The organism is Niallia sp. FSL K6-0212 (assembly GCF_038007605.1).
GTDB classification, from domain to species: domain Bacteria; phylum Bacillota; class Bacilli; order Bacillales; family Cytobacillaceae; genus Niallia; species Niallia circulans.
The window spans coordinates 1,656,201-1,886,886 of record NZ_JBBOXL010000001.1; the positions used below are offsets into that span (position 1 = coordinate 1,656,201).

The following is a 230,686-nucleotide window of genomic DNA, read 5'->3' on the forward strand; positions in this document are numbered from 1 at the left end:
AAACTTAAATTTGCCAAGTATTCTTTCGAGTCCGGGTCCGAATAAGAAAATGCTGAAACTGTTAAATAGAAGATGGGCAAAACCTCCATGGATGAAAATAGGAGTGATTAATCGCCACCATTCTCCTTCTACTATATAAAGGTTAACACCCATCATAGTTTCTAATAAATATTTATTTGGAAAAATAGGAAGATTGGTTAATAAATAGAGAATTAGATGAATAAGTAAGATCATGGAAACGACAGGATAATACGTAATATACTCTTTAAAGCTTTCTCTTCTGGTAAACAACAGTATTTAATACCTCCTAAATAAAGCTTCTTTCTACCATAATAGCCAAAGAATAGGGAAAGATACAATATATTATGCTCACTATGAATAGAATAGAAGGAGTTGTCTTATGATTAAAGGCACGGGAATTGATATAACAGAAATAGACAGAATCGAATCTTTACTCCAAAGTAAGCCGAAGTTTGTGAAGCGCATTCTGACAGATACGGAAATGGAAAAATTTCAGCAGCTATCTGGGCATCGTAAATGTGAGTTTTTAGCAGGACGATTTGCAGCAAAAGAAGCATTTTCAAAAGCGCTAGGCACAGGGATTGGAGCGAACTTAAGCTTTTTGGATATTGAAATAGGATATGAGGAAAAAGGGAAGCCGTGTATTGTAAAGCCATTTTCAAAAGGAGTCCATTTATCTATAACTCATAGCAAACACTATGCCTTTGCCCAAGTTATTATTGAGGAATAAGGAGAGCGAGAGGGTTTTCATCGTTTTTCTTATTCTTTTGTTTGGGAGGGGGAATGGCAGGCTTTTTGAAGCGGGTCTGTTTTTGGTTTAGGCAAGGAGAAATAAACAGAAGAAATATCAACAAAAAGACTTATGATTTCAAGTAGCATATTCCCGAAGGTTGTCTCATATATTCATAGAGAAATAGGAGAGACAAGTATGGTTTCGCGGTTTCTAATAGGCAATTCCAAGAGAGAAGGAAGAGGAGTTTCTATTAGAAATGCTGTTTGCTTATTTTTCTCTCTTTCGACGTGAAATGAGAATAGGGGAGTTGAAAAAATGAACAAGAAGATTTGGTTGCTATTTGTAGGGCTAACGGTCATGCTTTTGTTAACTGCCTGCGGAACAAAATCGAAAGAAGATGTTCTGACTGATTTAAAAGAAAAGGTCGAGACAAAGGGGTATAAAGCAGACGCCGAAATGACTCTCAAGATGGGAACAGAACCACAGACTTATGAAGTGGAAGTGTGGCATAAGGACCCAAGTTTTTATCGAGTGAATTTAAAGAATTCAGCAAAAAATCAGAGCCAGATGATTTTGAAAAATGAAGAAGGCGTCTATGTATTAACGCCAGCTTTAAACAAATCCTTTAAGTTTCAAAGTGAGTGGCCGGAAAATAGTAGTCAAGCTTATCTCTATGAGTCTTTAGTGAAGGATATTGAAGAAGATAAAGAGGTGAAATTTTCTGCTACAGATAAGCATTATGTTTTTGAAACAAAAACACGCTATCAGAATAATAAAATGCTTCCAACTCAAGAGATTGCCTTCAGTAAGAAGGATCTTTCTCCTGTCAGTGTAAAAGTAAAGGATGTAGAGGGAGTAGCATTGGTTACGGTGAAGTTTTCTAATGTGAAGTTTGATGTTTCCTTTGATAAAAAGGACTTTGATTTACAAAAGAGCATGACTGCGGCTAAGATGGTAATCCCGGTTATGGGAGAAATTGAAGACAAAGACTTTACTGTGAAATATCCTGAAGAACCATTAGAAGGAGTTAGCTTGGTAGAAGAGAAAAAAATGGCTTCTGAAAACGGGAATCGTGTAATCCTCACATATGATGGAGAAAAATCTTATACGATTATTCAAGAAAAAGCAGTAGTAGCACCAGCTACAGCAGGACCAATTGTTAGTAAGGGCGATCCAGTGGATTTAGGATTTACCATTGGAGAAGTTACAGATTCTAAAGTATCATGGACGTTTGAAGGCGTCGATTATACGATTGCATCAAGTGACTTAACTCGTGATGAATTAGTTACTGTTGCGCGCTCCGTACAAGGAGAGGCAATAAAATAAGTACTACTCAGGCAGCCTTCTACAGGGGGCTGTTTTTTTATGTGGAATAATTACTTCTTCTGCTAAACTTATAAGGATAGAATTGACAAGTGGATCAATCAGTAGAATAATTTAAGGAACAAGTTTGTTAATTAAAAAGGACGTGTGTGGATTTTGAATCAAGAAGATACCTTTTATCGAGATACATGGGTGGAAATTGATCTTGATGCTATTGCATATAATGTTGGTGAATTAAGAAAAAAATTACATCCAGAAAATAAGTTAATAGCAGTAGTAAAGGCAAATGGATATGGGCATGGAGCTCTGCAAATTGCCAGAACTGCTTTACGGTCTGGTGCGAATTACTTGGCTGTAGCATTTTTAGACGAAGCAATCAGTTTAAGAAAGCAAGGAATAACAGCACCGATTCTTGTACTTGGTGCAAGTAGACCGAGAGATGTCATGACAGCGATAAAATATAAAATAACTTTAACTGTTTATTATAAAGAATGGTTAGAAGAAGCTGTCCAATTTTTAAATAAGGATGCTTCATTAACGATTCATTTAAAGTTAGATACAGGTATGGGGAGAATTGGGTTTAGAAACGAGTTGGAAATTCAATCCGTAGAAGAATTGCTGGTAAAACACCCAAATATTGTAGTCGAGGGCATTTTTACTCATTTTGCGACAGCGGATGAAAAAAACTCTTCCTACTTTGAGAGCCAAATTCAACGCTTTAAGGAATTGCTCTCTTCTTTTACAAAACTGCCTGCAATTATACATTGTAGTAATAGTGCTGCGAGTCTTTTGCATCCTGATTTACAATATAATGCTGTGCGTTTCGGTATTTCGATGTATGGATTAACACCTTCTCTTGAAATTGAACAAGATTTACCTTATCCATTACAAGAAGCCTTTTCCTTGCGGACAAAATTAGTCCAAGTGAAAAAATTAAACAAGGGCGATAAAGTAAGCTATGGAGCGACTTATGAGGCAAAAGAAGAGGAATGGATAGGGACTTTACCAATCGGTTATGCAGACGGATGGTTACGTAAACTGCAAGGTCAAGAGGTTCTCGCTGAAGGAATAAGAGCGCCGATTGTAGGGAGAATTTGCATGGATCAATGTATGATAAGGCTGCCGTTTTATTTAGAGCCAGGAACAGAAATAACGTTAATTGGGAAGCAAAGGGATGCTGAAATCTCTGTGAATGAAATTGCTGCTAAACTAGAGACGATTAATTATGAAGTCACATGTATGATTTCTACAAGAGTCCCGCGGATTTTTAAACAAAATGGAAATGTCACAGAAACAGTAAATTTCTTAATCTAGAGGAAGACAAAGCAATGGTGGTTTCGGAATCTTGCTGCCAAATGAATATTTTAAACTCAAGATCAAATAAAAGTAATGGATAAGGAAATGACTGAATACATTAATTATGGTCATAGATACCATTTGAAGATCTATTTATATGAAAAATATGGAAGAACAGCTATTATTTTTGTGAATAATTTTCGTTTTTTCTATTCTTTCATGCATAAAAGGGATAATTTTTGGCGGATAATACAGTAGAATTGCTGAATGGACTTTGCAGAAACACTTATTAGTGGTATGATTAAAAAAAGCAGAGCTAAAAATGGTGTGTAGTGATGGTGGAGGTGTATGTTTGTGTCTGAATCTAGCACAACGACAGAGATCATGATAAAATTACCAAAGCATTTGTTAACTGAATTGGACGGCTTCGTTAAGCAGGAAAATGTTAATCGTAGTGAATTTATTTATCAAGCAACGAAAATGTATCTTCGCGAACGGAAAAAGAGACATATCCGCGAATCGATGAGACGAGGATATATGGAAATGGCTAAATTAAATTTATCCATTGCATCAGAAAGCTTTCTCGCAGAATACGAGGCAGAGCATACAGTAGAACGTCTTGTAAGCGGAGGGTAATCCTTTGATTGTCAAACGTGGTGACGTTTATTTTGCAGACCTATCCCCAGTTGTTGGTTCAGAGCAAGGCGGCGTCCGTCCTGTACTTGTCATTCAAAACGACATCGGGAATCGGTTCAGTCCCACAGTCATTATTGCAGCAATTACAGCTCAGATTCAAAAGGCTAAATTGCCGACTCATGTGGAAATTGATGCGAAGCGATATGGTTTTGAAAGAGATTCGGTAATTCTTTTAGAACAAATTCGTACGATAGATAAACAGAGGCTAACGGACAAAATTACTCATCTTGATGAGGAAATGATGGAAAAAGTCGATGAAGCTCTACAAATTAGTTTAGGTCTCATTGAATTTTAAGTATAATGCGCTCATTGAAGCGCTTTTTTTTATAACCCTAACTGCAACCTTTTTGTATGTAAAAAAGCTCGTATGTCAAACTAGAAAGAACCTCCTTATTTAGTAAGGAGGTTCTTTCTAGTTTGACAGGAAATAGTGAAGCATTATTTTTACTAAATAACAAAAAAATTTCTATAATAGGTTTGAAGGATAAGGAAAATGGGAATATAGAAAAGTCATCACCTATCTTTAGTAGAAAGATGAATAAATTTTCAAGTGGAGAATATGCCCAAAAGTACCACTTGTTTTTCAATATACCCATTTTTGAAAATAAAAAGTCTCTGTTAATATGATAAAATGAAGGAAGTAACTCAGGAAAATATGGAGCAATCAAATTGGTGATTATGGATGGATTTTTTTATAATCTTTAGGTTTACCAAGTGAAGCTTCTTGCATTTATTTTAGATTTTCTTCCATCTAAATAGAGGATCCCTAACGCGGGATGGATAAGTGTGTAAAAAATATTAAAAGAAAGTTGGTTGGTTTTGGGTGAATAGAGTAAGAATACCAATATTAAAACTTTATGACTACTTACTAGTATCCATTCAATGGGAATTAGATGACCAAACAGCCCTTCAGTTTCAAGAGGATTTATTAAATAAAATCCATGAAACCAGTGCGAACGGGGTAGTTATTGATTTAACTTCTATTGATTTTATAGACTCATTTATTGCAAAAGTATTAGGTGATGTTATCGGTATGTCGAAGCTAATGGGGGCTAAGGTGGTACTGACAGGGATTCAGCCTGCTGTTGCCATCACCTTAGTAGAGCTAGGTATCAGTTTAAACGATGTTTTAACTGCCTTAGATCTAGAAAAAGGTTTGGAGAAATTACAACAGGAATTGGAGGACTGACCTATGGGAGACCAATCCTGTGTAAAAATCATAAATGAATGGGATATCGTTGCCGCTCGGCAATTAGGCAGAAACCTCGCCAAAGAGCTCGGCTTCGGTACCGTTGATCAAGCCCGTATAACTACAGCAATTAGTGAATTAGCAAGAAATATATATTTATATGCTGGTCAAGGACAGATTTGTATAGAAAAGCTTTTTGATAATGGGAAAGCTGGTTTAAAACTAATTGCGATGGATAGTGGTCCTGGAATTAAGGATATTAGACAAGTGATGCAAGATGGTTTTTCTACTTCTGGCGGGTTAGGAGCCGGATTGCCAGGTGTGAAACGTTTGATGGATGAGTTTGATATTAAAACCTCTATTGGCGATGGAACAGAAATCCAGGCGGTGAAGTGGCTAAGATAGGGGGGGAGATAATGGATTTCCGAGAAATGATGGAATCTAAATATCGAGATCTTCTTGTGAACTATATAAAAGATGAATCTGAACAAGCTCTTTATCAAGGGCAAAAGTTTAGTAGGAAATCAATTGAACAAAAAATATCACCAGAAGACATAATCAGTTTACATAAATCTATTCTGATGGATTTATATCCAGATATACCTGGATATGTAACAAAATCCTTCGATATACTTCTAGAGGTTATGATAGGCTATGGATTTGCTTATAGAGAACATCAAAGCTTGCGTCATGTTCAGCAAGAGTTAAGAAGCGAAATGGAAATAGCAGCAAATGTACAGCAAACATTATTAAGCACAGATATTCCAAAAGTCGATGGATTAGATATTGGGGCAATAAGTGTACCGGCTAAAATGATGAATGGCGATTATTATCACTTTGTTCATGATGATGATCAGATTATTAACATTGCCATTGCAGATGTGATAGGGAAGGGTATTCCTGCTGCTATGTGCATGTCGATGATTAAGTATGCGATGGACAGTCTTCCGGAAAATAGGAATAAACCAAGCAATGTTCTAGAAAATTTAAATAGGGTTGTAGAACAAAATGTAGATCCTAGTATGTTTATTACCATGTTTTACGGAGCATATGATGTGCTATCACATGTATTTCATTATGCCTCAGCTGGTCATGAGCCTGGCTTATATTATCAAGCGGAAACGAAACAGTTTAGTGAGCTGAAGACTAAGGGATTGTTGCTGGGTGTTGATAAAAGAACGAAATATCAGCAGTTTGAAAAGCAAATTTATCCAGGAGATATGATTGTTTTAATGTCAGATGGAGTAACCGAGTGTAGAACAAAGGAAGGCTTTATTGAAAAAGAAACGCTTCTTGGATACATAAGGAAACATATGCATTTAGATGCACAGAATATTGTAGAAAATGTCTTTAAGGAATTAGAAAAAATTCAAGATTTTCAATTACGTGATGATTTTACTTTAATTATTTTTAAAAGAGAAGTTTAATGGTACCTCCAATAGGGTATAAGACAATATCGTAATAATGTGAAGGTGGGTCGGGATGAATATCATAATAGATGTAAAAGAAAAAGAATTGGATGTAGAAGTTAAGGTTTCTGGTGAAATTGATGCGTATACTGCTCCGAAATTAAGGGAGCGGATTTATTCCTTCTCTGAGAAAAAAGGAATAAAAATGATAATAGATTTATCCGATGTAAATTATATGGATAGTACTGGTTTAGGTGTATTTGTAGGCATATTTAAGAATGTTCGAGCGAATAATGGTGAATTTAAGTTAGTAGGTCTATCAAGCCGCTTAATCAGATTGTTTGAAATAACCGGATTAGCAGACATTATAGACATAAATAGCAAGATAGAAGGTGGAATACAATGAGTCATTTTGAGTACATCGAAATGAAAATTCCTTCTAAACCAGAGTATGTTGGGATAATTCGCTTAACGTTGTCTGGGATTGCAAGCAGAATGGGCTTTAGCTACGATGAAATTGAAGACTTAAAGATAGCAACAAGTGAAGCCTGTACAAATGCTGTGCAACATGCGTATAAAAATAAAGACGCAGGAGAAGTTTTAGTTGGATTTCGATTATATAATGATCGATTAGAAGTCATTGTAGCCGATAATGGGAAAAGCTTTGACTTTCATTCCACTACAAAGGATCTGGGTCCGTATGAGCAGGATGAGTCGGTGGAATTTCTTCGTGAAGGAGGACTTGGCCTATACTTGATCGAAACATTAATGGATGAAGTCAAGATTCACCATAATAACGGGGTAACTGTTTTCATGACAAAATACCTCGAAGGAGAGCAGGTGGAGAGGGATGCAGAAACAATCTCAACCTAATCGCCATTTATCAAAAGAAGAAGTAAATGCTTTAATTAAAGACTTTCAAAGTACACAAAATGAGAAGGCGCAAGAAGCGCTTGTTATAAACTATCGCGATTTAGTAGAAATGCTGGCACGAAAGTATTCTAAAGGTAAAATGTTTCATGAGGATATCACACAGGTTGGAATCATTGGATTAATAGGGGCTATTCATCGCTATGATGAAAGCTTCGGAAAAAGTTTTGAAGCCTTTGCGGTTCCAACCATAATTGGAGAAATTAAACGGTTTTTAAGAGATAAAACTTGGAGTGTTCATGTACCCAGAAGAATAAAAGAGCTTGGTCCTAAAATAAAGAAGACGGTTGAGCAGCTTACTACCGATTTACAGCGTTCTCCAAAGGTGGATGAAATCGCCGATTATTTAGATGTATCTGAAGAAGAAGTGCTAGAAGCAATGGAAATGGGAAGAAGTTATCAAGCATTGTCTGTTGATCATTCGATTGAAGCAGATTCGGAAGGTGGAACTGTTACACTTCTAGATATTGTCGGAGATGTAGATCAAGGCTTTGAAAAAGTAAATCAAAAGTTAGTGCTGGAAAAAGTACTCCATGTACTAACAGAGAGAGAGAAGAGTATTATTCAATATACATACTTGGATAATCTTAGTCAGAAGGAAGCTGGAGAGAAGCTGGGGATTTCTCAGATGCATGTTTCTAGACTTCAGAGAAGAGCAATCAAAAAGCTGCAAGAAGCAATTCAGGCGGAGACCAGTAATTCGGAGTTTATCTTATGAATGAGTTGAAAGACAATAATGTTCATGTGCTTTCCTATCAGACTAGCAAGAAAGGGAAAACCCTTTGTGGAGATAGTTTCTTTTATACATCAACGGATGAATACTTTGTTTGTGTATTAGCAGATGGACTTGGCAGCGGCGAATATGCAAACGAGGCATCCGTTGCAGTTACGGAGATAATTAAAGAAAACCATGGGAAGTCTGTAGATGAATTAATGGAACTATCGAATAATGTTCTAGTCAAGAAAAGAGGAGCTGCTGTTTGTGTTTTTAAAATAAACTATGCTTCTAAGACAATTGTTTACAGTTGTGTAGGCAACATACGATTCTTTCTTTATTCTCCTTCAGGTAAACTGACATATCCACTCCCAGTAACGGGGTATTTATCAGGAAGGCCTCAACATTATCATACACAACGTTTTACTTTTGAAAATCATGCTAAATTTCTTGTTTTTTCCGATGGATTTAATATTCAAGGAATTAAAAATTTGCTAAGAGGATATTTGCCTATTAGGTCCATAGCAGATGATATTATTGGGAAATATAATAATTCTAACGATGATTCTACTTTTATACTAGGAAGCTTACTTTGAAAAGTAAGCTTTTTTTTGTTCAAAATGAAAGTTCATTCATTTAGCCGTATCCTTTGCTTCGATAGTGAAACCTATAAGCTAGTAAAATAGAAAGAGAAAGGAAGGGATGGAATTTCCTTTATGTTGATAATATGTTTTCCAAGAACCTTTTGATAAAATAGAGATAGATCAAAATAAAAGGTATTACTTCCAAGTATAAAAATAATGGAATAATAATTTACGTGATGTTCGACGGATCTAGAAAGGATAGTGAGTGTTATGGAGAAGGCTTTGGAACAGGAAAAAGGACAGAACTATTTAGCGATTATAGCAAAAGAACAGAGTGTATCAATTAAACAAGTGAAAAGCGTTATTACATTAATAGAAGATGGAAATACGGTTCCTTTTATTGCTAGATATAGAAAGGAACAAACAGGGGCACTAGATGAGGTGCAAATAAAAGATATCATTGATCGGTATACATATATTCAAAACTTAGCACAACGAAAAGAAGAAGTTATTCGTTTAATTGAGGAACAGGGGAAGCTCACAGAAGAGCTGCATAACAACATTATAAAGGCAATTAAGCTACAAGAAGTAGAAGATTTATATCGTCCGTATAAACAAAAGCGTCGAACAAAAGCAACCATTGCAAAAGAAAAAGGGCTGGAGCCTTTTGCAGAATGGTTAATTAGTAAAGAAAAGAAAAACTCTTTAGAAGAAGAAGCAAATAAATACATCTCGGAGGAAAAAGAAGTCTTATCCATTGAGGATGCAATTAATGGAGCGAAAGATATATTGGCAGAACAGATATCAGATGATGCAGAGAGCAGAAAATGGATAAGAAATAAGACAATGCTTACTGGGAAAATTCAGTCTAGCGCTAAAAAGGTAGAGAAGGACGAAAAAAATATTTATGAAATGTATTATGAATATGAAGAACCAGTAAATAAAATTGTCCCTCATCGAACTTTAGCTTTAAATAGAGGTGAAAAAGAAGATATTTTAAAAGTAGCCATCGTTGCTCCGATAGAAGTAATTACTGAATACTTGGAGAAAAAGTGGTTAACAAATGCCCAATCCCCTGAAGGATTAATCATAAAAGAAGCTATTGATGATGGCTATAAACGTCTTATTCAGCCATCCATCGAAAGGGAAATAAGAAATGAGTTAACTGAGAAAGCGGAAGAACAGGCAATACACATTTTCTCAGAGAATCTTCGCAATCTATTATTACAGCCACCCCTAAAGGGGAAAATGGTTCTTGGAGTGGATCCAGCATATCGGACAGGCTGTAAGTTAGCGGTAGTAGATGAAACAGGAAAAGTATTAGAAATAGGGGTTATCTATCCTCATCCGCCTGTATCTAAAGCAGCAGAAGCAAAAGCAAAGTTCCAAGAAATCCTAGATCGATATGATATTGAAATGGTTGCAGTAGGTAATGGTACTGCTTCAAGAGAAACGGAACAATTTGTAGCAGATATGCTAAAAAACCAAAATAAAGAAATCTATTATTTAATAGTGAATGAAGCGGGAGCGAGTGTATATTCTGCTTCAGAAATTGCTAGAGAAGAGTTCCCGGATTTCCAAGTAGAAGAAAGAAGTGCTGTATCGATAGCGAGAAGACTGCAAGATCCGCTTGCTGAATTGGTTAAAATTGATCCAAAATCCGTTGGAGTTGGTCAATATCAACATGATGTATCTCAAAAAAAATTAGCAGAATCATTGCACTTTGTAGTAGAAACAGCAGTTAACCAAGTTGGGGTTAATGTAAATACAGCATCTCCTTCTTTGTTACAATATGTTGCGGGTCTTTCCAAAGCGGTTGCTAATAATATCGTAAAGAAACGAGAAGAAGAAGGGAAATTCATAAGTCGAAAACAATTAAAGAAGATACCGCGCTTAGGTGCAAAAACATATGAGCAGGCAATTGGGTTCCTACGTGTATTGGATGGAGAGGAGCCTTTAGATAGAACGGGCATACATCCAGAGCATTACGATGAAGTAAAAAAACTCTTATCTACATTAGGATTTAAAACAAAAGATATCGGTACTACAGCTTTAAGGGAAGCATTAACAAAGGTTAATCTGAAGGAAAGTGCACAGGAACTTAATATAGGGGAATTAACGCTAAAGGATATTATTGAGGCATTAGTTCGTCCATCCCGAGATCCACGTGACGATTTAGCTGCACCATTATTAAGAAAAGATGTATTGAAACTAGAGGATCTGCAAACGGGCATGGAACTACAAGGAACGGTGCGAAATGTAGTTGATTTTGGGGCGTTTATAGATATTGGTGTAAAGCAAGATGGCTTGGTCCATATTTCGAAGCTAAGCAATAAGTTTGTTAAGCATCCCCTTGATATAGTAGGTGTGGGAGATGTTGTTACTGTTTGGGTAGACAGCGTCGACCATAACAAAGGAAGAGTTGCACTAACGATGCTAAATCCAAAAGAAGAAAAATAGCAATAAAAAGAAGCCTGCGTTGATGGAAGAGATAACGCAGGTATTCTTAGTTTATAAAGAGAAAGTGAGTTCATTTTATAATGAAAAGTTAATTAGCAGTATTTTTGCGGCAATAGTAATACCAGCATTGATTCAACAGCTTGACTTGATAGCTATTTTTTTCATAGAAAGCTTTTTTGATTTGGTTTTGTAACCAATTAGGCATTATATTCACTCCTTGTTTTTTGATTTTGGCTAGCTAAAAAAAGATAAATTTGCTTTAGCCTTTCATGCCGATAACTAAAAAAGGTAGAAAATTGCCTAGTTTAAGGTGAGATTATAGAATTATCAATTTAACATAATTACATGATTGTGTACGTTTTAGTAAGTTATAAAACTATTGTATGCTATAATGGTTTGTCTTGTTGAGGAGGAATGAGCGGTACGATGACAAATGAGGAATTACAAAAGTTAGTGGAGAATATATCGTGGGATTACTTTAAAAGAAGTTTTGAGCACAAGGCAATTTTTAATCCGCGATTAAGAACCATTGGTGGAAGATATTTGTTAAGCACTCATAATATTGAAATCAATAAAACATATTATGATCTGATGGGTTTGGATGAATTAGTAGGGATTATAAAACATGAATTATGTCATTATCATCTTCATTTATTAAACAAAGGATATCAGCACAAGGATGCCGATTTTAAATCTCTTCTAAAAATGGTAGGTGGTCCAAGATATTGTTCACCGTTACCAGTTGAAAGTAAGAGAGGGAAATCGAAGAAAATACTTATTTACTCTTGTGTTTCCTGTAAACAGCAATATACGAGAAGAAAAAGAATGGATATAAAAAAGTATGTTTGTGGGAAATGTAAGGGAAGATTAAAATTAGAAGAAGTGATTCAGATGGATAAGTAATGAAAGATGGATGGATTGTGTTTTAAAAAAAGTTTTGAAAGGTGCTTGACTTATTATTTATATGTCCTTATAATGTAAAGAGTCGACAAGAGAGCAGTTGTTATAACGCTGCTAGTGATTGTTTCTTTTGATAACAAATATGTCGATGACAATTATTCCGCAGTAGCTCAGTGGTAGAGCATTCGGCTGTTAACCGAACGGTCGTAGGTTCGAGTCCTACCTGCGGAGCCATTTTTTTGGGGAAGTACTCAAGAGGCTGAAGAGGCGCCCCTGCTAAGGGTGTAGGTCGCGTAAGCGACGCGAGGGTTCAAATCCCTCCTTCTCCGCCAGAAAGCAATTTGGTGGTATTATGGCCCGTTGGTCAAGCGGTTAAGACACCGCCCTTTCACGGCGGTAACACGGGTTCGAATCCCGTACGGGTCATTTATTATTTTATAAAAAAGTTTGGTCCGGTAGTTCAGTTGGTTAGAATGCCTGCCTGTCACGCAGGAGGTCGCGGGTTCGAGTCCCGTCCGGACCGCCATTTATATTTAATATTGGGCTATAGCCAAGCGGTAAGGCAACGGACTTTGACTCCGTCATTCGTTGGTTCGAATCCAGCTAGCCCAGCCAAGAGCCATTAGCTCAGTCGGTAGAGCATCTGACTTTTAATCAGAGGGTCGGAGGTTCGAATCCTCCATGGCTCACCATTATATATTAGAATAAGCGGGTGTGGCGGAATTGGCAGACGCACTAGACTTAGGATCTAGCGCCGCAAGGCGTGGGGGTTCGACTCCCTTCACCCGCACCATCTAATTTTGATGAACGAAACAGATTTATGAATGTACAATGGATCATCTCTTATAGTGCGGTCGTGGCGGAATGGCAGACGCGCTAGGTTGAGGGCCTAGTGGGGGTTAACCCCGTGGAGGTTCAAGTCCTCTCGGCCGCATCAAAAAAAGTGTTGACAGCCGATAAAAAATATTGTATGATTATAAAGTCGCTTTCGGAAATATGCGCCCGTAGCTCAATTGGATAGAGCGTCTGACTACGGATCAGAAGGTTATGGGTTCGACTCCTTTCGGGCGCGCCATATTCGGGAAGTAGCTCAGCTTGGTAGAGCACTTGGTTTGGGACCAAGGGGTCGCAGGTTCGAATCCTGTCTTCCCGACCATGAATGTTCGTCAAGCAAAAAAAGTATATCACTCTTATTATGCGGGTGTAGTTTAATGGTAAAACCTCAGCCTTCCAAGCTGATGTCGTGGGTTCGATTCCCATCACCCGCTCCATTTTATTTTATTGCTCTTTGAAAACTGAACAAACAAACGTCAACAATAATCGTTTTATAACGAATGTTGTAAAACAAAAAAAGTAATAAAAAGCTAGAGTTTAGCAATGAGCTAATCAACTCTTTATTGGAGAGTTTGATCCTGGCTCAGGACGAACGCTGGCGGCGTGCCTAATACATGCAAGTCGAGCGGACTTTAAAAGCTTGCTTTTAAAGTTAGCGGCGGACGGGTGAGTAACACGTGGGCAACCTGCCTGTAAGACTGGGATAACTTCGGGAAACCGGAGCTAATACCGGATAATCCTTTTCCTCTCATGAGGAAAAGCTGAAAGACGGTTTACGCTGTCACTTACAGATGGGCCCGCGGCGCATTAGCTAGTTGGTGAGGTAACGGCTCACCAAGGCGACGATGCGTAGCCGACCTGAGAGGGTGATCGGCCACACTGGGACTGAGACACGGCCCAGACTCCTACGGGAGGCAGCAGTAGGGAATCTTCCGCAATGGACGAAAGTCTGACGGAGCAACGCCGCGTGAGTGATGAAGGTTTTCGGATCGTAAAACTCTGTTGTTAGGGAAGAACAAGTACAAGAGTAACTGCTTGTACCTTGACGGTACCTAACCAGAAAGCCACGGCTAACTACGTGCCAGCAGCCGCGGTAATACGTAGGTGGCAAGCGTTGTCCGGAATTATTGGGCGTAAAGCGCGCGCAGGCGGTCCTTTAAGTCTGATGTGAAAGCCCACGGCTCAACCGTGGAGGGTCATTGGAAACTGGGGGACTTGAGTGCAGAAGAGAAGAGTGGAATTCCACGTGTAGCGGTGAAATGCGTAGAGATGTGGAGGAACACCAGTGGCGAAGGCGACTCTTTGGTCTGTAACTGACGCTGAGGCGCGAAAGCGTGGGGAGCAAACAGGATTAGATACCCTGGTAGTCCACGCCGTAAACGATGAGTGCTAAGTGTTAGAGGGTTTCCGCCCTTTAGTGCTGCAGCAAACGCATTAAGCACTCCGCCTGGGGAGTACGGCCGCAAGGCTGAAACTCAAAGGAATTGACGGGGGCCCGCACAAGCGGTGGAGCATGTGGTTTAATTCGAAGCAACGCGAAGAACCTTACCAGGTCTTGACATCCTCTGACACTCCTAGAGATAGGACGTTCCCCTTCGGGGGACAGAGTGACAGGTGGTGCATGGTTGTCGTCAGCTCGTGTCGTGAGATGTTGGGTTAAGTCCCGCAACGAGCGCAACCCTTGATCTTAGTTGCCAGCATTCAGTTGGGCACTCTAAGGTGACTGCCGGTGACAAACCGGAGGAAGGTGGGGATGACGTCAAATCATCATGCCCCTTATGACCTGGGCTACACACGTGCTACAATGGATGGTACAAAGGGCAGCAAAACCGCGAGGTCGAGCAAATCCCATAAAACCATTCTCAGTTCGGATTGTAGGCTGCAACTCGCCTACATGAAGCTGGAATCGCTAGTAATCGCGGATCAGCATGCCGCGGTGAATACGTTCCCGGGCCTTGTACACACCGCCCGTCACACCACGAGAGTTTGTAACACCCGAAGTCGGTGGGGTAACCTTTTGGAGCCAGCCGCCTAAGGTGGGATAGATGATTGGGGTGAAGTCGTAACAAGGTAGCCGTATCGGAAGGTGCGGCTGGATCACCTCCTTTCTAAGGAAAATGGAATTTACATTCCATCAAAGATTGTTGACGATTGGTTGTTCAGTTTTGAGGGAGCAATTCCTCAAAAACAGTAATAAGTTTGAGGGTAAAGAGAAACGGGTAGATCAAGGAAGCGAATGCGCGAGCACCGGAGCGTACAACAGTACGTGAGGAGCAGAGCGAAGAAGCTGACGAAGAGATGCGAAGTATATCTTTAGCCGAAATTGTTCCTTGAAAACTAGATTATGAAAAGTAAGAACCAAGAAAGAAACCGAGTAATCGCCATCTTAGATTCTCTATTTTAGAGAATTACTTCTTTGGAAAGTAATCGTATTAAACGAATACTCCTTCAAAGATTGGAGAGCAAAGAGAAGCAAGTAGGTCAAGGAAGCGATCGAACGAGCACCGGAGCGTACGACAGTACGTGAGGAGCAGAGTGAAGAAGCTGACGAAGAGATACGCCGCTTATCTTTGGTCGAAACTAAGTTAAGTTAGAAAGGGCGCACGGTGGATGCCTTGGCACTAGGAGCCGATGAAGGACGGGATTAACACCGATATGCTTTGGGGAGCTGTAAGTAAGCTTTGATCCAGAGATTTCCGAATGGGGAAACCCTCTATCCGTAATGGGATAGAATCTTTACCTGAATACATAGGGTACTGAAGGCAGACCCGGGGAACTGAAACATCTAAGTACCCGGAGGAAGAGAAAGCAAACGCGATTCCCTGAGTAGCGGCGAGCGAAACGGGATTAGCCCAAACCAAGAGGCTTGCCTCTTGGGGTTGTAGGACACTCTATATGGAGTTACAAAGGAACGGGGTAGACGAATCGATCTGGAAAGGTCAGTCGTAGAAGGTAAAAACCCTGTAGTCGAAACTTCGTTCCCTCTTGAGTGTATCCTGAGTACGGCGGGACACGAGAAATCCCGTCGGAAGCAGGGAGGACCATCTCCCAAGGCTAAATACTCCCTAGTGACCGATAGTGAACCAGTACCGTGAGGGAAAGGTGAAAAGCACCCCGGAAGGGGAGTGAAATAGATCCTGAAACCGTGTGCCTACAAGTAGTTAGAGCCCTTTTATGGGTGATAGCGTGCCTTTTGTAGAATGAACCGGCGAGTTACGATTACATGCGAGGTTAAGTTGAAGAGACGGAGCCGCAGCGAAAGCGAGTCTGAATAGGGCGAAATAGTATGTGGTTGTAGACCCGAAACCAGGTGATCTACCCATGTCCAGGGTGAAGTCCAGGTAACACTGGATGGAGGCCCGAACCCACGCACGTTGAAAAGTGCGGGGATGAGGTGTGGGTAGCGGAGAAATTCCAATCGAACTTGGAGATAGCTGGTTCTCTCCGAAATAGCTTTAGGGCTAGCCTCAAGATTTAGAGTATTGGAGGTAGAGCACTGTTTGGACTAGGGGCCCCCATCGGGTTACCGAATTCAGACAAACTCCGAATGCCAAATACTTATTCTTGGGAGTCAGACTACGAGTGATAAGATCCGTGGTCAAGAGGGAAACAGCCCAGACCACCAGCTAAGGTCCCAAAGTATACGTTAAGTGGAAAAGGATGTGGAGTTGCTTAGACAACCAGGATGTTGGCTTAGAAGCAGCCACCATTTAAAGAGTGCGTAATAGCTCACTGGTCGAGTGACTCTGCGCCGAAAATGTACCGGGGCTAAACGTATCACCGAAGCTGTGGATTGACATCTATGATGTCAGTGGTAGGAGAGCGTTCTAAGGGCGTTGAAGCTAGACCGTAAGGACTGGTGGAGCGCTTAGAAGTGAGAATGCCGGTATGAGTAGCGAAAGATGAGTGAGAATCTCATCCACCGAATGCCTAAGGTTTCCTGAGGAAGGCTCGTCCGCTCAGGGTTAGTCGGGACCTAAGCCGAGGCTGAAAAGCGTAGGCGATGGACAACAGGTTGATATTCCTGTACCACCTTTAAATCGTTTGAGCAATGGGGGGACGCAGGAGGATAGGGTAAGCGTGCTGTTGGATTAGCACGTCCAAGCAGTTAGGCTGGTAATGAGGCAAATCCCATTACCACATAAGCGGAGCTGTGACGGCGAGGGAAATATAGTACCGAAGTTCCTGATTCCACACTGCCAAGAAAAGCCTCTAGCGAGATTTAGGGTGCCCGTACCGCAAACCGACACAGGTAGGCGAGGAGAGAATCCTAAGGTGAGCGAGAGAACTCTCGTTAAGGAACTCGGCAAAATGACCCCGTAACTTCGGGAGAAGGGGTGCTCTTGCGGGTGCAAGCCTGCGAGAGCCGCAGTGAATAGGCCCAGGCGACTGTTTAGCAAAAACACAGGTCTCTGCGAAGCCGCAAGGCGAAGTATAGGGGCTGACACCTGCCCGGTGCTGGAAGGTTAAGAGGAGGGGTTAGCACGTTAGTGCGAAGCTCTGAATTGAAGCCCCAGTAAACGGCGGCCGTAACTATAACGGTCCTAAGGTAGCGAAATTCCTTGTCGGGTAAGTTCCGACCCGCACGAAAGGTGTAACGATCTGGGCACTGTCTCAACGAGAGACTCGGTGAAATTATAGTACCTGTGAAGATGCAGGTTACCCGCGACAGGACGGAAAGACCCCGTGGAGCTTTACTGCAGCCTGATATTGAATTTTGGTACAGCTTGTACAGGATAGGTAGGAGCCTTGGAAGCCGGAGCGCCAGCTTCGGTGGAGGCATTGGTGGGATACTACCCTGGCTGTATTGACATTCTAACCCGCACCCCTGATCGGGGTGGGAGACAGTGTCAGGTGGGCAGTTTGACTGGGGCGGTCGCCTCCTAAAAAGTAACGGAGGCGCCCAAAGGTTCCCTCAGAATGGTTGGAAATCATTCGTAGAGTGTAAAGGCACAAGGGAGCTTGACTGCGAGACCTACAAGTCGAGCAGGGACGAAAGTCGGGCTTAGTGATCCGGTGGTTCCGCATGGAAGGGCCATCGCTCAACGGATAAAAGCTACCCCGGGGATAACAGGCTTATCTCCCCCAAGAGTCCACATCGACGGGGAGGTTTGGCACCTCGATGTCGGCTCATCGCATCCTGGGGCTGTAGTCGGTCCCAAGGGTTGGGCTGTTCGCCCATTAAAGCGGTACGCGAGCTGGGTTCAGAACGTCGTGAGACAGTTCGGTCCCTATCCGTCGTGGGCGTAGGAAATTTGAGAGGAGCTGTCCTTAGTACGAGAGGACCGGGATGGACGCACCGCTGGTGTACCAGTTGTCTTGCCAAAGGCATCGCTGGGTAGCTATGTGCGGAAGGGATAAGTGCTGAAAGCATCTAAGCATGAAGCCCCCCTCAAGATGAGATTTCCCATAGCGCAAGCTAGTAAGATCCCTGAAAGATGATCAGGTTGATAGGTCAGAGGTGGAAGCGTGGCGACATGTGGAGCTGACTGATACTAATAGATCGAGGACTTAACTAAAATGAAAAGCGGAAACGCCTGTTTATCGGCGTTGGAGCTGGACAATACTGATTACTCATTCTTTCTTTTACTTCATAATCTAGTTTTGAGGGAATAACCTCAAAAATAAATAGTCTGGTGGCGATAGCGAGAAGGTCACACCCGTTCCCATACCGAACACGGAAGTTAAGCTTCTCAGCGCCGATGGTAGTTGGGGGTTCTCCCCCTGTGAGAGTAGGACGTCGCCAGGCTTTTATTATTTTATATCGTCGCGGGGTGGAGCAGTCTGGTAGCTCGTCGGGCTCATAACCCGAAGGTCGCAGGTTCAAATCCTGTCCCCGCAATCAAACAATGAAAAATCCTTAGGAATGAAACCTAAGGATTTTTTTGTTCGTCTAGGAATTCTTTAAATGGAGAGACTGTGGATAACTAAAAAAAAATAAAATCGCAAGATCAGAAGGTTTTCCACAAAAAACAAAAGACTACCTTTAGACTCAGTGGGTAATTGAGTATAATAAAAGATAATACCATTATTAAATTTGTATTAGGAGTAATTTATGAATAACTTTGAATGGAAGGCAGATACTGCGGAAGGAACGATTGATTTTGCTGAGCGGATTGCATGGCTTTTACAAGCAGGAGATGTAATCACTTTAGAAGGTGATTTAGGTGCTGGCAAAACAACTTTTACAAAAGGAATAGCGAAAGGGTTAGGGATAACTAAAACAGTTAATAGTCCTACCTTTACAATAATTAAAGAGTATCAAGGGAAATTGCCATTGTATCATATGGATGTTTATCGTTTAAAGGATAGCGATGAGGATTTAGGATTTGATGAGTATTTCGAGGGTGAAGGCGTTACAGTAGTGGAGTGGGCTCATTTGATTGAGGAGCAGTTACCAGTGGATTATCTGCAGATTAACTTATACTATGATAATACATCGGGAAGAAAAATTGTCTTATCACCTAAGGGCTCCCGTTATATGCAATTATGTAAGGAGTTATTTTCATGAAGATATTAGCAATAGATACATCAAATTTTGTATTAGGGGTTGCCTTATATGAGAATGGGAAGGTAATCGGGGAGTATATTACAAACCTAAAAAAGAATCATTCGATTAGAGCAATGCCAGCAATTGAACAGTTAATGAAGGACTGTGATATAAAACCAAAGGATCTTTCTAAAATTGTGGTAGCAAAAGGTCCAGGATCTTATACAGGTGTGCGTATTGGTGTTACCATTGCGAAAACGCTGGCTTGGACGTTGAACATCCCACTCGTAGGTGTTTCTAGTTTAGAAGTGCTTGCTGCATCTGTGGGAAGATACTTTGATGGATATGTTTCTCCCTTATTTGATGCGAGAAGAGGACAGATTTACACAGGACTTTATCAATTTAGCAGAAATGATATCGAGATCGTAAAAAATGATCAGTTAATCCTTTCAACTGATTGGATAGAGGAACTTGTCCCATTAAAACAGCGAATATTGTTTGTAGGAAATGACTTACCTATACACCAAGATATCTTAACAGAAGGATTAGGAGAGTTTGCTCAGTTAACAGATGCTGTGGACTTTAATCCTAGACCGTCGATTCTTGCAATGTTAGGGGAAGCTAGAGAGGGAGAAGCGATACATACGTTTACCCCTAATTATATTCGCTTAGCAGAAGCAGAGGCAAATTGGCTGAAGGCAAATAAAATAGAGAAAAAGGAAGACAGGGGATAATGTCAACATTTGAATTTCGCAATATGACAGTCGCGGATATCGATGATGTTTTTAAAATTGAAACGATTTCTTTTAGTACTCCATGGAGCAAAGAGGCTTTTTATAATGAGCTGACCCAAAATCGGTTTGCAAAATATATTGTCATCCAATATGAAGACGAGCTTGTTGGATATTGTGGTGTATGGATTGTTGTAGATGAAGCACATATTACAAATATCGCTATTCTGCCTGATTTTAGAGGGAAAAAACTTGGTGAAATGCTGCTCACAAAGATTATGGATGAAGCAAGGAAGCTTGGTGCAACTACTATGACACTAGAAGTTCGTGTAACAAATAAAGTAGCACAAAATTTATATAGAAAACTTGGATTTCAAAATGGAGCAATTAGAAAGAAGTATTATACAGATAATCTAGAAGATGCTTTAGTAATGTGGGTGAAATTATGAAGAATAATAATGTAATAATAATGGGCATGGAAACAAGCTGTGATGAGACGGCTGTTTCTATTGTAAAAAACGGAACAGAAATCCTTTCTAATATTGTTTCTTCTCAAATAGAAAGTCATAAACGATTTGGCGGAGTAGTTCCAGAAATTGCTTCAAGACATCATGTGGAGCAGATTACGCTTGTGATTGAAGAGGCCCTCTCGAAAGCACAGATAAGCTATGAGGAGATAGATGCTATTGCTGTAACGGAAGGTCCTGGTTTAGTCGGTGCTCTTTTAATAGGTGTAAATGCAGCTAAAGCAATAAGTTTTGCACATGATATCCCCTTAGTTGGTGTACATCATATTGCTGGGCATATTTATGCTAATCGACTTGTGGATAACTTAGAATTCCCTTTATTAGCGCTTGTGGTTTCTGGTGGTCATACCGAATTAGTATTAATGAAAGAGCATGGTCACTTTGAGGTTATTGGAGAAACAAGGGATGATGCGGCTGGCGAAGCATATGATAAAGTCGCAAGAACGCTCCAGCTTCCTTATCCAGGTGGTCCTCATATCGATCGATTAGCAAGCGAGGGAGACCCAAAAGCCGTAAAGCTGCCACGGGCATGGATAGAAGGCACGTATGATTTTAGTTTCAGTGGATTAAAATCTGCAGTTATCAACACTGTGCATAACGCTGAACAACGTGGAGAAGTTATTAGACCAGAGGACTTGGCTGCTAGTTTTCAGGAAAGTGTAGTGGATGTATTAGTTTCAAAGACTATGGAAGCAGCAAAGGAATACAAGGTAAAACAAGTTGTATTAGCGGGCGGTGTTGCTGCTAACAAGGGTTTAAGAACAGTACTTGCAGAGAAATTTGAACAGTTAGAATCTGTAAAGTTAACCATTCCTCCATTATCTTTATGCACAGATAATGCAGCAATGATTGCAGCAGCAGGTACCATTTTCTTCGAAAAAGGACAGCGGGCACAATTGGATTTAAACGGAAATCCAGGATTAGATATAACTATCCACAATGAAAAGGAATAAGCCTTTTTACTTAGATGCATAGAAAAGAGTAATTGTGAATAAATATGATGTTATATACATAAAATGTGGATAATGTGTATAACTTATTATTGTTTTGTGGATAATGTGGGTAAATATGTGGAAAGCTTATATAATAACTCTTTAATATGTGGATAATAATGTGGAAAAAAAGTACTGGGTATTGGCATACCCAGTACTTTTTACTTATCTGACAATTCGGTCCATTCATCCATCAAACGATCAATTTGACCTTTTAACTGTTCAAGGCTGTTATTTAGTTCTAAAACCTTGGCATGGTCCTGAAAAATTTCAGGTTCACATAGGAGATTTTCCTGTTCCGATACTTTTAGTTCTAGTTCTTCGATCGTTGTTTCAATTTCTTCAATTCTTCTTATTCTTTGTCTTTCTAGCTTTTTGGCTTCCTTATCCATCTGGTAAGATGTTTTGTCTTCTGTACCATTGTCACGTTCAACCTGAATAGAAGCCGTTGCTTCCAATGCTTTAATCTCTGCTTGTTCTAACTTCTTTTCCACATAATAATCGTAGTCACCTAAGAATTCTGTAGATCCCTCTGCACTTAATTCAATCACTTTTGTTGCGATTCTATTTATAAAATAACGATCATGTGAAACAAATAAAATGGTGCCCGGATAATCAATTAGAGCATTTTCAAGTACTTCTTTACTATCTAAATCTAAATGGTTAGTTGGCTCGTCCAATATTAATACATTGGGTTTTTCCATCATTAATTTGGACAATGCTAAACGCGCTTTTTCCCCGCCGCTTAATGAGTTAACTGTTTTTAAAACATCATCACCTGAGAATAAGAAGTTACCAAGTACTGTTCGGATATCTTTTTCAGGAGTTAGTGGAAAATCATCCCATAATTCATTTAATACGCGTTTGTTTGATGTCAATTCCGCTTGTTCTTGATCATAGTAGCCGATCATTACATTTGATCCAAGTGAAATGGAGCCAGCATGCTTTGGCAGCTTTTCAATAATTGTCTTTAATAAAGTAGATTTACCAACACCGTTTGGTCCGACTAATGCCACACTATCTCCTCGTTTTATTTGGAAGGATATGTGTTTGGATACAGTATTATCTTTATAACCAATAGAAAGATCATCCATTTTTAAAACATCATTTCCTGTTTGTTTTGTAATTTCAAACCCAAAAGAAGCTGATTTTTCATTTCCGTCTGGACGATCCATCCGTTCCATTTTATCCAATGTCTTTCTACGGCTTTGTGCTCTTTTGGTAGTAGATGCACGTGCTAAGTTTTTTTGAATAAATGTTTCTAGTTTGGCAATTTCATCTTGCTGCTTTTCATAAAGTTTCATTTCACGCTCATAATTTTCTGCTTTTTGCTCAAGATAACCGCTATAGTTACCGAGAAACTTTTGAATATGATGTCTAGATATTTCATAGACTTGTGTTACTACTTTGTCAAGGAAGTAACGGTCATGGGAAACGATTAATACGGCTCCTTTATAGCCTTGCAAGTATTGCTCTAACCAGGAAAGTGTTTCAATATCTAAATGGTTAGTCGGCTCATCTAGAATTAAAATATCTGGTGTCGTAAGAAGCAGTTTAGCTAATGCCAGTCTTGTTTTCTGGCCACCACTTAAAGAGGAAATTTTAGTACTGTAATCGAATGTATTAAAGTTAAGTCCGTGTAAAACGGAACGTATATCTGCTTCGTATTGATAGCCGCCACTTTCCTTAAAATCGTATTGCAGATTGTCATATTCTTTTAAAATTTTCTCAAAAGCATCTGGGTTCTCGATAGTGCCAGGATCCGACATCTGTCGTTCCAGTTTTCTTAAATGCTTCTCTTTTATTTGAAGTTCATGGAATACAGTTAACATCTCATCCCAAATGGAAAGACTTGATTCCAGCCCTGTATTTTGGGCGAGATAGCCTATTTCGACATTTTTCGGTTTTATGATTTCACCAGAGTCATGAGACAGTTGTCCAGCAATTATTTTTAATAAGGTAGACTTCCCAGCACCATTTCTTCCCACGAGAGCGATTCTATCTCTTGCTTGTACTTCTAATTTTATATTTGATAAGATAAGTTCAGCTCCAAAGTGCTTGGTTAGCTGATTTACTTGTAATAGTATCATTTCTTCACCTCAGGGGATTATGTACCATAAGTGTAACCTAAAAATACGTTATACTGCAATAAAGGTGAAATGGGAAAAAAGTGATAATAAATACACATTCTCTTTAAAATAGTGTATCATTTTGCTTAGAGGTGTTATTATGGGGGAGTTTACACATTTTAATCATGAGGGCCGTGCAAAAATGGTTGATATCTCAGAAAAAAGTGAAACCGTTCGCATAGCTGTTGCTCAATCTAGCATTAAAGTAAGGGAAGAAATCTATCAGAAAATCACAAATCTAGAAATCAAAAAAGGGGATGTCTTAGCTGTTGGGCAAGTGGCAGGAATTATGGCTGCTAAGAAAACGGCTGATATTATCCCTATGTGTCACCCAATTATGTTGAAGGGTGTCGATATATCGTTTCGATGGGAAGAAGAGGCAGGATTTTTCCACCTAATTATTTCAGCAACGGTAAAGACAGTTGGGAGTACGGGTGTGGAAATGGAAGCCTTAACTGCTGCTTCTGTCACAGCGTTAACTATTTATGATATGTGTAAAAGCATGGATAAAGGGATGGTAATTGGGCACACCTATTTAGTCGAGAAATCGGGTGGAAAAAGCGGCAATTACAAAAGAGAGCAGTAGAAATAACTGCTAATTTTTAAATATAGGTAGGGGATAAGTATGCATAATGAAGTAATGAAAATACCGCAGGCAACAGCGAAGCGGTTACCATTATATTATCGTTTTTTAAAAAACTTGCATTCATCGGGAAAGCAGAGAGTTTCTTCCGCTGAATTAAGTGAAGCAGTCAAGGTTGATTCTGCTACGATAAGACGGGATTTTTCATATTTTGGTGCTCTTGGAAAAAAAGGATATGGTTATAATGTAAACTATTTATTGTCATTTTTCCGTAAAACATTAGATCAAGATGAACTAACAAAGGTTGCTTTAATTGGTGTTGGTAATCTGGGGGTTGCCTTTTTAAAATATAACTTCTTAAAAAATAATAACACAAAAATAGAAGTGGGATTCGATGTGATAGAAGAAAAGATTGGCACTTTAGTGAACGATGTGCCGATTCATCATATGGATGATCTAGAGAAAGTTCTGCAAGAAAATGGAGTAGAAGTGGCGATATTAACGGTTCCTGCAAGTGCTGCTCAGATAATTACTGATCGTTTAGTGGAAAGTAATATTAAAGGGATATTGAACTTTACTCCTGCTCGTCTAAATGTGCCATCAAATGTACGAGTTCATCATATTGACTTAGCAGTAGAGCTGCAATCTCTTGTTTATTTCTTAAAACATTATCCTACTCCGGATGCGGAAGTAGAAGTAGAGGCTGAGGAAACGGAAGAATAAAAAGGAAATGCGTGTATAAGAGTGTAGAGGGAACTACATTCTTATACACGCATTTTTTTGAGAAATTTTTGCTCGTTGATTTCCAACAGAAGCCAACGGACTTGATTATTGTTTTGGTTTTTTAGTGTCGCGTTGGTTTTTTTTCAGGAAAAAGTGAAAATTGATTAGCTTAATTCCTGAACCGATATCAAAGGTCGCGAGGATGACTAGTAAATATGTATAAAATCCCCATTCTTGGTTTCGTTGTAAATCATGTACTGCAAAGTATATAAAGAAAGCTCCGAATATAATATATAGAACTCCTGAAAATAGCGGTGATCTTCTCATTTTATAAAAATCCTCCAATAAAGTGTGTGACGCCTGAGTACTTTTCCTGCCATTCGATAATTCTATCATAGTTTAATTGCATGATAACTACGAATGAATTCATTGCGACATGGGCGAAGATTGGCACAAGAATCCTTTTGGTCCTCACATATAGGAAAGCAAATGTAAATCCCATGCTTGCATATAGTAGAATATGGGAGAAATCTCTATGAGCAACCGCAAAGATAAGGGAGCTAATTAGTGCAGAGATAAAAAATCCGAACCGCTTATATAGGGAACCGAAAATAATTTTACGAAACACAATTTCCTCGAGAATGGGTCCAATCATACTTACTACGATAATGACAAGAGGTGCAGCATTAATAAGCTGCATGATTTGCTCTGTGTTTTCCGATCCAGCTTCTATGCCTAATAGTCGTTCGATTATGCCTGCGAAGGTTTGTGCAAATAAAGATAGAAAAATGCCCCCGATTGCCCAGCCGATAGAAGAAGGAATATTCATCATATCGGAACGCATTGGATTTCTCATTTCTTTTCTTAACAGAAAAAGACAGATTATAAGGGTAACGACAAAACTAAATATCAACCAAATAACGTTAGATTGGAATTGAATCGCTTTAGATGCTGGGTTATACCCAAGCAAACCAGCGATAAAAAGAATAACAGGAACTCCAACAAAAGTAGAGAGCTGCATGGCAATGTAAGCTATTATGATAATCCAATATTCTTTTTTCAAAATAAAAGCTCCTTTAAATAAATATGGTTTAAAAGTTTGTGACATAGGAATTATATCTAAGCTGATCTGTTCATATTATATTGAAGATAACAGACAATCATACTTTCTATTCTACTAATAAGGAGTGTCTTGTTTCAAATAGTAGCAACTAAAATAATAGAAAGAATGAATATTTAAGGCGTAAAGGTATATACTTTGTAAGGGCAAAAGAAACTAGAAAAAAATTTACGAAAAAATAAGTCTTGTCTCTTGCATTCTGAGAAAAGATTAATTAATATAATAATTGTGTTAGCACTCATTGTGATTGAGTGCTAATAATAAAAAATTTGTATATAATTTGAGGAGGTTGTTTCACTTGTTAAAGCCATTAGGAGATCGCATTATTATTGAGCTTGTTGAAACAGAAGAAAAAACTGCAAGTGGTATCGTATTACCAGACTCTGCTAAAGAAAAGCCTCAAGAAGGTAAAGTAGTAGCTGTAGGAACTGGTCGTGTACTAGACAACGGAGAACGTGCTGCGCTTGAAGTATCTGTTGATGACCGCATTATCTTCTCAAAATACTCTGGTACTGAAGTGAAGTACGAAGGGAAAGAATATTTAATCCTTCGCGAAAGCGACATTTTAGCTATTATTGGCTAACTTTATTTTAACATAAGAGATTACTGAATTATAAAAATACATGAGATAACAATACTTGAGGAGGTTTTTCAAAATGGCTAAAGATATTAAATTTAGTGAAGAAGCTCGCCGTGCAATGCTGCGTGGGGTAGACGCTCTAGCAGACGCTGTTAAAGTAACGCTTGGACCAAAAGGACGTAACGTGGTTCTTGAAAAAAAATATGGTTCACCACTTATTACAAATGATGGTGTAACAATTGCAAAAGAAATCGAATTAGAAGATGCATTCGAAAACATGGGTGCAAAACTAGTTGCAGAAGTAGCAAGCAAAACAAATGATGTTGCTGGAGACGGTACAACAACAGCAACAGTTCTAGCACAAGCAATGATCCGCGAAGGACTTAAAAACGTTACTGCTGGAGCTAACCCAATGGGTATCCGTAAAGGGATGGACAGAGCAATCTCAACTGCGATTGAGGAATTAAAAGCTATCTCTAAACCAATCGAAGGCAAAGCTTCTATTGCACAAGTTGCTGCTATTTCTTCTGCAGATGAAGAAGTAGGACAATTAATTGCTGAAGCAATGGAACGCGTTGGTAACGACGGTGTTATCACAATCGAAGAATCAAAAGGTTTCACTACTGAGCTAGACGTAGTAGAAGGTATGCAGTTCGACCGTGGATATGTATCACCTTACATGGTAACTGACTCAGATAAAATGGAAGCTGTTCTTGAAAATCCATATATCTTAATTACAGATAAAAAGATTACAAACATTCAAGAAATTTTACCAGTGTTAGAGCAAGTTGTTCAACAAGGTAAACCATTATTAATCGTTGCAGAAGACGTTGAAGGCGAAGCGAATGCTACATTAGTATTAAACAAACTTCGCGGTACTTTCACTGCAGTAGCTGTTAAAGCTCCTGGATTCGGTGATCGTCGTAAAGCAATGCTAGAAGATATCGCTGTTTTAACAGGTGGTCAAGTAATCACAGAAGATCTTGGCTTAGAGCTTAAGACAACATCTATTGAATCTTTAGGACGCGCTGCAAAAGTAGTAATCACAAAAGAGACTACTACAATTGTAGAAGGTGCTGGTTCAACAGAAGATATCCAAGCACGTGTAAACCAAATCCGTGTTCAATTAGAAGAAACTACTTCTGAATTTGACCGTGAAAAATTACAAGAACGTCTTGCAAAACTTTCTGGCGGTGTAGCAGTAGTGAAAGTTGGAGCTGCAACAGAAACAGAATTAAAAGAACGCAAACTACGTATCGAAGATGCTCTAAACTCTACTCGCGCTGCTGTGGAAGAAGGTATCGTAGCAGGTGGTGGTACAGCACTTCTAAACGTATACAATAAAGTAGCTGCTATCCAAGCAGAAGGCGACGAAGCAACTGGTATCAACATCGTTCTACGCGCGATCGAAGAACCAGTTCGTCAAATCGCATTCAACGCAGGTCTAGAAGGATCCGTAATCGTTGAGAAATTGAAAAACGAACCAGTGGGAACAGGATTCAACGCTGCTAACGGCGAATGGGTAAACATGATCGAAGCTGGTATCGTTGATCCAACTAAAGTTACTCGTTCTGCCTTACAAAACGCAGGTTCAGTTGCTGCTATGTTCTTAACTACAGAAGCTGTAGTTGCTGACAAGCCAGAACCAGCTGGTCAAGGTGCTGCAATGCCTGACATGGGTGGCATGGGCGGAATGGGCGGCATGATGTAATCTGCCCCTTGAACCCTTGATAGATAAGGATTTGTTGGTAAGATGAGAGTGATTTGCTAACATAGAGGTTTATAACGGAGGCTTCTCATGAGTTCTGTGAACTTTTGGGAAGCTTCTTTTTTCTGTCTTTAGTAATGTGAAGATAAACTTGTGTAGTTGTTTCATCTTCTTTATGTCCCAATCGATCCATGATATGAAGTAATTCAACTCCTGTCTGCTAAAAGAGAAGTGTGTGTCTGCTTTAATGAATGAGGGCTTAATGGTTTTTTTGTGGATATCTGGCGTTTTCTTTAGTAAGCTCTCCATTCGGTTTTCAATTGTCTTAATAAAATGTGGATAACCAAAATAAGGCGCATTTAGTCTTCCAAAAACGAAATCTTTATCATAATAGTCTTTCCCTAATTGTAGTTTTATTTCCTTTTGGGGAAGTTGATGTTTTTTTAGTGTATTATTAACTTCTTCTACTTCTATTTTTCGAATTGATCCTTTTTTTGGAGGAATTAGTTGAAAGTTCTTTGTATTATAATACGTTTTATTAACGTTAATGGTATGTTCTTCAAAGTCAATATCTTTCCATTTAAGGGCCATATCCCCAGCTCGCAATCCAGTCCAAGCAAGAGTTAAGAAAATTACATAGTCATCTGGATGTTCCGAATTTTTAGCTGCATCAAGGAATATTTTTAACTCATCATTTTCAAGGTGAAGGTCATCTTTCTCTTTCCAAAAGAAAGATTGTGAAGAATTGACTTAGTCACTAACCGGGGAGCTTTACTTGTTGCCGCTTGCAAGTTTTCCCGGGGATTAGGCATCAGATTATATTTTAGATAGTATTTTCCTGATTTATTTATATAACTATGTCACCACATTTTTCTTATGGTTTGTTTCTTTTAATTTATTATCTTGAAAAAAATATTGACAAATTCACGTATTGTCCGTATAGTATTGGATATTATAAAAAATATTCAGATATAATTTTCACAACGCAAAGATCAGGAGTAGTAAAAGCTCATTATTCGGTTAAGAGAGCTGCGGGTTGGTGCAACGCAGTCCAATGATACTTTGAACTTGCCTGGGAGTGGTAAAGCGAAAGATTAGAGTTCATCTATTCCTGGTTTTAACGATTGACCTTCGTTACAAGGTTTTTAAAGTAGGGTTCGAAAAGGGCCAATAAGAGTGGTACCGCGGTAAGCTTAAGGCATATCGTCTCTTTCTTCATAATCAAATGAAGAAGGGACGATATGCCTTTTATGATTTTTTTGGAGGTTAGGATATGGAAACGGATAAACGGAATTTACAAAGGACAATGACTTCAAGGCATATTACGATGATGGCATTAGGTGGAGCCATTGGGGCAGGTTTATTTAAAGGAAGCAGTTCAGCAATTGATATGGCAGGTCCATCCACAATAATTGCCTACTTGATAGGGGGCATCATTCTATTATTCATCATGCAAGGTTTAGCTGAAATGGCGGTCCGTAATAGCGGTGCAAGAACATTCAGGGATCTTGTCCAATCTATTTTAGGAAAGTATCCTGCCTATTTCCTTGATTGGATCTATTGGAAAATGTGGGTATTGAACATCACGGCCGAATCAATCGTTGCGGCTATTTTCATTCAATATTGGCTGCCTGAATATCCAATCTGGATACTGGCATTAGCTGTTTCGGTGTTAGTTACAGCAATCAACTTGCTATCAGTAAAGGTTTTTGCTGAAACGGAGTACTGGCTTGCTTTAATTAAAATAACCGTCATCATTGTGTTCATCATGGCTGGATTATTGTTGCTGCTCGTTACTTTTGGTGATCATACAGCAGTTGGTTTCTCTAACTTGACTGATCATGGCGGTTTCTTTCCGAATGGATCAACTGGTTTAATCACGGCGATGCTGGTGGTAATTTATTCATATGGCGGGACAGAAATTATCGGGGTCACATTGGCAGAAACGAAAAATCCCGAAAAAGTAGTTCCAAAAGCCGTTCGGAGTACATTGGTCAGGATCATTTCTTTCTATATCATTCCATTTTTTATCATTGTTAGTTTAATTCCTTGGAACGAAGTAAACGGGGTGCCTGAAAGTCCGTTTGTGATGGTCTTTCAAATGATAGGGATTCCAGGTGCTGACCATATTATGAACGCCGTTGTTCTAATAGCGATTATTTCATCGATGAATTCTGGATTGTATGGTTCATCCCGCGTTCTATATACGCAAGCCGTGGACGGCCGCATTCCGAAAATCTTTTCAAGTTTATCCAAGAAGAAAGTTCCTGTTTTTGCAATATTAATTTGTACTTCTACTTTATTTGGCGGTGTACTGATTTCCTTATTTGCTGGAAGCAAGACCTTCGATTTTCTGATGGGATCACTGGGATATACCGTATTATTCATCTGGTTGATCATTGCCTTCGCCCATTTGAAATCACGTAAACAACAGCCTGGAAAAACAAGCGCCTATTCAGTTAAATGGTTCCCATATACGACTTGGGCTGCGATTATCGCTTTAATTATGATCCTGATTGGAATCATTCTCACGACATCCATCATCGTAACGATCATAACACTTTTCATCTACATCTTTATTACCTTAACGTATGTATGGAAAAGACGCCTTAACAAAATCTAGCAGAAGTGATAATTAAATAGTTCAATAGGGAGCGAAAATTTCTTATAAAAAAGTCAAAGAGTTATTAATAGATAATCCATTTTGAATAATCTTTCTTCAAAATGGATTTTTTGTATTCTTTGATAAAATAAAAAGCAAATATATTTTAATCAATCTTTATTTCGAAGCTACAGAAAGGAATATCTATCTATAATAAAGAAAACTCCTATTAGTAAGTAGTAAGGGAGGGAGGAAAGAAAGTATGAACGGACAATTTTTAAAAAAAGAGGGAGAAAAAATATGAATATTTGGAAGGGTGGGGCTAATGATTATACGTTAGATGACTTAGTTCAAGATGATATTATACTTGCAGAAAAACATTTTAATGTAAAATTACCTAAATCATATATTGATTTATTAAAAATTAAAAATGGTGGAACATTACAATATAATGCGCTACCATTCAAACAGAATCATGAGGAAGATGACAATTATATTATAATAGAGTATTTATTTGGAATTAAGCAGGGTGAGGGAATATTTCAAACGAAATACTTTGTGGAAGAATGGCAAATTGAACGAGAAAATATAATAATACTTAGTGGAGAGGGTCATGAGTGGCTAGCATTAGATTATAATGAGTCTTCTTCTAATCCAAGTGTAATTTACATATTTTCAGAGGAAAATGAATTTATCCGCTTATTCGATTCATTTGATGAAATGTTAGATAATTTGTACATATACGAGGAAGAGGAGGAAGAAGTAGATGGTGCTATTGTTTTCACCTTAGAAGAAGCCAGAGAACTAATAAAAAGTAGTGATACTACGGATGTTTTAAATGGTATCAGTGCTTATGAAAAATTATATGGTGAAGATGGAAAAGTTCTTAATGAACAACTTCAGAATTTATTAGTTTTAATAAAAAGTGAAAATGAAATTATTTCAAATGCAGCAGGGAGATCTGCATGGTATTTAATAACCTATGAGTTAACAAACGATAAACAATTCATAAATAAAATAGTAAGAATATATGAGGAAAGTACAAATCCAGTATTTAAACTATTTAGAGAACAGATATTAGAATATATAGAAGGTAATAAGTAATTGGATATTATATGTATAGCAAAACAGTCATCGTAAAAGATGACTGTTTATTGTTTGTAGGAGAAATTTGGAAAAATGGAGGATCTTGGTTGGATCAGCAACACTAGCAGAGGGTTTTTAGTCTTCCAAAATATACAAGTTATTTACAATATGATTAAGTATTTTAGTGATCTTATAAGCCTTTTATATTCAAGGGTAATCCCTATTATTTTCAAAATCGTTCAATTGCTGATGAGAACTTTTTACCTGTTGAGCAACATATTTCTGCATTAATCCTTTAGCCTTTCTTATTACACCTATCTGAGATTTCATATTTTAAACTTCCTTATGGCTAACTTCCTATTTATATTCATTATTCCAACATTATTCCTTCTGTCTTATAAAAGTATGTAGATAACGTAATTTATTATAAAAAAGCCAGCATGTATTTGTAATATGAAGCTTCCAGTTAAAAAACAATGGATAATTCATTCCTAACTAAAAGGCATGTAAGAATGGATGGTCGGAGATGAGAAGAGTTGCAGAGAGCATTTTAAAAAGGAATATTAGCTTTGCCCAATTTTAACCAACAAAAAACAAATAAAATATTTTTCTAAGGATATTCTCAAAGAACGTTGTTTTTAAATAATTGTAGCTCTAAAATTATCTGATAAAATAATCGATATAGATTTAGAAAAGGAGGGCATCCATTGTCAAAAGGTCTTATTCACCATATTGAAATATATGTTTCAAATTTGAAAAGTTCAATCGCTTTTTGGGGGTGGTTTTTAGAGGAATTAGGATATGAGTCTTTTCAGTCGTGGGAAAGTGGACATAGCTGGAAAATTGGAGAGACATATATTGTTTTCGTACAAGCAGAAGAACGGTTTATGGACATACCTTACCATAGATGTCGGGTAGGACTAAACCATTTGGCATTCCACGCAAGTTCTCGTCAACAAATAGACGATATGACAAGAAAGTTAGAACGAAAGGGTGTTAAGATCCTTTATACCGACAAACATCCCTATGCAGGAGGGGAAAAACATTACGCGGTTTATTTTGAAGATCCGGATAGAATTAAGGTTGAATTGGTAGCACCTTGACCACTATATTTATAGAGCTTTTAACATCTCAACAGTTGTGTAACTGGATTTTTGACATGCTAAAATAGTATTTCATTAAAGAATAGAACATTTATAAGGAATAAAAAGTGATGGAAAAACTCCATCACTTTATAGGCTTCTCATCAGTTCACCAAGCTTTTGAGAGGCTTCTTTTTTTCTGTCATTAGTAATGTGTATGTTCCTACCGGTCCATGATTTGAAGTAATTCATTTCCTGCTTCTGCTAAAAGAAAAGTGTGTATGTCTTAATGAATGAGGGGTTAATCGTTTGTGGATAGCTGGCGTTAATGGTATGTTCTCCAAAGTCAATACCTTTCCACTTAAAGGCTTATAATCCTTCAGCCCGCAATCTAGGTATAGGCAAGAATTAAGAAAATTACATAGTCATTTGGATATTCGAGCTTTTGGCTGTATCAAGGAATATCATCATTTTTAATCCTTCGGGAGGGAGAGAAGGAAAGGCATAATTGTTTCATAAAAGTAAATCAATAAAGGTTCCAATGTATTACTGTACAAAATTTAATAAGCCCAGCACGGAACTGGATGTTCTGAACCACCACAGTCAGAAATCATTGGTTTCACATCTGAACCAAATACTGGTGATGACACAGAGAAAATTAATCCAAAAACCATTGTAATTTTCAAGAGATTTTTTTTCATGAATTCACCGCCTTTCAAACGTAATAAGTATATTTATGGTATATCAAATACTGGAATTATTAAGGAATAGAATTCCACAAAAAACTAAAAGATTCGACATGAAGTGAAAACAGATAACTAAAGTGAAGCAAGGAGGAGTATAGTTGGCTAAGGTTTTAGACGATGTCGTGGGAGTATGGTGTTTTTGTTTGATATAGAAAATGAAGACATCGTTTTCATGAAATTAACAAGAATTAGATACGGAAATATGTGATGGACGAAAGCTAATAGTTAAACGTAAAGAAAGTAGATAATAGCTGTGCGATCGGAAAAGAAAAGCTCTAATTTAATCAAAAAGCGTGAGAGAATTCACGCTTCTATTATTACTGACGCTTTTTTAATTGGAGATTCCCTTTAAAGATAATAACAGCATTGAAAGCTTCATATAAAGCATAAACGGGATAGCAAAATGCTAGGAAAATTATTGCTGTGGGGATTTTTTCCACAACAGGAAAGAAGTTAGTTAAAAAGTTTTTGACAGTGACACCAAGTAAAATAAAGAGAGGAATTATGATTATTGCTACTAAAATTAATATTGGTGTCATCTTCGTTTCTTTTAACTTGGCCTTACAATGCGGGCATTTCATATTAAATGGTGATGGAAAATCTTCAAAATGTTCGATTGTAAGAGATTTATTACAGTTAGGGCATGGGGTAGATGTTTTCATAATTCATTTCTTTCTCCTTAGTATAGTTTTAAATACATTATAAGTTGTAATTATTTTAATAGAAAGTAAATTTTATACAAAAATCAACTTAAATGAACAGTACAAAACTTATCCGCAGAAAGGAGAGTAAGAGATGATCAATAAAGAAGTATGTTGACGAGAACTTCTAGACTATAGTTGGTTTATTTAGCTCAGGGTTTGGCTTACGTTTTATTTTACTTGCCTATGTAATGGAAATCCAATGGGAACAGCGTATGTAATATGGACTGGAATAGGTGCATCTGGAGGACCAATTTTAGGAATGGTATTATATAATGAAAGGAACAGAATTTGCTATTAATCAAAGTTGTGCGGACATGGAAGAAGATGAAAACCCTATATCAACCAAATAGAAAAAATTCGCAGGATTTACAATCATAATTTAAAAGAATTAGTATAAATAAAATCTTGCCAAATGGCAGGGTTTATTTTATTTTTGTATTTTTGGTGATCTTAAGAAATATAAGCTACTAAAAAGGAATCTTCCTGTAGAAAGGATATGACGGTATCAATGTTTAAAAAAAAGACGCCTAATAAGTTCGCTGAACTTATTAGGCGTCTCTGTTTCTTTTTATAACATGAATAAACACACTACAGGTGTAGATGGGCTTTGTCCACCATAAACCATTTATGCATAATGCTTTGTCAGTCTGACGATGGAAAGAAATCACCTAAAGATTCTATGAAAAAATGACCGTTGCAACGGTCATTTTCCAGCGAAGCGTATGTTATTGTATAGGTTAATATAATAGCAAGGAGGCAAGGAGATGAGTTCTAAAAGTAATTATGAACAAGATCTGTTACTGTTTCTTTCAAAGACTCAAGGATATGTTACTTCGAAGGAACTCCTTGAAGTACTAAATGTTTCTCAAAAAACAGTCTATCGTTTAGTAAATAAAATTAATGACGAGTACGAGGATGGCCCTTTAATCATATCTGAAAGAGGGAGAGGATATAAACTAGATTACGAAAAATTTATTCATGCACAAAAAAGCAATTATAAAGACAAGAAAATGCAGTTTTCTCCTCAAGAGAGACGTAAACGAATAATGGAACAACTATTATTGTCTTCGCCGAAACCTATAAATGTTTATCATTTATTTAGTGACTATTATGTAGGAGACTCTGTTGCTTTTAATGATGAACAAATAATGAGTGAAGAGCTAAAAAAATACAATTTAGTTTTAGAGCGAAAAAATAGAACTTTAGCCATTCTTGGGGATGAAGTGAATATTAGGAAGGCAATTAAAGATATTATTGAGATCTTTCATATTATTGATATTGATGATTTAAAGCGGAATCCGAAATTGAATTTTAATCAATACGATGTCTTATTTATATTGGAGCAATTGAGAAAGATGGAAGAGGATTTAAACATAACGATTCCTTATCCATATAATGTGAATATTTTTTCTCATTTATATATACTTTTGAGCCGATCAAGGAAAGTTCCTATCAGGTTATTTACTGATGAGATTTCTTCTAAAGAAATGGAAAACATGCAGCGAGATATTTTGTATCCGCTTGCTAAGATGATTGTGCAGAATATCGAGAAATATTTGAACAGTCCTTTGCCAGATATGGAAGTGTATTTTCTTTATCAATATCTAGTGTCATCAAGAATGCAGGGATCGCATGCTATTACTGCTACTTTTTCATCAGAAGTGATTAGAGTAACGAAGGCCTATATTGAAGGAATGAGCACCAGCTTAGGAATGGATATAGACAGCCAGTGTCAGTCTATATTTGTCGATTTAGCCAATCATATTAAACCAATGCTGAATCGATTGGAGCACAAGATTCGGGTTAAAAATAATTTGTTAAGTCAGATTAAGTTGACGTATGAAGAAGTATTTATGGGGGTAAGGAAGGTTTCTGGATCGATTAGTGAAAAATTCAACTTACCAGCGATAAATGATGATGAAAATGGTTTTATCACCCTCTATTTTGCAAAGGCGCTGGAAACGAGACAATATCAGCATCCAATCAAAACATTAATCATGTGTACAACGGGGATTGGAACTTCAGAACTTCTAAGAGCAAAGGTTTCCAAGAAATTCCCCGAGTTAGAAATAGTGGATGTAGTGGCATCACGAAATACACAGATATTAAAAGAGAAGTACTCAGATGCTGAATTGATTTTAAGTACAGTTCATATGAAGGAAGAAGTAGCTATTCCTTATTTATTAGTTAGTGCAATGTTTACAATGGATGATCAGAAGAGACTTCAGGGGAAAATAGAGGAAATTTACCATGGATATTAATTCAATCTATCAAGTTTATTTTAATTGTGAGTTAAAAACAAAAGAAGAAGTCTACTCTTTTATTTCTAAGATTGTTTCACAAGATAATCCTATATCAAAAGAGGAAGTGATCCATCAATTAAATGAGAGAGATAAAATAGGCAGTACGTTAATCGCAGAGCATGTAATGCTGCCACATATTGAAAGTGATCAACTCAAGAAAAGTCAAATTCTATTTATCCGTTTAGTAAATCCAATCATAACATGGGATCAGTCAAAAGACATCTGTCTAGTGATTATTATTTTATTAAAGAAAAATGAAAGCGTTAATATAAAGAAACGCATCTCTTCATTTATCCGATCTTTTGCAGATGAAGAGTATCTAAACCGCTTATTGAAAAGTCATGAAGAAGAAGAATTCAGCGAAGAAATTATAGGATATTAGGAGGAATAATCATGAAAATAGTTGGAGTTGCAGCTTGCACAGTTGGGATTGCCCATACGTATATCGCACAGGAAAAATTAGAGAATGCTGGAAAGAAGGCAGGTCATGAAATTCATATTGAAACACAAGGAACGATTGGAATAGAGAATGAATTATCGCAACAGCAAATAGCTGAAGCAGACATCGTAATTTTGGCTACAGATGTCAAAATCGCAGGAAGAGAACGGTTTGACGGAAAGCGAATTATCCAAGTCACCACAGAGATAGCTGTTAAATCACCAAATAAACTAATTGAAAAAGCAGCAGAGGTTGTAAGTCAAAAGAAATAATCGTAAAAGGAGAGAGAATGATGGAAGTAAACAACATTGTAGATATAAATACAATCAAAACCAACATGAGCGCTAAAAGTAAAGAAGAAGCTATTCAGGAATTAGCTGAGGTGTTACTTGAAAACAAGTACATTAAAGATATCGAAGAGTTCACAAAGGATATTTATGCGAGAGAAGCAATCGGACAGACTGGGATAGGCAATTATATTGCTATTCCTCATGGTAAAAGCGATTCTGTTGAAAAAATAGGGGTAGCCATTGGTATAACGCAAGAGGAAATTGCTTGGGAGAGCCTCGATGGAAAGGGTGTAAAAGGAATCATTCTGTTTGCTGTTGGAAACGATGACGGAGCACAAAGTCATCTGAAATTATTATCATTATTTGCTAGAAAACTAGGAAATGATGAAGTCATTAAGAAGATGCTGCAATCCAAAAATGCGGAAGATGTGAAAGAAGCTTTATGTAGCTAAGAAATTTATGGAGAGAGGTCTTTAATTAAAAGGAGGGTTAATAATGAGTGGAGTAAAAAAATTAAATTTAAAAGGCCATTTATTAACAGCAATTTCATTTTTGATTCCAATTGTTTGTGGAGCAGGTTTCTTAATCGCAATTGGTATGGCTTTTGGCGGGACTAGTCAAGGTACCTTAGTACAAGGGGAATTTAACATATGGGATGCATTAGCAACAATGGGTGGAGCAGGTTTAGGGTTATTACCTGCCGTTATTGCAACAGGGATTTCTTATTCCATTGCTGGTAAACCAGGAATAGCTCCAGGATTCATTATTGGTTTAACTGCTAACGCGATTGGTGCTGGATTTATTGGTGGTATTTTGGGAGGATTTTTATCAGGTTATCTTGCTATAGCAATTATAAAACATTTTAAAGTTCCTAGCTGGGCTAAAGGGTTAATGCCAACCCTAATTGTTCCATTCTTCACATCCATTATTGGTGGATTAATCATGGTATACATTATCGGTATCCCGATTGCTGCCTTTACATCCTTATTAACAGATGCATTAAACAGTTTAGGAACCTCCTCTTTATTAGTATTCGGCGGAATTGTTGGTCTATTGAGCGGAATTGACTTTGGCGGTCCAATTAACAAGACTGTGTTTGCCTTCGTATTAACCATGCAGGCAGAAGGAATTAATGGGCCGATCACAGCTTTACAATTAGTAAATACAGCAACTCCAATTGGATTTGGATTAGCTTACTTTATTGCAAAAGTCTTTAAGAAAAATATTTATACTCGATCAGAAGTAGAGACATTAAAGTCAGCGGTGCCAATGGGTGTTGTTAATATCGTTGAAGGGGTAATCCCAATTGTTATGAATGATATCGTTCGTACTGTAACAGCTGTAGCCATTGGAGGAGCAGCTGGCGGAGCAGTAACAATGGTGTTAGGAGCAGATGCAACAGTACCATTTGGCGGCGTATTTATGTTACCAACTATGTCCAATCCTTGGGCGGGTGTTGCAGCTATTCTAGTGAATGTAGTCGTTACAGGATTAGCGCTTGCCTTAATTAAGAAAAACGTAAAAGAAGACGAACAAGTAGAAGTGGAAGAGGAAGATATTGATTTAGATGATATACAAATTCTTTAACTAAATGCACGGACCATTAACTGATATACCAGTAAAGCTAAGTTTTATTAGTTAATAAGTTTGGTTTAAAAAAAGAGCATTAATTTAAAGAAAATAGCAGGTTTGTGGAGGTTGAGCAAATGATGAAAAAAGTAGGATTTTCACCATCCTTAATGACTATGGATTTAGATAAATTTAAAGAACAAATCACATTTTTAAATCAGCATGTAGATTCTTATCATATTGATATTATGGATGGGCATTATGTGCCGAATATTACTTTATCCCCTTGGTTTATCGAGGAAGTACGGAAGATAAGTGATTTACCTATGTCTGCCCATCTTATGGTTACAAATCCAAGTTTCTGGGTTCAACAATTGGTTGATTTAAAGTGTGAATGGATTTGCATGCATGCGGAAGTACTTGATGGTTTAGCTTTTCGTTTATTTGATCAAATACATGATGCTGGGTTAAAAGCTGGAGTAGTACTGAATCCAGAAACGCCTATTGAAACAATTTTTCCATATATTGAATTAGTAGATAAAATAACCATTATGACAGTGGATCCAGGGTTTGCCGGGCAGCGTTTTATCGAAAGCACATTAGATAAAATTGTAGCATTAAGAGAATTACGAGACAAAAAGGGATATCAATATGTTATTGAAATGGATGGTTCCTCTAGTCGAAAAACATTTAAGAGAATTGATGAAGCTGGTCCTGACATTTATATCGTCGGCCGCAGTGGCTTATTTGGAGTAAATGAAGATATTGAAAAGTCATGGGAAATTATGTGTCAAGATTACAAGGACATGACTGGGAAAGAAGTAGAATCCTAATTTTTTAAAGGGGTGGGGGAAGGAAACCCGCCTCTTTATTCATTGTAAAATCCTTTTAAATAATAGATATTCAGAAAAACAAACAATTTAAAAAATAAAGGAGCTTTATTAAATTGACTACAAACCAATTGATTGACCAATTAGCTATTAACACTATTAGATTATTATCCATTGACGCAATTGAACAAGCGAACTCTGGTCACCCAGGAATTGCAATGGGGGCTGCTCCAATGGCTTATACGTTATGGGCAAAAGAAATGAATATAAATCCTGCTAATCCTAAATGGCTGAATCGTGATCGTTTTATCCTGTCGGCTGGTCACGGTTCAGCCCTGCTATACAGTATGCTTCATCTATTCGGATATGGGCTGACGATTGAGGATTTAAAGAATTTCCGTCAATGGGGAAGCAAAACACCTGGACATCCTGAATATGGACATACAGAAGGAGTAGAAGCGACAACAGGCCCGCTTGGTCAAGGTATCGTGATGGCGGTTGGTATGGCAATGGCAGAAAGTCATCTAGCTGAAAGGTATAATAAGGAGAATTTCCATATAATAAATCATTTTACTTATAGTCTTTGTGGCGATGGGGATTTAATGGAAGGGGTATCTGCGGAAGCAGCTTCCCTAGCAGGGCACTTAAAGCTAGGTCGTTTAGTTGTGCTATATGATTCTAACGATATTTCACTAGACGGGAATCTCAATCTATCTTTTTCTGAAAGTGTAGCAGATCGATTTAAAGCATATGGATGGCAAGTCCTGCGCGTAGAAGATGGTAATGATATTGAAGCTATCCAAAAGGCAGTGAAAGAAGCAAAGACAGATTTAGAACGACCTACTTTAATTGAGGTTAAAACAACAATTGGTTTTGGTTCACCTAATAAGTCTGGTTCCTCGGCGAGTCATGGTGCACCTCTTGGGAAAGAAGAAATTGAATTAACGAGAGCGGCTTATCAGTGGGAAGCAAAAGAACCATTTTTTGTACCAGAAGAAGTAGAAAAGCATTTTGCGAGTATCAGAGAAAAAGGAAAAGCCATAGAGCAAGAGTGGAATGAACAATTTGAGGAGTACAAAGCAACCTATCCTGAACTTGCAGCGCAATTTGAGAGTGCTGTAAAAGGCGAACTTCCTATAAACTGGCGAAAGGATCTGCCTATATTTGAATCAGGATTAAAAATAGCAACGAGGGAATCTTCAGGAAGAGTATTAAATGCAGCAGCAAATGCCATTCCACAAATGATCGGTGGTTCAGCTGATCTTGCAGGATCTAATAAAACTTTGATTTCATCGGAAAAGAACTTTGCGTTAGATGGTTATGAAGCACGCAATATTTGGTTTGGTGTTCGTGAATTTGCAATGGGTGCCGCATTAAACGGGATGGCTCTTCACGGTGGAGTGAAAGTATTTGGAGCAACCTTTTTTGTTTTCTCTGATTACTTACGCCCAGCGATTCGCTTAGCCGCACTGATGAAGTTACCAGTTACTTATGTATTTACACATGACAGTATTGCAGTCGGGGAAGATGGGCCGACACACCAGCCAATCGAGCATCTTGCGGCATTAAGGGCAATGCCTGGTATTTCAGTCATTAGGCCAGCAGAGGCGAAGGAGACGGCGGCAGCATGGCGCTTAGCACTTGAAAGTCAAGACCATCCGACTGCTTTAGTGTTAACTCGCCAAGATCTTCCAACTCTTAAGGCTGATCAAGAACAAGTGTATGAAGGGGTAAAAAGAGGCGCTTATGTTGTATCACAAGCAAAAGGAAAAGTAGTTGGTCTGTTACTTGCTACGGGTTCAGAAGTAACCCTTGCTCTTGATGCACAAGAAGTGTTAGAAAAGGAAGGCATATATGTTTCTGTTATAAGTATGCCAAGCTGGGATCTTTTTGAACAACAACCAGCAGATTATAAGGAAAGGGTGATTCCTAGTCATATAACTGCACGTGTGGCAATCGAATTAGGCTCTAGTTTAGGTTGGAGAGAATATATTGGACATAATGGAAGAATGATTACCATTGATCATTTTGGTGCATCCGCTCCAGCAAATAGATTAATGGAGGAATATGGATTTACAGTAGAGCATATTGTAGAGACATTTAGGAGCACCATCTAATGGATCATCACCGATTGAGGAAGGCTGAAAAATAAACAAGATAGCGATTTGGTTATGATTTGTATTTTATGCATATCGTAGCTGATATTAATTCCTCATTTCCTGATCAAAAGAAAAAAGCGAAACCAATTTTAGTCCTATTATGGTCAAATAGACAGCCCTAAAAATACTCTCCATGCGTGTCGATGTTGTAAAATCGGCACGCATGATTTCAAACTTTTTTTAAATACGTTCGGAAATAATAATTATCCGTGAACATATAGATTGGAGCATTCCACTTCCAATATTTGATCAACATCATCAAAACTATTTGCTAGTAATTCTAAAGATACCGCTGAATACAATAGCTTCTTAATTGCATAATCTAAATTCTTAAGTTAATGTGAACTCTCCCAGAGTATTTGCTTAAAGCAAAAAAACACGTATAATTATTAGTATTAAAAGATAGAAATGGAGTAAACAAATGGTCCAATCAATTAATACAAAAGTCGATTTAGTTATGAATGCAACTTCACACACAGGAATCTCAGAATATGGGAAGATTATGATTGGGGACAAGGGCTTTGAATTCTTTAATAGCCGTGATGCTCGCAAGTTTATCCAGATTCCTTGGGAAGAGGTAGATTATGTAATTGCTTCCATCATGTTCAAGGGGAAATGGATCCCGCGTTATTCTATCCAAACGAAACGAAATGGGACGTATACATTTTCTTCTAAAGACCCGAAAAAAGTTTTACGAGCAATTCGTGAGTATGTTGATCCGAAGCGTATGGTTCAATCGTTGAGTTTCTTTGATGTTATTAAACGCGGATTAACGGGTAAGTCGAAAAAATAACAGATCCGCAGTAGAAAGGATAGAGGAAAAAAATATATTGCAATTAGGAATCTCAGCATTGTTTTTGAGAGAGGTTTTAAGAAAATGATAGCGGAATCAAAAAAATAAATTTCCCTATTGAAAGAGAAAATCCAGTGTGCTATAATTTTTTTGCAAGCTTACTAAAGTGAAGCAGAAGGATATTAATTACTCCGTTTAAAGCGTTTACAGAATAAATTGAATAACTATCGTCATTATTTTACGTGTTACTGATTCGATCAGGCATGAGTAAAAAAGTATGATTGAATGAAGAGAATAGGGGCATTCTATACCTATAAATTCATTTAAATCGACTTTTTACTCATGCCTTTTTTATTTTTATCAAACACTGTAATCGCTTATATGTAATCGCTTTAGATGAGTTGGAAAAATGCAGCTTGATAGCTGTGAAAATAATAATGGGAGGTAAAAAGATGGTAGGAATTATCATTGCTAGTCACGGTGAATTTGCCAGTGGTATCTTGCAATCTGGAGCAATGATCTTCGGAGAGCAAGAAAATGTAAAAGCTGTTACATTGATGCCAAGCGAAGGACCTGCAGATGTAAAGGCAAAAATGCAAGAAGCAATCGCCTCTTTCGATAACCAAGACGAAGTACTATTCTTAGTTGATCTTTGGGGTGGAACTCCTTTCAACCAAGCCAATAGCTTGTTTGAAGAACATAATGAAAAATGGGCAATTGTTGCTGGTATGAACTTACCAATGTTGATTGAAGCTTATGCATCACGCTTTACAATGAACACTGCACATGAAATTGCCGCACATATTTTAGGAACAGCTAAAGAAGGAGTTAAAGTAAGACCTGAAGCTTTAGAACCAGCAGAAACAGCTGCTAATACGACTGCTCAGCCAGTAAGTGCAGGTGCTCCTGGAAAATTTGAATATGTGTTAGCACGTATTGATTCTCGTTTACTTCATGGGCAAGTAGCAACGGCTTGGACAAAAACGACACAGCCTACCCGTATTATTGTTGTCTCTGATGAAGTAGCGAAGGATGAACTTCGTAAGAAATTAATCCAACAAGCTGCTCCTCCAGGAGTAAAAGCACATGTTGTTCCAGTGAAAAAAATGATCGAACTTGCAAAAGATGATCAACACTTTGGTGGTCAACGCGCTTTACTACTATTTGAAAATCCACAGGATGCTCTTAGAGCAGTTGAGGGTGGTGTTCCATTGAAGACAATCAACGTAGGTTCTATGGCACACTCACCTGGTAAAGTTCAACCGAATAAGGTGTTAGCTTTTAACCAAGACGATATTGATGCATTTGCGAAGTTAAAAGAAGCTGGTTTAAGCTTCGATGTACGTAAAGTTCCGAATGATTCAAAAGGTAATATGGATGAAATAATCAAGAAAGCACAAGAAGAGTTAAATAGACGAAAATAATCCGAATATCAAAGAAAAAGGAGGATTAATAAACATGGATTTGAATATGATTCAAATATTATTAGTCATTATTGTAGCGTTTTTAGCTGGTGTTGAAGGAATCCTGGATGAATTCCACTTTCACCAACCAATCATTGCCTGTACGTTAATCGGCTTAGTTACAGGAGAATTAGTACCATGTCTTATCTTAGGTGGTACCCTTCAAATGATCGCTTTAGGTTGGGCGAACATTGGGGCTGCCGTAGCACCGGATGCTGCATTAGCATCAGTTGCATCTGCCATTATTTTAGTTTTAAGCGGTCAAGGGGATGCCGGTGTATCCTCTGCCATTGCGATTGCAGTTCCACTTGCAGTTGCTGGTTTATTATTAACTATCATCGTTCGTACAATTGCAACAGGATTGGTGCATTTGATGGATGCGGCGGCGAAAGAAGGAAACATTAAAAAAGTTGAACTATGGCATATTTTTGCGATCATCTTACAAGGATTACGTATTGCTATACCAGCTGCGTTAATTATCGCTATTGGGGCAGGTCCTGTGAGTGACTTACTTACAGCTATGCCAGATTGGTTGACAAACGGTTTAGCAATCGGCGGGGGAATGGTTGTTGCTGTTGGTTACGCAATGGTTATTAACATGATGGCTACAAAAGAAGTATGGCCATTCTTTGCGATTGGTTTCGTATTAGCGACTGTTTCACAAATTACACTTATTGGTCTTGGGGCTATCGGTGTGGCTCTTGCTCTTATCTATCTTGCGCTTTCTAACAAAGGCGGCTCTGGTAATGGCGGAAATGGGAACACTGGTGATCCACTAGGCGATATTATCGATAATTACTAAGAAGGAGGGGACAGAAAATGGAAAAAGCATTTAAATTATCAAAAAAAGATCGTATTTCGGTTTGGTGGCGTTCCACGTTTATTCAAGGTTCTTGGAACTATGAACGTATGCAAAACGGTGGTTGGGCATTCGCCATGATTCCTGCAATAAAAAGATTATATAAATCAAAAGAAGATCGTGCGGAAGCGCTAAAACGTCACTTAGAGTTCTTTAATACACATCCTTATGTCGCTTCACCTATTCTTGGTGTAACATTAGCGCTTGAAGAAGAGCGTGCCAATGGAGCACCAGTGGATGATAAAGCAATTCAAGGGGTTAAAGTCGGAATGATGGGACCATTAGCTGGTATTGGAGATCCAGTTTTCTGGTTTACAGTGAAGCCAATCCTTGGTGCTTTGGCTGCTTCTCTTGCTTTAACTGGTAATATTCTTGGACCAATTATTTACTTCTTTGCTTGGAACCTTATCCGCATGGGATTCACTTGGTATACACAAGAAGTTGGCTACAAAGCTGGTTCAAAAATTACGGATGACTTATCTGGTGGGTTGCTGCAAAACATTACAAAAGGGGCATCGATTCTCGGGATGTTTATCCTCGGTGCACTCGTAAACCGGTGGGTATCGGTCAAATTTACCCCTGTAGTATCGTCAGTAGAGCTTGATGAAGGTGCTTATATTGATTGGGATAAATTACCTGCTGGAGCAGAGGGGATTAAAACCGCCTTGGAACAGCAAGCTGCTGGTCTTTCATTAGATCCAATAAAAGTAACAACATTACAAAGTAACTTAGATAGCTTAATTCCTGGTTTAGCTGGATTATTGTTAACACTTCTTTGTATGTGGCTGCTTAGAAAGAAAGTTTCTCCAATCGTTATGATTCTTGGCTTATTCGTGGTAGGTATTGTATTCCACCTAATTCACTTAATGTAAGTAAGACAATATAAAAGAGAAAAGCACCTCCTAGTATGATTTTTTTAGGAGGTGCTTTTCACATGACAAATAGAAAGAAAAATGGGATAAATAGTATAATAAATAAATTTTTAGGAGGCTGCTATGCTTACTATTGGTTATATTGGAAATGGGAAAAGCACAAACAGATATCATCTGCCGTTTGTATTACAAAGAGAGAATATCAAGGTAAAAACAATTTATCAAAGAAATCCAAAGCATGAAAGCTGGGATCGAATTGCAGGAGTCAATTATACATCTGATTTAAATGAATTATTAAATGATAAAGACATTCAATTAATTGTTATTTGCACAAGACATGACAGTCATTTTGAATACACTAAATTAGCACTAGAACATAATAAACACTGTTTAGTTGAAAAACCTTTTATGGAAACTGCCCAGCAGGCCAGAGAAATATTTGCATTGGCGAAAGAAAAGAATTTAATTGTGCAGGCGTATCAAAATAGACGTTTTGACAGTGATTTTCTGACTGTGCAGAAGGTCATCGAAGAAGGCAAATTAGGGGACTTGCTGGAAGTGGAAATGCATTATGATTATTACCGTCCGGAAGTGCCAGAATCTGCAGAGACTTTTAATCCTGCGGAGTCATTTTTATATGGACATGGCTGCCATACGCTTGATCAGGTCATCAGCTATTTTGGCAAACCTGATCATATTCATTATGATGTAAGGCAATTATTAGGACAAGGAAGAATGAATGATTATTTTGATTTAGATTTATATTATGGGAAGATGAAAGTGTCTGTAAAGTCTAGTTATTTTAGATTGAAAGAAAGACCAAGCTTTGTCGTTCATGGAAAAAAGGGATGTTTTGTGAAAGAAACAAAAGATCGTCAAGAGGAACATTTAAAATTATTTTACATGCCGGATAATAAAGATTTCGGGATAGATACGATAAAACACTATGGAGTATTAACCTACATTGATGATGAAGGGACAATCCATGAAGAAACAGTGAAATCGGTAAACGGCGATTATGGAAGAGTGTATGATGATTTATACAAAGCGATTATAAATGGGGAAGATAAGACCATAACAGACGAACAAACGTTATGGCAAATGGAAGTATTAGAAACTGGCATAAAAAACTTAAAATAGTGAATTTTGGATTAAGACCCCTTATTGGGGTTTTTTCTTTTTCGGCAGGAGCCTTTTCTTTAAAGTTTCTTAAGCAATAGATGTGTTTCTCTTCTTTTTGCATGAAAGCTAAATAAAAAAGAAATAATAACAATATTTAGTGCGATAAGGAGGAGAATAATGAAAGTAGATGAGAATGCTTTGTCGTTTTTTGCATTAGGCGGAATAAATGAAATCGGAAAAAATATGTATGTCGTTCAATATCAGGATGAAATTTTTGTTATTGATTGTGGAGGGAAATTTCCTGATGAAAGCTTATTGGGTATTGATTTAATAATTCCAGATATAACCTATTTGGAGGAGAATCAAGATAAAATAAAAGCTTTAATCGTTACCCATGGTCATGAAGACCATATTGGTGGAATCCCCTATATTCTAAGGAAATTAAGCATTCCTATTTATGCTACAAGATTTACCTTAGGTTTAATAGAGCTTAAAATCAATGAGCATAAGCTAAACGGAGAGACAAAATTAATAACTATTGATTCTAGCTCCAAGCTAGAGTTTGGAGAAGTGCAAGTTTCCTTTTTTAAGGTAAGTCACAGCATCCCAGATTGTCTTGGAGTTGTTTTCCACACCCCAGAAGGAAATATTGTTCACACAGGTGACTTTAAATTTGATTTAACCCCGGCTAATAACCAATATGCTGATATACATAAAATGGCGGAAATCGGGCAGCAGGGAGTTTTAGCATTAATATCAGAGAGCACAAATGCAGAACGAAAGGGGTTAACTCCTTCTGAACAAATGGTTGGTTCTCATTTAGATGAAGCCTTTATGAAAGCAGATGGGAAAATTTTCATTTCGACATTTGCTTCGAATGTTAATAGAATACAACAAGTAGTAGAGTCTGCTATAAAAACGAATCGTAAATTAGCATTGCTTGGCCGCAGTATGGTAAATGTGGTGAACGTTGCTATAGAACGTGGCTATCTTCATATGCCGGAGGGAATGTTAATTGATGTCAGTCAAGTAGATCAACTGCCAGTAGAAAAAGTTGCCATTCTCTGTACAGGTAGTCAAGGAGAACCAATGGCTGCTTTGTCACGTTTAGCAAGTGGGAACTTTCGCGATGTTACAATATATCCGGGGGATACCGTGATTCTAGCAGCATCTCCAATCCCTGGAAATGAAAAAGACGTCTCTAAAATCATAGATAATTTATTTCAACTTGGGGCAAAAGTAATTTATGGTTCTGGCAGTACAACCGGTATGCACGTTTCCGGTCATGGTTATCAAGAAGATTTAAAGCTAATGTTAACCTTAATGAAACCAACCTACTTCATTCCCATTCATGGAGAATCTCGTATGCTCTACCATCATCGAATATTAGCAGAATCAGTGGGAGTGGAAAAAGAGAATACTTTTATTATTAAAAATGGAGAAGTTGTCGATATCAAAAATGGAGTAGCCCGTCAAACACGCTTTGTCCCAGCAGGAGACACATATGTAGATGGGATGGGTGTTGGGGATGTTGGCGATATTGTGTTAAGAGATCGAAAGCAGTTATCGGAAGATGGGATGCTTGTTGTTATTATCACCATCAGCAAGGGCGACAGGAAGATTATTTCTGGCCCAGATACGATTACGAGGGGATTTGTTTATGCCCGTAACTCTGATGAATTACTGAAGGAAGTAAACCGTTTGGTCAAAAAGACTGTCAATGACTTGCAATCAGAGAATATTCATAAATGGAATGTAATGAAACAAAATATTAAAAAATCAGTTGGCCAGTATTTATTTAATCAAACAAAGAGAAAGCCGATGATTCTTCCAATTATTATTGAGATTTAGGATGAAAAAATTTATATTTTCTAAAAAGCAATGGGGGCAATAGATTAAGCATCCATTGCTTTTTAGTTTAGAAGCAGCCTAGCGACATTTTATTGTAAACGGATTCAATTCTGTTCGTTAAAAATATACCTATTCATAAAAGTATTGCGGAACTTACCTTGTGGGTCATACTTCATAAGTAAATGCTGGAATGCGGGCATTTTTTCATATAGCGATTGTATTTTGGAAGGGGCAGTAGTAAATAGCTTCCCCCAATGTGGCTTTGCTTGAAAAGGCTCGAGCTTGGATTCGATTAGTGGGAGTACTTGCTGAACTTCTTTCCACTTATCTTGCCAAGTAAAATGAATAGCGACGGAATCCTGTTTATAGGATGGACTTAACCAAAGTTCGTCCTTCGCAATTGTCCGCACTTCAGAAATAAATAAAAGGGGTGCAATGTATTCACGAATGTCACTAAGGGCATAAAGAGCGTTATAAGCATGTTCTCGCGGGAAAATATATTCACTTTGCAGCTCTTGACCCTTACTTGGAGTGAAGTCCATTCGGAAATGTGGCATGCGGTCAAGCCAATCTCCTGGAACACCGAGCTGTGCCGTGCAATTAGTTGCAGCGACTCCTCGTACTGGATGAAGATTTTCTTTGGCTGCTTTTGCTCCGTAAAAGTCATCACCTAGTGAAAAAGTCTGGTCATTTGTCAGCTTGCTCTTTAACCACACTTGATTAAATGCTTCGTTCTGCCAATCTGTAAACAGACTGACACTATAAGCACTGGAAGAAATGATATCAAAATGATCAGCTATTTGAGCGAATGGAAGATTTTCATAAACATCTTGCCGCATTTGATGACTTGGATGAATAGCTAAGGTTAGTTTTGTAACAATACCAATTCCTCCTAATCCAACGACTGCACCATGTAATTCCTCTTCTGACTTTTCTCTCGAAAAAGTTATGATACTACCGTCCGCTGTAACGACTTCCATAGCGGAAACTGCAGCAGCTAAATTTTGATTGCGATTACCTGAACCATGTGTTGCTGTGGCACAAGCTCCAGCAATCGAAATGTGTGGTAGGGATGCAAGATTATGTAAGGCATAGCCATGCTGCTGAAGCATTTGGCATAGATCTCCATACTTCATTCCTGCTTCTACAGTTACTGTTTTTTCTTCCCTATTAATAGCAATAACTTTATTCAGTTTTTGCAAAGAGACGATATTCTCGTCTGAATCTGCGATGTTATTAAATGAGTGGCGAGTTCCAATTACACGAAGCTTTTTTAATTTTAAAACTAATTGTTGAATTTCCTCCACTGATTCTGGTTCGTGCCAGTTCGTCGTGCTATATTGATAATTACCTGCCCAATTCCTTTTTAATCCCATAACTTCACTCCTTTATTGGGTTTTTTATACATTTTAACTATATACGCAAGGAGAGAGAATTTTCAAATATTATCGTTTGGAAATCACAAGGTAATTAGACCTATTTTTTGTTTCTTTTATGTGAAGAGAAAATCCTGGTATCGACAAAAAATGACAAGTTCCTTATAATGGAATAGTAATATGTATACATGCTATTAGAACTATTGTTTTCCTGAAATTGAAAAAAGCAAACTTATCGAAAGGTAAGGACGCAAAGCTACGAGTCTAAAATCCTCTTGGATAATGATAGTCGGGTTGCCAGGTATACTTTAAGCAATTATTTGGCTATCCCTATTTATGTATTAGGATAGCTATTTATTTTTACTTTGGATTCGTGGGAGAACAATAAAAAATATAAACTAAACAAACTTATAGAAAAGGAGATTCGAGATGATTGTTGTAGACAAAAAGAAGTATAAAATGGAAATAGATGAAAACTCAAAAGAAGTACGTGTACAGGTACATGGGTTGATGAGAGAGGAAGACGCAGAGGGGTATATGGTTGATTTACAGGATACGATAAGTAAAGTATCCAAAAAAGACTATACTTTTGTCGTGGATGGTACTCATCAAACGCCCGTTCCATCAAAGGTGGTACCTCAGTTAGAACAAACAATGCAATTTTACTCTAGCTTAGGTTTTAAGGATGTTCTTGTAATTAAACCTTCGTCTAAAATTGCCCAAGTGCAAATTAGAAATGCCCTAGAAAGAATTGATTTTGCAGGTACATTTATTGATCGTGCATCTCATTCTAAGTAATGCCAGGTTGTAAATAGAAAGCTGTTTTTAATCGGATTTGAAGGGGAGTTATGAAGTGAAAAAGGTAGAAATGTCGTATAAATATGAAATTATAACAAAGGAACAAACGGATCTAATCGAAAAGGCTGCTGACTGTCTTGCAAGCTCATTTATTGGAGTAGATATAGCTGGGAAATGGGTTCAAGAGCCAATGGTTGGTCAATTAAATATAGGCTATGATGATTTCTATCAGTTCACGAAAGATTATATAGATGCTACTGTGGAGCAGGGATATTGTGCAGTCGCTATAGATAATAATCAAAAGGTTGTTGGTGTTCTTGCTGGAGATACTAATGCGCCAGAGATTATTGGGGAAGATGTATTTGAAGGCACCTTTTTAGATATGAATGTTATTCTACATGTTCTTGAAGATGTAGATAAACGCTTTATGGAAGATTATAAGCAGCGTACTGGAAAAGAACTGCAGGATGGCGAGATACTTCATTTATTTATGTTAGGAGTAACTGCTGAACACGAGCGTCACGAAATTATTAAGCAATTAGGAAATAAATTAATAACGAAAGCATCTGAACAGGGATTAAAGGCTGTTGTTGGAGAAGCAACTAATCCTAAGTCTATACGTGTAATGGAAAAATATCACAATATGAAAAAATATAAAGATGTTAAAGGAAATTATATTGTTCATAGATATCAAGAAAATAGTAGATTAAAAGATATTCCTGCAACAATCGCAGACGGCACATATATCATTATGAAAGAACTTTAAAATTTCAAATGTCTAAACAAATATATAAATAGGAGAGTTATTTATTATGGAGGCTATATTGCTAGGTATTATTGTTATCTTATTGGTTACCACCGTGTATTTTGCTTATCGATATTTTACATTGAAAAACCATCCTCATATTAATAAAGAAATAATGAACGGGATGAAAGAAATAGCGGCAGGTAATATGAGCAGCAAAGTAGAAGGAGCAAGTTCTTATCATGCTACCTTTAATCAAGTAATTGAATTTTTAGAGCATGTGAGGGGAAAGTTCTTTTCTTTTTCCAAAAACGTACATAAAAAGGGAGAAAGTTTAACGGAGATCGGTGAATACGCGATGGAAAAGGCGGACATTGTAAGAGCTGCAATTGATGAGGTTGGCAGAGGTTTGCAGAAACAATTAGTCGCTACAGAGGAAAGCGCCCTTTCAATGGAGGAAATGGCTCAGGCGATTGAAGATTTGTCCATAAGATCCAATCAAATTTCTGAACAGTCCAATACTACGTTAGAATTAACGCAAGAGGGAGACGAAAAGTTAAAGGACTCTTTAGTGAAAATGAAGCAATTTAACCAAACAATCAATACGACTTTTCATGCGATAAATAATCTTGGTGAAAAGTCTAAAGAAATTGGTACAATCGTAAAAGTAATTACAGGGATTTCTGAACAAATTAATCTATTGGCATTGAACGCAGCAATAGAAGCAGCTCGGGCTGGTGAACACGGTAAGGGATTCGCTGTTGTAGCAGACGAAGTACGAAAATTGGCTGAACAGTCCCGTCAGTCCTCTTCAGAAGTATCCAATATTGTGAAAAATATTCAAGAAGAAACGAATATAGTTGTCAAATCAATGCAGCAGGGCACAGAAGAATTCAAAGAGACAAATACGAACATTCTAGAGGTTGGAACAATGTTTGAACAGATTTTGTCTACGACAAAGGTTATTGCGGAAAATAATGAAAATTCTTCTGCAAGTACAGAAGAATTATCGTCTGCTTCTCAACAAATCATGGCAACAATTGTACAGATAGCTTCTATCTCACGGGAATCGGTTGAAATGTTTGAGGAATTAATCGAAATCAGCGATGATGAATTACAAACAATTCAAAATTTAGTACAAGAAGCCGAAAATCTTTTAGAATTGAAAAATGATGTGGATAAACTATTATCTACGTGGAATCAAGAATCAGCACAAAACCCACATGCTGAAGGTGATGTTAGTGTAGCGGTTTAAGCTAGAAAAAAAGCTTCTCATCGGTAATCAAACTTGTGAGAAGCTTTTACTTTCATTCCACTTTTAACGTCAATAACAGTATTTTGTTATATTCCTTTGAAAATAGCAAACTCATTGAAACATGAGGACGCAAAGCTGCGGGCCAATTTCCATGGCAGCCGGGTTGCCAAAAAAGGCTGGATATTTGCTAATAAGCAATATATTGCTTTTTTATGTCCTCTTTCGTGTGGACTTTTTTATTTGGACTTTTGTCTCTAGCAGAAGGGAGTATATGCTGCAAAAGTGGAAAGGGAGTAATTATGTCACAACAAGAGCAATGGAGAGCAAAAATAGGATTGGCAGGGTAAGAATATGTATTTTTTACGTCCTGTTGAAATACATTGTTCCTATTGTCATAATTATCGTTATCTTAGACGCAGCAGGCCTATCAGGTTGATTATTACTTTGTTAAATAATAAGAAGCATTCAGGAGGTCAAATAATGAAGGAAATACAAGAATTGTTTCCTAGTATGGACGGAAATGACTTTCAACGAGAGGAATTGCTGTCCTACTTTAAGACAATTTTAACAAAAATAGATGAATTAAAGGATCCTGACAAATTAACACTTGGAGAAATGCCAGAGTACACAGAGGATTATTATAATCGTGTGATTCAAAATGCGAATGTTCCTCAAGCAGGTGTGTCGATCAATGAAGTAATCAAGGAGCTTCTAAAATTGGTAGAAGGTCATCGCTATGTCAATCGTAATTATGTGGCAAATGCAGCACCTTTGCCGAATATTGCTAGTATCATAGGTAATTTAGTCATGGTGCTTGTAAATGGCAATAACCTTTGGGATGTAGAAGGTCCAGCCGCAGCTACAGCTGAGGTGGAAATCACAAGTATGCTTTCTAAATTAATCGGATATGACGAAAATTTAAGTGCGGGCTATACAACATGGGGAGGACAAGGGGCTGTTTTCAATTCTTTACGCCTCGCTATTGCTCGTTATGCTCCTTCCTCTAACCTAATGGGCATTCCGAAAAATCTTTATTGCTTCTGTTCGGAGCTATCTCACTACAGCTTATATAAATCGGTAGAAGCTGCCGGAATTGGGGTAGAAAATATGGTTCGAGTCAAGGTGAACCAAGATCATTCTATGAATCTTGAAGATTTAAAGGAGAAAATAGAACAGGTTATTGCAAAAGGTGGGGTGCCTCTTTATATTCTGGCAACAATGGGTACAACAGATACCTTTGGAATCGATGATATAAAGGGAATTAAGCAGCTTGCGGAGGAGTTAGAACGCAGACATTGTCTAAGCCCGCTCTATATTCATGCAGACTCAGCGATGGGAGGAATGTATACCTTTTTTAATAATTATGATTTTGAGAGAAATCCTCTACAATTGGAAGAAGATGTTAAGGGAGTTTTGCAATCCTATCAACAGAAGTTTACACAGATCAAACTTGCTGATAGTATGGTATTTGATTTCCATAAGCTAGGACAAACACCGTATATTACGAGTTTATTTTTGGTTAAAAACAGAGAGAGTCTTAAGTATGTTGATTTAGACGAAGAGGAAACTCCTTATGTTGGCAATCGTGGTTACGGCAGCTATCATACAGGCTATACATTAGAATGTTCGAGAATGGGAAGTGCGTTAGCAATTTATGCATCGTTATTAGCATTTGGTGTGGAGGGCTATCAAAAGCTGCTAGCTAACTATATTCGTGTGAATAGTAAATTTAGAGAGACGCTGACAAAAGAAATCCCGAATGCTGCCATTACGAATGAGGTTTCACCGATTACCACTTTCCGTTTTTATCCAGAAGAGCCAAAATGGATAGAAGAAAGGAACGGTCTTTTAACTGCTGAGGAAATGATTGAAATTAATCAATTTAATGATGCGTTTGCAGAAATAATCGGTGCTGAAAGAGATACGATCTTCTTTGGAAATACAAAAAAGCAGTGCCTAGTAAAAGCAGCAAATTCAAACAAGCAAATCCCTGTATATGCGCATAAATTTTTCACTATTTCGCCATACTCTACAGTAGAAGAGATTGACCGTTATGTGGCATTTTTAAAAGAACACTTATCATTTTTTATGAAAACAAAACCAACCTATGACAGCATTTCTTTGTTGTAAGGAAGGACTTTTTTTAATTACAAAAAGGCCCCATAGCTTATTTAAGTATATAATAAATTAAAAAAACTTTCTCTTAACAGGGGAAGGTTTTTTAGTTTTCATGGCCATATATATCAACAGATAGAAACTCTTTTATTAAATGATAGCCTTTATGATAGAGAATGGAGTCTGCTTCTATCCCTTTTTGAGCGCAGCAGTTTTTTATTTACGTATGACTAAAACAATTAACCCTATAACACTTTGGAGGAGAATATGAAAAAAGGCAAATTCAGTTTACAAGCTAGCATTATTATTTTTGTATGTATAGTTGTTGCATTGTCTCTTGGCATTACGGATTTGATTATCAGTAATAGTATTACCTCCAGTGTGGAAGAAACACAGAAAGAGAAGGCACTGAATGTTGCGAGGATGATGGCGATAACTCCGCAAGTAATAGAAGTTCTTGAAGGCAGAGAAAATACAGAAGATGTACAGGTGTTTGCCAATAAAATTAAAGCACAAACGAATGTGAACTTTGTTGTGGTGATGGATATGAACGGAAACCGTCTATCCCATCCGGAATCTAGTAAAGTTGGAAAGCATTTCAGTGGAGGGGATGAAGGACCAGTACTTAATGGAAAGGAATATGTTTCTATTTCCAAAGGAACGCTTGGAAAATCGATGCGGGCATTTACGCCAATAAAAAACGCTGAGGAAGAGCAAATTGGTGCAGTGGCAGTAGGAATTTCTTTAAAGAGTGTAACAGAAGCTGTCCACAAAGGACGGATGGGGATTGGAATAGGGACATTAATAGGAATTCTCATTGGCATAATTGGGGCTGTGGTGCTGGCGAGATATTTCAAAAAAATTCTGTTAGGGCTCGAACCCTTTGCTATTGCCAAGCTTCTGGAAGAACGAAGCTCGATGCTGCAGTCTGTGCGTGAAGGCATTATAGCCATTGATCAAGAGGGAAAAATCACGCTTGTGAACAAGGCAGCTAGTAAGCTTTTTCAAAAAGCGGGCATTGGGGAGGATGCTATTGGAAGGAATATTGAAGATTATTTACCAGAAACTCGGTTAACACGCATTATAAAATCCGGTGAAATGGATTTGGATCAAGAGCAGAACTTGCATGGGGTAACCATTTTGGTAAATAGAGTGCCTGTAGTGGTAGAAAATCAAGTAGTTGGGGCTATTGCCACATTCCGTGATAAAACAGAGGTTCAGCAATTAGCTGAGCAGCTGACAGGGGTGCGCAATTATGCGGATGCGCTCCGTGCTCAGGCGCATGAGTTTATGAATAAACTCCATGTTATCCTTGGTTTAGTTCGTACGGAACAATATGAAACCCTTGCTAATTATGTAAGTGAAACGGTTAATCACCGGGAAACAGAGGTAGGCTTTGTTACGAAGAAGGTTCAAGATCCTGTACTTGCTGGGTTTTTGATTGGTAAGCTAAGTTTTGCTAGAGAATCAGGCGTTTCCCTTTCCTTTGCTTGTGAAAATATCCTTCCAAAACCAGCAGACCCGGAGATTACAAATGAACTAATTACGATTATCGGAAATATCTTTGATAATGCAATAGAGGCAATGGTAGACAGCATAAACAAAAAGGTAGATCTTACCTTGGATTATGCAGAAGAAATTTTAACCATCGAAGTGAAAGATACTGGAATAGGAATGACGAATGCCCTTCAAAATAAAGTGCTAGATAAAGGCTTCTCTACTAAAGGAAATAATCGGGGATTTGGATTGTATTTATTGGCAATGGCGATTGAAAGGCTAGAGGGGGAACTTATTATTTCGTCCAAGCCTGGAAAGGGCACCACTTTTGCCGTATATATACCATATAAAGCAGAGGATGAATAAAATGATTAATGTAATGATTGTGGAAGATGATCCGATGGTAGCAGAAATTAATAAACGATACCTTTCTCAAATCAATGGGTTTCATTTAACTGCAACCGCCAATTCAGTAGATGATGCGATTTCTTTATTAAAAAAAGAAAAAATAGAGCTTATCCTTTTAGATATTTTTATGCCTGGTAAGATTGGACTAGAGCTATTAGCTTATCTACGAAAAAATGATCTTGCTATTGATGTTATCGTGATTTCAGCTGCTTCTGATCTTGAGCGCATTAAGAAGGCTTTAAGACATGGTGTAGTCGATTATTTAATAAAGCCATTTGAGTTTGAAAGATTTAACACAGCGCTGACAACTTATCTAGAACAAACTAGGATTACCAATAAGCAAGCTTCCATTAGTCAACAAGAGTTGGATGCGCTTCTTTTGCATCGAGAAGAAACTGTGACAGTGGAAGAATTGCCGAAGGGATTAACAAAGGATACGTTAAAACAAGTATGGGAAGCAGTTCAAAAATTAAAAGAGGAACCCTTTTCGACCGATGATGCTGCGAACTTAGTAGGTATATCAAGAGTATCTGCTAGAAAGTATTTAAATTTCTTAAAAGATTTAGGAATACTGGAAGTTAAGGTAATCTATGGCACGATTGGAAGACCTGTTTATCAACATGAATATAATCGATTAAAAGAACACAGAATAAAAAACTTTTTGTAAGCAGTATGAAGGCTGCTTACTTTTTTTATTTACAAAAAGAATTATTAAACTTTCATAAACTATGAAAGCGTTTAACAGGGGAGTAAGATGAACTTGTAAAAAACAAAAGCAGTTTGAGCATAACAATCTCAAACGTATTGATAAAGGCTCAAAGGAAGTCGATAGGGAGTAAAAACTTTGTTAGGAGGATTAAAATGCATATTCCAATTAAGAAGACACTTGATAAAATTCCAGGTGGTATGATGGTTGTACCGTTATTTTTAGGGGTATTAACTAACACATTTTTTCCGCAATTTTTAGAAATTGGCCATTTTACAACAGCTTTATTCAGCAAGGAAGCATCATCCACCATTCTTGCATTATTTATGTTTCTGATTGGTTCACAAATTAATTTCAAACTTGCCCCAAAGGCAATCAAAAAGGGTGCCATCTTACTAACAGGTAAATTTATAGTAGGGGCAGGGATAGGGATTGCAGTCGCCATGTTTTTTGGACCTGCTGGAATATTAGGGTTATCACCATTGGCAATTCTTGCAGCCCTATTAAATGCGAATGGAGGATTATATGCATCGCTTGCTTCTTCCTATGGTGATGAAACAGATGTAGGAGCATATGCTTTATTTTCTTTAAAAGACGGACCATTTTTCACGCTAGTTGCACTAGGAGCATCCGGACTTGCAGCCATTCCTTTCCAGGCACTTGTAGGTGTCTTAATCCCAATTTTGATTGGAATGATTTTGGGAAATATTGATCCGGACATGAGAAAGTTTCTTGGTAGCAGTAAATTATTATTAATTCCATTCTTTTCTTTCCCATTAGGAGCAGGAATGGATCTTAGAACCATTGTAGAAGCAGGAGGACCTGGATTATTACTAGGATTAATAGCCGCATTTACAGGAATTGGAGCTTATCTTCTTTTGAAATTATTTAAAGAAAATCCAATTGTTGGCTTAGCAACAGGCTCTACTGCTGGGAATGCTGTCGCTACACCAGCTGTGGTTGCAGCCGCAGATCCGACCTTATCTTCTATAGCCCCAGCAGCTACTGCTCAAGTTGCAGCAGCATGTGTTGTATCTGCCATTATCTGTCCGATTATTGTTAGCTATGTATTTAAAAGGTCGCAAAGAAAGAAGACTAAAAAATCGATGGCGAGTGCAGCATGACAGGTAAAAAGGAGTACTGCATTATTTAGTTACAAAATAATGAATTTAAGTTAAATAAACTAGTGAGAAAGTACAAACAGTAATAACATAGGAACAAAAGAAAGCGATCTTTTGATCATCATTTTAAATAGAAAGAAGGATCACCCACAATGACTGTGTCAGATAATGTAATTATCACAACATTAAAAGGAAAAGAAATTCTCTCTAATCCCTTTTTAAATAAAGGAGTAGCTTTTACAAAAGAGGAAAGGGAAGACCTTGGTCTAGACGGTCTGTTACCGCCCCAAGTACTTACGCTTGATGAACAAGTAAATAGAGTCTATGAGCAATATTTAATGCGGACCACCAACCTTTTCAAAAATGGCTTACTGAATGACTTATATAACCGAAATGTCGTTCTATATTACCGACTTTTAAAGGAACATCTTGCAGAAATGCTGCCGATTGTTTATACACCGACTGTCGGTGATGCTATCCAGTCTTACTCTCATAGCTACCATCGTCCAGAAGGATTATATCTTTCCATTGATCATTTGGAAGGGGTGGAAAAGGCGTTTCGTAATCTAGGAAAAGCCAAAAATGATATAGATTTAATTGTTGTCACTGATTCGGAAAGTATCCTTGGTATTGGAGATCAAGGAGTAGGTGGTATTAATATTGCAATAGGAAAACTAGCGGTATATACAGCTGCTGCTGGTATTGATCCTAGCCGAGTTCTGCCGGTTGTACTAGATGTTGGTACGAATAATCAGTCCTTAATTGATGACCCTATTTATATTGGTAATAAGTTTGCCCGTGTTCGTGGAGAACGTTATGATCAATTTATTGATTTATTCATTCATACCGCAAGAAAGTTTTTCCCAGAAGTACTACTTCATTGGGAGGATCTTGGCAATGTGAACGCCCGCAATATTTTGGATAAATATGGGGACAAAATTCTTACTTTTAATGATGACATTCAAGGAACAGGTGCTGTAACGCTTGCAGCGATTATGTCTGCATTAAAAGTAACAGGCGGTGCATTGAAAGATCAGCGCATCGTTGTCTTTGGCCCAGGGGCTGCAGGAATCGGCAATGCAGACCAAATGGTTGATACAATGGCTCTGGAAGGACTTACTAAAGAAGAAGCATATGAGCGTTTCTGGGCGATTGACTATCGAGGATTACTGACAGATGAAACACCAGATGTTTTGAAATTTCAAATGCCTTATGTAAGAAGAGCAGAAGAAGTCAAGCAATGGAATCGAAATGAGGATGGGATCATTTCTTTAATGGAAGTAGTTAAAAAGGTGAAGCCAACCATCCTAATTGGTACTTCTGGCCAAGCCGGTGCTTTTACGGAAGAAATCGTGAAAGAAATGGCAAAGCATGTAGAACGTCCTATCATTATGCCGATGTCCAATCCTACTAATCTTGCTGAGGCAATGCCGGAAAACTTAATTAAATGGACGGACGGAAAAGCACTAATTGCGACTGGAAGTCCGTTTGCTGATGTAGAATATAATGGTGTTTCCTATGAAATCGGGCAGTCGAATAATGCATTTGTCTTCCCGGGTTTAGGGCTTGGAGCTATTGTTGCAAAAGCGCAAATTATTTCCAAAGGAATGTTTGCCGCAGCCGCCAATGCGGTAGCCGAGATGTGCGAAACGAACCAACCAGGGGCATCGTTACTCCCTTCGATTGAGAAATTACATGATGTATCTATCTATGTGGCAGTTGAAGTCGCAAAAGCGGCTATAGAGGAAGGAATTGCAAGAGCCGAGATTACGGATGTAACAAAGGCTGTGGTTGATGCAGTTTGGCAGCCTGAATATAAGAAAATTAAGAGTGTTGGAATTTGGGCCAATGTTTAATGAAATTATAAATTAGAAAAAATGCCTCTACTCCTGGTAGAATCGGATTGTTCGATTAGCCAGTGGTAGCAGGCATTTTTAATTTTAAAATTCATGGTTTTCTTTCTTTTTTCTATATTTTATAACATCCGTAATTACCCATAGAGGGATAATAAGAACGACAAAAGCAATTTTTAACCAATAATCAACAACACTAAAGAGAATAAAAAGCATAAATAGAGCATAACAAACAAATTTCAAAACTAAATTGACTAATTCAGATTTAAACATCGTTATCAACACCATTCGCTATTTTTACTATCCTATACGAATAACGAAATCAATAAGTTTCGTTAACCTCGAACAAAATCCGCATTTACAAGCACAATTTCTGATTTATTTATTTTTCAATATTAAAGCAAGCAGAAAAGCGTTCTCTATGCCCCAAAGGAAGAGGAGGAAAGGAAAAAGGGAACAGAGAAAAACAAACAAGCTGAAGCAACTCCTATTCGGAGAGGCATTTTTTCTTTAGAATAATTTTGCTTTTACTTAGCTATTAGAAATCTTCCTAGGTCTTTTCAAACCTATGTTAGTTTCTCCTACATAAATTGCTGTGTATTTTAATCGAATGTAAATAATTTACGATTCTTTTACAAAAGCTCGCTTTTTTCCTGTAAAATCAATCCCTTCATCTTAAATAAACAGAATTTTATTTAATGATTTCTTTACACTACTCCCTAATGTAGCTTTATATTTGTTTTCTAAAATTTAAATTAATAGAGAAATTAATGTAATCAAAAGGAGTGAGGTACTTTTATGCATTTTGCGTCCACACTAGCTTGGGCTTATCCGGTAGATCAAGTGGTCCAGCTTGCTAAGCAGAGCGGGTTATCAGGATTAGAAATTTGGGCAGAACATGTGTGGTTTCACGGTACAGATCCAAACAAAATTCGTGAAGCGAATCGGGATCAGTCTATCAACCTAACTATGCATGCGGCGAGTTGGGACTTAAATATTAGTTCTTTAGAAAAAAAAATAAGAGAAGGCTCTGTAAAGCAGATACGGAATTCTATTAAGTTAGCAGATGAGATAGGGGCAGACTCGATAACGTTTCATCCGGGGAGGTTGACACTTCCGCAGATAAAACTGGAAATATACGAAGCTTTCATGATGGAATCCATTTTTACATTAATCGAAACAGCAAAGCGGTACAAGAAAACCTTAAGCATAGAATTGATGGAGGTAAAGACAAAGGAATTCGTGACAGCTCCGGAAATAATGAATCGATTAATCGCGAGCTTCTTACCGGAACTGAAAACAACCTTTGACGTTGCTCATATTTCAGAAGGAACTCCACAGCAAGCCTTTGCTCAGTTAATAAATGTGGACAAAGTTCATATTAGTGACAATTCACGAGCGCAGCTGCATGTTCCTCTTGGTATGGGTATTCTGGATAGAAATATGCTGAATGAATTCATATCGATAAATGATCTTCCTGTTGTAGTAGAGGGCTTTGATGCATCAGAAAGTTTAAACTGGTGGAATCATAATCTTCATTATTTAAAAAGCCTGGAAATGATGAAGGGGGTACCGCAATGAAAGTGCTCGTAACAAACGATGATGGTATTTTCGCTCCAGGTCTTCAGGCTCTAGTTGAAGTGCTTCAGCATTTTGCAGATGTTTATGTGTCCTGCCCAGATCAGGAAAGAAGTGCTGTCAGTCATTCGATAACATTAAGAGTTCCTTTAAAAGCAAAACCACTACCGCTTTTTCCTGGTGTAAAAGGGTGCTGGGCTGTTAATGGAACTCCGGCAGATTGCGTCAAGCTTGGAATAGAAGTGCTGATGAAAGAGTCGCCAGACTTTGTTGTTTCAGGAATAAATCTTGGACCAAATTTAGGGCGTGATCTTTATTATTCAGGCACCATGGCTGGAGCGGTGGAAGGGCTGCTTTATGGAATTCCAGCTGTAGCAGTATCATTAAATGCCTTTTCTGATATGGATATCAATTATGAGAAAGTAAAAAAGCTGCTTTATCCTATTGTGGAAGTACTTCTGCAAAACAAGATTCCAAAAGGAGTTTTTCTTAATGTGAACTTACCATACCTTTCAAGGGAAGTTTATAAGGGAGTACGTATTGTCCCTCTGGATATGGATGTTGCCAGATATTCATATGTTGGACTGAATGATCCACATGGACAAGTGTACTACTGGCTGAAGGATCAGCTTCACAATATGAAGGACCTTAATGCAGATAGTGATTACACCTCGTTGAGAACAGGCTTTGTGACCATATCACCGATTGAGTTTAGAACATTTCATAGAAGAAAAAAAGAACAAATTGAACGTTGGTTTGCTCATTTAAATATTGCTGGTACAGATGAGGAGGAAATAGATTATGCGTAAGTGGATGCTTGTATTAATGTTTGGAATATTGATGGTTTTTGCAGCAGGCTGTGGCAGTAAGGAAAACAGTGAGCCCGGTAATGCATCTAAAGATACAGGTTCATCAGAATCGAAGCTAGAGGGATCCCTTCATTTTTATACCTCACAGCCCGATGCAGATGCTGCTAAATTAGTAGAAGGATTTCAAACTAAATATCCTGATGTAAAGGTAGAAACATTCCGTTCCGGAACAGAGGAAGTCATTTCAAAAATTAAAGCGGAAAAAATGGCTGGCAAGATTCAAGCAGATGTTCTATTGGTAGCAGATGCAGTAACATTTGAAAGTTTAAAAGAAGAGGATATGCTCAAAGCATATGAATCAAAAGAAGCTGCTGAAATTCCTGCTGAGCTTGTGGATCCAGATCATACTTACTATGGAACGAAGGTCATGGCAACTGGATTAGTTGTAAACACGCAAAAAGTAAAAGAAATGCCAACAAGCTGGAATGTCCTTACTTCTAAAGAAGCAAAAGGAAAAATTATTATGCCAAGTCCATTATATTCCGGTGCTGCTGCCTATAATTTAGGAGTGTTCACTCGTCAAGATAACTTAGGATGGGACTTTTACAAAAATATTGCTGCAAATGATGTAACGGTTACAAAAGGGAATGGCGATGTACTTAAGGGTGTTGCTGGTGGAGAAAAAGACTATGGGATGGTTGTAGATTATCTAGTTACACGCGCGAAAGCAGAAGGATCTCCAGTGGAGCTAATTTATCCTGAAGAAGGGGTGCCAGTTATCACTGAACCAATAGGAATTATGAAAGACGCCGAGAATTTAGGGGCAGCAAAGGCCTTTGTTGATTTCGTTCTATCCGAGCAAGGACAAAAGCTTGCTGCCGAGCTTGGATATACACCAATTCGCAAAGGAATTGAAGCTCCTGAGGGACTTAAAACGATTGATGAAATGAAAGTCCTTTCTACTGATGTGCAAGAATTATATCGTGCCAGAGATGGTGATAAGAAAGAATTTGAAACAGTAATTAGTGAATAGAACACTTTTTATGAAGGAGTGGACATAATGAACTCATCTATTCAGAGCTCTGAAAGGAAGAAGGAAGCATTATTTCCGCTCTCCTTTTCTTATTTTTCCCGTAAGTGGTGGGGGATTCCTGGATTTCTGCTGCTTGTCTTTATCTTTTTACTTCCTGTTTGGCGTCTTGTCTGGCTGAGCATTTCCTCTGGAGAAGGAATTAGTCTGGAACTTTATCAGGAAGTAATGATAGAAAAGGCAACGTGGAAGACGATTCAAAACACTGTTATTATTACGGTCGCAAGCACATTGCTCTCCCTTATTTTAGGAGTAGGTCTTGCATTTATCATGGCATACTTGAATATCAGGACAAAAAAGTGGCTGCAATTATTCATCTTTTTACCTTTTTTGATACCATCGTATATCTCAACCCTTGCGTGGGTACAGTTTTTTGGAGGAAACGGCCCTATCCAATTTCTTTTCCATCAATCAGTTAATTTGTACAGTATGGGAGGAATCATTTTTGTTCTTGGGCTTTCCCATTATCCCCTTGTTTATTTGATGAGTGTGGAAGTATTTCGCAGGATACCAAGGGAACTGAAATATGCCGCCAATACTTCTGGGGCATCTGGGGGAGTTGTCTTTCGAAAGGTAATTTTTCCAATGGCGCTTCCGGGAATTGCGAGTGGTGGTATTCTTGCTTTTTTATCTAATATTGATAATTTTGGCATTCCGGCTTTTCTTGGTATACCAGCAAATATCCGCGTTTTGAGTACGTATATTTACGAACAGATTATTGGATATGGACCATCTGCCTTTGCAAGAGCTGCTGTTCTTTCCGTTATTCTTGGTGTAATTTCTTTACTTGGGACAGTCCTCCAATGGGCAATTATAAGAAAAAGCAATGTAAGTGAAACAGCAGCACGAGATATAGAGCCAAGGTATTTTCTCCCAAGGGGCTGGCGAAATGCAGTGGAAATAGTGCTCTGGATGTTCCTGTTGCTCACGACACTTTTACCATTAGTCGTTATGGCTTCTACATCCTTTATCAAGGCATATGGATTATCCCTTTCATGGGAAAATCTTACCTTAAAAAATTATTCGTATCTATTATTTGAGGATGCTAAAACGGGAGCTGCGATAGGAAATAGCGTAACGCTTGCCTTGGTAACCATGCTGATTTGTATGGTAATTGGAACCGTTATTGCCTATCTTCGTTTTAAAAAGCCATCTGTTTTGGTGAGGGTCTCAGAAATTATTGTAACTATTCCTTATGCTTTGCCAGGAACGGTATTTGCATTAGCGATTATCTTAATGTGGCTACAGCCGGTGCCAGGCTTTCAGCCAGGAGTTTATGGAACAATATGGATTTTGCTTATTGCTTATATCACTCGCTTTACGGTATTACAGATGCGGGGAAGCCTGACTGCCTTTTCGCAAATTGATTCTTCTATGGAGGAAGCAGCAAGAATTTCAGGGGCAAAAGCATTAGCAAAATGGAGAAGCATCCTTTTTCCCTTGCTAATGCCTGGTATATTAAGCGGCGCTGCTCTTGTGTTTCTGACTGCTCTCACAGAGCTGACTGTGTCCAGTTTATTATGGTCTAGCGGTTCTGAAACGGTAGGTGTTGTTATCTTTAGTTTTGAGCAAGCTGGATACACCACTTACTCAACGGCATTTTCCACTTTAATTGTGGGATCTGTATTGATCATGGGCATTCTATTTGTTTTATTAGAAAGAATCTGGAAGAAGAAGGTGATGAAGAGTGATTAGTATTGATGGGTTAAAAAAGAACTATGGAAGCTTTACAGCCTTAAATAATATTAACTTAGAATTGCTAAATGGTGAATTTATCGCTATTCTAGGTCCTTCTGGATGTGGAAAGACGACGTTATTACGGCTTTTGGCAGGGTTCATGAAACCGACAGAAGGAACGATTACGATAGATAATGAGTTAGCAGCAAGCTCTAGTAAACTCGTTCCACCTGAGAAAAGGAATATAAGTATGGTTTTTCAATCCTTTGCGTTATGGCCGCATATGACAGTAGAAGACCATATTCGCTTTCCTCTTAAGCATCATCGGTTTGGCAGAACAAATGGCAAAGAGGAGCAGGAGATTAGAGTTGGAGAAGCATTAGGAATGGTGGGCCTTACCCAATTGAAAACACGCTATCCGGCTGAACTTTCTGGAGGTCAAAAACAGCGAGTTGCTCTTGCTCGTGCTATCGTTCCAAAGCCGTCTCTTCTTTTGATGGATGAACCATTAAGTGCACTTGATGCGGAACTCCGTATGGAGATGAGAAGAGAGATTAGTAGGATTCACCGGAAGCTGGGAACGACCATTATTTATGTTACCCATGATCAAGGAGAAGCTTTGGCGATGGCTGATAGAATTGTTGTAATGAATAATGGAAGAATCGAGCAGATTGGTACTCCGGAAAGTATCTATAATAATCCCCAGTCGGTATTTGTTGCAACATTTGTTGGAAAGAGCAATCTGATCAAAGGAGAGTGGATTGGAGAGGATCGGTTTATTCCCGCAGAGTTTCCTAATGTTTCTTGGAAAGACATCGGAATTTCAAAGGAGATCAAATCCCAAAATCTTTACCCTGTTCGTCCTGAACAATGGAAGCTTGGCCAGGCAGAGCAAGACGAGATGACAGGAATCGTCCAGTTTGCCCAGTTTCAAGGGAATGAAATTCATTATAGCGTTCAAGTGGGGGAAGAGACAATTAATGTGTATGGATCTGTTTTTGAAAACCGATTTCTGCCAGGAGACGCTGTTTCCTTGAGGGTATATAGTGGAGTAGAGGAAAGAGCTGTGGTGGCAGGGAGCAGGTAGACTAGGAGGGAAAAGCATGATGGATTTGCATATACATTCCATCTATTCTGATGGTTTCTGGACACCACGAGAAATAGTAGAGGATAGTATCAAAAAAGGGTTGGAAATTATTGCGATAACGGATCATGATGTATTAACTGGGTATGAAGAAGCTTTATCTTATAGCAAGGATGCATTAAAGGTTATCCCTGGGATTGAACTTAATACAGATGGTCCTCAAGGTGAATTGCATATATTAGGCTATCAATTTGATCCGCAGCATCCTAAATTAAAAGATCATGTCTCTTGGAGAGTGGAGGATAGAGTTCAATGGGGAAAAAGAATAGTGGAGAAATTAAGAAATCTTGGCTATGACATTTCTTTTCAAAATTGCCTTGCTCGTGTTGGAAAGGGCGTACTTGTTCGAACCCATATTGCAGATGAACTAGTATCAGCAGGTTATTTTCAGAACAGTAAGGATGCATATGAACAGCTTTTAAAAAAAGGAAAGGCTGCTTTTGAAGAAAGAGGCAGTTTTTCCGCAGAGGATGCCATTAAACTAATCCACAAAGCTGGCGGTCTTGCATTTCTAGCTCATCCAGGTATCTATAAGCATGAATTTCAGCTTCAACAGTTAATTGATTATGGGTTAGATGGTATCGAAGTATATCATTCCAAACATTCCGATAAGGAACAAAACTATTGGGGGAGAATGGCAGAAGCATTTAATCTTCTTGTATCTGGAGGTAGTGACTTTCATGGTCCAGAATCGCGGAATCCTTTTCCGATTGGAAGTGTAGAGATACCGCATACTCAAAGACTACCATTGTTAGGCGGTACCAGAAGTTTAACGGAAAAATAATAATCAATGGAGAAAAAGGTCTCATACATAAAAGACCTTTTTCTTTTTTTTACGTAAAATATTCTAGTTTAGCATCAGGGAAAAATTTTTTCATATAAGAATGCAGGTGATCCTTTATGTCTTCTTCTTCTTCTTTTTGATAAATATATTTTCCTATTCCATATTTCCCCCATTTATACCTGCGTTTTTCTTCATCTAGCTCTAATTTAGTCATTGGATAATTTTTTTGGATTACCCTTTTAGCAGGCTTTGTAAAGCGGTGCTGGATAAACTCAAATGTTAAATCCTTCTTTGCTTCTGGGGGCAGCTCAGCATCTAGGCGTTCAAACATATGCAGATAGCCTTCTTCCCATCCTTCATGGAGGTAAATGGGTGCCACGATAAATCCTAGGGGATATCCGGCTCTTGCGACTTTTCCAGCAGCCTCTATTCTCTTTTCCAAAGGAGAAGTCCCGGGCTCGAAGTTTTTGATGACGTAATCTGCATTGACACTAAAGCGAAAGCGGGTTTTTCCATTGTGCTTCGCATCAAGTAGGTGATCAACATGATGAAATTTTGTGACAAATCGCAGTTTGCCGTACTCTGATTCCCCGAAGTGTTCAATGGCACGTTTAAGCGTATGGGTTAAATGATCGATTCCAACGATATCAGATGTACAGGATGCTTCGAAACGTGTAAATTCTGGAGCACGTTCTTTCATATAGTTATCGGCAGCTTCTAAAATTTCCTCGACATTTACATAGGTGCGGATGTATGGCTTGCTTCCCATTGTAGTTTGCAAATAGCAATAATGACAATGTCCCATACAGCCGGTAGCAAAAGGTATGGCATATTCGGCAGAGGGCTTAGATGTATCAAATTTGAGTGTTTTGCGAATGCCGACAACCAGCGTTGACTTTGCCACTCGGTAACGTTGAAAATCATTGTCGCCAGGAAGATTTCTAACTTGATTATGGGAAGTGGTATAGCGAATCTCTATATCCATCTTCTTGAATTTCTCCAGCAGTTCTTTCCCTAATGGATACTCTAATGCTTCCGGTTCAAAATAGACAAGCTTTGGAGTGAAGGGTTTAATCATTCCAATCTCCCTTCTGAAACATCTCCATAGTAATAATAGTAGGCTTCTTGAGCTTCTGCTTCTGTAGCATATACAGCAACTTCGTTTGAGAGAGGGTAGTAATTTTCGTATAGAAATAAAGATAGTTCATTAGAATCGTCTGGATTTTTTACAACAGCGGCTGCTTGGATATTCGCTACATCTTGGGTATGCGGGTTTCGGTAAAAAACATAGACGATGTCTCCAGCTTGATAGGCATGATTTTCATTATACAGTTCCATTCACTCACTTTCTACATTGAATATAATGCCATTTTTCCCTTCCCAATCACCAGTTATGTATCACTTTTTATGGAAGTTATGGGAAATGAATAAGGGATAATTAATTCGTTTGAAGTTTACTTATAATAAGTTTGATGTACAGCTTAATCAAAAAAGGAGTGTTTGGAAATGGAAGCTAGCAATTCAATAGAATCTACCTTGTTGTCGTTTAAAAAGGGAATAGGTGATTTTACACAAAAAATGCCTGAGTTTGCAAGTAGATATAATGCTTTTACAGAAGCCTGCTTTGTAGAAGGTGCATTAACTCAAAGGCAAAAGCAATTAATTGCTTTAGGAATTAGCCTTCATGCTCAGGATGAGTATTGTATTATCTATCATACAAAGGGCTGCTTAGATCAAGGGTGTTCCGAACAGGAAATTCTAGAAGCAGTAGGTGTAACTGCTGCATTTGGCGGGGGAGCGACCATGAGCCAAGGAGTTACCCTTGTACAAGAATGCATTCAGGAATTGAATCGTTTAGAACATTAATAGCTGAAAAATAACAGTAATTATAGGAGCAAAACAGAATATGGCAAATCAAAATTTAAAGAAACAAGTTATTAACATTATTTCAGGTCATCGAACAGGAGTATTTTCATCTGTGGAAAATAATAAACCCCATTCCCGGTATATGACATTCTACCATGAAGATTTAACTTTGTACTCGCCCGCTCAAATGGATACAGAAAAGATGGATGAGATAGAAAAAAACCCTCATGTTTCTGTATTGTTAGGCTATGAAGAAAAAGGACAAAGCGATTCTTATGTTGAAATAGCTGGAACTTGCTCTATTAATAATTCTGAAACATTAAAAAAGCAGTTTTGGAACGAGTCATTTCAACAATGGTTTGAAGGCCCAATGGATCCAAATTATGTGTTCCTTCAAGTGCAGCCTGACGTTATTCGAATTTTAAATAGGAATGGCGAACCTGCACAAGAGTTAACACTAGGCAATTAATGAATTATTTTAGGCTCTTCTTTCCTTTACTTAAGACGGAAAGAAGAGCCATCAATCATTTCTACATCGTTTCTAATGTTCACTTCTTCTATTAACTTAAAAAGAGCCTCATCCTTCTTTTTAGCTTCTATCATGCAATCGATAACAGGAATGCTTCCTTTTATGCGGTTTAGGAAATCGAAAAACATATCTATATCAATATAATCGGCATGATGACGGAAATGCTTTTCATCTTTGGGACTCGAAATATGCATTTTAATTGGTAATGGAGATGTACTCCATGTTTGAAGAATGCGACTCCAGTTATCTTCCCAATTGGGATTATGATGATGGGCGAGATGGTGATGATAATCAAACACAAGCGGAATCCCTAATTTCTCGCATAAGTAAAGAGTATCTTCCAATGTGAAAGAGGTATCATCATTTTCAAGCATGATCATGTCTTGAATAGAGTTTGGGACTAGCATCCAATTATCAATAAATTTTTCTAATGATTTTTCGGTATCTTTATAATTTCCTCCCACATGCATAACACAGCGATGAGTTGTATCAATCCCCATTCCCTTTAATAATAAATAGTGTAATCTTAAAGTTTTAATTGAGTTCTTCCATATATGTTTTTGATTGGAATTAAGGAGAACGAAGTGATCAGGATGAAAATCAATCCTAATCTGATGCTTTCTGGCAAATTCACCTATTTCCTTTAAAGGCTCTGTTAAAGGTTTCATATAATCCCAATCAAGAAGCTCTTCGTGATTGGCTAATGGAATCAGCCTGGAGGTAAGGCGGTAAAAATGGATATCGGAAGCAGCAGTATGTTTTAGGAGCCGAAGCGTATTATGGAGATTTTGCAAGGCGATTCGTTCCAGCTTACGAAGGCCTGCTTCCCGGTCATCTATTTTTTGAAACTGTTTAAATGTCATCGTCCTTGAAGGGGATGCATTTTTTACCATCATGCTCATTGCGACATATCCAAGTCGAACAATAGTCATCCATTACACCTCGTTGTTAGTATTCAAATGTAGAGAAACATTCCTACCATTCTATTGTTCCACCGGAAACTCTCTTTACTCCTCTAATAGAGGCAATGTCCTCGATAAGCTTAAACATAGCCAGATTTTTTTGTTTTGCTTCTATCATAACGTCGAAATCTTGATTAAGATTTTTAGCCATTTTAAAAAAGGGCTGTACAAAATCAAATGAGACAAAGTCAGCATGAGAACGGAAGGCCAGAGTGGATTTCGGGGAGGAAATATGGACTTTAGGAACCATTCTATGATTTTCCCACGTTCTAAAAATTCGCTCCAAATAAAGGGCTAAGTCAATATCTTCTTTATTGGCCATATGGTGATGATAATCAAGGATCATGGGAATGTTTTCCTGCTCACAGGTTATCAGTGTTTCTCTCACATTATATGTTTTATCATCATTTTCAAGGGTCATCTGGTTCTTAATTGCCATAGGAAGTTGCTGGATATTTTGCTGGAATCTCTGTAAAGAAGTCTCTTTATCACCATAGGATCCACCAATATGAATATTAATAAGGCTATTATCAAGGGCATCCATAGCTTCTAGCATTTTATAATGGAAGGTCATATCTTTTATCGCATTTATGGTTACTTCTTCCCTAGGACTAGTAAAAAGCGTAAATTGGTTGGGGTGAAAACTAACCCGCAGTTTAAATTGTTTAACTAATTGGCCAAGTTCTCTCCACTGTTCCTGAAAAGGAGTTATGAAATCCCAGTTTACATCTGGATGCGTTGCTAAGGGGACTAACGAACTGGATAAGCGATACAATGGAATTTCATTGGCAGCATTATAATAGAGAATTCTTTTCGTATTTTTTAAATTTTGAGCTGTAACAGCTAATAGCTTTTCTGTAGCTTCCTGTTTAGGGAGTGCTGAATATCGGGAGAAGGTTAAAGCCTTTGAAGGACTTGCATCCCATAATCCTAGTGCATTAGCCACATAGCCAAAGCGAATCTTCATCTGTTTAGTTCCTTTCCATAGAGTCCAGTAGTTTCTCTTTTTATATTGCCTTATCTCCTAGAACTCTATGTGCTGTTTTTGCTTAGTTAATAAAACGATGCATAAAAAAATCCTGAGAATGTCTCTTTTCTATACCACTCATTCCTTCGGCCGAACCCACACTTTTGAAAAATCTACATAGCCAAAATGGCTAATTTTAATATTGCTTATATCGGTTGAAAATGGAATATATCGCTTTTGATAATAAAGGGGAATCATAATCGATTGATTAATCAATTCTTTTTCGATTTCTAGATTTAAAGCTGTCCATTGTTCAAATGGTGTTTCCTTATATTTACCCATTAAGTTTGTAAGTGTTTCATTATTTGCTATCATTTGGGAAAGTGGGGAAAACCCATTCATTAAAAAGTGGTAAAAGGAAAAATCCTGATTGAATTCAAAAACTTCTCCATGTACGAAAAGATCTACGTTTAATGTCTCGGGATGCTTTGTTAATATATCAGCAAAGGAAAACCATTGAATATCTGTAGGGATATTTTCTTTTGCGAATATTTCTGCAAGCCATTGTGTAGTATTAGCAGTATGTCTGGCACCTCTTATCACAATTGGTTTAGAAAATATTGGCCGTTCTACTTCAGAAATAGTCAGCTGTTGATTTTGGCCGACTATTATACTCTTATCATTCGGTATTAGTCTTGGACTTAGGTTACCAATAGTATGACGGTTTTTAGCGATAATCCAATGAAGGTAATCTCTTACTTTCTTCTGTCTAATAGCAGAATCTCTACAGGAGTTCATTACGATAATACCAAACCCCGAGTCGCTTTCTACTTCGAAGGAGGAAGAGGTATTCTCCTCCATAGGAGAATGATAGATTCCTTTAAAATCCTCAGGCACTTGAATGAATTCTACTACATCAATTAATGGTCTTTCTCGAAAATGATCTTGAAAAGCAGTTAAAGTTGTCTGCTTATCACTGTTTTGTTGCAGGATAAAGTAACCAGTGCCCAATAGTTTTTCATTCGTCTCTCTATAGATGCTTGCACACATCATACTAAGCATAGGAAGGATATAGCTGCATCCATTGGGATGGAGAATATCGAGTATAAGTGGAGACTTTACTTCAATTCTTTCGACAGGTGTCCATAAATCTTTGTAATAAGCATGTGCCCGAAGCTTGTCAAGACATTCGGCCACATCATTTGCTGTCAGAACAGAACCGTCATGAAATTTAATGTCTTTTTTTAGATAGAGTCTTAATTTAGAAGGGGTGCTATCCCAACTATGGGCAATTTCAGGTAATACTTTCCCATCTTCTGTATGAGTGACAAGCCGATTAAACACATTTGCCACTAAATGCGCACTGAAGACATCTCCAGCCTCAAGCGGATGGACGGAATGGAAAGGATATCTTTTTGGTACGATTAATTTATCATTTGACTCTTGGACAAAGCCAAGTTTTGTGTGAAATTTATTCATTAATCTCATTTTACTGTTTGTGGACCAATCATACATTAAGTATTTGCTTGTTTGTTCTACTGGTTCCAGATCAAATCGCTTTAAAACTTCTTCCTCGTAAGAAGTTTCTACCTCTTTTTTCCATAACAAAGTTGAGATGTTTCCGCGTCCTCGTCCGGGTGTAAATGATAGCCAGCCTTCCTCCATCCATTTTTTTAAATAACGTGTTGTTTGTTTCGAGCTCAATTGCAAGGTTTCAGAAATTTCCTCCATTCGAATACTGCCAGAAGGATAATATCTCCAAAGTGTAAGTAATTTGTTATCCATTCTTTTTCCTCCTAAAAGGGGACATTGTTTTGTTAATTGTCTATTTTTAGAATTATTCGTCTAGTTTAATATACAGTAATAACAAGGGGGAGACAACATGAAATGGAAGGAATTACCGCGAAATATCAAAGTTAGGATGATTACCTCTTTCTTTAATCGGGCGGTATCATCAGCAGTTATGCCATTTATGGCTTTATTCTTTACGCAGGAATTAAACCAAATTTGGGCGGGCTTATTTTTGATCACTACTGTGGTTATCGGATTTTTGATCAATTTAGTTGGAGGATATATTTCTGATCGCTTTCCGAGAAAAAAGGTTTTAATGATAACATCCTGGCTGAATGCATTCTTCTTTTTAATCATGACGATCAGTCTATTTCCGACCAATAAAATAATTGTATTGTTTGCTTTGGCATACGTTGGATTTATTATCACAAGCAGTCTAGGGCGACCAGCAATGCATGCGATTATTATTGATTCCACAACACCAGAAAATCGAAAAGCTATTTATGCGCTCGATTACTGGCTGATTAATTTATCGATGGCTATTGGGGCAGCACTTGGAGGACTTTTATATTTGAATCATCAGAAAGAATTATTCATCATGCTGACTTGCACATCTACATTGATTCCAATTGCCTACGGGGTTTGGCTGCAGGACAAGTTCACAGATCAGTTACAGAAAAAGCACAAGAATGTCTTGGTTGACTTAATCAGCAATTACAAAGTGGCATTTAAAGATACAGCCTTTGTAAAAGTGGTTACAGGCTCCACCTTTATTTTTGCAGCTGAATTTTCATTAAATAGTTATATTGGGATTCGCCTTGCTGAAACTTTTGAAGCAGTTCGTATTGGGAGTTTTGAAATTGTTGGGGTACGAATGCTAAGTATATTAAATATAGAAAATATGCTGCTCGTAGTCTGCTTTACTTTTATTATTAATCGGTTCACAGATAAGATGAATAAAAAGAATGCTTTAATAACAGGTCTTATTATATATGGAATTGGATATGTGACTGTTACTTCGGCAAATACGTGGTACATGCTCGTTTTATTTAATTTGATAGCAACGATGGGCGAATTAATTTATTCACCGATTCGAAATGCAGAGCAGGCGAATATGATTCCAAGCGATAAACGTGGATCATACTCTGCTTTTTCCAACCTATCATTTAGTGGAGCAGATTTAATTGCAAGAGCTAGTATTATTATCGGGGCATTCTTAATTCCAACAATGATGTCTGTCTACATTGGCTTCATTGTAATGGTGGGGACTATTCTTATTTATACAGGATTATTCGCGAAAACCATAAAAGTAAACAAGCTAGTCAATAAAGGCGTTAGTGGCGACTAGAGCAGTAAGTTCAAAATAGATTTATTGGCTTCTTCTTTATAAAGAAGAAGCCTCTTTGAATCTTAGTCTTCTTCTGGACTTCCGCCGAAGGCTTCGGGAATCATTGTAAATCCTTCGATTACGGTGTCTTCTTCGACTTCAATCATCAAGTAGCGTTTGCCGCTAAATTCGATTTGCTTCACATATCTTAAGTCAGGAGGGCTGATGGCAATGTTAGCAATCTTGGTGCTGATCTTAATCGATTTTGACGTGAATTTTGGCAAGATATTACTTGCTTTTAATTCATATTTATCATCATCAATAATTTTTTTGAAGGCAAACTCGACTTTTTCTGGACTAATGTCCTCTACGCCGCTCATCTTTAAGACTTGTTCCACGTCTTTGGAGTCTAATTTTGGAACCTCTTCTTCTTCATTTTCGACAATCATTCGGTTAATTTCCTCATAAACATTGGAAAGAGTAGAGGTGCTCAATTGATCGCCAGTCACATCTTTAATGATTTCCTCAAACACAATTTTATCATCTTGAGCAGTCATCATTTCCTCGCCGTTGAGAACTTCTTCAATAAATTGGTAATCTGGCTCATGGATCTTGCCAGCAGCATAGAGAATATGATTAACATCTGCTGCGTTATCTGTGAAGCTTGGGAAAAGAAATCCACCCATTGGCGCATTTAGATTAATAATGGGGTCAACAACAATATTGTATTTAAATTCTTTCTCTACATAGTCAAAAAGCAATTCTTTTTTTGGCTCTTGGGTGTTGTTGATACTGCATAAAATGAAAGGATGAGAGAAAACTGTATCTCGGTCACTTTCTTCAGACTCTTCACTGCGGCGCTTCTTTGGCTTTAAATACTCACCGCGAATAAATGTGATGACAATATCTTTGTCATATTGTCTGCTATTAAGCATCTTGTCTACCAGCAGCAGCATTTGCTCTTTCCAATCCTCTGTTTCAGAGCTAAGTAATCCTTTATGTAAAATAAGCTGACTATTATTTTCTGCCTCTCTTTGAAACTTTAATTCAAACAGCTTTTCATCCAAATTACCAGCAAGTAATTTCTTGAAATTATGTAAAAATAATTCTTGTTGATCTTGATCAAGCATGCCAAAGGGCTGACTTTGATAATGAAATATATCACTTGATTCTTTCATGACATAAACATTAAACATATCTGTTATTCTAAGTAGATCATTATTCATTTTGAATTGTTTTCGGATGTTTGCTATATCTTTTTTATTCATTTTAAGTTACACTCCTATGTTACTTTGAAAGTAAATGATGGATGTTTGATAAGCCTTAGACTTTGAGCTCTGTATTTACACTCAATTTAGTCATTCATCCATTCTATCATATTTGGTTTCCCTATTATAAGAAACAACATGTTCTTTTGTATTATTTGAAAAAGAAACAATTGGATGAAATAATAGTAGAAAATGGATTAGAAAGGAGTTTGCTGTGAAAGTATTAGTGGTTGGAGCAAACGGGCAAATAGGTAAACAGCTTGTGACATTATTACATGAAAGTAATGAGTTTTCTGTTAGAGCATTGGTAAGAACAGTAGAACAGCAGAAAGCGTTTGAAAAAATCGGAGTAGAAACTGCTTTAGGTAATTTGGAAGAAACGGTGGAACAGCTAGAGTCTGCAGTGAAAGGCTGTGATGCCGTCGTATTCACAGCAGGTTCAGGTGGGCAAACGGGGTATGATAAAACATTATTGATTGATCTAGATGGTGCTGTGAAAATGATGGAGGCAACAAAGCGTGCAGGGGTAGAACGGTTTGTAATGGTTAGTGCGTTGCAGGCACATCATCGAGAAAACTGGAGTGAACAAATTAAACCATATTATGTAGCAAAACACTATGCCGATCGTATTCTTATGGAGAGTGGATTAACCTACACCATTATTCGTCCGGGTGGATTAACAAATGATGCTGGCACTGGTTTGGTTACAGCTGCTGAGAATCTAGAAAGAGGAATGATCCCAAGAGAAGACGTAGCAGCGACAATCATGGCTTCTATAAAAGAAAAAAATGTGTTTAATAAATCATTTGATTTAGTTTCTGGTGAAACGGAAATGGAGAAAGCAGTGAAGAATTTATAAAGAGTCATTAGTGGAGCAGCGTTCTATGCAGCTTGTGGGTTTGGCTGAAAAGAGTGAAGTTTTGGCTGATAAAACGGAAATTTGGCTGAAAAGAGTGAGTTTTTGGCTGATAAATCAGAAGTTTGGCTGAAAAGAGTGAAGTTTTGGCTGATAAATCGGAAGTTTGGCTGAAAAGAGTGAGTTTTTGGCTGATAAATCAGAAGTTTGGCTGAAAAGAGTGAAGTTTTGGCTGATAAATCAGAAGTTTGGCTGAAAAGAGTGAAGTTTTGGCTGATAAATCGGAAGTTTGGCTGAAAAGAGTGAAGTTTTGGCTGATAAATCAGAAGTTTCGCTGAAAAGCATTAATTTGGCATTGGAAACCTGCCAGTTTTAGCTGGAAAACCAAAAGTTAGCTCGGAGTACTCATACCCAAAAGGCCAACAAAGGCAGGTCAAATAGACGCAATAACATATAAAATAGGTTATTTCTAATTAAAGCGATAATTTCTTGTTCCTTTTTAGAATATAAATTTTTTAGTAAGAGGAAATCCAATAATAAGGAAGAGAATTCCTATAACAATGAAACCAGTATTTAATAGGATATTAAATACTGGTTTGTCTCTTAGAAAAATGACTTGGAGGCCGGAATAAAGAAAAATTATGGCTAGAATATACCAGATAAAGTTAATTCTTTGATAATGTTCCATTTGGGAATCAATATCTGAATATATAACGAACTTTCCTAAGGCAGCATCTTTTCGAAAATAGTGCCATCTGTTGGCTGATGCGATATGTTCCACATTTAATGCTAGATTATTATTTTTTGGCGTACTCTCTTTTAGAAATGCGATTCTGTAAATAAAATTACCAGGAATGTAGTCTTCCAATAAATAAAACCCTTTGGAAATTTCTTTAAGCGCATACTCTTTTTTACACATTTTATTTAACCATGCTTCTTCTTTTTCAATATTAAAAAAGAAATTTTTATAAATACTTCTGTTCACTTTTTTTCATCGTATTGTTTCCTCTCTCCGGTTCTGTTTTAGCATTTCATTCTATATCAATAATTATTTAATAATTCACATAATAGTTCATTATTTCTAATAAAAGTATAAATATATTGCAAAAGCTGTTAATGGAATTGTCACATTTTAGTACTATTTTTGAATTGTATTCCAAAAGAAATGAAGTTATAATGTACTTAACTACCATATTAGTATATTAATATGTTTTAAAGGAGGCGATTATTGAAATTATTGAAAATGAATGACATTTAACCCTCCTTTTTATATACTAAAAAAATATAAAAAGGAGAAGAGGGTCCCTCATGTCAAATAATAGTGCGAAAGTATTTGCTTATAACCAATTGAAAGATGAAATTTTAAAATTAAAGCTTATACCTGGTACAAAAATCAGTGAAAAAATTATGTCAGATGAATTGCAGGTTAGTAGAACACCTATTAGAGAAGCATTTATAAGATTAGCGCAAGAGGAGTTATTAACGATTGTTCCGCAGAGTGGTACATTTGTCTCTCTAATTAACCTTAGCCTTGCCGAAGAAGCGCGCTTTGTTCGTGAGATAATTGAGACAAATATCGTTGGTTTATGCTGTGAGAATATGACTGATGAAATTTCCCTGAAGTTAGAAATGAACTTAAAGATGCAAGAAATGCTGGCAAGTAATGAAGTAGGAAAACAGGAAAAGGAAAAATTCTTCGATTTGGATGAAAATTTTCATAAGGAACTTTTTATTTGCTGTGGCAAAGAGCGTACTTGGAAAATGATTCAGGATATGGCTGGCCATTTGAATAGATTTCGCTTATTAAGATTAAAAGACATAAAGGATTTAGACTGGGAAATATTAATTAGTCATCATAAAGAAATTTATGAAGCAATCTTAGGTGGAAATCGGACAAAAGCAGAACAATTAATGTCTGACCATATGAGATTAATGCTTTCTGAAAAAGGCGTTTTATTACAAGAGTTTCCTGAATATTTTTATCCGCAGCAATACTAATGGAAAAAGTATGATGGTGCGACAAAGGAGGAAAACAAAATATGCAAATGACGTTTCGATGGTATGGAGAAGGGAATGACACCATCACTTTAAAACAAATACGCCAAATTCCAGGGGTTAAAGGGATAGTGTGGGCTCTGCATGATGTACCTGTTGGAGAAGTCTGGCCGGTGGAGCGTATTGCGGAAGTAGTAAATCAGGCGAAGCAGTATGGATTTCATACAGATGTTGTTGAAAGCGTTAATATTCACGAGGATATAAAACTAGGATTAAATTCAAGACAGCAATATATTGATGCATATAAAGAAACATTAAAGAATCTTAGTCAATTTGGCGTAAAAGTAGTATGTTATAACTTTATGCCTGTCTTTGATTGGCTGCGTACAGATTTATTTAAAGAAACAGAAGATGGCAGTACGGCGTTGTATTTTGATGCTGCAAAAGTCATTTCTCTTACACCTGAGCAAGTAGTGAAAAATATGGAAGAAAATACAAAAGAGTTAACGCTGCCTGGATGGGAGCCAGAGAGACTAAAAGATTTACAGCACTTATTTTCTTTATATAAAGATGTATCTGAAGTGGATTTGTTCGATAATCTGGTATACTTTCTAGAAGAAATTACTCCTGTTGCAGAGCAATGTGGAATTAAAATGGCTATTCATCCGGATGATCCGCCTTTTTCTATCTTTGGGTTGCCGCGGATTGTCAAAAATAAAGAAGATATCGAACGGATTTTAACTAGCGTAGACAGTCCAGCAAACTGTTTAACTTTTTGCTCTGGCTCACTTGGAGCAAATCCAAGTAATGACTTAGTTGATATTGTGAAAACATTCACTAATAGAATTCCTTTTGCGCATATTAGAAATGTAAAGCACTTTGAAGATGGTAGTTTTATAGAAACTTCTCATCGTGCGGAGGATGGGTCTGTACCTATTACTGAAATTGTAAATGGGTTATATGAAAACGGTTTCGTTGGATATGTTCGACCTGATCATGGGAGACATATTTGGGATGAAGTTTGCAGGCCGGGGTATGGGTTATATGATCGTGCGTTAGGGGTAATGTACTTATTAGGCGCATGGGATACTAATAAAATTTTAACAAAAGAGAAAATGCAAAAAATATAAATGGTTTAAAAGATAATAGGAAAAGGAGAGGTTCCTGACACTTTCCTTTTTCCTATTATACTTTCAAATAAATGAAAACGTTTTACCTATATTCGTATTGATAATAAATAGGAGGCGTTAGAAATGGAAAAAAAGCAAAAGGATGTTACGCTTGCAAGGAGTATTGGATACGGCTTAACAGATATGATGGGCGGAGGGGCTTTTACCATTATAGGAGCATGGCTTTTGTTTTTTTATACAAGTTATGCTGGTTTGACGCCAGTTCAAGGTGCTTCTATTATTGCAATTGCTCGTATAGTAGATGCAGTCGTCAGCTTATTTATGGGAAGCTTTTCAGACAACTTTTTAAAATTTAAGTTAGGAAGAAAATTTGGACGGCGAAGATTTTTCTTATTGATTGGTTCACCACTAATGCTTGTATATGTATTACTCTGGACTTCCGGAATGAATTATTTATATTAACTTCTTACTTATTTAGCATTTGAGATTATTGCAGCGATGGTTTTAATTCCATGGGAAACACTCCCTTCTGAAATGACAACGGACTTTAATAAACGAACGAAATTATCAACTGCTAGAATGTTTATCTCAGGACTTGGAACCTTTTTAGCCACATTTATACCTGGGCAGCTCTTTAGTATTTTAGGACAAGATAATTCCCTTGCTTTCTTCATTAATGGTGCCTTTTTTGCAGTTGTTTTTGCTATATGTGTGTATATTTCTTTCCGTTCTACATGGGAACGAGAAGTTTCGCCTGAAGAATTACAACTACTGATAAGCCAGAAGAAAGAACGAAAAAATGGTTTAAAGGTAGTGATACAAATGTTTGTGGACTTTGCTTCCACTTTCAGGGTGAAAAGCTTTCGTAAGCATTTATTAATTTATATTTGTTCGATGACAGCGAAAGATGCTTTTAACGCAGTATTTGTATTCTTTTGTGTATACGCTTTAAATAGTACTTCCACTGTAGCAGCGAATCTACTTTCATTTAGTATTATTGGGCTACCTGGAGCTATTCTATATGGATTTTTAATGATTAAAATTGGACCAGCAAATTTATTTAAAATATCGTATTCTACTATGATTCTGTGTTTATTAGGATATGGGGCGGTTTATTTATATCATCCTAGTAATCTAATCCTCGTATTAGGGGTTATTTCCTTCTTGTATCAAATTGGAAGAAGTATGCTGGAATTCGTTCCTTGGAATGTCTTTCCGTTTATTCCAGATGTAGATGAAATGATTACAACGAAAAGAAGAGAAGGAATCTTTGCTTCTGTAATGACGTTCTTTAGAAAGTCTTCTGTTGCACTTGCGACCTTTTTAGTTGGAGCCATCTTAGAGAAAGGGGGATTTGTACAAGGCTCGGCAACGCAGCCACAGAGTGCTGTTGATACTATAATGTATATCATGATTATTGGGGTAGGTCTTTTGCTTTTTATTTCATTAATTGCAGCATTCACCTTTAAATTAAATAAAGAAACGCATGGAATTCTTGTAGAGGAAATTGAACGTTTAAAGAACAACGGTTTAAAAAAGGATGTAGATCCAAAAACGAAGAAAGTGGTCGAATCCTTAACAGGTTATTCCTATGAAAAGCTTTGGGGTGGAAAGACAGATGAAGATTTAACACAAGTAAAGATTAATTAAGAGGAGGATAACAAAATGAAGACTTTTATGGATAAAGATTTTTTACTGCAGACAGAAACAGCGAAAACATTATTTCATGATTATGCGGCGACCATGCCAATCTATGACTATCATTGTCATTTAGACCCAAAGGAAATTTATGAGAATCGAAGATATGAAAACATTACAGAGCTGTGGCTGGAGGGGGACCATTATAAATGGCGTGCCATGCGTGCTAATGGTATAGATGAATTCTATATAACTGGAGATGCAGACGACTACAGTAAGTTTGAAAAATGGGCTGAGACTGTAGAGAAGTTAATTGGAAATCCACTTTATCATTGGACGCATTTAGAGTTAAAACAATATTTTGGAGTGGAAGCAATTCTAAAACGAACGTCAGCAAAGGAAATATGGGAAACTTGTAATCGCAAAATACAGAGTCCAGACTTTTCAGCAAGAAGCTTAATTGAAAGGTCAAATGTAGCTCTTATTGGTACTACAGATGATCCGATTGATGATTTAGTTTTTCATAAGTTATTACAAGAAGACAAAACTTTTTCAACAACTGTTTTACCAGCATTTCGTCCAGATCATCTAATGGCTATTCAAAGCAATTATTGGGCGGAGTATGTTGAAAAACTAAGCAATCTTACAGGAGTAGAAATTACGAGTTATAGCACTTTGATGGAGGCAATAGATCATAGGATAGATTATTTTCATGAGATTGGCTGCAAATTGTCTGACCATAGTTTAGAAATGGTCGTATATGAATCAGCAACAAGGGAAGAGTTGGATATGATAGTAAAAAAGGCGTTGACTGGTGAGGCTATTACTCTAAAAGAAAATAATCAGTTTTTGACTAGTTTACTTGTCAGCCTTGGTAAAGCATATAGCCAAAGAGGATGGGTGATGCAATATCATATCGGAGCATTAAGAAGTGCCAACTCTCGTTTATTTCAAACAATTGGTGCAAATATAGGCTGTGATTCGATGCAAGATAGTCCTATTGCTATTCCATTAGCGAAATTATTAGATGAGCTGGATCGAGATGGCAGCCTGCCAAAGACAATTCTGTATGGATTAAATCCGAATACTAATGAAGTTTTAGCAACAATGGCTGGAAATTTCCAAGAAGGTGGAATTCCCTCTAAACTACAATTCGGATCTGGCTGGTGGTTTAATGATCATATTGATGGCATGGCAGCACAAATGAAAACACTTGCAAATCAAGGGCTATTATCGAGATTTATTGGAATGCTGACAGATTCGCGCAGTTTTTTATCTTATAGCCGTCATGATTATTTTAGAAGAATTCTATGTAATCTAATAGGGAATTGGGTGGAAAATGGGGAGTACCCAAATGATATGGAATGGCTCAGTCAAATTGTTCAGGATATATCTTACTATAATGCTCAGCGCTATTTTGATTTTCAGTTAAAAATGGATTATTAATTGAAAGAAAATAAATAGGAACTTAAATAAAAAAATTAATTTTTCTAAAAAGAAAGCGTTGACATGTATAACGAGACGTGATAAATTACAGATATCAAATAACAAAACTTAAAAGTTCCGTGAAGGAATGTTACCTTAAGTGGGCATAACCTGAACTGACTAGAAAAACATGCTATTGTTTTGCGTGTATTTTAGTCAGGTCAGGTTTTTTTATTTGTAAAAACCAAATTCCATAGCTGAAGGAAGGGTAAAAAAATGAAATATGAGCAATTAGCAAAAGATATCATTGCGAATGTAGGTGGAAAAGAAAACGTTTCCAGTGTTGTGCACTGTATTACACGTCTCCGCTTTAAGCTTAAAGATGAAAGTAAAGCGAATACAGAAGTCCTAAAAAATATGGATGATGTTGTAACTGTCATGAAAAGCGGCGGTCAATATCAAGTCGTTATCGGCAACCATGTTCCAGATGTATACAAAGCAGTTGTTTCAGTAGGAGGTTTCCAGAGCCAGCAGCCTGTAGAGGAAGAGGAAGGTTCTAAAGGTTCACTTTTCAATCGATTTATCGACATGATTTCAAGTATTTTCACGCCAGTTCTTGGTGTTTTAGCAGCTTCAGGGATGATTAAAGGGTTTAATGCACTATTTCTATCAACAAAATTGTTAACGGAATCATCTGGTACTTATCAAATTTTAAATGCCACAGGTGACGCACTATTTTATTTCTTACCAATCTTCTTAGGATATACTGCGATTAAGAAATTTGGAGGAACACCGTTTATTGGAATGGCGATAGGGGCTGCATTAGTTTATCCAACCTTATCCACTTTAACGACGGGTGATCCATTATATACTTTGTTTGGAGGTACATTATTTGAATCGCCGATCCATGTTACGTTTTTAGGGATACCAGTAATTTTAATGAGTTATTCTTCTTCGGTTATCCCAATTATTTTATCGACATTCTTTGCATCTAAAGTAGAGAAATGGCTAAGAAATGTCATTCCTGATGTAGTGAAAACATTTATTGTGCCATTATTTACATTAGTGATTGTAGTTCCAGTCACATTTCTTGTTATTGGGCCTATTGCAACATGGGCAAGTACATTAATCGGTCAAGGATCTTTATTCTTATATAATTTAAGTCCCGCTATTGCAGGTTTATTGATTGGTGGATTCTGGCAAGTGCTTGTTATTTTCGGTCTTCATTGGGGATTAGTGCCAATTGCTATTAACAATGTAGCGACACTTGGCTATGATACGATTTTATCTCCAGTCTTCGCAGCGTCTTTTGCACAGATCGGGGCAGTTCTTGCAATTTTGATCAAAACAAAAAATCAAAAGTTAAAAACATTGAGTTATCCAGCGTTTATTTCCGGTATCTTTGGTGTAACGGAGCCAGCTATTTACGGAATTACCTTACCTTTAAAGAAACCATTTATTATTAGCTGTATTGGTGCAGGTATTGGTGGTGCTATTGCCGGGTTAACAGATGTAAAGGGTTACATCGTTGGTGGTCTTGGAATTTTTGGTATTCCTTCTTATATTACACCTGAGGGAATCAATATGAACTTATGGGGAGCACTTATTTCCATCATTGTTGGCTTTATCGTAGCGTTCTTATTGACATTGTTCTTTGGCGGCATTAACAAAGGCCAAAATTCAACAGGAAATACTACAGCATCGAACCAAGTAGCAGCAACAAAGGTAGAAAAAGAGGAAGTGTTAAGCCCCCTAAAGGGCGAGGTAAAACCTTTATCAGAAGTTAAAGATGAAGCATTCGCATCTGGTGCACTTGGCCATGGAATTGCTATTGAACCGAGTGAAGGGAAATTATATTCTCCTGCTGATGGGACGGTTTCTGCTTTATTTCCGACGAAACATGCAATTGGGATTACAACAGATACTGGTGCAGATATTTTGATTCATATCGGAATGGATACTGTGCAATTAGAAGGCCAGCATTTTACTGTACACACCACACAAGGTGAGTTAGTGAAAAAAGGACAATTGCTTATTGAATTTGATATAGATGAAATAGCTAATTCCGGCAAGCCTTTAACGACACCAATTGTGATTACAAATTATAGAGAGTTTCATTTAGAGGTAACAGATAAAAAACAGATTCAACAAGGAGATTCTTTATTCCACCTCGAAACTAAGTAAAAATAAGTAAGAATTATGAGAAAGGATGAGACATTATGGCATTTCCAAAAGGTTTTTTATGGGGCGGTGCAATTGCCGCTAATCAAGCAGAAGGAGCCTATTTAGAGGATGGGAAGGGCTTAACTACGGTTGATTTATTGCCAACTGGTAATAAAAGATTTGAAATTATGATGGGCAAGCTTCCTTCCTATCAACCACTGGAAGGGGAATTTTATCCTTCGCATGAAGCGATTGACTTCTATCATCGTTATAAAGAAGATATTGCTCTATTTGCAGAAATGGGATTTAAAGCATTGCGCTTATCGATTTCATGGGCTAGAATTTTTCCAAATGGAGATGACGCTGCTCCAAATGAAGCGGGATTGAAATTTTATGATAATGTTTTCGATGAGCTCTTAAAATATGGAATCGAGCCAGTCGTAACCATTGCTCATTTTGATGTACCAATAAATCTAGTAAAGAATTATGGCAGCTGGAAAAATCGTAAATTAGTCGATTTCTTTGAAAAATATGCAACTACCTTATTTGAGCGATATAAGGATAAAGTGAAATATTGGATGACCTTTAATGAAATCAATATGCTTTTACATTTACCGTTTGTTGGAGCAGGTTTGGTATTTGAAGAAGGAGAAGATAAGCTTCAAGTGAAATATCAAGCAGCCCATCATCAATTGGTTGCTAGCAGCTTAGCGGTAAAAGCTGGGCATGAGATAAATCCTGAGATGAAAATTGGCTGTATGCTGGCGGCCGGTCAAACGTATCCATATTCTTGTAATCCAGATGATGTCTTGGATGCAATGGAAAAGGATAGAGATTCTTTCTTTTTCATAGACGTTCAATCTCGTGGGAAATATCCTGGCTATGCGAAAAGGTTTTTCCGAGATAAGAATTTAAAGATTGAAATGGAAGAACAGGATGAAGCGTTATTAGAGAAATATACCGTTGACTATATAGGCTTTAGTTATTATGCAAGTCGTACGACAAGTACAAATCCAGAGGTCAATAAGCAGACCTCGGGTAATGTGTTTGGTTCTATTGAAAATCCATACTTGGAAAAGTCGGAATGGGGTTGGACGATTGATCCTAAAGGTTTCCGTATCACTGCAAATCAATTGTATGATCGCTATCAAAAGCCGCTATTTGTAGTAGAAAATGGGTTAGGTGCTGTCGATATACCTTCGGAAGATGGAGAGGTAAAGGACGATTATCGGATAGATTATCTACGAAAGCATGTTATAGAAATGTCTGAGGCCATAGAGGATGGTGTAGAAATGATCGGATATACGAGCTGGGGGCCAATTGATATTGTAAGTGCTTCTACTGGTGAAATGAAAAAACGCTATGGTTATATTTATGTAGATAAAGATAACGAAGGGAACGGAACATTAGAGCGATCAAAGAAAAAGAGCTTTGATTGGTATAAAGAGGTTATTGCCTCCAATGGAGAGAATGTATAAAGGGAAATAGGAAAGTTGATTTTTCAGCTTTCCTTCTTTCCTATTTTTAAACCATACTATCACGATCACTTATCCATGATAAGGAAAAAAAGCCATATTAAACTACAGGTGGTCAAATGAAAATAGAAAAAGTATATAACAATAATGTAATTGCTGCATTTAATGAAAAAGACGAAGAATTAGTAGTAATGGGAAGAGGGATAGCTTTTCAAAAGAAGCCTGGTGATTTAGTGGAAGAAGCAAAAATTGAAAAAATATTTGCTTTGAAAAATAATGATATGTCGGAAAAGTTTAAAACACTTTTATATGAAGTACCTGTTGAATATATCGAAATCACAGAGGAAGTCATTAAGATTGCTAGCAGCAGGCTAGGCAGAAAGTTAAATGATAGTTTTTATATCTCTTTAACAGATCATTTGCATTTTGCTGTTCAGAGAATCGAAAAGGGGTTTGAAATTAAGAACGCTTTATTATGGGAAATAAAAAGATTTTATAAGGAAGAGTTTGCTATTGGTTTAGAGACCATTCAACTAATGAAGGAGAAATTAGGCATTGAGCTGCCAGAAGATGAAGCTGGTTTTATTGCGATGCATCTAGTTAATTCAGACCTGAGTCAAGAAATGCCTAATATCGCGAACATCACAAAGGTTATGCAAAATATATTAAATATTGTTAAATACCATTATAAGATGGAATTTGACGAGGACTCTTTAAATTACTTTCGATTTCTTACTCATTTGAAGTTCTTTGCGCAAAGACTCTATAGTAAGACATACATGGATGATGACGATCCATATCTATTCGAAATGGTGAAACATAAGCATAGGGAAGCTTTTATATGTACGGAAAAAATAAATGAATATATTGAAAGTCAATTCAATTATTCTTTAACAGATAATGAAAAGTTATATTTAGCTATTCATATACAAAGAGTTGTTAATCGTTAGTTTCTCCATTAAGAGAATTTAGAGGTTATAGGAGATCAACTGTCCATAAAAATTTGATGGTTCACATTAACCATCAGTGAGGAGGAAGCACCTCCCGCTGATAGAAGTTTTAATATATTGAAGATAAGTTAAATCATTTAGGCTTTGTTCAAATAAAATGTTGTTTAGAAAGCATGCCATAGAGAAACAAGGATAGAAAGCATTCATCTTTTTGCCAAAAACATTCATTGAACAAAGCCTTAAATGAAGAAGATATAGAATTTTATATGATAAATGATTACTGTGTAATCGATTGATCTGTAATATCTTTTTCCTCTGCTTGTTCCTCTGTGGTGTCTTCTTGTAATTTCTCGTATTCTTTTCTTACCTCTCCGCAAGTGATGCATATACCACTGTAATAATAATTATATTTATGATATTTTCGTATCTTACAAATAAGGGAACCAAATAACATACATAACAACTCCTTTACCTTTTCCATTCTACCGTACAAGAGAATTTTGTTCGGTTAAATAACCGTTACGAACCTACCAAATTCATGACAAACATGTCTTCTTCATCTTTTTTATGACAAACCTCCAAAAAAACATTACAAATTAGAAGAGAAAAGGTATAGAAAGAATAGAGATATTGAGGAATTGCTAAAAGAGGAAACTTTTTCATGGTTTATATCGTAAAAGGTGTAGTTGTAATACAACTGTAAATGAATATACGTACAATTACCTAGATAATGCTGTAAAATAATAGTTATCGATAGTTGGAAGAAAATGATTGTAAAAAAGGAGAGGTTCTTTGTGGGGGTCATGCTTAGCAAGGGTCAAAAGATAGATTTGACAAAATCACATCCTGGGTTAAGTAAGGTAGTAATTGGTTTAGGGTGGGATATCAATCAACATGGTGCCAACTATGATTTAGATGCGTCAGCTTTTTTGTTGGGCGATAATCATAAAGTATGGAGTGATAATGATTTTATTTTTTATAATAACCCAACTGGTCCTAACGGATCGGTAGTATATAGCGGGGATAACCGGACGGGGCATGGCGGAATGGATGACGAACAAATTCGAGTGAATTTATCCCAAGTACCTGCCGCTATTCAACGCATTGCTTTTACCATTACCATTCATGATGCGTATAATAAAGGACAAAATTTTGGTCAAATATCTAATGCCTATGTCAGAGTTTTTAATGAGGGAGATCAAGTAGAACTTCTTCGTTTTAATCTTGGAAGAGATTATACAATTGAAACTGCTATTGTTGCAGCCGAGTTATACCGTCATCACGGAGAATGGAAATTTAATGCTGTCGGAAGTGGCTTTCAAGGTGGACTAGCTGTCTTATGCCGCAATTTTGGAGTAACAGTTGATGATGAACCGCAAGCACCTGCTTATCCTAATGAATCTATCCAACAAGCTTATCAAGAACCTAATAGGCCTTATTACCAGTCATTTGAAACGCAAACTTATCCGGCTTTTAGCAGCGGGGCTTATCAGCCAAACGGGCAACCTTCTTATTCAACAAATACGCATCCACAAATGTATGGACAAGCTGCTGTCAATGACGCATATTCTAGTGATCATATGCAGTGTATGAGATGTAGAAGTACCAATGTCCGTACCGGTGAAAAAGGCTTTGGGATTGGCAAAGCGGCAATTGGTGGATTGATTTTAGGACCTGTCGGTTTATTAGGTGGATTTATTGGAAAAGGACAGCTGAAAATAACATGCAATAGTTGTGGCTATAGTTGGTCTCCATCTCAGACGGATTATGCAGAATGGGGAAGGCAGCAGAAACAAAGAGCTAGAGATATCTTTATGCGCTATAAAAATCCAGAAGTATTAGACGCTGTTGTTGCTGCATGTGCATTAGTAGGTATGGCTGACGGAAGATTGGACCATACGGAAGAACAAAAAATGATGGAGTTTATCCATCAAAGTGAGGAATTACGTGTTTTTGATACAAATAAAGTAATTCAGCAATTTAATTACTTTGTCCGAAAAATAGAATACGATCAAATTATTGGTAGAGCCGAAAGCTTTCGCGCACTAGGAAAAGTTCGCTCAAAGCCAGAGATTGCTAGACTTGTAGCTCGGTATTGTATTGCGATTGGATATGCAGATGGTCATTTTGATCAAAGGGAAAAACAAGTGGTGACGGAAATTTGTCGAGAATTAGGTTTAAACCCACAGGAATTTTTATCTTAAAAAATGGCAATGCTTGATATAGAAGCTAGATGAATAAGAATGGATTGGTTACTAGTAAGAAAAATGATTACTTAGTTGAAAGATAGTGTCGTAACAATGCAACTAAAACTAGCAATTTACTAGAATGCAACAGGAGGAGAAGAATGGCAGGAAATCATAGTTTGGTAATTAACAGAATAATCGGTAATATCGAAAAGGTGATGATTGGGAAAAGGGATGTAGCAGAACTGAGTTTAATTGCTTTGCTTGCCCAAGGACATGTTTTATTAGAAGATGTTCCAGGAGTTGGGAAAACAATGATGGTGCGAGCTTTAGCGAAATCAGTAGGTGCTAATTTTCGTAGAATTCAATTCACTCCAGACCTCTTACCTTCTGATGTAACGGGAGTGTCTATTTATAACCCGAAAGAGCTAGAATTTCAATTTGTGCCAGGACCAATTATGGGGAATATTATTCTAGCTGATGAAATAAATCGAACATCACCAAAGACTCAGTCAGCTCTTTTGGAAGCGATGGAAGAAAGTAGTGTAACGATTGATGGCGTGACACATCATTTACAAAAGCCATTCTTTGTTATGGCAACCCAGAACCCAATTGAATATGAAGGAACCTATCCTCTTCCAGAAGCACAGCTAGATCGTTTCTTATTGAAAATGAATATGGGATATCCAACCGTAGAAGAAGAAATAGAAGTGCTGACTAGAGTCCAAGTAGCAGCGCCAATTGAAAAATTAGAGTCAGTTGTAAGCTTAGATGAGTTACTTACTCTTCAAGATGAAGTAAGACAAGTGTATGTGGATGAAACGATTAAAAAATACATTGTGGAGCTCGCAACAGCAACTAGAGAAAATGCGAGTATTTATCTAGGAGTCAGTCCGAGGGGTTCCATTGCATTAATGAGAGCATCCCAAAGCTATGCCTTTATTCAAGGAAGAGATTATGTCATCCCAGATGATGTGCAATTCTTAGTAAAAGCTGTTTTTGCTCATCGAATGATTTTAAAATCAGAAACAAAGTTCGATGGGATAACAGCAGAAGAAATTATTAATCGAATTATCGGGCAAGTGCCAGTACCAGTACAAAGGTTAGTGAAGTAATGAAAAGATTTTTGCATAAATTAAATCGGGTTTGGAAATTAATTTTGCTATTTTTACTAATAGTGATGGTATTTTCCTATGCTATGTTTCAAGGTGGGTTTGTAAGCTGGTTTTTATTTTATAGTTTTTTACCATTTGCTTTATATGGTCTTTTAATTGCAGTCTATCCAATGCGGGATTGGCAAGTAAAAAGAAAAATTTTGAAATATGAATATAGGGCGAAAGAAGAAATGCATGTAGAAATTGAATTAACGAGAAACTCGTTTTTTCCTGTTTTTTATATGGTGGTGAGAGATTCATTTAATTCCACAATGGGGCAAAAAATAGAAGAAAAGAGAATGTTAATGCCTGGATTAAAGCGGAGACTCCGCTTTAATTATACGGTGAAGGAGTTGCCAAGAGGAGAGCATGTATTTGATCAAATCTTTCTCCAATTGGGTGACCCTTTAGGTCTGATTGAGAAGGAGAAGGTCTATATTCAAGTAGAACGGATTCTAGTGTATCCTCCTATTGAAGAAATGATATACAAACCGCTGGAAAATCACTATGAGCAAGGAATGACTTCATCGAAGGAGCGAGTGCAGCGAGATACGACAATGGCAGTTGGTGTGAGAGAGTATCAGCCAGGTGACCGCTTTTCATGGATTAACTGGAAAGCAAGTGCAAGGCGCAACAATATGATGACAAAGGAATTTGAACAAAAACAGTCGCATGACATTATGATTGTGATGGATTGCCAAGAAAATAAAAGATTTGAAACGACAGTGTCTTTCACTGCTTCTATCCTTCGAGCTATTTTAAAAAAAGGTGCGCAAGTAGGCTTATTATCGGTAGATACGGAGCGTAAGATTTTTCCAATAAGGGGAGGGGAAAGTCACCAACAATACCTGCTCTATCATTTAGCAAAAGTACGTGCTACAAAGGAAATCACATTAGCAGAGGTTGTAGATTATGAAAGTAGTCAATTGCCTCCACAGGCCACAATCATGTTAATTACTTCCCAAGTAACAAGAGAACTTATAGATAAAGCTGGGTGGTTGGCAAGTAAAAGATATAATATCGTGATGTTTGCCATCACTGGACAAAAGGAAGGTTTATCTAGTGAAGAAAGAACATTAAGTGCTTTTGCTGGAAAAAAAGGCATTCAAATCATTCCTGTTTCTGAGGGGAGATTTAAAGAAGCTTTTGGAGAGGGGGTGGCATAAATGGGAACGCCCTATAGCAAAAAACATATCACAATTGCTAATTTTTTATTATATATTTTAGGTTTCTTACTAATTTGTGAATGGCTCGGACCATTAGAAGAATTAACGAATACAGAGAATGTGATTGTCTTTCACTTATTTCTTGCGTTATCTTTATTGTTAGCCTTTTCCCGGACACCAAGCTGGGTAAGCGGAACATTGAAGACTGTTTATATTATATTTATTCTTCAATATTTATATTATGAGGAATCATTTTTTACTTTCCAATGGATTCAACCTTTTGCAGCCGAATTTATCGATAATTTAGCATTGGTATTTAATACAAAGTGGCCGGAAATGACGAATATGTTTAAAAGCAGTCTCTGTTTCATTTTATTATGGCTGATGGCGTATTTAATTGATTATTGGCTAATTAAGCGAAGAAAGATTTTTACATTCTTTTTGCTGACAATTATTTATATTACCGTATTAGATACTTTTACGATTTATAGTGCTGATTTGGCAATTATTCGTACGGTAATCATAGGTTTTACAGCAATGGGCATGTTAACATTTTTTCGATTAAGTGATAAAGAAGGATCTGGAAATACTAACAGTTCGATCGTAAAATGGATGATTCCTTTACTTCTATTCGTAATAGGAAGTGCTGGAATTGGCTATTTATCACCAAAGGCAGATCCTATTTGGCCAGACCCTGTTCCTTTTATCCAGACAATGGGGGATAAAGGAGGAGTAGAGGATGGAGATATTCCAGGAAGCGGTATTCATAGAGTTGGTTATAGTGTTGATGATTCAAGATTAGGGGGAGACTTTATTGGTGATTCTTCCTTGGTCTTTGTTGCGGAGGTAGAAAAGCCTCATTATTGGAAGGTAGAAACGAAAGATACTTATACAGGAAAAGGCTGGGTCCAATCAGAGGAATCCTTAAAATTAAATCGGGACAACTTTGAAGTATTAGATCAAGGTGGCGCAATTCCTTTTGTCTCTTTTGTAGAAGGGGAAAATGTGAAGCGGACAGAGTCTGAAAGCACTGTGCAATTTACGAATGGCTTTTCTTATTTACTATATCCATTAGGAGTAAAAGAAGTGTCTGCTGCTAATTCGTTCATGGAAATTGAAAGTGGGAATGAACGTGGCGTTTTTAATGGATATGTAGAAAGTTACTCGGTAAAATATGATGTGCCGGAATACAGTCTAAATGCGTTAACAACAGCTGATATGGAAGACTTTATAAGAAATAATCCAGATATGGTGAATCGCTACCTTCAGCTTCCCGATTCATTACCGCAAAGAGTGAAAGACCTTGCTGCTGATATAACGAAAAATGATGAAAATGTATTTGCAAAGGTACGTGCGATAGAAACCTATTTCTCATCTAATGGTTTTACTTATAGTCAAAATAATGTGGCAGTCCCGAATGAGAAAGAGGATTATGTGGATCAATTCTTATTTGAAACAAAGCTGGGTTATTGTGATAACTATTCGACTTCTATGGTTACCTTGCTGCGTTCTATTGGGATTCCCTCAAGATGGGTTAAAGGTTTTACAGAGGGAGAATTTGTAGAAGCGGACGGGGATATTCGCCGCTATGAGGTTACAAATAATAATGCACATTCTTGGGTAGAGGTTTATTTTCCAGATGTAGGCTGGGTTGCTTTTGAGCCAACGCAAGGATTCTCTAATGCGAATACGTATATAAATGATGTGGAGAGCAATCAAAATACTGGGAATACTGAAACGCAAACGCCGGAGCAACAGGAACGAAAGCCAGAAACCCCAGAAAATAAACCAGAAAATCCAGAGCAAACAATGGAGAAAACATCACCATCTACAGATGGGCAGAAGAATTACACAACTATTGTTAAAGACAATTGGCAGTGGGCCACTACGGTTCTAGTAATCATTATTACAGCAGGATTAGCAGCTTATAAATTTCGCTATAAATGGCTTCCTTATTATTATATTTGGAAATTCCGAAACACAACGGAGGAAACTAACTTTCCGAAGGCTTATATGGTGCTGCTGCATCTACTAGAGATAGCTGGACTCCGCAAGAAGGAAGAAATTACCTTAAGAGAGTATGCGAAGCAAATAGATCACATTTATTCAAGCAAAGAAATGAGCCAATTGACTGCTAAATATGAGGAATATCTGTACAAAGGTTATATGCAAAAAGAGACTTGGGAAGATATGAGAGAATTGTGGGAAAATTTAATTAAAAAAACAACAGCTTGACCATCGATTCGACATGTTGTTACAATATTCACATCTATATATAATTCCTTCATATATCCTCGATGATATGGTTCGAGAGTCTCTACCGGGTCGCCTTAAATGATCTGACTATGAAGGCAGATAAGTCTTTGGATTATTTAGCTTATATGAAGAAACCAAAAAGACTAGAATTCTGCCTTCGTTTTTATTTGAGGCGGATTCTAGTCTTTTTTTGTGGTTACATTATAAAAGTTGGTTGATTGAATTCAAATCAGCACTTTTGTAAAAAAACAGAATCTGATTTAGAGAAAAGATAAGCATGAATAATGAAGGTATTTGGAAATAGTAAGAAGAGAAATTCAAATAGAGTAGTTGGGGTGAATAGGAATGGGGAAAGCGCATATAGAAGGTCAAGAAATGATCGTTGTCCTAGATTTTGGTAGTCAATATAATCAATTGATTACAAGAAGAATAAGAGAATTTGGAGTATATAGTGAGTTGCATCCACATACCATTACAGCTGAAGAGATTAAGGAATTAAGCCCTTCAGGAATCATTTTCTCAGGCGGCCCTAATAGTGTATACGACGAAAATGCATTTGGCGTAGATAAGAAAATATTCGATTTAGGACTTCCTATTTTCGGTATTTGTTATGGGATGCAATTGATGACCCAGCATTTTGCCGGAAAAGTGGAAAAAGCAAAGCATCGTGAATATGGAAAAGCAGCAATTAATATTGAAAACAACTCTAAATTATTTGCTGACCTTCCAACAGAACAAATCGTTTGGATGAGCCATGGTGATTTAGTTGTTGAAGCACCTGCTGGATTTACAATTGATGCAACGAGCGCTTCTTGTCCGATTGCTTCGATGAGTAATGAAGAAAAAGGATTATATGCTGTTCAATTCCACCCAGAAGTTCGTCACTCTGTATATGGAAATGAATTATTGAAAAACTTTGTGTTCGGTGTTTGTGGCTGCAAAGGTGACTGGTCAATGGAGAACTTCATTGAAATTGAAATGGAAAAAATTCGCCAGACGGTCGGCGACAAAAAAGTTCTTTGTGCCCTAAGTGGTGGAGTAGATTCTTCTGTTGTTGCTGTGTTGATTCATAAAGCTATTGGTGATCAATTAACCTGTATATTCGTAGACCATGGACTTCTTCGCAAAGGCGAAGCGGAAGGAGTAATGAAGACTTTCACAGAAGGCTTTAATATGAACGTCATTAAAGTAGATGCGAAAGAACGCTTTATGTCTAAGCTAGAGGGCGTAAGTGACCCTGAGAAAAAACGTAAAATTATCGGAAATGAATTCATCTATGTGTTTGATGATGAAGCAGCAAAATTAGAAGGGATTGATTTCTTAGCACAAGGTACTCTTTACACAGATATTATTGAAAGTGGTACAGCTACTGCACAAACCATTAAGTCCCATCATAATGTAGGCGGACTTCCTGAAGACATGCAATTCCAATTAATTGAACCTTTAAATACGCTATTTAAAGATGAAGTACGTGCTCTAGGTTCTGAGTTAGGAATAGCTGATGATATCGTTTGGAGACAGCCATTCCCTGGCCCTGGTTTAGGGATTCGTGTATTAGGTGCTATTACAGAAGAAAAACTAGAAATCGTCCGTGAATCAGATGCCATTTTACGCGAAGAAATTAAAAAAGCTGGCTTAGAACGCGATGTATGGCAATACTTTACTGTCCTTCCTGATATCCGCAGTGTTGGAGTAATGGGAGATGCGCGTACGTATGATTATACAATCGGAATTCGCGCAGTTACTTCTATCGATGGAATGACATCTGACTGGGCAAGACTGCCATGGGATGTACTAGAAGTGATTTCTACAAGAATCGTTAATGAAGTAGCCCATATTAACCGCGTCGTGTATGACATTACTAGTAAGCCACCTGCGACGATTGAGTGGGAGTAAGAATACAACTTAATTTGAAGAGGGAACACCGATTTATAAGGGTTTAACCTTGTTAAAAATGGTCAAATACCATATAAAATAATATGGTTCCCTGCCAAAAACCCTACCAAGAAAAAATTTTGGTAGGGAATTTTGCTTTTTCATTGAATTTTGGTAGGGAACATTTTCTGTAGATAACTTGGTTATATTATAATAAATATCTCTATGTATAATGTTATTCCGTAATTAGCTTATAATCATCATAATGACCACAATAAGCAGAAGAATTAAGTATATTTTGGAAAAGAGTTTGTCAGATAACTTTTGAGCCCAAGACCTTCCAATAGGTACGCCAACAAAACCACCGATTGTAAACCCGATTAGCGCAGGTAGGTATATAAACCCTAGAGTTGATGAAGGCATTGTATCTATCTGCCTTCCTGTAATTAAATAAGTAAAGGTTCCAACGATAGCAATTGGCAGACCTAATGGGGTAGCTAGAGCTACAGAATGTATCATACGCATACCTCTATTTCTAAGGTAAGGAATTGTCATGGTACTTCCGCCAATACCTAACAAGGTTGAAAGAAATCCAATGCCTATTCCAATAAAAGATGCTGAACTTTGCTTAGGCATATGAAATGATTGGTCATCAATCTCTCTGGTGAATGATTTTTTGAAAATGTTTGAAACCAAAACGTAAATTAAGAGACCAATGAACGCAAACCTAAGGAAATCGCTATCAATATAGACTGCAAGCATACCACCTATTAAAGAACCTATTGAAATATACCCTACTAATAGTTTGAAGACTGACCATGTCACATTGCCTTTTTTCGCATGATTATATGTTGAATTGAATGAATTAATAATCATAACTGCTAATGACGTACCAATAGCTGTATGCATTAAATATTCGCTTGGAATCGAATCTGGTAAAAATGCAAATAGGATAGGAACTACTACGAATCCACCCCCAAAGCCAAACATACTTGATAGAATTCCAATAATAACACCGATTAATGCAAACATTAAAAATGATAATTCCACTAAAAATCATCCCTCTTTACTTATATTAATTAAAAATCGTTCTTAGTATCAATATAATGGTACCATACTACAAAGAGATGCTGGGCTAATTCAAGCTGTTTGTACATTTATTGAATTTCTTGAGAAAAGAAGGTGGAAATATAGAGGAATAAGAATAAGTACTGGTATGCAATATTGTTTTATCGGAAAAAACGTATCATTATTTCATGCAATTGAATTTTAAGAATGCGTTGATTCAAAAAGAAGTAAGTATCCACCGGCTCTACCAGTGGATACTTACTTCTTTTAGATGTTTTTCTACTAGATAAGCTGTTTCCTCAATTGATTTATCTGTTACATCAATCACATAGGCGTTATGCTTTTTAAATACTTGCTTTGAATACTCTAACTCTTCATAAATTCTTTCTAAATTTGTATAACTAGATGAGTGACTCAACCCTAAAGAATCTAAGCGATTACTTCTGATTCTGGATAGGTTTTCTGGATTACAAATCAAGCCGATTATCTTCTGTCCCTCTACCTCCCCTAAAATGGAAGGTAAGGGAACTTCAGGTATAAGTGGTAAATTCGATACCTTATACCCTTTATTGGCTAAATACATACTCAAAGGAGTCTTGGAAGTACGAGAAACACCGAGTATTACAGCATCAGATTGAAGAAATCCTTGTGGGTTCTTTCCATCATCATATTTTACTGCAAATTCGATTGCTGCTATTTTATTAAAATATTCTGTATCTAGCTTATGTACAATACCAGGTTCTTCTATTGGGGTAGAACCTGTTTTAGATTTAATAATCTCAAAAAAGGGATTCATTAAATCCAAGTAATGTAACTTTGTTCGATTGCTGAAATCTTTAGCGACATTAGCTAAATGGTTATCAACTAATGTGCTAACTACTACTGCATCATCTTTTACCGCGTCATTTAATATATCAACTAACTCTTCTTCCTTGTTAACAAAAGAAAAACGGTAGCTGTTGTTGAATACTAAATCTGGAAATTGAGCAGTAACGGCTGCTAATAATTTTTGTGATGTTTCCCCTATTGAATCAGAAATGGTATATACAATGATTTCATTTTTCATAAAAAATCTCCTCTATCCATTTAATTCTGCCTTTCTTGCCTGTTGAATAATGAAATTTAATATTCTAGTTTTAGTGATTTTCCCAATCACTTTTCTTTCATTTTCATCATCCACAACAGGTAATGAGTCCACCTCAAAATCTTGAAGAATACTTGCCGCTTCTAAGATGTCCATGTCTTTTTTACAAACTTTAATATGAGGTACGCGAGTCATACAGACCGCTACAGGTGTCTGATCTATATTCGTATTTAATGAGGCTCTTAATAAGTCCTTTCTTGATAAAACCCCTAATAAAAGTTTTTCTTCTCCAGTGACATATAATGAACCTACATCATACATAAATAAAGTTGTTATAGCATCTCGAATGGAAGTATCTTGATTAACCATTAACGGCGGCATCATTATCTCATTTACTTTTGTATTAAAAGTTTTAAAAAAGAAAAATTTTTCTAAATCTGATCCCGAATAGGTGTACCCAATTTTGGGGGTAGCTTGTAAGATTCCGACAAGCGTTAAAAAAGATAAATCTGATCGCAGGGTGGCTCTAGATACATCCAATAAATCAGACACTTTTTCTCCACTTACAGGTTGATATTCTTTTACTATTTTAATAATTTTTTCTTGTCTTTCACTTAGTTTCATTATTATCTCCCAAAAAATAGATAGTTTAATTAGATAATAGGATTATCATCATTATGCATCTATTATACATCGATAATTTAATTATTCAACTTTAATATGTGTGTTATTTTTCGTATTGACAACTATATATGTGTCATATTAAAGTGTAAGTAAAGTTAATGTGATACATATTTGAAATATGGAGGTAGACGATGGCAAAGTTGATTTATTTTTTCGAGGAAGGCAGTAGTAAAGACAAAGGATTATTAGGCGGCAAAGGGGCAAATTTAGCTGAAATGACTCGTTTAGGTTTACCAGTGCCAGCAGGGTTTACGATTACAACGGAAAGCTGTATGAAGTATCTAGAAGAACCATCCTTTTTTGAAGATTGGTTAAAAAAGGATGTTTTGGAAGCAGTTATAAAATTAGAGGCAGAGACGAAAAAGTCTTTTACAGGTGATGAAAATATTTTATTAGTTTCTGTAAGAAGTGGCGCAGCTTTTTCCATGCCAGGTATGATGGATACGATTCTTAACTTAGGATTAAATGATCTACGAGTTCAATCTTTAGCTCGATTAACTAGTATGGATTTTGCATTTGATTGTTATCGAAGATTATTGCAAATGTTTGGTGAAGTAGTATATGGCATAAATAAGGATAAATTTAATATACGACTCCAAAAAATGGAAAAACACTTTAGCAAAACAGCTGCAGATTTTCAAGAAAAGGAACATTTGCAAGTAATTGAGTCCTTTAAAGAGCTATATATAGAAAACGAGAGGGTCTTTCCACAAAATCCAATAGATCAATTATTGGAAGCTGCTAAAGCTGTTTTTAAATCATGGAATAATCATCGAGCAAAGGTTTATCGCGAATTACATGAAATTCCTCATCATTTAGGAACGGCAGTAAATATTCAATCAATGGTTTTTGGGAATAGCGGAAATGAAAGCGGTACAGGTGTTGTGTTTACAAGGAATCCTGCCACTGGCGAAAATAAATTGTTTGGTGAATTTCTGCTAAATGCTCAAGGGGAAGATGTGGTAGCGGGTATCCGTACACCAGAATCTATCGAAGCATTACAGCAAGTCCTTCCGGAAGCATATGCAGATTTTAAAAGATATGCCAATATACTAGAACAGCATTATAAAGATATGCAAGATATTGAATTCACGATTGAAAATGGGAAATTATTTATTCTGCAGACAAGAAACGGAAAGCGGACGGCTAAAGCGACACTGCAAATTGCGTTGGATTTAGTTAAGGAAGGATTAATTACAAAGAGTGAAGCCTTATTACGTATTTCACCTGGAACAATTGATCAGCTAATCCATCCTATTTTTGATCCGCAGGCTATTCAAAACGTCGAATTACTGGCAGAAGGTTTACCGGCCAGTCCTGGCGCAGCTACCGGCGCCATCGTTTTTACTTCGGAAAAAGCTAAAGAATGTCATGCACTTGGCCAGAAAGTAATTCTTGTGCGACAAGAAACTTCACCCGAAGATATTGAGGGTATGATTGTCAGCGAGGCTATCGTTACAAGTCGAGGAGGAATGACTTCGCATGCAGCAGTTGTTGCCCGAGGAATGGGAACTTGCTGTATAACAGGATGTGAAGCGTTAACTGTCAATGAAGAATTGAAAACAATCACTTGTGGAGAAAGGATTCTGACGGAAGGTGACCTTCTCTCTGTAGATGGTACTGCTGGTAAATTGTACTTGGGCGAAGTCCCTACTGTTGTAGCGGAAAACGACCAGAATTTAGAGCTTCTTCTTTCTTGGGCTGATGAATATGCTGATTTACAAGTACGCGCGAATGCTGAGACAGTTCAAGATTTAACAACGGCTATCGAGTTTGGAGCATCTGGTATAGGTTTAGCGAGAACGGAGCATATGTTCTTTGGTGAAGAACGAGTGCTGGAAATGCGTCGTTTGATATTAGCGGAGAATAAAGAAGAAATCAGAGAAGCATTAGACAAATTGCTGGCCTTCCAACAAGAAGATTTTTACCAGATGTTTCAAGTTGTTGAAGATAAACGAATGGTCATTCGCTTACTAGATCCGCCTATGCATGAATTTCTGCCTAGTGACCTAAATGAAATGAAGCAGTTAGCGGTAAAGTTAAATAAACATCCATCGATTGTTGAAGAGCAAATTAAGAGGCTGCAAGAAACGAATCCAATGTTAGGCCATCGTGGCTGTCGTCTAGGAATAACAGAACCACAAATTTATCAAATGCAAGTAAAGGCTATCTTCCATAGCGCAATCCAGTTAACAAAAGAAGGATATACTGTCTTTCCTGAAATTATGATTCCTCTTGTGGCAGAAAAAGAAGAACTGGCCTATGTGAAGGCATTTTTAATAGAAACAATTGAAAATATCTTTGTTAATCATCAAATGGAGCCTTTTCCGTATGAAATCGGAACAATGATTGAATTACCACGTGCCTGTATAATAGCTGATCAACTTGCTCAAGAAGCCGATTTTTTTAGTTTCGGTACAAATGATCTTACACAAATGACATATGGTTTTTCTAGAGATGATATTGGGAAATTTATTCATTCATACAAAGAGAAGAATGTTATGGTGAATGATCCTTTTCAAACTCTCGATCAAAATGGAGTAGGGGAATTAATTAAATTAGCAGTAACGAAAGCACGACAGACTAAAGAAAACTTGATGATTGGTATTTGTGGAGAGGTTGGCGGAGATCCTAAATCGATAGCTTTCTTCCGAAATATTGGTATCGACTATGTTTCTTGTTCACCATATCGTATTCCTGCTGCTCGCTTAGCTGTTGCCCATGCAAGTATAAATAAATAAATATTTGTTAGAAAGCGAACGATTATTAATTTTTAATTATAATTGTTCGCTTTTTGTATTGACGAGTATTCGTCAAGCTGATAAACTGGATTTACAACTGAAAAAGATTTTACTCGTATAATATCGGGGAATACGGCCCGAAAGTTTCTACCGAGCTACCGTAAATAGCTTGACTACGAGGTAAGTGTATATAGGGAATCGTAATGAAATCATTTTTATTTTATTAAGTAATTTGCCCTTCCTATATAACACAAACCCTTAGTCAACGCTCCTTAATCGTAGGAGTGTTTTTTTGTTTTAGTAGATAATTAAAGCATTATGAGAGGGGAAAGATCAATGAAGAAGTTTTTCAAATTTGAAGAACTAGGCACAAATTACCGCAAAGAATTTTTAGGTGGTTTCACTACATTCCTTGCGATGGCTTATATTTTAGCGGTAAATCCATTTACATTATCATTAGGGGATGTAGCTGATCTTCCTGATGCGCTGCGTATGGACTATGGAGCAGTGTTTGTTGCAACAGCTCTTGCTGCTGCTGTAGGTTCTCTAATTATGGGTATTTTCGCTAACTATCCTATTTCATTAGCGCCAGGATTAGGGTTAAATGCATATTTTGCTTATACCGTTGTTTTAACACAGGGACATCCATGGGAATATGCGTTAGCGGCAGTATTTATTTCAAGTGTATTTTTCTTATTGTTAACAATCTCTGGACTTCGTGAGAAATTAATTAATGCTATTCCAGTAGAATTAAAGCTTGCGGTTGGCGCAGGTATAGGGCTATTTATAACGTTTATCGGATTGCAAAATTCTAAAATTATTGTTGATAACTCAGCGACACTTGTCCATATTGGTGATTTAACTAACCCAAGTACATTGCTAGCGATATTTGGTATTTTCATTACTATTATTCTTATGGTTAGAGGGATTCATGGCGGTGTATTCTATGGAATGATCATTACAGCAGTAGTCGGCATGATTTTCGGTGTAATTAATACTCCTTCTGCTGTGGTATCTGCTGTGCCAAGCATTGAACCGACATTTGGAGCATTATTCTCTGCGCTTGGTGATCCAGGATTTTATACACAGAGCATGTTAGTGGTCGTTTTAACATTTTTATTTGTAGACTTCTTTGATAATGCGGGCACATTAGTTGCGGTTGCTAATCAAGCAGGACTTATGAAAGAGAATAAATTACCAAGAGCAGGAAAAGCATTATTCGCAGATTCCATTGCTTCTATGGTAGGTTCTATATTCGGTACATCTACCACAACCTCTTTTATAGAGTCTTCAGCAGGTGTAGCGGCTGGTGCTCGTACTGGGTTTGCGGCAGTAGTGACAGCAGGATTCTTCTTACTATCCTTGTTCTTCTTCCCACTATTGGAAGTAGTCACATCAGCAGTTACAACACCAGCTTTAGTAGTAGTAGGTATTTTGATGGTTTCGTCCCTTGGTAAAATTGATTGGACAAAGTTTGAAGTGGCTGTGCCGGCCTTCCTTACTATTGTTGCGATGCCTTTAACATACAGTATTGCGACAGGTATAGCAGTAGGATTTATTTTCTATCCAATCGTAATGATTGTTAAAGGTCGTATCAAAGAAATTAATCCAATTATGTACGTATTCTTTGTTATCTTTGCATTGTATTTTGTCTTCTTGCAATAGCAGAAAGGGATTTAGAAATAAAAATAGTGTAAGATTTTATGAGTTTGAGAAAGTATATTTTCTTAGTAGGAAGAGGATATCCCTTTTTGGGTATCCTTTTTCTCATTTTTTCGTTGACTTACTATAAAGACTTTAATAACATTGAGTTACCGAGATGTCTGTCGAAGTGGGGAAATAAGTATGCCTAATTTACTAATAAAGAAAGCGCTGAATAATAATGTGCTCATTGGAGATCATCCGACCTATGGAGAAGTAGTGCTTATAGGAAAAGGTATAGGCTTTAATCAGAAAAGCGGAGATTATATTGATATTAGTGTTGTGGAAAAGTTATTTGTCTTAAAGGATGAAAAGGAGCAGAGCAATTATTTAAAGCTTCTTCCTCAAGTAGATAATGATTTATTAGATGTTATAGTATCATCTATTGAATTGATTAAAAACAAGACAAATGCAAAGTTGAACGAGCATATTCATATAGCGTTAACAGATCATATTATGTTCGCTTCCTCGAGAGTTTCGAACGGACTAGTATTAAATAATCCATTTTTGATTGAAACAAAGGCGTTGTACCCGTTTGAGTATTCAATAGCTGAAGAGGTTGTAAAATTAATAGGAGAACAAACAGGGCTTCAATTACCAGTGGGTGAAATCGGTTTCATCGCTTTGCATATTCATAGTGCCATGATGAACAAAAATTTATCAGAAGTTAATCGGCATTCACAGTTAGTCACACATCTAGTGAATTTAATAGAAGATCAACTAGAAACGAAAATTGATAAAGATAGCATCGATTATATGCGCCTTGTTAGACATTTGCGTTTTGCGATTGAACGGGTCAATACAGGAGAAAAAGTAGAAGAACCAGAAAAAATAACATTGCTATTGAAGAATGAGTATCCCCTATGCTATAATCTTGCGTGGAAGCTCATAAAAGTAATGCAACAAGTACTTAAAAGGCCAGTCTTTGATGCAGAAGCGGTATATCTGACAATGCATTTACAAAGACTTCAGAAAAAAATTAAATAGGTATTATCTTATCAACGTGTTACTGATTCGATCAGGCATGAGTGAAAAAGATGGTTGAGTTAAATGTTTTAGGGTAACCTACCCTTGAAGGTTTTTTTCAATCTCTCTTTACTCATGCCTTTTTTGTTTTTTTACTCTTGATTGAGAAAGCTTTTTGAGCCGAAAAATAACTTAGGAGGATTATGAAATGTTTAAAAAGATTTTTGGTGTTTTACAGAAAGTCGGTAAAGCACTTATGCTCCCAGTAGCTATTCTTCCGGCTGCCGGTATCTTGCTTGCATTTGGTAATGCACTGCAAAACCCAACACTACTAGATATTGCACCGTTTTTAAATAATAGTGGTGTGGAGATGGTTGCATCTGTAATGGAGGATGCAGGGAACATTATATTTGGTAACCTTTCCTTACTATTTGCTGTCGGAGTTGCCGTTGGTTTAGCTGGCGGTGAGGGGGTTGCTGGTTTAGCAGCTATTATTGGATTCCTTATTATGAATGTTACAATGGGTACTGTTCTAGGGATTGATGCGAAGGACTTAGAAGGCAGTACAGAATATGCAGCTGTTTTAGGGATACCTACTCTTCAAACCGGTGTGTTTGGTGGTATTATTGTTGGTATTGTTGCTGCCTCGATGTATAACCGTTTCTTTGAAATTGAGTTACCATCCTATTTAGGATTCTTTGCTGGAAAACGATTTGTTCCAATTGCGACAGCTGCAAGTGCTGTTGTTTTAGGATTGATCATGATTGTTATTTGGCCGCCAATACAACATGGATTAAATGTTTTCTCTGAAAACATGTTAGGTGCTAATTTAACTTTATCAGCATTTATTTTTGGTTTAATTGAAAGATCATTAATTCCATTTGGTTTACACCATATCTTCTATTCTCCTTTCTGGTTCGAATTTGGTAGTTATACTACGAAAGCAGGAACAATTGTAAAAGGTGACCAAGCTATCTTTATGAGCCAAATTAAAGATGGAGTTCAAAATTTAACGGCAGGTACATTTATGGTTGGTAAATTCCCATTTATGATGTTCGGGTTACCTGCAGCAGCCCTTGCGATTTATCATGAAGCTCGTCCAGAGAAAAAAGCAATTGTTGGTGGATTAATGGGATCTGCAGCATTGACTTCTTTCTTAACTGGTATTACAGAACCGCTGGAATTCTCATTCTTGTTTGTAGCTCCAGTATTGTTTGGAATTCATGCTGTTTTTGCGGGTTTATCCTTTATGACAATGCATTTATTAAATGTAAAAGTAGGAATGACATTCTCTGGTGGTTTAATCGATTATGTGTTATTCGGTTTAATTAATCCGCAAACAAATGCGTGGATTATTATTCCAGTAGGTTTAGTGTTCGCGGTTATTTACTATTTTGGTTTCCGTTTTGCGATTCGTAAGTTCAATCTTAAAACACCTGGTAGAGAAGACGAGACAGAAGAAAGTGACAGTAGTTCAACAGGAGCTACTAGCGATCTTCCGTACGATGTATTAGAAGCAATGGGTGGACAAAACAATATTGCCCATTTAGATGCGTGTATCACTCGTCTTCGTGTATCTGTTAATGATATTAAGTCTGTTGATAAAGATCGTTTGAAAAAACTCGGTGCTGCTGGAGTGCTTGAAGTAGGGAATAATATTCAAGCTATCTTTGGTCCTCGTTCAGAAACGATTAAAGGTCAGATGAGAGATATTATGAGTGGGAAAAGACCACGTCCTGCTGCACAACCATCTATGGATAAAGAAGTACAAGAGCAAATTGAAGAGGTAAATCCAAGTGCCATGCAAAGTAATATAACAAGTGAAGATTCATTTGTTGCTCCTATTAAAGGAGAATTGGTTCCTATTACAGAGGTACCAGATGCGGTATTTGCAGGCAAAATGATGGGAGATGGCTTTGCGATTATTCCTTCTGAAGGAACGGTTGTTTCTCCAGTTGATGGAAAAATCGTTAACTTATTCCCAACGAAGCATGCTCTTGGAATTTTAGCCGACAACGGTCGTGAAATTTTAATTCATTTTGGTATTGATACAGTTAAATTAAAAGGGGAAGGCTTTGAAACACTTGTGTCTGAAAATGATCAAGTGAAACAAGGACAGCCTCTGTTGAAAGTAAACCTTGACTATATTAAAGAAAATGCAACAGCAACAATTACTCCAGTTGTGTTTACGAACTTAGCTGAGGGTGAAGCTGTACAAATTAATAAACGTGGTAATGTGGAATTTAAAGAGGAAGATGTAATAACCATTACTAAGTAATAGAATATATAGAAAAAACTCGGTCTCTTGATCGAGTTTTTTCTATATTATAATGAAGTTTTTTACGAGAGATATGATGTGTTAGAAAAAATCACTTATTTTAAGTTATATTCTTTTGGAATAATAATATTCGAAGATATTGTTAAGAGAGATGTTAAAATAGCAGGTGGTTTTTATTTTTTAGTATTATTTATATTTATTATTGACTAAACTATTAAAATTTGATATTATATATAAACAGCCTTGCGAATGCTGTTGATTCATTTGAATTGATAGTGAAATGAAAAATTATATTAAAAAAGTAATTGACTTATTTAGCAAAGGTTGATATGATATAAAGGTTGCTTTTGATAGCAATAATAAATTGCTCTTTGAAAACTGAACAAACAAACGTCAACAATAATCGTTTTATAACGAATGTTGTAAAACAAAAAAAGTAATAAAAAGCTAGAGTTTAGCAATGAGCTAATCAACTCTTTATTGGAGAGTTTGATCCTGGCTCAGGACGAACGCTGGCGGCGTGCCTAATACATGCAAGTCGAGCGGACTTTAAAAGCTTGCTTTTAAAGTTAGCGGCGGACGGGTGAGTAACACGTGGGCAACCTGCCTGTAAGACTGGGATAACTTCGGGAAACCGGAGCTAATACCGGATAATCCTTTTCCTCTCATGAGGAAAAGCTGAAAGACGGTTTACGCTGTCACTTACAGATGGGCCCGCGGCGCATTAGCTAGTTGGTGAGGTAACGGCTCACCAAGGCGACGATGCGTAGCCGACCTGAGAGGGTGATCGGCCACACTGGGACTGAGACACGGCCCAGACTCCTACGGGAGGCAGCAGTAGGGAATCTTCCGCAATGGACGAAAGTCTGACGGAGCAACGCCGCGTGAGTGATGAAGGTTTTCGGATCGTAAAACTCTGTTGTTAGGGAAGAACAAGTACAAGAGTAACTGCTTGTACCTTGACGGTACCTAACCAGAAAGCCACGGCTAACTACGTGCCAGCAGCCGCGGTAATACGTAGGTGGCAAGCGTTGTCCGGAATTATTGGGCGTAAAGCGCGCGCAGGCGGTCCTTTAAGTCTGATGTGAAAGCCCACGGCTCAACCGTGGAGGGTCATTGGAAACTGGGGGACTTGAGTGCAGAAGAGAAGAGTGGAATTCCACGTGTAGCGGTGAAATGCGTAGAGATGTGGAGGAACACCAGTGGCGAAGGCGACTCTTTGGTCTGTAACTGACGCTGAGGCGCGAAAGCGTGGGGAGCAAACAGGATTAGATACCCTGGTAGTCCACGCCGTAAACGATGAGTGCTAAGTGTTAGAGGGTTTCCGCCCTTTAGTGCTGCAGCAAACGCATTAAGCACTCCGCCTGGGGAGTACGGCCGCAAGGCTGAAACTCAAAGGAATTGACGGGGGCCCGCACAAGCGGTGGAGCATGTGGTTTAATTCGAAGCAACGCGAAGAACCTTACCAGGTCTTGACATCCTCTGACACTCCTAGAGATAGGACGTTCCCCTTCGGGGGACAGAGTGACAGGTGGTGCATGGTTGTCGTCAGCTCGTGTCGTGAGATGTTGGGTTAAGTCCCGCAACGAGCGCAACCCTTGATCTTAGTTGCCAGCATTCAGTTGGGCACTCTAAGGTGACTGCCGGTGACAAACCGGAGGAAGGTGGGGATGACGTCAAATCATCATGCCCCTTATGACCTGGGCTACACACGTGCTACAATGGATGGTACAAAGGGCAGCAAAACCGCGAGGTCGAGCAAATCCCATAAAACCATTCTCAGTTCGGATTGTAGGCTGCAACTCGCCTACATGAAGCTGGAATCGCTAGTAATCGCGGATCAGCATGCCGCGGTGAATACGTTCCCGGGCCTTGTACACACCGCCCGTCACACCACGAGAGTTTGTAACACCCGAAGTCGGTGGGGTAACCTTTTGGAGCCAGCCGCCTAAGGTGGGATAGATGATTGGGGTGAAGTCGTAACAAGGTAGCCGTATCGGAAGGTGCGGCTGGATCACCTCCTTTCTAAGGAAAATGGAATTTACATTCCATCAAAGATTGTTGACGATTTGATTGTTCAGTTTTGAGGGAGTAATTCCTCAAAATGATAGGCTGAATAAGCCTGATTGTTCCTTGAAAACTAGATTATGAAAAGTAAGAACCAAGAAAGAAACCGAGTAATCGCCATCTTAGATTCTCTATTTTAAATAGAAGAATGAAAAAAACTAAGACTTTAAGCCAATTAGTTAAGTTAGAAAGGGCGCACGGTGGATGCCTTGGCACTAGGAGCCGATGAAGGACGGGATTAACACCGATATGCTTTGGGGAGCTGTAAGTAAGCTTTGATCCAGAGATTTCCGAATGGGGAAACCCTCTATCCGTAATGGGATAGAATCTTTACCTGAATACATAGGGTACTGAAGGCAGACCCGGGGAACTGAAACATCTAAGTACCCGGAGGAAGAGAAAGCAAACGCGATTCCCTGAGTAGCGGCGAGCGAAACGGGATTAGCCCAAACCAAGAGGCTTGCCTCTTGGGGTTGTAGGACACTCTATATGGAGTTACAAAGGAACGGGGTAGACGAATCGATCTGGAAAGGTCAGTCGTAGAAGGTAAAAACCCTGTAGTCGAAACTTCGTTCCCTCTTGAGTGTATCCTGAGTACGGCGGGACACGAGAAATCCCGTCGGAAGCAGGGAGGACCATCTCCCAAGGCTAAATACTCCCTAGTGACCGATAGTGAACCAGTACCGTGAGGGAAAGGTGAAAAGCACCCCGGAAGGGGAGTGAAATAGATCCTGAAACCGTGTGCCTACAAGTAGTTAGAGCCCATTTATGGGTGATAGCGTGCCTTTTGTAGAATGAACCGGCGAGTTACGATTACATGCGAGGTTAAGTTGAAGAGACGGAGCCGCAGCGAAAGCGAGTCTGAATAGGGCGAAATAGTATGTGGTTGTAGACCCGAAACCAGGTGATCTACCCATGTCCAGGGTGAAGTCCAGGTAACACTGGATGGAGGCCCGAACCCACGCACGTTGAAAAGTGCGGGGATGAGGTGTGGGTAGCGGAGAAATTCCAATCGAACTTGGAGATAGCTGGTTCTCTCCGAAATAGCTTTAGGGCTAGCCTCAAGATTTAGAGTATTGGAGGTAGAGCACTGTTTGGACTAGGGGCCCCCATCGGGTTACCGAATTCAGACAAACTCCGAATGCCAAATACTTATTCTTGGGAGTCAGACTACGAGTGATAAGATCCGTGGTCAAGAGGGAAACAGCCCAGACCACCAGCTAAGGTCCCAAAGTATACGTTAAGTGGAAAAGGATGTGGAGTTGCTTAGACAACCAGGATGTTGGCTTAGAAGCAGCCACCATTTAAAGAGTGCGTAATAGCTCACTGGTCGAGTGACTCTGCGCCGAAAATGTACCGGGGCTAAACGTATCACCGAAGCTGTGGATTGACATCTATGATGTCAGTGGTAGGAGAGCGTTCTAAGGGCGTTGAAGCTAGACCGTAAGGACTGGTGGAGCGCTTAGAAGTGAGAATGCCGGTATGAGTAGCGAAAGATGAGTGAGAATCTCATCCACCGAATGCCTAAGGTTTCCTGAGGAAGGCTCGTCCGCTCAGGGTTAGTCGGGACCTAAGCCGAGGCTGAAAAGCGTAGGCGATGGACAACAGGTTGATATTCCTGTACCACCTTTAAATCGTTTGAGCAATGGGGGGACGCAGGAGGATAGGGTAAGCGTGCTGTTGGATTAGCACGTCCAAGCAGTTAGGCTGGTAATGAGGCAAATCCCATTACCACATAAGCGGAGCTGTGACGGCGAGGGAAATATAGTACCGAAGTTCCTGATTCCACACTGCCAAGAAAAGCCTCTAGCGAGATTTAGGGTGCCCGTACCGCAAACCGACACAGGTAGGCGAGGAGAGAATCCTAAGGTGAGCGAGAGAACTCTCGTTAAGGAACTCGGCAAAATGACCCCGTAACTTCGGGAGAAGGGGTGCTCTTGCGGGTGCAAGCCTGCGAGAGCCGCAGTGAATAGGCCCAGGCGACTGTTTAGCAAAAACACAGGTCTCTGCGAAGCCGCAAGGCGAAGTATAGGGGCTGACACCTGCCCGGTGCTGGAAGGTTAAGAGGAGGGGTTAGCACGTTAGTGCGAAGCTCTGAATTGAAGCCCCAGTAAACGGCGGCCGTAACTATAACGGTCCTAAGGTAGCGAAATTCCTTGTCGGGTAAGTTCCGACCCGCACGAAAGGTGTAACGATCTGGGCACTGTCTCAACGAGAGACTCGGTGAAATTATAGTACCTGTGAAGATGCAGGTTACCCGCGACAGGACGGAAAGACCCCGTGGAGCTTTACTGCAGCCTGATATTGAATTTTGGTACAGCTTGTACAGGATAGGTAGGAGCCTTGGAAGCCGGAGCGCCAGCTTCGGTGGAGGCATTGGTGGGATACTACCCTGGCTGTATTGACATTCTAACCCGCACCCCTGATCGGGGTGGGAGACAGTGTCAGGTGGGCAGTTTGACTGGGGCGGTCGCCTCCTAAAAAGTAACGGAGGCGCCCAAAGGTTCCCTCAGAATGGTTGGAAATCATTCGTAGAGTGTAAAGGCACAAGGGAGCTTGACTGCGAGACCTACAAGTCGAGCAGGGACGAAAGTCGGGCTTAGTGATCCGGTGGTTCCGCATGGAAGGGCCATCGCTCAACGGATAAAAGCTACCCCGGGGATAACAGGCTTATCTCCCCCAAGAGTCCACATCGACGGGGAGGTTTGGCACCTCGATGTCGGCTCATCGCATCCTGGGGCTGTAGTCGGTCCCAAGGGTTGGGCTGTTCGCCCATTAAAGCGGTACGCGAGCTGGGTTCAGAACGTCGTGAGACAGTTCGGTCCCTATCCGTCGTGGGCGTAGGAAATTTGAGAGGAGCTGTCCTTAGTACGAGAGGACCGGGATGGACGCACCGCTGGTGTACCAGTTGTCTTGCCAAAGGCATCGCTGGGTAGCTATGTGCGGAAGGGATAAGTGCTGAAAGCATCTAAGCATGAAGCCCCCCTCAAGATGAGATTTCCCATAGCGCAAGCTAGTAAGATCCCTGAAAGATGATCAGGTTGATAGGTCAGAGGTGGAAGCGTGGCGACATGTGGAGCTGACTGATACTAATAGATCGAGGACTTAACTAAAATAATCTTAGCGTAAGCTAAGAAAGATTACTCATTCTTTCTTTTACTTCATAATCTAGTTTTGAGGGAATAACCTCAAAAACAAATAGTCTGGTGGCGATAGCGAGAAGGTCACACCCGTTCCCATACCGAACACGGAAGTTAAGCTTCTCAGCGCCGATGGTAGTTGGGGGTTCTCCCCCTGTAAGAGTAGGACGTCGCCAGGCACTAAAAGACCTAAAAGCAATATGCTTTTAGGTCTTTTTTTGGTGTGCCCGGCATGGGTGCAATCTTTAGGGTGAAAGTCCCGAACTGCGAAGGCAGAAGTAGCAGTTAGCTTAACGCAAGGGTGTCCGTGGTGACGCGGAATCTGAAGGAAGCGGGCGGCAAACTTCCGGTCTGAGGGACACGAACTTCATAGAAGGCTAGGTATCATTGGATGAGTTTGCCAAACAAAACAAAGTCCTTTCTGCCGAAGGTGATACAAAGTAAATGAAGCAGATAGATGGAAGGAAAGATCGCACTCTTACCCGGGGAGGTCTGATGGATACGTGAAGTACTCTTCCTAACCTACTTAGCGATAAGTAGCTGAACCATCAGAAGTCAGCCGATGTCATAGTACAAATCGGTCTAGAACGATTTGGAAGGACGGAACAATTAAGAGAGAATAGCCCTTGGCTTTCAGTAGGTCATGAGGAACACAGAAAACATAGTACCTCACTTGAGGAAGGAAACGGTGAATTCCGTGGGGGATCTCTTGGAGGGTGGAGTGACCACTGGCATAAGAAGATAAGCTATTCACGGAAGGAAGAATAACGATGCTTTTAAATCAAATCCTGTCACGGGAAAATATGCTTCAAGCATTAAAACGAGTAGAACAGAATAAAGGAAGTCATGGAGTAGATAGGATGCCCGTACAAATCCTACGACAGCACATAGTCGAAAACTGGCATTCTATCAGAGAGGCTATTTTCAAGGGTACTTATGAGCCAATGCCTGTCCGAAGAGTCGAAATCCCGAAATCTGATGGAGGTGTTCGGCTACTAGGTATTCCAACCGTGAAAGATCGTTTGATTCAACAAGCCATTGCCCAAGTATTATCGAAGATATATGACCCGATGTTCTCCGAACATAGCTATGGCTTTCGACCAAACCGAAGCGCCCATGATGCGGTAAGGGAAGCAAAGGGTTATATAAAAGAAGGATATAGATGGGTTGTAGACATGGATTTAGAGAAGTTCTTTGATAAGGTCAACCATGATAGACTCATGAGTACACTTGCGAAAAGAATCAATGACAAACCACTAATAAAGTTAATCCGCAAATATTTACAGGCGGGCGTTATGATGGATGGAGTTATTTCAAGTACAGAAAAAGGAACGCCACAAGGCGGACCATTAAGTCCATTACTCTCTAACATAGTTCTGGATGAACTAGATAAAGAGCTAGAAAGTCGCGGGCATAAATTCGTTCGTTACGCGGATGACTGTAATGTTTACGTAAAATCGAAGCGGGCAGGAGAACGAACAAGGGCAAGCATTCAACGATTCATCGAAAAGAAACTTCGATTAAAAGTGAATGAGAAGAAGTCAGCAGTAGATCGACCATGGAAACGGAAGTTTCTAGGGTTTAGCTTCACGTCTTCTAAAGAACCAAAGATTCGTATTGCAAAAGAAAGCTTAAAACGAATGAAGATGAAAATACGAGAAATCACTTCCAGAAAGATGCCCTATTCTATGAGATGTCGGATGGAGAAATTAAACCAATATCTAATGGGTTGGTGTGGATATTTTGCATTAGCGGATACTAAATCACTGTTTATAAAATTAGATGGTTGGATACGAAGAAGACTTCGCATGTGCCAATGGAAAGACTGGAAGAAACCAAAGACAAGGATTCGCAACCTTATACATCTAGGTGTCCCAAAAGGGAAGGCTTATGAATGGGGAAATAGCCGGAAGGGCTATTGGCGCGTCTCGAACAGTCCTATATTAGATAAAACCCTCGATATCTCCTATTGGAATAATCAAGGGTTTAAAAGTCTACAAACTCGTTATAAATTCTTGCGTCATTTATCTTAATTGAACCGCCGTATACGGAACCGTACGTACGGTGGTGTGAGAGGTCGGGAGTTAATCACTCCCTCCTACTCGATTGATAATTAGAAAATTGTAGTTTGTATGTAAGGAAGTTTCCATAATTAAAAACGCTCGAACCGCCTAAAAGCAAATACTGTTAGTGTGTAAAAAATTGATGATAATGTAAAAAGTTGAAATAAATGATAATTGGAGTTTGTCAAAATTTTGGTCATCATTAAAATAATGGTTGCTTCATTTCGGAGTGTAGCAAGACTCCATTTCATATATTTGGATATAACCATGAACAGCAGATAGTTTTCCGACGAAATATAAAAATTCCATGGGAGTAATCCAATTGAAGAAACTAGGATGCTGGGGCATAAAGCCAATAAGTTTACGATAGTCTTTTTCTCCGTTGTAAGAGATGGGATCTTTTGTTGGGGATAGCAAACCAGCGAGCATATGAAGAGTGGTTGTTTTTCCTGCTTGATGGTCTTTAAATTGTTTTTCTAATTGATTTACTTGTACGAATATTTTAGTATCTCCTCAATTATTTTTTCTTCCTATGACAAAATATAAAATAGGTTCTGAATGAACTAACAAACAAAATAAGTGAAAACCATAGTTACTTTGGTCCGTTAGTTTCTTCTTGTTTGGTGCAGTTAATGACGGCTGTCACCATTAAAATGACTTGGAGTATAAGAATAAGAGCTAATAATGACCAGTTTACTTTTCATAATTCATCCAAAGTTATTTCCCCTTTCGCATTTTTCTTATTTTAGGCAAGATAATAAGCAGGTAGTAAAGAATGGATGGGAGTGGAAGAGAAATCAATCCCCATATTCCCCATATTCCCCAAAACCATGCGAAGCTTGTTTTTTCCTTGGCGTGGATAAACAAAAACGTTCCCTAAGCTAACAGAGCGAGATCAGTAAGAATAATAAATAGGAATTAATTTCTGTCATTAAATACTTTTCTTTCTTGTTTTCGCAATTAGTCGATGAGGGCATCTTCATTTCCTTCTTTTGCAAGTTTAATAAGTCTTTTCTCGTTGTCTAAAGTAAAACCGATGCCTCTTTTTTCTTTTTCAAATCATAAGACGGTTAATCGCTGCGAATCGTTTATTAAATTTTATTTTTTAGATTATATCTATTATTACTAATAAAATCCTTAGGGCATAGAGACATTATAGGTGTACATAAAAAGAATGTATGTTAAACTTCTGTTACCTTAATTTAATCTAAGTGTTTTGAAAAGAGAAATGTTTAGGTAGTAAATGGAAAATGTGATAGGCGAGATAATAAGAAAAGCAAAAGATTTACTTATGCAAACAAATAAAGGTGACTTTAAGTTTCCGGGAGATGGGACTTGTAGAAGCGTTATGGAGGGAAGTGAGGGGATATCGTATATTTTCAAATGATATCTCATTATTACTTGGGTGAGCTGTGAAGGACGAAAAGGTAGAGCGAGGGTTAGATGCTTAAGAGTCTAAAATTGATTTTACGCCAGTATAGATATTTGTTGATAAGACGATTGAAGGAAATAAATATGATTATCTCATTTAAATTACAACCCGTGGATAGCTAGAGAAAATTTGGTTTTTAGAAAAAAAGACACTATATACTAAAGGAGAAGAATGCGATGTATGCAGTAGTTGCATTGTTTAATCCAGAATTAGAACAAAGTATAAAAACGATATGGGAAGGCTTGGAGAGTAATGGCATCTCTTATTATGCGAGGGAAGTAGAAGATAGAGTACCACATATTACAATAGCAAACTATAAGGAAATTCCCGTTAGGAACTTTATAAATAAGATGAGGACCTTTTATAAAGATAAAGAAAAAGTACGACTTGACTTTCAAACAGTAGGATCTTTTATAAATACAAAAACGTTATTTTATTCCCCGACTATAACTGAAGAGTTACTTGATTTACATTCTAATCATCATAGAAATTTTGCTTCCTTTATTGATGATAAAGAGTCAGTATATCTTCCGGGTAAATGGATTCCACATTGTACTTTAGCTAATAGACTTTCTGAAGAAAAGCTTCAGGATGCATATAATTATTGTTTAAAGATAAATGAAAAGCTAAAAGGGGAAATAAACCGAATAGGATTAATTAGAATAGATAGTAAAAAGCATGTTCCGCTTATATATTCTGAGAGTTTAATGTGATTGAAAAAAATATAAAAAAACAGTTGACGGTTAAATGGATATTTGTTAATATATAAAAGTTGCCTCGAACGGTAACGATAATTGATAATTTAATAGCTAAAAGTTTTAAGAAAATTATTGACTTGTGACTATTAAATGTGATACGATATAAAAGTTGCATCTGATAGCAACAAACAAATTGCTCTTTGAAAACTGAACAAACAAACGTCAACAATAATTGTTTTATAACGAATGTTGTAAAACAAAAAAGTAACAAAAAGCTAGAGTTTAGCAATGAGCTAATCAACTCTTTATTGGAGAGTTTGATCCTGGCTCAGGACGAACGCTGGCGGCGTGCCTAATACATGCAAGTCGAGCGGACTTTAAAAGCTTGCTTTTAAAGTTAGCGGCGGACGGGTGAGTAACACGTGGGCAACCTGCCTGTAAGACTGGGATAACTTCGGGAAACCGGAGCTAATACCGGATAATCCTTTTCCTCTCATGAGGAAAAGCTGAAAGACGGTTTACGCTGTCACTTACAGATGGGCCCGCGGCGCATTAGCTAGTTGGTGAGGTAACGGCTCACCAAGGCGACGATGCGTAGCCGACCTGAGAGGGTGATCGGCCACACTGGGACTGAGACACGGCCCAGACTCCTACGGGAGGCAGCAGTAGGGAATCTTCCGCAATGGACGAAAGTCTGACGGAGCAACGCCGCGTGAGTGATGAAGGTTTTCGGATCGTAAAACTCTGTTGTTAGGGAAGAACAAGTACAAGAGTAACTGCTTGTACCTTGACGGTACCTAACCAGAAAGCCACGGCTAACTACGTGCCAGCAGCCGCGGTAATACGTAGGTGGCAAGCGTTGTCCGGAATTATTGGGCGTAAAGCGCGCGCAGGCGGTCCTTTAAGTCTGATGTGAAAGCCCACGGCTCAACCGTGGAGGGTCATTGGAAACTGGGGGACTTGAGTGCAGAAGAGAAGAGTGGAATTCCACGTGTAGCGGTGAAATGCGTAGAGATGTGGAGGAACACCAGTGGCGAAGGCGACTCTTTGGTCTGTAACTGACGCTGAGGCGCGAAAGCGTGGGGAGCAAACAGGATTAGATACCCTGGTAGTCCACGCCGTAAACGATGAGTGCTAAGTGTTAGAGGGTTTCCGCCCTTTAGTGCTGCAGCAAACGCATTAAGCACTCCGCCTGGGGAGTACGGCCGCAAGGCTGAAACTCAAAGGAATTGACGGGGGCCCGCACAAGCGGTGGAGCATGTGGTTTAATTCGAAGCAACGCGAAGAACCTTACCAGGTCTTGACATCCTCTGACACTCCTAGAGATAGGACGTTCCCCTTCGGGGGACAGAGTGACAGGTGGTGCATGGTTGTCGTCAGCTCGTGTCGTGAGATGTTGGGTTAAGTCCCGCAACGAGCGCAACCCTTGATCTTAGTTGCCAGCATTCAGTTGGGCACTCTAAGGTGACTGCCGGTGACAAACCGGAGGAAGGTGGGGATGACGTCAAATCATCATGCCCCTTATGACCTGGGCTACACACGTGCTACAATGGATGGTACAAAGGGCAGCAAAACCGCGAGGTCGAGCAAATCCCATAAAACCATTCTCAGTTCGGATTGTAGGCTGCAACTCGCCTACATGAAGCTGGAATCGCTAGTAATCGCGGATCAGCATGCCGCGGTGAATACGTTCCCGGGCCTTGTACACACCGCCCGTCACACCACGAGAGTTTGTAACACCCGAAGTCGGTGGGGTAACCTTTTGGAGCCAGCCGCCTAAGGTGGGATAGATGATTGGGGTGAAGTCGTAACAAGGTAGCCGTATCGGAAGGTGCGGCTGGATCACCTCCTTTCTAAGGAAAATGGAATTTACATTCCATCAAAGATTGTTGACGATTGGTTGTTCAGTTTTGAGGGAGCAATTCCTCAAAAACAGTAATAAGTTTGAGGGTAAAGAGAAACGAGTAGATCAAGGAAGCGAATGCGCGAGCACCGGAGCGTACAACAGTACGTGAGGAGCAGAGCGAAGAAGCTGACGAAGAGATGCGAAGTTTATCTTTAGCCGAAATTGTTCCTTGAAAACTAGATTATGAAAAGTAAGAACCAAGAAAGAAACCGAGTAATCGCCATCTTAGATTCTCTATTTTAGAGAATTACTTCTTTGGAAAGTAGTCGTATTAAACGAATACTCCTTCAAAGATTGGAGAGCAAAGAGAAGCAAGTAGGTCAAGGAAGCGACCGAACGAGCACCGGAGCGTACGACAGTACGTGAGGAGCAGAGTGAAGAAGCTGACGAAGAGATACGCCGCTTATCTTTGGTCGAAACTAAGTTAAGTTAGAAAGGGCGCACGGTGGATGCCTTGGCACTAGGAGCCGATGAAGGACGGGATTAACACCGATATGCTTTGGGGAGCTGTAAGTAAGCTTTGATCCAGAGATTTCCGAATGGGGAAACCCTCTATCCGTAATGGGATAGAATCTTTACCTGAATACATAGGGTACTGAAGGCAGACCCGGGGAACTGAAACATCTAAGTACCCGGAGGAAGAGAAAGCAAACGCGATTCCCTGAGTAGCGGCGAGCGAAACGGGATTAGCCCAAACCAAGAGGCTTGCCTCTTGGGGTTGTAGGACACTCTATATGGAGTTACAAAGGAACGGGGTAGACGAATCGATCTGGAAAGGTCAGTCGTAGAAGGTAAAAACCCTGTAGTCGAAACTTCGTTCCCTCTTGAGTGTATCCTGAGTACGGCGGGACACGAGAAATCCCGTCGGAAGCAGGGAGGACCATCTCCCAAGGCTAAATACTCCCTAGTGACCGATAGTGAACCAGTACCGTGAGGGAAAGGTGAAAAGCACCCCGGAAGGGGAGTGAAATAGATCCTGAAACCGTGTGCCTACAAGTAGTTAGAGCCCATTTATGGGTGATAGCGTGCCTTTTGTAGAATGAACCGGCGAGTTACGATTACATGCGAGGTTAAGTTGAAGAGACGGAGCCGCAGCGAAAGCGAGTCTGAATAGGGCGAAATAGTATGTGGTTGTAGACCCGAAACCAGGTGATCTACCCATGTCCAGGGTGAAGTCCAGGTAACACTGGATGGAGGCCCGAACCCACGCACGTTGAAAAGTGCGGGGATGAGGTGTGGGTAGCGGAGAAATTCCAATCGAACTTGGAGATAGCTGGTTCTCTCCGAAATAGCTTTAGGGCTAGCCTCAAGATTTAGAGTATTGGAGGTAGAGCACTGTTTGGACTAGGGGCCCCCATCGGGTTACCGAATTCAGACAAACTCCGAATGCCAAATACTTATTCTTGGGAGTCAGACTACGAGTGATAAGATCCGTGGTCAAGAGGGAAACAGCCCAGACCACCAGCTAAGGTCCCAAAGTATACGTTAAGTGGAAAAGGATGTGGAGTTGCTTAGACAACCAGGATGTTGGCTTAGAAGCAGCCACCATTTAAAGAGTGCGTAATAGCTCACTGGTCGAGTGACTCTGCGCCGAAAATGTACCGGGGCTAAACGTATCACCGAAGCTGTGGATTGACATCTATGATGTCAGTGGTAGGAGAGCGTTCTAAGGGCGTTGAAGCTAGACCGTAAGGACTGGTGGAGCGCTTAGAAGTGAGAATGCCGGTATGAGTAGCGAAAGATGAGTGAGAATCTCATCCACCGAATGCCTAAGGTTTCCTGAGGAAGGCTCGTCCGCTCAGGGTTAGTCGGGACCTAAGCCGAGGCTGAAAAGCGTAGGCGATGGACAACAGGTTGATATTCCTGTACCACCTTTAAATCGTTTGAGCAATGGGGGGACGCAGGAGGATAGGGTAAGCGTGCTGTTGGATTAGCACGTCCAAGCAGTTAGGCTGGTAATGAGGCAAATCCCATTACCACATAAGCGGAGCTGTGACGGCGAGGGAAATATAGTACCGAAGTTCCTGATTCCACACTGCCAAGAAAAGCCTCTAGCGAGATTTAGGGTGCCCGTACCGCAAACCGACACAGGTAGGCGAGGAGAGAATCCTAAGGTGAGCGAGAGAACTCTCGTTAAGGAACTCGGCAAAATGACCCCGTAACTTCGGGAGAAGGGGTGCTCTTGCGGGTGCAAGCCTGCGAGAGCCGCAGTGAATAGGCCCAGGCGACTGTTTAGCAAAAACACAGGTCTCTGCGAAGCCGCAAGGCGAAGTATAGGGGCTGACACCTGCCCGGTGCTGGAAGGTTAAGAGGAGGGGTTAGCACGTTAGTGCGAAGCTCTGAATTGAAGCCCCAGTAAACGGCGGCCGTAACTATAACGGTCCTAAGGTAGCGAAATTCCTTGTCGGGTAAGTTCCGACCCGCACGAAAGGTGTAACGATCTGGGCACTGTCTCAACGAGAGACTCGGTGAAATTATAGTACCTGTGAAGATGCAGGTTACCCGCGACAGGACGGAAAGACCCCGTGGAGCTTTACTGCAGCCTGATATTGAATTTTGGTACAGCTTGTACAGGATAGGTAGGAGCCTTGGAAGCCGGAGCGCCAGCTTCGGTGGAGGCATTGGTGGGATACTACCCTGGCTGTATTGACATTCTAACCCGCACCCCTGATCGGGGTGGGAGACAGTGTCAGGTGGGCAGTTTGACTGGGGCGGTCGCCTCCTAAAAAGTAACGGAGGCGCCCAAAGGTTCCCTCAGAATGGTTGGAAATCATTCGTAGAGTGTAAAGGCACAAGGGAGCTTGACTGCGAGACCTACAAGTCGAGCAGGGACGAAAGTCGGGCTTAGTGATCCGGTGGTTCCGCATGGAAGGGCCATCGCTCAACGGATAAAAGCTACCCCGGGGATAACAGGCTTATCTCCCCCAAGAGTCCACATCGACGGGGAGGTTTGGCACCTCGATGTCGGCTCATCGCATCCTGGGGCTGTAGTCGGTCCCAAGGGTTGGGCTGTTCGCCCATTAAAGCGGTACGCGAGCTGGGTTCAGAACGTCGTGAGACAGTTCGGTCCCTATCCGTCGTGGGCGTAGGAAATTTGAGAGGAGCTGTCCTTAGTACGAGAGGACCGGGATGGACGCACCGCTGGTGTACCAGTTGTCTTGCCAAAGGCATCGCTGGGTAGCTATGTGCGGAAGGGATAAGTGCTGAAAGCATCTAAGCATGAAGCCCCCCTCAAGATGAGATTTCCCATAGCGCAAGCTAGTAAGATCCCTGAAAGATGATCAGGTTGATAGGTCAGAGGTGGAAGCGTGGCGACATGTGGAGCTGACTGATACTAATAGATCGAGGACTTAACTAAAATGAAAAGCGGAAACGCCTGTTTATCGGCGTTGGAGCTGGACAATATTGATTACTCATTCTTTCTTTTTACTTCATAATCTAGTTTTGAGGGAACAACCTCACAAATAAATAGTCTGGTGGCGATAGCGAGAAGGTCACACCCGTTCCCATACCGAACACGGAAGTTAAGCTTCCCAGCGCCGATGGTAGTTGGGGGTTCTCCCCCTGTGAGAGTAGGACGTCGCCAGGCACTAAAAGACCTAAAACAATATGCTTTTAGGTCTTTTTTTGTGGGGAAAAGTGCTGGCTTAATTTATTGTAAGGGACAGACTTATTCCATTTTTAATATTAACTGATCTTCAATGAGTTTCGAAACTTCAAACGCACCTTCAGATTTATTTGAACAGATAACAGTATGAATTTGTGATTTGGGGTAAAAGGCAGAATGAAAATTAACTCCAGGATCGTAACCCATAATATGATATTTAAAAATAGCATTTTCCTTTTTCTCTATCCATAACCCATAACCATAAAATCCGGTTGATTTCTTTGTTTGAATAAATGGAGTAAGTAACTTGGAAGTATATTCATCACTTAATAATTGATTAGTTAGAAGTGCATTCCATAAACTTGACATATCAAGTGCAGTTACAAATGCGCCTCCATCTGCACCACCTTTTGCAGGCAATGAGTAAATATTTGTTCTCCATTTATTGTTCGGCAAATCGATATAACCTAAAGCAGTGTTTTTTGGAAGAGCATCTAATTCATAATAACCAGAGTTTTGCATTCCGACCTTTTTAAAAATATTTTCTTCGATAAAATCAGTAAATGACATTTTACTTACTTCCTCGATGACCAATCCAAGCAAAATATATCCTGCATTATTATAATGAAATTTTTCACCGGCACTTGATTTCATTGGTTTATTCTGAAAAAGAGGCAAAAAATCGGTTAACTTTCTTATGTGATACATGGGAAGGTCTATCCACAACTCCTCGAAATCATCCATTATTTCCTCGTCGAAATAGTCTGGTATTCCTGCTGTGTGTGTTAAAAGGTGATGAATAGTAATATCTTTATTAAAATTTGGAAAGATAATAGGAAGACAGTCTTCTAATTTTGATTCAAAAGATAGTTTACCTTTCTCGACAAGTTGGCAAATAGCGATTGACGTAAATAATTTACATCCTGATGCAATGCCAAAGCGTGTATCTATAGTGTTTTTTATGTTGTCGCTACGATTAGCATAACCATAACTTGCAGAAAATAAATTATTTTCTGCTTTTTTGATAAGAATGGTTCCTGAAAACTTATTTCTATTTACAGTAATTTTTATTTGGTTTTCTAAACTAGTTTCCATTGTATCTCTCGCTTTCTAGTTAGTATATCTTTACTCTAACTTAACTCCATCCATATTGTACCATATAATTTATTTTCAAAAGAGCCATTGAAGTATCTTTCGGGTTTTGGAAATTAAATACGGATTTTTGTATGGAACAAAATAACGCGTTTTTCTCATGTAAAAGTTAATATAGTGGGGAAAATAAAAATGAACCAAAAGAATATCCTTGGGTTAATTCCTTTTCGCAAGTATAAGGACGATGATAAAAACTTCAATAGAAAGAAACGAGAAAAAACTATTATGGTTTTTTAGGAGAGGACAATAGAGGTTGGCGATGAGTATTCAAAGTGCCCTATAGATTGTTGTAAGATAAGACTATAATAATCAAAGAAGGGAAATATTACTTATGTAAATTAATAAGGTAATCGTGATTTCCTGCTGTACTCAATATTTTGTTAATCTCAAAATAGAGATTTTATTAACAATTTAAGAGATCAGTATTCTTTTATTAATTAGGATTAAGAAAAAAGAGTGCTTAAGGTAAGCATATATATATGCTAAACTGAAAAAAACAGTTGACGATTAAATGAATAATTGGTATTATATAAAAGTTGCCTCGAACGGTAACGATAATTGATAATTTAATAGTTAAAAGTTTTTAAGAAAGTTATTGACTAGCAACTATTAAATATGATATGATATAAAAGTTGCTTCTGATAGAAGCAAACAAATTGCTCTTTGAAAACTGAACAAACAAACGTCAACAATAATCGTTTTATAACTAGTGTTATAGAATGACAACAAGTAACAAAAAGCTAGAGTTTAGCAATGAGCTAATCAACTCTTTATTGGAGAGTTTGATCCTGGCTCAGGACGAACGCTGGCGGCGTGCCTAATACATGCAAGTCGAGCGGACTTTAAAAGCTTGCTTTTAAAGTTAGCGGCGGACGGGTGAGTAACACGTGGGCAACCTGCCTGTAAGACTGGGATAACTTCGGGAAACCGGAGCTAATACCGGATAATCCTTTTCCTCTCATGAGGAAAAGCTGAAAGACGGTTTACGCTGTCACTTACAGATGGGCCCGCGGCGCATTAGCTAGTTGGTGAGGTAACGGCTCACCAAGGCGACGATGCGTAGCCGACCTGAGAGGGTGATCGGCCACACTGGGACTGAGACACGGCCCAGACTCCTACGGGAGGCAGCAGTAGGGAATCTTCCGCAATGGACGAAAGTCTGACGGAGCAACGCCGCGTGAGTGATGAAGGTTTTCGGATCGTAAAACTCTGTTGTTAGGGAAGAACAAGTACAAGAGTAACTGCTTGTACCTTGACGGTACCTAACCAGAAAGCCACGGCTAACTACGTGCCAGCAGCCGCGGTAATACGTAGGTGGCAAGCGTTGTCCGGAATTATTGGGCGTAAAGCGCGCGCAGGCGGTCCTTTAAGTCTGATGTGAAAGCCCACGGCTCAACCGTGGAGGGTCATTGGAAACTGGGGGACTTGAGTGCAGAAGAGAAGAGTGGAATTCCACGTGTAGCGGTGAAATGCGTAGAGATGTGGAGGAACACCAGTGGCGAAGGCGACTCTTTGGTCTGTAACTGACGCTGAGGCGCGAAAGCGTGGGGAGCAAACAGGATTAGATACCCTGGTAGTCCACGCCGTAAACGATGAGTGCTAAGTGTTAGAGGGTTTCCGCCCTTTAGTGCTGCAGCAAACGCATTAAGCACTCCGCCTGGGGAGTACGGCCGCAAGGCTGAAACTCAAAGGAATTGACGGGGGCCCGCACAAGCGGTGGAGCATGTGGTTTAATTCGAAGCAACGCGAAGAACCTTACCAGGTCTTGACATCCTCTGACACTCCTAGAGATAGGACGTTCCCCTTCGGGGGACAGAGTGACAGGTGGTGCATGGTTGTCGTCAGCTCGTGTCGTGAGATGTTGGGTTAAGTCCCGCAACGAGCGCAACCCTTGATCTTAGTTGCCAGCATTCAGTTGGGCACTCTAAGGTGACTGCCGGTGACAAACCGGAGGAAGGTGGGGATGACGTCAAATCATCATGCCCCTTATGACCTGGGCTACACACGTGCTACAATGGATGGTACAAAGGGCAGCAAAACCGCGAGGTCGAGCAAATCCCATAAAACCATTCTCAGTTCGGATTGTAGGCTGCAACTCGCCTACATGAAGCTGGAATCGCTAGTAATCGCGGATCAGCATGCCGCGGTGAATACGTTCCCGGGCCTTGTACACACCGCCCGTCACACCACGAGAGTTTGTAACACCCGAAGTCGGTGGGGTAACCTTTTGGAGCCAGCCGCCTAAGGTGGGATAGATGATTGGGGTGAAGTCGTAACAAGGTAGCCGTATCGGAAGGTGCGGCTGGATCACCTCCTTTCTAAGGAAAATGGAATTTACATTCCATCAAAGATTGTTGACGATTGGTTGTTCAGTTTTGAGGGAGCAATTCCTCAAAAACAGTAATAAGTTTGAGGGTAAAGAGAAACGAGTAGATCAAGGAAGCGAATGCGCGAGCACCGGAGCGTACAACAGTACGTGAGGAGCAGAGCGAAGAAGCTGACGAAGAGATGCGAAGTTTATCTTTAGCCGAAATTGTTCCTTGAAAACTAGATTATGAAAAGTAAGAACCAAGAAAGAAACCGAGTAATCGCCATCTTAGATTCTCTATTTTAGAGAATTACTTCTTTGGAAAGTAGTCGTATTAAACGAATACTCCTTCAAAGATTGGAGAGCAAAGAGAAGCAAGTAGGTCAAGGAAGCGACCGAACGAGCACCGGAGCGTACGACAGTACGTGAGGAGCAGAGTGAAGAAGCTGACGAAGAGATACGCCGCTTATCTTTGGTCGAAACTAAGTTAAGTTAGAAAGGGCGCACGGTGGATGCCTTGGCACTAGGAGCCGATGAAGGACGGGATTAACACCGATATGCTTTGGGGAGCTGTAAGTAAGCTTTGATCCAGAGATTTCCGAATGGGGAAACCCTCTATCCGTAATGGGATAGAATCTTTACCTGAATACATAGGGTACTGAAGGCAGACCCGGGGAACTGAAACATCTAAGTACCCGGAGGAAGAGAAAGCAAACGCGATTCCCTGAGTAGCGGCGAGCGAAACGGGATTAGCCCAAACCAAGAGGCTTGCCTCTTGGGGTTGTAGGACACTCTATATGGAGTTACAAAGGAACGGGGTAGACGAATCGATCTGGAAAGGTCAGTCGTAGAAGGTAAAAACCCTGTAGTCGAAACTTCGTTCCCTCTTGAGTGTATCCTGAGTACGGCGGGACACGAGAAATCCCGTCGGAAGCAGGGAGGACCATCTCCCAAGGCTAAATACTCCCTAGTGACCGATAGTGAACCAGTACCGTGAGGGAAAGGTGAAAAGCACCCCGGAAGGGGAGTGAAATAGATCCTGAAACCGTGTGCCTACAAGTAGTTAGAGCCCATTTATGGGTGATAGCGTGCCTTTTGTAGAATGAACCGGCGAGTTACGATTACATGCGAGGTTAAGTTGAAGAGACGGAGCCGCAGCGAAAGCGAGTCTGAATAGGGCGAAATAGTATGTGGTTGTAGACCCGAAACCAGGTGATCTACCCATGTCCAGGGTGAAGTCCAGGTAACACTGGATGGAGGCCCGAACCCACGCACGTTGAAAAGTGCGGGGATGAGGTGTGGGTAGCGGAGAAATTCCAATCGAACTTGGAGATAGCTGGTTCTCTCCGAAATAGCTTTAGGGCTAGCCTCAAGATTTAGAGTATTGGAGGTAGAGCACTGTTTGGACTAGGGGCCCCCATCGGGTTACCGAATTCAGACAAACTCCGAATGCCAAATACTTATTCTTGGGAGTCAGACTACGAGTGATAAGATCCGTGGTCAAGAGGGAAACAGCCCAGACCACCAGCTAAGGTCCCAAAGTATACGTTAAGTGGAAAAGGATGTGGAGTTGCTTAGACAACCAGGATGTTGGCTTAGAAGCAGCCACCATTTAAAGAGTGCGTAATAGCTCACTGGTCGAGTGACTCTGCGCCGAAAATGTACCGGGGCTAAACGTATCACCGAAGCTGTGGATTGACATCTATGATGTCAGTGGTAGGAGAGCGTTCTAAGGGCGTTGAAGCTAGACCGTAAGGACTGGTGGAGCGCTTAGAAGTGAGAATGCCGGTATGAGTAGCGAAAGATGAGTGAGAATCTCATCCACCGAATGCCTAAGGTTTCCTGAGGAAGGCTCGTCCGCTCAGGGTTAGTCGGGACCTAAGCCGAGGCTGAAAAGCGTAGGCGATGGACAACAGGTTGATATTCCTGTACCACCTTTAAATCGTTTGAGCAATGGGGGGACGCAGGAGGATAGGGTAAGCGTGCTGTTGGATTAGCACGTCCAAGCAGTTAGGCTGGTAATGAGGCAAATCCCATTACCACATAAGCGGAGCTGTGACGGCGAGGGAAATATAGTACCGAAGTTCCTGATTCCACACTGCCAAGAAAAGCCTCTAGCGAGATTTAGGGTGCCCGTACCGCAAACCGACACAGGTAGGCGAGGAGAGAATCCTAAGGTGAGCGAGAGAACTCTCGTTAAGGAACTCGGCAAAATGACCCCGTAACTTCGGGAGAAGGGGTGCTCTTGCGGGTGCAAGCCTGCGAGAGCCGCAGTGAATAGGCCCAGGCGACTGTTTAGCAAAAACACAGGTCTCTGCGAAGCCGCAAGGCGAAGTATAGGGGCTGACACCTGCCCGGTGCTGGAAGGTTAAGAGGAGGGGTTAGTCGTAAGACGAAGCTCTGAATTGAAGCCCCAGTAAACGGCGGCCGTAACTATAACGGTCCTAAGGTAGCGAAATTCCTTGTCGGGTAAGTTCCGACCCGCACGAAAGGTGTAACGATCTGGGCACTGTCTCAACGAGAGACTCGGTGAAATTATAGTACCTGTGAAGATGCAGGTTACCCGCGACAGGACGGAAAGACCCCGTGGAGCTTTACTGCAGCCTGATATTGAATTTTGGTACAGCTTGTACAGGATAGGTAGGAGCCTTGGAAGCCGGAGCGCCAGCTTCGGTGGAGGCATTGGTGGGATACTACCCTGGCTGTATTGACATTCTAACCCGCACCCCTGATCGGGGTGGGAGACAGTGTCAGGTGGGCAGTTTGACTGGGGCGGTCGCCTCCTAAAAAGTAACGGAGGCGCCCAAAGGTTCCCTCAGAATGGTTGGAAATCATTCGTAGAGTGTAAAGGCACAAGGGAGCTTGACTGCGAGACCTACAAGTCGAGCAGGGACGAAAGTCGGGCTTAGTGATCCGGTGGTTCCGCATGGAAGGGCCATCGCTCAACGGATAAAAGCTACCCCGGGGATAACAGGCTTATCTCCCCCAAGAGTCCACATCGACGGGGAGGTTTGGCACCTCGATGTCGGCTCATCGCATCCTGGGGCTGTAGTCGGTCCCAAGGGTTGGGCTGTTCGCCCATTAAAGCGGTACGCGAGCTGGGTTCAGAACGTCGTGAGACAGTTCGGTCCCTATCCGTCGTGGGCGTAGGAAATTTGAGAGGAGCTGTCCTTAGTACGAGAGGACCGGGATGGACGCACCGCTGGTGTACCAGTTGTCTTGCCAAAGGCATCGCTGGGTAGCTATGTGCGGAAGGGATAAGTGCTGAAAGCATCTAAGCATGAAGCCCCCCTCAAGATGAGATTTCCCATAGCGCAAGCTAGTAAGATCCCTGAAAGATGATCAGGTTGATAGGTCAGAGGTGGAAGCGTGGCGACATGTGGAGCTGACTGATACTAATAGATCGAGGACTTAACTAAAATGAAAAGCGGAAACGCCTGTTTATCGGCGTTGGAGCTGGACAATACTGATTACTCATTCTTTCTTTTACTTCATAATCTAGTTTTGAGGGAATAACCTCACAAATAAATAGTCTGGTGGCGATAGCGAGAAGGTCACACCCGTTCCCATACCGAACACGGAAGTTAAGCTTCTCAGCGCCGATGGTAGTTGGGGGTTCTCCCCCTGTGAGAGTAGGACGTCGCCAGGCACTAAAAGACCTAAAAGCAATATGCTTTTAGGTCTTTTTTTCTATACTAAATATTATTTGAATTATAAATCTGATTTTAGGGATTAATTTAGATAGGAAATAAAAAAATCCTACTTTCTACTATAATATATTAATTTTTCTGATTTATCTGTCTTCTAGATGTGGATGTAAGATTGTTTACTTCTCTCTAATTAGGTAATTATAAGTATAATATAGGAATTATTAATACATCTGGGAGTGAGAAAGTACATGCTTGAAAATAGTGTTACAATGATATTGATTATTCTTGTAATTAATATTGTTTATGTTTCTTTTTTTACGATACGAATGATTTTAACTTTAAAGGGACAAAGATACTTAGCTGCCTTCATCAGTATGATTGAGGTAGTCATTTATGTTATTGGATTAGGGCTGGTTTTAGATAATTTAGATCAAATTCAAAACTTGCTTGCCTACGCTATTGGTTATGGAATAGGAGTCATTGTAGGGATGAAGATCGAGGAAAAACTGGCTTTAGGATATATAACAGTAAATGTTATTACAAAGGAATATGATCGAGATTTGCCGAAGTCCTTAAGAACACAGGGATATGGAGTAACAACGTGGACTGCACAAGGATTAGAAGGCGACCGTATGGCTTTGCAGATATTGACTCCTCGAAAATATGAATTAAAATTATATCAAACAATTAAAGAATTAGACCCAAAGGCATTTATAATTGCATATGAGCCTAAAACAATTTATGGCGGGTTCTGGGTGAAAAGTGTTAAGAAAGGAAAGTTATTTAATGAGTAAGAAAAAAAGATTTGAAGTGCAAACAAATGAGTCGATTGATGACTGTTTAGACAGAATGAAACAGGAAGGCTATATGCCAATAAAGCGGATGGAAAAGCCTGTTTTTAAAGAAGTAAAGGTAAATGGTCAAATGTCTTATGAGCCTGTGTCACAGCAAATAATCTTTGAAGCTATCCAGTTAGAAGGTTAAATCACGAACAATAAAAATAAAACTATATTAATTGTTCGACATTTAGTGTTGACAATATATAAATATGCTTGTTAAGATGGTATAGTGTTAACTAACAGATAAACGAATTAAATGTTTAATTAAATAGCCCTCATATAATAATGGGAATATGGCCCATAAGTTTCTACCCGGTAACCGTAAAATACTGGACTATGAGGGAAAGTGAATGAAAAAGAGCTGAAAAAAGTAGAAACCTACTTTATTCAGGTTTATTTAAGCTCTGGACAGAACTTTCTCTCTTTTAGTGAAGAAGTTTTCTGTCTAGGGCTTTTTAAATAGGAATCAGGGGGGAGAGCATGACCGCATCAGTTGGTATTATCATGGGGAGTAAATCAGATTGGGAAACAATGAAGCATGCTTGCAGCATATTAGATCAACTGGAAGTAGATTACGAGAAAAAGGTAGTCTCTGCTCATCGTACTCCTGACTTAATGTTTCAATATGCCGAAAGCGCGAGAGATAGAGGAATTAAAGTAATTATTGCTGGTGCAGGAGGAGCAGCACATCTTCCAGGGATGGTTGCAGCTAAGACAACTTTGCCTGTTATAGGAGTTCCTGTTCAATCAAGAGCTTTAAATGGGCTGGATTCATTATTGTCAATTGTACAAATGCCTGGAGGAGTTCCTGTAGCTACTGTAGCAATTGGAAAAGCTGGGGCAACTAATGCAGGACTTCTTGCAGCCCAAATCCTTGGTGCTTCAGATTTAGAATTAGCAGAAAGACTTTTTTCCATGAGAGAAAGAACAAAAATAGAAGTGATGGAAAGTAGTGATGAGCTTGTCTAATCGAGTAATCTTACCAGGGCAGACGATTGGCATTATAGGTGGCGGTCAGTTAGGGCGGATGATGGCAATTGCGGCAAAAGCACAAGGGTTTAGAATTGCTGTATTAGATCCGACTGAAGACTCTCCTTGTGGGCAGATAGCTGATTATAAAATAGTAGATGCTTATGATAGTCTATCTGCTATTAAGAAGCTGGCAGAGATTAGTGATGTCATTACGTATGAATTTGAAAATATAGATGCGGTTTGTCTCAAATGGCTAACCAATAATGCGTATGTTCCTCAGGGTTCAGCTTTATTAGAAATAACGCAAGACCGGGTAAAGGAAAAAAAGGCAATCGAACAGGCTGATATTAATATAGCTCCATATGTTGTGGTAGAGAAAGCAAGGGATATTTATAATGGATTAGCAGAATTAGGCTATCCAGCTGTTTTAAAAACGGCTCGTGGAGGTTATGATGGAAAAGGCCAATATGTTATTAAAGAAAGCAGTCAAATAGCAGAAGCGGAAAAACTTTTGAACAATGGAGTCTGTGTATTAGAAAAATGGATTTCTTTTAATAAGGAAATATCAGTTATTATCACTAGAAGTGGAAAGGGAGAAGCTACTGTTTTTCCAGTTAGTGAAAATATTCATCTTAATAATATTTTGCATGAATCAATTGTTCCAGCTCGCATTAGTGACTTAGCAAAGGACTTAGCGATAGAAAAGGCAAGTAAGCTTGCTGAAAATCTAGATTTAGTAGGAACATTAGCAGTAGAAATGTTTCTGACAGAGGATGAAGAGATTTATATTAATGAGTTGGCTCCTAGACCACATAACTCTGGGCATTATACAATTGAGGCATGCGAGACTTCACAGTTTGAGCAGCATATCCGTGCGGTGTGCAATTGGCCGTTAGCAAGCACTAGATTATTAAGACCTGCTGTTATGGTTAATATTCTCGGTCAGCACCAAGGAAAGGTAATCGGACAAATTCCTGAGTTACAGGATTGGAAGATTCATCTTTATGGAAAACAGGATCCTAAAGAAAATAGAAAGATGGGGCATGCTACTTTGCTTCGTTCTTCTGTTGAAATGGCTTTGGATGAAATCGAGAATACGCACATATGGAAGGTACAGAAAGAAAAAATCGGAGGATAAACAATGATTGATCGTTACACAAGACCCGAAATGGGAAACATTTGGACAGAGGAAAATCGCTTTAAAGCATGGTTAGAGGTAGAAATTTTAGCATGTGAGGCTTGGGTAAAGCTTGGTGAGATTCCAGAAGAGGATGTAAAAAAAATCCGTGAAAATGCTTCTTTTGATATCGAGCGTATTAAAGAAATAGAAATGGATACAAGACATGATGTTGTAGCATTTACTAGAGCGGTATCGGAAACGCTTGGAGAAGAACGAAAATGGGTGCATTATGGTTTAACTTCTACAGATGTTGTAGATACAGCACTTTCCTACTTAATTAAACAAGCAAATGAAATTTTGTTAAAAGACATAGAGAACTTTATTGAAATTCTGAAGAATAAAGCACAAGAGCATAAATACACCGTTATGATGGGGCGTACACATGGGGTGCATGCAGAACCAACTACTTTTGGTTTAAAGCTTGCTTTATGGCATGAGGAAATGAAACGTAACCTTGAGAGATTTAAGGCAGCTGCTGAAGGAATTGAATATGGCAAAATTTCTGGTGCAGTTGGAACTTATGCAAATATTGATCCTTTTGTAGAACAATATGTATGTAAAGAATTGGGGATTAAGCCAGCTCCGATTTCTACGCAAACATTACAGCGTGATCGTCATGCGGATTATATGTCAACACTAGCATTAATCGCTACATCTATTGAAAAATTTGCAGTGGAAATTCGTGGACTGCAAAAAAGTGAAACTAGAGAAGTGGAAGAGTTTTTCGCCAAAGGACAAAAAGGTTCCTCGGCTATGCCGCATAAGCGTAACCCAATTGGTTCAGAAAACATGGCAGGTCTTGCTCGTGTTATACGTGGCTATATGCTGACTGCCTATGAAAATGTTCCTCTATGGCATGAAAGAGATATTTCTCATTCATCTGCAGAGCGAATCATTATTCCTGATGCAACAATTGCCTTAAATTATATGTTAAATCGTTTTGGCAATATCGTGAAAAATTTAACTGTATTCCCAGAGAATATGAAACGTAATATGGATCGTACGCTTGGCTTAATTTACTCACAACGAGTATTACTTGCTCTAATTGATAAGGGGCTTACAAGAGAAGAGGCGTATGATACTGTACAGCCTAGAGCAATGGAATCATGGGAAAAGCAAGTACCGTTCCGTGAGCTGGTGGATAATGATGCAGTCATTTCTTCTAAGTTAACAAAAGAAGAGATTGATGATTGTTTTGATTATCACTTCCATATTAAACATGTTGATACGATTTTTGATCGTCTTGGCCTATAAAAAAATAAGAGCTGTCACATAAAATGACAGCTCTACTATAAATTATGAAAACAGAATATACCGAATTTTGAGTAAGGAATTACAAGTTAGAATTTTTCGTTTTATCCCTAATTTTTTTGATAAGGAGACTCTTCAAATGGAAAAGAGAGCTTTATTGTATGAAGGAAAAGCAAAAAGAGTGTATGAAACTTCGGATGAGAATATAGTTTGGCTGGAATATAAGGATTCCGCTACTGCCTTTAATGGAGAGAAGAAAGCAACTATTACAGGCAAAGGTCGATTAAATAATGAGATTACTAGTTTATTATTCTTAAAGTTAAAAGACTTTGGTATTCCATCGCATTTCGTGAAAAAATTGTCAGAAACAGAACAGCTTGTGAAAAAAGTAGACATTATTCCGTTAGAAGTAGTTGTTCGAAATTTAGCAGCAGGCAGTTTTTCAAAAAGATTAGGAATAAAAGAGGGGATTTCGTTATCAAAACCGCTAGTTGAGTTTTACTACAAAGATGATGCATTAGGTGACCCCATGATTACGGAGGACCATATCGAAGAATTAAAGCTTGCCTCAACAGAGGAAGTTGCCATTTTAAAGAAGAAGGCATTGGAAGTAAATGAAGTATTATGCAGGTTGTTTGGAGAATTGGGAATTAACCTAGTTGATTTTAAATTAGAATTTGGCAAAGACAAAGAGGGAAATGTTCTTCTTGCTGATGAAATTTCGCCAGATACATGCCGCCTTTGGGATAAAGAAACAAATGCGAAATTAGATAAAGATGTATTTCGCCGCGATTTAGGAAATTTAACAGATGCATATGAAAATATTTTAGCGAGACTAGGGGGAAGTCAATATGTTTAAGGTTAAAGTATATATCACATTAAGAGAAAGTGTATTAGATCCACAAGGAAATGCGGTAAAAGGATCCCTACATTCATTAAATTATAAACAAGTAGAAGATGTCCGTATCGGGAAGTACTTAGAATTAACGATTGATAAATCAGAACGAAATATCGATGAACTAGTGAAGGAAATGTGCGAAAAGTTACTTGCTAATACTGTGATTGAAGATTACCGCTATGAGGTGGAGGAGGTTGTTGCACAGTGAAGTTTGCAGTAATCGTATTTCCAGGGTCCAATTGTGATGTTGATATGTTCCATGCGGTGAAAGATGAGCTTGGGGAAGAAGTAGAATACGTATGGCATGATACAGACAGCTTAGAAGGCTTTGATGGAATTTTGCTGCCTGGGGGATTCTCATATGGTGACTATCTTCGTACAGGAGCAATTGCAAGATTCAGTAATGTAATGAAAGAAGTAGTGAAAGCAGCAGAAGCAGGCAAACCAGTTCTCGGTGTATGTAATGGATTCCAAATATTATTAGAAGCAGGTTTACTGCCTGGCGCAATGCGAAGAAATGAAAGCTTAAAGTTTATCTGTAAGCCAGTTGAACTGCAAGTAGTGAATAATCGTACAATGTTTTCTTCTGAATATGATGTAAATGAAGTAATCACAGTACCAATTGCGCATGGAGAAGGGAATTACTACTGTGATGAAAAAACATTAGCAAACTTAAAAGCAAACAACCAAATTGTCTTTACTTATAATGGTACAAATCCAAACGGAAGTTTAGAAAATATTGCGGGAATCACAAATGAAAAAGGAAATGTCCTTGGCATGATGCCACATCCAGAAAGAGCGGTAGATGAGCTATTAGGTGGAGCAGATGGTCTGAAAATATTTAAATCAATCGTTAGTCAGTGGAGGGAAGCAAATGTCGTTAATGCTTGAACCAAGTCCAGAACAAATTAAATCAGAAGAAATTTACAAACAAATGGGTGTGACGGATGAAGAGTTTGCGATGGTAGAAGGAATTCTTGGCCGTCTTCCTAACTATACGGAGATTGGGTTATTTTCTGTTATGTGGTCAGAACATTGCAGTTATAAAAATTCGAAGCCAGTATTAAGAAAATTCCCAACTACAGGATCTCAAGTGTTACAAGGGCCTGGCGAGGGTGCAGGAATTGTAGATATTGGCGATGGTCAAGCGGTTGCGTTTAAAATCGAGAGTCACAACCATCCATCTGCTATAGAACCATATCAAGGTGCTGCAACAGGCGTAGGTGGAATTATCCGTGATGTCTTCTCCATGGGAGCAAGACCAATTGCTATTCTTAACTCTTTACGCTTCGGTGAATTAGATAATGAACGGACAAAATATCTTTTTAGAGAAGTAGTTGCTGGAATTGCTGGCTATGGTAACTGTATAGGGATTCCAACAGTTGGTGGAGAAATTGCATTTGATGATTCCTATGCTGGAAATCCTCTTGTAAATGCGATGTGTGTTGGTTTAATTAATCATGAGGATATTAAAAAAGGCCAAGCGCATGGTGTCGGGAATACGGTGATGTATGTTGGAGCCAAAACAGGACGTGACGGTATTCATGGTGCGACATTTGCATCTGAGGAATTAACAGAGAACTCAGATGAAAAGCGTCCAGCAGTACAAGTTGGGGATCCATTTATGGAAAAGCTTCTTCTTGAAGCATGTCTTGAACTGATTCAATCAGATGCATTAGTTGGTATTCAGGATATGGGTGCTGCAGGACTGGCAAGCTCTAGTGCAGAAATGGCGAGTAAAGCCGGCTCTGGTATTGAAATGAATTTAGATTTAGTACCACAGCGTGAGACAGGAATGACTGCTTATGAAATGATGCTTTCTGAATCACAAGAACGTATGTTGATTGTCGTAAAAAAAGGAAGAGAACAAGAAATTAAAGATCTTTTCCATAAATATGATTTAGAAGCAGTAGCAATTGGTGTTGTAACAGATGATAAAATGCTTCGTCTTCTTCATAAAGGAGAAATAGTAGCAAATGTTCCTGCAGATGCTTTAGCAGAGGATGCTCCTGTCTATCATAAGCCATCTAGTGAACCAACATATTATCGCGAGTTCCAAGCAATGGAAAACTATATTCCTACCGTAAATAACTATGGAGAAACACTTCTTAATCTGTTAAAACAGCCTACAATTGCAAGCAAAGAGTGGGTTTATAATCAATATGACTATATGGTTCGTACGAATACAGTAGTGGCGCCAGGTTCTGATGCAGCTGTAGTACGTATTCGCGGAACGAAAAAGGCATTAGCGATGACAACGGACTGTAATGCAAGATATTTATACTTAGATCCAGAAACAGGCGGCAAGATTGCAGTAGCAGAAGCAGCACGTAATATTGTTTGTTCTGGGGCAGAACCACTTGCCATTACAGATAACTTAAATTTTGGAAATCCAGAGAAACCAGAGATTTTCTGGCAAATTGAAAAAGCGGCAGATGGAATCAGTGAAGCTTGCTTAGCTTTGAATGCACCAGTAATCGGCGGGAATGTCTCTTTATATAATGAAACAAATGGAACAGCTATCTATCCTACTCCTGTCATTGGCATGGTCGGATTAATAAAGGATACGAAAGACATTACTACACAAAGCTTTAAATCTGCTGGTGACTTAATTTATGTGCTCGGGGAAACAAAAGCAGAGTTTGGCGGAAGTGAGCTGCAAAAAATGCTTGAAGGAACTATTTCTGGCAAGGCACCTTCCTTAGATTTAGAGCTTGAAAAAACGTATCAGCAAGCAGTGCTGGAGGCAATTCGTGCAGGCGTTGTAGAATCTGCTCACGATTTAGCTGAAGGCGGGTTAGCAGTTGCTGTTGCGGAAAGCTTAATCAGCTCAAAAGGCTTAGGAGCAAAAGTAAATGTTACAGAAGATGCTGTAACAGCACTTTTTAGTGAATCACAATCACGTTTCTTGCTTTCAATTAAACCAGAAAACAAAGAGACTTTTGAAAAATTAGTTCCTGCTACACTAGTAGGAGAAGTTACAGATACAGCCGTTCTTACCATTAGCCAAGGGGAAACTATTCTAGTAAATGAGCAGGTTGATTCATTAACGAACGCCTGGAGAGGAGCAATTCCATGCTTGCTGAAATAAGAGGGTTAAATGAGGAATGTGGCATTTTTGGTGTCTGGGGACATGAGGATGCATCTCAATTGGCATATTATGGACTGCATAGCTTACAGCATCGTGGTCAAGAAGGCACTGGCATTGTAGCAACAGATGGTGAAAAATTAAAGGGAATCAAGGGAGAGGGATTAGTCTCTGAAATTTTCACGCAAGAAGCAATAAAAGAATTAAGTGGAAAAGCAGCAATAGGTCATGTGCGTTATGCAACAGCAGGAGGAGGAGGCTATGAAAATGTCCAGCCTCTTCTGTTCCACTTCCAAAGCGGAAGTATGGCACTTGCTCACAACGGAAACCTAGTAAATGCGACAGCTTTAAAAAGCCAGCTAGAAGCACAAGGAAGTATTTTTCAAACAAGCTCTGATACAGAGGTGCTTGCACATTTAATTAGAAGAGGCGGCTTTGCGGCTTTTAAGGAAAGAGTGAAAAATGCACTGACAATGATTAAAGGTGCCTATGCTTTTCTTATTTTAACGGAAACAGAATTAATGGTTGCCTTAGATCCAAATGGAATGCGTCCTCTTTCTTTAGGGAAATTAGGAGATGCTTATGTTGTTGCGTCTGAAACATGCGCCTTTGATGTCGTAGGAGCAGAGTTTGTTCGTGATATTTTGCCGGGAGAACTGTTGATCATTGATGACAATGGCTTTCGTTCAGAGATGTTTTCTGTCGCATCTAATATTGCAATGTGTACAATGGAGTATGTTTATTTTTCCAGACCTGATAGCAACATCAATGGGATCAATGTCCATACTGCGCGTAAAAATCTTGGGAAAAGATTAGCAATCGAAGCACCAATTGAAGCAGATGTAGTAACGGGAGTACCTGATTCTAGTATTTCTGCAGCAATCGGATATGCGGAAGCAACAGGAATACCGTACGAGCTTGGACTGATTAAAAATCGCTATGTTGGCAGAACATTTATTCAACCTTCGCAATCCCTTCGCGAGCAAGGTGTCAAGATGAAGCTTTCGGCTGTTCGGGGAGTGGTAGAAGGGAAAAGAGTAATAATGGTGGATGATTCTATTGTACGTGGTACAACAAGTAGACGTATTGTAACGATGCTAAGAGAAGCAGGAGCAACAGAAGTGCATGTATTAATCAGCTCTCCACCAATTAAAAATCCTTGTTTCTATGGAATTGATACATCTACTAAAGAAGAGCTAATAGCATCGAAATATTCCGTTGAAGAACTTCGTGAAATAATTGGTGCTGATTCTCTTATCTTCTTAAGCACAGAAGGAATGATTGATGCGATTGGCCGTACAGATGATGGAGAAAATAGAGGGCATTGTTTAGCTTGCTTTACTGGCAAGTACCCAACTGAAATTTATCCGAACGCTGATCATCCATATGAAAAAGTGTAACAATAACGGTAAATAAAAGAAAAGCGGCATGCGATGATGTCGCTTTTCCATTGAATTATCACAATTTAGGAGGCATAAAATGGCTGAGGCTTATAAACAAGCAGGCGTTAATATAGAAGCAGGCTATGAGGCAGTAACAAGAATGAAGAAGCATGTGAAGAAAACGATTCGCCCAGGCGTTCTGGGGGGATTAGGCGGATTTGGCGGCATGTTTGATTTATCTGTTCTAAATTTACAAAACCCCGTTTTGGTATCGGGGACAGATGGGGTAGGAACAAAGTTAATGCTTGCTTTTATGCTGGATAAGCACGATACGATTGGAATTGATGCTGTGGCAATGTGCGTAAATGATATCGTCGTCCAAGGGGCAGAACCAATCTATTTCCTTGACTATATTGCTTGTGGAAAAGCTGAGCCTAGTAAAATCGAGGCCATTGTCAAAGGAATTGCAGACGGTTGTGAGCAAGCCGGATGTGCGTTGGTTGGCGGAGAAACAGCTGAAATGCCGGGCATGTATGAGGAAGAAGAATATGATCTAGCAGGATTTGCTGTGGGAGCTTGTGAAAAAGAAAAAATTGTAACAGGTGAAAAAATCCAGGCAGGGGATGTCTTGATTGGTCTTGCTTCTAACGGTATTCATAGCAATGGCTATTCTCTAGTGCGAAAATTATTTTTCGAACAAGCGAATATGTCTTTATCTGATTATATCGAGGAATTCGGCTGTACATTAGGAGAAGAGTTAATCAAGCCGACTAGAATTTATGTAAAGCCCGTTCTTTCTGCTCTAAAAGAATTTGAAATTAAAGGTCTCGCTCATATTACTGGGGGAGGATTTATCGAAAATATTCCAAGAATGCTTCCAGATGGTTTGGGAATGGAATTGGACGAAGCTAATTGGGAAGTACCTGCTGTTTTTGAAAAAATGGAGAAAATTGGCGAAATCGATCGTAAAGAGATGTATAACATCTTTAATATGGGAACGGGAATGGTTCTTGCTGTAAGCAATGAGGACGAAGAACAGATCATTGATCACTTTACTCGAATAGGAGAAAAGGCGTATACAATTGGAAGAGTAACAGACGACGGGGAAATAAATATCATCCTCAAATAAAGGCGGAGGAATGTATATGAAGCGGATTGCTGTTTTTGCTTCTGGTAATGGATCTAACTTTCAGGCAATAATAAATGCAGTGAAACGAGGCGAATTAAATGCCTCTATTACTCTATTAGTTTCAGATAAACCAGGAGCTTATGTGATTGATAGAGCGATGAAAGAAGAAATTCCCACCTTTGTTTTTGCAGCGAAGAATTATCCAGAAAAAGCGGAGTATGAAAAAGAAATTTTAATGCATTTAGATAAGAATAAAATTGATTTAATTGTTCTTGCAGGATATATGAGATTAGTAGGCGACACACTTTTACAAGCTTATGCAGGAAAAATAATCAATATTCATCCATCTCTTCTGCCATCTTTCCCAGGCAAGGATGCCATAGGACAAGCAATAGAGGCAGGGGTCGAGCAAACGGGCATTACGATTCATTATGTGGATGCAGGAATGGATACCGGTCCCGTTATTGCGCAAGAATCCATTACCTTAACTGAAGAAGATACTAGGGAAAGCGTGCAAGAAAAAATCCAGGCGTTAGAGCACCAGTTATATCCAAAGGTAATTCAACAATTGCTCCATAAAGCAGAAGCATTTCATTAATAAGTACGTAATCAACAGGCATGAAATATCAGGAGGAATAATAATGAAAAAAAGAGCGTTAATTAGTGTTTCTGATAAAACAGGTATTACAGATTTTGCAAAAGAGCTTCATGAATTAGGTTTTGAGTTAATTTCGACAGGCGGAACAAAAAAGGCAATTCAAGATAGTGGGATTCCTGTAATGAGTGTTAGTGAAGTCACTGGCTTTCCTGAAATCCTAGAAGGTAGAGTGAAAACTTTAAATCCTTATATTCATGGAGGATTGCTTGCTAAATTCGATGAGCCTAGTCATGCTGCTCAATTAGAAGAGCATAAGATTGATCCAATTCAACTTGTATGTGTTAATTTATATCCTTTTCAACAAACGATTGCGAAGCCGGATGTAACAGTAGAAGATGCAATTGAAAATATTGATATTGGCGGACCAACAATGCTTCGTGCCTCGGCAAAAAATCATCAGTATGTAACAGTAGTGGTTGATCCTGTTGATTATCAAACGGTTATTTCGGAATTAAAGCAGAAAGCAGAAGTATCGTTTGAAACGAGACGCAGACTTGCAGCAAAGGTGTTCCGTCATACAGCTGCTTATGATGCGATGATTGCAGAATATATGACAGAGCTTACGGAAGAGGAAACACCAGAGAAATTAACGGTTACATATGAACTAAAACAATCTTTACGCTATGGAGAAAATCCACATCAAAAGGCAGCCTTTTACCGCAAGCCTTTAGGATCTGAATTTTCGATTGCAAATGCAACGCAACTGCACGGAAAAGAGCTGTCTTACAATAATATCAATGATGCAGATGCTGCTATCCAAATTGTAAAAGAATTTACAGATCCTGCTGCAGTTGCGATTAAACATAGTAATCCTTGTGGAGTTGGGACAGGCGAAGATATTTTCACAGCTTTTTCTAAAGCATATGAAGCAGATCCAGTCTCTATTTTTGGCGGGATTATTGCATTAAATAGAGAAGTAGATGCAGAGACAGCTAGGAAACTGCATGAAATTTTCTTAGAAATAGTAATTGCTCCTTCGTATTCCCAAGAAGCATTAGATATTTTACAAGCAAAGAAAAATATCCGTTTATTAACGATTCCTTTTGGAACAGGGAGCAGCAAAGAAATGAAATTCACTTCGATTGAGGGTGGATTATTAACACAAGATTTTGATCGCTATTCTCTAGAGGATGCTACCATCACCATTCCTACAGACAAGAAGCCTACAGACGAAGAGTGGGAAGCGCTGAAATTCGGATGGAAAATTGTGAAGCACGTTAAGTCAAATGCCATTGTAGTAAATAACAAAGAAATGACGCTAGGTGTCGGTGCAGGGCAAATGAATCGTGTTGGTTCTGCAAAAATTGCTTTAGAGCAAGCAGGAGAAAAAGCAGTAGGGGCAGTATTAGCATCAGATGCATTTTTCCCGATGGATGACACGGTTGAAGCGGCTGCAAAAGCGGGAGTAACAGCAATTATTCAAACAGGTGGAAGTATTCGTGACGAAGATTCCATCAAAAAAGCCAATGAATACGGAATTGCAATGGTATTAACAGGAGTAAGACATTTCAAACATTAATATCTTGAAAGCTTGGGGGATATAAAAGAATGAAAGTACTTGTTATTGGCCGCGGTGGTCGGGAGCATGCGATTTGTACAAAAGTAAGCGAAAGTGAAAAAGTTGAAACAGTTTTTGTAGCGCCAGGAAATGTAGGAATGACTGATGTGGCAGAGCGTGTTGCAATAGAAGAAACAGAGGTCGAAAAACTGGTTGATTTTGCACTTACGCAAAAGATTGATTTAACCATTGTCGGCCCAGAAGTACCGTTACTTCTGGGTGTAGTAGATGCATTTCAAGCAGCTGGCTTAAAAGTATTTGGTCCGAATCAACGTGCCGCAGAAATAGAAGGAAGCAAATCTTTTGCAAAAGATTTAATGAAGAAATATCAAATTCCAACAGGGGAATACCAAACCTTTTCGGATTATGAGGCGGCGAAAGCATATATTGAGGAAATGGGTGCACCAATTGTTATTAAAGCAGACGGATTAGCAGCAGGAAAAGGTGTAACCGTGGCTATGAACCTGGAAGAGGCACTAGAAAGCATCCAGGAAATGCTTGTTGGTGAAAAATTCGGAAGTGCATCTGCAACAGTCGTTATTGAAGAGTTTTTAGCCGGAGAAGAATTTTCTTTAATGTCCTTTGTGAATGGAGAAACTGTGATTCCGTTAGAAATTGCGCAAGATCATAAACGTGCTTTTGACGGAGATAAAGGGCCAAATACAGGGGGGATGGGGGCTTATTCTCCTGTTCCACATATTGATCCGGCAATCGTGCAAACTGCCATTGAAACAATAGTCAAACCAACTGCAAAAGCAATGATAGCAGAAGACAGAACGTTTACAGGTATTTTATACGCTGGCTTAATTGCAACAGATAAAGGTCCCAAAGTAATTGAGTTTAACGCAAGACTAGGGGACCCAGAAACACAAGTTATCTTGCCACGTATGAAGTCCGATTTAGTGGAAGTCATTTTATCTATTTTAAATGGAGAAACTCCATCGATTGAATGGTATGAAGAGGATATGCTAGGAGTAGTCATTGCGGCAAAAGGCTATCCAGGGGCATATGAAAAAGGTGCGGTTATCCAAGGATTAGATAAAATGGAGGATGTCTCTATTTTTCATGCAGGAACCGACCTAAGTGAAACTGGTGCATTTACCACGAATGGCGGACGTGTTTTGTTAGTTGCTGCTAAGAGCCGTACATTAAAAGCGGCACAGGATAAAGTATATAAGGAACTAGAGAAATTAGAAAGCGATGGTATTTTTTATCGAAAAGACATTGGCTTTAAAGCAATAAAATAAGAAGAAAACCCTGTATGCGAACTTTGTTGATTGCATATGGGGATTTTTTGTTATTTTAGTATGTTAATTGGATAACATACGTATATATAGTGAAAGGCAATAGAGAAAGGCTCTCTGTGCCCGGAAGCAGAAAAAGAAGGCTAAAAGGAAAAGAGGAAGCTCCTCTTAGTCCATTAACATAGGCAATGAAAGAACTTCCACTTTAAAATTTATGCTAATTCAATTCCGCCTGTTATACCGTATATTTGTGCGGTAACATAGCTAGATTCATCGGATGCTAAGAAAACATAAATACTAGATAGTTCGACTGGTTGTCCTGCTCGTTTTAATGGAGCTTGCTGACCGAACGTTGGGATGGCTTCACTTGGCTGTCCGCCTGTAATTTGTAAGGCAGTCCAAATTGGGCCTGGAGCAACGGAGTTTACCCGGATTCCTTTAGATGCTAATTGCTTGGCAAGTCCACGAGTAAAGCCATTGATAGCAAATTTAGATGGAGCATAATCTAGTAAATTTGGGCTAGGGTTATAGCCTTGAACAGACGTAGTTGTGATAATAGAAGCTCCCTTTGGTAAGTATGGAAGTGCTGCTTTCACTACCCAATAGAGAGAGAATACATTTACTTCGAAAGTTTTTCGTAGCTGCTCTGTAGAAAGTTCCATAATATCATCAACTGCTTGTTGTTTACCTGCAACTAAAGCTAATACATCGAGTCCACCAAGCTCATTATAGGCTTTGTCCACTAAGTCTTTACAGAAACTTTCATCACTTAAATCTCCAGGTATAAGAACAGCTTTTTGCCCTGCTGCTTCGACTAGCTTTTGTACTTCATCAGCATCTTCTTGTTCTTCTGGAAGGTAGTTAATCGCTACATCTGCACCTTCACGAGCATAAGCGATGGCAGCTGCACGCCCAATTCCAGAATCGCCACCGGTAACTAATATTTTTCGATTCTTTAATTTACCAGATCCTTGATAGCTAGTTTCTCCACAGTCAGGTTGGGGGTCCATTTTAGCTTGGACACCAGGAGGCTCCTGATATTGTTTTGGAAAGTTATCGTTATAGTATAGATCCAGTGGATTTTTCGGATTTGTCATTTGATCAGCTCCTTCGTTCATTTCTGTTATGCATTTACCACATCCAAGTAATCCTAAACCTATAATCAGTAAGAGATAAAGGCTATCCAATCTCTTGGATAGCCCATGTAGTGATTATTTTTTCATATCATCTGGGGAAAATATTTTCTCTGGACTAAATTGTTCCATCATCTCAGCAACTTCCTTAGATGACGAAGCAGATTTAGTGGTTTTACTATTACCAGATGAAGGTATATTGGAACCTTTACTTTTAGAATGGCTGTGCTCGGATTTTGGCATAATTGCATCCTTTTTCTCATAAAGAGCAACAATTGGACAATAACGAACAATCCCTTCTGCAATTTTCATTCCAGCAAGTAGAGCAATAAGTAAATAAGATTGTTTATAAGGCTTCTTGGCCATTTTTGCTGTGCTCCATGCGAGAAATGTAAAGCCGCAAGTAATTCGAATAAGCGCGTTAATCAAACTTATATTTTGTTTTGGATTCATAAGTTTCGTTCCTCCTACATAAATTTAACAAAACGGTAATATGAATTGTTACTTTATATGGTAAAATAATGTTAATCTTAGGAAATTCCATACAATTTCTTCATCAAATAAATAAAGAAAAATTGTTACATTTTTTTATATACAGGTTACAGATATGAAAAGGGAGGAAGCGTAGTGTTAGCTCAACGATATCGATGGAAAAACAAAGTTTTGCGTGACCATGTATCCATTTTGAATGGTGAAAAATCCCCTTCAATCGTTTTAAAGAATGCAACTTATTTAAATCAGGTCTTACGAAAGTGGTTTCTTGCTAATATATGGATATATCAAGATAGAATTATTTATGTGGGCAACGATATGCCCAAACAAATAGATCGAGCAGAAATTGTTGATTGCACTAATCTTTTTTTAGTTCCAGGGTACATTGAACCACATGCGCATCCTTTTCAAATTTATAATCCCCTAACATTAGCCCGATATACATCACAATTTGGAACAACGACACATATAAATGATAACTTAGTATTGGCTATGCAGTTAGAAAAAAAGAAAGCGTTTACTTTTTTGAACTTTATGAATGATATTCCTTCCACCATATTATGGTGGGGCAGGTATGATGCTCAAACAGAGTTACAAGAGGAAGAACTGGTATTTTCTCATGGGAATGTAAAAAGTTGGCTGGAGCATGAGGCAGTTATTCAAGGTGGAGAGCTAACGGGATGGCCGAGGCTTCTCGATGGTGACGATATGATGCTTCATTGGATGCAGGAGACGAAGAGATTAAGAAAAAGAATTGAGGGACATTTTCCAGGAGCATCGGAGAAAACACTGGCCAAATTGATGTTGCTCGGAGTGGATAGTGATCATGAAGCAATGACAGGGAAAGAAGTGTTAAATCGTTTGCTCCAAGGATACAAAGTTAGTCTTCGTTATTCGTCTATTCGCCCAGATTTACCGAAATTATTAAAGGAAATAAAAGAATTGGGAATTGAACATTATGATTATTTTATGTTAACAACAGATGGATCTCCTTCTTCCTTTTATGAAAATGGTCATATTGATCAGCTTATTCGGATTGCGATGAATCATGGCGTACCAGTAATAGATGCCTATAATATGGCAACCATTAATATCGCTAAATATCATGGAATGGAACATTTGCATGGGAATATTGCAACTGGAAGAGTCGCAAATATCAACTTTCTGAAGGATAAAAAAAATCCAACTCCTGTTTCTGTATTAGCCAAAGGAATTTGGGTGAAAAAAGATGGCAAAGAAATGAAAGAGGCGTATCCTCCTGTTGATTGGAAACAGTTTGATTTAAGTCCATTAGATATAAAGTGGAATGTAAATAGTCTTGATATGCAATTTTCGATGCCGTTTGGAATAAGCTTGGAAAATGCCGTCATTACAAAGCCATATTCCATTTCCATTAATGTTTCTGATACTATTCTGACAGAGGAACATGATGAATGTTATTTCATGTTGATTGACCGAGAAGGAGAATGGCGAATCAATACTTTATTAAAGGGCTTCTCCAATAGAATTGGAGGAATGGCTAGTTCTTATACAGGTGATGGAGATATTGTGTTATTAGGAAAAAGTCAAAAAGATATGATAACCGCATTTGAACGATTAAAAGAAATAGGCGGAGGGATTGTCTTAGTGAAAGACGGCAAGATTGATATAGAAATTCCTTTGCCATTAAGAGGGATGATGGCTTCCATGCCGATGGAAGAATTAATTGAAAAAGAAAAAGAACTATTCGAATATATAAAGGACAGAGGTTATCGTTATGAGGACCCAATTTATACAATTGTATTTTTTACCTCCACTCATTTACCATATATTCGAATAACCCAAAAAGGTTTATATGATGTAATGAATAAAACTGTACTCTTTCCAGCGATAATGCGTTAAAATATAAAAGAGTCCTGTTGTTTAATTAGAATATTCTGATATATTTAGTGGATAAAGTTCTATTCTCTTATAAGCAGAGTAGTTATATAGTCACAAACATTCCCATTGCACCGATAACAAAATAGGAGGGGACTATGAAAAAAAGGTGGATTGTTTCTCTAATTCTGCTTTTTATCTTAACAGCCTGCAATAGTGAACCGAAAGATGTAGGAAAACATAATGGTAATCAGACCAGCAATGGAGCGAAGGATGAAGAGGGGATAACAGATCTTTCCACTTTGTATCCACTATCTGGGCTGCCAAGTAACACAGAAAGTACGAATCGTGCAGTTTCTGTTATGATTAATAATCATCCTAAAGCGAGACCTCAAACAGGACTGACAGAAGCAGATATTGTGTATGAAGTATTAGCAGAAGGAGAAGTTACCCGATTTCTAGCGATTTTTCAAAGTTCAAACCCTAAGCTTATTGGCCCTGTCCGTAGTTCCCGAGACTATTATATCGAGCTAGCAAAGGGTTATAATAGTTTATATATTGCTCATGGATATAGTCCAGAAGCAAAAAAACTACTTACAAACGGTTATATTGATAATTTAAATGGGATGGAGTATGATGGCACCCTCTTTAAAAGGTCCCCTGACCGAGTTGCACCTCATAATTCTTACATAAGCTTTGCTAATATTGAGAAGGGGGCAAATGCAAAGAATTATTCACTTAAGGGGGCACCAGAACCTTTGTTATTTTTAAATACAAAGGGGTTAGAGGAAATCGAGGGAGAAGAGTCAAGTTCGATTAGCATTAATTATGGGGAAAATCCAAACTATAATTCACAGTTTTTATATGATCAGGATGTCCAGAAATATATTCGTTTTTCAGATGGAGAACAAACAATAGATAATGAGACTAAGGTATCTGTTGCGGTAGATAATGTTTTTATTATTGAAACCAGTCATAAGGTTGTTGATAATAAAGGAAGGAAAGACATTGATTTACTATCTGGCGGCAATGCATATTTGTTACAGCATGGAAGATGGCAGGAAGTAAATTGGAAAAATATAAACGGGCGAATTCTCCCATTTAAAGAAGATAAACAAGTTGGACTCGTACCAGGAAAGACATGGATAAATATTATTCCTTCTACCCCAGGCCTAAAGAGTGCTGTTACGTTGAAAAAATGATTAAATAGTTTTTTAATCCATGGAGTAATTCATTAAGGAAAAAATGGAGGTTCCTATGCAAATAGATAAATTAAGAGGAAGAGAGTTGGATCAATTATTTGAGTCCATTCTCTCCCTAGAGAGTTTAGAAGAATGCTATCAGTTTTTTGATGATTTATGCACAGTGAATGAAATTCAATCACTGTCGCAGCGGTTAGAAGTTGCAAGGATGCTTCGAGAGGGCAATACTTATCATACAATTGAAAAAGAAACAGGTGCAAGTACCGCAACTATATCTCGTGTAAAACGATGCTTAAATTATGGTAACGACGCGTATGAATTAGCATTATCACGAATTAAGAAAGACGAACAGACCGAAACGGAAGAATAGGATAAAGGGGTGTCCCAAAAAAGATGAAGTCTAACGATTTTCTCTTTTCGGACAACCCCTTTTTTATTTTGAAAGAATAAACTTTCTTACTTGCTTTGTGAATCATGAAACAATTGCTTTGCCGATTTCGTCCAATAGTAAAAGTACTATAAATTCTAACCGGGTGCCCTGCGCTTTTCTTGAATGTCTAGCTCCGGCGCCTACCGCCTAGCAAACTTCAGGACACCTCCCTACGATAAGTCAACATCGGTTCACTGATGTTCGCCGTGTTTCCTATATCTCAGTCGATGCCCCTCCAGTTTGTACGGCGGTAAGCAAGGCGCCTGCGCTTTTCTAATTGTCTAGCTTCGGGCACCCAGGAGCTGCTGGGCTTCGCGCCCTTTCCCTACGATAAGTCAACATCGGTTCACTGACGTTCGCCGTGTTTCCTATATTTCAGTCGATGCCCCTCCAGTTTGTACAGCGGTAAGCAAGGCGCCTGCGCTTTTCTAATTGTCTAGCTTCGGGCACCCAGGAGCTGCTGGGCTTCGCGCCCTTTCCCTACGATAAGTCAACATCGGTTCACTGACGTTCACCGTGTTTCCTATATCTCAGGAAAGGTCACTCCATTCCACACGCTCCTAACCGGGTGCCCTGCGCTTTTCTTGTCACTAAGAAAAATTTACAAGAAATTATACGGTAGGATTTCTTTTTTGATGGAATATCTAATGCTATAATGAAATGATGTAATGGTTAGAATGGAGGAAGTTTGCATGTATGATGTGCGCGAATGGCGTCATGTATTTAAATTAGACCCAAATAAGGAAATTTCAGATGAAGCATTAGAAAGTTTATGCGAATCTGGTACAGATGCAATCATCATTGGTGGAACAGATGGGATTACGTTAGATAATGTATTGAATCTCATGGCTCGTGTCCGTCGCTATACAGTTCCTTGTATATTAGAAGTGTCAACAATAGATTCGGTTTCACCCGGATTTGATTTATATTTTATTCCTACTGTTTTAAATAGCAGTGATACAAAATGGATAACTGGTCTTCATCATGAAGCAGTGAAGGAATACGGAGAACTAATGGATTGGGATGAATTTCTCATTCAAGGCTATTGTGTTTTAAACGAAGATTGTAAAGCTGCGAAATTAACGAGTGCAAAAACAAATTTATCAGAAGAAGATATTGCAGCCTATGCTTTAATGGCAGAGAAGATGTTTCATTTGCCTATTTTTTATATGGAATACAGCGGGAGTTATGGAGACCCTTCGTTTGTAAAAGCGGCTAAAAGTCAATTGAACGAGACGGTCCTGTTTTACGGTGGAGGAATTGAGACAGTAGAACAGGCAGAGGAAATGGGAAGATATGCTGATGTCATTGTAGTCGGAAACGTTATTTATAAAGACCTATCAGCCGCATTAAACACAGTTGAAATGAAAAAGAGCAAGCATTGAATAAACAATAAAGCTAGGTTAAAATAGAATATATGTTCTTATGGTGGTGAAAAGATGCAATTTTTAACAGATAAAATTTTAAATGGATTAAATCCTGAGCAAAAGGAAGCAGTAAAAGCAACAGATGGTCCTCTTTTAATAATGGCCGGGGCAGGAAGTGGTAAAACCCGAGTTTTAACACAAAGAATTGCTTATCTTATGGTGGAAAAGGGAGTCAATCCATACAATATCTTAGCAATTACGTTTACCAATAAAGCAGCGAAGGAAATGCGTCAGAGGATAGCAGCTGTTTTAGGCGGAGCAAGCGAAGAAATATGGATATCAACTTTTCACTCTATGTGTGTACGAATTTTAAGAAAAGATATTGATCGAATTGGATACAACCGTAATTTTACAATTTTGGATACAACTGATCAACAATCCGTTATTAAAGGTATTTTAAAAGACCGTAATATCGATCCGAAGAAATATGATCCCCGTGCTATTCTAGCAAGTATTAGTTCTTCCAAAAATGAACTTGTAACTCCAGAGGAATTTGCGAAGACTGCTGGCGACTACTTCTCACAAATAGTTAGTGATGTATATACAGAATATCAAAGACGTTTACGAAAGAACCAAGCATTAGATTTCGATGATCTAATTATGCAGACCATTAATTTATTTCAAAGAGTACCGGAAGTTTTGGAATACTATCAACGTAAATTTCAGTATATTCATGTGGATGAGTACCAGGATACGAATAGATCGCAATACATGCTAGTCAAGCTTCTAGCAAGTCGATTCCGCAATTTATGTGTAGTTGGTGATTCTGATCAGTCTATTTATGCATGGCGTGGTGCAGATATTTCAAATATCCTTTCTTTTGAAAAGGATTATCCAAATGCAAAAGTAGTAATGCTGGAACAAAACTATCGTTCCACCAAAAGAATTCTACAGGCTGCAAACCAGGTCATTGCTAATAACTCTAGTCGTAAAGATAAAAACTTATGGACAGAAAATGAAGATGGAAGCAAAATTTACTATTACCGAGCGGATAGCGAACAAGGGGAAGCACAATTTGTTATTGGAAAGATTCAAGAATTAAGAAGAGAAAGCTCTCTAAATTTATCAGATATAGCTATTCTGTATCGAACAAATGCACAATCTCGTGTCATGGAGGAAATGCTTCTTAAAGCCAATATTGAATATTCGATTGTTGGAGGTATAAAGTTCTATGATCGAAAGGAAATTAAGGATACGCTTGCTTATCTTCGCTTAATCGCTAATCCGGATGATGATATTAGTTTCCAACGGGTGATTAATGTTCCAAAACGTGGAATTGGCTCTAGTTCTGTTGATAAGATAGCCAATTTCGCAGCAATGCATGATATGTCTATGTATCAAGCATTAGAAGCTGTTGAATTAATTGGTTTAAGTCCAAAGATTACAAAAGCTGCCAGTGAATTCCGCGATTTGATTCAAAATTATACAAGAATGCAGGAATATTTATCTGTAACAGAACTTGTCGAAGAAGTTATTGATAAATCTGGTTATGTAGATATGCTAAAGGCAGAAAAGTCGATTGAGGCTCAAAGTAGATTAGAAAACATTGAAGAATTTATGTCCGTATCGAAGAACTTTGAGGAAGCTAATGATGATAAATCGTTAATTGCCTTTTTAACAGATTTAGCATTGGTTGCTGATATTGATAAGTTAGATGATGACGGAAATCAAGCGGATTCGGTTGTCTTAATGACCTTGCATTCTGCAAAAGGTTTGGAATTCCCGATTGTTTTCTTAATTGGTCTGGAAGAAGGTGTATTCCCTCATTCCCGTTCATTAATGGAAGAAACGGAAATGGAGGAAGAGCGTCGCCTTGCATATGTAGGCATTACGAGAGCTGAAAAGCAATTATATTTAACAAATGCACAGATGAGAACATTATTTGGACGTACCAATATGAATCCACCTTCTCGTTTTGTAAAAGAAATTCCAGAAGATTTACTAGAAGGATTAAATCCAGTTTCAAATAGGCAAAGAATGGCTTCTCCTCACAATAGTAGTCGAAGCTCTTATACACAACAACAGCCAACGAGAAAGGCTGTTATTCGTCCTGCGGCAGTTGCAACAGGTGGTGAAGGAATCGGATGGAGCATAGGCGATAAAGCGGTCCATGGAAAATGGGGCACTGGTACAGTTGTAAGTGTAAAAGGCGAAGGCGATTCGAAAGAATTAGATATTGCTTTTCCGAGCCCAGTAGGAATTAAACGATTATTGGCTAAATTTGCACCGATTCAAAAAGGATAAGGAAAGGAAAAGGATATATGGAACAAAACCTTGCAGAGAAGCGAGTAAAAGAGCTGCATAATTTATTAAATCAATATGGATATGAATATTATGTTCTGGATAATCCTTCTGTTCCTGATTCGGAATATGACGCATTATTAAATGAATTAATCCAGTTGGAGGAAAAATTCCCCAGCTTAAAAACTAATGATTCTCCATCCCAGAGAATCGGAGGAGAAGTATTGGATATGTTCTCAAAGGTTCAGCATCAAAAGCCGATGCTGAGCTTAGGGAACGCATTTAATGAAGCTGATTTACGTGATTTTGATCGGAAGGTTCGTGCAGTTATCGGTGATGACTTTTCATATGTTTGTGAATTAAAGATAGATGGGCTTGCTGTTTCTCTTCGATATGAGAATGGTTTATTTGAGCAAGGAGCCACACGAGGAGATGGGACCACTGGAGAGGATATTACAGCGAATCTCAAAACAATTCGCTCTATTCCGCTCCGATTAAATCAGGCGGTGAGTTTAGAAGTTCGCGGTGAAGCATTTATGCCGAAAAAGTCGTTTGAGGCACTGAATAAAGCGAAGGATGAAAATGGAGAAGAGCCATTAGCGAATCCACGGAATGCTGCAGCAGGCTCCTTACGCCAATTAGATCCTCGCATTGCGGCTTCTCGAAACTTGGATATTTTTCTCTATGCGATTGGAGATGCTGGACAGACTGGTATTCAATCCCATAGCGATGGCCTTGATTTATTAGACAGGCTTGGCTTTAAGACGAATAAAGAAAGAAAAAGATGTGCAACTATCGAGGATGTTTTACAATATATTGAAGGCTGGCAGGAAAAACGTCCTCACTTGCCATACGAAATAGATGGTATTGTGATAAAGGTAGACAATTTAGCACATCAAGAACAGCTTGGAACAACCGTAAAAAGTCCGAGATGGGCGATAGCGTATAAGTTTCCAGCTGAAGAAGTAATGACAAAGCTTCTAAGCATCGAACTAAATGTTGGGAGAACAGGTGTGATTACACCTACTGCAGTACTTGAACCAGTGAAGGTTGCGGGTACAACAGTTAAAAGAGCTTCCTTGCATAATGAGGACTTAATAAGAGAAAAAGATATTAAGCTTGGCGATATGGTTGTAATAAAAAAGGCTGGAGACATTATTCCAGAAGTAGTAAATGTTTTAGTAGAAAAAAGAACTGGTGAAGAAGCAGAATTTCTGATGCCAACTCATTGTCCTGAATGCGAGAGTGAACTTGTTCGTATCGAAGGGGAAGTGGCATTACGATGTATTAATCCAAAATGCCCAGCACAAATTAGGGAAGGCTTGATTCATTTTGTTTCTCGGAATGCAATGAATATAGACGGACTTGGTGAGCGAGTAATCAGCCAATTATTTTCCGAAAAACTAATCGAAGATGTGGCTGATTTATACACTTTACAATTCGACCAATTAATACAATTAGAAAGAATGGGCGAAAAATCTGTTCATAATTTATTAGAAGCAATTGAAGCATCAAAGCAAAACTCCCTTGAAAGGCTATTATTTGGTTTAGGAATTCGACATGTAGGAGCCAAGGCAGCCAAAACAATTGCGATGGAATTTAAAACAATGGACCAGCTTATGGAAGCTGCTAAAGAGGATTTAACAGCTATTAACGAAATTGGTGAAAAAATGGCTGATTCGATTGTTACTTTTTTCGAACAAGAAGAAGTAATCGAATTAATTACCGAGCTTAAAACGTATGGCGTTAATATGGAATATACCGGTCCATTACCAGTAGCAGTGGAAGAGACTGATTCAGCCTTTGCTGGCAAAACAATTGTATTAACAGGAAAGCTCGAGCAGCTTTCTCGTAATGAAGCAAAAGAACAAATTGAATTATTAGGTGGTAAAATAACAGGAAGTGTTTCAAAGAAAACAGATTTAGTAATTGCAGGGGAAGATGCAGGAAGCAAACTAACAAAAGCGGAACAGCTAGGCATTGAAGTTTGGGATGAGGAAAGACTTATGGAAGAATTGAAGAATAAAGGTGTGTTTAACGAATGAAGAAACACGTAATGATGGTGTTGGTACTAGTATTGGTTCTATCAGCTTGTGCACCAAACTTTAATAAAGAAGAAAAAGTAAAGACAGAGGATGTAGATAGTAATACGACGGAAACGGCTATTCTGCCGAACTATAAAATCTCTGATGATTATTATAAGGTAGTGGTCCCATTTAAGCCTTCAGAAGCAAGAGGATTAGTTGTAAATAATTTAAATACACGTTATGACATTGCTGAATTTGAAACAGGCCTAATGAGAATCGCACAAAATGCCTATGATCCTGAAGAATATTTTTTTCAAGAAGGTCAGTATTTAGATAAAGATACAATTTCCAACTGGCTAGGGAGAGAATCAGAAAAGAATCCTGATGGGCTAAACCCATCTGGCAAGGATAAGGGTAAAGTACCTGTTTATTTAGCTCATATACTGGAGCATGATTATTTGGTGAAAACGGATGATAAGAGCTTAAAGCTTGGTGGGATTTCCATTGGTTTAGCAATGAATTCTGTATACACCTATGAAGAAAATGGAGCAGCCAAAGAGCTTAAAATTGATCGAACAAAGCTTGAAAAAGAAGGAAAGAAAATTGCAGCAGAAGTAGTCAAAAGAATAAGAGGAGTAGAAGGCCTTGGGCAGGTTCCGATTATTATCTCTCTTTTTGAACAAAAGGAAAGCTCTTCAGTTGTACCTGGAAACTTCTTCGCTTACGCAAAGATAGCAGGAAATAGTAATAGTATTGGTGATTGGGAAAGTATTAATGAAAAATATGTATTATTCCCAAGCTCTGATACAAAATATAAATCAGAAGTAGATGCATTTTCTTATTTCAAGCAAGATATCGAGAAATATTTTCCTAACTTTAATGGTGTGGTCGGAAGAGCTTTCTATGTGAATGATAAAATGCAGAATTTAAGTATCGAGATTCCGATTCAATTTTATGGAGAAGCAGAAGCGCTCGGCTTCACACAATTTGTCGCAGGAAAGGTGATGGAGCATTTCCCTCCAAATAATTCTTCTTCTGTACAGGTTAGCATTACATCTGTTTATGGCCCAGAAGCATTAATTGTTCGTGATGTAGATGCAGAAGAGCCGTATATTCATATTTATCAATAATGATGGAGAGTGTTAAGCATCATGCTTCCCTTAAAAAAGTGGAATGAATGATGCTTGTCTCTCCTTTTTTGTATGATGACAAAAAAAGTTCAAAAAGGTACAAGGTTTTTTACTAGCAGATTAGAGTATAGTATGGAAAGAGGAATCTATTTAAAGGAGTTGTGAGTATGTCATCAAACCCTAACTTAGATGAATATATGCAAAAGGGGATGTATGGGGCGAAGGAAACAAAGCCAGAAGAACGAAGAAAATTTCTCAGTACCCTAAGAGAAAGAGTGGTGATTGCATTAAAGCAATCACAAGTAATGGAACCAGCCCCCTATAAGGAAATATTAGATGCAATGAAACAGAATCCCGGTGCGAAGCTATATTTAAATGGTCATCTAGACTATTCGTACTTATCGAAGTATATCAAGGAAGCTAACGAAGCACATATGGAATACACGATTGTAACCAACAAAGAGGCAGACAGTGATATTGGTTTATTAATTGCTTATGATCATGCGATTAATAAAGAAGATATATATATCGGGGAGCAAAAAACAGATTTAGTTACAGGGAAATCTTCAAAAGCAGATCAGAAAAAGGGATTGCTTACGACGATTGGAAAATGGTTTAGCAAATAAGGGAATGGCCCAAAAAGAAAATCTTTTTGGGCTTTTTATTATGGATGAACATTACAGGCATGTTTACTTCTCTTGAAATAGGTAAATAAAAAAGAAAGAAAGTAAAAAATGTTTGTTTTGCGCAATTATATTGTGTACAATATAATTGTAATGAAAATATATTATTGGAGGAATGAATCATGAGCGATACAATTCTTACAACGTCTGTTACAGCAACTGGAGGAAGAGAAGGAAGAGTAGAATCTGAAGATTATGTTATTCAATTTGATACAGCTATGCCAGGTACACAAAGAGCGAAGGAATTGGAAGACGCAACAAATCCAGAGCAATTATTTGCAGCAGGATATGCAGCATGTTTTGATGGTGCGCTACAATTAATGGCACAGAGAGAAAAAGTTAATTTTGAATCTGAAACAACAGCTAGTGTCAGCTTATTAAAGGATGAAACAGATCAAGGATTTAAACTAAGTGTTAAGTTATCTGTAAAAGGAACTGGAATTGAAAAGACAGTATTAGAGAATTTAGTACACAAAGCTCATAATTTCTGCCCGTACTCAAAAGCAACAAGAGGTAATATCGAGGTACAATTAGAAGTTGTTACAGCTTAATGTTTTTGTAAAAGAGAGAAGAAGGAAGTTGAAATTCCTCCTTCTCTCTTTTTATATTTCCTTATGTTGTTTCGTTAAATTTTCCAAAAGCAATTGAAGGGATTGCTTTAAATCATTGATTTCCTTGCTCGATTTTCCGAAAAGTTTTAGGATCTCTGTTGGAATACACTCAGCTTTTTGTTGTAAAGAAGCACCTTTTTCCGTTAATGTAATTAGTACTGAGCGTTCATCTTCAAGGGAACGTTTGCGTTCTAGCAGCTGTTGCTGTTCCATTCTTTTTAGCATCGGTGTTAATGTACCCGAATCAAGATATAAATGATGTCCCATTTCCTTTACACTAAGGCTTTTATGCTCCCAAAGTAGTAAAAGTACTAAGTACTGTGGATACGTTACATCGAGTTCTTCCAACAATGGTTTATATTTTTTCGTCAATTCACGAGAACTTGCATATAAAAGAAAACAAAGTTGATTTTCTAATTTTAATGCATCTAATTTATTCATTTTTGGTCACCTAGCTTTTTAGTCTTCTTCTAAATATAAACTATTGTAGCGGATTTTGCTTCCTTTTCCTATCTATTTGCAGAGAATAGCCTGAAAAAGAAGGAGTTTATAAGTAATTAGCGAAATAAAACAGAAAAAGGGAAAAAATGGAGAGTGTACATGGATATCACAGCGTTAAGACCAAAAAAAAGATCAGCCTTTCGTCTTTATGTCGGAAAGAAATATTATACAACCAAAAGATATGTTCAATGGATACTAGCAAGAAAACGATATGCGAAGAAAAAACAGACCGTTTTATTACCCCATTCTTATTTTACCCATAAAACAATGCTTTTAAGAGAACTAAAAGATGTAGATATGAAGCTGCAATATAATAAAATTGTTAATTTAAAAATCGCTGTTTCCAAAATAAATCAGATTGTACTTGAACCAGGAGAAACCTTTTCCTATTGGAGAACAATTGGACGGCCGACATATAAAAAAGGTTACGTTGATGGCATGGTTCTTTTTGCAGGAAGTTATCGGACGGGCGTTGGCGGGGGACTATGTCAGTTGTCTAATCTTATTTATTGGATGACCTTGCATACGCCGTTAACCGTAGTGGAAAGACATCGGCATAGTTATGATGTTTTTCCAGATTCTAACAGGACGCAGCCGTTCGGAAGTGGGGCAACCTGTTCCTACAATTATTTAGACCTGCAAATCAAGAATGAAACAGATACCCCTTTTCAACTATACCTGAAAGTGACGGACTCTCATTTGATAGGAGAATGGAGAGGAGCATCGCCTAGTTTATACAATTATGATGTATATGAAAAGGCACATCAGATTACCCCCGCTTATTTCGGAGGTTATATCCGCCATAACCAAATTTACCGAAAAAAGTATAACAGGAGAGGAGTATTATTGGAAGAAGAGTATATTACAGAAAACCATGCATTAATGATGTATGAGCCACTCCTTACCTCTGATGAGGAAAATACTTCATAAAAAAGAAGAGAAAACCACTCTTCTTTTTTTGTATCTAAAGGAAGGGACAATCATCTTAGACAAGATGGTATAATAAGAGAAATGGTACTGTTTAAATGTAAAGATGGAATAGCTAATGGAAATTCAATTATGGTAGTGGAAAGACATTATTTTTTGTAGAAATCGCCTTCTGACAAGATATATTCCTTCTTTCGGTTGCTTTCCTATTGATTTGTTTGCTATTATCAGATTATTGTGTTGTACGTATAATGATGGAGGTGACATACATAATGTCAAGAATAACAAAGGAAGAAGTAAAACATGTTGCCAATCTTGCTAGACTTGAAATAACAGAAGAGGAAGCAGAGCTTTTTCAAAAGCAATTAGATGCTATTATTTCTTTTGCAGAAGAACTAAATGAGCTAGACACAGAGGGAATCGAGCCAACTTCCCACGTTTTAGATATGAAAAATGTGTTGCGTGAAGATGTACCAACAAAAGGTCTGCCTGTGGAGGAAGTTTTACGTAACGCACCAGATCATCAAGATGGGCAAATTAAAGTTCCATCTATTATGGAGTAAGGAGGGGAAACTACATGAGTCTTTTTGATCAAAAAATGACAGATTTACAAGAACTATTACATAAAAAAGAGATATCTGTATCAGATTTAGTGAAGGAATCGTATAGTCGCATAAAAGATGTAGATGAGAAAGTACAAGCATTTTTAACATTAGATGAAGAAAATGCTTTATCCAAAGCTAGTGAATTAGATAGTAAATTAGTGAACGGGGAATATTCGGGCAGCTTATTTGGAATGCCAATTGGTATCAAAGATAATATTGTTACGAAGAATTTAAGAACAACCTGTTCAAGCAGAATCTTAGAAAATTTCCAGCCGATTTATAATGCTACTGTGATCGACAAGCTGCAAGCAGCAGGAGCAATAACAATTGGAAAGCTTAATATGGATGAATTTGCTATGGGTTCTTCAACCGAGAATTCCTATTATCAAAAGACGAAAAACCCTTGGAATCTTGAGACTGTTCCTGGTGGATCATCAGGTGGATCGGCAGCATCTGTAGCAGCTGGTGAGGTATTATTTTCTCTTGGATCAGATACTGGTGGTTCTATTCGTCAACCAGCAGCATTTTGCGGAGTGGTCGGCTTAAAACCTACATATGGAAGAATTTCTCGTTTTGGCTTAGTAGCATTTGCCTCCTCATTGGATCAAATCGGCCCAATTACACGTACGGTAGAAGATAATGCTTTCTTACTTAATGCTATTTCTGGAGTAGATTCAATGGATTCTACGTCGGCAAATGTAGAGGTTCCTGATTTTACAAAGGGGCTTACTGGTGATATTAAGGGCATGAAAATAGCTGTGCCGAAAGAGTACCTGGCAGAGGGTGTCAGCGAAGTTGTGCGCCAATCAGTTCTAGATGCTTTGAAAGTATTGGAAAAATTAGGGGCAACATGGGAAGAAGTATCCCTGCCACATAGTAAATATGCCTTGGCAACTTACTATTTACTATCTTCTTCAGAAGCATCAGCAAACCTATCTCGTTTTGATGGAGTTCGCTATGGATATCGTACAGATAATGCGGAAACATTAATCGATCTATATAAGCGTTCTCGTGCTGAAGGGTTTGGAGATGAAGTGAAGCGTAGAATTATGCTTGGTACTTTTGCTTTAAGCTCTGGCTACTATGACGCTTATTACAAAAAAGCACAAAAGGTACGTACGCTTATTAAAAAAGACTTTGAAGATGTTTTTGAAAAATATGATGTAATTGTTGGTCCAACTACACCGACTCCTGCCTTTAAATTGGGAGAAAAGGTAGATGATCCTTTAACAATGTATGCAAATGATATTTTAACGATTCCAGTGAACCTTGCTGGAGTTCCAGGTATTTCTGTTCCTTGTGGATTCTCTAACGGTTTACCGCTTGGTTTACAAATTATCGGAAAACACTTTGATGAAGCATCTGTTTATAAAGTAGCGTATGCGTTTGAACAGGCTACAGACTATCATAAACAAAAACCAACGCTGTAAGGGGTGAAAAAAATGGAATTTGAAACAGTCATTGGGCTAGAGGTCCATGTAGAGTTAAAAACACAATCAAAAATATTTTCCGCAAGTCCTAACCATTTTGGCGCTGCACCAAATACAAACACAACAGTAGTAGATTTAGGATATCCGGGTGTACTGCCTGTTTTAAATAAAAAGGCTGTAGAATATGGCATGAAAGCTTCTATGGCATTAAATTGTGAAATAGCTACAGAAACGAAATTTGACCGTAAAAACTATTTTTATCCCGACAATCCGAAAGCTTACCAAATCTCTCAATTTGATAAGCCTATTGGTGAACATGGATGGATTGAAATTGAAGTCGATGGCTATAAAAAAAGAATTGGCATTACTCGGGTTCATTTAGAAGAGGATGCTGGAAAATTGAATCATGAGAAAGGATATTCGTTAGTGGACTTCAACCGTCAAGGAACGCCATTAATTGAAATCGTTTCTGAGCCAGATATTCGTACACCAAATGAAGCATACGCATATTTAGAAAAATTGAAATCCATCATTCAATACACTGGTGTATCTGACTGTAAAATGGAAGAAGGTTCTTTGCGCTGTGATGCCAACATTTCCATTCGTCCAGTAGGACAAGCGGAATTTGGAACAAAGACAGAGCTGAAAAACTTAAACTCCTTTAACTTTGTCCGCAAAGGATTAGAATACGAAGAGCAACGTCAAAGAGAAGTTGTTTCTTCCGGTGGTGTTATTAATCAGGAAACACGCCGCTTTGATGAAGCAACAAGTACGACATTGTTAATGCGTGTAAAAGAAGGTTCCGATGATTATCGCTACTTCCCTGAGCCGGATTTACCAGGTTTATATATTGATGAAGACTGGAAGGCAAGAATCCGTGCGGAAATTCCAGAGTTGCCAGATGCAAGACAGAAGCGCTATATGGAAGAATGGGGCCTACCTGAGTACGATGCAAAAGTATTAACTGTTACGAAGGAAATGGCTGACTTCTTTGAAGGTACTGTGGCAAATGGAGCCGAGCCAAAGTTAGCTTCTAACTGGGTAATGGGCGATGTCTCTGCTTATTTAAATGCCGAACAAAAGGAGCTGGCTGAAGTAAAGCTTACTCCAGAAAACCTTGCCGGCATGATTAAGCTGATTGGAAATGGGACAATCTCCAGTAAGATTGCGAAACAAGTTTTTAAAGAGCTGATTGAAAACGGCGGCGATGCAGAGGCCATTGTGAAAGAGAAGGGGCTAGTGCAAATCTCCGACGAAGGTGCATTGCTGAAAATTATTGGTGAAGTGTTAGATAATAACCCTCAATCCATTGAAGACTTTAAAAACGGAAAACAAAAAGCAATAGGTTTCCTTGTTGGGCAATTAATGAAAGCAACAAAAGGGCAAGCAAATCCACAAATGGTCAACAAGTTATTAGTTCAGGAAATGAATAAAAGATAATAATTAGATTTATCTTTCTAGCTGTCAGCAAATGTTCTTTGTTGGCAGCTTTTTTTATGGAGAAAGGAGGATAGTATGACAAAAATCGCATTATAAAGGTGGGATTAAGTAGATTTCTATAATAGCTGATGTTAAATGGCAGCTGAGTGTGGAGGAAATCAGCCAAAGCGAAGAGGAAATCAGCCAAAGCGAGTGGAGAATCAGCCAAAGTGAGTGGGGAATCAGCCAAAGTGAGTGGGGAATCAGCCAAAGTGAGTGGGGAATCAGCCAAAGTGAGTGGGGAATCAGCCAAAGCGAGTGGGGAATCAGCCAAAGTGAGTGGGGAATCAGCCAAAGCGAGGAGGAAATCAGCCAAAGTGAGTGGGAAATCAGCCAAAGCAGAAGGAGAATCAGCCAAACCACATCATCCCAGCAAGCACTCCCCACCACCAAAAAACTACAAAATAAAGGAGCTGCTCTCCAAAGAGCAACTCCCTTATTTGATTGCCAATCATTCGACAGTATTTCCCAGGAAAAGTTCATAATCAACAATTTTTTTAAAAAGCTTGTCCAAAGAAGGGGATTAGACAATCTTCTTCGGGTTAATTCGATCCTTTTTTATGTTTTTATCATTTACTTTAGGTTCTTTGTGATGAATAAAATTTTTAATATTAGAGCGATGTAAAAAGATTAATAGTAATAAATACAAGAAAAAGAGCCAGTCATGCTGGATATCGGGTGAAAATAGTGCATATAAGAAAATGGTTATTCCAACAGAAATACTACCAAGAAACACATATTTTGTAATAAATATAACAGCAAAGAAAGCAAAATAGGAAATCAAAAATAGAGCAGGATTAGCAATGAGTAAGGTGCCGGCAGTTGTAGCGATCGCCTTTCCGCCGCGAAAACCTGCAAAGATTGGAAAACAATGACCAATAACAGCTATTAATCCAGTATACAAGGGATTAACATCTACCATTAATAAGTAGGGCAGACTTGCAGCGAGTGCTCCTTTTCCAACATCGAGCAGAAGAACAGCAATTCCGGCTTTTTTGCCTAATACGCGAATAGAATTAGTCGCTCCTGGATTATTGCTTCCATGTTTCCGAATATCAATGCCATAAAAAACTTTACCGATAATTAAGGCGGTCGGAAAAGAACCAATTAAGTAGGAAGCTAGTAGTAGAATAAGCAAATACATTACTCCTTTCCTATAAATGAAGTTTACTAGTTTAAAACACTATCTTTGTTCTCCTCTTTTATTCTATGCAGAAAGAGGGAGAAGTTTGTTCCCTTCTCCCTATATTATAAACAATAGATACTATTTTTTTGTTAAGTTCCAGTCTTTTTAGGTTCTTGCATCGGAAAAACTTTTAATTAATTTAATTCTTGATTGCTAATTTTTAATTTTTCAACCGTAACAATCATTTCTTCTGTATCCACATAATCTACGGTTAGCTGCATACCCTTTTCTAGGAAAATACTATATGGGAAATCATTTGATGAAACTTGGAAAATGGTTTTATTTCCTTCTAACATAAATTTAACAATCGTGCTATTTTCTACTTCTGCCTTATATACATAGTCGACAGTGCCAGTGATTGTTTTTTTGTCCGCGATATTGTTAGGAACTGTTTTATCATTCTTTAATAAGGTGACAAGCGCATATTTATAATCATTAAACAGCTTTGTTTTTTCTGTATGATAACTATAAACTTTTTCATCCTTGGCGTTGATTAACATAATTTCTCTTAGTACATGATTGCTGTCCATGAGCGGAACAACCCATGTGAACTGACCATAAATCGTATAGAGCAGCGGAGTGCCAGCCTCATATTTTTGAGCACGGAAGGTTTTCTCTGCAACATTTATGGCGGATTTTCCATTTAAAGATCCATTTGCCTCTGTGTAGAAGGTAAGAGCACCAGTACGAGCATTAAGCATCGAATAGCCGACCATGCTTCCACTATCTGATTTTGGACGTGTGAAGTCGGTAAACCAATGCAATTGTAAGTCTTCATTAAAAACACCATTTACTTCATTCATATCTTCCCAAGCAGTTGGTAGTTTCATATCTTCTTTTGCGAATAGTGTATTCCAGAAGCCATGAATATATTTACCATACCATTCATTCCAATCTTCCGCCACACTTGTAGGAATGACATGATCAATAAAATCAGGTATATTGTCCATTCCATAATCCTTTATTTCCCCAGTGGCAGGGTCAATAATATATATTCCTTTAATATCTACTATCTCACGGAATTTATTGTACTGACCATACGGCACGACATAATATGGTTTATCATTATCGTCTGGCTCAAAGCTGGCTTCAAGTAAAATTGTATCTTTATGCTTACTTCTTACTAATCTTTTTAAGTCTTTTTGGAAGAATGCAGAGGGCACATATTTCATGGATGATTTAACCAAAATGGCATCCTCATTTTCATCCTCTGCGCTCATTTTAATAAAACCAGGTACATCCTCCCCTTTGATCCATTTGAAGAAGCCGGTATATTCAATCGGTGTTACCCAATACAGATGATCATCAATTTTTTGCAAGGTAGAGGTTCCTAAATCGTAATAGGAAGGATGAGAAACCTCTCCAAGTTTTTTCTCACTTCGATAGCGTGCGTAGCTTTCAGGAACAACGACAATATGCTTTTCATTTGTGGAAACAGCTTCTTTATCAATAACGGTTGTTTTTTCCTGAACAAACTGATATTTATCTCCAGTAATCGTTAAAGGATAAATAAATTGGACATACAGGCTGAATAAAACAAAATACAAGAATAAAATTCCAGTTATTCTGTATCCCTTTACCTTTCCAAATAGTAAGTCTAAGAGTAAGAAAAAGGCAAGGAAAATAGAGCCGAATTTAAAGAGAGCCTGTAAAGAATGATCAATTAGTTGAAAATAATCAAGACAAAATATGATAAGAATCCCAGCGAACAAGCGAGTAATTTGAAAGACAAGAAATCTTTTTTTATTAAAATGACTTTTCCATATAAATGGATTCAGTGTTAAAGCTAGTAATGCAAATAAATAATGCATGCACATTCTCCTTTTGATAATTTGCTATAGATGAAATACGAAAGTAAGGCTAAAAAGTTTCATGTAATAATGATACTATTACAAAAGAGAGTCCATAATTATGAAAAAAATAAAAAACTGTAGGGGTATGACAATCCAGTACCGTCTATTATATAGAATGGCAGGAAAGGGGGGAGAGGCCATTAGTGATCAAGTATTAATTGAAAAGATAAAAGCAGGAAATGATCACGCATTTCGTTTGTTAGTGGAAAAGCATCGAGATTACTTGTTTCGTTCGATATACAGCGTTTTAAAGGACCAAAAAGAAGCGGAAGATGCTACACAAGAAGTGTTTATTAAAATCTATACCTCTCTCCCCAAATATGAGAATCAAGGATTTAAAACATGGATAACAAGAATTGCTATCAATCATGCTATTGATATGAGAAGAAAAAAACAAAGAAGAAAAGAAGAGATGGCAGAAGAACTGGAATCCCATATAGGAGGCTCTCAGACCGATGATGTAGAATTAGAAGTGTTGAGGCGGGAACGACAAAGACTTGTGCAGAAAAGACTGGAGGAAGTCCCCGCTAATTACAGGGACGTCATTTATGGTTTTTACATTCAAGAAAAAAGTTATCAAGAAATGGCAGCAGAACAAAATGTTCAAGTGAAAACAATTGAAACGAAGTTGTATCGCGCAAGACTCTGGATCAAAACGCATTGGAAGGAGGAAGAATTTTTATGACCGCACATTATTCTAAAGATTATTGGATGAAGTATGTAAAAGATGAACTAAGTGAGAAGGAAAGATCACTGCTTGAAGATCATTTGTATACATGCGATCAATGCTTAGAATTATATATAGATGCAGTAGACAAGCAAGAGGAGACCCTTCCTTCAATTTCAGATGAAGCAGCTTTTATGAATGATATTATGCAAAAAATATCCTATGAAAATATGGAGATAAAAACAATAGAAGAAAAGAAACGGCCTTTTTATCAGTCATCCATATTCCATTATGCAATTGCCGCGAGTCTTACTTTGATTCTCATGTCGGCAGGATTTTTTCAGTCCATTGTAAAACATACAGAAACAATTCAAAAAACGGAAGTATCTTTAAAAAATGAGCCGAAATCAGGTGGCTTAGTGGATAAGACATTTGCCTGGATGGATTCATTTGATGGTAGTAAGAAGGAGGAAGTTAAAAAATGAAAAACCCGATTGTTGCGACAATCTTAGCATTTTTTCCAGGTGGCGGCCTGTTCTATATTGGAAAAAAACTGCGAGGCTTTTTTTACGGGCTAGCAGTATTTGGACTAGCGTTTATGTCTATTGTGATATTTAGTTCAGGATACTTCAATGAGTTAACATTTATAGTAGTTTTTATTGGTTTTATTATCTACTGCATTAGTTTTATCGACACATTAATTACGACCAGCAGCTATTTAAAGAAACGAGTCAGTTTTGCTGCGGATTCTGAAACTGGGGAGACTGCGCCTATATTAGCAAAAACAACGGAGTCTGAGCGGTTTTATACGATTGTTTTATCGTTTGTCCCTGGATTGGGGCATATCCAGCTAGGATTAGTTTACCGAGGAATAACCCTTTTAACGACATTTTTAGGCTTAGGAATTATGATTATATTTATCGCGTTTCTGACCTATACAAACGAGTTCCTTCTGTTTTTAGCTATATTGCCAGTTATTTGGATTTACGGTTTTTATGACGTTTCCCAGCAGTTTAATAAAAAACTGAATGGAGAAAAGTTAGAAGATATTACGATTTTCCAAGACTTTGAAAAGAACAGAGAAGAAGGAAAGAAAAGCAAATTTATTGCGACCTTCTTATCTGTGTTTCCTGGAGCAGGGCATTTATATTTAGGATTACAGCAAAGAGGGATTCAGCTAATGGCTGCATTCTTGTTCTCTATTTTTATTCTTAATGAATTAAGGTTAGGACTATTTTTATTCGTTATTCCGATTATTTGGTTCTACAGCTTTTTTGATGGATTACAAAAGGCATCGAGAGTTGGAGAAGAGGAGTTAGAGGATACCCCTGTAATTGCTTATTTGATTAACTACCAAAAATGGTTTGGAATTGGTCTATTAGTAATTGGTTTATATTATTTAATGATTAATATTATTTTACCGATCTTTTCACCTATTATCCAAAATGTAATCAATGTGGATTTACGCTTTTTCTTTTATCAATATTTCCAGACAGGAATCGTATGTCTAGTTCTTATTATCGGTGGTATTCATCTATTAAAAGGAACGAAGAAGAAAAAAGTCTAAGTGGTTTATGGAAAGAGAGATTACGGCCTCGGTTTTTTTGAAGCTGTTTCAAATAGCTAAGGCCTTACATAAGGAGAGAAGAGAATGCGAACATGGCGAGTGGGCACTTTTTCGATGGGCTTATCATTAGTATTTCTTGGTGTATTTCTATTATTTACGCAGTTTTTTGATTGGAAAATAGTGACTGTTTTAAAAGTTTGGTGGCCAATTATTTTAGTTATTCTTGGAATAGAAATTTTATTGTACTTGTTTTCCTCTAAACAAGAGAAACCATATTTAAGCTTTGATCTTTTCAGTATAATTATAGTTGGAATAATTGGGTCAGCTGGGATTGCGATGGTATTTCTCCAATCATCAGGGATTATGGATATAGTGGAACAAGGGTTAAAAAGAGAGGAAGTAACAAGTGATTTACCTGAATTTAATTATGCAATGAAGGATGATATTAAAAGAATTGTCATTGAATCTGACAATCAGCAAAATCCAATTACGATTGAAGGAACAAACGATGATGTCCTTTCTCTATTTGGAACCTATCGAGCTGTTCAATCGAAGAAGAAGGATGTTTTAAAGCCGGAAGATTATCTGCTTGTATCGCAAAAGGGTGATACGTTATTTATCCGTTTAAAGCAATTGCCATATCGTGTTTCTGAATTTTACAAGGACTATGCTTCTATGAATACTACTATTCTTGTTCCAACGAGCAAAAAGTTAGATATTGTTGATTTGCAAAATGACATTACAGTAAATCCGCGTGATTTAAAAAACAATTGGACAATTAATAATGTTCCGCAAATTGATTTAATATTAGATGAAACAAAAAATGTGAAAGTCTCCGTAGATGATACATTCATTAACAATCGGGAACAGGAGGATTGGGAATTTCCAAATAAAGAAGAGAAGCATGTAGAAGAAATAACTACTGCATTTTTGCAAAAAGGGAAGGGGGGCTCATCCATTCACATTTTTGATAGTGGTACGTTAGATATAACAAATCATTAATATAAGGAGGAAAGATTGGAATCAGATGATTAATTTGAGGAAGATCTTTCTTTTTGAATAAGGCATTGTCTAGCGATTTTCTGTCTTTCTATTTTGTCAGAATTCCTCTAGAAAGGATGAATAGCTGCAAGGAAGGGCGAAAAAAAGTTAATCAAACGTTTGATTAATAGAAAAAAACAGGAATAAGAATGAGAAAAGTATGATGAACTAATAGATTGGGTTATAATGTGGGAAGATGCTTGAAACATGGACACTTAGCATGAAAAAGTTACATATCATGGTAATAACTAGAGTTAAACATTGCCTAAGCAAGTAGTATCGTATATGATGATGTTATTGGTTATGGAAAAAAATGAATCTTGATTATAGGATGATGAACATGAAAAGGGCAAGAATAATATATAATCCTACTTCAGGTCGGGAAGCTTTTAAAAGACATTTACCAGAGGTGCTAAAAAGATTAGAAGAGGCAGGGTATGAAACTTCCTGCCATGCAACGACTGGACCAGAGGACGCAACATATGCAGCGAGAGTAGCCGTAGAAAGACGATTTGATCTCGTCATTGCTGCAGGCGGTGATGGAACGATTAATGAAGTTGTTAACGGAATGGCAGAACAGGAATATCGTCCAAAGCTTGGAATTATTCCAGTAGGAACGACAAATGACTTCGCAAGAGCATTGCATATTCCCAGAGATGTCATAGGTGCAGTAGATGTTATCGCAAAAGGCGATACCATTCCGATTGATATTGGAAGAATGAATGACAAATACTTCATTAATATTAGCGGCGGCGGGCATTTAACAGAAATTTCTTATGAAGTTCCTAGTAAATTGAAAACCATGCTTGGACAGTTAGCATACTATTTAAAAGGAATCGAAATGCTGCCTTTCATTAAAGCTTCGCATGTCAGAATCGAGTATGACGGCAAGTTATTTGATGGAGAAGCGATGTTGTTTCTTGTAGGCCTGACTAATTCTGTTGGCGGTTTTGAAAAGTTAGCCCCTGGCGCATCCATTAATGATGGGTTATTCTCTCTATTGATCTTAAAAAAGGCAAACCTTGCAGAATTTATTCGAATTGCGTCCCTTGCTTTACGAGGTGAACATATAAATGATCCTAATGTCATTTATACGAATGCGAACCATATAAAGGTCAGCTCAGATGAGAAAGTACAAGTAAATCTTGATGGAGAATTTGGCGGATTACTGCCAGCTGAATTTATTAATTTATATCGTCACTTTGAGTTATTTGTGCCGCTTGAAGCGATTCGTGATGAAGACCGACCAGATATCAAGGATTATAAAGTGAAGTTACAAACAGACAATAACAAGGAGTGAGAGGAAGAATCCTCTCACTTTTTGTTTTGGATAATAATTAAAGATTATGCATAGACCAATGACGCTTTCCTCATAATATGATACAATTACCACGCTTGTTTTTTTCGGAAATCTCGACGTAAAGGAAGACGATAATGAGTAAAACATTACCCGTTCAAAAGAACGATATAATAGATATAGTTTTTGAAGATTTAACCCATGAAGGTTCAGGTGTGGCAAAGATAGATGGTTATCCCCTCTTTATCCCCAATGGACTTCCAGGTGAAAAAGCAACTGTAAAAGTAATTAAAACAAATAAGAATTACGGTTTTGGCCGCCTCCTAGAGATTAAAGAAAGAAGTCCCTATCGTGTGGAAGCCCCATGCCTTATTTACAAGGAATGCGGCGGTTGTCAATTACAGCATTTAAGCTATGAAGGACAATTGAAAACAAAGCATAAACATGTGAAGGATGTGTTAGAACGAATTGGAAAAATCAAAACGATTGTACATCCAACATTGGGGATGGAAAACCCTTGGCGTTACCGTAATAAATCCCAAGTGCCAATTGGAGAACAAGAAGGTGGCCTCATTGGTGGATTTTATCAACAACGCTCTCATCAAATTATTAACATGGAACAATGCCTCATCCAACAAGAAGAAAATGATTATGTCGTAAATACAGTAAAAGATATTTGTTCAAAATATGGAGTCCGCGCATATGACGAAGCTCATCATAAGGGAGATTTACGCCATATTATGGTAAGAAGAGGGCTGGTTACGAAGGAAATCATGATTGTCTTAATTAGCCGTACACAGGATATCCCCAATCGCAAAGCAATTGTTGATGAAATTGTTCAAAAAGTACCAAATATTAAATCGATTATCCACAATGTGAATAACAAAAAAACAAATGTGATAATGGGAGATGCTACTCGCGTACTTTGGGGAGAAGAGACGATTACGGATTATATTGGCGATGTAAAATTTGCTATTTCAGCTCGTTCTTTTTATCAAGTAAACCCGGAACAAACAAAGGTGCTTTATGAGAAAGCATTGGAGTATGCTGCTTTAAGTGGAGAAGAGAAAGTAATTGATGCCTATTGTGGAATTGGCACCATTTCTTTATTTTTGGCAAAAAAAGCAAGTAAAGTATTTGGAGTCGAAATTGTGCCACAAGCAATTGAAGATGCAAGAAATAACGCTGTTTTAAATGATATCCACAATGTCGATTTTGCAGTAGGGAAAGCAGAAGTAGTTATCCCCAACTGGTATAAAGAAGGAAATAAAGCAGATGTTTTAGTAGTAGATCCACCAAGAAAAGGCTGTGACGAAGCATTGCTGCAAACAATTCTTGATATGAAGCCAAAGAAAGTTGTCTATGTGTCATGTAATCCAGCGACTTTAGCTCGTGATCTGCGCATATTAGAGGATGGTGGCTACAAGACAGAAGAAGTGCAGCCTGTGGATATGTTTCCTCAAACGATGCATGTGGAGGCAGTGGCGAGGTTAACGTTAGAATAACAAGGTTTTTTATGCAAGGTATGTACACATTGACCACATTTTGACCACATACCTTGCAAAAAAACTTATTTTAAGATGAATTTCTCAAGTAAATCAACTGTTTTTTCTTTCATTAATTCAGTGACATGTGCATAAACATCACCGGTAGTTTTTATGCTGCTATGTCCTAAGCGTTCCTGTACTTCTTTTAATGTCATACCAGCTACCAGACAAATAGTTGCGTGAGTATGTCTAGTATCACGTCATGAAAGCGAATTTTGGGAACAGTAGCAATTTTTATTGCTTTATTCAATTCAGTTGTTAACGATCTAGGGTAACTGGGTTTTCCTGTTTGTGTAGCAAAAATCAAGTTAAGGGCCTCGTAACTGTTGTACGATTTGTGATAAAATAAATAATCCGAAATAATAAATAAATAAGCTCTCCATTTCAAGGAGTCAGCCAATCACCAAATATTTTCCTCATATTATGATTTATTGTATTCCTATTATTTGCAGTAGAAAATTTACTATAAAAATAATCATTTGCCCGCAACCCCACCCTCCTTGTATTACATTATGCTGAAATAGGGTTGTGGTATGAGGGTATATAAAATACAAATAGGAACACCAAGTCATTTGATGTTCCTTTTCTTTCTTATTTAGTTATTCATACTAGGAGGTTCTTCTAACCAACCTCTTTCCATCATTATTCGCGCTCCCTTTAAACCAAATGAGAGAACATCTTTCGCAAAAACTCCTGACTGAAGTATAGCATCGTTCCTCAGACAAAACACTGCTCCAAATCCTTGTCCACCTATACTAAATCCATTCAACAAATATGTGCAGAACATCATTAACTTATCTGAAAATGGAGCAGTAGTAGAAGATGTTACTTTTCTACTCACAATAGATGGTGTCAGAATATCACTGTTTAGCAGCATTTCCTCTGTTTCCAAATAAATTTTCTTTGCTAGTTCATACCCCTTTTGAAAATACTCTTTTACATCTGAATTGGCAGAAGTTTGAGCAAATCCTTTCATTAATTGCATCCCCAATACGTTTGATTCTAGTGAATGATAAAGTAATCCATACTCGACGACATTGAAGTTTCTTTTATTCCCAAAAATATTTGTTCCTTTCATATAGCTTGGATCTTCAATATAACTTTTTGAATGTGGCATATTTATTACAGGTGGATTCAACATTAATTTATGATCTAATAAATATTCCGTAAAATAATAATAATATTTCTGTGTTAACTCTGTTAAAGATCTATATAAATTAATAATGTCAGGTCGATAAGAGATGGTTGTGTGTAAAACATACATTCCCATGCTAATCTCTTTTAGGATTCTAGAAAACATAATATCAAAACCCTGCTCAAACAATACCGGAGCATCTAAATATACATCATCATTCGTAAAACCATTTGGTATTATAGCACCGGCACCCTCTAATATATTTCTAATTTCGTTAACTTTAGTATTTAATTTATCATGAAGCCCTTTCATTAAATCCTTCGCTTTTGGTTCTTCTGACTTTTCAATAAAATATTGTAGAAAACACAAAATCATGGTTTTCTTTTGATAAGTCGTCCATAAAGCTCCATATTCAACAGAAGTTAAAACTTTATTATTAACCATGCTGATACCTCTTTCTTATAGCATCTATTTAATATAGTTAATATTTGTAAATGCTTTTAACGCTATTCTATATTTTTATACTTTTAACTATAAATAAGAAAAAGAAGCTGACCAAAGTCTCAGCTTCTCTTTCTTATTTATATTGTTATTTTTCATAATTTTAGGTAATATTTTTCACTTTCAACATTGTGAATTTCCCAAGTGGTTCAAGTGAGAAGCTTCATATCCTATGAAACACTCATGATGGTACTTTCCAGGTCGCACTAGCTTGCAGAGTTGGGGATACTTAGGATTATAAAAATGAATTTTGCCAACATTATTATTACTTTATTAAATTCTTGGGTCCTCGTAGCTGAACGAAGGACTATTTTTCATTTTGTTTTGCTATGATTTTCATCCCGTTTATGTTAATTTCCTCGATCTTTTAAGTTCTATTGCTCATTCATATTTAGTATTTTCTACCACTTTGACTTGATTAATTTGTGGATAAACCATTAATAAACAATAAAAATGATTAGAAGTTTTCCACAAAAAATTACTTTCATCTAACTGAGTAATGAAATTGTCTATTTTCAATTTACGGTTTATAAAGTACAGCTGTTATGGAGATTAAAACTCAACAAATAGCATTTTATTTAGAATGTTTTGGATCCTGATGAACGTAGAAATAGGGGTGGGGGTTACATGATAGTATCATCATAGATTAGATTTTCACTCTCCTTCTATCAGTTGGGAGAGTGAGGACAGAAGAATCCCTAATGAGATTTTTTTTTCCCGCACCTAATACAGCTATTTGAGTAATAACTAAATTTATGATTTCGTCTAAGGAAACAGATTATTGATTTAAATTTCAAGGAAACCACCTCAATCAGACTTTTTTTTTAGTTTAAAATTAAGTCGTCTTAAAGTAAATGGATAATGGGAAAATTGTTAAAAACAGGGAAAAAGAAGTGGCTGACAATCAGGTATTTATTCCTTGATTAATTGTGATAATAGGTATATTTTAGTAGATTTTTCATCAAGAAAGCTGTTAAGAATCATGAGATTTATTTCTACGGTACTTTGCGATGTCATACGCTGCTCTGAGGGAAAATGCGAGCATGGCGACCACCTTAAATCAAGTACCAAGAGTTGAGGAGTGGAAAAGGAAAATAAGAGGGATTATATAACATACTAGATTGGTAATCAAGCTAGCAAATTCAGATTTAAACACAGATACCATCATCCTTTGGATTATTAACTAGTGATACGGTTGGTGGTAAGAAAGAGGAAAATAGGATGCCTCTGACGGGATTCGAACCCGCACTCCTTTCGTAAGCATAGGCTAGGGGGAACACGCTTCCCTACGGACTTTCACCGGCTAGGAATTTCACCTGCCTCAGCTTTTTTGCTTTTCGGTGCTTCTGAAACCCTTGCCTTGCGACCCGGTACCAACAATGTTTTCCGGCGCTCTTCCCTTCTATAGCTACAGAGGCATATTGATATATTTTATTATACAAAGAAAGCGAATAGAAGAAAATGTTTTGATCATCAAGAATAAAACTTATCCACCGTAGATTATTATGGGAGTAAGAAATGGATATATTGATAAACAAAAGAAAAAGAATAGTTGCTTGTCCTTGTTGTGAGTATAAAATGTTAGGTGAACGTAATGATTGGGAAATATGTGTTGTTTGTAAAAGGGAGGATGATTGTTTACAAGCGGATGAACCAGATTAGCTGGAGGGGCCAATCAAGAATCTTAAGAAAGGGGTAAAAGAATTTCTTGGAAATGGATGTATGCTTCAAAAAATTACTGCATTGGAAAAACCCTTCTTATTTTAAATATGAAAAGGATGTAAATTTTAGACCTTTATAAGAAGATATTTTTAGTCTTTTTCCAGTACTGAGGGGACTTATAACAGGCAAGAGATATACTGATTTGACAGAGGAATTAAAGCCTTTTAATATAGAAGACGGTATAATTTTAAAAGATTTTACTAATAAATGATAAATTTTCGATTTAAGTGATCGGATGATATAACTTGTTGAAACGAAAGGATCAAGTAGGAAGGGATATTTTTCGTTTTAATTATGAGACGAGAAGTTTAATCTTGGATCTATATGAAAGGAACTGAGTTTTATATGATAGATAATTTTTGGCGTGAATTACCACGGCCATTTTTTGTATTAGCCCCGATGGAAGATGTGACGGATGTTGTTTTTCGTCATGTAGTCAGTGAGGCGGCTAGACCTGATGTGTTTTTTACGGAGTTCACTAACACGGAGAGTTATTGTCATCCCGAGGGAACACAGAGTGTACGTGGACGTTTGACTTTTACAGAAGATGAACAGCCAATGGTTGCACATATTTGGGGAGACAAGCCTGAATATTTTCGACAAATGAGTATAGGCATGGCCAAGCTTGGTTTCAAGGGAATCGATATCAATATGGGCTGTCCTGTTCCTAATGTCGCAGCAAAAGGGAAGGGAAGCGGACTTATCCTCCGTCCAGAGGTTGCTGCGGAAATTGTGCAAGCAGCAAAAGCAGGCGGGCTGCCTGTCAGTGTTAAGACAAGACTTGGTTATACGGAGATAGAGGAATGGCAGGACTGGTTAACACATATCTTGGAACAAGATATCGCGAATCTTTCGATACATCTGCGTACAAGAAAAGAAATGAGTCAAGTGGATGCACATTGGGAATTGATTCCAGAAATCAAAAAACTTCGTGATCGTGTGGCACCAAATACACTCTTAACGATTAACGGTGATATTCCTGATCGTCAAACTGGGTTGGAGCTGGCTGAGAAATATGGAGTGGATGGTGTTATGATAGGGCGCGGTATTTTTAAAAATCCATTTGCCTTTGAAAAAGAACCGAAAGAGCATAGCAGTAAAGAACTGCTTGATCTATTACGATTACATCTGGATCTTCATGACAAATATTCACAGGAATTAGAAACACGATCTTTTAAAGCCCTTCACCGTTTTTTCAAGATTTATGTGAAAGGATTTAGAGGGGCAAGTGAATTGAGAAATCAATTGATGAGTACGCAATCTTCTGATGATGTCCGTGCTATGCTTGATGATTTCGAATCGAAGAATGCTGATGAGACAGGGATAGTAGGCTAATATAACTTAAACAATATATATTTTAAATAGTGAATTGGTTGGCATAAATCGGTAATAACCGAACTCTTGCCAGCCAATTTTTTGCATTTCTAGCACGAGAGTGGGTTTTCATTATGTAAAAATAGGTTAATTTTCAAAAAAATTGAAAATGAATATTTAATGTGATAATTTTGAATAGTATACATATATTTATTTTCCAGCTGTTTATGATAACTCAAGTCTTTAAGAGAGTTGAATAGATAAAAAATAGGGGGGAATTGTATGAAAAAGCTAATAGTTATCATCATAACCATATTAATAGAGGCAACACTTATTTATGTTGTGTCCAAGTTAATAGGATGGAGGTTTTCAGATTTAGTGTTAGTAGGGAGTGTACTTATCTTTGGTGTGTACTGGTTATTTGGTCTAAATATAAATCAAACAAATAATCTATTAAACGCAGGCAATAAAGGATGGACGGGAATGGAAACAGGAAGTGTTAAGATATTCACCTTAAAAGTGAATTCTGTGATTCTAGGACAGATTATTTTCATTATTCTATCCCTTATTTTAACAGTAGCTATTTATTTTCCTTATTTTTTCTAAGCGTATTATTCTGCAACAAATTTAGTGAATTTTATTAATAATTTCTTGCGATTTTATAGGAAGCAAATATTTTATAAATTAGTATGAATTTCATCCGGAAGTTTGAACTAGCTCAAATGCATGGAATATTTTAGGTGTTTTTTTCAAAAGGAAGCTCCTATCTATGGAACCGAAATCACTGGGGATTAAGATAAATATCTGTTATTTCCTAATACTCCTACTTTGTAATAAAATAACGTTCGTTTTTTGTGTGAAAAGCCTCTTGAAATGACAACAAAATAATATCTTTGCGAGAGGAAGAATCTTAAAAAGGAGTGGGTAAGTTGAAGTTTGGGAAAGCCATTGCGACCGGAAATACGGCAACTATTTATGTAAATGATAAAACGATTATGAAAGTGTATAAAGATTATCTTCCACCTGCCGAAGCGGAAATGGAAGCAAGGAAACAAAGGTTTGCTCACGCTTGTGGGTTACCTGTTCCAAAAGTATTAGATGTGACAATGGTAGAGAACAAACAAGTTTTGATAATGGAATATATAAAAGGAAATACATTGGGGGAGCTTCTCTTTAAAAACGAAAAGAAAGCTGAATATTATATGAGCTTGTCTATTGATATCCAACAACAGATTCACCAGCATGATGGAATAGCACTTGAGCCGATATCTTACAAATGGGGAAGACAAATAGCGGACTCTCAGATTCTAGACGAAGAAAGTAAATCCCTTCTTTTAAACAAACTGAAAACAATGCCGCAGGAAACAAGGCTTTGTCATGGGGATTTGCATTTATTCAATCTTGTAAAAGCTGAGGGCAGTGTTTGGATAATCGATTGGGTGGATGCAGGAGCAGGAGATTCTCGGGCAGATGTATGCAGAACTTATCTTCTCTATGCGGAAAATCATCAGGATCTAGCAGATTTATACTTGCATATATATTGCAGCAAGACAGGCTTAACGAAAGAAGACATCCTTCAATGGATTCCAATTGTGGCAGCGGCACGATTAAGTGAAAATGTCTCGGAAGAAAATTTAGATAAACTTTTACAAATAATTCATCATTATTTGTATTGAGAGAAATGAAACTAAATATCGTATTACTTCGTAATAATAAAGGAGATGTTAAAACAGAAGCAAAGATATAACAAAAAAGGAGCGTAATAACATGGAAAGCAAAGGCTGTGTAAAATGCGGTGGAACAGATATAGGAACAAAAGATGTGGCCATGACAGGAACGGGTTTATCCAAGTTAATGGATATCCAGCATAATACATTTACGGTTGTCTTTTGCAAGAAATGCGGGTACTCAGAGTTTTATAATAAACAAGCATCGAAAGGTTCTAATATTTTAGATTTATTTTTAGGATAAGTGGCACAAAATGTTAAACAAATAGAAAATTAGTTGAATTCTAGAGACCATATCAGTAAATCGGGTCTCTTTATTTTAGGGGCAGATAGGAAAGGAGGGGGAGAGATTATCAAGCTATATTAAATAAAATATAATTGTGAGTGAAAAAAATGTATCGATTATTCTATTTTGTTTCAGCCATACTTATGCTGTTATTAGGACTATCTTCTAGAAAGTTTAGTAATCATCTTCCTGATTTTATAAGCGTTCATGCAGGAGATATGATTTGGGCGATGATGGTTTACTTTGGGTTTCGGTTTCTTTTTATCAGAAATAGCCTCCTAGTTGCAGGAATACTGAGCATACTATTCAGTTTTGGAATCGAAGGCAGTCAATTATATCAAGCGGATTGGCTTAATCAGCTTCGGGATACAACAATTGGAGCGTTAATTCTAGGAAAGGGTTTCCTATTAATGGATTTAATACGCTATTCAGCAGGAATTTTACTGGCTTGTATAGTAGATACATTCTTTGTTTGGAGAAGTAAAAGAGGCTGATCTACAATTGATTTTTCTAGTAGTTATACCATCCTTATGGCCATTTCAGCTATAATGATAGGTATAAACTAAAAAAGCAGGAGTCGCTTTCAAAATGAACAAGACAATTGGAATATTAGCACATGTTGATGCGGGAAAAACTACTTTTTCAGAGCAGCTTCTATATCATACAAATAGTATAACTAAAAGAGGCCGTGTAGATCATAAAAATTCCTTTTTAGATAGTCATATAATTGAAAAGCAACGAGGGATTACGGTTTTTGCAGACCAAGGAATCATTGAACATGGAGATTCTACTTATTATTTAATTGATACTCCTGGACATATTGATTTTTCTCCAGAAATGGAAAGAGCGATTCAAGTAATGGACTTTGCTATTGTGATTATTAGTGCGGTAGAAGGGATTGAAGGGCATACCGAAACGGTGTGGAATCTATTAAGGAAGCATCAGATTCCTACATTTTTCTTTATTAATAAAACAGATCGGACAGGAGCGGATGCAGCGCGTGTTCTGGAAGAAATTCGTTCCCAATTTACGACAGATGTATATGATATTTCCTCTTTAGATAATAGCAGTATGTCGGAAGCGCAAATAGAATTTATTGCAGAGCGGGATGAAGAGCTCTTGGATTACTATATGGATAATGGCTATCAACCGATATTGTGGATGGAAAAAATCCAAGAAATGATTATTTCGTCGCGGCTCTTTCCTTGTGGATATGGTTCAGCACTTCAGGATATTGGGATAAAGGAATTTTTCGATCAGTTTCATCAATTAACAAAAACAATATATAGGAAGGATCAACCTTTTGCAGGAAGAGTATTTAAAATTCGTTACGAGCAAGGTGGAACAAGAATTACTTTTCTAAAAGCAATAAGTGGTACTCTGCATGTCAGAGATGAACTTCCATATGGAGATGTAATGGTAGAGAAAATTACGCAAATTCGTAAATATAATGGAAAACAATTTCAACAAGTAAATGAAGTCGGTGCCGGAGAAATTTTTGCTGTAACAGGTCTTACAGAGGCAATTGTGGGAGATGGAGTCGGAGCAATGCTTGAAAAAGCAGTATATGAATTGGTACCAACGCTTCGTTCAAAAGTGGTAGTTGAAGACGGAGTAAATAAAAAAGAGGTACTAAAGCTTTTTCGGATATTAGAAGCAGAGGATCCATCTCTTCAGATAACATGGGAGGAGAAACAGCAAGATATTCACTTACATGTGATGGGGAAAATACAGTTAGAGGTTCTTCAGGAGCTAGTATTAGAAAGATTTTCTTTAAATGTGCACTTTGGTCAACCGGAAATTTTGTATAAAGAAACAATTGAAACAGCTACTGTCGGATATGGACACTTTGAACCATTACGTCATTATGCGGAGGTACATCTCCGTATAGAGCCAGGAAAAAGAAATACAGGTATTACATTTGAGAGTAGATGCCATACAGATGACTTATCTATAGCAAATCAACATCTCATCTGCCAGCATCTTTTTGAGCGAGATCATCATGGGATTTTGACTGGTTCCCCCTTAACAGATATAAAAGTGACATTATTAACAGGGAGAGCCCATAATAAACATACACACGGCGGTGATTTTCGGGAAGCTACTTTTCGAGCATTGCGCCAAGGACTAGAAAAAGTACAGAACCGGTTATTAGAGCCTTATTATGCTTTCAAAATAAAAGTAGCTATCGAACAAATGGGCAGAGTGCTGGCTGATATTCAAATGGCCCATGGAGCATTTGATACGCCCGAAACAATAGATAATAAAGCAATTATTACCGGCAAGGCTCCCGTTGCCACATTTATGGAATACAGCACAATCTTAGCCTCTTTTACACAAGGAAAAGGTCAGCTTTCCTTTACCTTTGCGGGTTATTACCCTTGTCATAATGAACAAAAAGTGATTGCTGGACTAGACTATGATAAAAATGCTGATCCAGCATATACATCCTCGTCTATTTTCTGTGCGAAAGGCGCAGGATATACGGTTCCTTGGCAAGAAGCGGAAAAAATGATGCATTGTCTATAGAAAGGATGAACGATTGATGAAGATTCGCAAGCTTAGAGAAGGAGAAACTCCCCCTTTTGATTTATTATTATTAGCAGACCCATCTGAACATTTAATCAGAGAATATCTTAAAAAGGGCATTTGCTATATTGCGGAAGATAGGGATCAAACTATCGGTGTCTATGTTTTATTACCAATGGAAGAAGAAACAATAGAATTAATCAATCTTGCTGTGGGCGAAAGCTATCAAGGAATAGGCTTAGGGAAAAGGTTAGTTATGCACGCGATTGAAGAGGCGAGAAAATTAGGATATAACAAAATAGAAGTAGGGACTGGGAATAGCAGTATTTCACAACTTGCTCTCTATCAAAAATGCGGGTTTCGAATCGATCGAATTGAGAAAGATTTTTTTCTCCAGCACTATGAAGAGGAAATCTATGAAAATGGAATTCAGTGTATGGATATGATAAAGCTCAAACAGGATATATAATTCAATTTCGAAAAGGGTAAATATTAATAATTAACAGAATTATTACAAAGGTAACAAAGGGTCATTTTCCCTTCTAGACTTACAGAATGCTAGAAAATATGCGATATTTAATAGCTGGCTTGTAAACTAATTTTAAAAGTATTGACTTATTATTTTAATAGAATTGTAATTTAGAAGCCTCTTTCATGTGTTATAACAATAGAGAAAGGGGTTTTTAGATGCGTTCCTTAAAAAAACTAATGGCCATTTCGTTAAGTAGTGTCATCTTTTTGACATCAGCGATTATGGTACAAGCAGAAACGAGTCAAGAAACACTGAACAAGGCGAAAAATCAGTTGGATCAAAATCAGCAATTGATTAATGAAAAAGAAGCAGAAAAGCAAAAAACTTTAAAAGAGTTGGAAGCTGTTCAAGAGGATTTAAAATCTATTGAAACAGTAATGCAGCAAAATAAAGATAAAATAGCAAATCTGCAGGCGAAAATTGAAGAAACGCAACAACAAATAGAGAAAAAGAAAGAAGAAATTGTTGTTCTAGAAGATAAAGTATTGGCACGTAAAGACGTGATGAAAGATCGTCTCGTTTCCTTGCAGAATACAGACCAAACAAATGTTGTTTTAGAAGTGCTGTTTAATTCAAAGGACTTCGCTGACTTTATTAGTAGAGCAACAGCTATTTCGATGATTTTTGATGGTGATAAAGATATATTAGAGCAGCAGCAAGCTGATCTTCAGAAAATTGAAGAAGAAAAGGCAGCAATTGATCAGCAAGAAGAGGAATTAACAGGACAATATGATGAATTAGCGGCTACTCAAAATGAACTGCAGCAAAATGTTGCTCAAAGACAAGAGGCAGTAACGGCTGTACAGAAAAAATATGCTTCTGTTTCTAAAGAAGTAGAATTAGCTGAGAACCAGAAAAAAGCAGTACTTGATCAAATAAATGCAGCAGAGTCCGCATTGAAGAAAGAGCAAGAAGAAGCGAAGAAGAATGTCGTAAAGGTAAATAGTCCAGCTAAAAAAGCTGCTAGGGCATCGACTAACTCAAAACCTACTACGAGCAAATCACCTTCTAGTAAGTCTTCAAGCAGTAAAGATGTAATTTATGTAACCTCAACTGCTTATAGTCATCAAGATACAAAATCTGATTTTACGGCACTTGGATATAATATTAAAAAGAATAAGAATATGAAATTAATTGCAGTAGATCCAGCAGTCATTCCATTAGGTTCTAAAGTTTGGGTAGAAGGTTATGGAGAAGCTGTGGCAGGAGACACAGGCGGAGCAATTAAAGGACATAAAATAGACGTGTTAATGCCATCAACTAGCAAAGCAAAGGCTTGGGGACGGAAAACAGTCAAAATAAAAATCTTGAATTAATTTAATACTATTCTTCTTATTATAGACTCTCAGGTGTGAAGAGTCTTTTTTTTGCGAAAAAAAGAGGAATGCCTTTTATTTGGCACTCCTTCATACTATCTATTTTCAAGGGGGGACTTGAAAAAGAAATTTAATGACTATAGCTATATCATACCCATATATTATGAATAATATATGACAAAACTATCAATAAATCTTAAATAAATTGTTAAGATAAGATAAATGTATGAATATTAGCTAGTATCTCATATTGTGCATCTACTATTTTTTTAGTTTAGCCCAAGTATCGTCCAATGCTTTCATTGTTTCCTCGCGTGATTTTTGACTTCCTACATATGCTTGAAGACTAGCACCAAACTCCTGTCCAGCACCATCAGGATATTTCGTAAATTGCCATGTATATGTTCTGCCTTCCTGTGAGTATTTTTGAATCTCTGCGCCTAAGGGACCGATATCTTCAGCTGTGGCAGTGATTGTTTCAAATGCTGGAACATATTTGAAGTCCTTTACAATAGATTCTTTTGCGAAATCGGAAGTAACCATCCAGTTTAAGAAATCTAATGCTGCTTCTTTATCTTTTTCAGGAGCATCCTTATGAACAACCCAGTTTGTAGGCACATCCACCATTAGCTTATCCGATTTTTCCTTCTCATCACTTAATGGCATTGGGATAAAGCCTACCTCCAAGTTAGGAGAAATTTTATCAATCATCGGCTGAATCCAGTTTCCTTGCTGGATCATCGCAGCTTCACCTGTTGCAAAAAGAGTTACTTGGGTATTATAGTCTGTTGTTAATGGATTCTTATTACCATAATCAATGGTTAAATCCAGTAAATCAAAGTATTTGTCAAAATGCTCATTCCCTTCGATTTTTGCCGATCCGTCATTTAATCCTTTAATAAAGGCGTCGGCATCTTCTTGATAAGCAAAAGGAACATTTAGTCCATGGTTAGCTAAAACCCACCATTCACCATAACCAATCGAAAAAGGTGTAATTCCAGCAGCTTTTAACTTTTTAGCAGCTGCTTCTAGTTCAGAAAATGTTGTTGGTATTTCCGTAATACCTGCCTTTTTAAATAATGCTTTATTATAGGCAAATCCATATCCCTCCAGGTTAACTGGCTGGCCATAAATTTTTCCATCTACTGTCATGGGAACTAAGGCACTTTCATATGCGTCCTTTACCCATGGTTGATCTGACAAATCCTCTAATTTATCCAGCCAAGTTAAGGCCTCTTGATATCCACCATTTCCAAAAATATCAGGAGCTGTATTGGAGGCGAATTTTGCTTTTAAAGCAGCCGTTCCATCTGCTCCTCCACCGACTGTTTCAATATTAAAGGTTACATCTGGATGTTCCTTTGAGTATTGATCTGTCAATGCTTTTAATTGATCCGCAATTTCTACTTTTCCGTTAAACAAGTCCACCACTACTTTTTCTCCTTTGCTTGAAGAGGTGTTACTTGAGGCACCCTCATTTGAACAAGCACTTGCAAAGAGCAGAGAAGCAGATAAGATACCAGTTAATAAGGAATACCTTTTCATTTTGTTAAATTTCATTTGATTTCCTCCTGTTTATAGAAATAGCTTATTTATATGGAAGAGGTGGCTTTGTGAACACAGCCTCTTAGCTCCCTATTTAATAGATCCACTAGTAATCCCTTGTATAATATGCTTTTGCATCGAAAAGAAGAAGATTAACAGTGGGACAATTCCTATCATTAGTGCTGCTAGAGCGAGATCCCATTGCTTTGTGTATTGGCCAAAGAAGAAGAAAGTAGCAAGTGGTATTGTCCGCAGTTCTGGATTTTGTAAGACAAGTGATGGTAATAAGTAGTCATTCCATATCCAAAGACTATTTAAGATGATGATTGTTACGGTAATTGGTTTTAATAATGGAAAAACAATTCTCCAGAACACCCCAAAACGAGAGCAGCCATCCATAATAGCAGCTTCTTCTAGTTCAACTGGAATTCCTTTAATAAAACCATGATATAAAAAGATTGTCATCCCAGACCCAAAGCCTAAATACATAAATACTAGACCCCAAATACTATTAAGTAAGTGTAAACTTGAGGCTGTTTTAATAAGTGGAATCATAATAGATTGGAAAGGGATAATCATGGCAGCAACAAAGGCCATGAAAATAATCGTGCTAATTTTCTTTTTCGTCCGGACCAGCATATAAGCAGCCATCGAACAGAATACGACTAATACAATATTGCTAGCTATCGTTATAAGAAGAGAGTTGCTAAAAACCTTTAGGAAATTTAACTTTTCAAAAGCATTTAGATAGTTTCCAAATTCAAACGTACTCGGTAAGGAAGAGGTATTTGTTAGTATTTCTGAAAAAGGCTTGAGTGAATTAGAAATCACATAATAAAAGGGAATCAAGAATAATAAGCCTAGTATAATACCAAGCAGTTCCATTAAGAAAGTTTTGCTAGTATACCTGTTTTCCATCAAGATTCCACCTCTTTTCTCTTAGTAATTGTAACCTGTAAAATGGAGATGGCTGCTACAACAATAAAGAAGATAAGTGCTTTGGCTTCCCCAATTCCGTAGCGATTGTTAACAAAGGCTTCGGTATAAATATTAAGAGCCAGCATTTCCGTTGATTTAAAAGGACCTCCATTTGTTAACGAAAGGTTGGCGTCGAATATTTTAAAGGAAGATGCAGTTGTTAAGAATAAGCATATTGTCACAGCAGGAGCAACAAGTGGAACTTTAATATTTCGCAGCACTTGAAAGCGGTTTGCTCCATCCATTTTTGCTGCTTCAATTAGTTCTTTTGGAATGTTTTGCAATGCAGCTATATAAATGAGCATAATATATCCTGCTCCTTGCCATACGCTGACAATTACAATTCCCCAAAAGGCGGTATTTTTATCTCCTAACCATGCTAACTCAAATAGTGGTATCCCTGTAAGTTCTCCAATAGAAGCGAATCCTCTAATAAAGATAAATTGCCAGATAAAGCCGAGTAAGAGGCCGCCGAGTAGATTAGGCATAAAAAATACAGTACGTAATAGATTGCTAGATTTTAGTTTTTGAGTAACAAGCAGTGCTAGGCTAAAACCAATGGCGTTTGTCAAAATAATCGCTACAACAGTGTAAATAGCAGTCAGCTTAAAAGATTGGAGAAACTGTTTATCGTCTGTGAAGATATACTTAAAATTATCCAATCCAACCCACTTAATCTCTCCAGTTATGCCATTCCAATCGGTAAAGGAATAATAGATGCCAGAAAAAAATGGAACAAGCACCACAATTGTAAATGCAATAAAAACAGGACCTACAAATAGAGAAAATAAACCTGCTTCCTTCCAGTTCTTCTTCTTTTTTGTAGAGAGTGATTTTTTTCTCGTTACACTTGACTGGTGTACAGGGGGAGTTTCTATTTTTTCTATATTATTTGGATTATTCACTTTCTGCACCTCCTATTTTTATAATATAATGGTTATACCTTTTGGGTAACCGCTTACATTGACAAGAAAGGTGTAATATATTGACCACTCCTTATGTATTATTTTTATAAGGAATGGTTTGGAGAGGAGGAGAGAGAGATTAGAATAATGTCCACTTTAGGCGTATATCAAAAAAACGGAGTTTATTTAAGGCTTCTCGACCGAAAATGAAATGGGGTATTCGAAAAAAATTAATGATTTTCTTGCTTCTTGCTACTATTCTTCCTTTTGGAAGCAGTATCGTCCTTACCTATTTTCAAACCATTCATCATGTTAACAAGGAATCAGTTGCATACAATACAGAGTTAATGAAGAAGGGAAAGGAAGAGTTAGGTACGTACTTAGAGGATATTGCTTTAATGTCTACCGTATTATATCGTTATACTCCTTTCATGAATGTACTAACACAGGGAGTGGGAGAGAATAACAAGGAGAATATGGAAGAGGTACGTCGAGTGCTGGCATATGTGTACAATTCTCGTTCAGAAATAGAGCAAATGCATTTATATATTAATAAAGGGAGAGATTCTGTTACAAATTATCACTCGCGCATAAGTGGGAGAGGTGAAAATAAAAATATCTATTTTCATCCATATTATCGGAGATTAGAGGAAAGTGAAACAAACTATTCGCTTATCGAACCACCACATACGATATACAGTTATAATGGCTTATCGATTATTCCTAACTCTGAGAAATCAACTGTTCTATCCCTTCATAATAAGATTAGAAATGTGCCATCTAATGATATTTTGGGATTTATGTCTATTGATATAAATCTTTCAAAAATAGATGGGATTGTGAATAGGCTATATAAAGATAAGGAAGGTATTTCCATTATAAATGAAAATGGAACTGTAATTTACTCTTCCAATAAAGCTGTAATCGGCAAAAAAACAAAGGATAAATGGTTTTATAAAGTTCAAACAAATCCCCAACAAAATAACATAAAGTGGGAAAGTAAAGATTTTTCAGGGGTTATTTTTTATGAAAATATTGCTGTTCAGGATAATAATTGGTATATGGTAAAAAGTATCCCTTACTCTAGTCTTTATCAAGGTGCGAGGGCAACGGCATTTATGAATACGATGATTGCCTTAGTGGCTTTAATTATTGTATTAGTCATAACAATGATTATTTCCTTTAAGATTACTGCTCCAATTAAAGTTTTAATGGAAAATATGAAAAAGGTAGAGAAGGGGATTTTTGTGGCAAACTTTGAGGCGGGAGGAAATGATGAAATCGGAATGCTTGGTAGGCGTTTCAAATCGATGGTATTACAAATCAATAGATTAATAGACAAAGAATATAAACTGCAAATTGAGAATAAGTCAGCTCAATTAAAGGTATTGCAATCACAAATAAATCCCCATTTTCTATACAATAGTTTTCAGTCCATAGGCACACTTGCTCTAAAAATGAATGCAGTTCCTGTTTATACATTATTGACTTCTCTCTCGGATATGATGCGATACAGTATGGATATGAGAGAAGCTATGGTGCCGCTATCGAAAGAATTAAAACATACACAATCCTATCTGTCTCTTCAAAAACAGAGGTTTGAGGATGAGCTAAATATAATATTAATAATCGAACCGAGCACACATGAAATTGTTGTTCCGAAAATGCTGCTACAGCCAATTATTGAAAACTGCTTTAAACATGGTTTTAGTAATAAAATGGAGGGCGCAAGAATTACAATCCGTGCTTATACAGAGGATGATGATTTAGTAATTATTGTCGAGGATAATGGGATAGGAGTAAGCAGTGAAAGACTACAGACGATTCATAAAAAATTATATTATGAGGAACGAAGAAAGGAGGATAAAGAAAGAGAATCAATCGGATTAAATAATATTTACGATCGTTTGCAACTTTACTATGAGGGACAAGCAAGCTTTGTAATCGACAGTATCGAAAAGAAAGAGTTTACCGTAATGATTCGTATCCCAATAATTTCACATGAAGGAGTGAATGAAGATGAAGGCACTAATCGTTGATGATGAAAGGCATGTTCGTGAAGGAATTAAGCTTCTTGCTGATTGGTCAGGAAATGAAATTACAGACATTTACGAAGCAAGTAATGGAGAAGATGCTATTCAAATAATAGAAGCGGCAAATCCCGAAATTATTTTTTCTGATATGAAAATGCCAAAGGTCGACGGTACTCAGCTTTTAAAATGGATGGATGAGCATTACGCTCATGGGAAGACGATAGTAGTTACAGGTTATGATGATTATCATTACATGAGGAAGGCAATGCATTACGGAAGCTCAGACTATTTATTGAAGCCTATTAACCCTGAAATGCTGAATGATACATTAAGGAGGGTAGTGAACGAGTGGAAACAAGAGGAAGAGGAAAGGAAAAGGAAGCTTAATAGAACACAACTTATTAATAAAATGAAGCCAGCGTATCGTGATCACCAATTAACACAGATGTTAAATAATGATCCATTCGATAAACATGTCTTGGAGGAATTTCTTTTAACCAAAGCACAGGCCTATACAATCGGACTCTTACAAGTAAGTAATGGAATCGTGGAAGAATTTAAATGGGATAAAGATCTCACTCTTTTTACACTCTTGAATGTAATAAATGAGGAGCTTAGAAGCAATAATAAGGGAATTGCCTTTCATTATGTAACCGGAAGAGGAGAAATTGTCCTTCTTCTCTTAAGAAGGAAAGAGGAAGCGGTTGTCATCATGAGAGAAGTACATACTACTATCCTAAAGTTATTAGGAATCTCTTGTACTTTATCAATGGGATTAGAAGTTACTTCCGTTAACCAGTTGAATCTTTCTTATCAGTATGCTAAGTCTATTATGATGAATCGAGATGTTTTGGGGAATCAACAAGGAAAAATAATGACAGAGAAAAAAGAATATGAGATAAAAAGCTTAATGGGTTATTCAAGCTCGATAAAAATGGCCATTCAAACGGGAGAATTACATGCTTTTCAATCACTTATTGGGCAGATCCAAAAAGATATGATGAATAATCCACCATTATCATTAAGCCAGCTTTTGCATTTGGAGCATGAATATTTAATGATAAGTACAAGATGGTTTAAGGAGTTCAATCTCCCGATAAGAATTCCCTCCAATATTGAGGAGCGTATTTATTCATTTATGGACAAAGAGGGTATTTTTCAGTTGGAAGCATATAAAGCAAGGAAGAAAAAAGAAATAGCATTGTTTCTTCGACGAGTAAAAAGACAAAATGCCCGAAGATCGCAAAATGTTATTCACGAAATTGAAAAGTACATAAAAGCAAATTTTCATCGGGAGATTAAGCTTCAAGAAATATCGGAGCACTTTTACATCAGTAGAGAATATATTTCAAGAAAATTCAAACAAGAGTATCATGTCAATATTTCAGAGTATTTAGTTACCATCCGAATGAAAAAAGCTCAAGAATTATTGAAAAGCAGTAATTTGAAAGTTTATGATATTGCTAATATGATTGGATACCAAGATGATAAATATTTTCGCAAAGTATTTAAAAAAATCATAGGTGTTTCACCTAATGAATACCGTGAGATGGAAATAAGATAGAGTGAAAATGTATATTTGGGATTTTTTAGGTATTAGGAAACTAGATGAAAGGTGAATGCTTTGAACTACGATAAATTATTACATATTGAAACAGAAGAAATACAAGTAGGATTCCATAAGTCCTATCATTATCATCGATATGAACCAACTCCATATGAGCATTTGGAGCAATTATTTCGCGAATTTCCGCTTCGTGAGACAGATTATGTAGTTGATTTTGGATGTGGAAAAGGGCGTTTAAACTTTTATATTCATTATGTATTTCAGTCGACTGTAAAGGGAGTTGAAATCAATGAAGACTTTTATTATCAAGCGCTTCTTAATTTAGAACAATACGCAAAAAGCAGAAAGAAAAAGAAAGAAAAGATACATTTTTATTTAGGAAGAGCAGAGGATTTTTTGGTACAGCCAGAAGATAATTATTTCTATTTTTTTAATCCTTTTTCCTTGCCTATCTTTCAAAAAATTATTAGTAATATCGTGTACTCACTGGAACAAAATAGTCGCAAGGTCAACATTATTCTCTATTTTCCTTCAGATGAATATCGATTTTTTATGGATAACCATGCATTATTCAAAAAGAAAGGAGAGGTGAAAGTCGGGAATAGGACAGAAAAGGATACGTTTATCATTTATCAATCTCTTTATTAGGCATTGTTTCTTGCCCGTTAAATCTTTAAAGATTTAACGGGATTTAATTTATTTTAATTTTTTTGGGAGATAATACCATTAATGAAAGGATTGTCTAAAGTGAATTTTTCCTTTATATTCAATTTATACAAGTAGAAAGTCTTAGGTAAAAAGTTTTGAATAACATGCGTTAATCGAAAGCGAAAAAGAGATAATCAAGAGAAATCGCTTATTAGAATATTTTTAGAGGGGAAATTACTATTTTTACATTGCCTAATGCTGATTCAGTAACTTATTTACAAGTGGAATATTCTATTCCTATTATTCTATTATCGATCTTAATCGCATGTTTAGCATCTTATACGGCGCTTTCCATGAATGAGCGGATTGTTTATAATAGTTTTTTTCATCGATATATTTGGTTAGGATTAGCATCTATTACCATGGGGTTCGGAATTTGGTCTATGCATTTTATTGGGATGAGCGCCTCTATGCTCCCAGTAAATATGAAATATAATATTCCATTAACGATACTTTCAATAGTACCAGCTATTCTAGCTGCTTTTTTGGCTTTCAGCCTATCAAGCAAAGCTAGAAATTCTAGTAGATTAATTGTATTCGCGGGGATATTTATGGGGATTGGTATTAGTGCTATGCACTATATTGGAATGAGAGCAATGGTTATAGAGGCTAATTATGCCTATCATTTTGGCTATTTTACTTTATCTGTTGTTATTGCCGTGCTTGCTTCTTTTGCTTCCTTATTTATTTTTCTAAAGTTACAGCCATATATGAATAACTTTATTGTGAAATGTATTACCTCTCTTTTGATGGGAATTACGATATCAAGTATGCATTATACTGGAATGCATGCTGTCAGGTATTATGTGGATTCAGAAAGAGAACTTATTCATTCCCACGCAAATCATCTTAGTATAAAATCAATCATTCTCGGTATATCAATTGGTATGGCTATTCTTTTTTTATTTTCTTTTTTATCTAGCTTGCTGGATCGCTATGTCGACTATCGGTTAAATCATTTTGATGCATTAACGAAGCGCCCCAATCGCAGGCAGTTTGAAAAAGTGATAGGCTCTGCTACTTATTTAAGTGGGATAGCAATTCTTCATATTCATAATATAAATAAATGGAATAGTAAGTATGGCTACTATTTTGGTGATAAAATCATTATTTATATAGAAGAAGTGTGTAGGAAGCTAGTAGGCCATAATATAGAATTGTTCCGAATAGAAGGAAATCGTTTTGCGTTCTTAAGTAGGACAAATGAGGATCTAGAGAAATTAATTTTAGAACTTAATCGTCTAACAGCCATAATATCTAGTCCTGTAATAATTGATGATCAAATGATCAAGATAGAGACAGCTATTGCATTGTCTGTTAATGAGAAAAAGGTTTCTGCCAAACAAATATATTTAAATGCTGAAGCAGTTTTAACTCATTATTCGCTTCGCTATGAAAATGAAATAATAAAGTATGATTCAGGTAAACATAAGCGAACATTTGCTAATCATCTTGTGAGTGAGATAGAAGATGCCCTCATAAAAAAACAATTATACTTAGTGTATCAGCCTAAAGTAAATTTAAACTCAAAGGAAGTAGCAGGAGTGGAAGCTTTATTAAGATGGAAGCATCCTAGATATGGGGAGATTTCTCCAGGAGTTTTTATTCCTATTTTAGAAGCGTCTGACAAAATGTGGGAAGTTACTGACTGGATTATGGAAGAGATCTGCAAGCAAATGGCCAGATGGCAAAATCAAGATAGAAGCCTATCTGTGGCATTTAATATTCCTGGTCCTTATGTTACTTCTCGACGACTAATGAGAAACTTAAAAGCGTATGTAGAGAAATATAAGCTAAGTCCATCATTAATCGAGTTAGAGATTACTGAAACAAGCGCCGTCGGTAATATGGAAGGAGCAATTCAATCCGTGCAAGCTTATAGAAATGCAGGTTTTTCTGTTGCTCTTGACGATTTTGGTACTGGGGTATCATCTTTGTCCTATTTAAAAAGAATTCCAGTCAATACATTGAAAATAGATAAATCCTTTATTGATGAAGTTCCAGAATCGCAAAAAGATGGAGAAATTATTAAAGCTATTATTGCCTTGGCAAGTTCTTTGCATTTATGCATTGTGATAGAAGGGGTAGAAAGAGAAGAGCAGATTGAATATTTATCTACCATAAATAAATGGCCGATTATCCAAGGATATTATTATGCTAAACCGATGAATAATCTTGCTTTGGAAGAGTGGCTTTATATGTTTGAAGAAGAAAAAACAGGATAGAATTTTGAAAAATAAGATCATCCGCTTTTAAGTTAAAAGAAAGGATGATCCTTTTCTTTTCGTGGGATCTTTGAGATAAATAGAAATGATAAGTGAAATAGGGTGGTTGATTTATGTGACTATTCTGCAGATAATTTAATATCTTTAGAGAAGGCTCCTGTATTTTTTGATTTACAAGAATCATTTTCTAATTTAATAGTTGGTAAAATGGGGGCATTTTCCTTTCTAGTTTTAGCAAAGAAAGACTGATAAAATATGAAAGAGAAACAACAAAAGATCATAACTAAAAATAAGCTGTTTAGAACGAAATTCATTTATTCATCCTCCTTTTGATGGTGCTGATATGGTAACTATACCGTTTATTGATGAAGGCAGTATAAAGACAGAGTTAAGTTTAAATGGAGTCAGTGTAAAGATGAATAGCAAATAGATGAAAGAGGTGTTTTTATGTATTTATCCGTGCAAGAAACCGCAGAATTGCTGTCGATTTCAGAAATGAAAGTGAAAAACCTTATTTTACAAAATCAGATTAGGGCTATTTATGATGGGACGGATTATCTTATTAACAAGGAGCAATTTAATACGCATTTTAAGCAAGTGGAAAAATATAAAACGTTTGTAGAAGAAGTATTAAGTGAGCCAATTCCTGAGGATTTAGACATTAAAGATGAGGATTAGTGTTTTTTAGTTTGTTAATAATAAGGCTGACAAACAACTAAATAAGAAGGTAAAGACGAATCAATAAATTTAAATAAATGCCTTGCTGACATCTATTCGTAAGAGCGTGCCGTCGAGGTTTAAGAGCGTCTATTCTTATTGTAGGAGTGGAGTGTCCTTATCTCCGCTCCACTTCAATTTTTTCGAAAATAATTATAGCCCAGGGAAAAACGGAGTGAATCAGTTTGTAGATGATAACTAAAAACTATCTTTTTAAAGTGAATAAAAACCCAAACAATCATATGGTATCTCCGTATAATTATTCGGGTTATCATCGACCGGAAAACTTTATATGGTTATACTTCTAGCCATGAATGAGACCAATTTTCGATTTCTTTCATAATTGGTTCTAATGAACGCCCTTTTTCTGTTAGAGAATATTCAATTCTAACCGGCGTTTCAGGGTATACCTCTCGTACCACAATATCAGCTTGCTCTAAATCCTTTAATCTCTCCGATAAAAGTCTTCCGCTTATTCCAATGGAGGATTCTATAGAACAGAAACGTTGAGGACCGTTTAACAGCTGATAAATAATTAAACCAGTCCAGCGTTGGCTTAAAATACTCATTGCTTTTTCAAACCGTGGACAAATTGTTGAATGGTTCATCTTACATCCCCCCTCGTAATAATTATACAATAATTATTATTTTAAGTAAAAATATTATGAATCATAACTAGATTACTTTACAACTGTTGTTTATTAAAATAAAATTACTTACATAAAGTAAGTAAAAATGGAGGAAAAAGAATGACATTTCATAACGATTCAACTATTTATGCAAAATCAATAACTTTAAAAGTATCTAATCTAGAAAAGTCTCTTTTGTTCTATACGAAAATAATTGGTTTTTCAGTTGCGAGTCAAGATAAAAGGACTGCATCTTTACGTGCAGGAACAGGGGAACCTTTTTTATTTTTAGAAGAATTAAAAGAAATCGAGCCTAAAACAGTACGAACAACAGGACTCTATCATTTTGCTATCTTGGTGCCATCAAGAGAGGAGCTAGGAATTATATTGAACCATTTGCTAGAAACAGGTTATCCATTACAAGGAGCTTCTGATCATTATGTTAGTGAAGCGATCTATCTAGCAGATCCAGATGGAAATGGGATTGAAATCTATCGAGATAGAAAGGCGACAGAGTGGGAGTGGGAAGATGGATTTGTGAAAATGGATACAGCCTATATGGATACAAAAGGAGTGCTTGCATCTGCAGGAAATCGCCAATGGAAAGGTCTTCCCGAGCAAACTATCCTTGGTCATATTCATTTACATGTTGCGGATTTAACAGATACGGTTGATTTTTATGTAAAAGGATTAGGCTTTGATGTCGTTCAAAAATATGGTTCACAAGCGTTCTTTCTTTCAACAGCACAATATCACCATCATATCGGCTTAAATATTTGGAATGGAATGGGGGCACCTGCTCCAGAAAAGAATCATGTTGGTTTAGCTTATTTTGATTTGAGTATACCTGATCACGAAAAACTAGAAGAAATTAAGCATAGAATTGTACAGCTAGGGGCATTAATTATCGAAAAAGAGGGTAAATGGTATACATGGGATCCCTCTGGAAATATGATTCATTTAACAGTTTTTTGAATATATAAAGCACTGCTTAATTTCTATTTTCTTATTAAACTTTAAATTAGAGTACATCATTTCCAAGTTGGACTATAATCAACATTTATTAGGAGTGATGCATTAGTTGTACTATAATCAAGGTGTATATCAATATTTCATCGACAATTCAGAAAGATTAACAGAAGAATGGTATAATGATTTGACAAAAAATGATCCAAAAGGTGTGTACGCAGCAACTGATCCATATGCGATTGAGACAATGAAAAAGCAAAACAATGATTTTCATCTTCGTCTTGCAGGTCTCTTTATTAAAGATAGGGAAGAGTTCCTTGAAGACATTAAGGAATGGATTTTTAAAATTGCAACCGATCAGGGGCAATTAGATACACCAATTCATTTTATTATTCGTGAATTTATTCGAACGAGGGAGCAATATTTTCAGTTGATTGAAGAATACGCGGCCAAACATCATGTCGAGCAGTCACGCGTCATTGAATGGAGCCATTCTGTTGTAAAGGTTCTCGATAAAATTATCTTGAAATATACTGAGGAACATCATAATTATTCCAATAGGCAGCTTATAGCACAACAGGATATGATTAATGAATTAAGTTCACCAGTCATTTCTTTAAGTAAATCAAGTGCACTCTTGCCTCTTGTTGGAGATATTGATACAGCGCGTGCTGCTTCTATATTAGAAAATACGATTAAGCAATGTGAAGAGAAGAAAGTATCCAGATTATTTATTGATTTATCTGGTGTAATTATTATTGATACAATGGTTGCCCATCAGATATTCCAATTGATTCATGGTTTAAGCTTAATTGGAGTGAATACGACATTATCAGGTATTCGCCCAGAAATAGCAACAACCGCAATACAGTTAGGATTACCCTTCGCGGATATTTCAATCGCTTCCACGCTTTCTAAAGCAATTGAGCAAGATGGCAACTTTGAAAAGTAAGTAAATTATGAATCAGTGAAAGGGACAAGTACTGTATATAAGGAGCCGCCAACTTCTGTTGTCCAAAATTTGTGTCCACTTGTATGCAGGTTATCATATGGAGAGACAAGCAACATGTATCTTATTATTATCGGCTTGTATATTGGTAGAAGAATTTTACGCCAGGATTACCTTGCTGGCTCACATTAAATGCCAGCTCGTCGTAAAAGGGTTTACCTGACGTACTTGATCTCTTTCAGCGATTTAGAATGTAGAGAATGTATATATTATTCTAAGTTAATGTCAATCATTTTTGCTTTTCCTAACAGGTTATCTTGTTCTGTATAGGTATCGCTTGTACTTAACTGGACTTTATTAACGGCAGAATTTTCTAAGATAAAGCCTATATTTCCTTTTTTTCGTTCTCCTGGATTTAATTCTCCATTAAGCTCTTCTAAGTAGATATCCTTTTCCCATGTAATCATTTCATCCTTATCTGTTTGGATGAAAGCAATTGGAGAGAACTTCCTAATTTCGTCCGATAGGTTTTCAAGTTCCACAGAAAACTTGATGAAAGTGAATTGTTCTTCATGTGTATAAGTATGATAAAAGTCTATTAAGCTATATGCTGGTCGATAAGCGATAAGTTTGATGTCTTTGACTGTTAGTCTTACGGAATCAACCTGAACTTCCTTGGCTTCTTTAGAAATGGCTTTTAATGTTGCTTCTCCTTTTCTATCGCGATAAAAGTCACCAGCAGCTAGTAAAGCGGCATCATCAATTACTTGCGGATTGGGAGTATAAATATCCGTTGAAACAGTTTTTCTATCTGCAGCTAGCGTGCTCGTTTCTCTTTTCTTTAAATCGTTATTCTTTGTATTAGTATTAGTTTCTTTGCTGCTACAGCCGGCTAGTAAAAGGAAGGTTAATAAATAGATAATATTTTGTCTCAATGGCGTTCCTCCTGATGGAAAAGCTCCCCTCGCGAAAATAGAGGGAAGCACTTCTTTTATTAAAGTAAAGAAAGTACAGGTTAATAGATGGAAGCAGTCCCCGTGTTTCCTATATCTCAGGAAATGTCGCACCAGCCCCGACGCTCCTAAACAGGTACCCTCCGCCATTCTATTTATCCGTTATTTTTATTTTTGCGTTTAGTAGGTTGAAGATAATTTTTGCATGATCTGTATTGTCCTTTTGTCCTGTAAAAAGGTTGCTAGAAGGTCCGTAGGCATAGACAGGAACGTCTTCACCTGTGTGTCCTCCAGTTGTCCAGCCTGTATTGGTTCGTTTATTGAAGATATCTTCAATAGCATTGTCGATAGTAGTGAGGTCCTTTGTATCAGCAGCCTTTTGAACGGTCTGAATTTCCTCTGAAGTTAGGGATAACTGAATATTATCTTTTAAGGTAGATTTTACATTCGCGCCATTTACAATTAATTCTGCCATAAAATCAGGTGTTTTCTTTGCTGCTTTGATTGGCTCGCCATACCAATTATAATCCCCATTAGCTGCAATAGAGAATCCGCCAGTTGAATGGTCTGCTGTAGCAACAACTAAAGTATTTTTATCCTTTTTAGCAAAATCAATTGCTGCTTTATATGCCTTTTCAAAATCCTCCATCTCACTCATTGCAGCGACAATGTCGTTATCATGGCCCGCCCAGTCAATTTGACTACCTTCCACCATAAGGAAAAATCCTTTCTTATTTTTGTTTAAACTATTGATAGCAGTTTTTGTCATTTCCTCTAACGAAGGTGTATCTTTATCTCTATCTATCATTTTCGGCATTCCTGCTTCCGCAAATAGACCAAGCAATTGTGTATCTTTATTCTTCAGTAAATCTTTACGATTCGTTACATAATTGTAGCCAGCCTTCTTAAATTCCTTCGTTAAGTCTCTATCCTGGCGAACGAAAAGGTCTGTCCCACCACCTAGAAGAATATCCACTTTATGCTTACCATTTATCATCTCATCAAAATAATCATCTGCAATGGCATTCATGTTTTTACGATTAATATCATGTGATCCAAAAGATGCTGGGGTTGCATGGGTAATTTCAGAAGTGGCAACAAGACCTGTGGATTTGCCTTTTTCTTTTGCAGCTTCTAAGACGGTTTTCACTTCCGAATGATCATTGTCTACAGCAATAGCATTATTGTATGTTTTAATACCAGCAGACATTGCGGTTGCGGCTGATGCAGAGTCTGTGACATTTTGTTCGGGATCTTCTGGATATGTCATTTGCTGTCCTACTAAATAAGGATCAAAATATGTGCTTTCTGCCGTTTTGGTTTTCGGATTATCTTTTAAATAGCGATATGCGGAAGTGTAAGAAACACCCATTCCATCTCCTATCAGAAAGATAACATTTTTCGGTTTTCCGTTATTGTTTCCATTTTTTTTTGCTTCTGCATCTGTTCCTGTTAATACAGTTGCTAATCCAGCAACTGTTAGAGAAGAGATTACAGCGATTGGCAGCACCTTTTTTTTCCATGATTTTAAGTTCAAATTTTTCCCCTCCATTATTTAGGCTCGCTTTATTATCATGGAAAAAAGTTAAGCTTGTTTTACAGTAGTTTAGAAAAAAAGTAAAAAAAACTAGGATAAATGTACCCTAGTTCGATAGTAATGATAGAGGTCGTTTGCCTATGGAAAAGGAAAAAGAGGTTTTTACTTTAATGCAAAATTTTTATCGAGTGCATAGGAAACGGCTGCTTGAGCATGTAAAAATGTTGTATCAAATAGCGGAATAGAACTGTCTTCTTGTTTTATAAGTAAGGGAATCTCTGTACATCCTAAAATTATCCCTTCAGCGCCTTGTGCTTGAAGTTTGTCTATAATACGCAAATAGATAGCCTTTGATTCTGGAAGGATTATCCCTTTGCATAATTCATCGAATATAATTTGATGAACTGCTTCTCTATCCTCTTTGTCAGGAATAATTGTTTCAATCTCTTGTTGTAAAAGTGCTTCTTTATAAAAGGACTGCTCCATTGTAAACATCGTTCCTAATAAGCCGACTTTTTTTAAGGTAGCTTTTTTTATTTCATATCCAGTAACATCTGCGATATGAAGTAATGGAATAGTGATAGCTGCTTGTACTTCTTTTGCCATTTTATGCATAGTATTGGTACAGATAATTACGATATCAGCACCGCCCGCTTCCAGTGTTTTAGCGGCATTTATCATTAATACAGTGGCCTCATCCCAATGTCCAGCTTTTTGCAGAGCAACAATTTCTTCAAAGTCAAAGGAATATAGAAGCGATTTAGCAGAATGTAATCCACCCATTTGTTCTTTTACGAATGTATTTATATAGCGATAATAATCAGCTGTTGATTCCCAGCTTAACCCGCCAATTAGTCCAATTGTTTTCATTAGATACTCCTTTATGTCCATTTTTTCACATCATAACATGGTATACTGGTATAGAATAGAGCCAGTAATTATATACTTTTATAGTACCAGTTTGTTTTTTAGGAGGATTCTGCATGATCTTTATTACGATTGACCGATCCAGTTCTATTTCTTTAACACAGCAAATTTATGATCAAGTTCGTAATGGAATATTGGAAAAGCAATTAAAAGAGGGAGATAGACTAGCTTCCTCAAGAGAATTAGCAAGCTCTATTGGAGTTTCGCGAAATATTGTGCTGGAGGCGTACGAGCGTTTAATTGCAGAAGGCTATTTAGAAGTAAGACCAAAGTCAGGGACTTTTGTAGCAAGAGGGACTTCTCTTTCGTTTACAGAAAATACAAGAAGAAAAGAAACTCCTAAAAAAATCGATGCGAATAAAAAGAGGTATATTGATTTTAAAGCAGGGAATCCAGCAATCGATTATTTTCCAAGGAAGAAATGGGCACAATTAACAAAGGAAATTTGTTTGCATTCTTCGGAAGCAGTCTTTGGATATGGAGAGGCCTCTGGAATGAAAGAATTAAAGAATGCCCTTGTTGACTATTTAAAAAGAGTTAGAGGGGTGCAATGCAGGGCAGAGCAAATTTTTATTACATCGGGTGCTACTCAAGGATTGAAGCTAATCACAGAAATGCTTGGGAGAGGAAATAAAACGATAGCAGTTGAGGATCCTGTGACAGATGAAATGAGAAATATTTTTACTTTTAGCAATGGACAAATCATTCCTGTTCCTGTAGATGAGAATGGGATTGATCCAAGTGGATTACCAAAACAATCCCCCAGTTTTGTCTTTGTTATTCCTTCCCATCAATTTCCTTTAGGGGGTATTCTTTCTATTCAAAGAAGGCTGCAATTAATCGAGTATGCGAAAAAGATGGATTGCTATATTGTAGAAGATGATTATGACAGTGAATTTACCTATGAGGGGGCTCCTGTACCGTCTATCCAAGGAATAGCACCTAACCACGTTATATATGTAGGAACTTTTAGCAAAATTCTTTCACCAGGCTTACGGATAGGATATGTAATTTTACCAGAGGAATTAATAAGTGATTTTGAACAGCTTAAGTGGTTTTCAGACAGACATACTTCCTCTCTGGAACAATTAGTATTAGCCCGTTTTATCAGGGAAGGCTATCTAGATCGGCATGTTCGCAAAATGAAAAAAATATATAAAGAAAAACGGGAACGGTTAGTCTTAGCTATTCAGCAAAATTTTGAATATGCTACCATCATTGGTAAATCGGCAGGAATGCATTTAGTTGTCGAAATTCCAGATACAGATTTTCATTCCACCTTCATACATAAAATCGAGGAAAATGGAGTAAAGGTATATCCGATTGAACAGTATAGTTTAGTTAAAGGAAAGCATAAGAGTAGAATTGTAATGGGTTATGGTGGATTATCCCTCGACCAGATTGAAAAAGGCGTCCGATTATTGCGAGAAATCCTTGATACAGAAAAATAGTCTTTTTAATGGAAAAACTATCTGAAATTCATTTTTTTTTAATATGATATATGTAAATATAGTTTATATCAGTAAAATTAATATCCTAAGGAGTATGTAGATATGAATAAATCAAGAAAAAGCATCTTTTCAAAAAAGTGGTTAATCATACTTTTTGGGGTACTCATTATTCTCTTATTTATCCCGACCCCTTATTATTTAAATCAACCAGGCTCAATTGAAGCACTTGCATCAAAAGTGACCGTAGAGAATGGTACGAAGTCTGAAAAGGGAAGTCTGAATCTAACAACAGTTTATTCGATTAAAGCAAATAACCCCTATATCTATCTATACGGATTGGTCGCACCACATACGGAAATCCGAAAGGAAGAAGAGGTTAAGGGGAATTTAAGTGATGATGAGTACAATAAGCTGCTGCTTCATATGATGGATACATCAAAGCAAAATGCGATTATCGCTAGTCTGCATGCAGCAGGGAAAAAGGTAGAGTTTACTTATAACGGTATTTTCGTTGCTCAAGTATTAGATAACTCTAAGGCAAAATCAATTATTCAAGTCGGAGATATTATTAAAAAAGTGGATGGAAAGGCATTTACTAAAAGCGAGAAGTTAATTGCTTATTTAAAAGAAAAGCAAGCAGGAGATATAGTCCACCTTGAATTTTTACATGGCAAGAAAAAGAAAGAAGCTGATGTAGAAGTAATTGAATTAGACAAAAAGACAGGGCAGGTTGGTATTGGGATTGCTCCAGAAGATAATATGACGATCCACCCTTCTATTGATGTAAAAATTAATAGTGAAAATATTGGAGGGCCTTCCGCCGGATTTATGTTTTCATTAGAAGTCTATAATCAAATTGTCAAAGAAGATTTAACAAGAGGCTACAAAATAGCCGGTACCGGAACGATGGATGCCGAAGGAAATGTGGGGCAAATTGGTGGAATCAAGCATAAAATCGTTGCGGCACATAAAGAAGATGTGGATATATTCTTCTATCCACGCGATATAACAGAATATGATACGAATGAAAAGGAAATTAAAGAACAAGTAAAAGAAGAGGGATATACCGATATTAAGATAGTTCCTGTTAGTACGTTAAAAGAGGCAATTGAGTATTTAGAAAAGCTACCAGAGAAGAAATAAATTTATGGGTTATTAGAAATCTCCTTACATAGTAGGGAGATTTTTCTTTATTTTTATAAGAAAGGAGACAGGGAGATTCCTGTAAAATTCTAGCGTTTAGAAAAGCCTGAAATGGGAAAGTTATATATAAGAAATGAAAAGCACGTATAGTCGGTAAAACGGCATTTATAAGGAGGTTCACGATGTCAGAATTTTTCAGTGGTTTTTTTAATATTCTTTATGGAGCTTTCGGAGTTCCTCTACTTTTAATCGTTCTCATTATTCTTGTTATCGTTGTTTCACAAAGAAGACGAAAAAAGAAAATGAAGCAAGAAGACTGGATGGGGCATTCGTCAGTAGAGAAAATCGAAAAAGATAATAAAAAGAAGTAGCAAAGCATTTTCCTTCCTTTAGATGAAAAAAATTTTGGCCATAAAATTCAAGTATAAGAAGAACCTGAACAATTATCCTTTTTTACATCTGGATACTTGTTCAGGTTTTGTAGGTTGTTTTGTAAAGTTTGATGCCAAAAAAGGCTGTTATCAATATCAATAAAGCTAGAAACTGAACTCACTGAATATTAAATCTTTAAGACCTTTTATCCGATGTTTGCTCACTGGTAAAGTTTCTTCAGAATCAATTAGAACCAGATTATATGAATTCATAAATTCATCTTTTTGAATTTTTTTAACTCTTTCTAGGTTGACTAAATAGGATTTATGGATACGATAAAATCCGTGCTTTGCTAATTTTGCTTCAAGAACTTCAAGTTTCTCATTACTTTCAATAAGTTCTCCGGTTGTAAGATGTATTGTGGTTTTTCGAATGGTTTTACCAATAAAGTTAATCTCATCCTTTTTAATTAATAAGTACCCAGTTGATGTCTTAACCCCTACCCGAAGGTCGTCTTTATTTACATAATTAACTCGCGTTAGTGTTTGGAATAATCTAAATACATCAACAGGCTTTACTATATAATCTAAGGGATAAAAATTATATGCATCCAATGCAAAGGATTTGTGATTACTGATGAAAACAATTTTTATATTTTTGTAATACTGATTGATATGTTCTGCTAGTTTAAATCCAGATTGAGATGCAATTTCTATATCTAATAATGCAATATCTACTTTATTCTCATTTAAAAAAATTGGAAGAGAATCACCATTTGTAGAGGTATATACTAAATTATATGGTGATTCTTTAAAAATATCTTTATATAGTTCTAATTGTATCGGGTCATCGTCTATAGCTATGATACTTAATTTAGACATTTTTATTCAGAATCATTCTTTTTGTCTTTACTAGGAAGTTCAGGTTCGTATGTAAACCAATACGATGCTAGAGTACCCTTTGAGGCCATAAAACCAACCTTACCTATAATTTTTGCTAGTACTTTCGTAAATAAGTTCATAAATAATCCACCTTTCTTGTAGTTTTTTTATCTAACCAATCGGTCATGTCATGATGCCATTCTGTAAGTGAAATCGATTGGAAGAGAACAGATAGCCAAATACTTGAGATAATACTTGATTTACCTATAGGTAATAATATCGTGAGGATGAACAGTGTTGTAATAAAAAATAATGAAATATGTTTGAATAACATTTTCTTATTGTCATTAAATAAAGCTCTAGTTTTATGTAAGACAGGAGCTTTTTTATTATAAATAAACATAGAAATTAAATAAATTATAAGGACAGCGATCATATTAAGAGCTAGAAAATGCTTGGTTGCTATCGAAAGTATAAGGATTAAAATAGTACTGTAGACCACACATTTTAAATAACTTTTAAAGTGTGCTCCTCCCCCAAAAGTTCTAAGAAAAGCTCCTGTAAAAAGAGATACGGTGGCTTCAATAAAAACTCCAAATAAAACCGATAGTATTAGAATAACTGAAATTTGAATAGTTAATGAGATTATCCACTCTAGTCCGTATCGTATATACTCTTTATTATCTCTGTATTCTGGGGCATGTTTAATAACAAAATTAGTTACTTCATTACTAATTATATTAGGATTAACCATAAATTATTTCCTTTCTTTAGGTGGTATGAGGACAAACATACTTAAAGTTCGATTATTAAGTTCTGGATATATGTATCCGTTATATCTCTCTAAAGTCATCATAATATTGCTTAGTCCTAATCCATTTTCATAAGTAGTTTTTGTACTATAACCATCTTGAAATATGTTTTCCAAATCTAGCAGCTCTGGATTCACTTCATTTAACACTTCGACTATTAAATACTGATTTTTGTAAAATTTAATGACTATTTCTCTAGAAGCTGTTTCGTTTGATTTTATAAATTCATATGCATTAGAAATTAAGTTTCCGATAACATTGTTAAATTCATAAACTGGCATAGGAATGAGTTCAAATGTATCGGAGATAAAAATATTAAAATTAATACCGTCTTTTTTTAAAATCTGTTTGTATTGAATAAGTAAACCGGCTATTGACATGTAATGTAAAGGTAGAGTTTCAGAAGTTGTCTGAAACTCTTCCGTGAGTTCACTCAGATAAGCTTTTAAATCATTTATTCTATTTAGATGGACTAGAGAATTGATAGTGTTAAGTTGAAAGATAAAGTCATGCCTTTGTGCTCGTATACTTCTTAGATAAAATTTAGCACTTTTCTCTTGCTCAGTTAATAATTTTTTTTCTGCTTTAATAGTGTTTAGATAAACTAAGTACCTTGTAAGGTAAATAAATGCAATACTCGAGATAATTATTAAATAAGCAGAGGTAATCGATATACCGTCATCTTGAATGACTTTAATTACAATTAACATGAATAACACAACAAATAGGGGGAAAATCCACCAAAACTTTGGGGTCTTAGCATGAGAAATGTCCTGGTTAGGTATAAGACTCCTCCTAAATGCTCTTAGAAATAATAATAGTAGAGTTAATAATGAACCGTTAACTAATCCAGAGATAAATCGTATTTGATTAAATGTTGAAGAGCCTGCAAAAAGTAGATCAAAAATAATAATATTTATCAATTGTACAATCAGTAGAAGAGTCATACTTAATAATAGGGATAATATTGAAAAAGTGAATTTCACTTTATATAGCTTGGATATAAGAATAGCCAGAATTACTACAGCTAAAGGCAATTTAATAAAGGGATAACTTAGTGATAGTGTTAAAAATATGGCTGTTCCTAGACTTATAGAAAATAAATAAAGTATTTGTATTTTACTAAAATGAAATTTATTTAATAATTGTAGGGTTATTAAAAGCATTGGGATTGTTTCAAACAGAGCTCCAATAAAATCAATAAAAATCAATGTCTTCTTACACTCCTATAATTAAGTATATAAAAGTTGGAAAAATTAGAAATCAAATAGCGAAAGTATTCGAGCCTATTTTTTATGATAATTCAAACAATTAAGCGTTTCCCATTTTACATATTACCCTTTTATGTACTCTAAATGTCCTAATATGCAGCTTTTTATCCCTTTTATAATTTTCGAGGTATTTATAAACCTGTTTCATTTTATAATGGAAAATATAGGATAAAAGGGTGGTGGTTTAAATACTAAAATACATTTCTATTTATTACGGAATAAAGAAAATTAAAAAAGTAAGGAACAAATAACCTCTGAAAAAAGGTTATATGGATTGGATTTATTTTCCTATTCTCTAAATAACAATGTAACATCAAATTTAAAATAAATCAATTTTTTTACACAAATAGTAAATAATGTTCTCGGATACTTGATGACCTTATGTAAATATATTAGTACTGTTATAATCCATATGATTCCCAGGAATTAATTACTGATAATTAATTCTTAATATTCTGATATTAGGATACAGTGTTAAGTTTAGTACCTTTTAATACACAGATAGTATTAAATAAATTATAAACGCTGGTGATAAATTATGAATGCACAGTTTAAAAAAGGTGTACTAGAATTAATAGTCTTAATAATAATAAACAAAGAGGATGAATACGGTTATTCACTAATAAAGAAGATCTCGAATAAGATTGTTATATCGGAAGGTACTGTTTATCCGATTTTAAGAAGATTAGTTAAAGAAAAGTATGTCACGACATATCATGAAGAATCAAAAGAAGGACCATTTAGGAAATACTACAGAATTACAAAGGAAGGTATAGCTAAACTTGAATCCTTAAAGATGGAATGGAATGAGTTTTTCCTAACAATAAATCGTTTTGTCGAGGAGAATGATAAACTTGAACAAAAATAATTTTTTGAAACTACTCAAAAATAGTTTGAAGTTTATGTCTGAAAAAGAAAAGAAAGATATATTAGAAGAGTATAGCATGCATTTTACGGAGGGATTAAGTGAAAATAAAAGTGAAGAGGAAATTTCTAAAGAATTAGGTAATCCTGAAGAAATCGCTAAGGAATTAAACGCTGTTTATGCGATTAATAAGGTCGAAGAAAAGAAAAGTATAAGAAGTATGCTTACAGCAATGATGTCCATAATGGGTTTAAGTTTAATGAATTGCATTATTATTATAGTGAGTTTATTCTTTATGTTATTATTAACGCCATTTATATTGGCTTATGTCATTGGTGTGCCTATAATGATCCTATCTCCCATAATTTTAATCGTAATGGGATTTGTAGATGGTTCTACCATTGGACTTGGGGAAATTCTCGAGTCTATAAAAGGAGTTATTATAGGAGCCATTTTAGCCATCCTAGGGTATTATATAGGGAAGTCATTTATTAAATTATTTATTAAATATCTAAAATGGAACGCATCAATAGCAAGGGGGAAAAATGGATTATGAAAAAAATTTTTTTTAGTATCCTATTTCTCTTTATATTAAGCGCGTGTTCAAATGAAGAAAATATTGGCACCTCTGAAAACCAAATACCCGATACAAAGAATGTAGAAATCCCTAGTATTATTTTTTCTTCTGACAAACAAAACAGTGTAATTGATGAAAAGGAAATGAAATCAAGTATAAAAACGTACCTAGACACTTATGAAGCATTACAGCTTGCTAGCTATCCATTTGAAGAAATGATCGATGAAGAAAAGGAATTGACTAAAAGTGAATTGGAGAAATTAGACCAAATTTACAGACTAACAAAAGAAAATGATGAAAATTTCTCTAATTATATTTCACAAAATACATTACCTGAAGGGTATCTAGAGGAGTCTGAAAGAATTAGCAGATATATTACAGGTGTAAATGAGATTATTTACGAAATAGATACAATGCTTAATCAACTTACAGACGACATAGAGAAAGAAGTTATTCCGACAGTAAACTTTGATTTAATAAATAAAAAAAGTGATGTAGTGAATGGAAGAGAACAGAAAAAAATAGAAGAGTTTCTCGAGAGGGAGAATATTGATACTAAAGCATTTGGGAAGAATTCACAAGGAAAAACAGAATAATTTTATAGATATAAAAAAGATGTACCGAATTTATTTTCAGGTACATCCTTTTTTGTATGAGAAGTATTCCAGCTTAAGATTAACCTCGATATTTATACGGTAATTCTAAAGGGAAATGCGTGTAATAGCCGGGTTTTTTAGATGTTCTAGAATGTGTGCTGCTGGGACTCAGTCTAGTTATTTCTTATTTACTATTATATATAGAATGATATTATCCTTAAAACATTACTATGAAAATAAAATATTGAATCTCTTATATTTTGGTAGTATTGTTTTTTTATACCAGTCAAAGGAATGAAGAATAATGTTTAAAGTATCTATGAATGAAAATCAAATAATGAACACAGGAATATTGAAAATAAAACAAAATAAAAACAAATTTATAAGTAATGCTTCACTAATTATGGGATTGAAATATCCATTAGTTTGTACTGCTGCACATTGTGTTTTTGATTGGTATAAGCAAACAAATGCGAATGAGATAACCTTTATAACTTATGATAACCACGAATATGAAGTGGAGGAAATCTACGTCAGTAAGGAGTGGGTTCAAAATGGAATAGTAGATTATGATACTGCTTTTCTCACTTTAAAAGAACCGCCTTTAGAAACAGACAATATAATTAAACCTATATTTAATAACACCTCGAAAAAACAGCATGCATTAATACCTTACATACAGAAAAAATTTCTCCGGAAAAATAAAATCGAAATAATAGAAAACATAACATTTGAGGACTATATACACAATTCATCCTTGTTAGGAGTAAAAGGAAAAGCGGGAGTAGGTAGCTCAGGCAGCCCTTGGCTGTTAGAAAAAGATCGTGATTACTTCCAATTTTCAAATACAAGTTTATCTTTTAATAGTGTTAAAGATATAGTGTGGGGCCCTTATTGGGGGGAACACATAGAAAATTTATATCTACATGCCAATAAAAAAGGGAACAACTTAGAAAGTATTAAAACCTATAAATTATAAAACTAGAAAGGAGGTGTGACTATGTCTAGAACGGATGTTTTATCTCTGCAAAGTTTAAGATATAAAAAGAACGATGAGCCGCCAATTGGTTCAAATGTCAGCGTTAACTGCAAAACACATAGTGGTTTAAGCCTTTTTTTCTGTGTAGTTCCTAGATAAGAAATTCAAAAAATTAAGCACAAATTAACTTGGTTAATTTGTGCTTATAATGAGGTGAACTAATGGATAATAGATATATAAAGTACATAAATGAAGGCTATTATTATAATGTTGCTAGTGAAAACAATCAAAGATTGCTCCATTTAGACTGCCCACCAGATAACTACATAGTAATTGATGGAGAACATTGGATAAATGTTTTGGAAAGAAACATTAAACTACCTAATCAGGGCTGGAAGATTCATATTAGTACGAACATGAAAGAGGCGCAAACAACTTTAGATATTGTATCTAAGTTAATGATAGAAAGAAATATATCATTTAAGTACGTAAAAAGTATTACAGAGCTACTAATGAAAGATTCCAAATATGGCGATAGAGGTTCTTCAGGAAAGTTTATTACAATATATCCTGTAAATACTAATCAATTTATCGAGTTATTAAGTTTACTAGAGAATAGCTTATCTCATTTAAAACCTGGCCCGTATATACTAAATGATAAAAGATGGTATGATTCTAACGTCTATTTTAGATACGGTGCCTTCGCTCCAAGATTTACATTTATAGATGGAGTAAAAGTCGATGCTATAGAAAATTTACAGGGTGAACTTATTGAAGATAAAAGGGTTCCTTATTATTATCTGCCTGACTTTGTAGAAGAGCCTCCAGAAATTATAGCCATGGACAAAGCGATGGATCAAAATGATACTTATTCACCCCTTGAAAATTATGATATTAAAGAGGCTCTACATTTTAGTAATGGCGGTGGCGTATATATCTGTGAGAATAAATTAAAAAACAATACAAAGGTCATTCTAAAAGAGGGAAGGCCTCATGCCGCGGTAGATGCACAAGGTCGTGATGCATTTTCTAGGATTGTAAACGAAAGTGAGATACTTGATAAATTAGAAAAAACAACATTCCCAGTTAAAAAAATAAGTTCCTTTCGTGCGTGGGAGCATTATTTCATCGAAGAAGAGTATATCGAAGGCGATTCACTGTCTGAGTGGCTAGTTAAGAACTACCCTTTCAGCTCTACCCTAAAAAATGAGTCTTACACTGAAGCATGTATAAATATTATTAATCAACTTATTGAGGCTATACATGAAATTCATGAGCATAATGTAGGAATGGGCGATTTACAGCCTGCAAATGTTATAGTCACTCCCGAAGAGAAAGTAAGATTAATAGATTTTGAAACAGCAAGCACAACAAATGATTCTCTTTCTGGATTAATGACTCCTGGTTATATAGGCCATCAAGAAATGAATAAAGAACAAAGTGATTGGTTTGCATTACTAAGGATAGCAAAACAGTTATTTGTACCAATTGGAAGTGTTCAAGATATTTCCTGGAATTTGGATACCATTCATAGTAAATGGGTGCAGGTTGTATTTGGAGAAAAAGCGACTAAAATAATTGACAAAGTTAAATCGCTGTGTGACTTCTATCAATCACGTCCTATGGACGAGTTATTGAGTACAAATGGCCAGTTAAAACAAGATTTTGATTTATCTATCTTAAAATTAAAATTACGGAATTCCATATTAAAAGACGTTAAAATGGAAGATAGACTTTTACCGGGAGATATTCGTCAATATGAAATGGAAGCAGGAATAATAAATGTATTGACCGGCGGCTTTGGTACGGCAATGGCTTTACATAGAACCGGTGGAATAAATCAAACAGTAAAAGATTGGATTGAAAAACAAGAAATCAATCAATTACTTCATTTAGAAAATGGCTTATTTACTGGAAAAATGGGAATTGCTGCAGTTTTATGGGAATTAGGTTATCAAGAAAAGGCAAAAGCCCTATTTGATTCAGACATTGATATTAAAAACATGGAAGATATTTCTCTTGCAGCAGGTTTAAGTGGGATTGGGTTGGCATACTTAGGACTTAGCTACGAATATGATAATCCTAGATATCTAGATATTTGTCTCTCTATTGGAGAGATATTAATAGATAAATTAAATTCTAATGCACCTATCATTACTTTTGATTACGACGTGGTTGATAAGGGAGTCATGACAAGTTGGTCAGGAGTTTCCCTGTATTTTACTGCATTATATAAAAAAACAAAGGATCAAAAGTGGCTGGAATTATCAGAAAAGGCATTAGAAAAGGACTTGAAATTAGGGGTATTTGATGACGATGGCTTGTATCATATAGATGATGATTTTAGGATTTTACCATATCTCGCTGGTGGAGGAAGTGGACTGGCTATTCCTATAATTGAATTAGAGCTGAATGCAGACATAAAGAAATGGGATAAGGAAATTGATGGAATTTGCAAAATTTCGAAAAGTAAATGTTTTTATAACGCTGGATTATTTCAGGGAACCACTGGTATTTTAGCTATTGCAAATCTCCTAGAGCTATATACCAATAAAAACAGTTTAGTCAGCTCAGCTTTATTTACCCTTAATCTACATTTATTAGAGAATGATGACTGTATATTTGTTCCTGGGGATTCATGCTTTAGACTTTCTGGCGATATTATGTCTGGTTCTGCTGGCCTACTGTTAGTAATAAACGATATTTTAGAGAATAGAAACTACTCCTGGTTACCAATACTCAACTTAGAAAAGGTATTTAATTCTTCGATCTTAATAGGGGAAAATTCGCAAAGGAAGGTAGAACTATCCTTCTCTGGTAATTAATTGACTCTCGTGATGTAAAATATATCATTTTATGTAAATAAAAGGATTCAAAGATGATGAGCAAAATTATTTATTATAGGAGGTGATAAAAATGAAAAACGTTCTTGGTTTACAAAAAATAGGTAAGAAAGAACGGAAAAATGGAGATGTATTAAAGTCATCTGTGAGTTTAGGCTGTTCTCCATCAAGTAATACTAGCTGGTTCTTTTGTTAATTCTTAAAAAATACTATTAAGAAAGAAGGAATGGGAAATGAACAAAGTGTTATCTTTGCAAAAACAAGCTGTATCAAAAGACGTACAACTAAAAGCAAAATCACTTGCGAGTATTCAATGTAAAGGAAGTAGCAACGCAAGCTGGTTCTTCTGTTAATTCTACAAAATACTATTAAGAAAGAAGGAATGAGAAATGAACAAGGTATTATCTTTACAAAAAGAAGCGGTATCAAAAGATGTACAACTAAAAGCAAAATCCTCTAAAAGCATTCAATGCAAAGGAAGTAGTCACGCAAGCTGGTTCTTCTGTTAATTCTTAAAAAAACTATTAAGAAAGAAGGGATGAAAAATGAACAAAGTATTGTCATTACAAAAAGAAGCTGTATCAAAAGAAGTTCAATTAAAAGCGAAATCACTTGCAAGTATTCAATGTAAAGGAAGCAGCAACGCAAGCTGGTTCTTCTGCTAATTCTACAAAATACTATTAAGAAAGAAGGAATGAGAAATGAACAAAGTATTATCTTTACAAAAAGAAGCTATATCAAAAGATGTACAACTAAAAGCAAAATCCTCTAAAAGCGTTCAATGTAAAGGAAGTAGTCATGCAAGCTGGTTCTTCTGTTAATTCTTAAAAATACTATTAAGAAAGAAGGAATGAGAAATGAACAAGGTATTATCTTTACAAAAAGAAGCGGTATCAAAAGATGTACAACTAAAAGCAAAATCCTCTAAAAGCATTCAATGTAAAGGAAGTAGTCACGCAAGCTGGTTCTTCTGTTAATTCTTAAAAAAACTATTAAGAAAGAAGGAATGAGAAATGAACAAGGTGTTATCTTTACAAAAAGAAGTTATATCAAAAGATGTACAACTAAAAGCAAAGTCCCTAGCAAGTATTCAATGTAAAGGAAGCAGCAACGCAAGCTGGTTCTTCTGTTAAGACTAGTAAATGATTTCTGTAAAAGACAATAAAGTTTGGTCAATCAAGCTTTATTGTCTTAATTAATGAGGTGAATCTTAATTGAATGCGTATAAAATGCTCCTATTAGCAATTAATGATACAAAGAAGAAATTACTTTTGGTCACAATTATAATTGCATCTATTTTATTTACAGCAGCAACTTTATTTTTCCCACTTTTGGTAAAGGATATTGTTGATGAATTTTCAATGAATGAGATAAGCCTTTGGATGGTTGGAGGTTTAGTTTTATTCTTAGTAATAAAATCTATAATTGAAGCCGTTAATCAGTACATAATATCTAAATTTGGTAACATGGTAATTCGCGATTTACAAAAAAATATCTACAATAAGGTTATTTATTTTAAAGTTGATTTTTTTGATGATTACCACAGCGGAGAATTATCAAGTAGAATCGTAAATGATACAGAAATTGTTAAAGATTTAATCACATATCACATCCCTAAATTAGTTACGGGAATTATAATGATACTTGGTGGATTAGCATTAACAATTATCCTCGATTGGAAACTAACGGTTGTGGTACTAATAATTGCTCCATTTATATTTGGGATTATATTTCCTCTGATGAGGAGAATGGAGAATACTGGGGATAGACAACAAAAAGAAACTTCTGTTTTTATTTCAAAAACGCAAGAGACTTTTAAAAATATAAAGATGGTGAAGGCTTCAACAGCTGAAAAACAGGAAAAATCATTAATGTTTAAGTGTATTGATAGACTATACAATGCTAACTTATATGAAAGTAAAATTTTTGCTATAGTAGCTCCTTTAGTGAATTTTTTACTTATTCTAGGCTTATTAATAGTGGTAGGATATGGGGCATATAGAATCTCAGTAGGAACATTAACTATAAGTACATTAATTGCGTTTGTAATCTATGCCTTTCAAATGATGACCCCAATGAGTTCCATTAGTGGATTTATTGGAGAGTACCATAAAGCTAATGGTGCAATTAAAAGTTTAAATAATATAATGAATAATAACGAAGTTGAATACACTGGTAATACAGAGTATAAATTTCTACATGAATTATCCTTTAATCAAATTACTTTTGGGTACAAAGATAAACCTATGCTTAGTGATATCAGCTTTACTATTAAACGAGGGGAGTCTCTAACGATTGTTGGTCCTTCAGGATCTGGGAAAACAACTTTAATTAACCTATTGGAGAAGTTTTATCATCCAGAAAGTGGTTCCATAACAATAGACAATATCAATATCAGTCATTTGAACACATATGAACTTCGAAAAAACATTGGGATAGTAAGCCAAGGTTCCTCCTTAATTAGCGGTACCATTTTAGATAATTTGCTATATGGTCTTGATGAAGACCAAATTGATGAATCAAAAATAAGAGAGGCTTTAAGGTATGCGAATTTACAAGAGTTTGTTGATAGACAGAAGGACAAACTTAATACAAATATAGGGGAGAGTGGCGACAAATTATCAGGGGGAGAAAAACAAAGATTAAATATAGCTAGGCTATTTTTGAAGAACCCGGATATAATTTTATTGGACGAACCTACCTCAAACTTAGATATAGAATCTAGAAATTTAGTATTGGAATCAATAAACAAACTTACTAAAGATAAGACAGTGATTAAAGTAACTCATAACCTAGAAGAAGTAAAACCAGGTGACAATGTATTATTCATTGAAGATGGAGAAATTGTATGTGAAGGTTCCCATGAAAGAATGAGTGAGATGAATAAAAGATATAAAGAGTTTATTTCTACAGCTGCGGTGTAGTTTGTAGTTTCGGGATTACAGTAAGTAGATTAAATGTTTATCTACTTACTGTTTTTTAGTGTTGATTTTGTGCTAATTCGAACATTTTTCCACGATCTATTCTTCCTTTTTCTTAAGCAATTTTTGCTTATTCCTTAAACTTCTAAGAGATTACTCACCTGCCATACCATCGTATTGGCATACTAATACTGTCTTTTTCGTTCTGCATAGCTCTTGCCCATTCCATTTGGAACAATATAAAAAAATCATCAACATTAGCAGAGGGACGCTCGGACTCTTTTTTTCTCGTTAAGTATGATTTATTCGTGTAATTCTCATAATCAACGACAACCTCCATGATGTTTTGAAAAACCCCCTTTCATTTCCATAAGTTAGTTTCCAGGGAATAATTTCTTATTTGATTGGGGAGTTGTAGCTTCTACTCAGGATAGATGGAAAGAATAGGAAGGATGAATAGCGGTTATTTTCCAAAGAGTATGTTCCTTTAAAATCTAAGGGTCTATTGCTATTATCCTGGAATAATCCCCACTCTGTTAAAGGAGAAAGTGAACTAGGTAAAAAGACGGAGAGGATAAATAAAAAACAGGGAAGAAAGGTACGATGGACACTAGAGGATGAGGAGAAGAATCAGTAATCTTAAATATAATAGTACCTAGATTTAAAGAGGGAATATACTGCGCTTTCGCTTATATCACGAAGAAATACCCAACCATTCAGAACGATTACTTAGCCTGTTATTATATTGTAAAGAGATTGAATCGGTTTCGAAATCCATGAAATAATCTGATTTGCTACAATGAAGGATAGCCTACATAAGACATAATGATGACGGATGAGCATAAATATATTATTTAGAATGATAAAAAACCACTCTAAATGAATAGCAGGGGGAAGTTATGACATTAGAAAAAAAACTAATTGAAAAAACGTATTATGAAGGATACTTACAGGATAGAGACGAGTCGCCAATTGAAGTTTTAGGCCAATTATATATAGCGGAACAAAGAAAGAATGTTCCAGATCTAACCTCCATCCGTTTCGCACAAGGTGAATTATATTTTCAGTACCATGACTATGAAGCGGCAATTTTTAAATGGGAGAATATTAGTAATGAATTAGAGCCATGGGCAAAGAAGAATCTAGCAGATGCATACTTGGAATTAGAGGAATATTCAACAGCGGAAAGTTTTTATAAATCTGTTGTGACAGATTCAGAGCTTTTACAAACAGAAATATCTTTGCAACTATTTTCTTTATATTTCCAAAAAGGGAATCATGAAATGGCATTGGGGATTATTAATAATCTAGTTCTTACTAATCCAGACTATGCGAATATACCAACTATCGCAAAATCATATTATGAAGAACAGCAAAATTGGGAAAAGGCAGTAGAGCTTGCTGTTAAGGAAGGAAAAAGAACAGATGGATTAAAATGGTATGAAGCATTAATTCATTATAGCAACTTAGGAGTGATTCAGCAGTTTGAGCCTGCATACTTTATAGAAAGCTTAAAAAATCTTCAAGAGTTAGACTTTGCTACTTTTGAGAGATTATCTATATCATTATGGAAAAACTATGAAGACACAGCCTATTATCTAACATGGGTAACGGTATTTAATAGCATTTATGAACCTGTTCCTTGCGAAGGAGAAGAAGGATTGGCGCATATTTTGGAAGGTGCGTACGCTCTTTTAATTGATGGCAGTTATTCGATTAAGGAAGTGGAAGAAATTGTTCCGGCTCTTTTATCCAATTACTTCTTATCTTCAATTGGACAACAGACTGTATCGGCAGCATCGGCAGTTTTAGCTTGGAATGAAATGTTTAAACATTCGATGGATCAATCTGTTGTATCAAAAGCAGAGATGGTTATTAATGAAACAACAGAAACAAATATATCATTCCAGCAATTTATGAACTTATTTGAATCTATTATCGAGTGGGCAGATAAGCATGATATTCCATTAGATAAGAAGTTTGCCCAAAAGGTACACGATTTTCTTCCATCGAATCATTATCAGTTATTAATGGTAGGATCTGCTGGCAGCGGTGTAAATGCCTATATTAATGAGCTAGTAGGAGAGACTGTTTTAGCAGAAGATATAAATGCGATTTTAACGATAAAGGATAATGACTATCTAGAAATAAACGAAGTAACCAATTCTGGCTTAAAATTAATTGATACACTCACGAATTTTTATGAAGAATTGCTTGTTCAACAGGAGAGTCCGAGAGTGTTCCAGTTAGATACTCCTTCTCATTATTTAAACCAAAATAGATGGACGGTTACTACTGCTCCTTTTGTAGAAGATGCATCTTACGCAGATTATGCTATGCTTGCTGACAGTCTCTTATTTGTTATTAATGAGCGATCTGTTTTTTCTTATACGGAATATGAACAATTAAAGCAATGGAAGGAAAAATCGCCATTTTTAACACTGCAATTTTTAATTTATATCGATGATTTAGATAATGAAAAAGTAGCATCCAAGCGTTTACAAAAGGCGATGTCTGCAATTCAGCATTATTTTCCAGATAGCAAAATCTTTATTTATTCCAAGCAAGAGGAGAGAGAAGCTCAGCTAGATGAAATTAGCCGTTATTATTACCACCATTTTGCAGCTAGAAAGATGAATGAAGAACGATTGCAAAGCTGTATTTCTATCATTCAAGATTTAATTACTAATCTATTGGATAAACGATTGGATATGGAAGATAGTTTAAAAGCATCACTCCAGCTTTATGAGGAAATGGTCAGCAAGCTGACTGGAGCTAAAAATCAACTAATTGATATGGAAGCCTCTAAAAGTGAGTTAATAACAAAGCAGTTTGATGAAATCAAAATAGAAACGCAAGAAGCAATTAAAAAGGAAATTCCAGCTATTTTAAAAGGATGTAAGGATATTATAAAAGAAGATAGTGATTATAGTAAAATGCATATCTCTCTAAATAAAGAGATGAATAAACGAGTAAATGAGTACTTAAATGAAACATTATCGCCGAAAATTCATCGAAGTATTGAAGAATGGATTCAAGCAGCTCATAAACAATTAGAGGATGGCCAACTATTCCTTAATGAGCTAAGCAAAGGCTTCAATGGAATTTACAAGGAGCATCCAATAGAGCTATCTTGTGATTTTGTGATTATAGAAGATTGGAAAAGAGATGCACGCCGGTTATCAAGCGGACTTCGCATCGAACCATTAAATATTTTCAATCGTTTTAATGCATCCCAAGTATTTTTGAAGAGTGCTGGGAAGCTGCTTGGTGCAATTCAGCAAAATAACAAAATGCTTCAATCAAGATATCAAAAGTATCTGGAAACAGAGGATTTTTCTGATGTGGCAGCATCTGTTTCGACAGCAGTATTGCAGCATTTTGATTTCTATGAAAAGGGATTGGAAAATGATATTAAAATGTTCTTTGTCCGTCCAAAAAGGACATTAGAGCAATTTGCTGAGGAAAAATCAAAAGATATCGTAGAATATAAGAATTTATTAGACCGATTAAAGAATAATCCAGAATTGTTCCATGACCCATTGAAGTTATTCGAACTACGCCTCTTGCAGTATGACTGGCTTGCCAATACTACCAAGCCAGCAACAACATGGACGTAAGCCATATAAAAAGGGAGGAGAATAGTCGACTTATCGATTATTCTCCTCCCTTTATTCTATTGCTTAAAGTTTAAAGGAGCTTTTCAAGGAAACGATGCGATTAAATACCGGCTTTTCTGAAGTGGTATATTTAGGATCCACATTGAAATATCCGTGGCGGAAAAATTGGAATTTATCTTGTGGCTTAACATCCTTCATATTTGGCTCAATAAAGCCTTGAATGACTTCGAGAGAATTTGGATTTACATAATCTAAGAACGTTTTTCCTTCTTCCATTTCCTCATCTTCATCGGTAATTAGCGGTTCAAATAAACGAAACTCCGCAGGGATAGCTTGAGATGCTTCTACCCAATGCAATGTTCCTTTTACTTTTCTACCAGTAAACCCACTTCCACTTTTTGTTTCTTTATCATACGTACAATGAAGCTCGATTACATTGCCTTCTTCATCTTTAATTACTTCTTCGCACTTAATAAAGTAAGCATGCTTCAAACGCACTTCATTACCAGGGAACAAGCGGAAATATTTTTTTGGAGGATTCTCCATAAAGTCTTCTTGTTCAATATAAATTTCACGAGAGAATGGAATTTGTCTAGTGCCCATCTCCGGATTTTCTGGATTGTTTTCCGCTTCTAGCATTTCTACTTGACCTTCCGGATAGTTAGTAATAACTACTTTTAACGGATTTAGAACACCCATCGTACGAGGTGCTTTTAATTTTAAATCTTCCCGTACAAAGTGATCAAGCATGGCAGAGTCCACTGCACCAGAGCCTTTTGAAATTCCTAATTCCATACAGAAATTACGGATTGCTTCAGGGGTAACTCCTTTTCTTCTTAAGCCAGAAATGGTAGGCATGCGTGGATCATCCCAGCCATCCACATAGTTTTCGTCCACAAGAAGCTTTAATTTACGTTTGCTCATTACGGTATTCGTAATATTTAAACGGCCAAATTCGATTTGTTGTGGCGTGCTTTCCATCTCACATTCGCGAACAACCCAATCATATAGAGGACGTTGATCTTCGAATTCTGTTGTACAAAGTGAGTGTGTTACGCCCTCAATTGCATCCTCTATTGGATGAGCGAATGCGTACATTGGATAAATACACCATTTATCGCCTGTATTGTGGTGAGTAGCATGGGCAATACGATAAATAACAGGATCCCTTAAGTTAATATTAGGCGAAGCCATATCAATTTTTGCACGAAGAACCTTCTCGCCATTACCGAATTCGCCATTGCGCATTGCCTCAAATAATTGAAGATTTTCTTCCACTGTGCGATTACGATAAGGACTTTCTTTTCCTGGCTCTGTTAACGTTCCGCGATATTCGCGAATTTCATCGGCTGATAAATCATCAACATAAGCGAGCCCTTTTTTTATTAATAAGACTGCACGGTTGTACATTTCCTCGAAATAGTCAGATGCAAATAATAAATTTTCCCATTCATATCCGAGCCATTCTACATCTTCCTTAATAGAGTTTACATATTCAATGTCCTCTTTTAAAGGGTTTGTATCGTCGAAGCGTAAGTTTGTCTTACCTCCAAATTCATCTGCTAGTCCAAAGTTAATAAAAATTGACTTTGCATGACCAATATGCAGATATCCATTTGGTTCTGGCGGAAAACGCGTGATAACCGTATCATGCTTCCCAGTTTCTAAATCTTCTTTCATGATGTTTTTTATAAAATTAGAGCCCATCTCCAAGATTATAGCCACCTTTCTAATATGTATGAATACTTTTAGAATAAAATATTTAGCTTAGCCATTCGTCTCTATCGAAAATATCCAAACGATCTTAGTATGATTATATCAATAATATAACCAATATTTTATTATAAACTTCATAGAAAGGAAACGAAAGTACAATAAATTTGTTAATTTTTATGGATTTCCATGGTTTCTTGTAAGGTTATGGATATTTTTGTTAAAGTTATCCATTTTATTAAGTGGTGAATATTGTTTATAAGGCGGAGGAAAACCGAAAAAGTGATGTTCATAAAATGATGAAAGCTGATAAGGAAGGAGCCAGAAGAAAAAAGCATTCATCATAATAAAAAGCCTCTTTTATAAACTAAAAGAAGCTTTTTACATAATAGCTACAATACCAATCTCACAACAGCCATACACACAACTCCGAATAATACAGTAGTTAATAAACTTTTACTAAGAAAAGCAACAATTATCGTAGGAATCGTCGCAAGAAGCGCTTCCCAGTTAATGCTAATACTATTGCTTTCGGTGGTTCCTATAAGACTTTCTACAATTAAGCCAGTAAAAATGCATACTGGAAGGTAGGAAAGCCACTTTTCGACAGGTGCTGAAATCGTGAAATTGCGCGCCACTAAAAATGGAATTACTCTTGGAATAAAGGTTACGATAGTACAGCCGATTAATAAAAGAAAAAAGCTCATATTGCTCATCATTTATCTGTCACCACCCCAATTGTAGCAACAATGATTGTTGATATAATGACACTTAAGCTACTTGATAAAAAAGTAGAGAAGAAAAGCATGCAGATAATCATCAATGTGATTAACAATAAATAGTGTTTTAGTTTAGTAGGTTCAATTGTTTGCAGCTGGATAATCAGCAATGCAATAAACATAGCTGGCAAGGCATAATCTAATCCGAATTGTTCAGGATCGGGAAACCACCCTCCGATATATCCTCCGACAGTACAAGCTGCAATCCAAACAAGGTAGGCAGTCAGATTTAGTCCGTTCATCCATCGATCATTAACTGGCTCTTTTCTAGCAATCTTGGTAATCGCTACTCCAAATGATTCATCTGTTACAAGACTGCCAATACCAATGTTTTTCTGTATAGAATATTGGGTGAATTTAGGTGCTAGAGCGGAACTTAACAATAAGTGACGCAAATTTACAATAAATGTTGTAAGTATAATTGCGCTGATGGGACTTGCAGCTGCAATCATTGCACAAATAATAAACTGGGAAGCCCCTGCATAAACAAATGTAGCAAGCAGGAAAACATGCAGGATAGATAAGCCGGATGATACACCGACTACTCCCATTGCGAGGCCAATGCTGATATAACCAAGTAAGGTTGGAATACAGTCTTTCACTCCATCTAAATAGGAGAGTGTGTGTTGTTCTTGTTCTGCTACTTTAATACTTTCCACGGTCAATCCCCTTTATCGCAAATTAGTAATTGCATATATTATATAAGGACGTAAAGGTTTAGGCAATGTCTTATTGTATGGGGATAATAGGGAGGGATATTCCTGATTATTCCACTCTTAACGGACAGGAAGACTCCCTCCTCAAGAGGAAGATAGGTAGGAGTCAACTAACTGCCTGTAAAGGTCTGATTGGTTCAACTAACCATTAGTGGGGGAGGAGGAAAACCATCACTGATAGAAGTTTCACTTTATTTTACATAGCTAAGGATGAAACCATCATAGCCTTTTAACCCAACAGTTTGTATTCCAACTGACTCTACTCGGGAGTCTTTGGAAAGGATATCGATAAAGCGTCGGATTCCTAGTACTTTTTCATCTTGACTGTTTTCAGCTACTATATCTCCGTTACGAACAATATTGTCAGCAACAATCACGGCTCCCTTTCTTGCTAATTTAATGGCGTAATCAATGTATAGGGGATTATTAGGTTTGTCAGCGTCAATAAATATAAAATCGAATTCATCCATATTATTTTTTAGGAGCTCTGATAAAGAAGTAAGAGCGTTGTCTTCCATAATGGTGATTTTTTTCTCGAGACCGGATAGTTGAAAGTTTTCTTTAGCTACCTTAATATGATTATTATTATTTTCTAATGTTATTACTTTACCATCTTCAGGAAGAGCCATTGCTAGCCAAGTGGTACTATATCCTCCTAGTGTACCTATTTCAAGTATTCTGTGCGCCCCCATCATTTTAGCAAGCATCCAAAGCATTTTACCTTGAGTAGGACTTACGTCAATCTCTGGAAGATTATTATCTCTATTATTCTGAAGTAATTTTTTCATTTTGGTGTTGTGTGGTTGTAACCTATTAATTAAATAGTGATCAACTGCATTCCAAACTTGATTTTCTGTCACCTTAATCATCTCCTTGTTCTTTATAATTTTAGTATATGCTTCCATAACGTATTAATAAAATATATATATTTTATAGTTATATAAGAAATAATTATGTAAGGTTGGGGTAGGATGAATATTCACGGATTAAGATTGTTTTATCATGTTGCAAGAGATAGGAGTTTTACAAAGGCGGCAGAATTATTAAGAATTAGTCAACCAGCTGTTTCTAGTCAAATAAAGCAGTTTGAGAAAGAAATAGGTATTCCATTGTTTATAAAAGATGGAAGGAAATTTAAACTTACAGAGTTTGGATCATTATTGGCAGAACAAGCAGAAATATTATTTTCTTATGAACAGAAATTGGATGATTTTGTAGAAGATTATTATTTGTCCAGAAAAGGCAGGCTTTCTGTTGCGGCAACTTATTTGCCAGCAAATTTTGTCATTCCTGCTTGTGCTGCAGTTTTTAAAGCTGAGAATGAAGAGATTGAATTTAATTTGACTACTAGTAATTCGCATGCAGCATTTGATCAATTAATTCATTACAAGGCAGACATTGCAATGTATGCGGGAGGATGGATGGAGCATTTTCATGACAATATATTGGCTGAGGAAATAGTTGAAGATGAAATATGGTTTGTTGTATCAGCAAATCATCGATTGGCAAATAAGCAGGTCACTTTATCCGAGATTGTGAAAGAACCTTTTATAATGAGGGAAAAGGGGAGTTCTACGAGGGAAAGATTATTCTCTTTATGTCAAATATATCAAGTTCCTCCACCCAAAATTGCTCTACAATTTAATGGCATAAATGAAGCCATTCATTCTGTTTTAACGGGGTATGGTGTTAATTTTGTATCGTCAATAGTGATAAGAGATTATGTAAAGAATAAGAAGTTAGCAAGAGTATTTGTAAAGGATATTAGGGTGACAAATAAAATAGCAATATGTACGAGAAAAAACGAAAAGCGCTCCGCAATGGTGGAGAATTTTATTGAAATTTGCAGGAAATATGTCAAAGAAGAATATTAAATCCAAAAATCATTGGCAAAAAATAAAAACCATTCTCATCATATCTAGAAGAATGGTTTTGTTTATATTTCTTTTCATTTCGTGTCATGCGTTCTTTCTTTGTTTTTGTTATTTTCGTGATTGGTACAATGCTGCCCCAAGATCCTCTGCGCATCGTTGTATCAAAACCATGTTCACGCAGCACTTTGTCGCGTTTCTTTCTTGCCTTTGATTTAGCCATAGTTATCCTCCTTATGATGACAAGTATTTTTCCATTTTATTATACATCATAAAATGGAAAAATCGTTAGTATTTACACAGCCGTTAAATCGTTAAGAAATCGAATGTTTAGCTAGTTTAGGATGGCGGTGCATCATTAAAAATAGGAAAATACCGCTTGCTAATAAGAGAATACTAGTTGAAAAGAATACCATAGAGAACCCAAAGTTACCTGCAATTAGTCCACCAAGTGCAGGACCGATTATATTACCGAGAAAACGAAGACTTGTTTCATATCCCATTACTTCTCCTTGCATAGCAATAGGTACTTCTTGTCGAATATAAGCAATACGTACAGGAACCATGCCTCCGATTGCTACACCGAGAATAAAGCGGATAATCAGCAATTGCCAGTATTGATTAACAAATCCTCCCGGGAAATAGATAATTCCGGCAATAAACAAGAGAATAACAAGTACTTTAAGGTGACCAGATCGATCTCCCATTTCTCCCCATTTCCGTGCCATTAGTAAATTTCCTAAACCTGCAGCTGAGAAAGCTAGACCAGCGAAAAACGCAATATTCTCTGGACCATGCAATTTACTGACATATAAAGACAGAATAGGCTGGATGCTGAAATGGGCAATTTGTATAAAGGCTGAGATAAGCAGAACGGTAATGAATACAGGGTTTTTTAGAATATAGGCTAATACCTCTCTGCTTGTATAGCTGCTTTTCGTGCCCTTTTGAGCAGGCAGGACAAACTCTTTTGTTGTAAATACTAGAATTGCAGATATAAAGATAGCAAGAGAAGTAAATCGGAAAGTTGCCGCATAGCCGAAACTATCTGCTAATACTCCTCCAAGTAACGGACCAATCAATGCGCCAGTAATACTTCCTGTCTGTAAGGTTCCTAATACCTTACCAGCAGTTTTTTTGGGAGTTTGAGTGGAGATAAATGCTTGTGACATTGGGATAAATCCTGTGAAAAATCCCGTGAAAAAACGAAGAATAAAGACTTCCCATACAGAATTGGCAAAACTCATCAGAAAGATGGAAATGCCTAAGCCGATTGCTAAAATGATAAGAATCGTTTTTCTCCCAAATTTATCGCCAATTTTTCCCCATATCGGTGAAAACAAGAAAGCTGCTACAAAGGTCACAGAGAAACAAAGCCCCGACCAATGCTGCACAAATTCAGGTGAATATTGACCAAATGATTCAATATAAAGCGATAAAAATGGGAGAACCATAGTCATGCAGGCACTTATAAAAAAGTTAGCGAACCACATGATTCCTAAGTTTCGTTTTGAATATTTTTGGGTTTCCATTTTGTAAAACACTTCTTTCTAATATAGTAGAGATTTTATTAAGGTTTCCTCCATCTAAAACGGATGGAGTACGAAAGGAGGAATGAGGAGATTGTTGGTAAATGCACAATAAATTTCGTTTAACTAAATATTAGTTTAACGTAAAATTTACATAAATGAAAGTATTTTGGATTATTATTTCCAATAAACAACTTAAAGAAGCTCTCCATTGTTGGATAAAAGTCTTTATTAAAGCGTTAATAGCGATTATCTCAAAATGAAAAATAACATTAATTACCAGTTTTATTTTAATATTCATAGAGAAGAAGCCAAGTGAAAAAATATTATTGTTCACTCTATAAAAACAAATGTATTTTTAGAGTGGAAATGACTTGATTATTTATCATGAAATAGTGATAATAGCCATAGTGAACAATTTAGAAAATTGTTACTATTTAACAATCAGTGGGAGTTGGCGAAATGAAGGTTGTCAAATTTGGGGGTAGTTCTCTAGCTACAGGGAAGCAATTGGAAAAGGTATTACAAATAGTAAAGGCAGATAAGGAGAGAAGGATTGTCGTCGTGTCTGCACCTGGAAAAAGATATGATTCAGATACGAAGGTAACAGATTTATTAATCCAATGTGCGCAAGCAGTAGTAAATGGAAGTGATTATTCTCCTTATTTAGAGGAAGTATTAGACAGATATGCTAGTATTGCTAAAGAATTGGACTTATCGAGTGATATTATAACAAACATTAAAAACGACTTATTGGATTTAATAAATAAATACTCTAATAAAGATGCTTTTATGGAAGCAATGAAGGCCAGCGGAGAGGATAATAATGCTAAATTAGTTGCACATTTCTTTAAAACTAGAGGATTAGATGCCATTTATATTAGTCCAAAGGAAGCGGGCTTGATTGTTAGTGATGATCCCGGAAATGCTCAAGTGCTTTCTGAATCTTATGATCGGTTATATTCCTTAAGAGAAGAGAAGCGAATAATTGTATTTCCAGGTTTTTTTGGTTACAGCGAAGCGGGAGATGTAGTGACATTTTCAAGAAGTGGATCAGATATTACGGGAGCGATTCTCGCCAATGGCGTGAAAGCGGAGTTGTATGAAAACTTTACAGATGTGGATGCTGTTTACTCTGTAAATCCTTCCATTGTAACGCAGCCGAAAGAAATTAAGGAACTTACTTATCGGGAAATGCGTGAATTATCATATGCCGGCTTCTCTGTATTTCATGCTGAAGCTTTAATTCCGGCGTATCGTGCAGGTATTCCTGTTCAAGTGAGAAATACAAATAATCCATCCGCATCAGGAACTAGAATAGTCTCCTCAAGAAATAATATCAATGGTCCTGTAATTGGTATTGCTAATGATAAGGGATTTTGTTCCATCTATATTAGTAAATATTTAATGAATCGTGAAGTAGGATTTGCCAGAAAAGTTCTATCAATATTAGAGGATTATCATATTTCGTATGAACATATGCCGTCTGGAATTGATGATTTAACAATTGTTTTACGCCAAGATCAATTGACAAGAAAAAGCGAACAGGAGATTTTGACCAGAATATCCGAGGAACTACAAGTAGAAGAAATAAAAGTAGAACACGATTTAGCGCTTATCATGCTTGTAGGGGAAGGGATGCGACGTAATATCGGTACAAATGCCCGTGCATCCACAGCACTCGCGAAAGCGGGAGTGAATATTGAAATGATTAACCAAGGTTCTTCTGAAGTAAGCATGATGTTCGGAGTAAAAGAAACAGTTGTCAAAAAAGCTGTAAAAGCTTTGTATGAAGAGTTTTTTGTATAGAAAGAGAAAAAGGAGTTCCTTCTTTAAACCAGAAAGAGGGACTTCTTGTTTTATCTATGAAATTTTACGAAAATTCAAATAGTTTTCTTGTATATAAATAAACAAAAAGTTATAATGAATGCATTATTAGTAATAAAGCAAATGGAAAAATTTTTATTTTAAATTAATTGAAAATTCTATATTATTTTAATATACAGTTTTCAATTAATCAAAAGAGGGGGATTTATAATGAGGAAAAACGGCATTTTATTTGCTTTATTTATATCGATTGTTCTTGTTTTAGCAGCATGTGGGACAGGTTCAGAAAAAGCAAATAGTGATGGAGGTGGCAAAAAGAAATTAAGAGTCGTTACAGATGCGGCTTATGCACCATTTGAGTATATGGATAAAGACAAGATTATTGGCTTCGATGTCGATATTTTCACAGCGGCAGCAGAGGAAGCTGGCTATGACTTTGAAATTGTCAACGTTGGATGGGACCCACTCTTTGCAGAATTAGAAAATGGCACAGCGGATGTTGGTTTATCAGCCATTACAATAAACGATGACCGACTTAAATCCTATGATTTCTCTGTTCCATATTTTGAAAGTACGAATAAAATTTTGGCACCAGAAGGTACTGATATTAAGAAAGCTGCTGATCTAACAGATAAGACTGTTGCTGTTCAATCAGGAACAACAGGTGCAGATGCAGTCGATGCGCTCCTAGGAAATGGCAATGAAAAAGTAAAAAAGTTTGAAAATAATAATTTAGCTATTTTGGAAATGAAGAATCAGGGTGCTGATGCTGTTGTGGCAGATAATGCAGTATTAGAAGCATATGCTAAAAATAATCCGCAAGAGAACTTTATCGTGATTGAGGATAAAGAAGGATTTGAATCAGAATATTATGGATTCATGTTCCCGAAAGATAGTGAGATGGAAGCTGATTTAAGCAAAGGTCTTAATGCTATTTTTGATAATGGTAAATATGCAGAGATATATAAAGAATGGTTTGGGCAAGATCCAGACATTGAAAATTTAAAAGCACAACAATAGAAGAGTCGCAAATGAGGAAGGTACTCAGGAGGGGCATTACCCGCTTTGACAAGGAGGGAGCACAATACTTCTTCTAGATTGTTCTTAGTGAGGGAATGTTCCTTCTGAATGCCTGTGCTGCTGAATGTCAGTCATTTTGTGGTCTTTGGAGGAGAAGAGGTAATGGATTTTAATTTTACGATTATTTTAGAGTATGCTGACTTATTTAAAAAGGGGATATTAGTGACCATTCAATTATCCTTGTATGCAATAGTATTTGGAACGGTTTTAGGTTTATTAATCGGCCTTGGCAAAATAGCAAAGAATCAATGGATTGCTTTTCCTTTCCGTTGCTATATTGCTATTTTCCGCGGCACCCCTCTTTTTGTACAAATCCTAATCATTCATTTTGGATTTATCCCATTATTTTTAAATACAACCAATGCCATGATAGCAGCAATTGTTGCATTATCACTTAACGCAGCTGCTTATATTGCGGAGATTTTTAGAGCTGGAATTGAATCCATTGACCGTGGTCAGATGGAAGCAGGCAGATCCTTAGGGATGACGCATGTACAGGCAATGCGATACATAGTACTTCCTCAGTCCTTTAAACGAATGATTCCCCCGTTAGGCAATGAATTTATTGTATTAATTAAAGATTCTTCTTTAGCAGCTGTTATTGCTGCTCCAGAGTTAATGTACTATGCAAGGCTGATGATGGGACAGTATAACCGAGTTTGGGAGCCATATTTAACAGTAGCTGTTATTTATCTTGTTTTAACCTTAACATTAAGCTTCTTCTTAACTCGTTTGGAAAGAAGGTTGAAAACAGAATGATTGTTGTAGAAAAATTAAAAAAGTCCTTCGGAGATAATGAAGTATTAAAGGATATTAGTATGACTATTAACCAGCAGGAGGTCGTCGTAATTATTGGTCCTTCCGGATCGGGAAAATCAACTTTTTTGCGTTGCATCAATTTACTAGAAAGTATATCGGACGGAACGATTCATATTAATGGGAAGAATATTACGGATAAGTCCACAAATATTAATGAAGTACGTAAGGATGTAGGGATGGTGTTTCAACAGTTTAATTTATTCCCACATAAGTCAGTTCTTCAAAATATTATGCTTTCACCTATGAAAGTAAAGAAGGTCTCAAAAGAAAATGCTCGGATAAAGGCATTAGAATTATTGAAAAAAGTGGGCTTAGAGGATAAAGCAAATGTATATCCTGATTCACTCTCTGGTGGACAAAAACAGCGTGTCGCCATCGCGAGAGCACTAGCAATGGAACCAAGTATTATGTTATTTGATGAGCCGACGTCTGCGTTAGATCCAGAGATGGTAGGAGAGGTATTGGAAGTGATGAAGGAACTTGCCAAGGAAGGAATGACGATGATTGTAGTAACGCATGAAATGGGATTTGCAAGAGAAGTTGGAGATCGTGTGATTTTCATGGACGGTGGATATGTAGTCGAAGAAAATACACCAGTAGAGTTATTTACACATCCGCAAGAGGAACGTACCATTTCTTTCTTAAGTAAGATCTTATAAAGTGGCAAGAAGACAAGTGAAACTTCTATTGAAGGAGATTTACTTGTCTTTTTGTATAGGTGTGCTATCACATGTTTTTATAAGGTTAATCTTACCGTTATTGTTTTCTTACAGCTTCAAAAGTAATGATTTGACTTGCATTTGATGGTTGCTTCTCGTAAACATAATCAGCGGAGCACGTAATATCAGAGAAACCGATATTTTCCAAAATAAGCTTAAATTCTTCGATTCCATACCAACGCAGCGCAAAACGTTGTAACTCGGTTTGAATCAACTTTCCTTTACGCCATTTCTCATATTTCAAGTAGGAAATAGTAAATTGATTTAGCCAATCCATTTCAATCGATTTGTTTTCCAGCGTAATCCCATCCCCGTTAGGTAGGGAAAAAGTTGAAGTAGAAATCTCTCCTGTTTTCCAATCATGAGGTAATAGAAGATCAACAATCAAGCGTCCTCCTGGAACAAGATGTTTATAAAAGCACTTCAATGCGTTTAGAGAGTCTTCTCGTTTTTCTATTAAACAAAAGGAACCTGTAGGAATAATAATTGCCTTATAATTAAATGGCAATGAAAATCCCTGTAATTTATCTTCATATAAATTAGGGCTTAATCCTCTTTCTTCACAACGTTTACGACAAGAGTTCCACATTTCAGGAGAATAATCAATTCCATCAATTATATATCCCGCTTCAAGAAGTGGAATAATAAAACGTCCTGAGCCAACTGCAGCTTCTAGAATACGTCCCTGACAATTTTTTAACCGTTCTTGGTAATATTCAATATCCCCATTTAAAGAGTACCCCACAGGCTTTGTGAAATCGTAGAGCTCAGTACAAAGTGCACTATAATAACTAAACATATAGTATTTTCCTCCATTTTTGTATACGGAAAATTTTTAATTAAAGAAACTTCTAATATTAACCCCTCCGTACCCTGTATTTAATTGATAGTTGGAAAGAACGGACTGTCATAATAACTCACTCGCTTTCAATAAGAGATAATAAAAATATAACACAATATTTTGATAATTGATCTTTTATTATGCTGAATAAAGGTATATATACATTCTTAAATCATCTCTAAATGAGGTGTCACCCTAGTTCATCGAACTTGGATAAAATTTTATTAGTTTTAGAGAAAAGTAATATTTTTCTCGTTTTGGGGAACAAGCATTTTTTACTTGATGGGCATGTGGTAGAACCCCCTTAGGAGAAAGGAATTAATTTAGTAGGAGAAAATAAATAATGTAAACGATAACAACCCTAATAAATAGGGATGATAGGAAAAATAAGAGGTTGTTAATTTATTCTGAATATTTTGATGATTAAAAAAACTTATTATACATTGCTTGAAATTACCGTTAATATAAAAGAAATCAAAATTAAGGGATATAGTTAAGCTGCATTTTTTCTAACTTCTCAAGAAGTATTCCTTATTCATAAGCAAATTTATTAGGAGGGGTAGTATGTTAAAAAAATGGCATAGTGAATTAGCCGAGATGTTTGATCAAATGGTTGAGTGGAGAAGACATTTTCATCAGTACCCAGAACTATCTTTCCAAGAGGTGGAAACACCAAGAATGATTGCTGAAATTTTAGAAGGATTCGGTATTGAAGTAAGGAGAAATGTTGGTGGTAGAGGAGTAGTTGGGAAAATATATGGAGCCAAACCTGGCAAAACGATTGCGCTGCGAGCAGACTTTGATGCATTGCCAATCCAGGATGGAAAGGATGTACCGTATAAATCGAAGGTGCCAGGAGTTATGCATGCATGTGGGCATGATGGACATACAGCTACTCTTTTAGCGGTGGCGAAAGTACTTCAAGATAATAGGGATAGTATTGCCGGGAATATTGTACTGCTTCATCAGCATGCTGAAGAATTATCACCTGGTGGAGCAAAAGCAATGATTGAAGACGATTGTTTAAAAGATGTAGATGTCGTTTATGGGGCACATCTTTCCTCATTAAATGAACTCGGAAAATATTATTATAAACCCGGATACTCGCAAGCAGCAGCAGATGCATTTGAAATTACCATTAAAGGAAAGGGTGGACATGGTTCCGCTCCTCATGAAACAGTGGATGCGATTGCGGTCGGAACGGCGCTAGTCAGCCAGCTACAATATATTGCGAGCAGACGTGTAGATCCATTAAATCCCGTTGTACTATCTGTAGGATCCTTTCATGGAGGAAAGGCGCAA

At 37.3% G+C, this 230,686-nt stretch carries 199 protein-coding genes, 12 tRNA genes, 12 rRNA genes, 3 pseudogenes, 5 riboswitches and 1 other annotated feature (2 of these 232 only partly in view); of the genes and pseudogenes, 175 read left to right on the plus strand and 51 right to left on the minus strand.

The features are described from left to right. Nucleotides 1-291, minus strand: the start of a protein-coding gene (locus MHH96_RS07775; protein ID WP_047944184.1) for a rhomboid family intramembrane serine protease. The gene continues 435 nt to the left of window position 1, outside the view; 291 of the gene's 726 nt are visible here — the first part of the coding sequence; its start codon is at nucleotides 289-291; its stop codon lies beyond the left edge, outside the window. A 109-nt stretch (nucleotides 292-400) separates the two neighbouring features. Here MHH96_RS07775 and acpS point away from each other — a divergent pair, with 109 nt between their 5' ends. From acpS to MHH96_RS07845, 14 genes are all read left to right on the plus strand, one after another. After that, nucleotides 401-751 carry a holo-ACP synthase gene (acpS, locus tag MHH96_RS07780; protein WP_047944183.1) on the plus strand — a complete coding sequence of 117 codons (351 nt, stop codon included), beginning with the start codon at nucleotides 401-403 and terminating at the stop codon, nucleotides 749-751. 318 nt (nucleotides 752-1,069) lie between these two features. Then, the gene (locus MHH96_RS07785) at nucleotides 1,070-2,080 is read left to right on the plus strand and encodes a LolA family protein (RefSeq protein ID WP_047944182.1); all 1,011 of its coding nucleotides are present in this window, start codon (nucleotides 1,070-1,072) and stop codon (nucleotides 2,078-2,080) included. A gap of 153 nt (nucleotides 2,081-2,233) precedes the next feature. Continuing rightward, nucleotides 2,234-3,391 carry an alanine racemase gene (gene alr / locus MHH96_RS07790; RefSeq protein WP_047944181.1) on the plus strand — a complete coding sequence of 386 codons (1,158 nt, stop codon included), beginning with the start codon at nucleotides 2,234-2,236 and terminating at the stop codon, nucleotides 3,389-3,391. Nucleotides 3,392-3,727: 336 nt separating this feature from the next. Next, a complete protein-coding gene (locus tag MHH96_RS07795; RefSeq protein WP_047944180.1) occupies nucleotides 3,728-4,009 on the plus strand; it encodes a CopG family ribbon-helix-helix protein in 282 nt (93 codons plus the stop codon). Between the two features lie 4 nt (nucleotides 4,010-4,013). After that, entirely contained in the window at nucleotides 4,014-4,364 is a 351-nt protein-coding gene (ndoA, locus tag MHH96_RS07800; protein WP_016201246.1) for a type II toxin-antitoxin system endoribonuclease NdoA, read from the plus strand. Between the two features lie 122 nt (nucleotides 4,365-4,486). Then, the gene (locus tag MHH96_RS07805; RefSeq protein WP_047944179.1) at nucleotides 4,487-4,696 is read left to right on the plus strand and encodes a hypothetical protein; all 210 of its coding nucleotides are present in this window, start codon (nucleotides 4,487-4,489) and stop codon (nucleotides 4,694-4,696) included. Between the two features lie 196 nt (nucleotides 4,697-4,892). Further along, on the plus strand, nucleotides 4,893-5,258 hold the full coding sequence (locus MHH96_RS07810; protein WP_047944178.1) for an STAS domain-containing protein: 366 nt from the start codon (nucleotides 4,893-4,895) through the stop codon (nucleotides 5,256-5,258). Between the two features lie 3 nt (nucleotides 5,259-5,261). Beyond that, nucleotides 5,262-5,663, plus strand: a complete 402-nt coding sequence (locus tag MHH96_RS07815) for an anti-sigma regulatory factor (protein ID WP_047944177.1) — start codon at nucleotides 5,262-5,264, stop codon at nucleotides 5,661-5,663. A gap of 11 nt (nucleotides 5,664-5,674) precedes the next feature. Further along, a complete protein-coding gene (locus MHH96_RS07820) occupies nucleotides 5,675-6,685 on the plus strand; it encodes a PP2C family protein-serine/threonine phosphatase (protein WP_047944176.1) in 1,011 nt (336 codons plus the stop codon). Nucleotides 6,686-6,740: 55 nt separating this feature from the next. Continuing rightward, on the plus strand, nucleotides 6,741-7,073 hold the full coding sequence (locus MHH96_RS07825) for an anti-sigma factor antagonist (protein ID WP_047944175.1): 333 nt from the start codon (nucleotides 6,741-6,743) through the stop codon (nucleotides 7,071-7,073). Next, the gene (gene rsbW / locus MHH96_RS07830; RefSeq protein WP_047944173.1) at nucleotides 7,070-7,540 is read left to right on the plus strand and encodes an anti-sigma B factor RsbW; all 471 of its coding nucleotides are present in this window, start codon (nucleotides 7,070-7,072) and stop codon (nucleotides 7,538-7,540) included. Before MHH96_RS07825 ends, rsbW begins: the two co-directional genes overlap by 4 nt. Then, the gene (gene sigB, locus MHH96_RS07835; RefSeq protein WP_047944172.1) at nucleotides 7,518-8,315 is read left to right on the plus strand and encodes an RNA polymerase sigma factor SigB; all 798 of its coding nucleotides are present in this window, start codon (nucleotides 7,518-7,520) and stop codon (nucleotides 8,313-8,315) included. Before rsbW ends, sigB begins: the two co-directional genes overlap by 23 nt. Beyond that, nucleotides 8,312-8,908 carry a PP2C family serine/threonine-protein phosphatase gene (locus tag MHH96_RS07840; protein ID WP_047944171.1) on the plus strand — a complete coding sequence of 199 codons (597 nt, stop codon included), beginning with the start codon at nucleotides 8,312-8,314 and terminating at the stop codon, nucleotides 8,906-8,908. The genes sigB and MHH96_RS07840 overlap by 4 nt, the downstream gene beginning before the upstream one ends. 258 nt (nucleotides 8,909-9,166) lie before the next feature. Continuing rightward, nucleotides 9,167-11,356: a Tex family protein gene (locus tag MHH96_RS07845; RefSeq protein WP_047944170.1), complete on the plus strand. Its 2,190-nt coding sequence runs from the start codon at nucleotides 9,167-9,169 to the stop codon at nucleotides 11,354-11,356. Nucleotides 11,357-11,444: 88 nt separating this feature from the next. Here the strand turns inward: MHH96_RS07845 and cmpA are convergent, their stop codons facing one another. Next, a complete protein-coding gene (gene cmpA, locus MHH96_RS07850) occupies nucleotides 11,445-11,561 on the minus strand; it encodes a cortex morphogenetic protein CmpA (RefSeq protein WP_095258007.1) in 117 nt (38 codons plus the stop codon). Between the two features lie 221 nt (nucleotides 11,562-11,782). Between cmpA and MHH96_RS07855 the strand changes: the two genes are divergently transcribed. From MHH96_RS07855 to tsaD, 20 genes are all read left to right on the plus strand, one after another. Further along, nucleotides 11,783-12,259: a SprT family protein gene (locus tag MHH96_RS07855; protein ID WP_341118111.1), complete on the plus strand. Its 477-nt coding sequence runs from the start codon at nucleotides 11,783-11,785 to the stop codon at nucleotides 12,257-12,259. A 156-nt stretch (nucleotides 12,260-12,415) separates the two neighbouring features. After that, a tRNA-Asn gene (locus MHH96_RS07860) sits at nucleotides 12,416-12,490 on the plus strand. 7 nt (nucleotides 12,491-12,497) lie between these two features. Continuing rightward, nucleotides 12,498-12,588, plus strand: a tRNA-Ser gene (locus MHH96_RS07865). A gap of 22 nt (nucleotides 12,589-12,610) precedes the next feature. Continuing rightward, nucleotides 12,611-12,682 (plus strand) — tRNA-Glu (locus MHH96_RS07870). Between the two features lie 23 nt (nucleotides 12,683-12,705). Then, nucleotides 12,706-12,782 (plus strand) — tRNA-Asp (locus MHH96_RS07875). A gap of 14 nt (nucleotides 12,783-12,796) precedes the next feature. Then, nucleotides 12,797-12,871: transfer RNA gene (locus MHH96_RS07880), tRNA-Gln, on the plus strand. A 1-nt stretch (nucleotide 12,872) separates the two neighbouring features. Next, nucleotides 12,873-12,948, plus strand: a tRNA-Lys gene (locus MHH96_RS07885). Nucleotides 12,949-12,964: 16 nt separating this feature from the next. After that, nucleotides 12,965-13,049, plus strand: a tRNA-Leu gene (locus tag MHH96_RS07890). A gap of 57 nt (nucleotides 13,050-13,106) precedes the next feature. Beyond that, nucleotides 13,107-13,190: transfer RNA gene (locus MHH96_RS07895), tRNA-Leu, on the plus strand. 64 nt (nucleotides 13,191-13,254) lie between these two features. Next, nucleotides 13,255-13,331: transfer RNA gene (locus MHH96_RS07900), tRNA-Arg, on the plus strand. 4 nt (nucleotides 13,332-13,335) lie between these two features. After that, nucleotides 13,336-13,412: transfer RNA gene (locus tag MHH96_RS07905), tRNA-Pro, on the plus strand. Nucleotides 13,413-13,453: 41 nt separating this feature from the next. Then, nucleotides 13,454-13,527 (plus strand) — tRNA-Gly (locus MHH96_RS07910). A 123-nt stretch (nucleotides 13,528-13,650) separates the two neighbouring features. Next, nucleotides 13,651-15,198, plus strand: a 16S ribosomal RNA gene (locus tag MHH96_RS07915). A gap of 475 nt (nucleotides 15,199-15,673) precedes the next feature. Further along, nucleotides 15,674-18,609 (plus strand): 23S ribosomal RNA (locus tag MHH96_RS07920). Between the two features lie 113 nt (nucleotides 18,610-18,722). After that, nucleotides 18,723-18,839 (plus strand): 5S ribosomal RNA (gene rrf / locus MHH96_RS07925). The 16S, 23S and 5S rRNA genes sit together here with 12 tRNA genes alongside, the layout of an rRNA operon. Before the next feature lie 19 nt (nucleotides 18,840-18,858). After that, nucleotides 18,859-18,932 (plus strand) — tRNA-Met (locus MHH96_RS07930). 213 nt (nucleotides 18,933-19,145) lie between these two features. Continuing rightward, nucleotides 19,146-19,601 carry a tRNA (adenosine(37)-N6)-threonylcarbamoyltransferase complex ATPase subunit type 1 TsaE gene (gene tsaE, locus MHH96_RS07935; protein WP_047943321.1) on the plus strand — a complete coding sequence of 152 codons (456 nt, stop codon included), beginning with the start codon at nucleotides 19,146-19,148 and terminating at the stop codon, nucleotides 19,599-19,601. Continuing rightward, complete coding sequence (tsaB, locus tag MHH96_RS07940; RefSeq protein WP_047943322.1) at nucleotides 19,598-20,314, plus strand: tRNA (adenosine(37)-N6)-threonylcarbamoyltransferase complex dimerization subunit type 1 TsaB; 717 nt, start codon at nucleotides 19,598-19,600, stop codon at nucleotides 20,312-20,314. Before tsaE ends, tsaB begins: the two co-directional genes overlap by 4 nt. Further along, complete coding sequence (rimI, locus tag MHH96_RS07945) at nucleotides 20,314-20,760, plus strand: ribosomal protein S18-alanine N-acetyltransferase (protein ID WP_047943323.1); 447 nt, start codon at nucleotides 20,314-20,316, stop codon at nucleotides 20,758-20,760. Before tsaB ends, rimI begins: the two co-directional genes overlap by 1 nt. Continuing rightward, nucleotides 20,757-21,791, plus strand: a complete 1,035-nt coding sequence (gene tsaD, locus MHH96_RS07950; protein ID WP_047943324.1) for a tRNA (adenosine(37)-N6)-threonylcarbamoyltransferase complex transferase subunit TsaD — start codon at nucleotides 20,757-20,759, stop codon at nucleotides 21,789-21,791. Before rimI ends, tsaD begins: the two co-directional genes overlap by 4 nt. Nucleotides 21,792-21,991: 200 nt before the next feature. On the opposite strand, the gene MHH96_RS07955 is transcribed toward tsaD, so the two are convergent. Further along, complete coding sequence (locus MHH96_RS07955; protein ID WP_047943325.1) at nucleotides 21,992-23,920, minus strand: ABC-F family ATP-binding cassette domain-containing protein; 1,929 nt, start codon at nucleotides 23,918-23,920, stop codon at nucleotides 21,992-21,994. Between the two features lie 139 nt (nucleotides 23,921-24,059). Here MHH96_RS07955 and moaC point away from each other — a divergent pair, with 139 nt between their 5' ends. Both moaC and MHH96_RS07965 read left to right on the plus strand, forming a co-directional pair. Then, nucleotides 24,060-24,545 (plus strand): cyclic pyranopterin monophosphate synthase MoaC, encoded by a 486-nt coding sequence (moaC, locus tag MHH96_RS07960; RefSeq protein ID WP_047943326.1) that lies wholly within the window; start codon nucleotides 24,060-24,062, stop codon nucleotides 24,543-24,545. A gap of 39 nt (nucleotides 24,546-24,584) precedes the next feature. Further along, nucleotides 24,585-25,265: a redox-sensing transcriptional repressor Rex gene (locus MHH96_RS07965; RefSeq protein ID WP_047943327.1), complete on the plus strand. Its 681-nt coding sequence runs from the start codon at nucleotides 24,585-24,587 to the stop codon at nucleotides 25,263-25,265. Between the two features lie 105 nt (nucleotides 25,266-25,370). Here MHH96_RS07965 and MHH96_RS07970 read toward each other — a convergent pair whose 3' ends face one another. After that, on the minus strand, nucleotides 25,371-25,592 hold the full coding sequence (locus MHH96_RS07970) for a YdiK family protein (protein ID WP_047943328.1): 222 nt from the start codon (nucleotides 25,590-25,592) through the stop codon (nucleotides 25,371-25,373). A gap of 1 nt (nucleotide 25,593) precedes the next feature. Next, on the minus strand, nucleotides 25,594-26,328 hold the full coding sequence (locus tag MHH96_RS07975; RefSeq protein ID WP_047943329.1) for a CPBP family intramembrane glutamic endopeptidase: 735 nt from the start codon (nucleotides 26,326-26,328) through the stop codon (nucleotides 25,594-25,596). 355 nt (nucleotides 26,329-26,683) lie between these two features. On the opposite strand from MHH96_RS07975, the gene groES reads away from it, so the two are divergent. Both groES and groL read left to right on the plus strand, forming a co-directional pair. Further along, nucleotides 26,684-26,968 carry a co-chaperone GroES gene (gene groES / locus MHH96_RS07980; RefSeq protein WP_047943330.1) on the plus strand — a complete coding sequence of 95 codons (285 nt, stop codon included), beginning with the start codon at nucleotides 26,684-26,686 and terminating at the stop codon, nucleotides 26,966-26,968. A 73-nt stretch (nucleotides 26,969-27,041) separates the two neighbouring features. Continuing rightward, nucleotides 27,042-28,676 (plus strand): chaperonin GroEL, encoded by a 1,635-nt coding sequence (gene groL, locus MHH96_RS07985; protein WP_047943331.1) that lies wholly within the window; start codon nucleotides 27,042-27,044, stop codon nucleotides 28,674-28,676. Between the two features lie 69 nt (nucleotides 28,677-28,745). On the opposite strand, the gene MHH96_RS07990 is transcribed toward groL, so the two are convergent. Further along, a complete protein-coding gene (locus MHH96_RS07990; RefSeq protein WP_341117044.1) occupies nucleotides 28,746-29,264 on the minus strand; it encodes a hypothetical protein in 519 nt (172 codons plus the stop codon). 388 nt (nucleotides 29,265-29,652) lie between these two features. Next, nucleotides 29,653-29,887 (plus strand) — a binding site (T-box leader). 59 nt (nucleotides 29,888-29,946) lie between these two features. On the opposite strand from MHH96_RS07990, the gene MHH96_RS07995 reads away from it, so the two are divergent. Together MHH96_RS07995 and MHH96_RS08000 are read left to right on the plus strand one after the other, a co-directional pair. Continuing rightward, nucleotides 29,947-31,296, plus strand: coding sequence for an amino acid permease (locus tag MHH96_RS07995; RefSeq protein ID WP_095259364.1), 1,350 nt, complete (start codon nucleotides 29,947-29,949; stop codon nucleotides 31,294-31,296). Nucleotides 31,297-31,575: 279 nt separating this feature from the next. Continuing rightward, nucleotides 31,576-32,379 carry an SMI1/KNR4 family protein gene (locus MHH96_RS08000; protein ID WP_095259363.1) on the plus strand — a complete coding sequence of 268 codons (804 nt, stop codon included), beginning with the start codon at nucleotides 31,576-31,578 and terminating at the stop codon, nucleotides 32,377-32,379. A gap of 189 nt (nucleotides 32,380-32,568) precedes the next feature. Here the strand turns inward: MHH96_RS08000 and MHH96_RS08005 are convergent, their stop codons facing one another. Further along, nucleotides 32,569-32,691, minus strand: coding sequence for a hypothetical protein (locus tag MHH96_RS08005; protein ID WP_321198363.1), 123 nt, complete (start codon nucleotides 32,689-32,691; stop codon nucleotides 32,569-32,571). A 377-nt stretch (nucleotides 32,692-33,068) separates the two neighbouring features. Between MHH96_RS08005 and MHH96_RS08010 the strand changes: the two genes are divergently transcribed. Further along, a complete protein-coding gene (locus MHH96_RS08010) occupies nucleotides 33,069-33,464 on the plus strand; it encodes a VOC family protein (RefSeq protein ID WP_047943333.1) in 396 nt (131 codons plus the stop codon). Between the two features lie 539 nt (nucleotides 33,465-34,003). Here MHH96_RS08010 and MHH96_RS08015 read toward each other — a convergent pair. Then, nucleotides 34,004-34,144, minus strand: coding sequence for a hypothetical protein (locus tag MHH96_RS08015; RefSeq protein WP_156485486.1), 141 nt, complete (start codon nucleotides 34,142-34,144; stop codon nucleotides 34,004-34,006). Between the two features lie 362 nt (nucleotides 34,145-34,506). Continuing rightward, the gene (locus tag MHH96_RS08020; RefSeq protein ID WP_061801106.1) at nucleotides 34,507-34,851 is read right to left on the minus strand and encodes a hypothetical protein; all 345 of its coding nucleotides are present in this window, start codon (nucleotides 34,849-34,851) and stop codon (nucleotides 34,507-34,509) included. Nucleotides 34,852-35,033: 182 nt separating this feature from the next. On the opposite strand from MHH96_RS08020, the pseudogene MHH96_RS08025 reads away from it, so the two are divergent. The 14 genes and pseudogenes from MHH96_RS08025 to MHH96_RS08090 form a co-directional block, all read left to right on the plus strand. Continuing rightward, nucleotides 35,034-35,170 (plus strand): annotated as a pseudogene (locus MHH96_RS08025) (SMR family transporter); the annotation flags it as partial. A 487-nt stretch (nucleotides 35,171-35,657) separates the two neighbouring features. After that, on the plus strand, nucleotides 35,658-37,154 hold the full coding sequence (locus tag MHH96_RS08030) for a PRD domain-containing protein (RefSeq protein ID WP_144546399.1): 1,497 nt from the start codon (nucleotides 35,658-35,660) through the stop codon (nucleotides 37,152-37,154). Further along, nucleotides 37,144-37,578 (plus strand): PTS sugar transporter subunit IIA, encoded by a 435-nt coding sequence (locus MHH96_RS08035; protein WP_047943336.1) that lies wholly within the window; start codon nucleotides 37,144-37,146, stop codon nucleotides 37,576-37,578. Before MHH96_RS08030 ends, MHH96_RS08035 begins: the two co-directional genes overlap by 11 nt. 11 nt (nucleotides 37,579-37,589) lie before the next feature. Beyond that, nucleotides 37,590-37,907 (plus strand): PTS fructose transporter subunit IIB, encoded by a 318-nt coding sequence (locus MHH96_RS08040; RefSeq protein WP_047943337.1) that lies wholly within the window; start codon nucleotides 37,590-37,592, stop codon nucleotides 37,905-37,907. Nucleotides 37,908-37,924: 17 nt separating this feature from the next. After that, nucleotides 37,925-38,377, plus strand: a complete 453-nt coding sequence (locus MHH96_RS08045; RefSeq protein ID WP_235850147.1) for a PTS sugar transporter subunit IIA — start codon at nucleotides 37,925-37,927, stop codon at nucleotides 38,375-38,377. A 43-nt stretch (nucleotides 38,378-38,420) separates the two neighbouring features. Beyond that, on the plus strand, nucleotides 38,421-39,512 hold the full coding sequence (locus MHH96_RS08050) for a PTS fructose transporter subunit IIC (RefSeq protein ID WP_047943339.1): 1,092 nt from the start codon (nucleotides 38,421-38,423) through the stop codon (nucleotides 39,510-39,512). Between the two features lie 122 nt (nucleotides 39,513-39,634). Next, entirely contained in the window at nucleotides 39,635-40,327 is a 693-nt protein-coding gene (gene alsE, locus MHH96_RS08055; RefSeq protein WP_144546470.1) for a D-allulose 6-phosphate 3-epimerase, read from the plus strand. Nucleotides 40,328-40,440: 113 nt separating this feature from the next. After that, the gene (gene tkt, locus MHH96_RS08060; RefSeq protein ID WP_321198345.1) at nucleotides 40,441-42,441 is read left to right on the plus strand and encodes a transketolase; all 2,001 of its coding nucleotides are present in this window, start codon (nucleotides 40,441-40,443) and stop codon (nucleotides 42,439-42,441) included. Between the two features lie 463 nt (nucleotides 42,442-42,904). After that, nucleotides 42,905-43,276, plus strand: a complete 372-nt coding sequence (locus MHH96_RS08065) for a DUF956 family protein (RefSeq protein WP_047943341.1) — start codon at nucleotides 42,905-42,907, stop codon at nucleotides 43,274-43,276. A 452-nt stretch (nucleotides 43,277-43,728) separates the two neighbouring features. Continuing rightward, nucleotides 43,729-44,700 carry a mannose/fructose/sorbose PTS transporter subunit IIA gene (locus MHH96_RS08070; protein ID WP_047943342.1) on the plus strand — a complete coding sequence of 324 codons (972 nt, stop codon included), beginning with the start codon at nucleotides 43,729-43,731 and terminating at the stop codon, nucleotides 44,698-44,700. A 34-nt stretch (nucleotides 44,701-44,734) separates the two neighbouring features. Next, a complete protein-coding gene (locus tag MHH96_RS08075) occupies nucleotides 44,735-45,541 on the plus strand; it encodes a PTS mannose/fructose/sorbose transporter subunit IIC (RefSeq protein WP_047943343.1) in 807 nt (268 codons plus the stop codon). Nucleotides 45,542-45,558: 17 nt separating this feature from the next. After that, nucleotides 45,559-46,470: a PTS system mannose/fructose/sorbose family transporter subunit IID gene (locus tag MHH96_RS08080; RefSeq protein ID WP_047943344.1), complete on the plus strand. Its 912-nt coding sequence runs from the start codon at nucleotides 45,559-45,561 to the stop codon at nucleotides 46,468-46,470. Nucleotides 46,471-46,593: 123 nt separating this feature from the next. Beyond that, entirely contained in the window at nucleotides 46,594-47,610 is a 1,017-nt protein-coding gene (locus MHH96_RS08085; RefSeq protein WP_047943345.1) for an oxidoreductase, read from the plus strand. A gap of 159 nt (nucleotides 47,611-47,769) precedes the next feature. Beyond that, the gene (locus MHH96_RS08090; RefSeq protein ID WP_047943346.1) at nucleotides 47,770-49,443 is read left to right on the plus strand and encodes a ribonuclease J; all 1,674 of its coding nucleotides are present in this window, start codon (nucleotides 47,770-47,772) and stop codon (nucleotides 49,441-49,443) included. Between the two features lie 104 nt (nucleotides 49,444-49,547). Here the strand turns inward: MHH96_RS08090 and MHH96_RS08095 are convergent, their stop codons facing one another. Continuing rightward, a complete protein-coding gene (locus MHH96_RS08095; RefSeq protein ID WP_341117049.1) occupies nucleotides 49,548-50,819 on the minus strand; it encodes an FAD-binding protein in 1,272 nt (423 codons plus the stop codon). A 215-nt stretch (nucleotides 50,820-51,034) separates the two neighbouring features. After that, nucleotides 51,035-51,121, plus strand: a riboswitch (cyclic di-GMP riboswitch). A gap of 127 nt (nucleotides 51,122-51,248) precedes the next feature. On the opposite strand from MHH96_RS08095, the gene MHH96_RS08100 reads away from it, so the two are divergent. The 9 genes from MHH96_RS08100 to MHH96_RS08140 all read left to right on the plus strand — a co-directional run bounded on the left by MHH96_RS08100 (nucleotide 51,249) and on the right by MHH96_RS08140 (nucleotide 61,320). Beyond that, on the plus strand, nucleotides 51,249-51,617 hold the full coding sequence (locus MHH96_RS08100; protein WP_047943348.1) for a hypothetical protein: 369 nt from the start codon (nucleotides 51,249-51,251) through the stop codon (nucleotides 51,615-51,617). 55 nt (nucleotides 51,618-51,672) lie between these two features. Further along, nucleotides 51,673-52,383 carry a hypothetical protein gene (locus tag MHH96_RS08105; RefSeq protein WP_235844557.1) on the plus strand — a complete coding sequence of 237 codons (711 nt, stop codon included), beginning with the start codon at nucleotides 51,673-51,675 and terminating at the stop codon, nucleotides 52,381-52,383. A gap of 46 nt (nucleotides 52,384-52,429) precedes the next feature. Then, the gene (locus MHH96_RS08110; protein ID WP_047943349.1) at nucleotides 52,430-53,617 is read left to right on the plus strand and encodes a methyl-accepting chemotaxis protein; all 1,188 of its coding nucleotides are present in this window, start codon (nucleotides 52,430-52,432) and stop codon (nucleotides 53,615-53,617) included. Between the two features lie 94 nt (nucleotides 53,618-53,711). Further along, a riboswitch (cyclic di-GMP riboswitch) is annotated at nucleotides 53,712-53,788 on the plus strand. 100 nt (nucleotides 53,789-53,888) lie between these two features. Continuing rightward, a complete protein-coding gene (locus MHH96_RS08115) occupies nucleotides 53,889-54,053 on the plus strand; it encodes a hypothetical protein (RefSeq protein ID WP_186325697.1) in 165 nt (54 codons plus the stop codon). Nucleotides 54,054-54,097: 44 nt separating this feature from the next. Further along, a complete protein-coding gene (locus MHH96_RS08120) occupies nucleotides 54,098-55,747 on the plus strand; it encodes a pyridoxal phosphate-dependent decarboxylase family protein (protein ID WP_144546402.1) in 1,650 nt (549 codons plus the stop codon). A 252-nt stretch (nucleotides 55,748-55,999) separates the two neighbouring features. Then, nucleotides 56,000-57,595 (plus strand): DcuS/MalK family sensor histidine kinase, encoded by a 1,596-nt coding sequence (gene dcuS / locus MHH96_RS08125; RefSeq protein WP_047943351.1) that lies wholly within the window; start codon nucleotides 56,000-56,002, stop codon nucleotides 57,593-57,595. A 1-nt stretch (nucleotide 57,596) separates the two neighbouring features. After that, the gene (locus MHH96_RS08130) at nucleotides 57,597-58,304 is read left to right on the plus strand and encodes a response regulator (protein ID WP_047943352.1); all 708 of its coding nucleotides are present in this window, start codon (nucleotides 57,597-57,599) and stop codon (nucleotides 58,302-58,304) included. Between the two features lie 194 nt (nucleotides 58,305-58,498). Further along, complete coding sequence (locus tag MHH96_RS08135) at nucleotides 58,499-59,467, plus strand: 2-keto-3-deoxygluconate permease (RefSeq protein WP_047943353.1); 969 nt, start codon at nucleotides 58,499-58,501, stop codon at nucleotides 59,465-59,467. 149 nt (nucleotides 59,468-59,616) lie between these two features. Then, complete coding sequence (locus MHH96_RS08140) at nucleotides 59,617-61,320, plus strand: NAD-dependent malic enzyme (RefSeq protein ID WP_047943354.1); 1,704 nt, start codon at nucleotides 59,617-59,619, stop codon at nucleotides 61,318-61,320. An 84-nt stretch (nucleotides 61,321-61,404) separates the two neighbouring features. On the opposite strand, the gene MHH96_RS08145 is transcribed toward MHH96_RS08140, so the two are convergent. Beyond that, nucleotides 61,405-61,590 (minus strand): hypothetical protein, encoded by a 186-nt coding sequence (locus tag MHH96_RS08145; RefSeq protein WP_061801099.1) that lies wholly within the window; start codon nucleotides 61,588-61,590, stop codon nucleotides 61,405-61,407. 525 nt (nucleotides 61,591-62,115) lie between these two features. Here MHH96_RS08145 and MHH96_RS08150 point away from each other — a divergent pair. The 6 genes from MHH96_RS08150 to MHH96_RS08175 are packed head-to-tail and all read left to right on the plus strand — an operon-like array spanning nucleotide 62,116 to nucleotide 68,399. Further along, nucleotides 62,116-62,898, plus strand: a complete 783-nt coding sequence (locus MHH96_RS08150) for a sugar phosphate isomerase/epimerase family protein (RefSeq protein WP_341117052.1) — start codon at nucleotides 62,116-62,118, stop codon at nucleotides 62,896-62,898. Beyond that, complete coding sequence (surE, locus tag MHH96_RS08155) at nucleotides 62,895-63,704, plus strand: 5'/3'-nucleotidase SurE (protein ID WP_047943357.1); 810 nt, start codon at nucleotides 62,895-62,897, stop codon at nucleotides 63,702-63,704. Before MHH96_RS08150 ends, surE begins: the two co-directional genes overlap by 4 nt. Continuing rightward, the gene (locus MHH96_RS08160; protein ID WP_152680029.1) at nucleotides 63,697-64,737 is read left to right on the plus strand and encodes an ABC transporter substrate-binding protein; all 1,041 of its coding nucleotides are present in this window, start codon (nucleotides 63,697-63,699) and stop codon (nucleotides 64,735-64,737) included. Before surE ends, MHH96_RS08160 begins: the two co-directional genes overlap by 8 nt. A 27-nt stretch (nucleotides 64,738-64,764) precedes the next feature. Next, a complete protein-coding gene (locus tag MHH96_RS08165; protein ID WP_341117059.1) occupies nucleotides 64,765-66,489 on the plus strand; it encodes an ABC transporter permease in 1,725 nt (574 codons plus the stop codon). Beyond that, nucleotides 66,482-67,558, plus strand: a complete 1,077-nt coding sequence (locus MHH96_RS08170) for an ABC transporter ATP-binding protein (protein ID WP_047943359.1) — start codon at nucleotides 66,482-66,484, stop codon at nucleotides 67,556-67,558. Before MHH96_RS08165 ends, MHH96_RS08170 begins: the two co-directional genes overlap by 8 nt. A 16-nt stretch (nucleotides 67,559-67,574) precedes the next feature. Then, entirely contained in the window at nucleotides 67,575-68,399 is an 825-nt protein-coding gene (locus MHH96_RS08175; protein WP_047943360.1) for a PHP domain-containing protein, read from the plus strand. 49 nt (nucleotides 68,400-68,448) lie between these two features. On the opposite strand, the gene splB is transcribed toward MHH96_RS08175, so the two are convergent. Further along, nucleotides 68,449-69,477: a spore photoproduct lyase gene (gene splB / locus MHH96_RS08180; protein WP_047943361.1), complete on the minus strand. Its 1,029-nt coding sequence runs from the start codon at nucleotides 69,475-69,477 to the stop codon at nucleotides 68,449-68,451. Further along, nucleotides 69,474-69,737: a transcriptional regulator SplA gene (locus MHH96_RS08185; RefSeq protein WP_016204006.1), complete on the minus strand. Its 264-nt coding sequence runs from the start codon at nucleotides 69,735-69,737 to the stop codon at nucleotides 69,474-69,476. Before MHH96_RS08185 ends, splB begins: the two co-directional genes overlap by 4 nt. 162 nt (nucleotides 69,738-69,899) lie before the next feature. Here MHH96_RS08185 and MHH96_RS08190 point away from each other — a divergent pair, with 162 nt between their 5' ends. Together MHH96_RS08190 and MHH96_RS08195 are read left to right on the plus strand one after the other, a co-directional pair. Beyond that, nucleotides 69,900-70,265 carry a carboxymuconolactone decarboxylase family protein gene (locus MHH96_RS08190; RefSeq protein WP_341117062.1) on the plus strand — a complete coding sequence of 122 codons (366 nt, stop codon included), beginning with the start codon at nucleotides 69,900-69,902 and terminating at the stop codon, nucleotides 70,263-70,265. A 40-nt stretch (nucleotides 70,266-70,305) separates the two neighbouring features. Beyond that, the gene (locus MHH96_RS08195) at nucleotides 70,306-70,734 is read left to right on the plus strand and encodes a pyridoxamine 5'-phosphate oxidase family protein (RefSeq protein ID WP_144581452.1); all 429 of its coding nucleotides are present in this window, start codon (nucleotides 70,306-70,308) and stop codon (nucleotides 70,732-70,734) included. A gap of 26 nt (nucleotides 70,735-70,760) precedes the next feature. On the opposite strand, the gene uvsE (MHH96_RS08200) is transcribed toward MHH96_RS08195, so the two are convergent. The 3 genes from uvsE (MHH96_RS08200) to MHH96_RS08210 all read right to left on the minus strand — a co-directional run bounded on the left by uvsE (MHH96_RS08200) (nucleotide 70,761) and on the right by MHH96_RS08210 (nucleotide 74,508). Continuing rightward, the gene (gene uvsE / locus MHH96_RS08200; protein ID WP_341117065.1) at nucleotides 70,761-71,726 is read right to left on the minus strand and encodes a UV DNA damage repair endonuclease UvsE; all 966 of its coding nucleotides are present in this window, start codon (nucleotides 71,724-71,726) and stop codon (nucleotides 70,761-70,763) included. Between the two features lie 43 nt (nucleotides 71,727-71,769). Further along, on the minus strand, nucleotides 71,770-72,723 hold the full coding sequence (gene uvsE, locus MHH96_RS08205; protein ID WP_061801089.1) for a UV DNA damage repair endonuclease UvsE: 954 nt from the start codon (nucleotides 72,721-72,723) through the stop codon (nucleotides 71,770-71,772). Nucleotides 72,724-72,861: 138 nt separating this feature from the next. Continuing rightward, complete coding sequence (locus tag MHH96_RS08210; protein WP_061801088.1) at nucleotides 72,862-74,508, minus strand: ABC transporter substrate-binding protein; 1,647 nt, start codon at nucleotides 74,506-74,508, stop codon at nucleotides 72,862-72,864. Nucleotides 74,509-74,605: 97 nt separating this feature from the next. Between MHH96_RS08210 and MHH96_RS08215 the strand changes: the two genes are divergently transcribed. Continuing rightward, complete coding sequence (locus MHH96_RS08215; RefSeq protein WP_047943368.1) at nucleotides 74,606-75,862, plus strand: MDR family MFS transporter; 1,257 nt, start codon at nucleotides 74,606-74,608, stop codon at nucleotides 75,860-75,862. Nucleotides 75,863-75,924: 62 nt separating this feature from the next. On the opposite strand, the gene MHH96_RS08220 is transcribed toward MHH96_RS08215, so the two are convergent. Next, on the minus strand, nucleotides 75,925-77,109 hold the full coding sequence (locus MHH96_RS08220; RefSeq protein WP_047943369.1) for a DUF4317 domain-containing protein: 1,185 nt from the start codon (nucleotides 77,107-77,109) through the stop codon (nucleotides 75,925-75,927). 214 nt (nucleotides 77,110-77,323) lie between these two features. On the opposite strand from MHH96_RS08220, the gene MHH96_RS08225 reads away from it, so the two are divergent. Then, a complete protein-coding gene (locus MHH96_RS08225; protein ID WP_328283231.1) occupies nucleotides 77,324-77,968 on the plus strand; it encodes an SDR family oxidoreductase in 645 nt (214 codons plus the stop codon). A 496-nt stretch (nucleotides 77,969-78,464) separates the two neighbouring features. On the opposite strand, the gene MHH96_RS08230 is transcribed toward MHH96_RS08225, so the two are convergent. Then, entirely contained in the window at nucleotides 78,465-78,950 is a 486-nt protein-coding gene (locus MHH96_RS08230; protein ID WP_328282912.1) for a DUF2812 domain-containing protein, read from the minus strand. Between the two features lie 323 nt (nucleotides 78,951-79,273). On the opposite strand from MHH96_RS08230, the gene MHH96_RS08235 reads away from it, so the two are divergent. From MHH96_RS08235 to licT, 7 genes and pseudogenes are all read left to right on the plus strand, one after another. Next, nucleotides 79,274-79,963, plus strand: coding sequence for a GntR family transcriptional regulator (locus MHH96_RS08235; protein ID WP_047943372.1), 690 nt, complete (start codon nucleotides 79,274-79,276; stop codon nucleotides 79,961-79,963). A 41-nt stretch (nucleotides 79,964-80,004) separates the two neighbouring features. Further along, nucleotides 80,005-81,090: a mannonate dehydratase gene (gene uxuA / locus MHH96_RS08240; RefSeq protein ID WP_047943373.1), complete on the plus strand. Its 1,086-nt coding sequence runs from the start codon at nucleotides 80,005-80,007 to the stop codon at nucleotides 81,088-81,090. A gap of 123 nt (nucleotides 81,091-81,213) precedes the next feature. Then, nucleotides 81,214-82,740 (plus strand): annotated as a pseudogene (locus MHH96_RS08245) (MFS transporter). Between the two features lie 15 nt (nucleotides 82,741-82,755). Then, complete coding sequence (uxaC, locus tag MHH96_RS08250) at nucleotides 82,756-84,174, plus strand: glucuronate isomerase (RefSeq protein WP_047943375.1); 1,419 nt, start codon at nucleotides 82,756-82,758, stop codon at nucleotides 84,172-84,174. 255 nt (nucleotides 84,175-84,429) lie between these two features. Further along, complete coding sequence (locus MHH96_RS08255; protein WP_047943376.1) at nucleotides 84,430-86,337, plus strand: beta-glucoside-specific PTS transporter subunit IIABC; 1,908 nt, start codon at nucleotides 84,430-84,432, stop codon at nucleotides 86,335-86,337. Nucleotides 86,338-86,372: 35 nt separating this feature from the next. Then, nucleotides 86,373-87,794 (plus strand): 6-phospho-beta-glucosidase, encoded by a 1,422-nt coding sequence (locus MHH96_RS08260; RefSeq protein ID WP_047943377.1) that lies wholly within the window; start codon nucleotides 86,373-86,375, stop codon nucleotides 87,792-87,794. A 116-nt stretch (nucleotides 87,795-87,910) separates the two neighbouring features. Then, entirely contained in the window at nucleotides 87,911-88,741 is an 831-nt protein-coding gene (licT, locus tag MHH96_RS08265; protein WP_047943378.1) for a BglG family transcription antiterminator LicT, read from the plus strand. 277 nt (nucleotides 88,742-89,018) lie between these two features. Here licT and MHH96_RS08270 read toward each other — a convergent pair whose 3' ends face one another. Then, entirely contained in the window at nucleotides 89,019-89,195 is a 177-nt protein-coding gene (locus MHH96_RS08270; protein ID WP_156485495.1) for a hypothetical protein, read from the minus strand. Between the two features lie 340 nt (nucleotides 89,196-89,535). On the opposite strand from MHH96_RS08270, the gene MHH96_RS08275 reads away from it, so the two are divergent. The 5 genes from MHH96_RS08275 to guaA all read left to right on the plus strand — a co-directional run bounded on the left by MHH96_RS08275 (nucleotide 89,536) and on the right by guaA (nucleotide 97,399). Then, entirely contained in the window at nucleotides 89,536-90,945 is a 1,410-nt protein-coding gene (locus MHH96_RS08275) for a TerD family protein (protein ID WP_047943379.1), read from the plus strand. A gap of 143 nt (nucleotides 90,946-91,088) precedes the next feature. Then, nucleotides 91,089-92,042 carry an AAA family ATPase gene (locus MHH96_RS08280; protein WP_047943380.1) on the plus strand — a complete coding sequence of 318 codons (954 nt, stop codon included), beginning with the start codon at nucleotides 91,089-91,091 and terminating at the stop codon, nucleotides 92,040-92,042. Continuing rightward, on the plus strand, nucleotides 92,042-93,247 hold the full coding sequence (locus tag MHH96_RS08285; RefSeq protein ID WP_047943381.1) for a DUF58 domain-containing protein: 1,206 nt from the start codon (nucleotides 92,042-92,044) through the stop codon (nucleotides 93,245-93,247). Before MHH96_RS08280 ends, MHH96_RS08285 begins: the two co-directional genes overlap by 1 nt. Continuing rightward, on the plus strand, nucleotides 93,248-95,482 hold the full coding sequence (locus MHH96_RS08290; protein ID WP_341117076.1) for a transglutaminase TgpA family protein: 2,235 nt from the start codon (nucleotides 93,248-93,250) through the stop codon (nucleotides 95,480-95,482). A gap of 29 nt (nucleotides 95,483-95,511) precedes the next feature. Further along, nucleotides 95,512-95,613, plus strand: a riboswitch (purine riboswitch). 235 nt (nucleotides 95,614-95,848) lie between these two features. Beyond that, on the plus strand, nucleotides 95,849-97,399 hold the full coding sequence (guaA, locus tag MHH96_RS08295) for a glutamine-hydrolyzing GMP synthase (protein ID WP_047943383.1): 1,551 nt from the start codon (nucleotides 95,849-95,851) through the stop codon (nucleotides 97,397-97,399). A gap of 225 nt (nucleotides 97,400-97,624) precedes the next feature. On the opposite strand, the gene MHH96_RS08300 is transcribed toward guaA, so the two are convergent. From MHH96_RS08300 to MHH96_RS08310, 3 genes are all read right to left on the minus strand, one after another. Further along, nucleotides 97,625-98,428 carry a sulfite exporter TauE/SafE family protein gene (locus tag MHH96_RS08300; RefSeq protein WP_047943384.1) on the minus strand — a complete coding sequence of 268 codons (804 nt, stop codon included), beginning with the start codon at nucleotides 98,426-98,428 and terminating at the stop codon, nucleotides 97,625-97,627. 262 nt (nucleotides 98,429-98,690) lie between these two features. Then, nucleotides 98,691-99,512, minus strand: coding sequence for a pyruvate, water dikinase regulatory protein (locus tag MHH96_RS08305; RefSeq protein WP_144546464.1), 822 nt, complete (start codon nucleotides 99,510-99,512; stop codon nucleotides 98,691-98,693). A 12-nt stretch (nucleotides 99,513-99,524) separates the two neighbouring features. Then, nucleotides 99,525-100,154: a CBS domain-containing protein gene (locus tag MHH96_RS08310; RefSeq protein WP_144546466.1), complete on the minus strand. Its 630-nt coding sequence runs from the start codon at nucleotides 100,152-100,154 to the stop codon at nucleotides 99,525-99,527. A gap of 191 nt (nucleotides 100,155-100,345) precedes the next feature. On the opposite strand from MHH96_RS08310, the gene ppdK reads away from it, so the two are divergent. From ppdK to ltrA, 8 genes are all read left to right on the plus strand, one after another. Beyond that, nucleotides 100,346-102,955, plus strand: a complete 2,610-nt coding sequence (gene ppdK / locus MHH96_RS08315) for a pyruvate, phosphate dikinase (protein ID WP_328282917.1) — start codon at nucleotides 100,346-100,348, stop codon at nucleotides 102,953-102,955. A 93-nt stretch (nucleotides 102,956-103,048) separates the two neighbouring features. After that, nucleotides 103,049-103,151, plus strand: a riboswitch (purine riboswitch). A gap of 140 nt (nucleotides 103,152-103,291) precedes the next feature. Beyond that, entirely contained in the window at nucleotides 103,292-104,620 is a 1,329-nt protein-coding gene (locus tag MHH96_RS08320; protein ID WP_061801243.1) for an NCS2 family permease, read from the plus strand. 180 nt (nucleotides 104,621-104,800) lie between these two features. Continuing rightward, nucleotides 104,801-105,643: a glucose PTS transporter transcription antiterminator GlcT gene (gene glcT, locus MHH96_RS08325; RefSeq protein ID WP_047943389.1), complete on the plus strand. Its 843-nt coding sequence runs from the start codon at nucleotides 104,801-104,803 to the stop codon at nucleotides 105,641-105,643. A gap of 187 nt (nucleotides 105,644-105,830) precedes the next feature. Further along, a complete protein-coding gene (gene ptsG / locus MHH96_RS08330; protein ID WP_328282918.1) occupies nucleotides 105,831-107,900 on the plus strand; it encodes a glucose-specific PTS transporter subunit IIBC in 2,070 nt (689 codons plus the stop codon). Between the two features lie 477 nt (nucleotides 107,901-108,377). Then, nucleotides 108,378-109,925 (plus strand): 16S ribosomal RNA (locus tag MHH96_RS08335). Between the two features lie 219 nt (nucleotides 109,926-110,144). Next, nucleotides 110,145-113,080, plus strand: a 23S ribosomal RNA gene (locus MHH96_RS08340). 89 nt (nucleotides 113,081-113,169) lie between these two features. Then, nucleotides 113,170-113,286 (plus strand): 5S ribosomal RNA (gene rrf / locus MHH96_RS08345). A gap of 591 nt (nucleotides 113,287-113,877) precedes the next feature. Then, nucleotides 113,878-115,140, plus strand: a complete 1,263-nt coding sequence (ltrA, locus tag MHH96_RS08350; protein WP_047945094.1) for a group II intron reverse transcriptase/maturase — start codon at nucleotides 113,878-113,880, stop codon at nucleotides 115,138-115,140. Nucleotides 115,141-115,440: 300 nt separating this feature from the next. Here the strand turns inward: ltrA and MHH96_RS08355 are convergent. Continuing rightward, nucleotides 115,441-115,671, minus strand: a pseudogene (locus tag MHH96_RS08355) (ATP-binding cassette domain-containing protein); the annotation flags it as partial. Between the two features lie 1,107 nt (nucleotides 115,672-116,778). On the opposite strand from MHH96_RS08355, the gene MHH96_RS08360 reads away from it, so the two are divergent. The 4 genes from MHH96_RS08360 to rrf (MHH96_RS08375) all read left to right on the plus strand — a co-directional run bounded on the left by MHH96_RS08360 (nucleotide 116,779) and on the right by rrf (MHH96_RS08375) (nucleotide 122,795). Then, nucleotides 116,779-117,315: a 2'-5' RNA ligase family protein gene (locus tag MHH96_RS08360; protein ID WP_047945089.1), complete on the plus strand. Its 537-nt coding sequence runs from the start codon at nucleotides 116,779-116,781 to the stop codon at nucleotides 117,313-117,315. Nucleotides 117,316-117,605: 290 nt separating this feature from the next. Continuing rightward, nucleotides 117,606-119,153: ribosomal RNA gene (locus tag MHH96_RS08365) — 16S ribosomal RNA — on the plus strand. Nucleotides 119,154-119,628: 475 nt separating this feature from the next. Beyond that, nucleotides 119,629-122,564, plus strand: a 23S ribosomal RNA gene (locus tag MHH96_RS08370). Nucleotides 122,565-122,678: 114 nt separating this feature from the next. Next, nucleotides 122,679-122,795: ribosomal RNA gene (gene rrf, locus MHH96_RS08375) — 5S ribosomal RNA — on the plus strand. Nucleotides 122,796-122,876: 81 nt separating this feature from the next. Here the strand turns inward: rrf (MHH96_RS08375) and MHH96_RS08380 are convergent. Further along, nucleotides 122,877-123,908 (minus strand): serine hydrolase domain-containing protein, encoded by a 1,032-nt coding sequence (locus MHH96_RS08380; protein ID WP_144547505.1) that lies wholly within the window; start codon nucleotides 123,906-123,908, stop codon nucleotides 122,877-122,879. 827 nt (nucleotides 123,909-124,735) lie between these two features. Here MHH96_RS08380 and MHH96_RS08385 point away from each other — a divergent pair. The 17 genes from MHH96_RS08385 (at nucleotide 124,736) to purD (ending at nucleotide 144,125) form a co-directional block, all read left to right on the plus strand. Further along, nucleotides 124,736-126,283 (plus strand): 16S ribosomal RNA (locus MHH96_RS08385). A 475-nt stretch (nucleotides 126,284-126,758) separates the two neighbouring features. After that, a 23S ribosomal RNA gene (locus tag MHH96_RS08390) occupies nucleotides 126,759-129,692 on the plus strand. Between the two features lie 113 nt (nucleotides 129,693-129,805). Beyond that, a 5S ribosomal RNA gene (gene rrf / locus MHH96_RS08395) occupies nucleotides 129,806-129,922 on the plus strand. Nucleotides 129,923-130,171: 249 nt separating this feature from the next. Then, on the plus strand, nucleotides 130,172-130,717 hold the full coding sequence (locus MHH96_RS08400) for a DUF2179 domain-containing protein (protein WP_047944723.1): 546 nt from the start codon (nucleotides 130,172-130,174) through the stop codon (nucleotides 130,715-130,717). Further along, nucleotides 130,710-130,907, plus strand: coding sequence for an NETI motif-containing protein (locus MHH96_RS08405; RefSeq protein WP_047944722.1), 198 nt, complete (start codon nucleotides 130,710-130,712; stop codon nucleotides 130,905-130,907). The genes MHH96_RS08400 and MHH96_RS08405 overlap by 8 nt, the downstream gene beginning before the upstream one ends. A gap of 110 nt (nucleotides 130,908-131,017) precedes the next feature. Beyond that, nucleotides 131,018-131,119: riboswitch (purine riboswitch) on the plus strand. Nucleotides 131,120-131,242: 123 nt separating this feature from the next. Next, entirely contained in the window at nucleotides 131,243-131,731 is a 489-nt protein-coding gene (purE, locus tag MHH96_RS08410) for a 5-(carboxyamino)imidazole ribonucleotide mutase (protein ID WP_047944720.1), read from the plus strand. Next, nucleotides 131,718-132,872, plus strand: a complete 1,155-nt coding sequence (gene purK, locus MHH96_RS08415) for a 5-(carboxyamino)imidazole ribonucleotide synthase (protein WP_172885216.1) — start codon at nucleotides 131,718-131,720, stop codon at nucleotides 132,870-132,872. Before purE ends, purK begins: the two co-directional genes overlap by 14 nt. Before the next feature lie 3 nt (nucleotides 132,873-132,875). Next, complete coding sequence (purB, locus tag MHH96_RS08420) at nucleotides 132,876-134,168, plus strand: adenylosuccinate lyase (RefSeq protein ID WP_047944719.1); 1,293 nt, start codon at nucleotides 132,876-132,878, stop codon at nucleotides 134,166-134,168. Between the two features lie 136 nt (nucleotides 134,169-134,304). After that, a complete protein-coding gene (gene purC / locus MHH96_RS08425; protein WP_047944718.1) occupies nucleotides 134,305-135,024 on the plus strand; it encodes a phosphoribosylaminoimidazolesuccinocarboxamide synthase in 720 nt (239 codons plus the stop codon). Further along, nucleotides 135,017-135,271, plus strand: a complete 255-nt coding sequence (gene purS / locus MHH96_RS08430) for a phosphoribosylformylglycinamidine synthase subunit PurS (RefSeq protein WP_047944717.1) — start codon at nucleotides 135,017-135,019, stop codon at nucleotides 135,269-135,271. The genes purC and purS overlap by 8 nt, the downstream gene beginning before the upstream one ends. Continuing rightward, a complete protein-coding gene (purQ, locus tag MHH96_RS08435) occupies nucleotides 135,268-135,954 on the plus strand; it encodes a phosphoribosylformylglycinamidine synthase subunit PurQ (RefSeq protein ID WP_047944716.1) in 687 nt (228 codons plus the stop codon). The genes purS and purQ overlap by 4 nt, the downstream gene beginning before the upstream one ends. Beyond that, the gene (gene purL, locus MHH96_RS08440; RefSeq protein ID WP_047944714.1) at nucleotides 135,938-138,154 is read left to right on the plus strand and encodes a phosphoribosylformylglycinamidine synthase subunit PurL; all 2,217 of its coding nucleotides are present in this window, start codon (nucleotides 135,938-135,940) and stop codon (nucleotides 138,152-138,154) included. The genes purQ and purL overlap by 17 nt, the downstream gene beginning before the upstream one ends. After that, the gene (gene purF / locus MHH96_RS08445) at nucleotides 138,139-139,551 is read left to right on the plus strand and encodes an amidophosphoribosyltransferase (RefSeq protein ID WP_047944712.1); all 1,413 of its coding nucleotides are present in this window, start codon (nucleotides 138,139-138,141) and stop codon (nucleotides 139,549-139,551) included. Before purL ends, purF begins: the two co-directional genes overlap by 16 nt. A gap of 79 nt (nucleotides 139,552-139,630) precedes the next feature. Further along, the gene (gene purM, locus MHH96_RS08450; protein WP_047944711.1) at nucleotides 139,631-140,662 is read left to right on the plus strand and encodes a phosphoribosylformylglycinamidine cyclo-ligase; all 1,032 of its coding nucleotides are present in this window, start codon (nucleotides 139,631-139,633) and stop codon (nucleotides 140,660-140,662) included. Nucleotides 140,663-140,678: 16 nt separating this feature from the next. Continuing rightward, complete coding sequence (gene purN / locus MHH96_RS08455; protein WP_047944710.1) at nucleotides 140,679-141,260, plus strand: phosphoribosylglycinamide formyltransferase; 582 nt, start codon at nucleotides 140,679-140,681, stop codon at nucleotides 141,258-141,260. Nucleotides 141,261-141,303: 43 nt separating this feature from the next. Beyond that, nucleotides 141,304-142,839, plus strand: a complete 1,536-nt coding sequence (gene purH, locus MHH96_RS08460; RefSeq protein WP_047944709.1) for a bifunctional phosphoribosylaminoimidazolecarboxamide formyltransferase/IMP cyclohydrolase — start codon at nucleotides 141,304-141,306, stop codon at nucleotides 142,837-142,839. A gap of 29 nt (nucleotides 142,840-142,868) precedes the next feature. Further along, complete coding sequence (gene purD, locus MHH96_RS08465) at nucleotides 142,869-144,125, plus strand: phosphoribosylamine--glycine ligase (RefSeq protein WP_047944708.1); 1,257 nt, start codon at nucleotides 142,869-142,871, stop codon at nucleotides 144,123-144,125. 209 nt (nucleotides 144,126-144,334) lie between these two features. Here purD and MHH96_RS08470 read toward each other — a convergent pair whose 3' ends face one another. Beyond that, a complete protein-coding gene (locus MHH96_RS08470; RefSeq protein WP_047944706.1) occupies nucleotides 144,335-145,219 on the minus strand; it encodes an SDR family oxidoreductase in 885 nt (294 codons plus the stop codon). Between the two features lie 114 nt (nucleotides 145,220-145,333). Continuing rightward, nucleotides 145,334-145,708 (minus strand): YgaP-like transmembrane domain, encoded by a 375-nt coding sequence (locus MHH96_RS08475; protein WP_082138451.1) that lies wholly within the window; start codon nucleotides 145,706-145,708, stop codon nucleotides 145,334-145,336. Between the two features lie 174 nt (nucleotides 145,709-145,882). On the opposite strand from MHH96_RS08475, the gene MHH96_RS08480 reads away from it, so the two are divergent. The 9 genes from MHH96_RS08480 to MHH96_RS08520 all read left to right on the plus strand — a co-directional run bounded on the left by MHH96_RS08480 (nucleotide 145,883) and on the right by MHH96_RS08520 (nucleotide 157,295). Then, on the plus strand, nucleotides 145,883-147,628 hold the full coding sequence (locus MHH96_RS08480; RefSeq protein ID WP_047944705.1) for an adenine deaminase C-terminal domain-containing protein: 1,746 nt from the start codon (nucleotides 145,883-145,885) through the stop codon (nucleotides 147,626-147,628). A 134-nt stretch (nucleotides 147,629-147,762) separates the two neighbouring features. After that, nucleotides 147,763-148,806, plus strand: a complete 1,044-nt coding sequence (locus tag MHH96_RS08485) for a DUF3048 domain-containing protein (RefSeq protein ID WP_047944703.1) — start codon at nucleotides 147,763-147,765, stop codon at nucleotides 148,804-148,806. Nucleotides 148,807-148,861: 55 nt separating this feature from the next. Then, entirely contained in the window at nucleotides 148,862-149,176 is a 315-nt protein-coding gene (locus MHH96_RS08490) for a YerC/YecD family TrpR-related protein (protein WP_047944701.1), read from the plus strand. Nucleotides 149,177-149,928: 752 nt separating this feature from the next. Next, entirely contained in the window at nucleotides 149,929-150,621 is a 693-nt protein-coding gene (locus MHH96_RS08495) for a heptaprenylglyceryl phosphate synthase (RefSeq protein WP_047944699.1), read from the plus strand. A gap of 54 nt (nucleotides 150,622-150,675) precedes the next feature. Beyond that, nucleotides 150,676-152,907, plus strand: coding sequence for a DNA helicase PcrA (gene pcrA / locus MHH96_RS08500; RefSeq protein ID WP_061801320.1), 2,232 nt, complete (start codon nucleotides 150,676-150,678; stop codon nucleotides 152,905-152,907). A gap of 17 nt (nucleotides 152,908-152,924) precedes the next feature. Then, complete coding sequence (gene ligA / locus MHH96_RS08505) at nucleotides 152,925-154,949, plus strand: NAD-dependent DNA ligase LigA (RefSeq protein ID WP_341117085.1); 2,025 nt, start codon at nucleotides 152,925-152,927, stop codon at nucleotides 154,947-154,949. Then, entirely contained in the window at nucleotides 154,946-156,061 is a 1,116-nt protein-coding gene (locus MHH96_RS08510; protein ID WP_047944696.1) for a CamS family sex pheromone protein, read from the plus strand. The genes ligA and MHH96_RS08510 overlap by 4 nt, the downstream gene beginning before the upstream one ends. A gap of 167 nt (nucleotides 156,062-156,228) precedes the next feature. Beyond that, a complete protein-coding gene (locus MHH96_RS08515) occupies nucleotides 156,229-156,687 on the plus strand; it encodes a YueI family protein (protein ID WP_047945002.1) in 459 nt (152 codons plus the stop codon). Between the two features lie 179 nt (nucleotides 156,688-156,866). Continuing rightward, nucleotides 156,867-157,295 carry an organic hydroperoxide resistance protein gene (locus MHH96_RS08520; RefSeq protein WP_047945001.1) on the plus strand — a complete coding sequence of 143 codons (429 nt, stop codon included), beginning with the start codon at nucleotides 156,867-156,869 and terminating at the stop codon, nucleotides 157,293-157,295. A 51-nt stretch (nucleotides 157,296-157,346) separates the two neighbouring features. Here the strand turns inward: MHH96_RS08520 and MHH96_RS08525 are convergent, their stop codons facing one another. Beyond that, nucleotides 157,347-157,796 (minus strand): MarR family winged helix-turn-helix transcriptional regulator, encoded by a 450-nt coding sequence (locus tag MHH96_RS08525; protein ID WP_047945000.1) that lies wholly within the window; start codon nucleotides 157,794-157,796, stop codon nucleotides 157,347-157,349. Nucleotides 157,797-157,955: 159 nt separating this feature from the next. Here MHH96_RS08525 and MHH96_RS08530 point away from each other — a divergent pair, with 159 nt between their 5' ends. From MHH96_RS08530 to MHH96_RS08550, 5 genes are all read left to right on the plus strand, one after another. Continuing rightward, nucleotides 157,956-158,786: a VanW family protein gene (locus MHH96_RS08530; RefSeq protein WP_047944999.1), complete on the plus strand. Its 831-nt coding sequence runs from the start codon at nucleotides 157,956-157,958 to the stop codon at nucleotides 158,784-158,786. A gap of 269 nt (nucleotides 158,787-159,055) precedes the next feature. Beyond that, the gene (gatC, locus tag MHH96_RS08535) at nucleotides 159,056-159,346 is read left to right on the plus strand and encodes an Asp-tRNA(Asn)/Glu-tRNA(Gln) amidotransferase subunit GatC (RefSeq protein ID WP_047944998.1); all 291 of its coding nucleotides are present in this window, start codon (nucleotides 159,056-159,058) and stop codon (nucleotides 159,344-159,346) included. Nucleotides 159,347-159,360: 14 nt separating this feature from the next. Further along, nucleotides 159,361-160,818: an Asp-tRNA(Asn)/Glu-tRNA(Gln) amidotransferase subunit GatA gene (gene gatA / locus MHH96_RS08540; RefSeq protein ID WP_047944997.1), complete on the plus strand. Its 1,458-nt coding sequence runs from the start codon at nucleotides 159,361-159,363 to the stop codon at nucleotides 160,816-160,818. A 12-nt stretch (nucleotides 160,819-160,830) separates the two neighbouring features. Beyond that, on the plus strand, nucleotides 160,831-162,258 hold the full coding sequence (gene gatB / locus MHH96_RS08545; protein ID WP_047944996.1) for an Asp-tRNA(Asn)/Glu-tRNA(Gln) amidotransferase subunit GatB: 1,428 nt from the start codon (nucleotides 160,831-160,833) through the stop codon (nucleotides 162,256-162,258). A gap of 209 nt (nucleotides 162,259-162,467) precedes the next feature. Beyond that, nucleotides 162,468-162,782, plus strand: a complete 315-nt coding sequence (locus MHH96_RS08550; protein ID WP_172885217.1) for a hypothetical protein — start codon at nucleotides 162,468-162,470, stop codon at nucleotides 162,780-162,782. A 38-nt stretch (nucleotides 162,783-162,820) separates the two neighbouring features. On the opposite strand, the gene plsY is transcribed toward MHH96_RS08550, so the two are convergent. Both plsY and MHH96_RS08560 read right to left on the minus strand, forming a co-directional pair. Next, nucleotides 162,821-163,441 (minus strand): glycerol-3-phosphate 1-O-acyltransferase PlsY, encoded by a 621-nt coding sequence (gene plsY / locus MHH96_RS08555; RefSeq protein WP_341117088.1) that lies wholly within the window; start codon nucleotides 163,439-163,441, stop codon nucleotides 162,821-162,823. 176 nt (nucleotides 163,442-163,617) lie between these two features. Continuing rightward, on the minus strand, nucleotides 163,618-165,294 hold the full coding sequence (locus tag MHH96_RS08560; RefSeq protein WP_047944993.1) for a hypothetical protein: 1,677 nt from the start codon (nucleotides 165,292-165,294) through the stop codon (nucleotides 163,618-163,620). Nucleotides 165,295-165,394: 100 nt separating this feature from the next. Between MHH96_RS08560 and MHH96_RS08565 the strand changes: the two genes are divergently transcribed. The 6 genes from MHH96_RS08565 (at nucleotide 165,395) to rlmD (ending at nucleotide 171,413) form a co-directional block, all read left to right on the plus strand. Then, the gene (locus MHH96_RS08565) at nucleotides 165,395-166,021 is read left to right on the plus strand and encodes an RNA polymerase sigma factor (protein WP_309325827.1); all 627 of its coding nucleotides are present in this window, start codon (nucleotides 165,395-165,397) and stop codon (nucleotides 166,019-166,021) included. Further along, nucleotides 166,018-166,488, plus strand: coding sequence for an anti-sigma factor family protein (locus tag MHH96_RS08570; RefSeq protein ID WP_047944991.1), 471 nt, complete (start codon nucleotides 166,018-166,020; stop codon nucleotides 166,486-166,488). The genes MHH96_RS08565 and MHH96_RS08570 overlap by 4 nt, the downstream gene beginning before the upstream one ends. Next, nucleotides 166,485-167,570 carry a hypothetical protein gene (locus MHH96_RS08575; protein ID WP_047944990.1) on the plus strand — a complete coding sequence of 362 codons (1,086 nt, stop codon included), beginning with the start codon at nucleotides 166,485-166,487 and terminating at the stop codon, nucleotides 167,568-167,570. The genes MHH96_RS08570 and MHH96_RS08575 overlap by 4 nt, the downstream gene beginning before the upstream one ends. A gap of 84 nt (nucleotides 167,571-167,654) precedes the next feature. Continuing rightward, nucleotides 167,655-168,572 (plus strand): hypothetical protein, encoded by a 918-nt coding sequence (locus MHH96_RS08580; RefSeq protein WP_053215822.1) that lies wholly within the window; start codon nucleotides 167,655-167,657, stop codon nucleotides 168,570-168,572. A gap of 379 nt (nucleotides 168,573-168,951) precedes the next feature. Next, on the plus strand, nucleotides 168,952-169,911 hold the full coding sequence (locus tag MHH96_RS08585; protein ID WP_047944989.1) for a diacylglycerol kinase: 960 nt from the start codon (nucleotides 168,952-168,954) through the stop codon (nucleotides 169,909-169,911). Nucleotides 169,912-170,045: 134 nt separating this feature from the next. Then, nucleotides 170,046-171,413 (plus strand): 23S rRNA (uracil(1939)-C(5))-methyltransferase RlmD, encoded by a 1,368-nt coding sequence (gene rlmD / locus MHH96_RS08590; RefSeq protein ID WP_047944988.1) that lies wholly within the window; start codon nucleotides 170,046-170,048, stop codon nucleotides 171,411-171,413. Nucleotides 171,414-171,478: 65 nt separating this feature from the next. Here rlmD and MHH96_RS08595 read toward each other — a convergent pair whose 3' ends face one another. Next, entirely contained in the window at nucleotides 171,479-171,610 is a 132-nt protein-coding gene (locus MHH96_RS08595; RefSeq protein WP_047944987.1) for an integrase, read from the minus strand. Between the two features lie 440 nt (nucleotides 171,611-172,050). Continuing rightward, nucleotides 172,051-173,034 carry a DUF3231 family protein gene (locus MHH96_RS08600; protein ID WP_047944986.1) on the minus strand — a complete coding sequence of 328 codons (984 nt, stop codon included), beginning with the start codon at nucleotides 173,032-173,034 and terminating at the stop codon, nucleotides 172,051-172,053. Between the two features lie 1,575 nt (nucleotides 173,035-174,609). Between MHH96_RS08600 and MHH96_RS25600 the strand changes: the two genes are divergently transcribed. From MHH96_RS25600 to MHH96_RS08640, 9 genes are all read left to right on the plus strand, one after another. Next, nucleotides 174,610-174,753, plus strand: coding sequence for a CPCC family cysteine-rich protein (locus MHH96_RS25600; protein ID WP_082138301.1), 144 nt, complete (start codon nucleotides 174,610-174,612; stop codon nucleotides 174,751-174,753). Between the two features lie 384 nt (nucleotides 174,754-175,137). Continuing rightward, a complete protein-coding gene (locus MHH96_RS08605) occupies nucleotides 175,138-176,148 on the plus strand; it encodes a tRNA dihydrouridine synthase (RefSeq protein WP_213087976.1) in 1,011 nt (336 codons plus the stop codon). 261 nt (nucleotides 176,149-176,409) lie between these two features. Continuing rightward, complete coding sequence (locus MHH96_RS08610) at nucleotides 176,410-176,733, plus strand: hypothetical protein (RefSeq protein WP_047941810.1); 324 nt, start codon at nucleotides 176,410-176,412, stop codon at nucleotides 176,731-176,733. A gap of 323 nt (nucleotides 176,734-177,056) precedes the next feature. Continuing rightward, the gene (locus tag MHH96_RS08615) at nucleotides 177,057-177,803 is read left to right on the plus strand and encodes a phosphotransferase family protein (protein WP_047941809.1); all 747 of its coding nucleotides are present in this window, start codon (nucleotides 177,057-177,059) and stop codon (nucleotides 177,801-177,803) included. A gap of 91 nt (nucleotides 177,804-177,894) precedes the next feature. Further along, nucleotides 177,895-178,098, plus strand: a complete 204-nt coding sequence (locus MHH96_RS08620) for a zinc ribbon domain-containing protein (protein ID WP_047941808.1) — start codon at nucleotides 177,895-177,897, stop codon at nucleotides 178,096-178,098. Between the two features lie 149 nt (nucleotides 178,099-178,247). Continuing rightward, nucleotides 178,248-178,634 carry a ribosomal maturation YjgA family protein gene (locus tag MHH96_RS08625; RefSeq protein WP_047941807.1) on the plus strand — a complete coding sequence of 129 codons (387 nt, stop codon included), beginning with the start codon at nucleotides 178,248-178,250 and terminating at the stop codon, nucleotides 178,632-178,634. Nucleotides 178,635-178,728: 94 nt separating this feature from the next. Next, the gene (locus MHH96_RS08630; protein ID WP_047941806.1) at nucleotides 178,729-180,669 is read left to right on the plus strand and encodes an elongation factor G; all 1,941 of its coding nucleotides are present in this window, start codon (nucleotides 178,729-178,731) and stop codon (nucleotides 180,667-180,669) included. Between the two features lie 16 nt (nucleotides 180,670-180,685). After that, a complete protein-coding gene (locus MHH96_RS08635) occupies nucleotides 180,686-181,138 on the plus strand; it encodes a GNAT family N-acetyltransferase (RefSeq protein WP_047941805.1) in 453 nt (150 codons plus the stop codon). Nucleotides 181,139-181,356: 218 nt separating this feature from the next. Then, a complete protein-coding gene (locus tag MHH96_RS08640) occupies nucleotides 181,357-182,517 on the plus strand; it encodes a 3D domain-containing protein (protein ID WP_047941804.1) in 1,161 nt (386 codons plus the stop codon). A 261-nt stretch (nucleotides 182,518-182,778) separates the two neighbouring features. On the opposite strand, the gene MHH96_RS08645 is transcribed toward MHH96_RS08640, so the two are convergent. The 3 genes from MHH96_RS08645 to MHH96_RS08655 all read right to left on the minus strand — a co-directional run bounded on the left by MHH96_RS08645 (nucleotide 182,779) and on the right by MHH96_RS08655 (nucleotide 185,918). Continuing rightward, nucleotides 182,779-184,077, minus strand: coding sequence for an ABC transporter substrate-binding protein (locus tag MHH96_RS08645; RefSeq protein WP_047941803.1), 1,299 nt, complete (start codon nucleotides 184,075-184,077; stop codon nucleotides 182,779-182,781). 75 nt (nucleotides 184,078-184,152) lie between these two features. Beyond that, entirely contained in the window at nucleotides 184,153-184,980 is an 828-nt protein-coding gene (locus MHH96_RS08650) for a carbohydrate ABC transporter permease (protein ID WP_047941802.1), read from the minus strand. Beyond that, entirely contained in the window at nucleotides 184,980-185,918 is a 939-nt protein-coding gene (locus MHH96_RS08655; protein WP_413783474.1) for a carbohydrate ABC transporter permease, read from the minus strand. Before MHH96_RS08655 ends, MHH96_RS08650 begins: the two co-directional genes overlap by 1 nt. Before the next feature lie 260 nt (nucleotides 185,919-186,178). On the opposite strand from MHH96_RS08655, the gene MHH96_RS08660 reads away from it, so the two are divergent. The 4 genes from MHH96_RS08660 to MHH96_RS08675 all read left to right on the plus strand — a co-directional run bounded on the left by MHH96_RS08660 (nucleotide 186,179) and on the right by MHH96_RS08675 (nucleotide 192,478). Further along, nucleotides 186,179-187,984, plus strand: coding sequence for a sensor histidine kinase (locus MHH96_RS08660; protein ID WP_235844544.1), 1,806 nt, complete (start codon nucleotides 186,179-186,181; stop codon nucleotides 187,982-187,984). Further along, complete coding sequence (locus MHH96_RS08665) at nucleotides 187,965-189,542, plus strand: response regulator (protein ID WP_061800840.1); 1,578 nt, start codon at nucleotides 187,965-187,967, stop codon at nucleotides 189,540-189,542. Before MHH96_RS08660 ends, MHH96_RS08665 begins: the two co-directional genes overlap by 20 nt. A gap of 51 nt (nucleotides 189,543-189,593) precedes the next feature. Beyond that, a complete protein-coding gene (locus tag MHH96_RS08670) occupies nucleotides 189,594-190,193 on the plus strand; it encodes a class I SAM-dependent methyltransferase (RefSeq protein ID WP_047941798.1) in 600 nt (199 codons plus the stop codon). Between the two features lie 248 nt (nucleotides 190,194-190,441). Beyond that, the gene (locus MHH96_RS08675) at nucleotides 190,442-192,478 is read left to right on the plus strand and encodes a bifunctional diguanylate cyclase/phosphodiesterase (protein WP_053215648.1); all 2,037 of its coding nucleotides are present in this window, start codon (nucleotides 190,442-190,444) and stop codon (nucleotides 192,476-192,478) included. Nucleotides 192,479-192,597: 119 nt separating this feature from the next. Here the strand turns inward: MHH96_RS08675 and MHH96_RS08680 are convergent, their stop codons facing one another. Next, nucleotides 192,598-192,792: a hypothetical protein gene (locus tag MHH96_RS08680; RefSeq protein WP_047941796.1), complete on the minus strand. Its 195-nt coding sequence runs from the start codon at nucleotides 192,790-192,792 to the stop codon at nucleotides 192,598-192,600. Between the two features lie 133 nt (nucleotides 192,793-192,925). Between MHH96_RS08680 and MHH96_RS08685 the strand changes: the two genes are divergently transcribed. Further along, the gene (locus tag MHH96_RS08685) at nucleotides 192,926-193,156 is read left to right on the plus strand and encodes an excisionase family DNA-binding protein (RefSeq protein WP_047941795.1); all 231 of its coding nucleotides are present in this window, start codon (nucleotides 192,926-192,928) and stop codon (nucleotides 193,154-193,156) included. 335 nt (nucleotides 193,157-193,491) lie between these two features. On the opposite strand, the gene MHH96_RS08690 is transcribed toward MHH96_RS08685, so the two are convergent. Beyond that, entirely contained in the window at nucleotides 193,492-193,803 is a 312-nt protein-coding gene (locus tag MHH96_RS08690; protein WP_047941794.1) for a winged helix-turn-helix transcriptional regulator, read from the minus strand. 141 nt (nucleotides 193,804-193,944) lie between these two features. Here MHH96_RS08690 and MHH96_RS08695 point away from each other — a divergent pair, with 141 nt between their 5' ends. Both MHH96_RS08695 and MHH96_RS08700 read left to right on the plus strand, forming a co-directional pair. Next, the gene (locus tag MHH96_RS08695; protein ID WP_047941793.1) at nucleotides 193,945-194,799 is read left to right on the plus strand and encodes a VOC family protein; all 855 of its coding nucleotides are present in this window, start codon (nucleotides 193,945-193,947) and stop codon (nucleotides 194,797-194,799) included. 106 nt (nucleotides 194,800-194,905) lie between these two features. Next, the gene (locus MHH96_RS08700; protein WP_047941792.1) at nucleotides 194,906-195,745 is read left to right on the plus strand and encodes an STAS domain-containing protein; all 840 of its coding nucleotides are present in this window, start codon (nucleotides 194,906-194,908) and stop codon (nucleotides 195,743-195,745) included. Between the two features lie 266 nt (nucleotides 195,746-196,011). Here MHH96_RS08700 and MHH96_RS08705 read toward each other — a convergent pair whose 3' ends face one another. The 3 genes from MHH96_RS08705 to MHH96_RS08715 all read right to left on the minus strand — a co-directional run bounded on the left by MHH96_RS08705 (nucleotide 196,012) and on the right by MHH96_RS08715 (nucleotide 199,102). Next, nucleotides 196,012-196,677, minus strand: a complete 666-nt coding sequence (locus MHH96_RS08705; RefSeq protein WP_047941791.1) for a DUF4352 domain-containing protein — start codon at nucleotides 196,675-196,677, stop codon at nucleotides 196,012-196,014. A gap of 169 nt (nucleotides 196,678-196,846) precedes the next feature. Then, a complete protein-coding gene (locus MHH96_RS08710; protein ID WP_047941790.1) occupies nucleotides 196,847-198,232 on the minus strand; it encodes an alkaline phosphatase in 1,386 nt (461 codons plus the stop codon). A gap of 162 nt (nucleotides 198,233-198,394) precedes the next feature. Then, nucleotides 198,395-199,102, minus strand: coding sequence for an aspartate/glutamate racemase family protein (locus MHH96_RS08715; RefSeq protein ID WP_047941789.1), 708 nt, complete (start codon nucleotides 199,100-199,102; stop codon nucleotides 198,395-198,397). A gap of 113 nt (nucleotides 199,103-199,215) precedes the next feature. Here MHH96_RS08715 and pdxR point away from each other — a divergent pair, with 113 nt between their 5' ends. The 3 genes from pdxR to MHH96_RS08730 all read left to right on the plus strand — a co-directional run bounded on the left by pdxR (nucleotide 199,216) and on the right by MHH96_RS08730 (nucleotide 202,124). Continuing rightward, nucleotides 199,216-200,610, plus strand: coding sequence for a MocR-like pyridoxine biosynthesis transcription factor PdxR (gene pdxR, locus MHH96_RS08720; protein ID WP_047941788.1), 1,395 nt, complete (start codon nucleotides 199,216-199,218; stop codon nucleotides 200,608-200,610). 102 nt (nucleotides 200,611-200,712) lie between these two features. Continuing rightward, a complete protein-coding gene (locus MHH96_RS08725; protein WP_047941787.1) occupies nucleotides 200,713-201,753 on the plus strand; it encodes a SepM family pheromone-processing serine protease in 1,041 nt (346 codons plus the stop codon). A gap of 182 nt (nucleotides 201,754-201,935) precedes the next feature. Then, on the plus strand, nucleotides 201,936-202,124 hold the full coding sequence (locus MHH96_RS08730) for a hypothetical protein (RefSeq protein WP_047941786.1): 189 nt from the start codon (nucleotides 201,936-201,938) through the stop codon (nucleotides 202,122-202,124). A gap of 165 nt (nucleotides 202,125-202,289) precedes the next feature. Here MHH96_RS08730 and MHH96_RS08735 read toward each other — a convergent pair whose 3' ends face one another. From MHH96_RS08735 to MHH96_RS08750, 4 genes are read right to left on the minus strand one after another with little or no spacing between them, the layout of a single operon-like run. Continuing rightward, nucleotides 202,290-203,006, minus strand: a complete 717-nt coding sequence (locus MHH96_RS08735; protein ID WP_047941785.1) for a LytR/AlgR family response regulator transcription factor — start codon at nucleotides 203,004-203,006, stop codon at nucleotides 202,290-202,292. Between the two features lie 2 nt (nucleotides 203,007-203,008). Further along, nucleotides 203,009-203,146, minus strand: a complete 138-nt coding sequence (locus MHH96_RS08740; protein ID WP_082138300.1) for a cyclic lactone autoinducer peptide — start codon at nucleotides 203,144-203,146, stop codon at nucleotides 203,009-203,011. After that, nucleotides 203,143-203,760, minus strand: coding sequence for an accessory gene regulator ArgB-like protein (locus tag MHH96_RS08745; RefSeq protein ID WP_047941784.1), 618 nt, complete (start codon nucleotides 203,758-203,760; stop codon nucleotides 203,143-203,145). The genes MHH96_RS08740 and MHH96_RS08745 overlap by 4 nt, the downstream gene beginning before the upstream one ends. A 3-nt stretch (nucleotides 203,761-203,763) precedes the next feature. After that, nucleotides 203,764-205,029, minus strand: a complete 1,266-nt coding sequence (locus MHH96_RS08750; RefSeq protein WP_047941783.1) for a sensor histidine kinase — start codon at nucleotides 205,027-205,029, stop codon at nucleotides 203,764-203,766. Between the two features lie 598 nt (nucleotides 205,030-205,627). On the opposite strand from MHH96_RS08750, the gene MHH96_RS08755 reads away from it, so the two are divergent. From MHH96_RS08755 to MHH96_RS08820, 14 genes are all read left to right on the plus strand, one after another. Continuing rightward, nucleotides 205,628-205,957, plus strand: coding sequence for a PadR family transcriptional regulator (locus MHH96_RS08755; protein WP_047941782.1), 330 nt, complete (start codon nucleotides 205,628-205,630; stop codon nucleotides 205,955-205,957). Beyond that, nucleotides 205,935-206,510, plus strand: a complete 576-nt coding sequence (locus tag MHH96_RS08760; protein WP_095259380.1) for an HAAS signaling domain-containing protein — start codon at nucleotides 205,935-205,937, stop codon at nucleotides 206,508-206,510. The genes MHH96_RS08755 and MHH96_RS08760 overlap by 23 nt, the downstream gene beginning before the upstream one ends. Continuing rightward, entirely contained in the window at nucleotides 206,507-207,127 is a 621-nt protein-coding gene (locus MHH96_RS08765; RefSeq protein WP_047941780.1) for an NDxxF motif lipoprotein, read from the plus strand. The genes MHH96_RS08760 and MHH96_RS08765 overlap by 4 nt, the downstream gene beginning before the upstream one ends. Before the next feature lie 319 nt (nucleotides 207,128-207,446). Next, a complete protein-coding gene (locus MHH96_RS08770) occupies nucleotides 207,447-208,106 on the plus strand; it encodes a trypsin-like serine peptidase (protein WP_047941828.1) in 660 nt (219 codons plus the stop codon). A gap of 21 nt (nucleotides 208,107-208,127) precedes the next feature. Continuing rightward, nucleotides 208,128-208,265 (plus strand): class III lanthipeptide, encoded by a 138-nt coding sequence (locus MHH96_RS08775; protein WP_123258863.1) that lies wholly within the window; start codon nucleotides 208,128-208,130, stop codon nucleotides 208,263-208,265. A gap of 62 nt (nucleotides 208,266-208,327) precedes the next feature. Then, entirely contained in the window at nucleotides 208,328-210,931 is a 2,604-nt protein-coding gene (lanKC, locus tag MHH96_RS08780; RefSeq protein WP_303985093.1) for a class III lanthionine synthetase LanKC, read from the plus strand. 91 nt (nucleotides 210,932-211,022) lie between these two features. Then, nucleotides 211,023-211,145 (plus strand): class III lanthipeptide, encoded by a 123-nt coding sequence (locus MHH96_RS08785; RefSeq protein WP_201781393.1) that lies wholly within the window; start codon nucleotides 211,023-211,025, stop codon nucleotides 211,143-211,145. A gap of 37 nt (nucleotides 211,146-211,182) precedes the next feature. Further along, nucleotides 211,183-211,302, plus strand: coding sequence for a class III lanthipeptide (locus MHH96_RS08790; RefSeq protein ID WP_201781392.1), 120 nt, complete (start codon nucleotides 211,183-211,185; stop codon nucleotides 211,300-211,302). A gap of 36 nt (nucleotides 211,303-211,338) precedes the next feature. Further along, nucleotides 211,339-211,458: a class III lanthipeptide gene (locus MHH96_RS08795; RefSeq protein WP_201781389.1), complete on the plus strand. Its 120-nt coding sequence runs from the start codon at nucleotides 211,339-211,341 to the stop codon at nucleotides 211,456-211,458. A 36-nt stretch (nucleotides 211,459-211,494) separates the two neighbouring features. Next, nucleotides 211,495-211,614 carry a class III lanthipeptide gene (locus MHH96_RS08800; protein ID WP_201781391.1) on the plus strand — a complete coding sequence of 40 codons (120 nt, stop codon included), beginning with the start codon at nucleotides 211,495-211,497 and terminating at the stop codon, nucleotides 211,612-211,614. Nucleotides 211,615-211,650: 36 nt separating this feature from the next. Continuing rightward, nucleotides 211,651-211,770 (plus strand): class III lanthipeptide, encoded by a 120-nt coding sequence (locus MHH96_RS08805; protein WP_201781390.1) that lies wholly within the window; start codon nucleotides 211,651-211,653, stop codon nucleotides 211,768-211,770. 36 nt (nucleotides 211,771-211,806) lie between these two features. Beyond that, nucleotides 211,807-211,926, plus strand: a complete 120-nt coding sequence (locus MHH96_RS08810; RefSeq protein ID WP_201781389.1) for a class III lanthipeptide — start codon at nucleotides 211,807-211,809, stop codon at nucleotides 211,924-211,926. A gap of 36 nt (nucleotides 211,927-211,962) precedes the next feature. Then, on the plus strand, nucleotides 211,963-212,082 hold the full coding sequence (locus MHH96_RS08815) for a class III lanthipeptide (RefSeq protein WP_201781388.1): 120 nt from the start codon (nucleotides 211,963-211,965) through the stop codon (nucleotides 212,080-212,082). A gap of 81 nt (nucleotides 212,083-212,163) precedes the next feature. Beyond that, entirely contained in the window at nucleotides 212,164-213,873 is a 1,710-nt protein-coding gene (locus MHH96_RS08820) for an ABC transporter ATP-binding protein (RefSeq protein ID WP_095259134.1), read from the plus strand. A gap of 154 nt (nucleotides 213,874-214,027) precedes the next feature. Here MHH96_RS08820 and MHH96_RS08825 read toward each other — a convergent pair whose 3' ends face one another. Beyond that, the gene (locus MHH96_RS08825; RefSeq protein WP_144545834.1) at nucleotides 214,028-214,210 is read right to left on the minus strand and encodes a hypothetical protein; all 183 of its coding nucleotides are present in this window, start codon (nucleotides 214,208-214,210) and stop codon (nucleotides 214,028-214,030) included. A gap of 559 nt (nucleotides 214,211-214,769) precedes the next feature. Here MHH96_RS08825 and MHH96_RS08830 point away from each other — a divergent pair. Continuing rightward, entirely contained in the window at nucleotides 214,770-217,490 is a 2,721-nt protein-coding gene (locus MHH96_RS08830; protein ID WP_341117101.1) for a tetratricopeptide repeat protein, read from the plus strand. A 63-nt stretch (nucleotides 217,491-217,553) separates the two neighbouring features. Here MHH96_RS08830 and MHH96_RS08835 read toward each other — a convergent pair whose 3' ends face one another. From MHH96_RS08835 to MHH96_RS08850, 4 genes are all read right to left on the minus strand, one after another. Beyond that, nucleotides 217,554-219,203 carry a glutamine--tRNA ligase/YqeY domain fusion protein gene (locus tag MHH96_RS08835; protein ID WP_047941776.1) on the minus strand — a complete coding sequence of 550 codons (1,650 nt, stop codon included), beginning with the start codon at nucleotides 219,201-219,203 and terminating at the stop codon, nucleotides 217,554-217,556. A gap of 392 nt (nucleotides 219,204-219,595) precedes the next feature. After that, nucleotides 219,596-219,922 carry an AzlD domain-containing protein gene (locus MHH96_RS08840; RefSeq protein ID WP_047941775.1) on the minus strand — a complete coding sequence of 109 codons (327 nt, stop codon included), beginning with the start codon at nucleotides 219,920-219,922 and terminating at the stop codon, nucleotides 219,596-219,598. After that, the gene (locus MHH96_RS08845; RefSeq protein WP_369989013.1) at nucleotides 219,919-220,641 is read right to left on the minus strand and encodes an AzlC family ABC transporter permease; all 723 of its coding nucleotides are present in this window, start codon (nucleotides 220,639-220,641) and stop codon (nucleotides 219,919-219,921) included. Before MHH96_RS08845 ends, MHH96_RS08840 begins: the two co-directional genes overlap by 4 nt. 248 nt (nucleotides 220,642-220,889) lie before the next feature. After that, the gene (locus MHH96_RS08850) at nucleotides 220,890-221,558 is read right to left on the minus strand and encodes an O-methyltransferase (RefSeq protein ID WP_235844521.1); all 669 of its coding nucleotides are present in this window, start codon (nucleotides 221,556-221,558) and stop codon (nucleotides 220,890-220,892) included. Nucleotides 221,559-221,669: 111 nt separating this feature from the next. Between MHH96_RS08850 and MHH96_RS08855 the strand changes: the two genes are divergently transcribed. After that, nucleotides 221,670-222,572 (plus strand): LysR family transcriptional regulator, encoded by a 903-nt coding sequence (locus MHH96_RS08855; protein WP_047941772.1) that lies wholly within the window; start codon nucleotides 221,670-221,672, stop codon nucleotides 222,570-222,572. Here the strand turns inward: MHH96_RS08855 and MHH96_RS08860 are convergent. Beyond that, nucleotides 222,556-222,792 (minus strand): hypothetical protein, encoded by a 237-nt coding sequence (locus MHH96_RS08860; protein ID WP_047941771.1) that lies wholly within the window; start codon nucleotides 222,790-222,792, stop codon nucleotides 222,556-222,558. The two genes, MHH96_RS08855 and MHH96_RS08860, sit on opposite strands and share 17 nt — an antisense overlap. 91 nt (nucleotides 222,793-222,883) lie before the next feature. After that, a complete protein-coding gene (locus MHH96_RS08865) occupies nucleotides 222,884-224,101 on the minus strand; it encodes an MFS transporter (protein WP_047941770.1) in 1,218 nt (405 codons plus the stop codon). Nucleotides 224,102-224,560: 459 nt separating this feature from the next. Here MHH96_RS08865 and MHH96_RS08870 point away from each other — a divergent pair, with 459 nt between their 5' ends. The 4 genes from MHH96_RS08870 to MHH96_RS08885 all read left to right on the plus strand — a co-directional run bounded on the left by MHH96_RS08870 (nucleotide 224,561) and on the right by MHH96_RS08885 (nucleotide 228,483). Then, nucleotides 224,561-225,907, plus strand: coding sequence for an aspartate kinase (locus tag MHH96_RS08870; RefSeq protein ID WP_047941769.1), 1,347 nt, complete (start codon nucleotides 224,561-224,563; stop codon nucleotides 225,905-225,907). Between the two features lie 228 nt (nucleotides 225,908-226,135). Continuing rightward, the gene (locus tag MHH96_RS08875) at nucleotides 226,136-226,945 is read left to right on the plus strand and encodes a basic amino acid ABC transporter substrate-binding protein (protein WP_341117103.1); all 810 of its coding nucleotides are present in this window, start codon (nucleotides 226,136-226,138) and stop codon (nucleotides 226,943-226,945) included. A 162-nt stretch (nucleotides 226,946-227,107) separates the two neighbouring features. Then, the gene (locus MHH96_RS08880; protein WP_047941767.1) at nucleotides 227,108-227,764 is read left to right on the plus strand and encodes an amino acid ABC transporter permease; all 657 of its coding nucleotides are present in this window, start codon (nucleotides 227,108-227,110) and stop codon (nucleotides 227,762-227,764) included. Further along, nucleotides 227,761-228,483, plus strand: a complete 723-nt coding sequence (locus tag MHH96_RS08885; protein ID WP_047941766.1) for an amino acid ABC transporter ATP-binding protein — start codon at nucleotides 227,761-227,763, stop codon at nucleotides 228,481-228,483. The genes MHH96_RS08880 and MHH96_RS08885 overlap by 4 nt, the downstream gene beginning before the upstream one ends. 97 nt (nucleotides 228,484-228,580) lie before the next feature. Here MHH96_RS08885 and MHH96_RS08890 read toward each other — a convergent pair whose 3' ends face one another. After that, complete coding sequence (locus MHH96_RS08890) at nucleotides 228,581-229,342, minus strand: class I SAM-dependent methyltransferase (protein WP_341117105.1); 762 nt, start codon at nucleotides 229,340-229,342, stop codon at nucleotides 228,581-228,583. Between the two features lie 606 nt (nucleotides 229,343-229,948). Between MHH96_RS08890 and MHH96_RS08895 the strand changes: the two genes are divergently transcribed. Beyond that, nucleotides 229,949-230,686, plus strand: partial view of an amidohydrolase gene (locus MHH96_RS08895; protein ID WP_047941764.1) — the 5' portion only. It continues 468 nt past the right edge of the window; 738 of the gene's 1,206 nt are visible here — the first part of the coding sequence; the start codon lies at nucleotides 229,949-229,951; the stop codon falls past the right edge of the window.

What these genes read in the sequence shown, in the direction of transcription:
- acpS (WP_047944183.1), top strand. Translation starts at nt 401, where the DNA reads ATGATTAAAGGCACGGGAATTGATATAACAGAAATAGACAGAATCGAA.
- MHH96_RS07785 (WP_047944182.1), top strand. Translation starts at nt 1,070, where the DNA reads ATGAACAAGAAGATTTGGTTGCTATTTGTAGGGCTAACGGTCATGCTT.
- MHH96_RS07815 (WP_047944177.1), top strand. Translation starts at nt 5,262, where the DNA reads ATGGGAGACCAATCCTGTGTAAAAATCATAAATGAATGGGATATCGTT.
- MHH96_RS07820 (WP_047944176.1), top strand. Translation starts at nt 5,675, where the DNA reads ATGGATTTCCGAGAAATGATGGAATCTAAATATCGAGATCTTCTTGTG.
- MHH96_RS07825 (WP_047944175.1), top strand. Translation starts at nt 6,741, where the DNA reads ATGAATATCATAATAGATGTAAAAGAAAAAGAATTGGATGTAGAAGTT.
- rsbW (WP_047944173.1), top strand. Translation starts at nt 7,070, where the DNA reads ATGAGTCATTTTGAGTACATCGAAATGAAAATTCCTTCTAAACCAGAG.
- sigB (WP_047944172.1), top strand. Translation starts at nt 7,518, where the DNA reads ATGCAGAAACAATCTCAACCTAATCGCCATTTATCAAAAGAAGAAGTA.
- MHH96_RS07840 (WP_047944171.1), top strand. Translation starts at nt 8,312, where the DNA reads ATGAATGAGTTGAAAGACAATAATGTTCATGTGCTTTCCTATCAGACT.
- MHH96_RS07845 (WP_047944170.1), top strand. Translation starts at nt 9,167, where the DNA reads ATGGAGAAGGCTTTGGAACAGGAAAAAGGACAGAACTATTTAGCGATT.
- cmpA (WP_095258007.1), bottom strand. Translation starts at nt 11,561, where the DNA reads ATGCCTAATTGGTTACAAAACCAAATCAAAAAAGCTTTCTATGAAAAA.
- MHH96_RS07855 (WP_341118111.1), top strand. Translation starts at nt 11,783, where the DNA reads ATGACAAATGAGGAATTACAAAAGTTAGTGGAGAATATATCGTGGGAT.
- tsaE (WP_047943321.1), top strand. Translation starts at nt 19,146, where the DNA reads ATGAATAACTTTGAATGGAAGGCAGATACTGCGGAAGGAACGATTGAT.
- tsaB (WP_047943322.1), top strand. Translation starts at nt 19,598, where the DNA reads ATGAAGATATTAGCAATAGATACATCAAATTTTGTATTAGGGGTTGCC.
- rimI (WP_047943323.1), top strand. Translation starts at nt 20,314, where the DNA reads ATGTCAACATTTGAATTTCGCAATATGACAGTCGCGGATATCGATGAT.
- tsaD (WP_047943324.1), top strand. Translation starts at nt 20,757, where the DNA reads ATGAAGAATAATAATGTAATAATAATGGGCATGGAAACAAGCTGTGAT.
- MHH96_RS07955 (WP_047943325.1), bottom strand. Translation starts at nt 23,920, where the DNA reads ATGATACTATTACAAGTAAATCAGCTAACCAAGCACTTTGGAGCTGAA.
- moaC (WP_047943326.1), top strand. Translation starts at nt 24,060, where the DNA reads ATGGGGGAGTTTACACATTTTAATCATGAGGGCCGTGCAAAAATGGTT.
- MHH96_RS07965 (WP_047943327.1), top strand. Translation starts at nt 24,585, where the DNA reads ATGCATAATGAAGTAATGAAAATACCGCAGGCAACAGCGAAGCGGTTA.
- MHH96_RS07970 (WP_047943328.1), bottom strand. Translation starts at nt 25,592, where the DNA reads ATGAGAAGATCACCGCTATTTTCAGGAGTTCTATATATTATATTCGGA.
- groL (WP_047943331.1), top strand. Translation starts at nt 27,042, where the DNA reads ATGGCTAAAGATATTAAATTTAGTGAAGAAGCTCGCCGTGCAATGCTG.
- MHH96_RS07990 (WP_341117044.1), bottom strand. Translation starts at nt 29,264, where the DNA reads ATGGCCCTTAAATGGAAAGATATTGACTTTGAAGAACATACCATTAAC.
- MHH96_RS07995 (WP_095259364.1), top strand. Translation starts at nt 29,947, where the DNA reads ATGGAAACGGATAAACGGAATTTACAAAGGACAATGACTTCAAGGCAT.
- MHH96_RS08000 (WP_095259363.1), top strand. Translation starts at nt 31,576, where the DNA reads ATGAATATTTGGAAGGGTGGGGCTAATGATTATACGTTAGATGACTTA.
- MHH96_RS08005 (WP_321198363.1), bottom strand. Translation starts at nt 32,691, where the DNA reads ATGAAATCTCAGATAGGTGTAATAAGAAAGGCTAAAGGATTAATGCAG.
- MHH96_RS08015 (WP_156485486.1), bottom strand. Translation starts at nt 34,144, where the DNA reads ATGAAAAAAAATCTCTTGAAAATTACAATGGTTTTTGGATTAATTTTC.
- MHH96_RS08020 (WP_061801106.1), bottom strand. Translation starts at nt 34,851, where the DNA reads ATGAAAACATCTACCCCATGCCCTAACTGTAATAAATCTCTTACAATC.
- MHH96_RS08030 (WP_144546399.1), top strand. Translation starts at nt 35,658, where the DNA reads ATGAGTTCTAAAAGTAATTATGAACAAGATCTGTTACTGTTTCTTTCA.
- MHH96_RS08035 (WP_047943336.1), top strand. Translation starts at nt 37,144, where the DNA reads ATGGATATTAATTCAATCTATCAAGTTTATTTTAATTGTGAGTTAAAA.
- MHH96_RS08040 (WP_047943337.1), top strand. Translation starts at nt 37,590, where the DNA reads ATGAAAATAGTTGGAGTTGCAGCTTGCACAGTTGGGATTGCCCATACG.
- MHH96_RS08045 (WP_235850147.1), top strand. Translation starts at nt 37,925, where the DNA reads ATGATGGAAGTAAACAACATTGTAGATATAAATACAATCAAAACCAAC.
- MHH96_RS08050 (WP_047943339.1), top strand. Translation starts at nt 38,421, where the DNA reads ATGAGTGGAGTAAAAAAATTAAATTTAAAAGGCCATTTATTAACAGCA.
- alsE (WP_144546470.1), top strand. Translation starts at nt 39,635, where the DNA reads ATGAAAAAAGTAGGATTTTCACCATCCTTAATGACTATGGATTTAGAT.
- MHH96_RS08065 (WP_047943341.1), top strand. Translation starts at nt 42,905, where the DNA reads ATGGTCCAATCAATTAATACAAAAGTCGATTTAGTTATGAATGCAACT.
- MHH96_RS08070 (WP_047943342.1), top strand. Translation starts at nt 43,729, where the DNA reads ATGGTAGGAATTATCATTGCTAGTCACGGTGAATTTGCCAGTGGTATC.
- MHH96_RS08075 (WP_047943343.1), top strand. Translation starts at nt 44,735, where the DNA reads ATGGATTTGAATATGATTCAAATATTATTAGTCATTATTGTAGCGTTT.
- MHH96_RS08080 (WP_047943344.1), top strand. Translation starts at nt 45,559, where the DNA reads ATGGAAAAAGCATTTAAATTATCAAAAAAAGATCGTATTTCGGTTTGG.
- MHH96_RS08085 (WP_047943345.1), top strand. Translation starts at nt 46,594, where the DNA reads ATGCTTACTATTGGTTATATTGGAAATGGGAAAAGCACAAACAGATAT.
- MHH96_RS08090 (WP_047943346.1), top strand. Translation starts at nt 47,770, where the DNA reads ATGAAAGTAGATGAGAATGCTTTGTCGTTTTTTGCATTAGGCGGAATA.
- MHH96_RS08095 (WP_341117049.1), bottom strand. Translation starts at nt 50,819, where the DNA reads ATGGGATTAAAAAGGAATTGGGCAGGTAATTATCAATATAGCACGACG.
- MHH96_RS08100 (WP_047943348.1), top strand. Translation starts at nt 51,249, where the DNA reads ATGATTGTTGTAGACAAAAAGAAGTATAAAATGGAAATAGATGAAAAC.
- MHH96_RS08110 (WP_047943349.1), top strand. Translation starts at nt 52,430, where the DNA reads ATGGAGGCTATATTGCTAGGTATTATTGTTATCTTATTGGTTACCACC.
- MHH96_RS08115 (WP_186325697.1), top strand. Translation starts at nt 53,889, where the DNA reads ATGCTGCAAAAGTGGAAAGGGAGTAATTATGTCACAACAAGAGCAATG.
- MHH96_RS08120 (WP_144546402.1), top strand. Translation starts at nt 54,098, where the DNA reads ATGAAGGAAATACAAGAATTGTTTCCTAGTATGGACGGAAATGACTTT.
- dcuS (WP_047943351.1), top strand. Translation starts at nt 56,000, where the DNA reads ATGAAAAAAGGCAAATTCAGTTTACAAGCTAGCATTATTATTTTTGTA.
- MHH96_RS08130 (WP_047943352.1), top strand. Translation starts at nt 57,597, where the DNA reads ATGATTAATGTAATGATTGTGGAAGATGATCCGATGGTAGCAGAAATT.
- MHH96_RS08135 (WP_047943353.1), top strand. Translation starts at nt 58,499, where the DNA reads ATGCATATTCCAATTAAGAAGACACTTGATAAAATTCCAGGTGGTATG.
- MHH96_RS08140 (WP_047943354.1), top strand. Translation starts at nt 59,617, where the DNA reads ATGACTGTGTCAGATAATGTAATTATCACAACATTAAAAGGAAAAGAA.
- MHH96_RS08145 (WP_061801099.1), bottom strand. Translation starts at nt 61,590, where the DNA reads ATGTTTAAATCTGAATTAGTCAATTTAGTTTTGAAATTTGTTTGTTAT.
- MHH96_RS08150 (WP_341117052.1), top strand. Translation starts at nt 62,116, where the DNA reads ATGCATTTTGCGTCCACACTAGCTTGGGCTTATCCGGTAGATCAAGTG.
- surE (WP_047943357.1), top strand. Translation starts at nt 62,895, where the DNA reads ATGAAAGTGCTCGTAACAAACGATGATGGTATTTTCGCTCCAGGTCTT.
- MHH96_RS08160 (WP_152680029.1), top strand. Translation starts at nt 63,697, where the DNA reads ATGCGTAAGTGGATGCTTGTATTAATGTTTGGAATATTGATGGTTTTT.
- MHH96_RS08165 (WP_341117059.1), top strand. Translation starts at nt 64,765, where the DNA reads ATGAACTCATCTATTCAGAGCTCTGAAAGGAAGAAGGAAGCATTATTT.
- MHH96_RS08175 (WP_047943360.1), top strand. Translation starts at nt 67,575, where the DNA reads ATGATGGATTTGCATATACATTCCATCTATTCTGATGGTTTCTGGACA.
- splB (WP_047943361.1), bottom strand. Translation starts at nt 69,477, where the DNA reads ATGATTAAACCCTTCACTCCAAAGCTTGTCTATTTTGAACCGGAAGCA.
- MHH96_RS08185 (WP_016204006.1), bottom strand. Translation starts at nt 69,737, where the DNA reads ATGGAACTGTATAATGAAAATCATGCCTATCAAGCTGGAGACATCGTC.
- MHH96_RS08195 (WP_144581452.1), top strand. Translation starts at nt 70,306, where the DNA reads ATGGCAAATCAAAATTTAAAGAAACAAGTTATTAACATTATTTCAGGT.
- uvsE (WP_341117065.1), bottom strand. Translation starts at nt 71,726, where the DNA reads ATGACTATTGTTCGACTTGGATATGTCGCAATGAGCATGATGGTAAAA.
- uvsE (WP_061801089.1), bottom strand. Translation starts at nt 72,723, where the DNA reads ATGAAGATTCGCTTTGGCTATGTGGCTAATGCACTAGGATTATGGGAT.
- MHH96_RS08210 (WP_061801088.1), bottom strand. Translation starts at nt 74,508, where the DNA reads ATGGATAACAAATTACTTACACTTTGGAGATATTATCCTTCTGGCAGT.
- MHH96_RS08215 (WP_047943368.1), top strand. Translation starts at nt 74,606, where the DNA reads ATGAAATGGAAGGAATTACCGCGAAATATCAAAGTTAGGATGATTACC.
- MHH96_RS08220 (WP_047943369.1), bottom strand. Translation starts at nt 77,109, where the DNA reads ATGAATAAAAAAGATATAGCAAACATCCGAAAACAATTCAAAATGAAT.
- MHH96_RS08235 (WP_047943372.1), top strand. Translation starts at nt 79,274, where the DNA reads ATGTCAAATAATAGTGCGAAAGTATTTGCTTATAACCAATTGAAAGAT.
- uxuA (WP_047943373.1), top strand. Translation starts at nt 80,005, where the DNA reads ATGCAAATGACGTTTCGATGGTATGGAGAAGGGAATGACACCATCACT.
- uxaC (WP_047943375.1), top strand. Translation starts at nt 82,756, where the DNA reads ATGAAGACTTTTATGGATAAAGATTTTTTACTGCAGACAGAAACAGCG.
- MHH96_RS08255 (WP_047943376.1), top strand. Translation starts at nt 84,430, where the DNA reads ATGAAATATGAGCAATTAGCAAAAGATATCATTGCGAATGTAGGTGGA.
- MHH96_RS08260 (WP_047943377.1), top strand. Translation starts at nt 86,373, where the DNA reads ATGGCATTTCCAAAAGGTTTTTTATGGGGCGGTGCAATTGCCGCTAAT.
- licT (WP_047943378.1), top strand. Translation starts at nt 87,911, where the DNA reads ATGAAAATAGAAAAAGTATATAACAATAATGTAATTGCTGCATTTAAT.
- MHH96_RS08270 (WP_156485495.1), bottom strand. Translation starts at nt 89,195, where the DNA reads ATGTTATTTGGTTCCCTTATTTGTAAGATACGAAAATATCATAAATAT.
- MHH96_RS08280 (WP_047943380.1), top strand. Translation starts at nt 91,089, where the DNA reads ATGGCAGGAAATCATAGTTTGGTAATTAACAGAATAATCGGTAATATC.
- MHH96_RS08285 (WP_047943381.1), top strand. Translation starts at nt 92,042, where the DNA reads ATGAAAAGATTTTTGCATAAATTAAATCGGGTTTGGAAATTAATTTTG.
- MHH96_RS08290 (WP_341117076.1), top strand. Translation starts at nt 93,248, where the DNA reads ATGGGAACGCCCTATAGCAAAAAACATATCACAATTGCTAATTTTTTA.
- guaA (WP_047943383.1), top strand. Translation starts at nt 95,849, where the DNA reads ATGGGGAAAGCGCATATAGAAGGTCAAGAAATGATCGTTGTCCTAGAT.
- MHH96_RS08305 (WP_144546464.1), bottom strand. Translation starts at nt 99,512, where the DNA reads ATGAAAAATGAAATCATTGTATATACCATTTCTGATTCAATAGGGGAA.
- MHH96_RS08310 (WP_144546466.1), bottom strand. Translation starts at nt 100,154, where the DNA reads ATGAAACTAAGTGAAAGACAAGAAAAAATTATTAAAATAGTAAAAGAA.
- ppdK (WP_328282917.1), top strand. Translation starts at nt 100,346, where the DNA reads ATGGCAAAGTTGATTTATTTTTTCGAGGAAGGCAGTAGTAAAGACAAA.
- MHH96_RS08320 (WP_061801243.1), top strand. Translation starts at nt 103,292, where the DNA reads ATGAAGAAGTTTTTCAAATTTGAAGAACTAGGCACAAATTACCGCAAA.
- glcT (WP_047943389.1), top strand. Translation starts at nt 104,801, where the DNA reads ATGCCTAATTTACTAATAAAGAAAGCGCTGAATAATAATGTGCTCATT.
- ptsG (WP_328282918.1), top strand. Translation starts at nt 105,831, where the DNA reads ATGTTTAAAAAGATTTTTGGTGTTTTACAGAAAGTCGGTAAAGCACTT.
- ltrA (WP_047945094.1), top strand. Translation starts at nt 113,878, where the DNA reads ATGCTTTTAAATCAAATCCTGTCACGGGAAAATATGCTTCAAGCATTA.
- MHH96_RS08360 (WP_047945089.1), top strand. Translation starts at nt 116,779, where the DNA reads ATGTATGCAGTAGTTGCATTGTTTAATCCAGAATTAGAACAAAGTATA.
- MHH96_RS08380 (WP_144547505.1), bottom strand. Translation starts at nt 123,908, where the DNA reads ATGGAAACTAGTTTAGAAAACCAAATAAAAATTACTGTAAATAGAAAT.
- MHH96_RS08400 (WP_047944723.1), top strand. Translation starts at nt 130,172, where the DNA reads ATGCTTGAAAATAGTGTTACAATGATATTGATTATTCTTGTAATTAAT.
- MHH96_RS08405 (WP_047944722.1), top strand. Translation starts at nt 130,710, where the DNA reads ATGAGTAAGAAAAAAAGATTTGAAGTGCAAACAAATGAGTCGATTGAT.
- purE (WP_047944720.1), top strand. Translation starts at nt 131,243, where the DNA reads ATGACCGCATCAGTTGGTATTATCATGGGGAGTAAATCAGATTGGGAA.
- purK (WP_172885216.1), top strand. Translation starts at nt 131,718, where the DNA reads ATGAGCTTGTCTAATCGAGTAATCTTACCAGGGCAGACGATTGGCATT.
- purB (WP_047944719.1), top strand. Translation starts at nt 132,876, where the DNA reads ATGATTGATCGTTACACAAGACCCGAAATGGGAAACATTTGGACAGAG.
- purC (WP_047944718.1), top strand. Translation starts at nt 134,305, where the DNA reads ATGGAAAAGAGAGCTTTATTGTATGAAGGAAAAGCAAAAAGAGTGTAT.
- purS (WP_047944717.1), top strand. Translation starts at nt 135,017, where the DNA reads ATGTTTAAGGTTAAAGTATATATCACATTAAGAGAAAGTGTATTAGAT.
- purL (WP_047944714.1), top strand. Translation starts at nt 135,938, where the DNA reads ATGTCGTTAATGCTTGAACCAAGTCCAGAACAAATTAAATCAGAAGAA.
- purF (WP_047944712.1), top strand. Translation starts at nt 138,139, where the DNA reads ATGCTTGCTGAAATAAGAGGGTTAAATGAGGAATGTGGCATTTTTGGT.
- purM (WP_047944711.1), top strand. Translation starts at nt 139,631, where the DNA reads ATGGCTGAGGCTTATAAACAAGCAGGCGTTAATATAGAAGCAGGCTAT.
- purN (WP_047944710.1), top strand. Translation starts at nt 140,679, where the DNA reads ATGAAGCGGATTGCTGTTTTTGCTTCTGGTAATGGATCTAACTTTCAG.
- purH (WP_047944709.1), top strand. Translation starts at nt 141,304, where the DNA reads ATGAAAAAAAGAGCGTTAATTAGTGTTTCTGATAAAACAGGTATTACA.
- purD (WP_047944708.1), top strand. Translation starts at nt 142,869, where the DNA reads ATGAAAGTACTTGTTATTGGCCGCGGTGGTCGGGAGCATGCGATTTGT.
- MHH96_RS08470 (WP_047944706.1), bottom strand. Translation starts at nt 145,219, where the DNA reads ATGACAAATCCGAAAAATCCACTGGATCTATACTATAACGATAACTTT.
- MHH96_RS08475 (WP_082138451.1), bottom strand. Translation starts at nt 145,708, where the DNA reads ATGAATCCAAAACAAAATATAAGTTTGATTAACGCGCTTATTCGAATT.
- MHH96_RS08485 (WP_047944703.1), top strand. Translation starts at nt 147,763, where the DNA reads ATGAAAAAAAGGTGGATTGTTTCTCTAATTCTGCTTTTTATCTTAACA.
- MHH96_RS08490 (WP_047944701.1), top strand. Translation starts at nt 148,862, where the DNA reads ATGCAAATAGATAAATTAAGAGGAAGAGAGTTGGATCAATTATTTGAG.
- MHH96_RS08495 (WP_047944699.1), top strand. Translation starts at nt 149,929, where the DNA reads ATGTATGATGTGCGCGAATGGCGTCATGTATTTAAATTAGACCCAAAT.
- pcrA (WP_061801320.1), top strand. Translation starts at nt 150,676, where the DNA reads ATGCAATTTTTAACAGATAAAATTTTAAATGGATTAAATCCTGAGCAA.
- ligA (WP_341117085.1), top strand. Translation starts at nt 152,925, where the DNA reads ATGGAACAAAACCTTGCAGAGAAGCGAGTAAAAGAGCTGCATAATTTA.
- MHH96_RS08510 (WP_047944696.1), top strand. Translation starts at nt 154,946, where the DNA reads ATGAAGAAACACGTAATGATGGTGTTGGTACTAGTATTGGTTCTATCA.
- MHH96_RS08515 (WP_047945002.1), top strand. Translation starts at nt 156,229, where the DNA reads ATGTCATCAAACCCTAACTTAGATGAATATATGCAAAAGGGGATGTAT.
- MHH96_RS08520 (WP_047945001.1), top strand. Translation starts at nt 156,867, where the DNA reads ATGAGCGATACAATTCTTACAACGTCTGTTACAGCAACTGGAGGAAGA.
- MHH96_RS08525 (WP_047945000.1), bottom strand. Translation starts at nt 157,796, where the DNA reads ATGAATAAATTAGATGCATTAAAATTAGAAAATCAACTTTGTTTTCTT.
- MHH96_RS08530 (WP_047944999.1), top strand. Translation starts at nt 157,956, where the DNA reads ATGGATATCACAGCGTTAAGACCAAAAAAAAGATCAGCCTTTCGTCTT.
- gatC (WP_047944998.1), top strand. Translation starts at nt 159,056, where the DNA reads ATGTCAAGAATAACAAAGGAAGAAGTAAAACATGTTGCCAATCTTGCT.
- gatA (WP_047944997.1), top strand. Translation starts at nt 159,361, where the DNA reads ATGAGTCTTTTTGATCAAAAAATGACAGATTTACAAGAACTATTACAT.
- gatB (WP_047944996.1), top strand. Translation starts at nt 160,831, where the DNA reads ATGGAATTTGAAACAGTCATTGGGCTAGAGGTCCATGTAGAGTTAAAA.
- plsY (WP_341117088.1), bottom strand. Translation starts at nt 163,441, where the DNA reads ATGTATTTGCTTATTCTACTACTAGCTTCCTACTTAATTGGTTCTTTT.
- MHH96_RS08560 (WP_047944993.1), bottom strand. Translation starts at nt 165,294, where the DNA reads ATGCATTATTTATTTGCATTACTAGCTTTAACACTGAATCCATTTATA.
- MHH96_RS08565 (WP_309325827.1), top strand. Translation starts at nt 165,395, where the DNA reads ATGAAAAAAATAAAAAACTGTAGGGGTATGACAATCCAGTACCGTCTA.
- MHH96_RS08570 (WP_047944991.1), top strand. Translation starts at nt 166,018, where the DNA reads ATGACCGCACATTATTCTAAAGATTATTGGATGAAGTATGTAAAAGAT.
- MHH96_RS08575 (WP_047944990.1), top strand. Translation starts at nt 166,485, where the DNA reads ATGAAAAACCCGATTGTTGCGACAATCTTAGCATTTTTTCCAGGTGGC.
- MHH96_RS08580 (WP_053215822.1), top strand. Translation starts at nt 167,655, where the DNA reads ATGCGAACATGGCGAGTGGGCACTTTTTCGATGGGCTTATCATTAGTA.
- MHH96_RS08585 (WP_047944989.1), top strand. Translation starts at nt 168,952, where the DNA reads ATGAAAAGGGCAAGAATAATATATAATCCTACTTCAGGTCGGGAAGCT.
- rlmD (WP_047944988.1), top strand. Translation starts at nt 170,046, where the DNA reads ATGAGTAAAACATTACCCGTTCAAAAGAACGATATAATAGATATAGTT.
- MHH96_RS08595 (WP_047944987.1), bottom strand. Translation starts at nt 171,610, where the DNA reads ATGACATTAAAAGAAGTACAGGAACGCTTAGGACATAGCAGCATAAAA.
- MHH96_RS08600 (WP_047944986.1), bottom strand. Translation starts at nt 173,034, where the DNA reads ATGGTTAATAATAAAGTTTTAACTTCTGTTGAATATGGAGCTTTATGG.
- MHH96_RS25600 (WP_082138301.1), top strand. Translation starts at nt 174,610, where the DNA reads ATGGATATATTGATAAACAAAAGAAAAAGAATAGTTGCTTGTCCTTGT.
- MHH96_RS08605 (WP_213087976.1), top strand. Translation starts at nt 175,138, where the DNA reads ATGAAAGGAACTGAGTTTTATATGATAGATAATTTTTGGCGTGAATTA.
- MHH96_RS08610 (WP_047941810.1), top strand. Translation starts at nt 176,410, where the DNA reads ATGAAAAAGCTAATAGTTATCATCATAACCATATTAATAGAGGCAACA.
- MHH96_RS08620 (WP_047941808.1), top strand. Translation starts at nt 177,895, where the DNA reads ATGGAAAGCAAAGGCTGTGTAAAATGCGGTGGAACAGATATAGGAACA.
- MHH96_RS08625 (WP_047941807.1), top strand. Translation starts at nt 178,248, where the DNA reads ATGTATCGATTATTCTATTTTGTTTCAGCCATACTTATGCTGTTATTA.
- MHH96_RS08630 (WP_047941806.1), top strand. Translation starts at nt 178,729, where the DNA reads ATGAACAAGACAATTGGAATATTAGCACATGTTGATGCGGGAAAAACT.
- MHH96_RS08635 (WP_047941805.1), top strand. Translation starts at nt 180,686, where the DNA reads ATGAAGATTCGCAAGCTTAGAGAAGGAGAAACTCCCCCTTTTGATTTA.
- MHH96_RS08640 (WP_047941804.1), top strand. Translation starts at nt 181,357, where the DNA reads ATGCGTTCCTTAAAAAAACTAATGGCCATTTCGTTAAGTAGTGTCATC.
- MHH96_RS08645 (WP_047941803.1), bottom strand. Translation starts at nt 184,077, where the DNA reads ATGAAATTTAACAAAATGAAAAGGTATTCCTTATTAACTGGTATCTTA.
- MHH96_RS08650 (WP_047941802.1), bottom strand. Translation starts at nt 184,980, where the DNA reads ATGGAAAACAGGTATACTAGCAAAACTTTCTTAATGGAACTGCTTGGT.
- MHH96_RS08660 (WP_235844544.1), top strand. Translation starts at nt 186,179, where the DNA reads ATGATTTTCTTGCTTCTTGCTACTATTCTTCCTTTTGGAAGCAGTATC.
- MHH96_RS08665 (WP_061800840.1), top strand. Translation starts at nt 187,965, where the DNA reads ATGAAGGCACTAATCGTTGATGATGAAAGGCATGTTCGTGAAGGAATT.
- MHH96_RS08680 (WP_047941796.1), bottom strand. Translation starts at nt 192,792, where the DNA reads ATGAATTTCGTTCTAAACAGCTTATTTTTAGTTATGATCTTTTGTTGT.
- MHH96_RS08685 (WP_047941795.1), top strand. Translation starts at nt 192,926, where the DNA reads ATGTATTTATCCGTGCAAGAAACCGCAGAATTGCTGTCGATTTCAGAA.
- MHH96_RS08690 (WP_047941794.1), bottom strand. Translation starts at nt 193,803, where the DNA reads ATGAACCATTCAACAATTTGTCCACGGTTTGAAAAAGCAATGAGTATT.
- MHH96_RS08695 (WP_047941793.1), top strand. Translation starts at nt 193,945, where the DNA reads ATGACATTTCATAACGATTCAACTATTTATGCAAAATCAATAACTTTA.
- MHH96_RS08715 (WP_047941789.1), bottom strand. Translation starts at nt 199,102, where the DNA reads ATGAAAACAATTGGACTAATTGGCGGGTTAAGCTGGGAATCAACAGCT.
- pdxR (WP_047941788.1), top strand. Translation starts at nt 199,216, where the DNA reads ATGATCTTTATTACGATTGACCGATCCAGTTCTATTTCTTTAACACAG.
- MHH96_RS08725 (WP_047941787.1), top strand. Translation starts at nt 200,713, where the DNA reads ATGAATAAATCAAGAAAAAGCATCTTTTCAAAAAAGTGGTTAATCATA.
- MHH96_RS08730 (WP_047941786.1), top strand. Translation starts at nt 201,936, where the DNA reads ATGTCAGAATTTTTCAGTGGTTTTTTTAATATTCTTTATGGAGCTTTC.
- MHH96_RS08735 (WP_047941785.1), bottom strand. Translation starts at nt 203,006, where the DNA reads ATGTCTAAATTAAGTATCATAGCTATAGACGATGACCCGATACAATTA.
- MHH96_RS08740 (WP_082138300.1), bottom strand. Translation starts at nt 203,146, where the DNA reads ATGAACTTATTTACGAAAGTACTAGCAAAAATTATAGGTAAGGTTGGT.
- MHH96_RS08745 (WP_047941784.1), bottom strand. Translation starts at nt 203,760, where the DNA reads ATGGTTAATCCTAATATAATTAGTAATGAAGTAACTAATTTTGTTATT.
- MHH96_RS08755 (WP_047941782.1), top strand. Translation starts at nt 205,628, where the DNA reads ATGAATGCACAGTTTAAAAAAGGTGTACTAGAATTAATAGTCTTAATA.
- MHH96_RS08760 (WP_095259380.1), top strand. Translation starts at nt 205,935, where the DNA reads ATGATAAACTTGAACAAAAATAATTTTTTGAAACTACTCAAAAATAGT.
- MHH96_RS08765 (WP_047941780.1), top strand. Translation starts at nt 206,507, where the DNA reads ATGAAAAAAATTTTTTTTAGTATCCTATTTCTCTTTATATTAAGCGCG.
- MHH96_RS08770 (WP_047941828.1), top strand. Translation starts at nt 207,447, where the DNA reads ATGAATGAAAATCAAATAATGAACACAGGAATATTGAAAATAAAACAA.
- MHH96_RS08775 (WP_123258863.1), top strand. Translation starts at nt 208,128, where the DNA reads ATGTCTAGAACGGATGTTTTATCTCTGCAAAGTTTAAGATATAAAAAG.
- lanKC (WP_303985093.1), top strand. Translation starts at nt 208,328, where the DNA reads ATGGATAATAGATATATAAAGTACATAAATGAAGGCTATTATTATAAT.
- MHH96_RS08785 (WP_201781393.1), top strand. Translation starts at nt 211,023, where the DNA reads ATGAAAAACGTTCTTGGTTTACAAAAAATAGGTAAGAAAGAACGGAAA.
- MHH96_RS08790 (WP_201781392.1), top strand. Translation starts at nt 211,183, where the DNA reads ATGAACAAAGTGTTATCTTTGCAAAAACAAGCTGTATCAAAAGACGTA.
- MHH96_RS08795 (WP_201781389.1), top strand. Translation starts at nt 211,339, where the DNA reads ATGAACAAGGTATTATCTTTACAAAAAGAAGCGGTATCAAAAGATGTA.
- MHH96_RS08800 (WP_201781391.1), top strand. Translation starts at nt 211,495, where the DNA reads ATGAACAAAGTATTGTCATTACAAAAAGAAGCTGTATCAAAAGAAGTT.
- MHH96_RS08805 (WP_201781390.1), top strand. Translation starts at nt 211,651, where the DNA reads ATGAACAAAGTATTATCTTTACAAAAAGAAGCTATATCAAAAGATGTA.
- MHH96_RS08810 (WP_201781389.1), top strand. Translation starts at nt 211,807, where the DNA reads ATGAACAAGGTATTATCTTTACAAAAAGAAGCGGTATCAAAAGATGTA.
- MHH96_RS08815 (WP_201781388.1), top strand. Translation starts at nt 211,963, where the DNA reads ATGAACAAGGTGTTATCTTTACAAAAAGAAGTTATATCAAAAGATGTA.
- MHH96_RS08825 (WP_144545834.1), bottom strand. Translation starts at nt 214,210, where the DNA reads ATGGAGGTTGTCGTTGATTATGAGAATTACACGAATAAATCATACTTA.
- MHH96_RS08830 (WP_341117101.1), top strand. Translation starts at nt 214,770, where the DNA reads ATGACATTAGAAAAAAAACTAATTGAAAAAACGTATTATGAAGGATAC.
- MHH96_RS08840 (WP_047941775.1), bottom strand. Translation starts at nt 219,922, where the DNA reads ATGATGAGCAATATGAGCTTTTTTCTTTTATTAATCGGCTGTACTATC.
- MHH96_RS08855 (WP_047941772.1), top strand. Translation starts at nt 221,670, where the DNA reads ATGAATATTCACGGATTAAGATTGTTTTATCATGTTGCAAGAGATAGG.
- MHH96_RS08860 (WP_047941771.1), bottom strand. Translation starts at nt 222,792, where the DNA reads ATGGCTAAATCAAAGGCAAGAAAGAAACGCGACAAAGTGCTGCGTGAA.
- MHH96_RS08865 (WP_047941770.1), bottom strand. Translation starts at nt 224,101, where the DNA reads ATGGAAACCCAAAAATATTCAAAACGAAACTTAGGAATCATGTGGTTC.
- MHH96_RS08870 (WP_047941769.1), top strand. Translation starts at nt 224,561, where the DNA reads ATGAAGGTTGTCAAATTTGGGGGTAGTTCTCTAGCTACAGGGAAGCAA.
- MHH96_RS08875 (WP_341117103.1), top strand. Translation starts at nt 226,136, where the DNA reads ATGAGGAAAAACGGCATTTTATTTGCTTTATTTATATCGATTGTTCTT.
- MHH96_RS08880 (WP_047941767.1), top strand. Translation starts at nt 227,108, where the DNA reads ATGGATTTTAATTTTACGATTATTTTAGAGTATGCTGACTTATTTAAA.
- MHH96_RS08885 (WP_047941766.1), top strand. Translation starts at nt 227,761, where the DNA reads ATGATTGTTGTAGAAAAATTAAAAAAGTCCTTCGGAGATAATGAAGTA.
- MHH96_RS08890 (WP_341117105.1), bottom strand. Translation starts at nt 229,342, where the DNA reads ATGTTTAGTTATTATAGTGCACTTTGTACTGAGCTCTACGATTTCACA.